The sequence below is a fragment of the Arenimonas soli genome, assembly GCF_014643775.1.
GTDB lineage: Bacteria > Pseudomonadota > Gammaproteobacteria > Xanthomonadales > Xanthomonadaceae > Arenimonas > Arenimonas soli.
The window spans coordinates 1-222545 of sequence record NZ_BMKC01000003.1 but is presented as its reverse complement, the minus strand read 5'-3'; the positions used below and the strand labels follow the sequence as shown (position 1 = coordinate 222545).

The window sequence follows — 222545 nt, the reverse complement described above, 5'->3', positions numbered from 1 at the left end:
CCCCACCCACGCCGTGACCGTATTCGGCCACGCGGGCCGGCACCGGGTCGAACTGAGCAACCTGGTGGAAGCCAGCGACCGCGATTTCGTCCTGGAATGGGAGCCCGTGCCGAGCAAGGCGCCGCGCAGCGCCGTGTTCCTGGACCGCGTGGCCGGCGAAGACTATGCGCTGCTGATGCTGGTGCCGCCGACCCTGCCGACCGCGCCGTTGCCGCGCGAACTGATCCTGGTGATCGACAACTCCGGCTCGATGTCCGGCGCGTCCATGGCCCAGGCCATCGAAGCCGCGGATCGCGCGCTGGCGCGCCTGCGCCCCGGCGATCGTTTCAACGTGATCCGCTTCGACGACGATTTCGACCTGCTGTTCGCCGACGCCGTGCCGGCCGAGCCGGGCAACGTCGCCCGCGCCCGCGCCTTCGTGCGCTCCCTGCGCGCCGAAGGCGGCACCGAGATGCTGCCGGCGCTGGTGGCCGCCTTCGCCGGCCACGCGCCCCAGGGCTACCTGCGCCAGGTGGTGCTGGCCACCGATGCCGCGATCGGCAACGAAGACCAGCTGCTGCGGCTGATCGAATCGGGGCGCGGCAAGAGCCGGTTGTTCCCGGTCGGCATCGGCAGCGCGCCCAACGACCACTTCCTGCGCAAGGCCGCTGAACTCGGCCGCGGCACCGGCGTGGTGGTGCGCGACGTCAACGAGGTCGCGGAAAAGATGGACGGCCTGCTGGCCAGGCTCGACCGCCCGGCCATGCGCGACATCCAGGTGGACTGGCCGGGCGTCACCGAAGCCTACCCGGCGCGCATTCCCGACCTCTACCAGGGCGAGGCGGTGCAGGTGGTCGCACGCCTGGACCGCGTGGACGGCATCGCCACCGTACGCGGCCTGGCGCCGCAGCCCTGGTCGCGCCGGCTGGCGCTGGTCAGCGAAAAATCGGTGCCGGCGCCAGGCGTGGCACGGCTCTGGGGCCGGGCGCGCATCGACGCGCTGGAAGACGAACTGCGCCGCGGCGGCGACATCGAAAGCCTGCGCCCGGCCATCGTCGACGTCGCGCTTCGCCACGGCCTGGTGAGCAGCTACACCAGCCTGGTCGCGGTCGACAAGACGCCTGCGCGCCCCGCCGACGAGATGCTCGCCAGCACGCGCCTGGCCAACGCGACGCCGGCCGGCAGCCTGGCCTTCGCCCAGGGCAGCACGGGCTGGATGCGCGACCTGTTCCTTGCAGCCGTATTGCTGCTCGGCAGCCTGCTGCTGCTGCGGGTGAGGACCTGACGATGGCCGCCCGCCTGCTCGCCTGCCTGTTCTGCGCACTGCTGATGGTCGTGCTGCGTCCCACCGACACCCCCCTGCAGGAGACATCGACATGGTCCTGATCGTTGAAAACCGCAGTCGTTTCCCCGCCCCGGCGCCCGAGCCGGGCCCGCGCTCGACCGAACAGGCGCTGGCGCACATGCACTGGTTCTTCGTGCCCGCCGACGCCAGCCCGCTGCTGCGCCGTCGGCCGTTTCCCCTGCCCTCCCCCCAGGCCGCGCAGGAGGCGCGGTGAATTTCGCCCCGGCATCATGGATGCACCCTCGGGACACGGACGTCCCACCAATGCAGCGCCGCGTGCCACGGCCGCGCGCTCTTCGCGGCAGCGCCGCACCGGCCCGGCGCTGCCTGGCCAGGGCCCTGCTGCTCGCCGCCGGGCTGCTGGCGGTGCAGGCGGCCTGGCTGCCGGCCAAGGCCGCGCTGGCGCAGGGACTGCTTGCGGCGTCCTGGCAGCAGTCCCTGGCCGACGGCGAACCGCACCGCCCCTGGCCCTGGGCCGATACGCACGCCGTGGCGCGGCTGTCCTCGCCGCGGCTGGGGATTTCCCAGGTGGTGCTGGCGGGCGACAGCGGCCGCAGCCTCGCCTTCGGGCCGGGCTGGGCGGAATCGAGCGCCTCGCCGGGCACGCGCGGCACGGTCGTCATCAGCGGCCATCGCGACACCCACTTCCGCTGGCTGCAGGACCTGCGCCACGGCGACGTGCTGGACCTGCAGTCGCGCGACGGGCCGCGCCGTTACGAAGTGGCCGCTACCCGCGTCGCCGACGCCCGCCACGAGCGCATCGTGGCCACCGACCACGACCAGCTGCTGCTGGTCACCTGCTGGCCCTTCGACGCCACCGCGGCGCGCGGGCCGCTGCGCTACCTGGTTACGCTGCGGCCACTTCCGAGCGCATCTTCGCGATGACCTCGCGGTAATCGGGCGCGTTGAAGATGGCCGAACCGGCGACGAAGGTGTCGGCGCCGGCGGCGGCGATGGCGCGGATGTTGTCGGTCTTCACGCCGCCGTCGATTTCCAGGCGGATGGGCTTGCCGAGCCGGTCGATGCGTTCGCGCACGCGCTTGAGCTTGTCCAGCGCCGACGGGATGAAGGCCTGGCCACCGAAGCCCGGGTTGACCGACATCAGCAGCACCAGGTCGAGTTCGGGCAGTACGTAGTCCAGCACCTCGACCGGCGTGCCCGGATTGAGCACCAGGCCGGCCTGGCAGCCCTGCGCCTTGATCAGCTGCACGGTGCGGTGCACGTGCTCGCTGGCCTCCGGGTGGAAACTGATTAGGCTGGCCCCGGCGGCGGCGAAGTCCGGCACGATGCGGTCCACCGGCTTCACCATCAGGTGCACGTCGATCGGCGCGGTGACGCCGTGCTTGCGCAGCGCCTCGCACACCAGCGGGCCGATGGTGAGGTTGGGCACGTAATGGTTGTCCATCACGTCGAAGTGCACCCAGTCGGCGCCGGCGGCGATCACCGCGTCCACTTCCTCGCCCAGCTTGGCGAAATTGGCCGACAGGATGGACGGGGCGATGATGCAGTTGGACATGGTGGCCTCAGTGCTTGTTGCGAAGCTTCTTGATGCGGTCGTAGGCGTGGTTGATTTCGCGCGCCTTTTCCTCGGCCTGCTTGCGCAGGTCCTCGGCGATGCCGCCCAGGCGGTCGGGGTGGTACTGGGTGATCAGCCGGCGATAGGCGCGGTCGATTTCGGCTTCGCTGGCGTCTTCGGTCAGGCCCAGCACCGCATAGGGATCGTATTTCTTCGCACGAAACCAGTCCGCGTCGAAGGCATGGCCCAGGGCCAGGCCCAGCACCGCGCCGGCCGGGTGGCGCAGCAGCAGCCAGCCGGCGATGAATCCGAACAGTTTCCCGTACCACCTCATGGCTGGCTCCCGCCGGCGAAACCCGACTGGGCCGCGTACCAGGCCGCCAGGGCCTCGATGTCGGCGGGCTGCAGTGCGTTGGCCAGGCTGGTCATGGGTTCGTGCCGGCGTTCGCCGCTGCGGTAGGCCGCCAGGGAGCGGGCCAGGTAAAGGCGATCCTGGCCGCCCAGGTGCGGCGTGCCGGCGGTGCGGCTGGTGCCGTCGTCGCCGTGGCAGGCGGTGCACAGGCCGAGTTTGGCCGGGCGCTCAGGCGAACCACCGGCGCTGGCGGCCGGCGGCGGCGGGGCGGCGGTCTGGCCGTCGGCGCAGGCCACCAGCGGGGCCAGTACCAGGCCCAGGATGAGGGTGGGTCGGAGCATGCGGCGATTCTAGCAGCCGGCCCGGCAGCCGGGCGCGCACCGGGACCCATAGAGACGTACAATGGCCGGCCCGGTACCGTTGCAAGAGACGCCCGTGCCCACCACCCTGCATACCGCCGAGCTTCCCGGCCTGCCCCTGCTCCATCGCGGCAAGGTCCGCGACGTGTTCGAACTGCCGGGCAAGCGCCTGCTGATGGTCGCCAGCGACCGGCTTTCGGCCTTCGACGTGGTGCTGCCCGACCCGATCCCGGGCAAGGGCGAGATGTTGTGCCAGATCAGCAACTTCTGGTTCGACAAGACCGCGCACCTGGTGCCCAACCACCTCACCCACGAACCGGTGTCCTCGGTGCTGCCCGAAGGCACGGATTCTGCCCTGTACGCGCGGCGTTCGGTGGTGTGCAAGAAGCTGCGGCCGGTGCCGGTGGAAGCGATCGTGCGTGGCTACCTCATCGGCAGCGGCTGGAAGGACTACCAGCGCACCGGCGCGGTCTGCGAAATCCGCCTGCCCGACGGCCTGCGCCAGGCCGAACGCCTGCCCCAGCCGATCTTCACGCCTTCGAGCAAGGCCGCGCCCGGCGAACACGACCAGAACATCAGCTTCGACACCATGGTCGCCCAGGTCGGCGCCGACCTGGCCGAACAGATCCGCGCCGCCACGCTGCAGATCTACAAGTTCGCGGCCCGGCATGCGCGCGAGCGCGGCATCATCATCGCCGACACCAAGCTGGAGTTCGGCCTGGACGAAAACGGCGTGCTGCACGTCATGGACGAAATGCTGACGCCCGACAGTTCGCGCTTCTGGCCGGCCGACCTGTACGAGGTGGGCACCAGCCCGCCCAGCTACGACAAGCAGTTCGTGCGCGATTACCTGGAAACCCTGGACTGGGACAAGACCGCGCCCGGCCCGCGCCTGCCGGCCGACGTGATCGAAGGCACCCGCGCCAAGTACGCCGAAGCCCTGGACCGACTGGCCGACATCAAACTCGATTGAAGGAGACCACGATGGCTACTTCGCCCGACCTGATCGACACGCCCGACCCGCGCCGGCCGATCGACCGCTGGCTGCACAGCTATTCCGGCGACCACCAGGACGCCACCAACCAGGCCATCCACCTGGTCTGCGTACCGGCGATCGTCTGGTCGGTGACGGCGGCGCTGTGGATCATCCCGGTGCCCGCGGCGCTGGCCCGGCCCGGCGCCTGGATGGGGCTGGCGATGTTCCTGGCCCTGGCCTGGTACTGGCGGCTGTCGCGACCGCTGGCGCTGGGCGCGCTGGGGGTGTTCGCCCTGTTCGGCCTGGCCAATTACCTGCTGTGGCAGCAGCTGGGCACGGCCGGCCTGGGCTGGCTGGCGCTGGGCGTGTTCGTCGTCGCCTGGATCGGCCAGTTCATCGGCCACAAGATCGAAGGCCGCCGGCCCAGCTTCTTCACCGACCTCAAGTACCTGCTGGTCGGGCCGCTGTGGACGCTGGACAAGCTCTACCGCAAGGCCGGCTGGCCGCACTGAACCCGGGCCACGAAAAAGGGCGCGGCTGCCTGGCAGCCGCGCCCTTTTCTTTGCGCTGGTGGTGGCTTACGCCCCGGCCATCATGCCGGCACCCAGGCCCAGCATGCCCAACAGCACGGTGGCGACGACGCCGATCACGATGAAGATCAGCAGGTAGACAAGGGCCACCAGCAGCGAGCGGCCATAACCGATCGCGATTCCGCCGGGCCGCTTGATGAGCCAGTTGACGCATGCGGCGATGATGAAAAGATTGACGATGGCGCTGACGGCCATCACGCCCATCATCGCCATGCCGGCGCCCGCCATCGCCGCGGCCGCGGCATCGGGATCGCTGGCGGCCAGCCCGCCTCCCATCAGCCCGCCACCGACGCCGAAGACCATCGTCAGCACGATGTTGACGATGAAGCCCAGCACCGCCGCCGCCAGCACCGCCAGCAGCGCGCGGCCGTAACCGGGTGAAAAGCCCGCCACCATGCGGACGGAAAGCTTGAGTACCAGGCCGGCGACCAACAGCCCCACAAGCACCGCGACCAGCATGATCACGAGTGCTCCCCCCATTGCTGCCATTTCCATTGCGAATCTCCCCATTCGAAAGGATCGCGCCAGCACGGCGCAGGCCGACTGTGACCCGATCAGGCGCCCGGGGCAAGCCGGGCCATAATGTGGCCTTCCCCGACCGGGCCCGACCATGCCTCCACGCGACATCCTGCTGGCCCTGCTGGTTTGCCTGGCCTGGGCCGGAAACTTCCTGGGTTCGGCCACCGCGCTGCGGGAAATGCCGCCGCTGCTGTTCACGGCGCTGCGGCTGGTGTTGCTGGTGCTGCTGCTGGCGCCCTTCCTGCGCCGCCCCGGGCCCGGGCAATGGCCACGCCTGCTGGCGATAACGATGTGCACGGGCGTGATGCACTTCGGCCTTAGCTTCTGGGCACTCAAGCTCGCCGGCGACCTCAGCTCGCCGTCGATCGTGATGCAAAGCTACATCCCGTTTTCGGTCCTGCTGGCCTGGGCTTTCCTGGGGGAACGATTCGCCTGGCGCACGGGCGCGGCGATCGCACTGAGCTTCGGCGGCGTGCTGGTGCTCGGATTCGACCCCCTCGTGCTCGACAACCCGTCCTCGCTGGGCCTCATGCTGGCCTCGGGGTTCTTCCTGGCGGTCAGCACGGTGCTGATGCGCGACCTCGGTGGCGTCACCCGCTACGGGCTGCAGGCCTGGATCGCGCTGGTGGGCGTGTTTCCACTGCTGGGGCTGAGCCTGTGGCTGGAACCGGGTGCCATCACCCGGCTCGGCGGCGTCTCCGGCACCGCCTGGGCCGGCGTGGCCTACGCGGCCATCGTCGCTTCGGTGATCGGGCACGGCATCTACTACAGCCTCGTGCAGCGCCATGCCGTGGCCAAGGTGATGCCCTGGCTGCTGCTGACGCCGGTATTCGCCACCGGCCTGGGCATCGCCTTCTGGGGCGACCGGCCCGGGCCGAAACTGCTGGTCGGCGGCGCCATGACCCTGGCCGGCATCCTGCTGATCGCCCTGCGTTCGCAGGCCAAGGCCCGACCGGCGCCGGTGGCTGAAGAACTCTGATTCTTGCCGCGGACCGACGCTTCCAACAAAGAAGGCGGGCCGAAGCCCGCCTTCCCAAAGCAGCGATATGCCCGTGGATTACAGGCGCGGGGTCCAGGTGTCCTTTTCGCCCGGGCGCAGCAGCAGGCGGCACAGCGCGGGCAGGAAGATGATGGCGGCGATCATGTTCACGATGAACATGAAGGTCAGCATGATGCCCATGTCGGCCTGGAACTTGAGGTCGGAGAAGATCCACATCGCCACGCCCACGGCCAGCGTCAGCGCGGTGTAGAAGATCGCGATGCCGGTGGTCTTGAGCGCGATGAAATAACTTTCCGACAGCGTGCGGCCCGGCGTCTGCATGGCCTCGCGCATGCGCGCGAAGATGTAGATGGCGTAGTCCACGCCGATGCCGACGCCCAGGGCGACCACGGCCAGCGTGTTCACCTTCATGCCGATGTCCAGCTCGACCATGACCGAATGGCCAAGCTCGGTGACCAGGATCAGTGGCAGCAGGATGCACAGGGCCGACAGCGGGCTGCGGAAGCTGATAAGGCACATCACGAACACCGCCGCGTACAGCAGGTACAGGATGGTGTGCTCGGACGCACGCACGGTGTCGTTGGTGGCGGCCATCACGCCGACGTTGCCGGTGGCCAGCCGCAGGTTCACCTGGTCGGAGGTGAAGCCCGGCTCGTTGGCGGCCTGTTCGGCCAGGCGCACGCGCAGGTTGCCTTCGGCGTAGGCGTTGTTTTCCTCGCGGAACTGCTTCACCGCCGCGACCACGCGGTCGATGGTGGTGGCCCGGTGGTCGGAGGTGAAGATGGTGATCGGGATCGCGCTGCAGTCGCTGTTGAGCAGGCCCGAATCGGTTTCGAAACTCTGGGTGGCCTGGCGCAGGGTGTCCGGGTCGCGCGGCAGCACGCGCCAGGCGGCCAGGCCGTCGTTCCAGCCGGCGTTGACGATCTTGGCGGCCGCCGGCAGCGTGATCACCTGCTCGACGCCTTCGACGTTCTGCATGTGCCAGGCGAAGCGGTCGATCGTTTCCATCGCCGCGAACGAGGTGGTGCAGGCCGACGGGCCGGCCTCGGCGATGACGTTGAGGATGTCCACGCCCAGCGCGAAGCGGTCGGCGATGAGCACGGCGTCCTGGTTGTAGCGTGCGTCGGCGTGCAGTTCGGCCACGCCCTGCTGGGCGTCGCCGATCATGACCTTGTTGCCGTGCTGCCAGGCGAAGAACCAGCCCAGCACGCCGACGGCCACGACCAGCCAGGCCACCCTGGGCCGGCTAAGGCGCGAAAGAGTCGCCCAAATGCGGTCGAAGCGGGTCAGCTGGCGCAAGCGGAACTCGCGCTTGCGGTCGAGGTTGCGCAGCCGGGTGTAGCTGAGCAGGACCGGCAGCAGCACCAGGTCGGTGAGGATGGTCAGGGCGACGCCGACGGTGGCGGTGATCGCCAGCTCGCGCACCATGTCGATGGGGATCACCATGATGGCGCCGAAGCCGATGCAGCCGGCCAGCAGTGCCACAGTGCCCGGAATCAGCAGCATGCGGAAGGACAGGCGCGCGGCCTCGAGCGGCTCGACCGCGTTCTTGGCGCTGGCGCGCAGCTCCTCGACGGTGCCCTCTTCCAGGCCGCCGAAGAATATCTCGCCGCGGAAGCGGTTGATCATCTGCTCGCCGTGACTGACCGCGATCGCGAATATCAGGAAGGGCGTGAGCATGTTCATCGGGTCGATGCCAAAGCCCATCAGCTGCAGGGCGCCCAGCATCCACACCACCGACACCAGGGCGGCGGCGACCGTAAGCGAGGCCAGCTTGACCGAGGTCGAATACAGGAACAGCAGCAGCCAGGTGAAGCCGATCGTCAGCGCGAAGAACTTGATGACCGAGCGAGCGCCATCGCTGATGTCGCCGACCATCTTGGCGAAGCCGATGATGTGCACGCTGTGGTTTTCGTCTTCGTACTTCTGGCGGATCGCCTCGAACTGGTCGGCGACCTCCTGGTAGTCGAGCTTGTTGACGTCGCTTTCCGGGATCAGGTCGGCCCAGATCATCGCGCCGGAAAAGTCCTTGGCGACCAGGCGGCCGACGATGTTGGCCTTGAGGATGTTGCTGCGGATCTGCTCGAAGTCGTCGGGCAGGGCCTGGAAGCCTTCCACGTTGGGCGTGAAGGTCTGCGGGATGACGTTGCCGCCGGACAGGCCGTCCTCGACCACTTCGATGAAACGCACGTTCGGCGTGAACAGCGAACGGGCGCGGGCGTCGTCAGTCGCCGGCAGGTTGATCACCTCGTTGGTGACCTTCTCCAGCGTTGACATGAACTGCTGGTCGAACATGTCGCCGTCCTTCGCGATCACGGCGACGAGCACGCGGTTGGCGCCGCCGAACTCCGCCTCGTAATCCTGGAAGGTCTGCATGTACTCGTGCTGCAGCGGCACCTGCTTCTTGAAGCCGGCATCGACCTCGAGCTGGCTGGCGAAGTACGCCATCGCCACCGTGATCAGGGCGAACAGGACCAGGATGACCGGCCGGTTCGCGAAGACGATCTTCTCGGCGATCCGGGCGAAGGGGCCGGGCTGGCTGTTGGGCAGGCTCATGTGAACTCCCTTACTGCGGGCGGAACAGGCCGGCGCCCTTGTCGCCGACCACGATGAAGCCGGCATCGCCGGCCGGCAGGACCCCGGTCAGGTTCGGCGTTTCGCCGTTCGCCATCTCGAAGCGGGTCTCGGTGAACGGCGAATCGGCATCGGCCCGCATCAGCACCACGCCATTGGCGCCGACCAGGATGGCGCCGCCGTCGGCCAGGGCGTGCCCGCCCATCAGCGAGGTGCCCACGCCGGTTTCCACCGTGGTCCAGCTGCGGCCCAGGTCGCGCGACTCGAGCACGTTGCCGCGCAGGCCATGCACCAGCAGGTGGTCGCCGCCGAAGGACAGGATGCCGAACATCGAGCCTTCGTAGGGAAGCCGGTCGCGCTCCCAGGTCTGGCCACCGTCGGTGGAGCGGAAAAAGGCGCCGCGTTCGCCGGCGATGACCAGGTGGCCTTCGTCGGTGCGGGTCATGGCGTAAAGATGCGGGTCGGACTCGGCCTCGAGCTCGAGGTCGGAGGCGTCGAAGGTCCAGTCGTCGGCCGCGGGCGCTTCGGCCGCGGCTGCAGGTGCTTCTGCCGCCGGCTCGGGTTCGTCGTAATTGATGATGCCGCGCGGCGACCAGGTGACGCCGCCGTCGGTGGTTTCAAGGAACATGGCGTAGGCACCGACGGCGAAGCCGTTCATGCCGTCCACCATCAGGATGTCCATCACCGGCACGCCGTCCAGCGGGTCGGCGTAGTCGGGCGTCCAGACCTGCAGGCGGCGCCGGGACCAGGACTGGCCGCCGTCCGTGGAATGCACGATGACACCGTCGTGGCCACCGGCCCACAGAACGCCGTCGGCACTGGTGATCGAGGTCAGGGTGGAACGGGTCGGCACCGGGGCCTGCTTCCAGTCCTGGCCGTCTTCCGACACCAGGATGTGGCCGCGTTCGCCGACGACGAAATAACCGGCGGAAGTCTGGACGGCACCGAGCAGCAGCGACTGGCTGGCGCGCGGCATCATTTCCGCGTCCAGCGTGGCCGGGTCGGCCGCCGCCGCGGTGGCTTCGCCGACATCCGTTCCCGAACCATCCAGCGGCTCGGCGGGCCCGGCGGGGTCGAGCATCGCCTCATCGGCCATGTCATCGGTCGCGGGCGTCTGTTCGTCCTGGGCTTGCGCCGCCAGCGGCAGCAGCATCGCCAGCAGCAGGGCGCCCGCAAGGCGCGTGCGGTTGATTGGCTTGCTCGACATCGTCTCCCCCTTCCGACTCCCCCGCGTCGCGCGGGGCCCTCAACGCAGCCGCGCCCTTTCGGGCGCGGCTGGTGTTTCCTTCACTCGTGGATCAACGCACGCCCGAGGTGCGCAGGTTTTGCGGCGAGTAGTTCGCCGGCGTGCTCTGGTAGCCAAAGTCACGCACCTTGTCCTCGTTGTCGAGCAGCATGGTGATGTAGCGGCCGGACTTGAGGTCGTGGTGGGTTTCGAGGGTGGACCAGAAGGTCGGGACCTCGTAGTAGTTCACCGACGGCGCATCGGAGTAGCGCCACAGGTTGCCCTGGCCGTCGTAGTGGTCGATCAGCATGATCTGCCAGCTGTCTTCGTCCACGTAGAAGGTGCGGCGGCTGTTGATGTGGCGCATGCCTTCCTTGAGCTTGGCCTCGACCACCCACACGCGGTGCAGTTCGTAACGCATGTGGTCGGGGTTGAGGTGGCCCGGGCGGATCAGGTCGGCAACCTTGGTCTGGTCGCTGTGCGCCTTGTAGGCGTTGTACGGGACCAGCATTTCCTTCTTGCCCACCAGCTCCCAGTCGAAGCGGTCCATGGCGCCATTGAACATGTCGGTCATGTCGTTGGTGCGCAGGCCGTCCGAGGCGGTGCCTGGGTTGTCGTAGGCCACGTTCGGGGCGCGGCGCACGCGGCGCTGGCCCGGGTTGTAGACCCACGCCTGGCGCGGCGCGGCGGCCGCGTTCAGGGTTTCGTGCACCAGCAGCACCTGGCCGGCAAGGCGCGCCGGACCCAGTACTTCCTGCTTGAAGTACAGCAGGATGTTGTTGATGTTCTCGGAGGTGTTGCCCGGCTTGTAGTACAGGCCCAGCAGTTCCTCGCGCACCTTGGTCAGCGTGAAGTTGCCGCTGGCGGTCGGCGCGGCCTGGTTCGAGTAGCTGATGACCGACAGGCCCTTGTACTTGAGCTTGTGGTTCCAGATGACCTCGTAGGCGTTCTGCGGGATCGGGAACGGGATGCCCTCGGCGCAGTTCTGCACGCCTTCGCCGTTGGAAACCAGCTTGCACTGGGTGGCGTTGCGCTTGGTGAACTCGTAGGTGCGCTGCGGGAACGAGGCGCTGCGGCGGGTCGGGTACACGTCCATGCGGAAGGTCGGGTACTTGGCGAACATCGCCTTCTGGCCCGGCGACAGCACGTTGGCGTACTGCGCCTGGTTGGCCCGCGAAACCGAGTACAGCGGCTTGTCGGCCGCGAACGGGTCGGGGTGGAAGGTGCCGACGCGGAAGCCCGCGGGCGGACGGGTGATGCCGCCATCCCAGGCCGGGATGGTGCCGGCGGCGTTGCCGGCCTTTTCGGCGCCCACCGGGGTGAGTTCACGGCCCAGCTTGGCCGCTTCCTCGGCGCTGACCGCGGCCTGCACCATTCCGGTGCCAGCGGCCAGGACGGCGCCGGCCGCGAGGGCCAGTGCGTGTTTCCTGTTGATCTTCATCCGTATGCCTCCTGGGCTCAGAACGAGTACTTGACGGTGAACGCCGCGAAGTCGCGGTCGTGGATCTGGTTATATTGCTTGGCCCCGCTGAACGAGGTGTAGCTGAGGTCGAACACCCACTGCTGCAGGTAGTTCGCTTCCACGCCCAGGGTCAGGGACTTGCGATCTTCCAGGAAGTTCCCGCCAGGTCCCGGGGTGATGCCGCTCACGTCATGATTGAAGGCGACGCGTGGCGAAAGCGTGATCGACGTACCAAATGCACCGTTGTAGTCGGCGCGGGCCGCCAGGCGGTAACCCCACGAGAACGCGGTCGGGAAACCGCCGCCCAGGGTCTGCGGATTGCGCATGCAGCCGAAGGCCAGCGCGCCCGGGCCCGGGAAACCGGCCGCCAGCACGTCGCCCACGTCGCAGCCGCCGCCGGTGTCGGTGCCTTCACCTTCGTAACGCAGCTCGGAATGCGACGGCAGGTCCCAGACCTCGGTGCCACCCACTTCGGCGACCACGGCCAGCTGGTTGGCGCCCAGCACGTCGGCGAAGAGCTTGGTGAAGGTCATCTGCACCTGGCTGACTTCATGTTCGCGCCAGCCGCGCACTTCCTGGCCCAGCGCGTAGTTGCCCAGCTGGCTGTTGAACTGCAGCGCCGGCACCGGGATGAACGGGTTGAGCGGGCTCAGCGCCGCGAACAGCAGCTCGACGTCGTCGACCTGCAGCGGCATGTTCGGGCGGTGGCTGATTTCACCCTGCCAGGCGACGCCGCCGGGCAGCGTGGTGTTCCAGCTCAGGCCGTAGAGCTGGATGTCTTCCGGGTATTCGGCGAAGAAGCGGCCCGAGGCGGCGCCAACCAGCGGGTTGTTGACCGCGCGGCCCGACAGCAGCGGCACGCGGCTGTGGTAGTTCAGGAAGTAGAAGCCGAACTCGGTCTCGTTCAGCGACGGCGCGAACCAGCGCAGCGCCATGCCGTACTGGCCGTCGTCGCTGGCGTTGCGGTTGGGCAGGCGGCCCACCGCGTTGCCGCAGCCGATGGCGATGATCTGGCCGGCGGTGGCCGGGCCGTAGATCGCGGCCAGGTCGGCGAAGCGGTCGGAGGTGGCGTAGCCGGCCGGGCCGTTGTAGCAGGTGCTGAAGAAACGCTCGGGGTTGTAGACCGGCTGCGGCGTGGTGCCGAAGCCCAGCATCACGTAGGTGCCGCCCGGGCTGGCGAAGTCGTTGGAGCTGAAATAGGTGCCGGCGGCATCGATTTCGATTTCCTCGAACTCGAACAGGTACACCGCTTCGAGCGAGACGTTGTCGCTCAGGCTGATCGAGCCGTAGAGCATGTCGATCGGCAGGAAGGCCTCGCGCAGCTCGGCGCCGGCGACGCGCAGCGCCGAAAGGTCGACCGGGTTGATGACGTTGATGCCGTTCTGGATGAAGGTGCTTTCACCCCAGCTGACCACCTGGCGACCCAGGCGGACGGTGCCGGCCAGGCTGCCGTCGTCGGCCAGCGCGAAGTTCTTGAACACGAAGGCGTCGAGCATGCGGAAGCGCTGGCCGATGCGGTCCTGCGCTTCTTGGGTGAGGTCGTCGCGACCTTCGTTCTCGAAGTCGTGGAAGTACGTGGCGCGCATGAACATGCCCCAGTCGCGGTAGTTCAGGCTGAGCTCGGAAGTCAGCTTGATCGCGCTGGAGATGGCGTCGCCTTTGTCGTACTTGAGGTTGCCGTCGTCGCGGTTGGCCGAGAAGCGGCCCATCGCGGCGACCTGTTCCGGGGAGCCCGGCACGCCGCCGGTGCTGGTGCAGCGACCCGGGCCGACCGGAATCGGGCCCAGCGGCACGTTCTGGGTGCACAGCAGCGGGTTGAACCAGGACTTGCCGATGAGGTTCGGGTCCTGGTCTTCCACGCGCCAGGAATAGCCGTACGACACCGTGGTGTCGAAGCTGCCCTGGAGCTCGCCACGCGAGAACTCGATGGCCTGGGCGGCCGGGGCCATCAGCAGGCCGAGCGCGACGGCTGCGGCGAGACGGGCACGAGCGACCTGCCCGTGGTTTGCATGCAGTTTCTTCATGGGTGCTTCCCCTGGGTTCGGATCGACGGCTGGGTGGTGGGTGGGACTCTAGAGCATTTCCTCTAGGCATATTAATTGTTCGTTAGGAAATGGCAATGCTGTTGCGTATGGTCAGCCCGGAAAATCCTCCGGACCCGGCCTGAACGGCCTGGCCGGCAGGCCCAGCGCAGCCCGCACGGGGCCGCCGTCATAGGCCAGGTCGCGGTCGAGCCGGGCCACCACGCCGGGCCCCGGGCCGCGGCGCCCGGCCAGGGCCAGGCCCAGCCGGAACAACGGCGCCGGCACCCGCAGCAGGCGCGCGCCGGGCGCGGCCGCGTCCAGGCAGCGCGCCACCATGGCGTCGTAGGCAAGGGTTTCGCCGCCGGGCAAGTCGAAGTGGCCAGCCACCGGCTCGGGCGCCCGCAGCGCCGCCAGCACCGCCGCGGCCACGTCGTCGGCATGCACCGGCTGGCGCAGGCCGTGGGCCGTGCGCGGCAGCGGCAGCCAGCGCCAGCGCCGGGCCAGCGCCACCCAGCGCGCCAGGTTCCGGTCGCGGCCGCGGCCCCAGATCAGGGTCGGGCGCAGCAGGGTCAGCGCGCAGCCGCGCTTTTCGCAGCAAGCCGCCAACCGCGCCTCGCAGTCGGCGAGCCGGCCGGCCAGCGCGCGCTCGCCCGGGTCCGGGGAATCGGCCTTGCCGTGCCGGCTGGTCGAGCCCAGCACCACCAGCCGGCGCGGCGCCAGCGACGAGGCTTCGAACCAGTCCGTGAAGGCGTCCAGCGGACCGAGGCTGGCGATGGCCTGCACCGGCGGCGGGTCGGCCAGGCCGGGCAATCCGCCCACGATCCACTGCCACCGGTCCCCGGCGGCAGGCGCCTGCCGGGTGACCGCCCAGGCCAGCGGATCACCCGGCTGCAGCTGGTCGCGCAGGGACTCGCCGACCAGTCCGGTCAAGCCGAACACGCCCCAGCCCCGCACCTGTTCCCCGAGCATTTCCATGGCCCGAGCATACCTTCGGGGGCCACGTGCACGGCGCGTTGGCGCATCGATGCGCTAGACTCGGCGGCCAACTTCGTCGTGCGACGACACCCGAAACCGCCGCCCCGGCCGCAGGCCGCCCGGGCGCGGCCAGGCAAGGAACGCGATGCTCGGACTACTGCTGGCCATCCCCTTCGTGCTCGCACTCGTGGTGGGCATGCTGCCCGACCGCCAGCGCCGCCCGGCCGCCTGGCTGGCGGGCCTGGCCCCCGTCGCCGGCCTCGTGCTGCTGGCGCTGATGACCCCCGACGTGATGTCGGGCGAGGGCGTGCGCAGCCTGCTGCCGTGGATCCCGGCCATGGGCCTGGACCTGTCGCTGCGGCTGGACGGCCTGGCCTGGATGTTCGCCGGCCTGGTGCTGGGCATCGGCGCGCTGATCGTGCTCTACGCCAGCTATTACCTGGACGCGAACGACAGCATGCCGCGCTTCCTGGCCTTCCTGCTGCTGTTCATGGGCGCGATGCTGGGCATGGTGATCGCCGGCAACCTGGTGCTGCTGGCGGTGTTCTGGGAACTGACCTCGATCAGCTCCTTCCTGCTGATCGGTTTCTGGAACCACCGCCAGGACGCCCGCGACGGCGCCCGCATGGCCCTTGCCATCACCGGCGCCGGCGGGCTGGCGCTGCTGGGCGGCGTGATCCTGCTGGGCCGCATCACCGGCAGCTACGAACTGGACGTGGTGCTGGCGTCGGGACCGCAGATCCTGGCCAGCCCGCTGTATCCGTATGCGCTGGTGCTGGTGCTGCTGGCGGTGTTCACCAAGAGCGCGCAGTTCCCTTTCCAGTTCTGGCTGCCGCATGCGATGGCGGCGCCGACGCCGGTGTCGGCCTACCTGCATTCGGCGACGATGGTGAAGGCCGGCGTGTTCCTGCTGGCGCGGCTGCACCCGGCGCTGGCGGGAAGCGACCTGTTTTTCTACCTGGTCAGCGGCGTCGGCGCGATCACCCTGCTGGTGGGCGCCTGGCACGCGATCTTCCAGCATGACCTCAAGGGCCTGCTGGCCTATTCGACCATTTCGCACCTGGGCCTGATCACGCTGCTGTTCGGCCTGTCCACCCCGATGGCGGTGGTGGCGGGCCTGTTCCACATCCTCAACCACGCCACCTTCAAGGCTTCGCTGTTCATGGCCGCCGGCATCATCGACCACGAAACCGGCACCCGCGACATGCGCCGGCTGGGCGGCCTGCTGCGCGTGCTGCCCTACACCGGCATCCTGGCGATCATCGCCTCGCTGGCGATGGCGGGCGTGCCGCTGCTCAACGGCTTCCTGTCCAAGGAAATGTTCTTCACCGAAGCGCTGGAAGTCCGCGGCCACATGTTCATGCGCTGGGGCATCGCCGGCGCCGCAGTGCTGGCCGGTGCCTTCGGCGTGGCCTACAGCCTGCGTTTCGTGCACGACACCTTCTTCGGCGACGGGCCGGTGCGCATCGACCGCACCCCGCACGAGCCGCCGCGCTTCATGCGCATCCCGGTCGAGATCCTGGTGATCCTGTGCCTGGCCGTGGGCATCGCGCCGGCGCTGACCATCGCGCCGGTGCTGCAGGCCGCGGCCCAGGGCGTGCTGGGCGACAACGTGCCCTATTACAGCCTGTCCATCTGGCACGGCTTCAATACGCCGTTCATGATGAGCCTGGCGGGCCTGGCCGCCGGCATCGCGCTTTATTTCGGCATCCGCCGGCTGATCGACCTCTACGGCGTCAGCTACGACTCGCGCGGGCGGCGGCTTTACGAATGGAAGGTCGCCGAGGCCGTGCGCCTGGCCGGCAAGCTCACCGCACGCCTGGAAAACGGCAGCCTGCAGCGCTACCTGGTGCTGATGGTCCTGTCGGCGCTGGCGCTGGGCATCGTGCCCTTCCTATCGTCCGATCTCGTCTTCAGCGGCCGGTCCCAGCCGATGCCGCCGCTGGCCTGGCTGGTCTGGGGCATCGGCATGGTGGCCACCGTGGCCACCGTCGTGCTGCACCGTCGCCGCCTGCTGGCGCTGGTGGTGATGGGCGCGGTCGGCCTGGCGGTCAGCCTGGCTTTCGTGCTGCTGTCGGCGCCCGACCTGGCGCTGACCCAGCTGCTGGTGGAAATGGTGACGATCGCGCTGATGCTGCTTTCCCTGAACTACCTGCCGGCCGAGTCCGCGCCCGAACCCTCGCGACTGCGCCGCTGGCGCGACGCCGTCATCGCGCTGGCGGCCGGCGGCGGCGTCGCGGCGCTGGCCTACGCCATCATCACCCGGCCGCTGGACACCGTGGCCTCGCAGATCCTGGCCCTGTCCCTGCCCGAAGGCGGCGGCAGCAACGTGGTGAACGTGATCCTGGTGGATTTCCGCGGCTTCGACACCCTGGGCGAGATCGCCGTGTTCGGCATCGCCGGCCTGGTGGTGCACGCCATGCTGCGGCGGGCGCGCATGCTGCCCGAGCGCCGTGTCGAGGGCTCGCCCGACCCGCTGGTGATTCCCAACACGGTGGCGCGCCTGCTGCTGCCGCTGGCGCTGGCGGTGTCGCTGTACCTGTTCCTGCGCGGCCACAACCTGCCCGGCGGTGGCTTCATCGCCGGCCTGGTGCTGGCGGTGCCGGTGCTGCTGCAGTACGTGCTGTCGGGCAATGAGTACATGGAACAGCGCCTGGGCTTCGACTACCCGCGCGTCATCGGCCTGGGCCTGCTGCTGGCGCTGCTTACCGGCGTCGGCAGCTGGGTGCTCGGTTACCCGTACATGACCAGCCACACCGACTACGTGGCCGTGCCGCTGCTGGGCAAGCTGCCCATGGCCAGCGCCTTGGTCTTCGACATCGGCGTGTACCTGGTGGTGGCCGCCGGCAGCCTGCTGATGCTGGGCATGATGGCCGCGGTGCGGCCGCCGCTGCACGGGGGGGCACGCTGATGGAACTGGCGCTCTCGATCTTCATCGGCACCCTGGTCGCCAGCGGCGTCTACCTGCTGCTGCGCGCGCGCAGCTTCGACATCATCCTCGGGCTTACGCTGCTTTCCTACGCGGTGAACCTGCTGATCTTCAGCATGGGCCGGCTGGCGGTGGCCAAGCCGCCGATCCTGGACAAGGCCCTGGACCCGACGCTGGCCAACCATTCCGACCCGCTGCCGCAGGCGCTGGTGCTGACCGCCATCGTGATCGCCTTCGCCATGACCGCGGTGCTGCTGGTCACGGCCGTGCGAAGCCGCTCCGACAGCCGCAGCGACCACGTCGACGGCAGTGAACCGCGCCGGGAGGACCGCCCGTGATGGCACACCTGCCCATCCTGCCGGTCCTGCTGCCGCTGCTGGCCGCGATCGTGCTGCTGCTGGTGCCGACGCGGCGCATCGCCGTGCACCGTTTCATCGGCCTGCTGTCCTGCGCCGGACTGGTGGCCGTGGCGGCGACGCTGGCGCTGCAGGCCGACGACGGCGGCACCCGCGTCTACCTGGTCGGCAACTGGGCGGCGGAGCTGGGCATCGCGCTGGCCGCCGACCGCCTCTCGGCGATCATGCTGCTGGCCACCAGCCTGCTGGCCCTGCCCTGCCTTTGGTTCGCCACCGGCGGCTGGGACCGGCGCGCCCTCCATTTCCACGTGCTGTTCCAGTTCCAGCTGATGGGCCTCAACGGTGCCTTCCTCACCGCCGACCTGTTCAACCTGTTCGTGTTCTTCGAAGTGCTGCTGATCGCCTCCTACGGCCTGCTGCTCAGCGGCGCCCGCGGTGCACGGGTTCGCAGCGGCCTGCAGTACGTGGCCTTCAACATCACCGCGTCGACGCTGTACCTGTTCGCGGTGGGCTACATCTATGGCCTCACCGGCGCACTGAACATGGCCGAAGTGGCCGTGCGCGTGGCGGCCATGCCGGCCGCCGAGGCAGCGCCACTGAAGGCGGCCGCGGGACTTCTGCTGGTGGTGTTCTGCGCCAAGGCGGCGCTGCTGCCGCTGTATTTCTGGCTGCCGGAAACCTATGCGCGCAGCCCGGCCGCGGTGGCCGCGCTGTTCGCGGTGATGACCAAGCTGGGCGTTTATACGGTGCTGCGCGTGTTCACCCTGGTGTTCGGCGCCGACGCCGGTGAACTGGCCAACCTGGCCTGGCCCTGGTTGCTGCCGCTGGGCACGGCCACCCTGGTGCTGGCGACGCTGGGCGCGCTGGCGGCGCCGTCGATCCGCCTGTTGGCGGCCTACCTGGTGCTGGGCTCGGCGGCGACGCTGTTCATCGCCCTGGGCCTGGCCAGCGCCGAAGCGCTGGGCGCGGGCCTGTATTACCTGCTGCACAGCACGCTGGTGGGTGGCGCGATGTTCCTGTTGGCCGACCTGATCCGGCGCAACCGGGACAACGCCGGCGACAGCCTGCGCAAGCTCGACCACATGAAACACCGCACCCTGCTCGGCCTGATGTTCTTCGTCGCCGCCGTGTCGGTTGCCGGCCTGCCGCCGCTGTCGGGTTTCGTCGGCAAGTTCAGCCTGCTCGCGGCGGTGCCCGACGCCCAGGCCGGCTGGATCTGGCCGGTCATCCTGGGCACCAGCCTGATGGTGCTGGTGGCCCTGGCCAGCGCGGCCAGCCAGCTGTTCTGGCGCGAAGGCGGCGAGCCCGCGCCGCCGGGCGCGATCCCGCGGCTGCGGGTCCAGGAAGTTGGCGCCACGCTCGTGCTGCTGGCCATGGGCGTGCTGCTGAGCCTGTTCGGTGGCCCGGTGCTGCGTTACACGCAGGACGCCGGCGCCCAGCTGGTGGCCCCGGCCGCCTACATCGACGCCGTGCGCGGCGCCCTGCCCAAGCCGGGGGTGGCACCATGAAGCGCTGGCTGCCCGCGCCGCTGCTGAGCGTGGCCGTATTCGTGGTCTGGCTGCTGCTGGTGGCCACCACCGACCTGGCGCACGTGCTTCTCGCGGCGGTGCTGGCGGTGTTCCTGCCGCTGGTGGCCCAGCGCCTGCGCGAGGACACCGCGCATATGCGCCGGCCGGGCGTCGCCGCGCGGCTGGTGGTGGTGGTGCTGTGGGACATCGTGCTGTCGAACATCGAAGTGGCGCGGCGCATCCTGGGCCGCGAATCGAAGATGCGCCCGGGATTCGTCTGGATTCCGCTCGACATCACCAACCGGCACGGCATCTCGGCGCTGGCCGGCATCATCACCATGACGCCGGGCACGGTCTCGTCGGAACTTTCGCCTGACCAGCGGCACCTGCTGGTGCACTTCCTGCACCTCGAGGACGCCGACGCGGCCATCGCCCAGATCAAGACGCGCTACGAAGCGCCGCTGCGGGAGGTGTTCCCATGATCCAGACCAGCCTGAACATCGCCATGGGCGCCTTTGCGCTGGCGATGGTGCTCAACCTTTACCGCCTGCTGCGCGGCCCCGGCATCCCCGACCGCATCCTGGCGCTGGACACGCTGTACGTGAACACCATCGCGCTGCTGGTGCTGGCCGGCCTGCGCGACACCAGCACGATCTACTTCGAGGCCGCGGTGGTCATCGCGATGCTGGGCTTCGTGGGCACGATCGTGCTGTCGAAATTCGTCATCCGCGGGGACATCGTCGAATGAACTTCGCCCTCGAACTCCTGGTCTGCTTCCTGCTGCTGGCCGGCAGTGCCTTCGCCCTGGTCGCCAGCTGGGGCCTGGCCAAGCTGGGCGACATCTTCAAGCGCCTGCACGGCCCGACCAAAGCCAGCACCCTGGGCGTGGGCGGCGTGCTGCTGGGGGCGATGCTGTGGCAGGCGATGCAGGGCACGCCCAGCCTGCGCGAGTTGCTGATCACGCTGTTCCTGTTCATGACTGCGCCCGTCAGCGCCTACCTGGTCGCCCGCGCCGCCCTGGCCAGCGACGCCTCGCTGCGGCCCGGCCCGCCGCCGGGCCAGGACGGGGACGCCTGAGCGTGCGCCGGCTCGCCCTGCCGGCCGGCCCGCTGCTCGCGGTTTCGCTTTATTTTTTCGCCAGTTCGCAGGGCAGCCCGCACGCGTTGGCCGCGACGCTGGGCATGACCGGCTGGTGCGCGCTGTGGTGGGTGCTCGAACCGGTGCGGGCACCGGTCACCGCCCTGCTGCCGCTGGCGCTGTTCCCGGTGTTGGGCGTGCTTGACGCCAGGCAGGTCGCACAGAGTTATGGCCACGAACTGATCCTGCTGCTGGGCGGCGGTTTCATGCTTTCGCGCGCGCTTGAACGCTGCGGCGCCCACCGCCGGCTGGCGCTGGGCATGGTGCGCGCCTTCGGCGGCAGCAGCGGGCGCAGCCTGCTGTTCGGCTTCATCGCCGCGTGCGGCGCGCTGAGCATGTGGATCTCCAACACCGCCACCACCCTGGTGATGCTGCCGGTGGCGCTGGCGATCCTGCAGGTTTACCCGGACAAGCGCCTGCAGGCGCCGCTGATCCTGGCGATCGCCTATTCGGCCAGCATCGGCGGCCTGGGCACGCCGATCGGGTCGCCGCCGAACCTGGTGTTCATGCAGGTGTATTCGGAAACCACCGGCACGCGTTATGGCTTCCTGGACTGGATGAGCATCGGCATCCCGGTGGTCGTGCTGCTGCTGCCGATGGTGGGCTGGTGGCTGGGCCGGGGCCTGGCGGGCACGCCGGCGGCGCAGCTGCCGGCGGCCGGCCTGTGGACGCCGGGCGAGCGCCGCGTGGTGATGGTGTTCGCGCTGACCGCCCTGGCCTGGGTGACGCGCACCGAACCTTTCGGTGGCTGGAGCACCTGGCTGCTGATGCCCGGTGCCAACGACGCCGCGGTGGCGCTGCTGGCGGTGGTGCTGATGTGCGTGATCCCCGACGGCAAGGGCAGCCGGCTGCTGGACTGGGAAACGGCGGAGTCGATTCCCTGGGGCGCGTTGGTGCTGTTCGGCGGCGGCATCGCGCTGGCCACGGCCTTCCAGTCGTCGGGCCTGAGCGGCGCGCTGGCGGGGCACCTGGCCGGCCTGGGCGACCTGCCGCTGCCCCTGCTGCTGGTGGCCATCGTGGTGGCGGTGCTGCTGATGTCGGAGATCGCCAGCAACACGGCGACGGCGGTGCTGATGATGCCGATCCTGGCCGCCACCGGCGTGGCCATCGGCGTCGACCCGGCCCTGCTGATGTTCCCGGCGGTGCTGGCCGCCAGCGGCGCGTTCATGCTGCCCGTCGCCACGGCACCGAACGCGATCGCCTACGGCAGCGGCCTGGTCAGCGCCCAGCGCATGTTCCGCGAAGGCGCGATGCTGAACGTGCTGGGCGCATTGGTCATCTGCACCGTCTGCTGGTTCGCCTTCTCCTGAAGCCCTTGTGGGAGAGCCTTCGGTCCCTCTGCCCTTGGCCTGCGGCCAAGCAAAGCGTCGTCTCCGCTTGTTTCGCGGGTGGAGGCAGCGTGCAGTCGCCCTGGCCGCGACCGTGAACGCATTGCAGGGGGCTTCTCGTCGACATCCATGTCTCCGAGAGTCGGCCAGGGCGACTGCACGCTACCTCCTGGAATGAACATCGGGGCCGACAGGAGATCAAGAGCGCAACGCGCGCTTGCGCCGCAAGCGCTGGGCATCGCCCCGATTTGCCGGGAAGCCGCTTTCCCATCGGCCACGACGTGGCGTTGAGGAGGTGTCGCGCCTTCGCCCCGGCCGACCATCGGAGACATGGATGTCGACGATGAGACTACATGGACGTACTTGCGGCGTGTCGGTCGGGGCGAAGGCGCGGCGCCTCCACTCGCGAACCATGCGGCGGCGACGCTTTGCTTGGCCAGAGGCCAAGGGCCAAGGGCAGGGGGATGAAGCCCCTCCCACAAGATCATAGTCGGCGCCTATCGCCGGCATGGGAAAAATCGAATGGATTGCCGGGCGCCCTGCCCCCAGTATCGGAGGCGAGTCCAAGGAGCACGCCATGGCCAAGACCCTGTCATTCGCCGCCGTTCATTTCACCGTCGCCTTCGGCGTCGGGTACGCGCTGACCGGCAGCGTGGTGGTGGGTGGCGTGCTGGCGCTGGTTGAACCGGCCTGCAACACGGTCGCCTTCCACTTCCATGAAAAGGTCTGGAAGCGAATTGAGGCCCGCCGCGCAAAGGCGGCGTTCAGCGCACCCCTGAGAATCTAGCCACGTATCCCGCCGCCTCGCACCGGGGCAGGAGCGCCGCGTCGGGATCGGCGCCCCGGCGAACAGTTCGCCGGGGCGTTTCTTTATTGCCTTGGCCGACGTAGTGGCGCGAAGACGGGGCGCAGCTCACGCAAGCCGGCATTGCGATGTTCCAGCCGACGTTCGTGGCAAACCTTGTCCAGCGCCTTGGGCGGCACCGCAAAGTTGTCACACGCATGAATCGGACTACGCCCGGAGATGTAGGCGCGCACGCCTTTCAACCATTCGCGCTGGAAGGCGAGGACTGGCCCGAGGTCCTCAATCTCATGCGGAAGGCACATGCGATGCCAAACCTCCGAAGTGCCGGGCTCAGCAAGGATCAGTACATAGGTCCCCAGCTGCAGGCGCCTGGCACAGTTGCTGGCGTTTTCGTTGAGGATCACCGGAAGCTCAAGGCCTTCGCCCTTTAACCGCTCGATTTCGCGGAAGCCATAGCGCGTCGCACCAAAGCCTTGTGGCGCTTCCACAGTGGGCGTTTCATGGGGTGCATACCAATGTTCAGCCGGCAGCGCCCGAAGGTAGGCGAACTCAATGCGAACCAGTGCCACCCGATCGGCCTTGTCGATTCGCTTCTCAAGCGTGTCCCAATAGCCGTCCGGTCCGCACGAGCACGCTTCGGCTGGCAAGGCCAGCATCAGCAACAGGCTCGACAGGATGCCCCGAATCCAGCCCATGCCTATTTCTTCTTCGGGATGTACAGGTCGGTGATGCTGCCGTCCTGGATTTCGGCGGCCATGCCCACCGACTCGCTGAGCGTCGGGTGCGGGTGGATGGTGTGGCCGATGTCGGCGGCTTCGCAGCCCATTTCGATGGCCAGGGCGACTTCGGTGATCAGGTCGCCGGCGTGCACGCCGACGATGCCGCCGCCGATGATGCGGTCGGTGGCTTCGTCGAAGATGAGCTTGGTGAAACCTTCCGTGCGGCCGATGCCCACCGCGCGGCCCGAGGCGGCCCACGGGAACTTGGCCACGCCGACCTTCAGCCCCTTGGCCTTGGCTTCGGTTTCGGTGACGCCTACCCAGGCGATTTCCGGATCGGTGTAGGCCACCGACGGGATCACCCGCGCCACCCACTCCTTCTTCTCGCCGAAGGCGACTTCGGCCGCCAGCTTGCCTTCGTGCGTCGCCTTGTGGGCCAGCATGGGCTGGCCGACGATGTCGCCGATGGCGAAGATGTGCGGCACGTTCGTGCGCATCTGGCGATCGACCGGAATGAAGCCCCGGTCGGTGACTTCGACGCCGGCCTGGTCGGCCGCGATCTTGCCGCCGTTGGGCGCGCGGCCCACGGACACCAGGGCGCGGTCGAACTTGCTGCGCTCGGGCTTGGATCCGCCTTCGAAGCTGGCGTGCAGGCCGTCCTTCTTCGCGGCGACCTCGGTGACCTTGCAGCCCAGGTGCACGGCGACGCCGCGCTTCTTGAGCAGATCGGCCAGCGGCTTGACCAGGTCCTTGTCGGCACCCGGCATCAGCTGGTCCATGAATTCGACCACGGTGACTTCGCTGCCCAGCGCGCTGTACACGCAGGCCATTTCCAGGCCGATGATGCCGCCTCCGACCACCAGCAGGTGCCCGGGAACGTCGGCCAGTTCCAGCGCGTCGGTGGAGTCCATGACGCGCTTGTCGTCCCAGGGGAAGGCCGGCAGCTTCACCGGCTGCGAACCGGCGGCGATGATGCACTGCTCGAAGCGCACGAGCTTCTTGCCGTCCTTGCCTTCGACTTCCAGTTCGTTGGCGGAGATGAACCTGCCGGTGCCGGTGAGCGTGCGCACCTTGCGCTGCTTCGCCATGCCGGCCAGGCCCTTGACCATCTGGCCGACGACCTTTTCCTTGTGGCCGCGCAGCTTGTCGAGGTCGATCTTCGGTTCGCCGAAGCTGATGCCAAAATCGGCGGCGTGCCGGGCTTCGACCAGCACCTCGGCGGCGTGCAGCAGGGCCTTGGAGGGGATGCAGCCGACGTTGAGGCAGACGCCGCCGAGCGCGTCGTAACGTTCGACCAGGACGGTATCCATGCCCAGGTCGGCCGCACGGAAGGCGGCGGTGTAGCCGCCGGGGCCGGCGCCCAGCACGAGCATGCGGCACTCGACGTCGGGCTTGCGGCCGGAGGCGCCAGCGGCCTGGGCCGCCGGCGCGCCGGTGTCCTTCTTTTCGACGCCGGCATGCGCGTCGGGCGTCGACTCTTTGACCGTCTTCTCCGACTTGCCCGCCCCGTCCGCCTTGCCGGCGGTTTTCCCGTCGTCGCTGGATTCACCTTCCGCAGGCTCGGCGATCGCCAACACGTCGCCGGCCGACACCGTGTCGCCCACCTTCACCTTCAGTTCCTTGATGACGCCGGCGTCGCTGGCCGGCACTTCCATCGTGGCCTTGTCGGATTCGAGCGTGACCAGGCCCTGGTCCTTGGCCACGGTGTCGCCGGGCTGCACCAGCAGCTCGATCACCGGTACGTCCTTGTCGTCGCCGATGTCCGGCACCTTCAGTTCAATGGTCTTGGCCATGGTATTTCCTTGGGGTTCCAGGCGCCTCAAACGCGGCGCTTTTTCCAGGTGGTCTGGTAGAGGTCGTGGCGGCGGTCGCGCAGGTTCTGCACGGTGCCGGAGGCGCGGGCCTGCATCAGGTCGTCCAGGCGCAGGTCGGCGAAGGCCACCTGCTCGGCGTTGGGCGTGGTGTCGGCGGCGATGCCTTCGGGCGCGAACGGGAAATCGCAGGGCGTGATGATGCAGCTTTGTGCGTACTGGATGTCGAAGTTGTTCACGCCCGGCAGGTTGCCGACGTTGCCCGAGGTGACCACGTAGACCTGGTTCTCGATCGCGCGCGCCTGGCAGCAGTAGCGCACGCGCAGGTGGCCCTGGCGCACGTCGGTGCAGTAGGGCACGAACAGGATCATCGCGCCCTGGTCGACCAGGTGGCGCGCCAGCTCCGGGAATTCGGAGTCGTAGCAGATCATCACGCCGATCGGGCCGCAGTCGGTGGGGATCGCCTCGGCGGCGTCGCCGCCGGCGATCTTCCACCAGTGCACTTCGTTGGGCGTCGGGTGGATCTTCTCGCGTTCGTGGATCGAACCGTCGCGCAGGGCCACGTAGCAGATGTTGTGGATGTCGCCATCGTCCATCTGGGTCGGGTGCGAGCCGCCGATGATGTTGATGTTGTACGACACGGCCAGCTTGTTCATCAGGTCGCGGTACTGGTTGGTGTACTTGGTCAGCGTGCGGATGGAATCGGACGGCGACAGCGGCTTGTTTTCGATCGATAGCAGCTGCAGCGTGATCAGCTCCGGGAACACCACGAAATCGCTGCGGTAGTCGGCGGCGATGTCGACGAAGTATTCGATCTGGGTGGCGAATTCCTCGAACGTCTTGATGCGCCGCTGCTGGTACTGCACGGTCGCCACGCGCACCGCCAACGGCAGGTCGCCGCTGAGCTGGGCCTTGCGGATTTCCGGATGGTCGGAAAAGCTGGGATTGCGCCAGACCAGGTGGGCGGCGTAACCCAGTGACTCATGGTCGGACGGCAGGTAATCAGGCAGCACGCCGATCACTTCGAACTGGTTGCTCAACTGGAACGACAGCGCCATGTCGCGCGCCCTGCCCTCCTCGACCGCGTCCACGTAGGCCTGGGCACTGCCGAACTGCTTGAATCGTTTGGCCAGGCCCGGCAGCCGGCCGCCGAACACGATGCCCTTGAGGTCGAGCTGCAGGCACAGGCGCTTGCGGCGGTCGTACAGGCGCCGGCCGATGCGCAGGCCGCGGCGCGCCGGGTCCACGCACACTTCCATGCCGTAGAGCCAGTCGCCGGCGACGTCGTGGCGCGAGGCATAGCCGCCGCCGGTGATCTCGCGCCAACCGTGCGGCGCCAGCGCCACGGCTTCGGCGATGCAGAACGTGGCGCAATAGCCCACCACTTCGCCGTCGTACTCGGCGACGAACTGGCCGCCGGGGAACTGGGTGAGCTGGCCGCCGACCATTTCGGGCGTGTAGGCCATGTGCTCGCCGTAGGTGCGCGCCGAGAGCGCGATGATCCCGGGGATGTCGGCACGGGTGGCAAGCCGTACGAAAAGTTTGGAACGGCTGTCGTCGTCGCTGCGGGACATCACTTCAATCCTTGTTTGCGGAGCAGGGTGTGCAACAGGAGCCTGGCGTCAGATGTCATTCTTCGGGCGCGGGCTTGGCGGGTGCTTCGGCGATTTCTCGCTTGACGTCCTCGGTGGCGTCGTTGTCGCCGGACCGGACCGGCGGCGGTGCCTGCTTCTCCTCCGGAGCCGGCCGGCCCAGCGCTGTCCAGGCATCCTTGTCGCGCAGGCCGAAGGCGCTGCGGATATGCAGGTCGCGCTGCGGGAAGGGGATCTCGAGTCCGTGCCTGGCCAGCGCGGTTTCCAGCTCCCAGTTATAGGCAGCCTTCACCGCCGACGGGCGCTTGGTGGCTTCGGCGGTCAGCCAGACCACCAGGTCGAAGTTCAGGCTGGAGTCGCCGAATTCGGTCAACCACACCTGGGGCCGGCGCGGGCCTTCCTGCGCCAGGGTGAAGGGAACGGCGGCGGCGGCTTCCAGCGCCGCGGTCTTCACCGTTTCCTTGTCGCTGCCGTAGGCCACGCCGAAGGGAATGCGCAGGCGGCGCGAGACGTCGTTGTGGGTCCAGTTCACCACCCGGCCGCTGACGAACTCGGAGTTGGGCACCAGGATTTCGATGTTGTCGTTGGTGGTGATGCGGGTGGCGCGGATGTTGATGTCGCTGACCTCGCCGTGCACGCCCGATTCGAGTTCGACGAAGTCGCCGACCTTCAGGCTGCGGTCGAACAGCAGGATGATGCCGGAGATGAAGTTGTTGAAGATCGCCTGCAGGCCGAAGCCCAGGCCGACGCCGATCGCGCCGGCGAACACCGCGAAGCGGCTGGCCGGCAGGCCGATGAGCTCCAGCGCCAACAGGAAGGCGATGAACAGCAGCAGGTAGTGCACCATGCGGCCGACGGTGTAGATGGCGGCGCGACGATCGCGCGTACCCTTGCGGTCGGACAGCCGCGCGAGGCCGCGGCGAAACACCAGCGACACCAGCCAGGCGACGACGAAGACGCTTACCGCGCCCGTCAGCCCGGCCGGGGTGAGGCTGACGCCGCCCAGTTCGACCAGGACCTGGTTCCACCAGCCTTCGCCGGCCGCAGCCGCTTCGCCGGCGTTGCGGGTCGCTTGTGCGGCCGGCGCGCTCATGAATCGGTCACAGCAGCAGCCGGCGCAGGTCGCCCAGCACCTGCGCCAGGTAGCTGGTGAAACGCGCGGCGGCGGCGCCGTCGATCACCCGGTGGTCGTAGCTCAGGCTCAGCGGCAGCATCAGCCGCGGCGCGAAGTCCTTGCCGTTCCAGACCGGCTTCATCGCGCTGCGCGACACGCCCAGGATGGCCACTTCGGGCGCGTTGATGATCGGCGTGAAGGCCGTGCCGCCGATGCCGCCCAGCGAACTGATCGAAAAACAGCCGCCCTGCATGTCCGCCGACGAAAGCTTCTTGTCCCGGGCCTTGGCGCTGATCTCGCCCAGCTCACGGGCCAGTTCCAGCAGGCCCTTGCGGTCGGCGTCGCGGATCACCGGCACCACCAGGCCATCGGGCGTGTCCACGGCGATGCCGATGTTGAAGTACTGCTTGAGCACCAGTTCGTCGCCGTCGAGCGAGGCGTTGAAGGCCGGGAATTTCTTCAGGCCCGCCACCGCCGCCTTGATGAGGAAGACCAGCGGCGTGACCTTGGTGTCCTTGTTCTCTTCGCCCAGGCGCTTGCGGAAGGCCTCCATCTCGGTGATGTCGGCGTCTTCGAACTGGGTGACGTGCGGGATCATCGCCCAGTTGCGGGCCAGGTTGGCGCCGCTGAGCTTCTGGATGCGCGACAGCGGCTTGCGCTCGATGTCGCCGAACTTGCCGAAATCGACCTTGGGCCAGGGAATCAGGTCCAGGCCGCCGCCACCGCCACCGGCGCGCGCGCCGCCGCCGGCCATCACCGACTTCACATGGGCCTGCACGTCTTCCTTGCTGATGCGGCCGCCACGGGCGCTGCCGCTGACCTGGTCGAGGTCGACGCCCAGTTCGCGGGCGAACAGGCGCACCGCCGGACTGGCGTGCGGCACCTTGCCGGGCATCAGGGCCTCGGCGTCGAAGGTGACCGGCGGGGAATTCGGGTTACCGGCATTCATGGCCGGCGTCGAGGGCTGGGCCGGCGCGGACTTGGGCTCGGGCTTTGACGCCGGCCTGGCTTCCGGCTCGGCGTCTGCCTTGGCCTCGGGCTTGGCCTCGGGCTTTTCCGCAGGCTTTGCTTCGGCTTTCGCCGCCGGCTTGTCCCCGGCGTCCGCGGCGGGCTCGATCAGCGCCACCACCGAGCCCTCGGACAGCTCGTCGCCGACCTTCACCTTCACCTCGCGCACGACGCCGTCGAAGGGCGCCGGCACTTCCATCGTCGCCTTGTCCGATTCAAGCGTGACCAGGCCCTGGTCCTTGCTGACGGTGTCGCCCGGCTTGACGAGCACTTCGATCACCGGCACGTCCTTGTCGTCGCCGATATCCGGCACCCGCGCTTCCTTGAGCTCGGCCATGGTCCACCTGGGGTTTTCGAACGGAGGGTTTTCCATTGTCCCCCGGTTGGCCGCAAAAAAAACCCCCCGGGGGATGCCTGGGGGGCGTGGGCAGCGCTAACGCCTTGGAACGCGCGTGCTGTTCGCGTCCGGACGGGACCATTCCGGCCCTTGCGCCAAGGGACTGCTTCAGATCTTCCCTTGCGACGATCCACAGGTTCGCCCGGACATCTTGGCGGCACCTGTGCCATTTGGGACATCCGGACGGGCCAGGAGTTCCGCCGGCGTTCATCGGGGGTTGGTTTCACGGCGTCTTGGCGCCGGGCTCACCGCGGATTGATCGCCGCCGGGGCAGCCTCTGCGCACCGGTCGCCGGCCGGCCCCTCTGAACGCCAGGAGATCCCCCATGCAACGTCTCGTGCTGACCAGCTTCGCCCTCGCCGCCGCGCTCGTCGCTTCCGGCGCCAACGCCCAGGCCTTCAGCCTGACGCTGGGCTACCAGAACACCGACCCCAAGTCCGACAACGACCAGCTGGCCGGTGCCGACGCCACCGTGAACGACGACTGGAGCCTGACCGGCAGCGCCGCCTACGCCTTCAACGACAGCTGGTCGGTGGAACTGTGGTCGGGCCTGGCCCGGTTCGAACACGAGGTGTCGCTGGCGGGCCTGGGCACCGTGGCCAGCGTCGAACACCGCCCGACCACGCTCAGCGTGAATTACCACTTCGCCCCGGACAGTCCCGTGCGCCCGTTCATCGGCCTGGGCTACGGCTGGGTGAATGTTTCCGGGGAACGCACCCTGGGCGCGCTTTCCGGCCTGGGCATCGACGGCTCCAATGCCAACGGCATCGCCTTCGGCGCCGGCCTGGACTGGTTCGTCAACGATCGATTCTTCCTGCGTGCCGACGTGCGCCGCCTGTCCTTCGAAACCGACGTGACGGTGGAAACCCTGGGCAACGTCGGCACCGCCGAAGTCGACCCGATCGTCTACGGCATCAGCGCCGGCCTGCGCTTCTGACGCATCGCGCGGGCGGGGCGCCCCCGCGCCCCGCCCCCGCGGACACCCCCGCCCTAGTTCGTCTTGGCCGCCTGGCGTTCGGCGCGACGCGCCTTGTGGAAGGCGCGCATCTCGTCGCGACTGAGCTCGCCGTCGCCGTTGCTGTCGATGGCCGCGAAGTTTTCGGCCAGCTTCGGCATCTTGTCGCCGAGCTCGGCGCGGCTGATGGCACCGTTGCCGTCGTCGTCCATGCCTTTCATCAGGCCGCGCATGTAGCCCATGCCGTGGCTGCCCCTGCGGCCGTGGTGGCGCATTTTCGCGTGCATGGCCGCCATTTCGTCGCGGCTGATCTCGCCGTCGGCATTGGCATCGACCCGATCGAAGTTGCTGGCCAGGCGCTCGCTCAGCCCCTGGGCCTCGACGCGGTCGAGCTGGCCGTCGCCGTCCTTGTCGGCCGCGGCGAAGCGGGCATCGGCCTTGGCGCGCCATTCGGCACGCGCAGCCTCGCGGTCGACGCCGGGCTTGGCCGGCGCGGACTGCTGCGCCATCACGAGGCCACTGGCCAGGGCCAGCGCGGTGAAAAGCAGGGTCTTGCGCATGTGTGTTCTCCGATTCGTGGCGGTGGATTCCGCCCATGTCCCTCCAGAACGCCCGCCGGCCCGGCGGGTTGACCCGGCGCCGGCGGCTGGCCCGGGTTCGTTCAGCTTGCCGGGGCCCTGGCCCTGCGGCATCGTGCGCTTTGACTGCCGGAGCTTCGCCATGCGCCCCATTGTCTTGTTGCTGTCGTTGACCACCCTGGCCCTGGCCGCGTGTTCCCCGGCCCCCGAACCCGCCGCCGAGGCGACCAGCGCCGCGCCGGCGCCGGTCGCGGAGCCCGTGCCGGTCCCCGAGGCCCCGCCGACGCCCGATGCGCCCCCCGGCCAGGGGCCACGAAGCTTCAGCTGCAGCGGCAACGAGCCCTTCTGGTCGCTGGAATTGGGCATGCAGGGCGGCGTGCTGACCGAACCCGGCAACGAAACCCTGCTGGTGGGCGAACTGGCGGCCACTGAAACCGGTGCCTGGACCTTCAAGGGGGCGCCGGAAGACGAACCCGGCGCCTTCACCGGCGCCGTGCTGTCGCCGGCGCAGTGTTTCGACACCATGGCCGATGGCCCGGCGATGCCCTTCAGCGCCGCGCTGCGCTTTGCCGACGGCCGCGAAGGCAGCGGCTGCTGCCGCGCGCTATACGGCCTGGACCTGGAAAACGCGCCGTCCTTCGACGCCGCCGGCAAGGCCGACGACGACTGGACCCGTGCCCTGCCCACCCTCGGCCCTGCCGTCCTGCGCTGCGCCTTCGACGGCGGCGTGGTCACCGAAGGCGCCAGCAAGGCCTGGCCGCTCAACCGCGGCAAGGCGGCGGTGCGCCTGGTCGATTCCGGCGGCGACCGCTTCGACTGCCTGGTCGACCTGGGCAGCGGCGACATCGAAACGGTGAAGCCGGTGCCGGCCACCGACGTCCTGCCCGGCGAGGACCAGCCGCGCTGGCTGCCCCCGGGCGAAAACCGCCCCGTGCTGACCTGCGGGCGGGTCGAGCGCATCGAAACCGACGGGGGCCTGGTCACGGGCTGGCTGCACTACACCGACGGCTGTCCGACCGGCGATTAGGCGGATTTCGCCCCGAGGGTGGCGTTTTCGCCACTGCCGGGCCAGACTCGCCAGCGCGACCCTGTGTGCACCCCGGCGCCCCCGCCCGGGACACGAGGAGACCGCCATGAAACGCCTGATGACCCTGGCCCTGCTGACCGCGATGCTGTCCGTCCCCCCCGTGGCTTCCGAAGCCGCGGTGCCGGTCGCCGACGAGTCGATCTTCGTCGAGGGCACCCGCTACAGCGCCGTCTTCGAGGCCCCCCAGCGCCGCTGGCGCCTTTTGCCGGCCGACAGCCGCGACCTGAAGCTGCGCGTCGCCGACAGCTGCGAACTGGGCAGCGCGCCCCCGCCCGGCCTGTGGCTGCTGACCCGCGACGACCAGGGCCAGCCGACCCTGGTGGCGCCGTCGGCGACCGCCCTGCCCGAAGGCCACCCCGGCCGCGTGCGGCTGCTTGACTGCGACCAGGCCGCCACCGGCCCGCTGCCGGCCCTGGCCGTGCCGCGGGTCCTGCTGGACTGGCTGTCGGAGCATTCGGGGTCGATCTATGTCGCCCGCTGACGGCCGCTTCACCCTGGGCCTGCTGGCCATGGATGGCGCCATGCCGTCGAGCTACACGGGCGTGATGGACCTGCTCAGGATCGCGCAGAAGCTGGCCCAGCTGCGCGACCCGGCCACGAAACTCAAGCTCGAATCGGTGCTGGTCGGTGCCCGCGGCCAGGCCACCATCACCCTTGATGGCGACCTGGTCATCGGCCCGGTGAACTCGCCCGACCGCGCGCTGGACCTGCTGCTGGTGCCCGGCTACATGCACGCCAGCGTGCACGACGCACTGGAACGGGTCCGCGGCTACGGCCCCGAGATCGAACTCCTGCGAGCCCTGTCGCTGCGCGGCGTGCCGCTGGCGGCCAACTGCTGCGGTAGCCTGCTGCTGGCCGAAGCCGGCCTGCTCGACGGCCACGAGGCGACCACCAGCTGGTGGCTCGACGGCGCCTTCCGCAGCCATTACCCGCGGGTGCGGCTGGACGTACAGCGCATGGTGGTCGAAGACGGCAGCATCGCCACCACCGGCGCCAGCACCGCGGTGATGGGCTACCTGCTGCAGGTGCTGGCGCGGGTGGCCGACCCGGCGCTGGCCCAGAACACCGCCCGCATGATGCTGCTCGACCCCGACCGCACCAGCCAGGCGCCCTACATCAGCCTGGCCCTTGCCGAACGCCCGCGGCACTCGCTGTCGGAGAAGGCCGAAGGCTTCCTGCAGCGCGAACTGCACCGCGAACTGACCATCGCCGAACTGGCCAGACACTGCGGCACCAGCGAGCGCAGCCTGCTGCGCCACTTCCGGCAGCACTACAACGCCAGCCCGCTCGCCCACCTGCAGCACCTGCGGGTAGAACGGGCCAAGGCGCTGCTGGAAACGACGCTGCTGAGCTTCGACGAAATCGTCGAGCGCTGCGGTTATTCGGACAGCTCGAGCTTCCGCAAGCTGTTCAAACGCGCCACTTCACTCACGCCCGCCGACTACCGGGAACGTTTCCGGCTGCGCCCGCACTGACGCCGGCCTGCGCCGCTTGAGCCCGAACAGCGGCCGCAGCACGCCGACCCGGCGCACGACTTCATGGCCGGCGGCGCAGGCCGCCAGCGTGCCCAGCACCACCAGCACCGCCTCGCGCCAGGCACCCAGCTCCAGCGGCACCAGCCAGTAGGCCAGCAGCACCGTGGCGCTTTGGTGGATCACGTACCAGGGATACACCGCCTCGCTGGCATAAGGCAGCCAGCGGAACGGGCGGTCCAGGGCGTGGCGGGCCCAGGCCAGGATGGCCAGCAGCACGGTCCAGACGACCAGGCCGCGCAGGCAGCGCATCAGCACCAGCGCCGCATCGTCCTGGGCGAAACCAAGTTTCAGGGACGGCACGTACACCACAAGCAGGCCCAGCGCGGCCCAGCCCAGCGGCCGGCGCAGCCGCGCCAGCTCGGCCCAGAAGCCGGCGTCACGGGCCAGCAGGAAGCCGTAGAGGAAGACGGTGAAGAATTGCGCGTGCTGGAACCAGTCGTCGACCAGCGCGTTGGTGGATTCGAAGTACGGCAGCAGGCTGTTCATGTAGGCCACCAGGGGCAGCGCCGGCACCACAACCAGGCGCCAGCCCCGCAGCCCGCACAGCGCCGCCTGCAGCCGCTGGCCCGGCCCCGAACGCAGCACGGGCAGCAGCGCGACCAGCACCAGGCTGTAAATCCACAGGTAGGCCAGGTACCACAGGTGGTTCCAGGTGATGCCGTACTCGGCGCCGTCGAAGCCCCCTTCCGGCCAGGGCCGGAACTCCCAATAGCGCAGCAGGAAAGCGCCGTAGCCCGGCGCAACGGTGCCGTTCACGACGCCCTGGCAGTAGGCCTGCACCGGCACGATGGCCAGCATGCCGAAAACCAGGGGCAGGAACAGCCGCCAGGTGCGCAGCAGGGCGAAGCGCCCCGGCGCCCGTTCGGGCTGGTACAGGCCGATGGCCAGGCCCGAGATCAGGAACAGCAGCGCCATGCGCCAGCGGTTCATCGCCAGCATCGGCCACTGCAGCCATTCCTGCAGGTAGGTGGACTTGATGTGCCAGCCCCACTCGGCCACGTAGAGCATGCCGCAGTGGTAGGCGATCAGGGACAGGATGGCGAGGACGCGCAGGGCGTCGAGGTCGTGGCGGCGCTGCATGGCGGGCTCCCGGGAAGGTACGCGCAGCCTCGCCGCGGGCCGGCCGGCCCGCCATCGCAGGGTGACCGGTGGCGGCCGCCCGGGGACCAATCGCGGAATCCCGGGACGAACCGGGGCACGATTGCGGCGCCCGCCGCTTAGAATGCGCCGATGCCAGCGCCGTCCAAGCCCCGCAGCGCCTTCGAGCGCTACCTGCCCCACCGCCGCTGGCTGGAATGGGGCTACTGGATCGGCGTGGTCGTCATCAGCGCCACCGCCAACACCCTCACCGTGGGCATGGAGCTGCGCCGGGCCGGCATCGCCCACCACCCCATGGAGCCGGCGATCTGGGAATGGTCGAGCAACCTGGTCTTCCTGGCCCTGGTGCCGGCGGTGGCCTGGTACAGCCGGCGCTTCCCGCTGGTGCTCGAGGACTGGCGGCGGGCGCTGGTCGCGCATGCCGCGGGCAGCCTGGCCTTCTGCGCGCTGCACGTGCTGGGCATGGTGGCCCTGCGTTGGGCCGTCTATGCCTCGGCCGGCGAAAGCTACGACTTCGGGCCCTGGGGCCGGCAGCTGCTTTACGAATACCTCAAGGACATCCGCACCTATGCCGGAATGGTGCTGCTGATGGAAGCCTACCGCTTCGTGATCCGCCGGCTGCAGGGCGAGGCCCGGTTGCTCGATGCCCCCGACGATGCACCGCCCGAGGAGCCGGTCGAACGACCCGAGCGTTTCCTGGTGCGAAAGCTCGGCCGCGAATTCCTGGTCGCCGCCAGCGACATCGAGGCCCTGCAGGCCTCGGGCAACTACGTGAACCTGCGCGTGCGCGGCCGCGAATACCCGCTGCGCACGACGATCTCGGCGATCGAGGCACGGCTGGACCCGGCCCGCTTCCAGCGCGTGCACCGCAGCCACATCGTGAACCTGGACTTCGTCGCCAGCATCGAACCCCTGGACACCGGCGACGCCCGCATCCACCTGCACGACGGCAGCACCCTGCCCTGCAGCCGGCGCTACCGCGCCGCCCTCAAGGACCGGCTCGGCGCCGCGTCGTGAGTGCCGCGCAAGCCCGGCTACCGGATTAGCGCTGGTCCAGGAAGGCCTTGAGCGCGGCGACCTCCTCGTCGCTCAGCGCCGAGAAGCGGTCGCGCGCCACGGCGCTCATCATGCCGCTGGCACTTTCACCGCCGGCCTTGGTGATGCCCTCGCGCAATAACCGGGCGAACTCGGCCTCGTCATAGGCCTTGGCCACCACCAGGCCGGGCGTTCCTTCTTCCGGGAATCCAGCCAGGTCCATGCCGTGGCACTCCGAACAGGCCACCAGGGCCAGGTGCCGGCCGGCGTCGGCCTCGTGCCGGTCGGCCAGCACGGCGGGGGATTCGGGTTTGTCGGCGCGGAAGTCATCGAGCTTGTAGTGGCCGGTCAGCATGCCGACGCGGGCCATGAGCTGGATCCGGGTGGGCGGCAGCTCGTGGGCCACGGGCGGGACGGCGCGCAGGTAGGCCAGCAGATGCGACAGCTGGTCGTCGCGCAGACGCTGGAACGCCTTGGAAGGCATCACCAGGGCCAGGCGGCCGTTGGCCTTGGCACCCGACCGCATCAGCCGGACGAAGGCGCGGTCGTCGTAGCGGGCGCGCACCTGGGTGAGGTTGGGCGCCACCAGGCGCGCAACATGGGGAATCTCGACGAAAACGCGTCCTCCCAGATCGGGGCCATGGCAGCCCCGACAGCCCAGCACGCGGGCCAGGCGCTCGCCTTCCGCGACGTCACCCGCAGGCAGGCGCACCGGGGCGGCCGTCAGCAGGGGCGGCACCACCAGCTCCCTTTCGGTGGCCAGGAAAACGCCACCCCAGGCCAGCCCACCCAGGCCGGCCAGCACGACGGCTGTCCAGGCCAGCCACCGGAACCAGCGGCGTGTCTTACCCATGCCCAGTGCAACGGCGGACCCGGGCCAAAGCGGCCATGCACGCGCTGCGCGACAATGCCGCCATGACATCGCCCCGCAAGATCGTGCACGTGGACATGGACGCCTTCTACGCGTCGGTGGAACAGCGCGACGATCCGGCGCTGCGCGGGAAACCGGTGGTGGTGGCCTGGCGCGGGGCGCGCTCGGTGGTGTGCGCGGCCAGCTACGAGGCGCGCAAGTTCGGCGTGCGCTCGGCGATGCCGGCGCTGCGGGCGGAAAAGCTGTGCCCGCAGGCGGTGTTCGTGCCGCCCGACTTCGTGCGCTACAAGGCGGTGTCGCGGCAGGTGCGGGAGATCTTCGCGCGGCATACCGACCTGGTCGAACCGCTGTCGCTGGACGAGGCCTACCTGGACGTCACGCACAACAAGCTCGGCCTGGCCAGCGCGACCGCGGTGGCCGAATCCGTGCGCGCCCAGATCCGCGAGGAAACCGCGCTGACGGCCTCGGCCGGCGTCGCACCCAACAAGTTCCTGGCCAAGATCGCCAGCGACTGGCGCAAGCCCGACGGCATCTACGTGGTCAAGCCGGCCATGGTGGCCGACTTCCTGGCGCCGCTGCCGGTAGGCAAGATCCCGGGCGTGGGCAAGGTGATGGAAGGCAAGCTGGCGGCGCTGGGCATCCGCACGGTCGGCCAGCTGCGCGGTTTTGGCGGCGATGGCCTGGAAGCGCGGTTCGGGCGCTGGGGACGGCGCCTGCACGAGCTGTCGCAGGGCATCGACGAACACCCGGTGCAGAGCGAGCGCGCCACCACCCAGGTGTCGGCCGAGGACACCTTCGAAACCGACCTGCCCCTGGAACACACCGGCGACGCCATCGTGCGCCTGGCCGCCAAGGCCTGGGCGGCGGCCCGCCGCGAAACGCAGCGCAGCCCGCGCACCATCGTGCTCAAGCTCAAGACGGCGGATTTCCGCATCCTCACCCGCAGCCTGACGCCGGCCGTGATGCCGGGCACGCTGGAGGAGTTCACGGCGCTCGCGCTGGAGCTGCGCCAGCGCGTGGACCTGCCGGCGCACACGCGCTACCGGCTGGTGGGCGTGGGGCTTGCCAGCTTCCGCGGCCATGACGAAGCGCCGCCGCAGCCGGGCCTGTTCGACGGCGACCAGGGCGCCGGCGACTGAAACAAGACGGGCGGCCTCGCGGCCGCCCGTCCGATCCGTCCCTGGATCACGTGCCGGGGATCATTCCTCGGCCTCTTCCTCTTCCGGCTCATCGACGTAGGCGTCGAACTCGACGCGGTCCAGGCGCGAATCGCGGTTGCTGTCGGCCGCGGCGAACTCCAGGGCCAGCGAGTGCTCGGGCGGCAGGTCTTCCTTGCTGATGAAGCCGTCCATGTCCTTGTCCAGCTCGTCGAAACCCGGGTCGGCATTGAGCTCGGCCTGCAGGGCCGGGTCGGGGACCGGGTCGGTCGGCGGCACCATTTCCTGGGCCGAAGCCGAAGCGGACAGCGCCAGGGCGACGGCGCAGAACAGCGAAGCAGGGGTGGCGAACTTGCTCATGGGGATCTCCTTCTCCTACACGGGGGGAATGAAGCCGGGGGGCTTCGGCACCTACCCTGGCGGCGCGCCCACGAACATTCACTGAAGCCAAAGTTGATTATTCGTTACACGGGTTGCATCGGTCAGCGTTCGTCAAAGTGCATGAACAAGAAAGGGGCCGGCATGGCCGGCCCCTCGGGGTCACGCACTCGCGGTTGCGGTCAGTAGTACAGGTCGTAAAGCACGTCCAGCACCAGGCCGGTGGCCAGGGCTACGAGCACCACGTCGCGGTCGGAACGGACCCAGCGGTGGCCGTAGGGCGGCGGCGGCAGGCGGTAGCGGTTGTAGTCCACGTAATACGGGCGACCGTAGTAGGCCGGCGGCATGCGGTGGCCGACGCCCCAGCGCACGTAGCGGTGGCCCGACGGGTAGACGTAGCGCGCCGGGGCACGGAAACGGTGCTCGGGGCGCCACTGGTAACCGCGCCAGCGGCGGTCGTCGTGACGCACGTAGTGACGGTTGTCGTGGCGCACGTAGTTGCGGTTGTCGTGGCGACCCTGGCGGACGTAGCGCGGGTCGTTGCGGTTGTCGTGGCGCCAGTCACGGCGGTCGTCGCGGCGGTCGTCCCGGCGGTGGTTGCGGTCGTCGCGGCGGCCGTCACGCCGGTCGTTGCGATCGTCGCGGCGATCGGCACGCCAGTCGCGGCGGTCATCCCGGCGATCGTCGCGGTTCCCGCGGCGGTCGTCGCGACGGTCTTCGCGGCGATCGACCCGCACGGGGCCCTTGTTGTCCTGGGCGGACGCGCCGGCGACGACGCGGGCCCGCACATCCTGTGCAACCGCCGGCATCACCGTGGCACCGGCCAGCAGGACGGCCATCGAAACCATCAGTACTCTTTTCATCTTGGGATCCCTCGGGCTACGGAGCGCGGGCGGCCTGGGCCGTCCACGGGGCGAATGATTGTGTTCGCGGCGCTGAATTGCCCTTGAATCCGCCGTTCGCCCGGCGTGAAGGCCAGTCACTCGTTCAGCCCGATGAACACCGCGCCGGCTCGGCTAGAATGGCCGAAAACCAACCGGGAGGCCCCATGCCATCGTTCGACGTCGTGTCCGAAGTGGACAAACATGAATTGACCAATGCCGTGGACACCGCCAACCGCGAACTCGGCAACCGCTTCGATTTCAAGGGCCAGGACGCCAGTTTCGAGCTCGATGGCTTCGTGGTCACGCAGAAGGCACCGAGCGATTTCCAGCTAAAGCAGATGCTCGATATCCTGCGCGCGCGGCTGATCGCCCGCGGCATCGACATCCGCTGCCTGGACGTGGGCGAGCCCGAGATCAACCTGGCCCAGGCGCGCCAGAAGATCACCGTAAAGCAGGGCATCGAGCAGAAACTGGCCAAGAAGATCGTCGCCACGCTCAAGGAAGCCAAGATCAAGGTCGAGGCGCAGATCAACGGCGACAAGCTGCGCGTGTCGGGAAAGAAGCGCGACGACCTGCAGGACGCGATGGCGCTGCTGAAGAAGTCGGACCTGGAAATCCCGCTGCAGTTCGACAACTTCCGCGACTGAAGAAGCCTGCAGGAGCGCCAGAAGGCGTTCCTAGAGGGTGGTGTCGAAGAGCCTGGCGCGGTCGGCGTCGCCAAGCAGCCGCCATTCGCCGGGCGCCAGGCCATCGAGGCCCAGCCCGCCCAGCCGGTGGCGATGCAGGCTGTGCACGTGGTTGCCGACGGCGGCGAACATGCGGCGGATCTGGTGGTAGCGGCCTTCGACCAGGGTGACCTGGGCGCGGCGCGGTTCCAGCACCTCGAGTCCGGCGGGCGCCAGCGGCGTTTTTTCCGACTCCAGCATCAGCGTGCCGCTGGCGAATATCGCGGCCTCGTCGCCGCGCAGGTCCTCCGCCAGCGCCGCTTCATAGATCTTGGGCAGCATCGCCTTGGGCGAGGTGATCCGGTGCAGCAGGGCGCCGTCGTCGGTCATCAGCAGCAGGCCCGAGGTATCGCGGTCTAGCCGCCCGACCGTGGACAGGGACGGATTGCGCAGCCGGAAGCGCGGCGGCAGCAGGTCGTAGACCACCCGCCCCGGATCCTTGGTCGAACAGGTGTAGCCCACCGGCTTGTGCAGCAACAGCAGCAGGCCCTGCGGCGGATCCAGCGGCTCGCCGTCGACGCGCACGTCGGCGTGCCCGACGGCGTCATCGGCGTACAGCACCTCGCCGGCGGCGTCGGTGATGCGGCCCTCGCGGAACATCAGCGCCACCTGCTTGCGGCTGCCATACCCGAGGTTGGCGATCAGCTTGACCAGTTTCATGCGCCCGCCTTCACCGCGTGGATGACCTTGAAACCGCCGGCGTCGGCGAGCTTGCGGACCTCGCCGAAGCCACGCGCCAGCGCCTGTTCGTAGGGCAGGTGGCGGTTGGCCACCAGGCACAGGCGGCCGCCGGGCCGCAGCGCCTGGGCCGCGACGCGGATGAAGGCCTGGCCCAGTTCGGGCTGGTCGGCGCGCCCCTGGTGGAAGGGCGGATTGGACACGATGAAGTCATAGCGCCGCGACAGGCCGGCGGTGACGTCATGCCAGTGCAGGCCGGGCGTGAAGCGCCGGCCCGCCAGGTTCAGGCGCGCCAGCGCCAGCGCGCGGGCCTCGGCTTCGTACAGGTCGAGCGCGGTGACGCCGAGGCAGCGATCGATCACCTCCGCGGCCAGGTAACCCCAGCCGGCGCCCAGGTCGGCGCCTTCGCCCGCCAGGTCGGTGGGCAGGTTGGCCGCCAGCAGCGCCGAGGCGGCGTCGATGCGGTCCCAGGCGAACAGGCCCGGCCGGCTCTGGAAGCGGCCATCGAGGATCGGTCGCGGCGCATCGAGTTCACGCCACTGGGCCAGCAGTGCGCTGTCCACCCCGTCGCCCAGTGGCGCGGTCCAGACGGCGCGGCAATGGTGCTTGCCCAGCACGTGCACCGAACCGGCCAGGCGCTCGAGGTCGTCCTGCATCGAACGTGCGCCTTCCTTGTTGGCCGCGCAGGCCAGCACCACGCCGCCGTGGCCGGCCTGGTGGATGGCGCGCGCCAGCAGCGCCCGGGATTCGTCGCGCTGGCGCGGCGCCAGCAGCATCACCAGCCCGAAGCGGCCGGTGTTGGATTCCGAGACCGCGAACCCGTCCTTGTCCAGCGCGTCCGCCCAGGGTTTGAAGCCCTGTTCGCACACCGGCCGGTGCCGGCGCGCCGCGTTCAGCGCCGGGCCCGTGCGCGCACGTAGGAACAGGCAGTCGCCCGGCGCCGGCCATGCCAGCGCGCCGGAGGCCAGGGGCAGCAACAGGGTTTCGAGCGCGGGATCGGGAATCACGACGTCAGCGGGGGCGGCGGCAGGGCGGCAAGTCTAACCCGCAGGGTTCAGGCGTCGGCGGCGATGCGGTCGCGACCGGCGTCCTTGGCGGCGTAGAGCGCGCTGTCCACCGCGCGGTAGAGGCCGTCGGCGTCGCCGTGCCGGTCTGGGTCGAACCGGCCCAGGCCGATGCTGGCGGTCACCCCCATCGGCCGGCCGTCGAGCACCAGGGGCGAGGCGGCCAGGCTGGCGCGCAGGCGTTCGGCGGCGCGCCGGGCCTCGTCCTCGCCGGCCTGCATCAGCACGCCGAACTCCTCGCCGCCCAGGCGCGCCAGCAGGCACTGCGGTGGGGTGAACACCTGCTGCAGGCGGTCGGCCAGCGCCTGCAGGCAGGCATCGCCGACGGCATGGCCATAGCGGTCGTTGACGTGCTTGAAGTGGTCGACGTCGAGGATCAGCAGGCAAAAGCCGGCGCCGTCCTGGTGCGCCCGGGTCGCCAGGGCATCGAGGCGTTCGCTGAAATGGCGGCGGTTGCACAGGCCGGTCAGCGGGTCGGTGCGGCTGAGTCCTTCATACAGGTCGCGCTGTTCGCGCAGGGCCATGTCCAGGTCCAGCCGGCGCCGGTATTCGGCGTGCGTGCGCAGCAGCGCCCCCACCAGGTACACGGCGTAGAAGGTCATGGCCACCGCCAGCGCGCGCTGGTCCATGTCCAGCCACAGGATCACCAGGGTCGGCAGGAACAGCGCGGTGGCACCGACCACGGCGAAGGTGCGCACCGTCGTGTAGACGTTCACGAATACGGTGGCGTAGCCGATGGTGGCGATCAGCGACACCATGCGCACCTCGCCGCCAAAGCGCGGGTCGAGCAGCATCCAGCCCTGCACGCCCGACCAGGCCAGCGGCGCCAGCGGCAACACCAGCGCATAACGCTTCAGCCAGCGGCGGTTGGCGACGGCGTCTTCGGCCGGCGGTGGCCGCATCAAGAGGCGCGACACGCCCAGCACCAGGAAGACCATGGCCATCACCAGCGTGGGCAGCGGCGCGAACAGCTGCGCGCCGGCCAGCCAGGCCACCACCGCCCAGCCGAACAGGTACAGGAAACCCGCCAGCTTCGAACGTTCGTAGGTGTCGTGCACCACCTGGGCCAGGCGCCAGGCCTGGCGGTCTTCACCGGCGGTGGCCGGCAGCGCCGGCTTCAGGCCTTCCATTCCAGCGCCCGGTGGTCGAAACCCTGGGCCAGGCGCGGTTTGACGATCTCGAAGAACGGCGAGACGTCGAAGTCGCGCGGCACGTACAGGCTGTGGTGGCGGATGTGCAGGATTTCCCGGCGGGCAAGCTTGCCGCCGACGGTGCCGGCGTCCACGCGCTCGATCTCGGGCAGGATCGGGTACCGGATCGATTCGAAGGCCTGGGCCAGCAGGGTCGAACAGATCGCCTTGGTCGGCTCGCCGCTGCCCAGCGCCAGCAGCTGGCGCTTCATCGAACCGGGCACCGGCGGCGTGCGCACCAGGTAGCGCGCCAGGTCGAAGATGTTCTTGAGGTCGTAGGTGATGCCCTTGCGATCGAGCATGAAGCGCACCAGCGCGTCGATTTCCCCTTCCGACAGGCCCACCGGCCGGCAGATGCGCGCATGCAGGCCGGCGAAGGTGGACAGCGGGATGGTGCGCACGCCTTCGACCACGTCCACGTCCACGAACAGGCGCGGCTCCTCGCCGTCGGCCACCGGGCCCAGGGTGTCGCCGATGCACAGGGCGGCGTGCGACCAGGTGGACTGGGTCAGGTACTTGATGGCCGTGGCGAAACGGCTGCTGCCTTCGACCAGCAACACGTCGCCCTTGCGCAGGGTCGCGGCGAGCAGCCGCGGCGGGCTGGTGGGCAGGTGGCTGCTGCGTTCGCGCGGCTTGGCCAGGAAGCGGGCCAGCGCGCGCCCGATGGCTCGGAGCGGCGACATGCGCCGAAGCCTAGCGCATGCCCCCGCCGCTGGGCAGCTTTCAGCCGGCCGGGCGCTGGGCCGCCAGCAGTTCGCGCAGCTGGCCCAGCTTGGCCTTCACGCGGACGGCGTGGTCCGGGCCCATGCGCCACAGGGCCTTGTGGCCGATCGACGCCTGTTCCAGGCGCGGGTCGGCGAAGGCCCAGCGCGGCTGGCCGGGCACCGGGGCCAGGGCCAGGTTGGGGCCCGGATCGGGCGCGGCCAGCAGGTGGTCGATCACTTCCACCAGCCGGTCGTTGAAGGTTCGCCCGGGCACGCCGACTTCGCGGTAGGCCTGCTCGAACAGGGGATACAGGCGCACGTAGGCCGACACCAGGCGCCGCGAATCCACGCCTTCGAAAGTAGCCACGGCGGTGTCGTAGCGGGCGAAATTGGCGGGGTCGAGATAGCGCTGCCCGCCGGACACGCCGACGGCGAAGTCGCCGGACACGGGGCGGGCGGCGTAGGCCTGGCGGGTGATGTCCCGGCGCGGCAGGTTGTCGATGGTGGTCACCAGGCGCTGCACGAGGTATTCGGGCACCAGGAAGGCGGCCAGGTCGCCGCCGTCGAGCAGGCCGGCCAGCGCCGCCCAGGCCACGGCGTCGCTGTCGGCCAGCGCCGGCAGTGGTTCGGCGGGTGCCTCTTCGGGCAGTACCGGCACGTCCTCGATAGGATGCAGCACCTCCGGCTCACGCGTGGCTTCGGCGACGGGCACCGGTGCGTCGGCCGCCGATGCCGGCCTGGCTTGTTCACGCGGGTAGTACTTCCAGGCCAGCACGCCGCAGATGGCGAGAAAGGCGACGGCCAGCCAGGGGCCGGCCTTGAATTGTCTGCTCATGTGAAGACTCCTTGCGGCGGGACGCCCGTTGAGACTACGCCAGCGCGCTTAAGTTCCGCGAAACGAAGGCTCGGTCCGCCCTAGGACTATCGTCACTTGACGCTCCCCGCCGCGGCCACCAGAGTCAGGCGGGCCACCGCCCTAACGCCCTTGGAGTGACACGATGGACAGACGCAATTTCCTGACGATGTCGGGAGTGGGCCTTGCCGGCCTGATGATGCCCTTCGGCCGCGTGATCGCCGCCGAAGACCTGGTCACTTCACTCGACATCGGCATCAAGAAGGCAATGGCCGACGCCGCCCTGCAGGCCGCCCGCGACGCCGGCGCCAGCTACTGCGACGTCCGCATCGGCCGCTACCTGCAGCAGTTCGTGGTCACCCGCGAAGACAAGGTGCAAAACGTGGTGAACACCGAATCGACCGGCGTCGGCATCCGCGTGATCGCCAACGGCGCCTGGGGTTTCGCCGCCACCAGCGACCTGAGCACGTCCGGCGTCGCCAACGCGGCCCGCCAGGCCGCCGCGATCGCCAAGGCCAATTCCGGCCTGCAGACCACGCCGGTGCAGCTGGCGCCGGTGAAGGGCTTCGGCGAAGTCAGCTGGCGCACGCCGATCGTCAAGAACGCCATGGAAGTGCCGGTCAAGGAAAAGGTGGACCTGCTGCTGGGCGTGAACGCCGCGGCCATGGCCGCCGGCGCCAACTTCGTCAATTCCACCCTGTTCCTGGTCAACGAACAGAAGTACTTCGCCTCCACCGACGGCAGCTACATCGACCAGGACGTGCACCGCATCTGGGCGCCGTTCACGGTGACGGCGGTGGACAAGGAAAGCGGCAAGTTCCGCACCCGCGACGGCCTGTCGGCGCCGATGGGCCTGGGCTACGAATACCTGGAAGGCAAGCCGGGCGACCGTTTCGTCTCGCCCAACGGCATCGTCAACTACGGCAAGTCCTACGACATGATCGAAGACGCCGTCGCCGCCGCCCAGCAGGCGCGCGAGAAACTCAAGGCGCCGTCGGTCAAGCCGGGCAAGTACGACCTGGTGCTTGACCCGACCAACCTGTTCCTGACCATCCACGAAAACGTCGGCCACCCGCTGGAACTCGACCGCGTGCTGGGCTACGAGGCCAACTACGCCGGCACCAGCTTCGCGACGCTCGACAAGCGCGAAAACAAGTTCCAGTACGGCAGCGACATCGTCAACCTGTTCGCCGACAAGGTGCAGGAAGGCAGCCTGGGCGCCGTCGGCTACGACGACGAAGGCGTGAAGACCAAGAAGTGGGACCTGGTGAAGGACGGCGTGCTGGTCAATTACCAGGCCATCCGCGACCAGGCCCACATCATCGGCGAAGAAGAGTCGCATGGCTGCTGCTACGCCGATTCCTGGGCCAGCGTGCAGTTCCAGCGCATGGCCAACGTGTCGCTGGCGCCGGGCAAGAAGAAGCTCAGCGTCGAGGACATGATCAAGGACGTCGAAAAGGGCATCTACATCATCGGCGACGGTTCGTTCTCGATCGACCAGCAGCGCTACAACGCCCAGTTCGGCGGCCAGCTGTTCTACGAAATCGAAAACGGCAAGATCACCCGCATGCTAGAGGACGTGGCCTACCAGATCCGCACGCCGGAATTCTGGAACGCCTGCACGGCCATCTGCGATGAATCCGACTACCGCATCGGCGGCAGCTTCTTCGACGGCAAGGGCCAGCCCGGCCAGGTTTCCGCCGTCTCGCACGGTTCGTCCACGGCCCGTTTCGACGGCATGAACGTCATCAACACCGCCCGCAACCTCGGCTGACCGGCGCAGGAGCCTTAAACCATGAGCATCTACACCGAAGAACAGGCCAAGGCGATCCTCGACAAGGTCATCAAGCTGTCGCAGGCCGACGAGTGCACCGCGACCCTGTCCGGCTCGATCACCGGCAACATCCGCTTCGCCCTCAACAACGTCTCCACCAGCGGCATCGTTTCCAATGCCCAGCTGATCGTGCAGTCGGCGTTCGGCAAGCGCGAAGGCATCACCACCATCAACAGCTTCGACGACGCTTCGCTTGAGCGCGTGGTCCGGCGTTCCGAGGAACTGGCGCGGCTGGCGCCGGAAAACCCGGAATACATGCCGATCATCGACAAGCAGGACTACAAGCCCTCGCCGACCTTCGTGCAGGCCACGGCCGACATCACGCCCGAGCAGCGCGCCCAGGTGGCGGCCGCCTCGATCGGCCCCAGCAAGGACGGCAACCTGATCGCCGCCGGCTTCCTGCAGGATGAAAACGGCTTTTTCGCCTTCGCCAACTCCAAGGGCAACTTCGGCTACCAGAAGGCCACCAACGTCAACTACACCTGCACGGTGCGCACCGAAGACGGCCGCGGTTCGGGCTGGGTGACGCGCAACTCCGGCGACATCCGCGATTTCGACGCCGACGACGCCATCGCCGTGGCCATCCAGAAGGCGCGCGATTCGGCCGAGGCCAAGGCGCTTGAGCCGGGCAAGTACACGGTGATCCTGGAGCCGGCCGCGGCCGCGGGCCTGATCAGCTTCATGATGTTCTTCTTCGACGCCCGCCAGGCCGACGAAGGCCGCAGCTTCCTGTCCAAGAAGGGCGGCGGTACGCGCCTGGGCGAACAGGTCTACGACCCGCGCGTGAACATCATGGCCGACCCCTGGCATCCCGAGGCGGCCGTCATGCCCTGGGACCAGCAGGGCCTGCCGCGCGAAAAGCATCCGATCATCAAGGACGGCAAGGTCGAGTACCTGCAGTACTCGCGCTTCTGGGCCAAGGAAAAGGGCAAGCGCGCCATGGGCCAGCCAGGCAACCTGCTGATGGCCGGCGGCGACAAGTCCACGGCCGACCTGGTCAAGGGCACGCAGAAGGGCATCCTGGTCACCCGCACCTGGTACATCCGCATGGTCGATCCGCAGACCGTGCTGCTGACCGGCCTGACCCGCGACGGCACCTTCTACATCGAAAACGGCGAGATCAAGCACCCGGTGAAGAACTTCCGCTTCAACGAATCGCCGGTGATCATGCTCAACAACATCGAGGAACTGGGCAAGCCGGTGCGCATCAGCGGCGACGAGTCCCCGTTCACGATGATGATCCCGCCGATGAAGCTGCGCGACTTCACCTTCAGCTCGCTGTCCGACGCGGTGTGATGCCCGCGGGGATGGGAAACCGATGAACCGACGCGGTTTCCTGTCCCTGCTCGCCGCCGCCGGCGCCCTGGCCCTGCCCGGGCGCCGCGCATTTGCGGCGGCCGACGACTACGACTTCTGGTTCACCCGCCTGATGTACGACTCGGGCAACTGGGACGTGGACCAACGCATGCCGGCGAACATCATCACTTCGCTGATCGATTACACCCGCCTGCGCGTGGACCCGAAGGAACACGTGCTGGCCCTGGCCGACCCGCGCATGCTGCAGGCGCCGTTCTGCTACCTGGCCGGGCACAAGCTGGTGGAGTTCAACCCCGACGAACGCCGCAATTTCGAAGCCTACGTGCGCAACGGCGGCTTTGTGTTCGTGGACGACTGCAACCACGACATCGACGGCCTGTTCGCGAAATCCTTCGAGGCCCAGATGGCCTCGATCTTCGGCCCGCGCGCGCTGCAGAAGCTGTCGAACCGGCACCCGATCTACTCCAGCTTCTTCCGCTTCGACGGCCCGCCCACCACCGGCTTCGAACTCAACGGCTGGGGCGACGACCTGGTGCACGACTACCTCAAGGGCATCGAGGTGGACGGCCGCCTGGGCGTGCTCTACAGCAACAAGGACTATGGCTGCGAATGGGACTACGACTGGCGCAACAAGCGCTGGCTGGCCGAAGACAACACCAAGTTCGCCGTCAACATCGTGATGTACGCATTGACCGCCTGACCCGGATGGAACCGCCATGAACACCAAGACCCCCGACGACCTGCAGGCCCTGCTCGACCGCATCACGCCGCTGCGCGAGGCGATCGGCCAGGCCATCGTCGGCCAGCACGACGTGGTCGAACAGTTGCTCACCGGCCTGCTGGCCGGCGGCCACTGCCTGCTCGAAGGCGTGCCCGGCCTGGGCAAGACCCTGCTGGTGCGCACGCTGGGGCAGGCCCTGGACCTGGGCTTCCGGCGCGTGCAGTTCACGCCCGACCTGATGCCCAGCGACATCCTGGGCACCGAGATCCTGGAAGAGGACCACGGCACCGGCCACCGCCACTTCAAGTTCCAGCCCGGGCCCGTGTTCACCCACCTGCTGCTGGCCGACGAACTCAACCGCACGCCGCCCAAGACCCAGGCCGCGCTGCTCGAGGCCATGCAGGAACACACGGTCAGCTACGCCGGCACCACCCATCCGCTGCCCGAACCCTTCTTCGTGCTGGCCACGCAGAACCCGCTGGAACAGGCCGGCACCTATCCCCTGCCCGAGGCCCAGCTCGACCGCTTCCTGCTGCACATCCGCGTGGACTACCCCAGCGAAGCCGAAGAGCGCGACATCATCGAACAGACCACCGGCGGCAAGACCCCCAAGGTGCCGCAGGTGATGAACGGCCAGGACGTGCTGGCCCTGCAGGCGCGCGTGCGCGAAGTGCACCTGGGCGCCGACCTGCTGGACTGGATCACGCGCCTGGTGCGCTCGAGCCGCCCGGGCCCGGGCGCGCCCGCCGACATCGCCTTGTACGTGCGCTGGGGCGCCGGCCCGCGCGCCGGCCAGTCGCTGGTGCTGGCCTGCAAGGCGCGGGCGCTGCTCAGCGGACGCTTCGCCGTCACCCGCGACGACGTGCTGGCGCTGGCCGCGCCGGTGCTGCGCCACCGCCTGCTGCTGTCCTTCGCCGCGGAGGCCGAGCAAAAATCGCCCGACGACGTGGTGGCTGCGCTGCTGCGCGCGGTCCCGCACCCGGCCTGAGGCCGCCATGTCCGGCCCGGACTTCATCCCCGCCGCGGTGCGCGCCCGGCTGCGCGACCTGCGCCTGGAAGGGCGCCGGGCCACGGGCGGCCATGGTTTCGGCCAGCACCGCAGCCGCAGCCGCGGCGCCGGCCTGGAGTTCGCGCAGTACCGCGCCTACGAACCGGGCGACGAGCTGCGCCAGGTGGACTGGAAGCTCTACGCCCGCTCCGACCGCTTCTTCGTGCGCGAAGCCGAACGCGACAGCCCGCTCACCGCCTGGGTGCTGGTCGACACCAGCGCGTCCATGGCGCAGACCGACGCCGCGCGCCCCGGCTGGAGCCGCCTCGACCTGGCCCGCGGCCTGGCCGCCTGCGTTTTCGAACTGGCGCTGCGCCAGGGCGACCAGTTCGGCCTGGCCGCGGTCGGCGGCGACGGCCTGCGCCTGGTGCCCGCCGGCGCCGGCCCGCGCCATCGCGACCGCTGCCTGCTGGAACTGCACGGCCTGCGCGCCGGCGGCACCTGGCCCGCCGAATCCACGCTGCGCCCGCTCTGGGAACGCCTGGGCGCCGGCCACCTGGTGCTGGTGCTGGGCGATGACTTCGACGAGGCCAGCGTTGCGCTGATGGAAAAACTCGCCGCCGCCCGCCGCGAAGTCCTGAACCTGCAGCTGCTCACCGCCGAAGAACGCGACTTCCCCTTCCGCGGCGGCCATCGTTTCCGCGATCCCGAAACCGGGCAGGAACTGGTCGGTGATGCGCCCGCCGCCCGCGCCTCGTTCCTGGCCGAATTCGGCGCCGCGCGCCGGGCCCTGCACGCGCGCCTGGCCGCCGCCGGCATCCGCAGCGAAACCGCCTGGCTGGACGAACCCATGGACCTGCCGCTGCGCCGGCTGCTGGCGCCCGGCGCCGCGGAGCGCGCATGAGCTTCGGCCTCGCCTTCCCGCTTGGCCTGCTGGCCCTGCTCGGACTGGTGCTGCCGCTGCTGGTGCACCTGGCGCGGCGCGAGCAGCAGCAGCCGACGATGTTCGCCGCGCTGCGCTGGCTGCGCGCCGTGCGCCGCCCGCGGCAGAAGCTGCGCCTCGAACAATGGCTGCTGCTGGCCCTGCGCCTGCTGCTGGTCGCGGGTCTTGCGCTGCTGCTGGCCGCGCCCTGGTTCCTGCGCGACGAAGGCGGCGGTGCACGCGTGCTGGTGCACCCCGCGTTGGCGCCGCCTGAAACCGAGGCTGGGGCCGATGTGCGCTGGCTGGCGCCGGCATTCCCGCGTATCGACACCCCGGCGCCGGAGCCGCGCCAGCCGGTAGCCAGCCTGCTGCGCCAGGCCGATGCCGAACTCGCGACGGGCCGTCCCCTGGTCGTGCACGTGCCGGTGATCATCGACGGCGCCGACGGTGAACGCCCGCGGCTTTCGCGCGCGGTGCAATGGATCGTCAAAGCCTCGCCGTCGGTCACCGACGCGATGCCGACTGCAGCCTTGCCTGCGGTGATGGTGATCCGCCATGCACCGGACCTGGCCGGGCAGGCGCGCTGGCTGGCGGCGACGCAGACGGCCTGGTTCGCCGCGGCGCAGCAGACCGAAGCACAGCCGGACATCGCCCCGCTGGATGCGCCCTGGCCCGAGGACACGAAACTGCTGGCCTGGCTGGCCGCCGACGAAGTGCCCGAATCGCTGATGGCCTTCGCGAACGACGGCGGCACGATCCTGCTTGGCGACACCACGGCCTGGCCGCTGGCGGCACCCGCCGAAGCCGTTTGGCGCGGTGAAAGTGGTGAACTCCTTCTGGGTGCCGCCCGCCACGGACAAGGCCGGCTGCTGCAGTTTGCGGCGCCACTGGATCCCGCGACCTTCCCCGAACTGCTCGACGCCCGCTTCCCGCAGTGGCTGCAGGCACGGCTGCAGGCGCCGCCCCCGGCGCCGACGCGTGTCGATGCCCAGGCTTACGCGCCCCTGGCCGGCGCCGCCGCTTACGCGCCGCCGAACCAGCCGCTGGCGCCCTGGCTGGCGGTGGTGCTGGCCGCGCTGTTCCTGGTGGAACGCTGGCTTGCCGCCGGCCTGGCCCCGCGGAGGCCGGCGTGATCGCGCGCCTGCGCGAAGCCCGGCGCGGCGTGGCGATGCGCCTCGCGTTCGCCGCGCTGCTGTTGCTGCTGCCCTTGCTGCTGGCTACGGCAGCCTGGGGAGTGCGCCTGCAGTCGCCGCTGCCCGCCGGCCTGGCCGCCGCGGCCCTGGCGCTGCTGGCCTTCGTCGGGTGGCGGCAACAGCACGCGCGGCACGACACGCGCTGGCTGGCGCGCCGGCTCAACGCCGACCCGCGCTGGCAGGACAGCGCCGACCTGCTGTTCGCCGATCCGGCCACGCTGGGCCCGCTGCAGCAGCTGCAGCGCGAACGCCTGGCGCAGCAGCTGGCCAGGCAGCCCGCGCCCGACCTGCGGCCGGCCTGGCCGGGCCGCGCCCTGCTGGCCAGCTTGCTGCTGGGCGCGGCCCTGGTGCTGGCGGCGCAGTATTGGCCCGCCGCTTCGACGCCGGCACCGGCACAGCCGCGCACTGCAAGCCACGCCAGCGAAATCGAGGCCACCGAGGTGGCGCTGGTCGAAGCCAGCGTCGACGTGCAGCCACCCGACTACACCGCCCTGCCCGCCCGCACCGAAACGGCGCTGTCGCTGCAGGCCGCGGAGGGTTCGCGCCTGCGCTGGCGCCTGCGTTTTTCCCCGCAGCCCGAGGCCGTAGTGCTGCGCTGGCACGACGGCGGCGAACTGGCACTGCAGCGCGAAGGCGAACACTGGACGGGGGAACACACGCTTGTGCGCTCCGTGCTTTACCGCGTCGCGGTCGCCGCGCCGCTGCCGCTGGCGAAAGACGACCTGCACCGCCTCGACGCCATCACCGACCAGCCGCCGGTCATCCGCGTGGTCACGCCCGAGCGCCCGCTGACCCTGCGCGAAGACGGCCAGCGCACCTGGCCGCTGGACTTCGAGGCCAGCGACGACCACGGCCTGGGCGCGGCCCGCCTGCACATCACCCTGGCCCAGGGCACCGGCGAACAGGTGACGGTGAGCGAACGCAGCCTGGCGCTGCGCGGCGAAGGCGAAAACAAACAACGCCGCTACCGGCATGCGCTCGACCTGGCCGCACTGGGCCTGGCCGAAGGCGACGACCTGATCGTGCGCCTGGACGTCACCGACAACTGCACGCCAAAGCCGCAGGCCAGCCGCAGCCCCAGCCTGATCCTGCGCTGGCCGATGCGGCCGGCGACCGAAGCCACCGGCATGGAAGGCCTGGTGAAAAAAACCCTGCCGGCCTACTTCCGCAGCCAGCGCCAGATCATCCTGGACATCGAGGCCCTCATTCCGCAGCGGCCGCGGCTGGCGGCCGACGAGTTCGTGTCGCGCTCGGACGCCATCGGCTTCGACCAGCGCATCCTGCGCATGCGCTACGGCCAGTTCCTGGGCGAAGAAAACGAAGGCCAGCCCGAAGCACCGCCCGGCCTGGATGGCGAACACAGCGAAGACGACGGCCACGACCACGGCCCGGAAAGCGACGCGCCGCTGGGCACGGCGATCAGCGTGCTCGAGGACTACGGCCACACCCACGACGACGCCGAAGCCGCCACGCTGCTCGACCCGCAGACCCGCGCGCTGCTCAGGCAGGCGCTGGGCGAGATGTGGTCCTCGGAAGGCGAGCTGCGCCAGGGCCAGCCGCAGCGCGCGCTGCCGCACGCCTACCGCGCGCTGGAGTTCATCAAGCAGGTGCAGCAGGCCAGCCGCATCTACCTGGCGCGCGTGGGCCTGGAGCTGCCGCCGATTGATGAAAGCCGGCGCATGACCGGCAAGCGCGAAGGCATCACCGACCGGCGCGACGGACTGCAGCCTGCCCAGACGCCAGACTCGCCGGTGCCCGGCCTTTGGTTGGCGCTGGCAGATGAAGGCAGCACGCCCGAGCTCGAACCCATGAGCACGTGGCTGGAAACAAACGCCGACCGCCTCGAAGACCCACTGTCCCTGGTGGCCGCCATCGAAACCCTGCGTGCGCAGCCCGACTGCGCCGACTGCCGCCAGCGCCTGCGCGCCTTGCTGTGGCCGCTGCTGCCCTCGCCGGTGGCCGGCGTGGCCGAACGCCCGGAACCCGACGCGTCCGGCCAGGCGTACCTCGACGCGCTGTCGGCGGAGGGCCAGCCATGACGCCCGCGACGTCCGTGCTGGGGCTGCTGGGGCTGGCCGTCGTATTGTCCGGCGCACGCCTGGCCTGGCGCGTGTCCGTCAAGTCGCTGCCGGCGGGCGTGGCCACGCTGCGCTTTATCGGCCAGTGCCTGGTCGCCGGCCTGCTGTGGTTCGCGCTGTTCCCACCGCCGGTGGCCGCGCCGGCAAGCACGCTGGTGGTGCTGGCCCCGGGCGCCGGCGAGCTGCCCGCCGCGCAGCCCGGCGAAGTCCGCGTGGCCTTGCCGGGTGCGATGCCCGGTGCGGACGTGGAACGTGTGCCCGACCTGGGCACGGCGCTGCGTCGTCATCCCGCGTTCGGCGCGGTACGGGTGCACGGCCATGGGCTTCCCGCCCGCGACCTCGACGTGGCCGCCGGACTGCCGCTGGCCTTCGAACCCACGCCGCTGCCCGAAGGCCTGCTTTCGCTCGACCTGCCGGCGACGGCCATGCAGGGCCAGTCCTTCACCGTGCGCGGTCGCTTGCAGGTCCCGGCCGGCAGCAAGGTGGAACTGCGCGACCCGCGCGGCGAAATCCTCGCCACGACCACTCCCGGCGACGACGGCAGCTTCGCGACGACGGCCCAGGCCGGCCCGGCCGGCCCCACGCCCTTCAGCCTGCGCTGGCTGGCTGCGGACGACACGCTGCTCGGCGAAGAAATCCTGCGGCTCGACGTCACCGCCCCTGCCCGTCCGCGCCTGCTCGCGCTCGCCGGCGGCCCCGGTCCGGAGCTCAAATACATCCGCCGCTGGGCGGTGGACGCCGGCCTGGGCCTGCACACCGTCATCGACCTGGGCGGTGGCGTGCAGCTCGGCGACCGCCCGCTGCCCATCAACGCCGCCACGCTGGCGGAGTTCGACCTGGTGCTGCTGGACGAACGCGCCTGGCGCCAGCTCGGCCCGGCCGGCCGCGGCCGGCTGCGCGAGGCGGTGCGCGAAGGCCTGGGCCTGCTGCTGCGGGTCACCGGCCGGCTGACGGCGAACGACCTGGCAACACTTCGCGAGTGGGGCCTGGACCTGGAGGATTCAGAGGCCGTGCGCAGCCTGCGCTGGCCGGATACGCGGGGCGCCGACGCCGCCGCGGCAGCCACCAACCCCGCGCCCCTGCTGTCGCGCCGACCGCTGCGCCTGTCCGCGCGCGATGGCCGCCCCCTGCACCTGGCGCCCGACGGCGAAACGCTGGTGGCCTGGCGCAACGAAGGCCGCGGCCGGGTCGGCGCGACCCTTCTTTCCGACAGCTACCGCTGGTGGCTGTCCGGCCGGCAGGCGGCCTTCGGCCAGCATTGGGCCACCACCGTGCAGACGCTGGCGCGTGCGCATGGCGAAAACACCCCCGCTGCGCCCGATGCTGCCTGGCGGGGCGAGCGCACGATGTTTTGCGGTCTGTCGGAAGGCGACCAGGTGACCGACCCCGACGGCAACCGGATCACCCTGGCCATCGACCCCGCCAGCGGCGCGGCGGCGTGCGCGGGTTATTGGCCGGCCACGGCAGGTGTGCACCAACTCCGGCGCGGCGTTTCCACCCTGCCCTTGTTCGTGCGTGATCCGGACGATTACCCGGCGATGGTCGCCGCCGGGCGCCAGGCGGCAACCAGGGCCCTGGCCGCGCAGGCCCCCGCCGTCGAACCCGCGCCCCACGAACAACCCGGCCCGCGCTGGCCGTGGTGGCTGGCCTGGCTGCTGGCGAGCACCTTGCTCTGGCTGTACGAACGCCGCCCACCCTCCGCGCAGTAACGCGCCCGGGCGCTCCTACAAATCCCGCTGGGCCAGTTCCGCCGCCAGCTCCGGCGACACACCGGGAATCTTCGACCAATCCACCCGGTCGATCTGCTCGGCCGGCAGGAAGCGCTCGGCGTATTCCAGGTACACCTTCTCGCGCAGGAACACGTCGAACAGGTCCGGGTCCACGTGGTGGTCGAGCTTCATGCGGCCCAGGATGGTCAGCGATTCGCTGAGCGTCTTGCCGGGTTTGTAGGGCCGGTCGCTGGCGGTCAGGGCCTCGAAGATGTCGGCGATGCCCATCACCCGCGCCTGCACGCTCATCTGTTCGCGGGTCAGGCCGCGCGGATAACCCTTGCCGTCCATGCGCTCGTGGTGGCCGCCGGCGTACTCGGGCACGTTGCGCAGGTGCTTGGGCCAGGGCAGCGCCTCGAGCAGGCGGATGGTCATGGTGATGTGGTGGTTGATGATCTCGCGCTCGGCATTGTTGAGCGTGCCGCGGCGGATGCACAGGTTGTCGAGTTCTTCGGCCGACAGGAAGGGCAGTTCGCTGCCGTCGGGACCGCGCCAGGTGTGGGCGGCGATGCGCTGCAGCGCGGCGATCCGGTCGTCGCTCATGAACTCGCCGCCGGTATTGGCCTGGCGCACCGCTTCGCGGTCGGCATCTAGCTGGGCCAGGCGTGATTCGTAGGCGGCCTGGTCGATCTCCCCCTTGAGCAGGGCGATCTCGGCGTCGCGCCGCAGCACCTCGAAGCGCGTGTCCACCAGTTCGATGCGGTCGAACAGGGTCTGCAGCTTGGTGGCCTTGTCGACCACGTGCACCGGCGTGGTGATCTTGCCGCAGTCGTGCAGCAGGCCGGCGATCTTGAGCTCGTAGCGGTCGGCTTCGGACATGTCGAAGTCGGCCAGCGGGCCCGCCTTGGTGCGCGCCACGGCGTCGGCCAGCAGCGTGGTCAGCGCCGGCACGCGTTCGCAGTGGCCGCCGGTGTAGGGCGACTTTTCATCGATGGCGGTGTTGATCAGGTTGATCAGGGCCTCGAACAGGGTTTCGAGCTGGTCGATCAGCCGCCGGTTGTTGAGCGCGATCGCCGCCTGCGAGGCCAGGGATTCCACCAGCTGCTGGATCGCCGGTTCGAAGGCCAGGATGGCGCCGTCCGGCCCCTTGGCGTTGATCAGCTGCAGCACGCCGATGACGTGGCCGTCGTGGTCCTTCATCGGCACCGTCAGGAAGGACTGCGAGCGGTAGCCGGTTTTCGCGTCGAAGGCGCGGGTGCCGGAGAAGTCGTAACCCTCGGCGGTGTAGGCGTCGGCGATGTTGATGGTCTTGCCCGACAGCGCCGCGTGCACCACCACCATCGAATCGTTGCCGCTGCCGTCCTCGCGGTGCAGCGGGATCGGCGGGAAGTGGATGGGCTTGCCGTGGCGGCCGCCCATGAAATAACCCAGCGAGTCGTTGCGCAGCACCTCGAAGCGCAGGCTGTCGCCTTCGCGCAGGTAGAGCGTGCCACCGTCGGCGTCGGCGAAGTCGCGGGCGGCTTCCAGGATGCGTTCGAGCAGGGTCGCCAGGTCGCGCTCGTGCGACAGCGCGACGCCGATGGCGTTTAGGGTCTCGAGGCGGCTGAGGATTTCGGATTCGCTGGTCACGGCGGCGGCCGGCTTGGGTTCGGCCGCCAACATGACGCCAAATGCACCGGCACGCAATCCGCGCGCCTTGGTCCGGCCGGCGCCGTCAGCGCCAGCCGGCGTCGCGCGCGGCGCGCTCCTGGTCCGCGTCCAGCGGCTCGTCGGACAGGCGCGCCTGGACTTCCGCGAGCACGGCTTCGGGCAGCGCGCCGGCGGCCTGGCGCAGCTCGCCCCGGGGCGCGGGATCCGAGCCCACGAGCACGGGAACCTGCCAGTCGCCGCCGGCATCACGGCAGGCCAGGCCGGCCAGGTCACGGTCGCCTTCGATGCGGAAACTGCGGCAGTAACTTCCGTCGCGGCTTCGGAAGCTCAGCCCGATGCGCACGCTTCCAGCCGGCTCGGCGGCCAGGCGCGATTCAAGCGATTCGGCCAGGTCACCCCGCGCCACCAGGCCGCCAGGGCTGGCTTCGAACGGCCCGGTAGGTGGCCGCAGCGCGAACTGCGACACGGCGATGCCCAGCACCAGGGCCGCGGCCAGGGCCGCCCATTGCGGCAGCGCCCAGCGGCGCCGCGGTGGCGCGGTTGGCGCCGGAACGATCGATGCCGGCCTTCCACGGGCAATCGCGAGCAGATGCGGTGGCACGGGTTCGTCCAGCACCGGGTCGTAGGCCTGCCGCAGCCGGGCACGCATCTGCATGGCGGTGTCCACCGTCGCCGCAACGGCGGGATCGGCGGCCATCGCGGCCTCGACGCGCGCCACGCCGTCCGGATCGAGCTCTCCGTCGACATATGCCATCAGTTCGTCGTCGGCCGGCTTCATGCGCCCACCCCGGCGGCTCCGCCCAGCAGCGACTGCAGCGCCTCGCGGCCACGCGCCAGGCGGCTGGTCAGCGTGCCGATCGGCACGTCCATGGCCTGGGCCGCTTCGCGGTAGGACAGGCCTTCGATCAGTACAAGTGCTATCGCCATGCGTTGTTCCTCCGGCAGGCGGGCCAGCGCCGATTGCACCGACAGCGCCAGGTCCTGGCCCTCGAATGGTGTTTCACCCACGCCGGCCCCGTGCTCCTCCGGTGCGAAGATCCGTTGGCCAAGCTGCCTGGACCGCAGTTCGTCGATCCAGGCGTTGCGCACGATGCCAAACACCCAGGCATCCAGGCGCGTACCCGGCCGCCACTGCGCCGCGCGGGCCAGCGCCCGCTCCAGCGCCATCTGCACCAGGTCGTCGGCGTCGGCGCGGTTGCCCGCCAGGGTGCGGGCGAACCGGCGCAGGCGCGGCAACAAGGCACACAGTTCCTGGTTGAAATTCATGCCGGTGTCAGTGACGGTCATGTCTGATTACGTCCCGGAGGGGCGTTTTATTCCCGCGGCCTGCTTCAGGGCAGTGCGGCCGGATGCTAGCACCGCCGCGGATCAAACCGCCCCGCCCGGACGTAGGCCCTTCACATGCTCCGATTCCTGCCGCTGCTGCTGGTCCTGCTGTTGTCGCCGTCCCGGGCGGCGGCGCTTGGCGTGCCGCTGCCCCGGCTACCCGCCAACCTTCCGCCCCCCGTGCAGCAAACCCTGGAGCAAACCGGGCGTGAGGTGCGCCGCCTGCGCGAACGCACGCTCCTGCGCGAACATCGACGCTGGCTGGAGGCCGACCCGCGGGGCGCGCCCGCGGTGCGCAGCGAAGTGGTTGCGATCGCGCCGGACGCGGCGCCACTGGCGCGGGCGCAGGCCGCGGGGTTCCAGGTGGTGCGTGAGTCACGCCTGGCGCCGCTGGACTTGCGCATCGTGGTCCTTCGCGCGCCCGATGGCATGCGCGTCCGCACCGCATTGCGACGCCTGGCGCGCATCGATCCGGACGGGCAATACGACTACAACCATATCTACCTGGGTTCCGGCACCCTCGGGGGTGTTCCCGGCGAGACGTCCCCGCACGGTTCCCGGCAAGCCGTCGCGGGCGTCCGCGTGGGCCTGGTGGACGGCGGCGTGGATGCGTCGCACCCCCTGCTGGCGGGAGTCGCGGTGCAGCAATGGGGCTGCCGGGGAAACGGCCAGCCCGAAGCCCACGGCACGGCGGTCGCTTCCCTGCTGGCCGGCGACGCCAGCGGCGGGGCCCGCGGCGGCGAGCTGTTCGCCGCCGACATCTACTGCGGCGAGCCCACCGGCGGGTCCGTCACCTCGCTGGCGGAAGCGTTTGCCTGGTTGGCGCGGGAGCGCGTTGCCGTCATCAACCTCAGCCTGGTGGGCCCGCCCAACCAACTGCTTGAATCGCTCGTGGGCGCCATGCAGCAGCGCGGTCACGTGCTGGTGGCGGCGGTCGGCAACGACGGTCCGGCGGCACGGCCGCTCTATCCGGCGGCCTACCCCGGCGTTATCGGCGTGACGGCAGTTGACGTGCGCGACCGCCTGCTGCCCGAAGCGGTGCGCGGCGACGCCGTCGACTTCGCCGCGCCGGGAAGTGATCTCTGGGCCGCACGGCCGGGCGGTGATCGCACACCGGTCCGCGGCACGTCCTTCGCGGCCCCGCTGGTGGCCCGCCTGGCGGCCGCCGAAGTCCGGTCGCCAAGCCCCGGGGCGACCGGGCGCGTGATGCAGCGCCTGGCCAGCCGTGCCCGGGACCTCGGCCCGCGGGGCCGCGACCCGCGATTCGGCCACGGCCTGCTTTCGGCCGATGCGCGTGCGGCCTGGGCCACGCGCATGAACGAAGATTGAACTCAGCCCGACGCCGCGGAAGAAATCCGGGCGCCGGGTCGTAAGTCCCCTTGAAGCCGCAGATGGCCTGCGGCATCCAAGGAGACCGCCATGAACACCAAGCTGATCACCACCGCCGTCTTCGCCGCGCTGTTCTCCGCCAGCCCGATGGTGCACGCGCAATCGCTCGTCGGCGGTGCCACCGGCACCGTGCGGGGTGCGGTCGGCGTCGGGCCGGGAGGCCTTGCCGGCCAGGACCCGATCGGCCGCCTGGGCGCACGCGACACCGTGAACGGCGTGCAGCGCGAAGTGCGCGGCAGCCTCGCCGAGCGCCGTGCCGAGCTGCGCGAACTTCGCCGCCAGCAGCGTGCCGAGCGCGCGGCCGCCGAAGCCGCCGCCGAGGCGGCGGCAGCCGCCCGCGCCAATGACGAGCATGACGCCCGTTTGCTGGCAGGTGCCGGCTCGATGCTCGGCGCCAGCAACGACCAGGCCCAGGGCACGGGTTCGCTGGCCGGCGCCGCCACGGGCCAGGCGCAGGACGACGGTGCCTCACTGGCCGGCACGCTCGACGGTGCGCTGTCGCTTGAACGCCAGGCGATGCCGCCGGCGGACGGCGGGCAGCCGGATGACGGCGAAGCCGGCGACGAAGCCTCCGAGGTCGCCGAACCCGATGCCCCGCGCGCCCGTGCCCGCGGCGAAGCGGACGCGAATGCCGACGCCTCCGCATCGCGCCGGGGCGCGTCGGCCGGCGCATCGGCTTCGGCCCGCGGCGAAGCGGAGGTCGAGCGCTGACGGCGGCAGCGCAAGCCACTGACCGCTCCGACCAATGTTTCTGGGTTTGCGGCGGCATCGCCTATCCTCGGGCGATGCCGCCCGCACTCGAACTACCCACCACCCTGGCCTACGCCCGCGGCGCCTACACCGCCACGGCGCGTCTGGGCGAACACGCCGACCCCGCCCAGCTGATCCTCGACACCGGCAGCAGCACCCTGGTTGTGCGCCCCCACGCCTATCGGGCCGAACGGGATGGCCTGCTGGCGGCCACGCCCTGGGTGCAGGAAATCCGCTACGGCGGCGGCGCCTGGGCCGGCCCGGTGCTGAAATCGCGGCTGGCCTTCGGCCACGGCCACCACGCCCGCGCCATTGATGACGCGCTGTTCGCCTGCTGCGAAACCGACGATGCCCTGTTCCAGGGTGCCGACGGCCTCTGGGGACTGGCCTACCGCGACCTGGATCCGGCCTGGGACGTGTCCCCGCTGCTTGTCCAGCAAGGGCACGCCCCACCCCTGAGCTGGCCCTGGCCCTACGAGCAGGGCCATGCGCTCGACCTGACCCGGTTCCAGGACTTCCTGCGCCACCAGCCGCGCACTCACCTGAAGCCCGCGTTCACCGCGCTGGAGGAGGAGGGCGTGGTGCGCAACCGTTTCGCGCTGGCGACCAGCCGGGCGGTGGTGCATGTCACGCACGGGGACCCCTCGGTCGCCGCCCTCCAGGCCGACCCGCTCAACCGCGGCGCCCTGGTGCTGGGCGGCGGCACCGAACAACAACACCTCTACCGCGGCAGCTTCCAGGACGTCCGCGTCGTGCACGACCTGTACTACAACGCGAACCTGCGCGCCGTGCGCGTCAGCGGCGGCAACCCGATCCCGGTGCCGCCGCTGGACACATCGCGGGTCGCCGCGATGGGCAGCAACGCCATGCTCGACACCGGCTGCAGTTACCTGGCGCTCGAAGCCGGCACCTATGCGGCGGTGATGGCAGCACTGGCCGCGCACGACCCGCGCTTTCCCGATCTCGTGGCGCGGGCCCAGCAGGCCATCGTCCGCGGCGAGGGGCTGCCCAACGACGCAGTGGATCCCCGGCACTGGCCCGACCTGAATTTCATCCTGGAGGCTCCTTCCGGGGGGAACAGCGAGCTACGGGTGCCGGCATCGCACTATTGGCAGCACAATGCGCATCGCCCCGGGCAGTGCCTGTGCCTGCTGGCCGCGCCGTTACCGCACTTCACCGGGCAGTCCCTGCTGGGCCTACCCCTGTTCGCGGGTCGTTATGCCATCTTTGACCGAAGCGGCGGCAGCGGGCTGGGTACGGTTCGCTTCGCGACTGCGAGGAGTTCAATGACGTGAGCTTGCTGACCACCCGGCGTTTGCGACTGCGTCTGATCGAGCCTGCAGACGAGGCGCTTTACGTACGCCTCTACACCGACCCGGAAACGCTTGAGCGCATCGGGCCTCCGCAGACGGTCGAACGCGCAAGGGCCGGGTTTCTCACGTCCCTGGCGCGCGATCACGGCCGCTGGCCCCTGTGGGTAATGGTTCGCCTGCAGGACGAGGCGCACATCGGCCTGGTTGGCTTGGACATCGACACGGACCGCGTCGCTGAAATCGGGGCAATCTGTCCGCCCGCCTTCCAGGGCCAGGGCTACGCCCGGGAAGCGGCCATGACCGTGGTCCGCCACGCCTTCCTGGGGATTGGCCTGGACCGCGTGGAAGCCCGCCATGTGGCGGACCACCCGCTGGTCGAGGCCGTCATGAGGGGCATGGGCTTCCATCCCGCAGCGGCGGGTCCGCCACCGCATCCCCGCCGCTGGACGCTGTCGCGCGAACAGTGGAAGGCACAAGAGGGCGACAAGGTGCACGCCTTGGGCTAATGTCCGCGGGTGAATCCATTGGTTTCGGGGAACATGGGGAAGCAAGGAAGTCTCGCCTGCGTGGGCCTGGGCATGATGCTGGGCGCCCACCTCACGCCACGCGCCCTCGGCCGGATCGAGCAGGCCGACGTCGTTTTCGTGGCGGTCTCCGACCCCCTCGTCGAACAATGGGTGCAAGGCATGCATCCCGATGTCAGAAGCCTCCAGCCCCTGTATGCCGAGGGCAAGTCCCGGCACGACACCTATCGTGAGATGGCCGCGATGATGCTGGCCGAAGTCCGCGCCGGCAAACGTGTCTGCGGGGTGTTCTACGGGCACCCAGGAGTCTTCGCCCAGGCACCGCATCGCGCCGTAGCCATGGCGCGGGAAGAAGGCTTCGAAGCGTCGATGGAGCCGGGCGTGTCCGCCGAGGATTGTCTCTATGCCGACCTGGGCATCGATCCGGGCGAGTTCGGCTGCCAGCATTACGAAGCCAGCCAGCTGATGTTCTACCGGCGGCGCCTCGACACCAGCGCCTACCTGGTCATCTGGCAGCCGGGCGTGGCCGGTGACCGCAGCTATCGGCGGTTCTCGACCCCGGCTTCGCACAGGAAGCTGCTGGTTGACCTGCTTGCCGTGGACTATCCGTTGGACCACGAGTGTACGATCTACGAGGCGGCGACCCTGCCGATCCAGACACCTCGAATTGAACGTACATCCTTGGGGAGCCTGGCGGACGCCAGGTTGGATGCGCAGTCCACCTTGGTGCTGCCGCCCTGCAAGCCCTTACGGCGCAACGAAGCGCTGCTCGAGCGCCTGGCGGCAATCGATTCACCTGCTTGATGCGTCACTGGACCACCACTGAAAAATGGGGAGTGTTGAAATGAACAACGTGATCGCTTTTCTCGAACGAATGGGCCGCAACCCATCCTTGGCGCAGCTGCCAGCCGCCGAACTCGCTTCCGAAGCCCGGGACCTGGGTCTCGACGACGCGCCGCTGCAGGCCCTGCTCGACCGGGATGCGGACGCCCTAAACGGGCTGCTCGGCGGCCGGCACAAGATGATGTGCATGCTGTTCCCCGCCGAAGGCGATGACCAGAAGAAGCAGGACGACGAGCAGGAAGACAGTGAGCAGCCGGACGACGACGACCGCAAGGAATCCATCCAACGCAACGGTCGGCACTGACACCGCCGCCGGTTTTCCGACCATGCGTGGTCTGATTGCCCGCCTGGTGATGGCGGCGGCGCTGGTTGCGCCGCTGCCCTCATTCGCGTCGCCTGCGTTCGAGGCGATGCTGAGCCAGGCCGAGGCTGTGCGAAGTTCCGACCCCGCGCGGTTCGACCAACTGATCGGCCAGCTCAATGCCAGCCTGGGCGCCGCAAGCCCCAGGCAGCGGGAGCTGCTGGAATACCTCAAGGCCTACCAGCTCATCTATACCGGCAGGCATGACCTGGGCATTGCCGCAGCCGAAAGGCTCTTCCAGGAGAGCGCCGATGCCGGAATCCGGTTCCGCGCCGGGGCCCTGCTGATCCACCCCTACGGGTCGCGGCGCGATTTCGCCGAAGCCCTTCGCTACATGAACGAGACCAAGGAGCTGGAGGGCGAGATCCAGGACCCGGCCGTGCTCGAACACCTCTGGGCGGCCGCGGGCGGCCTCCTCAACCAGGTTGGTCGTTTCGAGGACGGGCTACGATATGCCGAGCTCCTTCGCACGAGCTCGTCCAGCCCCCGGACGCGCTGCTTCGGTGGCGCACTCGCGCTCGAGAGCTGGTTCAACCTTGAACAACTCGAAAGCCGCGACGAAGAAATCGAAGCCGTCACCCGCGAATGCTTGGACGCGGGCGAGCCGCTTTTCGCCAGTTTCGCCCGGACGTATCGGGCCCGGCACATGGCGACCGCCGGGGATCGCAATGAAGCCGCGGTCTATCTCAACCGTTACCTCGCCGACATCGAATCCACGCGCTTCCCGCGGGTCATCGCCGACGCCCACTCCGTGCTGGCGGAAATAAACATCGCCGCCGGAGATTACGCCGCCGCCGAGCGCCACGCCCGCCGGATCATCGCCTTGGGCGCGCCGGTCGCCAATAGCCCGCCACTGGTGGCCGCGCACCGCATCCTCTACGAATCGGCACTGCAGCGCGGCGACAATGCCGCGGCGCTGGCGCACCACATCAATTACGCTGATGCCGACAAGGCCTACCTCAACGAGGTCAAGGCGCGCGCGATGGCCTACCAGGAAATCACCAGCGAATCGCGCCAGAAGAACCAGACCATCGAATTGCTCAACCGGCAGAACGAAGTGCTGGCCCTGGAGCAGAAGGTAGCCACGCAGGAGGCGCGCAACACCCAGCTGCTCGTCGTGCTGCTGGCGCTGCTGCTGGGGACGATCGCGCTCTGGGCCTGGCGCACCAAGAAGGCTCAGATCGTGTTCCGGCGCCTTGCCGAAACCGACGCGCTGACCGGCGTCTCCAACCGCATGCACTTCAGCCACCGGGCCGAAGAGGCCCTGGCGTACTGCCGCAAGGACGGCGAAGAGGCCGGCCTGGTGATGTTCGACCTCGATGAGTTCAAGTCCATCAACGACCGCTTCGGCCATGCCACCGGCGACTGGGTGCTGGTCGAAGTCGCCAAGGTCTGCGCCGACGTGTGCCGCAAGAACGACCGCTTCGGTCGCCTGGGCGGCGAGGAGTTCGCATTCCTGCTCGTCGGCTGCGACCTGCCGTCGTCGGTGGCGTTGGCGCAGTCCTGCCGCAAGCGAATCGCCGCCATCGACACCTCGCCCACCGGCCACGTGTTCAACGTCACCGCCAGTTTCGGCGTCGCGGGCACCCGTGCCAGCGGCTACGACTTCCTCATGCTGCTCAGCCGCGCGGACGACGCCCTTTACCAAGCCAAGAACGCCGGCCGCGACCGTGTACGTACCCACGGCCTTGAAGCCGACACCACCACCGTCGCCGCAACGTAAGCCCGCGACTGCGTCGGCCACGCCGGCGACACCCTGAAAAAACTGCACGGCTTGCCGCAAGGGCTGGCCGACTTTCCTGCGCCCGGGCGTTGCTGGAATTGACGGACGTTCAGCCGCGGGTTGGGGCGATGTCACGGTTTGAAAGGGAACTGTGACCGCCCACGCATGCAAACCGTGTCCGACGGCCGCATTTGGTCGGGAAGTGTGCGCGAAATCCCACAGTAGGCAAGTGTGATCCGTTGCCCATCAATAACTTAGGCCACTTCCTAGACTGCTCTCCAAGGAACACGAAGACCGCCCCCGGTCCGGGTTCCTCCCCCCAGGAGCAGAACGATGAACGCCAAGCGCCTCGCCAAGCCCGCCCTCCTCCTCCGCCTCGCGGCGTGCGCCGCGCTGGCGATGGCCCTCGCCCAGCCCGCCCTCGCCAAGGGTGAGTTCGCGGTCGGCGTCGAAGGTGCGAAGGTCTCGGCGTCGGCGACGCTGCACTTCAAGATCGTGGTGCCCGAGAACGTGCGCTTCGACAGCAAGTCGCTCGGCGTCGAGCAGCAGCGCCGCCAGCCGCACATGCCGCCGGTGCAGCGCCTGGTCGCGATGCACGAAGGCCTGCAGCAGGTCACGCTGGCCACGCCCTGATTCCCACCGCCGGCACCCCGGTCCTGCAATAATCGGGCGGCCCTTCCGGGACCGCCCATGCCGCAAAGCCTCCCCGACACCCACCGCTTCCGCCTGCGCGAGCTGCGCGAGGACGACGCCGCTTTCGCGCTCGCCCTGCTCAACGACCCGGGCTTCCTGGACCACATCGGCGACCGTGGCGTGCGCGACCTGGACCAGGCCCGCGCCTACCTGCGCGACGGCCCCATCGCCAGCTACGCCCGCAACGGCTTCGGCCTGTGGGCGGTCGAGATGAAGAACGACGGACGCCTGGCCGGCATGTGCGGCCTGGTCCGGCGCGACCTGCTGCCGGGGCCCGACCTGGGTTACGCCTTCCTGCCGCCCTGGCGTGGCCAGGGGCTGGCCCGCGAGGCCGCCCGCCTTTGCCTGGACCACGCCTTCGGGCCGCTGGCGCTGCCGCGGGTGCTGGCGATCGTCACCCTCGGCAACGTCGCCTCGCGCCGTTTGCTCGAAACCCTGGGCATGCGCCTGCAGGGTCCGCGAACCCTGGACGGGGAAACCCTGCTGGTTTACGAGATCGACCGTCCGGCGGCGAAAGAATCCGCCGTCGCCGGGTAGTCCGTCGCCGAACGAAAACGGGGCGGGTGCCTGCGCACCCGCCCCGCTGGTTCTGCTTTCGCGCGCGTCACCGCGTCGCGAATCCGGGCCTCAGGCCGCGGAATCCTTCAGCTTCTTGAGCGGACGGATCTTCACCTTGACGGTGGCCGGCTTGGCGGCGAACCACTGCTCTTCCTTGGTGAAGGGGTTGATGCCCTTGCGCTTGGGCTTGGCCGGCACGTTGACCGAAGTGATCTTGAGCAGGCCCGGCAGGGTGAAGCTGCCCGCGCCCTTCTTCGAGACCGAGCCGTGCACGGCGTTCTCGAGCGCGGCCAGCACGGCGCGCACGTCCTTGGAAGCCAGGCCGGTGTTGTCGGCGATGTGCGACACCAGACCGGACTTGGTCAGCGCTTCCTTGATCGGCTTGGGCGCGGCCGGCTTGGCAGCAGCCTTCGGGGCAGCCTTCTTCTTCGCAGCTTTCTTGGTAGCCATTTTTGTTTGTTCCCGTGATTCTGGATGGGTAATTGGGGTGCCTGGGCTTGCCCCGGCCTAGCGAATGTAGGGCAAGTTCAAGTCGCCGCCAAGTGCAAAACCGGTAAAAACACGGGTTTTTTTCGCTACCGGCAGGTCCCGGCGCCCAAAAACCTGCCGCGACCCCCGGCCAGCACGCCGGGAACCGCGGCAGGGCGGGGGGTCTTAAGCCGCCTTGGCCCGCTTAAGGTCGCGCATCTGGTCGTGCATTTTCTTGACCTCGGGCAGGTAGCGCGCGGCCAGCTCGCGCACCTTCGGCGGCTGGTCGCCGTCGAGGGCATCGCGGAAGGCTTCGAGTACGCGGTCTTCCTGCTCTTCGATCGAAGAAATCCAGGCTGCGTCGACGTCCTTGACCATCTTCGATTTCAGCTGGGCGTAGCCCTCGCGGATGCCACCCAGCCAGGTGCCGTCGTTGTCCGGCTCGGCGCCCTGCTTGGACACTTCGGCCTTGAGGTCGGCGGCGATCGCCTTCTTCACCTGCGCCATGTTGAGGAACAGGTCGCGGTAGGCGGGCTGGGCGGTTTCCTTGGCGGCATGCTCGTGGAACTCGATGCCGTCGTTGAGGGCTTCGACCAGGTGGTTGAGGGTGGCGGTGGTCTTGTTGGTCATGGTGTCCTCCTTGGACTTGTCTTCCTTAGGGGTGGAACAGGGGGTGTTCGCGAGTGCGGAGCCGGGGGACTCAGTACTCGTTGTCGACGGCGTCTTCGGCGGCGTCGAGCATGTCTTCGCCGGCTTCCTGGCGACGCTGGGCCGCTTCCTTGGCCGCGTCGTAGTTCGCCTTGGCCTGGTCGTTGCAGGCGTCCTCGGCGTCGCCATCGAGGGCATCGCACTGCTGCTTGGCGATTTCATAGGCGCCTTCGGCCGCGGCAAGCTCAAGGTCCTCGCGCTCGTCGATCGCCTCGTCCATCGAGTCGGCTTCGACGTAGTCCTGGCGGGCTTCGCGGGTGTCTTCGGCAGCCTCGATGCGCGCTTCGGCCACGTCCTCGGCCGTTTCCTGCGGGGTTTCCTGGCAGGCCGCCAGGGCCATCACGATCGCCAGCGGCAGGGCGGTGCGGGTGAACTTGTTCATGCGATAGCTCCATGGTTGGGAATGTCACGGTGCCGTCGGCGCCCACAAGCAGGCGGCGACGACATCGTCATGGAATAGGGAGCAAGGGCCGTGCCAACCGGGCATGGCACGCAGGAACAAGGACTTGCGCAGGTGCGGTGGGCCGCCACCTTGCGATCTGCATGGCCGTGCCTGCAGGCTGCAAGGAAAGTCCGCCGGCCGGGCTATTGAACGCGCGGCAATTCCAGGGTGAAGCAGGCGCCACCAGACGGCGCGGGGTCGTACCAGAGGTCGCCCCCCATCGCGCGCGCCTTTTGCTTGGCCAGCGACAGCCCGAGCCCGGTGGAGCTTTCGCCGCCGGTCGGCTGGCTCGAGAGCTTGGCGAAACGCCGGAACAGCTGGTCCTGTTCGGATTGCGCAATGCCCGGGCCCTGATCGATGACCAGGAAGCGGGCCTTGGCCCCATGCGCAACCGCCTTCACCGTGACCGTGCTGCCGGCGGGTGAATATTTCACCGCATTCGACACCAGGTTCTGCAGCACGTGGCCCAGCGCCAGGCGCTGGCCGCGCACCAGCAGGCCCGGTTCGACCTGCAGGTCCAGGCCCATGCCCTTTTCCTGCGCGTGGTCGGCGTGGGCGTCCACGGCCTCCTGCACCACCTGGGCCGCGGGCAGCGGATCGACGGTTTCACCGCGCGCTTCGCCGGCGGCCTGGTCGAGCACCGCCTGCAGGAACAGAAGGCCGGTGTCGGCGGCGCTGCGGATCGCTTCGACCAGCTTGCCGCCGGCGCGGTCGGCCTGGCGGCTGGCCAGCATGTCGGCCGAGAACAGCACGTTGGTGAAATGGTTGCGCAGGTCGTGCGCGATCAGTTCCAGGCTTTCCTGGCGCTCCTGCGCCAGCCGCTGCACCTGGTCCCGCGCCAGCTTCAGCGCCGTGTGCGCACGCACCCGCGACAGCAGTTCCTCGGGCACGAAGGGCTTCGTGACGTAGTCCACGGCACCGGACGAAAAGGCGCGCACCAGGGAGTCACGCTCGTGGTCGGCGGTGAGGAAGATCACCGGCAGCTCGCGCGTGGCTTCGTTGGCGCGCAGCGCCTCGAGCACGTCGAAGCCGTCCATGCCCGGCATGCGCATGTCCAGCAGCAGCAGGTCGGGCGGGGCGGCGGCGATGCCGGCCAGGGCTTCCTTGCCACTCAGGCAGGGCGCCACGTCGAAGCCGTCGCGGGCAAGCAGGCCGCCGACGGCGCTGACATTGGCCTCCTGGTCGTCGACGACCATGACCAGGGCGGCACGTTCAATGTTCATCGCGGTTTGCCTCCGGATCGGGGCTGTTGGCCAGGAGCAGGCGCATGCTGGTGACGTCGAAGGCGTCCACGGCCTCCTTGAGCTCGCGGGCGAACCCGGCCAGCCGCGGCCAGTCCAGGCGCCCGGCCAGGCCCTCCAGGTGGCCGGCGGCGGCGGCCACTTCGCGCACCCGCAGGTTGCCGCGCATCGCCGGCAGGGTGGCCCGCAGGGCCTTGAGTTCGGCCAGGGCCTCGGCGTCATGCCGCAGCGGGCCCGGGTCGGGCGCGGCCGGCACGTCGGGCGCCGGCGCGGTCGTTTCGGCGTCGTCCCGGCGCGGCGGGAAATGCAGGGCCAGCGCCTCGAACAGGTCGGCCTTGGAATACGGCTTGCGCACGTAGCCATCGAAACGCGCGCGCACCCAGTTTTCGTCTTCGCTCATGCTCGACGCCGTCAGCGCCACCACCGGGATGTCACGCCACCTGGGATTGGCGCGGATGCGCTGCAGGGCCTGGTCGCCGGAAAGCACGGGCATGCGCAGGTCCATCAGCACGATGTCCGCGCCCTTGGCCTTTAGCTGTTCGAGCGCGACCAGGCCGTCGCCCGCCTGCATCACCTGGTGGTGCGATCCGGCGAGATAGGCCACCGCAAGGTCGCGGTTCCAGGCGACGTCGTCCACCACCAGCACCTTCAGCGGCGGCAGCAGGTCGAACTCGATGCGCTGGCTGCGCTCGGGCTGCTGGCTCACCGAATCGGTGCTGATGACCCGCTCGGGAATGTCGAGGCGGAACACCGAGCCTTCGCCCACCGTGCTTTCGGCCGAAAGTTCGCCACCCATCAGCTCCGCCAGGCGGCGCACGATGCTCAGGCCCAGGCCGGTGCCTTCGCGGTTCTTGCCGTCGACGCTGTCGCCCTGTTCGAAGGGTTCGAAGATGACGCCCAGCTGGTGCGGGGGAATGCCGGTGCCGCTGTCGATCACCTCGATGCGCAGGTCGCAGCGGTCCTCGGTCTTGCTGGGATGGCAGCCCACGCGAACGACCACGCCGCCGGTCTCGGTGTATTTCACCGCGTTCGACACCAGGTTGATCAGTACCTGGCGCAGGCGCACCGGGTCCACCATCACCGGCAGCTCCGCCCGGCCGTCGAAGTCCGCCCGCAGGCTGATGCCCTTGTCGGCGCAGGCCTGCTGGAACATGGTCAGGGTCTGGTCGACGATTTCGCGCAGGTCGGTGGCTTCTTCGCGCAGCTCGAGCTTGCCGGCCTCCATCTTCGACAGGTCAAGCACGTCGTTGATGAGCGACAGCAGGGCCTGGCCGCTCTTGCGGATGGAATCGACGTAGGTGGCCTGGCGCGGGTCGAGCGGGGTTTCGGCGATCAGGTTGGTGAAGCCGAAGATGGCGTTCATCGGGGTCCGTATCTCGTGGCTCATGCTGGCCAGGAACACCGACTTGTCCTGGCTGGACTGGCGTGCCTGCTCGGCGCGCAGCTCGAGCCGGAAGGCTTCCTGCGCCTGGCGCTGCATGCGCCGCGTGGCCAGGAAGCCGACCAGGCCCGCCGCCAGCGCCAGCGCATTGGCCACCATCACCGTGGCCCAGTTCTGGCGGATCATTTCGTTGCGCTTGGCGCGGTGCTCGACCAGGCGCGCTTCCTCGTGTGCGGCCAGGTTGTCCATCATCACCTGCATCTCGGCCAGCAGCCGGGCGCCGGTGCCGGCACGCAGGCGCTGCGCCACCCGCAGGTCGGCGGCCGGGTTGCCCTGGGCGGTCATCGCCTTGAGCTGGTGCAGCTCGGAGTAGTAGCGCAGCCGGTCGCCGTTTTTTATCGCCAGCACCTCGACAAGATGCGAGGCGACCGGATCCACCGCGGTCATCGCCTTGAGCCTTTTCAGGCTGGCGTCGAGCTCGCCGAGCACGCTGCGGTATTCGTTGAGGAACTCGGCGCGGCCGGTGATCAGGTAGCGCATGCCGTGCGCCTCGCTGTCGCCGATCTGGCCCCAGTAGGCGCTCACCTGCTGCAGCAGCTGCTGGCTCTCGCTGGTGCGTTCGACGGTCTGTTCGAGCTCTTCGGTGGCGCGCAGCGACAGCAGCGAGGTGCCGGCCAGCACGACCACCGCGAACAGCATCAGCCCGGTGAAGACGCGATAGCGGAAATTGGCTTGTCTTTGCGGCATGTCTGCCTTTCCCCCTGGCGGCGCGGCGGCGCCACCGGTTCAACGATTGATTAGCCAGATGGTGCCGTTGAGCACCAGCGCGAAACTCACCCACAGCACCATCGGAATCTGCAGGTAGCCGGCCAGCGGGCGCACGCGGCCGAAGCTGAGCGTCATCCAGACCGTGGCCGCCCACAGCAGCGAGATATCCACGAAGGCCAGGGCCGGCGATCGCAGGCCGAAGAACAGCGGCGTCCAGGCGAGGTTGAGCGCCGCCGTCAGGCCAAAGCTGACCCAGGACCGGGGGCGCGCGGCATCGGCGGATGGCCCGGGTTCGCGCGCCACCAGCCAGGCGCCCACGCCCAGCAGCACGTAAAGCGTCGTCCAGGCCGGGCCAAAGAGCCAGGAGGGCGGGTTCCAGCTGGGCTTCTTCAGCACCTGGTACCACTCGCCCGGCGGGAACAGCACGCCGATCGACGCGCCGGCCGCGAGCACGATGACCACCCAGGCAAGCAAGGCCACGCCATCGCGCCCGGTCACCGGCCACGGCGGCGGGCCGCTGGCGACGATGGGGGTGCTGCGGTAGACGTGGCGTTCGTACTGCACTTGCCGCTTGCTCCGGTCTTCTGCGCTCACAGCCCGTAGGCCTTGCGCTTGCGGTAAAGGGTCGAGCCGTCGATGCCCAGCGTGCGCGCGGCGGCTTCCAGGGTTTCGGCATGGGCCATGACGGCTTCGATGTGGGCGCGTTCAAGCGTTTCGAGCGATACCGGTGCACCGACGCCCACGCCGCTGCCGGCGCCCGCCGGCGCCGGTTCGCCGCCCAGGGCGAGGTGCTCGGGGCCGATTTGCTCGCCGGTGCACAGGATCACCGCGCGCTCGATCACGTTCTGCAGCTCGCGCACGTTGCCGGGCCAGGCGTAGGCCTGCATGCGCAGCAGCGCCTGCTCCGACAGGTGCCGGGCCGGCAGGTGGTAGCTGTTGGCGTAACGGCGCACGAAACCATTGGCCAGGGCGGCCAGGTCCTCGCGGCGGTCGCGCAGCGGCGGCAGCACGAGGCTGATCACGTTCAGCCGGTAGAGCAGGTCGAGTCGGAAGCTGTTGTCGCGCACCATCGCTTCGAGGTCGCGGTTGGTGGCCGAAATGATGCGGACGTCGGCGCGCCGGGTGTCGGGTTCGCCGATGCGCTCGTATTCCTTGTCCTGCACGAAGCGCAGCAGCTTGGGCTGCAGCGCCAGCGGGAAGTCGCCGACTTCGTCCAGGAACAGCGTGCCGCCATCGGCGTGGCTGGCGCGGCCCTGCGTGCTTTGCGTGGCGCCGGTGAACGATCCCTTGGCGTGGCCGAACAGCTCGCTTTCCAGCAGTTCGGCCGACAGCGAGGGGCAGTTCACCGTGGCGAGGGGCCGGGACGCCCGCGGGCTCCAGCCATGGATGGCATTGGCCAGCACGCCCTTGCCGGTGCCCGATTCGCCCAGCAAAAGCACGTTGGCGTCGGTGCGCGCCACCTGGCGGGCGACGGCCAGTACTTCGGACATCGCCGGGCTGTTCGACTGCAGGGTGCTGGCCTGGCGAGGCTGCTGGCGTTCCAGGGTTTCCAGCCGGCTCAGCAGGTCCAGCGTGTCGAGCTGGCGCGCCACCGCGATGCGCAGCTGCGCCGGCGAACAGGGTTTGACCAGGTAGTCGGCGGCGCCTTCGGCGATCGCGCGCACCGCGTCTTCGACATGCGAATGCGCGGTCACCATGATCACGCGCAGTCCCGGCGCCAGCTCGCGCAGCCGGGGAAGCGCATCCAGGCCCGAATCACCGGCGATGTCACGGTCGAGCAGGCACACGTGGAAGGGCTGGCTGGCGGCCAGCTTCATGCCTTCCTGCAGGCGCGTGGCCGTGTTGACGCGGTAGCCGGCGTCCTCCAGGCACAGGGCGAAGTTCTGCAGCAGCCCGGGGTCGTCGTCGATGGCAAGGATCCGCCCCTGGGGGGCGGCGGGAAGGTTGCTCACGGTTGACTCCAAAGGGTCCGGAAACTTGTCAGCAAGGGACGTGCCATCAGGCAAACCACTGATCCGCAAGGATTTCCTCGCAGGCATTCAGGCAAATAATTGCAATTTGCATCCATACTGCGCAGACGCAGTGCATTTTGCAAACTCGCCGCTCCCGCTAAACTGGCGCCCTTTCCCCGTGCAGGCCGAACCCATGAGCGACACCCCGCCCGACCGACTCTGCGTCAATCCGCGCAGCCCCTTCTACGACGACGCCCTGCTCGAGCGTGGCATCGGCGTGCGCTTCAACGGCGTCGAGCGCCACAACGTCGAGGAATACTGCGTGTCCGAAGGCTGGGTGCGGCTGCCCGTCGGCAAGTCGCTCGACCGCCACGGCAACGCGATGACGATGAAGGCCAAGGGCACGGTCGAGGTCTGGTTCCTGGACGCCCCGCCGACGGCGTGAAGCCGGGCACGGACCGCCTCGACGCCGTTTACGACGCCCTGGTCGGCGACGAGGACGGCCGCGTCTGCAAGGACATCCCCGACAGCGCCTGCACGCGCCTGCCGGGCAACTTCCTCCGCCAGCTCGGGGCCATGGCGCTGACCAAACTCGGCGACGCACTGGCCAGCCCGAAGACGACGCTGGCCTGGACCCTGGGCGCGCTGGGGGCGCCGGCGTGGATGGTGGGCCTGCTGGTGCCGGTCCGCGAATCGGGCTCGATGCTGCCGCAGTTGTTCATCGCCGCGCGCGTGCGCGCCCTGCCCCGGCGCAAGCCGGCCTGGCTGCTGGGCGCGATGCTCCAGGCCGCGGCGGTTGCCGGCATGGCGGCCGCGGCCTTCTGGCTTGACGGCGCGGTCGCCGGCGCGGCGATCCTGGGCCTGCTGGTCTGCTTCAGCCTCGCGCGCGGCCTCAGTTCAATCGCCAGCAAGGACGTGCTGGGCAAGACCGTGCCGAAAACCCGGCGCGGCCGGCTGGCCGGCTATGCGGCCAGCGCCTCGGGCGCGATCAGCCTGGTCGTGGGCGGCGCCCTGCTGTGGTGGGGCCGGGACGCAGGGCCGGCGCTGCTGGGCGGCCTGCTGGCCGCGGCGGCGGCGTGCTGGCTGCTTGGCTCGCTGGTTTATTCCGGCATCGCAGAAGACCCCGGCAGTACCGAAGGCGGCGCCAATGGCATCACCGAAGCGCTGGGCAAACTGCGGCTGCTGCGCGACGAGCCGACTTTCGGCCGCTTCGTGCTGGCGCGCGCGCTGCTGCTGGTGTCGGCGCTGAGCTCGCCCTTCCTGGTGCTGCTGGCGCGCGACCACGGCATGGGCGGCTGGGACGGCCTGCCGCTGTTCCTGCTGGCCGCGGGCACGGCCTCGCTGTTGTCGAGTCCGTTCTGGGGTCGCTTCGCCGACAGGTCGAGCCGGCACACGATGATCGCCGCGGGCTGCGTGGCCAGCGCCGCGGCCCTGGGCGCGATCGGCGCCGACGCCTGGCTGGCGGGCGGCGACGCCGGCGGCTGGGTGCTGGTGGGCCTGTTTTTCGTACTCGGCATTGCCCACGACGGCGTGCGCCTGGGCCGCAAGACCTACCTGGTGGACCTGGCGGGGGGCAACAAGCGCACCGACTACGTGGCGGTCAGCAATACCGCCATGGGCGTGCTGCTGCTGGCGACCGGCGCCATCACCGGCGCCGTGGGCACCGCCTCGGTGCCGGCGGCGCTGGCGGTGCTGGCCGGCATGGGCCTGGCCGGTGCCTGGCTGTGCCGGCGCCTGCCCGAAGTGCAGCAGGCCGGTTAGCCGCGGACGAAGTCGCTGAAGCCGGTGACGTGCTTGCGCAGCAGTTCGCGCACGTCTTCGTCCTGCAGCTTTCCTTGCGCGTCGAACACCTTGTGGGCGCGCGAAACCATCAGCTCCATACCGCACCAGTAGCGCATGCCCAGGGTCCGGAACACCGGCAGCCAGGCGTTTTGCGCGAGCACGGTGCCAAAGCCCGCCGGCGAGGCGCCCAGCAGCGCCACCGGGCGGCCGACGAAGACGCGGTCCTTGTCCTTGGGCGGGCGCGACATCCAGTCGATGGCGTTCTTGAGCACGCCGGGAATCGAGTGGTTGTACTCGGGCGTGCAAAGGATAAGACCGTCGCAGGCGGCCAGCTTGTCCTTCAGGGCTTCGGCGGCGGCCGGGATGCCGTCCTTTTCTTCGGCGTCACCGTCGTACAGCGGGATGCCGTGCAGGGTGGCGACCTCGAGTTCGACGCCTTCGGGCAGCAGTTCGCGTGCGGTATGCAGCAGGGCCGTGTTGTAGGAGCCGGCGCGCAGGCTGCCGGAGATGCCAAGCAGTCGGGTCATGGGATTGCTCCGTAAGAAGTTCGCTACCCACCCTACCCGCGCGCCGCGGGGCCTGCCACCGCGACCGCAGCCGCCGTTCAGCGCAAATGGCGTGAAAGGTAATCGGCCAGGGGCGCGGAGGCGGGCTCGGGCGCTTCACCGCCGATGTGGCGGCGCAGCGCGTCCTCAAGTACGAACCCGGTGGCCTCGCGGGTCAGCGGCGCCTCGAAGCCGTGGCCGGCGTCGGGATCGAAAAGCAACTGCACGTCCTTGCCCTGGCCGCGCAGCGTCGTGGCGTAGTGGATGAGGCTGCGCGGCGCGACGCGGGTATCGCGACCGCCACCCACCAGCACCACCGGCCGCCGCAATTTCGCGGCATGGGCGAGCGGCGACTGCTCTTCAAGCCTGGCCATCAGCCCTGCGTCCTCGGGATCAACGCCCAGCGCACGAAAGCGCGCGGCCAGCGGGACCCCGGGCTGTCGCCGCAGGTCGCTGTGTTGTGTGGCCCAGCGCAGCGACCAGCCGAAGTCCGGCGGCGGCGCCACCGCGACCGCCATCCGGTAGAGATCCGGCGCATGGGTCACGCCCTGCAGGGCCGCGTAGCCGCCGAAGGACGCCCCGACGATGGCGACACGGTCCGGCGCACCCACGCCGGCGGCAAGCAGCTCCCGGGCGCCTTCATCAATGTCGGCCTGCACGCGACCGAGTCCGAAGTCGCCCTGCGCCGACAGCAGGTAGTCGCGACCCAGGCCGGTGGAGCCGCGGAAGTTGGGCTCGAACACGGCATGTCCCAACATGGCCAGGCGCTGCGCGGTGGCCGAATAACCCGCACCGGCATGCGACCAGGGCCCGCCGTGCACCAGCACCACCAGCGACACCCCGGCGGGTTCGCGGCCACGCGGCAGGGTCAGCCAGCCGTGCAGGCGGCGGCCGTCGCTGGCCGTCCAGGTGATGGCGCGGCGCGGCGCCAGCGCATCGGCAGGCAAGGGCGTGGTTTCGCCACCGCGCAGGTCGATCGGAACCAGCACGTCGGCGTGCGCATCGTAGGTGAACCAGCGCGGCCAGGCGGCGGTGTCCTCGCGTGCCTGCACCAGCCACGGCGCTTGAGCGTGAGCCAGCTGGATGCGCAGGTCGGCATGGCCGATGTGGCGCTGGAGGCGCGCCAGCGCGGCGGCGTCCGCAGGCGTCAGTGCGCGCTGGCCCGGCGTGGTGCTGCGCCAGGTGAGCAGGCGCGGCTGGCCATCGCCCGGGTCGAGGCTGGCGGTATCGGCGTCCGATTCGCCGGCCGGATCGTCTGCCACCTGCCGCCACGCACCCTGGGCTGAAAGGTGCTGCAGGGCCTGGCGGTCGCCGCCGACGTCGGACAGCAGCCACAGGCCACCGTCCGGCGCCGCCGAAAGAAAGCGGCAGGCTTGCAGCGCGACGCAGGTCGCCACGTCGCGCGGCGCCGAGTTGCCTTCGCGACGAACGATCGTATTGCCGGCGTCACTGACGCGCCGGAGCCACAGCACGCTCCCGTCGGCCGACAGCGCGGCGTCGCCGAGCACCGCGCTGTCTTCGTGCAGCACTTCGCGCCTGCCGCTGGCAGACAGGCGCAATACCCGCGACACGGGCTCGGCGCCGCGCGGCGCGTCATGCTCAAGCAGCAGCAGTGCGTGGTCGCGACCCAGGTCCCGGCCCAGCACTTCGTGGCTGACGCCTTCGCGCGCCATCAGGGGCACCCCGGCAACGGCGGACTCCATCGCCAGCGGCGTGATGCCACCCTTGCCCTCGAGAAACAGGAACCTGCCGTCCTGCGACCACCACACCGCCCGGGCATCCACGCGCGAATGCAGCCGGCGCGGGCGGCTGCCGTCGGCCGGGTGCAGCCACAGGGCACTGGCGCCGTCGCGGCCGGTTCGCAACACCGCCACCTGGCGGCCGTCGGGGGAAAGCACCACGCCGCGCAGGGGATCGTCGGCCAGGAAGGCCGCCCTTGGCAGCACCTCCGCTGGTGCCAGCGACCTGGCTTCGGCCACGGCTTCTTCGATGCCGGCCACGGAAGAAGCCGCAGCGGGTAGCGACACCGCCAGCAGCAGCCAACACAGGGGCAGCCAGGTGAACTTCATGCGCTGGCCGGCTGTTCGGAGGCGAGCACGGCCGCCGCGCGTTCGCGGTCCGGGTGCACCAGGCGCAAGGCGAGAAGCGCCGGCAGCCCGAGGGTCGCACAGGCAAGCAACCACGCAAGGCGTCGCCGGCCGCGCAGGCCCTGCCGCCGGCAGAGCCAGAGGCCGCCCGGCAGGGAAAGCAGCAACATGCCAGCGGCCAGCGCCTGGATGGCGTACGGGCGCTGCGGCGGCGAGCGCACGTCCATCGCGACCGGTTCGGCGAACGCCCAGGCCAGGCCGCGCCGCGCCGCCTGCCAGGCTGGCGACATCCACCACTCCCAGTGACGCAGCACATCGGGAAAATCCGCGGACAGGTGCCGCTTGGCCACCGGAGTGACCCGCCCTTCGCCGTCGAGCCAGAGTACGGTCTGGGCGGCGTCACCGGGACCGTCGATGCTGCCGCGCCCGGTGGTGACGCTGACCAGTTGGCCATCGAGCAGGGCCATCAGGTCCACCCGGCCAATGTCGCCGGCGGGCGCCGGCAGCGGCAGCCGGTGCAGCGGCGGCACGCGCGCATAGTCGTCGCCAAAGGCCTGGGCGTCGTAGAGGTAAAGCGCGCGGTCGCTCAGCGCGGCGTGCATTTCGCCGGCGCGCTCGGGCACGCTGACCAGGGTTTCGCCCTCCGGCAGCGCGATACGCAGGTGCAGTCGCTGGCGCGCGCTTTGGTATTCGTAGACACCACGTGCGCTGGCCAGCCAGGGGCCACCGACCGGCAGCGGCAGCGCGTCGAATGCCTGCCCCGCCTCGCCGGCGCCGAGCGTGGCGACGGGCTGGCCGTCGGCCAGGCCCAGGCCGTGCAAAAGCGCATCGTCATGGCTCAGCGTCCAGCGCACGCGCGCGTCCGGGTCGTCGAACTGCAGGGGCGCCGGATTGGCCAGCTGGCCGCGCGTCGGCAGGTCGCGCAGTGACGGCGCCAGGGTCACCACCGGCGACAGCAACGCCTGCTCGCGCCAGAGCGCCGCGTTGGGGTGGGCGCTTCCAGCCAGGCCTGCGCGCAGAAGCTCGCCGCCTTCAGCGCGGCTGGCTTCGACGTAACCACCGGCCGGCGGCGGCCCGTTCAGGGGATGGCTTCCCACCAGCATCCAGCCCAGCTGCACGGCCAGTGTCGCGCTCACCAGCAGCGTGTACACGCCCAGCTGCACCGGCGCGGCGACCAGCACTTCGGCGAGTGCGCCGCGCGGGGATGCCGACAGGTCGGGCTTGAAGACCGCCCACAGCATGCCGGCGGCCAGGGCCAAGGACAGCGCCTGGATGGCCAGCGCGCCGACGCCGCTGGCGTGGCTGGCCAGCGGCAACAGCAGCGGCACCAGGCCGAACACCGCCATGCGCCGCGGCGCGAGCACCAGGAAGGCCCCGGCCAGGTAGCCCAGCATCGCCAGCAACCAGGCGGCGACCGGCAAGCCGAAATGACGCAGGTCGGCCACGCGCTGGCTGAGCAACTCCTGCCCCAGCACCATCACCAGCAGCGGCAGTGCGACCACGCAGGCCAGCAGCGCCGCGACCGAAGCGCCCAGCGAAAGTGCGATGCGCGCCGGCGGCAGCGGCCGGTGCAGCAGCTGCAGCCAGGTCGCGGGCCGGCGGTAGCCACCCCACTGGTAGGCGCCCAGCAGCAGGCCCAGCAGGACGTGCACCGCCGCGACGCCGCCATAAACCAGCACCGTCTGCTGCAGCGGGTCGAGCATGCGCGCCAGGAAGGCCAGCGCCAGCAAGTGCAGCAGGCCGGCCAGCGCGGCCCAGGCGCGGAAGCGGACGAGCTCGGCGAGGAAAAGATCACGCATGCCGGACTCCTCAGGCTGCCGCGGGCGCGGCGTGGTGGGTGGACAGGAAGGCATTGACCGCGCGGTCCAGCCCCACCGCCGCGTGCTGCACGCGGCGCGCCCCGGCCAGCCGCAGCACGCTGCCGAAAGCTTCGCCCTGGTCGAACACCAGGTAGTGGTGCAGGCCGTCGATCTGCTGGTGCTGCAGCAAGCCCGGCAGCGTGGCTGGGTCCGGCGCACGGAACGGGATGTCGGCGATCCAGTGCCAGACGCGCTCGCAGAAGTCGTCCGGCGCGCCGGTGTGGCGCAGGCGGCCGCCTTCGAGGATGACCAGGTTGTCGGCCACCCGTTCGACTTCCTCCATCTGGTGCGAGCAGTACACCACCGTGCAACCCCGCGCGGCGTTGCCGTGCAGCAGCGCTTCGAGGAAGGCGCGCTTGGCCACGACGTCCAGGCCCAGGGTCGGTTCGTCGAGGATCAACAGTTCCGGCGACTGCGCCAGGGCCATCGCCAGGTTCAGGCCGGCGCGTTCGCCGCGCGAAAGCTGGCCCACGCGCTGCGCGTCGTGCACGTGATAGTGGCCAATGACCTCGTCGTAGGCCGGCTGCCGCCAGCGCGGGTAGTGCCGGTGCTGCATCGCCACCAGCTGGCGCACGCGCATCCACGCCGGCAGCGTGTGTTCTTCGTTGACGAAGCCGATGCGCGCGCGGTCCTGCGGGCGCAGGCGGTCGCAGTCGCGGCCCAGGATCGTCGCGCGGCCCTCGCTGGGTGCCAGGAAGCCGAGCAGGATCCGGAACAGCGTGCTCTTGCCGGCGCCGTTCGCGCCGACGACGGCGTGCACCTGGCCGGCCGGCAGCGCCAGGTCCAGCCGGTCCAGCGCCTGCTTGCCGCCGTAGCGTTTGCCCAGGGCGTACGTGCGGATGACGTCGGCGTCCATGTCAGGCCCTCCGCCGCGGCGCCAGGCCACGCAGGGCGTCCTGCACCCGGGCCACGGCATCGGCCGGGCGCATTTCCAGGGCGACTACCTCGTGCACGAAACGCTGCACGGCTTCGTCGAAGCGGCGGTCACGCTCGACCTCGCTAAGGCGTTGCCGCGGCGGTGCCACGAACAAGCCCAGGCCCTGGCGCGCATCGAGCCAACCTTCGGCCGCGAGTTCGGCATAGGCCTTGGCGACGGTGTTGGGGTTGACGTTCAACTGCTGCGCCAGGCCGCGCACGCTGGGCACCTGGTCGCCGGCCGCCAGTTCGCCGGTGGCGATGGCCATGCGCACGCCATCGACGATCTGCCTGCCGATCGGTCGGGGATCGCCGGTGACGACCTGGATCACCAGGGGGCGGGTTCGGGCCATGGCTGCCTCTGTCTTTACTGTCCTAGTGCGGCTAATACACCAGTTCGGGCCGGCCCCGTCAACCCGGCCGGAAGTCACGGTCCGCTCCGGCCCCCGCGCGCTCCGGGCACGGGCGTTACCATGGGCGCCCCCTGCCCCCACGTGCCCCGCATGGAACCCATCCTTTCGATCCGCGGCCTTGGCAAGACCTACGCCAGTGGCCACGTCGCGCTCAAGTCGGTGGACCTGGACATCCGTCGCGGCGAGATCTTCGCCCTGCTCGGCCCCAACGGCGCCGGCAAGACCACGCTCATCTCGATCGTCTGCGGCATCGTCAACGCCAGCCGCGGCAGCGTGCTCGCCGACGGCCACGACATCGTGCGCGAGTTCCGGCAAGCACGCGCCAAGATTGGCCTGGTGCCGCAGGAACTGAGCACCGACGCCTTCGAAACCGTCTGGTCCACGGTGCGCCTGAGCCGCGGCCTGTTCGGCAAACCACGCGACGACGCCCACCTGGAAAAGGTGCTGCGTTCGCTCAGCCTGTGGGACAAGCGCGACAGCAAGATCATGGCGCTCTCGGGCGGCATGAAGCGTCGAGTGCTGATCGCCAAGGCACTAGCGCACGAACCGGCCATCCTGTTCCTGGACGAACCCACCGCCGGCGTCGACGTCGAGCTGCGCCGCGACATGTGGAACCTGGTGCGCGAGCTGCGCGACAAGGGCACCACCATCATCCTGACCACGCACTACATCGAGGAAGCCGAGGAAATGGCCGACCGCATCGGCGTGATCAACCACGGCGAGCTGGTGGTGGTGGACGAGAAGGACGCGCTGATGCGCAAGCTGGGCAAGAAGCAGCTGACCCTGCACCTGCAGGCGCCGCTGGCCGCGATCCCGGCCGAGCTGGCCGGCCAGCCGCTGGAACTGTCCGACGATGGCCTGTCGCTGGTCTATACCTTCGACGTGCAGGGCGAACGCACCGGCATCGCCACCCTGCTGCGCCGACTGGCCGACCAGGGCATCGATTTCCGCGACCTCAACACCCAGGAAAGTTCGCTCGAGGAAATCTTCGTCAGCCTGGTGCACCGCGGCGGCAAGGGAGGTCCGGCATGAACTGGCACGCGGTCAGGGCCATCTACCGCTTCGAGATGGCGCGCACCTTCCGCACCATCGGCGAATCGATCCTCTCGCCCGTGCTCACCACCTCGCTGTACTTCGTGGTCTTCGGCGCCGCCATCGGCGCGCGCATGGGCGAAGTGGGCGGCGTCAGCTACGGGGCCTTCATCATCCCGGGCCTGATCATGCTGTCGCTGCTGAACGAATCGATATCGAACGCGGCCTTCGGCATCTACATGCCCAAGTGGGCCGGCACGATATTCGAACTGCTGTCGGCGCCGGTGGGCTGGGTCGAGGCGGTGCTGGGTTACGTCGGCGCGGCGGCCAGCAAGTCGGTGATGCTGGGCCTGCTGATCCTGGTGACCGCGCGCTTCTTCGTCGATTACGACATCGCGCATCCGCTGGCGATGGTGTTGTTCCTGGTGCTGACCGCGGTCAGCTTCAGCCTGTTCGGTTTCATCATCGGCCTGTGGGCCACCGACTTCCAGAAGCTGCAGATCATCCCGCTGATGGTGATGACGCCGCTGACCTTCCTGGGCGGCGCGTTCTATTCGATCGACATGCTGCCGCCGGTCTGGCAGAAGATCGCGCTGTTCAACCCGGTGGTCTACCTGATCAGCGGATTCCGCTGGAGCTTCTTCGGGCAGTCGGACGTGGACGTGGTCGTGAGTTTCGCGGCCATCATCGGCTTCCTGGTGGTGTGCCTGGCGACCGTGCGCGCGATTTTCCGCTCCGGGTGGCGGCTCAAGGCCTGAAACGGCATTCGTGACGCCGTTGGCGAAAACGCCCCGGCGGCGAGGGTGCGTTGGCTCACAGATCGGAACGCCGGTGGCCCCGGCGGCCCGTGGAAGCGGTGATTCCGCGACCCAGATCGCAAACCCTGCGGCTGTGGCGGCGCACAGTTCGCACCATGGCGCTCAAGCACCTCCTCAAGACACACATCGGTACCGACGTCCGGCTGGCGATGATCCTGCTGTTCGCCGTCATTACCGTCGTCGGCGTAACGCCGTTCGCGGTGGCGCGCGTGTTCAACGGCGAATGGCTGGCAGCCGGACTGGACCTGGTGCTGATCCTGGTGATGATCGGCAATGCCGCTTTCGCCTGGCGCACCGGCAACAGCGCCCTGGCCGGCAAGATCAATGCGGTCGTGGTGTCCCTTTCCTGCGCCCTGCTCGGCGGCGTGCTCGGTCCGGCGGGGCTGTTCTGGGCCTATACCGTGATCCTGGCCAATTACATGCTGGCGCCGCGCCTGATGGCCACGGTTTGCGGCGTGCTGATCATCGTCTCCGGCCTGGTGGTGGCGCCCTTCGCGTCAACGCTGGCGATGGCCGCCTTCGCGGTCAGCGCGGCGCTGGTGATGCTGTATGCCTTCATCTTCGCCAGCCTCACCGACGTGCAGCGCAAGATGCTCGAGGGCCTGGCCACGCGCGATGCCCTGACCGGCGTCGCCAACCGGCGCTGCATGGAAGTCGAACTGGCCGAGGCCCTGAAGGGCCACCACGCCCGCGGTGAATCCGCGACCCTGGCCGTGCTCGACCTCGACCATTTCAAGCAGGTCAACGACGACTACGGCCATGACGCCGGCGACCGGGTGCTGATGGCCTTCACCGAACGCGTGCAGGCCTGCATCCGCAAGCGCGACCGGCTCTATCGGCTCGGCGGCGAAGAGTTCGTCCTGCTGCTGCCCGATACCGACCACAGCGGCGCACGCGCCGCCCTCGAAAAGGTCCGCGACGCCGTGCAGTCGCAGCCCCTGGCCGAAGGCCTGCGGGTCACCACGTCCATTGGCGCCGCCACGCTGGAGGCCGAGGACGACTGGCCGCGCTGGCTTGCGCGCGCGGATTCGGCGCTTTACCGGGCCAAGGACGCGGGCCGGGATCGCGTCAGCTTCGAAGACGGCCCCTCGCGCCCCGGCGAACGCCGACTGCGCCTGGTGTCCGGCCGGCCGCGCCACTGACCTGGCCACCGCGGCCCCTGGCGGGCGAGCAAGGCTGACGATGGGCTCCCGGCGGCTGCCGGGACGCGGATTTCACATGGCCGCTGCCCATCGGCTTGTTAGGCTTGGTTGCTCGAACCCGGGGAGCAACGCATGAGCACCAACCCGCGCCGCTGGGCGCCCTGGCTGCTGCCAGCCCTCCTGGCGGTCGCCGCCCTGCCGGCCCTGGCCGCCATGCCCGTGCGCGTGGTGGTGCCGCGGGCCGCCGACTTCGGCGAACAGTTCCAGCTTACCGGCACCCTGACCGCCGACCGCGCCGCCGGCCTGTCGCCGCGCGTCGACGGCCTGGTGCGCGAGGTGAAGGTGGACGCCGGGGACCGGGTCGAAGCGGGCCAGGTGCTGGTGCAACTCGATGATGCCGTTGCCCGCCACACGCTGGCGCGGGTGCGCGCCGTAGCGGCCGAAGCCGCGGCCACCGCCGCCGAAGCCCAACGCTTGCTGGACGAAGGCCGCCGTCTGGCCGCCGACAAGTTCATCCCCGCCAGCCAGGTCGGCACGCTCGAAGCCCGCCTGAGCCAGGCGCGCGCCGCCGCCGATTCCGCCCGCGCCGCCGCTGCCGAGCAGCAGGAACTGGTGCGCCGCCACGCCCTGCCCGCCCCCTTCGCGGGTGTCGTGAGCGCCAAGCACGCCGAAGCCGGCGAGTGGGTGCAGCGCGGCGACACCGTGCTCGACCTGGTCGCCACCGACCGCGTGCGCCTGGACCTGCAGGTGCCGCAGGAACGTTTCGCCGCGCTGGCCGGCGAAGCCACGGTGCAGGTTTTCCCCGACGCGCTGGCCGGCGACGCCCTGCCCGCCCGCATCGAAGCGCGGGTGCCGGTGACCGATCCGCAGGCGCGCACCTTCCTGCTGCGCCTGCGCGTGGACGATGCCGACGGCCGGCTGCTGCCCGGCACCTCGGCGCGGGCGGTGGTGTCCCTGCCCGCCAGCCAGGCGGCGCTGGCGGTGCCGCGCGACGCCCTGCTGCGCCAGCCCGACGGCGGCTACAGCCTGTTCGTCGTCCTGCCCGACGGCGACGGCTGGGTCGCCCGCCAGCGCACGGTGCGGGTGCTGCGCGACCGCGGCAGCCTGGTCGCGATTGCCCAAGGCATAGAAGCCGGCGAGCGCGTGGTGGTCCGCGGCAACGAAGCCCTGCGCGACGGCCAGGCCGTGGCGCCCGGGGAAGACTGAGCCATGGGTTTCGAAGGCCTGCTGCGCCACGGCACCCTGATCGCGGTCGCCGTGCTGGTTTTGTGCGTGCTGGGCACCGCCGCCGCGCTGCGCGTGCCGGTGCAGATGATCCCCGACCTGGAAGTGCGCACCATCGGCGTGCAGACCCGCTGGCCCGGCGCCACGCCCCAGGACGTCGAGCAGGAGATCCTGCTGGAACAGGAAAAATACCTGCGCACCATCCCCAACCTCAGCCGCATGGTGTCGAGCGCCAGCACCGGCCAGGCCAGCATCGAACTGGAGTTCCCGTTCGGTGTGGACATCAACGAGGCGCTGATCCGCACGTCCAACGCGCTCAGCCAGGTGTCGGACTACCCGGAAAACGTCGACCAGCCCAGCCTGTCCACCAGTTCGTTCTCCAACAATGCCTTCATGTACTTCCGCATCGGCGCCCGCGAAGACAGCGCGCTCGATCTGGACCTGGACATGATGCGCGACTACGTCGAAGACTTCGTGCGGCCGCGGCTGGAACGCGTGCCGGGCGTGGCCCTGGTGCAGGTGGGCGGCGGCAGCGAACGCCAGGTGCGCATCGAAGTGGACCCGGGCCGGCTGGCCGAACGTGGCCTGACGCTTTCGCAGGTGCGCGAGGCCGTGCGCGCGCGCAACCGCGACACCTCCGGCGGCGACCTCGACAGCGGCAAGCGCCGCTACCTGCTGCGCACCGTCGGCCGGCTGCGCGACATCGACCAGCTGCGCGACCTGGTCGTCGCCAGCGGCGACAACGTGGTGGTGCGCCTGCGCGACATCGCCGAAGTGAAGCTCGACCATTACGAGCGCCGGGAACTGAGCTTCAACAACGGCGAGCCGGCGCTGAGCCTGTCGATCCGCCGCGAACCGGGTTCGAACGTCATCGCCATCAAGCGCGCCATGCTTCCGGCCGTGGACGAGGTCAACGCCGACCTGCTGGCGCCGCTGGGCCTGGAGCTGACGCTGTCGAGCGACGACGCACGCTACGTCGAGGACTCCGTCGCCAATGTCTGGACCAACCTGGCGCTGGGCGCCGGCCTGGCGACGCTGGTGATGTTCGCCTTCCTGCGCTCGAAGCGGCAGACCCTGGCCGGCGTCATCGCGATACCGATCTGCACCATCGCCGCCTTCGTCGGCCTGCTGCTGGCCGGGCGCACGCTCAACGTCATTTCCCTGGCCGGCGTCGCCTTCGCCATCGGCATGACCGTGGACAACACCATCGTCGTGCTCGAAAGCATCGACCAGGCCCGGCGCAAGGGCCTGGGCCGCATGGAAAGTGCGCTGGCCGGCGTGCGCCGCGTATGGCCGGCCGTGCTGGCCTCGACGCTGACCACGGTACTGGTGTTCGCGCCGATCCTGTTCATCCAGGAAGAGGCCGGCCAGCTGTACTCGGACATCGCCATCGCCATTTCGGCCTCGATCCTGGCGTCCATGCTGATCGCCGTGACCGTGGTGCCGGCCCTGGCCGGGCGCCTGTCCTTCGGCATCCAGGGCCAGGCCGGGGTGCCGGGCCAGGCCTGGTTCGACCGCATCGCCAGCGGCACCCGCTGGCTGGCCGCCAGCGCGCGCCGGCGGGTGCAGGTGCTGGTGGGCACGGTGCTGCTGGCCGGGCTGGCGCTGTGGCTGCTGACGCCGCCGGCCGAGTACCTGCCCGAAGGCGAGGAGCCCAAGACCTTCGCGCGCATGATCGCGCCGCCGGGCTACAACCTGGCCGAGATGGAAGGCATCGCCCGCGAGGTTATGGCCGACATCGGCCCGCAGGTGAAGGCCGACCGCGCCGCGTTCGAGGCCGGCGTCACCGACCTGCCGCCGCTGGCGTACTACAACCTCTCGGCCAGCCCGGGCGGCCTGCGCATCATCGCCGAGCCGGTGGACCCGGCCGACATCGACGCGGTGATGGACGCGCTGGACAGGCGTTTCCGCGCCTATCCGGGCATGCGCGCGTTTTCCTCGCGCGGCTCGATCATCTCGAGCAACGACGGCGGTTCGCGCAGCATCAACCTCGACATCTCGGGCATTGACCTGGCCGAGCTCTACGCCGTGGCCGAACGTGGCTACCGGCGCGCCGAAGACCTGTTCCCCGGCGCCCGCATCGGCTCGGACCCGTCCAGCCTGAGCCTGGACCAGCCGCTGGTGGAGCTGGTGCCGCGCTGGGAACGCCTGGCCGAGGTCGGCTACGACGCCGCCGGCTTCGGCTTCGCGGTGGCCGCGCTAAGCGACGGCGCCTTCGTCGACGAGCTGATCCTGGGCGATGACAAGGTGGACATCTACCTGTTCGGCGGCGCCGGCACCCAGCAGCTCGACGCCCTGCGCGACCTGCCGGTGGCCACGCCCTCGGGCGCGGTGCTGCCGCTGTCGGCCCTGGCCGACCTGCGCGAGAGCGCCGACACCGATTCGATCCGGCGCCTGGACGGCCGCCGCACCGTCACCCTGAACATCGTGCCGCCGCGCGGCATCGCGCTTGAAACCGGCGTCGAACGCGTGCGCGAGGAACTGCTGGAACCGATGCGCCGCGCCGGCGAAATCCCGCCGGGCGTCTCCATCGACATCAGCGGCGCCAGCGACCAGCTCCAGGCCACCCGCGAAGCAGTGTCGGGCAACTTCGCCATCGCCCTGCTGCTGTGTTACCTGCTGCTGGTGGCGATCTTCCGGCACTGGGGCCGGCCGCTGTTCGTGCTGGCCACCGTGCCGCTGGGCGTGGCCGGCGGCATCATCGGCCTGGCGGTGCTGAACCTGTTCGTCAGCCAGCCCTTCGACATGATCACGCTGCTGGGCTTCCTGGTGCTGCTGGGCACGGTGGTGAACAACCCGATCCTGATCGTGGACGAAACCGTGCAGCGCATCGCCGAAGGCGCGGCCAGCGTCGAGGAGGCCGTGGCCGGCGCGGTGCAGTCGCGCCTGCGGCCGATCCTGATGTCCACGCTGACCACGCTGTTCGGGCTGGCGCCGCTGGTGCTGATCCCCGGCGCCGGCACCGAGCTCTACCGCGGCCTGGGCGCCATCGTGCTGTTCGGCCTGGCGTTTTCGGCCGGGGTGACGCTGTGCTTCCTGCCGGCCCTGCTGGTGACGGTGCTGGGCCGGCGGGAACGCACCGCCGCGGCCTAGTAGCCGCGTTCGATGTCCACGACGTTTAGCAGCGCTTCACCGGCGACGTAACGACGCAGGTTTTCGTTGATCAGCAGCCAGGAGCGCTCGTCGTCGCGGTCGGAGTTGCCGGCCACGTGCGGGGTGATGATCACGTTGGGCATGGCCCACAGCGGGTGCCCGGCCGGCAGCGGCTCCGGGTCGGTGACGTCCAGGCCGGCCCCGCCCAGGTGGCCACTGCGCAGCGCCGCGACCAGGTCGTCCTGCACGACGCTGCGGCCGCGGGCGATGTTGATGAAATAGCCGCCGGGCTTCATGGCGTTGAAGAATTCGGCGTCGAACAGGTCGGTGGTGGCCGGGGTCAGCGGCGCGGCGTTCACCACCACGTCGGCTTCGGCGGCCAGGGCCAGCAGTTCGTCGGGCAGCCCGACCTTGGCGACGAAATCCGGCCCCAGGCGACCGCTGTTGCGGGTGGCGATGACGCGCATGCCCAGGCCGTCGGCGCGGCGCGCGACTTCGGTGCCGATGCCGCCCAGGCCGACCACCAGCAGCGTGCGGCCGCCGAGTTCGCGGGCATGGCCGAACGCCCCGCGCTGCCATTCACCGGCCTGCTGGGCGCGGCCGTAGGTGGGCAGGCCGCGGGCCAGCGCCAGGGCCATGGCGATGGCGTGTTCGGCGATCGGCGGCGCGCTGGTGCGCTGCATGTTGGTCAGCACCACGCCGCGCCCGGCCAGGCCGGGCACGGCGACGCAGTTCTCGACGCCCACCGACATCGCCTGGTACCAGCGCAGCGCCGGCGCGTCGGCGAAGTTGGCGGCGCTGCAGCCGCCGATCACCACGTCGGCGCGGGCCAGCTGGCGGCGCCGCTGTGCGGCATCGTCCGAGGCCGCTTCGACGCGGGCATCGGGCGCCAGTTCGCGCAGCCTGGCCAGGTGTGCCGAGTCGGCGAAAAACACCACCACGCGCCGCGGCGACTGCCAGCGCGGATGTTCGCGCGAGGGGGTGTCCGCCTGGCGCAGGTCAAGCTGGGCAATGAGCTCGCGCACGCGCGGGTCGGGCTGGCTGGCCTGGGCCGGCGCCAGCAGGACCAGCGCGAAAATGCCGGCGAACACGGCCCGGCAGGGCCGGGAAAACAAGGCGGGCATGGACATGGTTTTCCCCAGGGCGACCGCCCTCCGCGGCCGGTACCAGCCTACGCCGGAAGCCGGCGGCGCGCGTCAAGGCGGCGTAGTATTGAAGACAGTCCCGCAAGGAGTTGCCCGCCATGAAGATCCTCATCGCCATCGACGGCAGCAAGGCCGCCGCCCTGGCCGTCAAATCCGCCATCGACCTGGCCAAGGCCATGACCGAGGCCCCGACCCTGGTGCTGATGCACGCCGACGTGCCGCTGATGCGCCGGGTCGCCGCCGAACTGGGTACCGAAGGCACGCGCCGCTACCACCAGGAAAACCACGACTACGCGATGAAGGCCGCGCGCACCGCGCTCAAGCGCGCCAAGCTCGCCTTCAGCGAAAAGCAGGTCGTGGACGACGCCGGCCCGGCCATCGTCAAGGCCGCCAAGGCCGGCAAGTTCGACCTGGTGGTGATGGGTTCGCACGGGCGCACCGCCCTGGCCAGCGCCCTGCTGGGTTCGGTCGCCGCCAAGGTGCTGTCGCACAGCACCGTGCCGGTGCTGATCGTCCGCTAAGCGGCGTCAGGTGCCGCAGAAGGTCTGCAGCACCTGTTCGCCCGCGGCCGGCGCGGCCATGTAGCCGCGCTGCGCCGGCGCGTCGTCACAAGGCCGGCGCACGGCGTCGAGCAAGGCGGTGAAGGGCGCCAGGTCACCCGCCGCGGCCGCCGACAGCGCGGCCTCGACGCGGTGGTTGCGCGGGATCACCGCCGGGTTGGCCGCCTTCAGGCGCTGCACGAGTTCATCGCGGCCGCCTGCTTCGTTCCCGCAGCGTGCGCGCCAGCGTTCCAGCCAGGCATCCATGGCCGGTGTTTTCGGCAGGGGCGGCAGTTCGTCGAAGCCCGGGGCACCGGCAGCCACCGCCAGCGCGCGGAACGAAAGCGTGAAGTCCGCCTGCACCGCTTCGAGCGCGGAAAGGAAATCCCGCACCAGGGCCTCGTCTGCGGATTCTTCCGTGGCCAGGCCAAGCTTGCGCCGGAAGCCGGCCAGCCAGGCATCGCCGAACTGGCCTGCGAAGGCCTCGATGGCCTCGCGCGCGTCGGCCACGCCCTCGTCGCCCTGGCGCCGGAAATGCGGCAGCAGGCACTCGGCCAGGCGCGCCAGGTTCCACTGCGCGATCGGCGGCTGGTTGGCGTAGGCATAACGACCGTGGCGATCGATCGAGCTGAACACCTTGGCCGGGTCGTAGGCGTCCAGGAAGGCGCAGGGGCCGTAGTCAATCGTTTCGCCCGAGACCGCCATGTTGTCGGTGTTCATCACGCCGTGGATGAAACCCACCTGCAGCCAGGCCGCCACCAGCGCCGCCTGTCGGCCGGCCACGGCGCGCAGCAGCGCCAGGTAGCGGTCGTCGGCGTCGGCCAGTTCCGGGTAGTGGCGGGCGATGACGTGGTCGGCCAGCGTGCGCACGGCCTGGTCGTCACCGCGCGCCGCGAAAAACTGGAAGGTGCCGACGCGCACGTGGCTGGCCGCCACGCGGGTGAGCACCGCGCCGGGCAGCACGTGATCGCGCAGCACGTGTTCGCCGGTGGCCACCGCCGCCAGCGCACGCGTGGTCGGTACGCCCAGCGCGGCCATGGCTTCGCTGACCAGGTACTCGCGCAGCACCGGCCCGATGGCCGCGCGGCCGTCGCCCCGGCGCGAAAACGGCGTCGGCCCGGCTCCCTTGAGCTGGATGTCGAAGCGCCGGCCGTCGGGCGCCAGCACTTCACCCAGCAAGATCGCCCGGCCATCGCCCAGCTGCGGCACGAAATGGCCGAATTGGTGGCCGGCATAGGCCAGCGCGATGGGCCGTGCGCCTTCGGGCAGTTCATTGCCGGAGAACAGGCGTTCGGCCACAGCCTCAAGCGCCGGATCCAGACCCAGCTGGTTGGCGAGTGCCGCGTTCCAGGCCAATAGGCGCGGCGCGGCGACCGGCGTCGGGGCCGCCGGCTGCCAGAAGGCGTCCGGCAGGTCGGCGTAGCTGTGCAGCCAGGCGTTGGCGGGTTTTTTGTCCACGCGGGCAGCATACGTGCTGCGGGGCTACGCTTGCGTCATGGAAACCCCCAGCCTGCACGACCAGCGCCTGGCTTTCGTCACCGGCTTGCTGCTGGATGCGAAGGCAGCCCGCGTGCTGGACCTGGGCTGCGGGGCCGGGCGTCTGCTGGCGTGCCTGATGCAGGAGCCCGGCTTCACCCACGTCACCGGGCTCGACGCCTCGGCGCCGGCGCTGGCGGTGGCGCGCGGCGAGCTGGCCGCGCACGTGGCCTCCGGGCGGCTGGTGCTGCTGCATGGCCAGGTGTTCACGCCGCATCCCGGCGCCGGCGACGCCGATGCGGTGACCCTGGTGGAGGTGATCGAACACCTGGACCCGCAGCGCCTGTCCGAGGCCGAGCGCTGCGTGTTCGGCCACTACCGGCCACCGCGGGTGCTGGTGACCACGCCCAACGTCGAATACAACCCGCTGCTGGGCCTGCGCGAAGGCCAGCGGCGGGACCCGGAACACCGCTTCGAATGGCCGCGCCATCGTTTCCGCGCCTGGGCGGCCGGCGTGGCCCAACGCAATGGCTACCGCGTGCAGACCGGCGGCATCGGCCCGGCCGACGCCGACGCGGGCACGCCGACGCAGTACGCGATCTTCCGGCGCAGCCCGGCCTAGTCGATGTGCGGGTGCAGCAGCCTGGGCGCCTGGGCGAAGGGCCGGATGCCGAAGTGCGGATAGACCTCGGACGGCAGGTACAGCACACCACCCTTGACCACGGCACGGATCGGCGTGATCGCCTTGAGGTCGGCCGTGGGATCGCCGGGCACCAGGAAGAAATCAGCGCGCTTGCCGCGTTCGATCGACCCTGACAGCTGGTCTTCGCCGAGGTAACGGGCCATGTCCAGCGTCGCCAGCTTCAGCACCTCGGCCGGCGAATAGCCCAGCTGCGTGAACAACTCCAGCTCGCGATGGAAGTAGTAGGAGCCGCCCAGGTCGGTGCCGGGGATCAGCAGCACGCCGCGCTCGCGCATGCGGCGCAGGGTGTCCATCAGCGTGGCGTAGGCCAGGCGATAGGCTTCGGCGTCGCCGGGCGCGGACATGTCGGCCCAGGCGCGGCGGGCGTCGCGCTGCGCGCCCACGGGCAGGTGGTCGAAGACGTCGGCCAGGCCGCGCGGCACCTGCCCGTCCTGGTTGAGCAGCAGGCTTTCGTGGATGGCAATCGTCGGCTCGACGGCCACGCCGTTCTTCTCGATCAGGTCCAGCGTGCGCTGCACCCGCGCCGAGTCCAGGTCAAGGTTGGCCAGGCGCTTGAGCGCCGTGAGGCGCAGCAGCGTACGGGTGTCTTCGCCGTCCTCGAGCACCCAGCCGAGCATGATCTGGTTGATGTGGGTCAGCTCGTCGTAACCCGCCTCGATCATCGCGTCGGCATTGCTGAAGGCCGGGACGTGGCCGGACACGCGCAGGCCCAGGCGATGCGCTTCCGCGGCAGCCGCCACCGACCATTCCGGCTTCATCGAGTTGTACAGCTTGACCTGGTGGAAACCGCGCGCGGCGTACCAGCGCACCGCGTCCAGCGCTTCGGCCTGGCTTTCCACCAGCCGGCCGTTGTTGGAGCTGAAGGGGCTGCGGCCTTCGATGAAGCCGCTGCGGTGCACGCGCGGTCCGGCGATCCTGCCTGCTTCGATGCGCGCCACCAGGTCGGCCAGCCGGTCGTGGTCGTTGCCCATGTCGCGCACGCTGGTGATGCCGGCGGCCAGGTTGAGGATGGCCCGGTCCTGGCTGGTGTGCGAGTGCATTTCGTACAGGCCGGGCACCAGGGTGCCGCCCTCGCCTTCGACCACCGTTTCGCCCGGCGTGACCGGCGCGTCCACCGGCTGCACGCCGGCGATGAGGCCGCCGTGCACGACCACGCTGACCGGCTCGGTCAGCGCCAGCGCCGCCGGGTCGAACAGGCGCACGTTGCGAAAGCGCAGCGGGCCAGCGAACGAGTGCGCGGTTTGTTCCTGGATGGCTTCCAGGCGCGCGGCGCCGAGATCGGCCACCAGCTTGCGCAGGCGCACGGCCTCGCTTTCGTAACCCTCGCGCACGACCACCAGGCCCGGGGATGCATAGGCGAACAGCTGCTTGCGCGAATCAAGCAACACGTAGTCGGGATTGAGGTCCAGGCCCGACAGCATGTAGGTGCGAACGTCCAGCTGCGCGTCGCCTGCGCCGACCGACAGCGGTTCGCCGGCGGTCAGTTTCACTTCGCCGGCGGGCAGCGTCGGCAGGCTCTGGTCGCCGTCGGCCAGCAGCAGGCGGGCGTACAGACCCAGCGCCCAGGGGCTGGCGGATTGGCTGATGTAAAGCACGGGCAGGTCGGTGGCGGCCTCGCCGGGACCGGTGGAGTCGCGCCAGGTGGCCTTGTCGGCGCCCCATTCGAAGCGTTCATCCACCTTGCTGCCGAAGGTGGTGCTGCCGGTCACCGTCCATGCCAGCGGCAGGCCGGCGGCGCCGAACTCCAGCGACTCGGATAGCGTTGGCCCGCGGCCGTTGTTCTTGTAGTCGAAGTCGATTTCGACGCGCTTGCCGGCGGTGTTGGCCACCAGGTGGCCGACGCGGGTTTCGCCGGCGATGACGCTGAAGCGTTCTTCCTGGCCCCGGGCGGGCGAAGCAGCAACGAACAAAACGACCAAGGCCGTCGGGACCATCCAGTGCATGCATTTCCCCTGGTTTCATGGCGGCGCGCCGCCGTGGCGATGCCCGACACTCTACCGCGCACCGATGTGAGGCGGGTGTCGGTGCGCCGGGGATCCGGCGGCCTGTCGTTCTGTCCCGGCGATTGCAGCTTTTACCGGCTTTCACGCACGCAGGCCCCTTAAAACCGGGCCTCTGCGCTTGGCAAGGTTCGTGCAGTGCTTCCAGGCAGGCCCACGTCCTTCCGGAGAAAACCATGCTTGGCCAGGAACTGTTGCCCGACTCCCCTTCCCCCGTGGCCGTTCCCCCCGGCCACGACGGGCTTTCGCGCGCGATGAAGGACGTGCTGTCGGCTGAATCCGACTTCGTCGCCAAGTTCCTGCCGCTGCAGGGCATGACCCACTTGCCTGCCGGTTTCCCGGCCTTCGCCAACTGGCACCACGGACAGCTGGGCGAAGAGGTTTCCTGGAAGGACGCGGCGCCTGCCTATGCGCTGGCCTGCCTGTCCCACGCCGCCTACGGCGGCAGCTTCGACCCCAGCGTGGAATGGGAGCTGGAGCTGCAGTGGGCCGACCTGGCGCCGGTGTCGCGCCTGGAGTGGCCGCTGGCACGGCGCCTGATCATGGCCGCCTGGGCCTACCTGAGTGGCGACGAAGGGCTGCCGCGCGATACCGACAGCGCGCTGGACGCCAAGGGTGAAGATCCGTCGTCGCCGCGGCTGGGCCTGGAACTGGTGCCGGGTTTCGTGCTGCTGCGCGAATCGATGGCTCGCCAGCCGCTCACGCAGTGGCGCACGCGCGGCCAGGAGCGCTGGCTGCCCTCCGACGTGCCGGCACTTTCGCTGGCAGCCAGTCCGGCGCTGGCCGTGCTCGACGGACTGGCTTTGTATGGTTTCGCCGAAGAGGAGCCGCGCCTGCTGGTGCGGGTGGCCTTCGCGCCGCACCTGCTGCGCGTCCTGGATGCCAATGCCGGCGACGCCAGCCCGCTGGCACTGGCGCGCCAGCGCCGCGATGTCTGCCACTGGGCGAACCAGCTTGAATCGGTGCTGCTGCAGGTGCCCAGTCCGGCCTGCCCGGGCGAGTTCAACCTGCTGGCGAATCCGCGGCACCCGGACTTCACGCGGCTGCAGCGTTTCGATGCGCGGCCGCTGCAGCTCGACCGGCGCCGGCACAGCCACTAGCCGGGCGGGTGCAGCAGCTGCTGGACCATGTCCAGGCAGCGCTGGCCGTCCGATTCCATTTGCTCGAGCACCGGGTCGCGGCCGTTGATGCCGGCGTGCAGGCTGAGCACGCCGGCGTTCATCAGCATCGAATTGAGGTGGTTGCGCAGCTGGTGTTCGACCACCAGCAGGGTTTCCCGGGACAGCGTCAGCCAGGGATCGCGCACGTACGGCGCGGACGCGGAAAGGAAGGGCGCAAGGCTGGCCAGGAAGCCCGCCAGCAACTGCGCTTCATCCGGCGACAGGCCAGGCGCGCAAGTGAACTGCAGGCGCAGCACCAGCCAGCGCATCGGGCTGGCGCTGAAGTCCACCGCGAAATCCTGGCAGACCGCGCCGGCCGGTGGCGGCGGCCGCGCGTCGGCGGGCACCCAGCGCGCGTCCTCGCAGCCGCGCGCCAGCAGCCACGTGCGCACGGCCGGCGGGAACAGCCGGGCCAGTTCAGGCGCATTCTCCATCGGTGTCCTCCATGGCGCCGGCTTCACCCGAATCGTCGAGCGAAGGCGTGGCCGCGGGTTCGGCCTGGTAGCTGTTGAGGCGGTTGTAGAGCGTCTTGGTGGCGATGCCCAGCACCTGCGCCGCCTTGGCCTTGTTGTTGTCGAAGTAGGCCAGGGTCTTGAACAGCATGCGACGCTCGATTTCATGCAGCGGCGTGCCGACCACGAAGGTGATCGAACTGGCGGTTTCCGCCGACGGGCCCATGTCCTCGACCGGCAGGCCGGGCGTGATCAGGTCGCCGTCGGCCAGGATGTAGGCACGCTGGATGATGTTCTTGAGTTCGCGGACGTTGCCCGGCCAGCGGTAGCGCTGCAGGCGATCGGCGCCTTCGCGGGTCAGCACGCGACGGGTGCCGCAGCGGCGGTTGAGCCGTTCGAGCAGCAACTGCGCGATTGGCAGGATGTCCATCGGCCGCTCCCGCAGCGGCGGCACCGTCATCGGGAACTCGGCCAGGCGGTAATAAAGATCCTCGCGCAGGCGGCCGGCGGCGATGGCGTCGCCGTGGGGGCGGTTGGTGGCCGACACGATGCGCACGTCCAGGGCGATGTCCTCGTTGCCGCCGACCCGGCGCACGTGCCGGGTTTCCAGCGCGCGCAGCAGGTGCACCTGCAGGTGCACCGGCATCTCGCCGATTTCGTCCAGGAACAGGGTGCCGCCCTGGGCCTGTTCGAACAGGCCGACGTGGCGCGCGGCGGCGCCGGTGAAACTGCCGCGTTCGTGGCCGAACAGCTGGCTGGTCAGCAGGTCGGCCGGCACCGCGCCGCAGTTGAAGGCCACGAAGGATCCCGGGCGGGCGCTTTCGGCGTGGATGGCCGCGGCGACCAGCTCCTTGCCGACGCCGCTTTCGCCTTCGATGAACACCGATGCGTCGGTGGGCGCGACGCGGCGCACCTGGCGGCGCAGCGCGTCCATCGCCGGCGACGGGCCGGCGATGCCGTGCCAGGGTTCGCAGGGCGGCGGGTCGCTGGCGGGTTGCCGGCTCGATGCGGTCTGCAGCAGCTGCCGGAACGTCGCCACCTGCATCGGTTTGACCACGTAGTCCACGATCGGCAGGTGCATGGCCTTGAGCGCCGACTCCACCGTGGGGTGGCCGGTGATCAGGATCACCTGGGTGCGACCGCCCAGGTCGAGGTGTTCAAGCAGTTCCAGGCCGCTGCCGTCGGGCAGCGACAGGTCCACCAACGCCACGTCGAACGCGTGCTCGCGCAAGCGCAGGCGCGCCTGCGCCAGGCTGCCGGCGATCACGACCTCGAAGCCCAGCGCCCGCGCGATCTCGGCGGCGGCCCGCACGAAGCCGACGTCGTCGTCGACGATCAGCAGGACGGGGACCTGTGTCATGGCAACAACCTCCCGGGAAACCAGTCTGTACCAACGCGGGTGCGCACGGGGTGCAGACGGTCACGGTTTTCCCGGGGGCTGTTGTTCTTTCACTGGCCGGTAAGTCTTACCGGTGCCGGCAACGCTGGCATCGTGCTTGCCGGCGATGCCTCACGCCGCCTGGCGCAGCTTCACCGCCGGGAAATCCACCGGCACGTCGAAGGCGATGTTGACGTAATTGGTGAACAGGTTCAGCGCCACGTGCGCCAGCAGTTCGACGATGGCTTCGTCGTCGAAGCCGACGTCGCGCAGCGCGGCGATGTCGGTGTCGCCGACGTCGGCGCGGCGGTCGACCACCTTCAGCGCGAAGGCCAGCGCGGCCGCGGTGGCGGGATCGCTGCTGCGACCGGCCTGGGCCTCGGCCATTTCCGCTTCGCTGGCGCCGGCGTTCTTGCCCAGCAGGGTGTGCGCGGCCAGGCAGTATTCGCAGCGGTTGCGGTCGGCGACGGCCACGGCCAGTTTTTCGGTGAGCCGGGCCGGCAGCCTGCCCTTGCCCAGGGCGCCGAAGCTGCCCCACATCGAGGCCAGCGCGGCCGGCGAATTGGCCACCGCCTTGAACATGTTCGGGGTGGCGCCGAAGGCCGACTGCACCTGGCCCAGCAGGGCCTGGCTGGCGGCGGGGGCGGAGGTGGCGGTTTGCAGGGGAATGCGGGACATGGGTGATTCCTTGGAAGGTTCGCGCCAATTGCGCCAGGCCATGATCGGGGGCAAGATCGGCCTGTAAGCCACGAATCGTCCCCGATTAACTACGGATCGTCCGGAATGCCCAGCCGCCGCAGCCTGCTCCGCTCCGCCCTGCTCACCCTGCCCCTGCTGCCTTTCACCCGCGCCTGGGCGCAGCTGCCCGACGACCCCGCCAAGGCCTTGCAGGCCCTTGAAGACCGCCACGGCGGCCACCTCGGCGTGACCGCGCTCGACACCGGCAATGGCCGGATGCTTTCGCACCGCGGCGGCGAACGTTTCGCGATGTGCAGCACCTTCAAGCTGCTGCTGGCGGCCCAGGTGCTGGCGGCGGTGGACGCCGGCAAGGAACGCCTGGACCGGCGCCTGACCTGGAGCCCGGACGAGGTGATTTCCTGGTCGCCGGTCGTCGACAAACACGACGGCAGGCAAGGGCTTGCCATCGAAACCCTTTGCGAAGCGACGATGACCCTCAGCGACAACACCGCCGCCAACCTGCTGCTGGCCGAACACGGCGGGCCGCGCGGCCTGACCGACTGGCTGCGCGGCATCGGCGACGCGGTGACGCGCCTGGACCGCAACGAACCCGGCCTCAACGAGGCCGCGCCCGGCGACCCGCGCGACACCACCACGCCCGCCGCGATGGTGGCGACCATGAAGACGCTGCTGCTGGGCGACACCCTGTCGCCGGCCTCGCGCACCCGGCTGACCGACTGGCTGCTGGCCAACCAGACCGGCGACAAGCGCCTGCGCGCCGGCCTGCCCGGCTGGCGCGTCGGCGACAAGACCGGCACCAACAACACCGGCAACGCCAACGACGTCGGCATCCTGTGGCCGCCCGGCGACCGGGCGCCGATCCTGGTGGCGGCGTATTACGTCCAATCCACCGGCACGCCCGCCGAACGCGACGCCGTGCTGGCCGACGTCGGCCGCGTGGCCGGCGCCTGGGCGCTGGCGGGCGGCTGAGCCGGCATGGACGGCAGCGCCGCGCCCGTTGACCGCCTGCAGGGGCTTCTGCAGCGCTTCAGCGTCAGCGCGCGCATGTTCCACAGCGGCCCGCTGTGCGGCATCAATCACTTCGACGACAACGGCCTGGGCCAGCTGCACCTGGTGCGCCGCGGCCCGCTGACGGTGCGGCACGCCGGCGAAGAACACCTGGTGCAGGAACCGAGCCTGCTGTTCTATCCGCGCCCGCTGCCGCACCGCTTCATCGCCGACGCCAGCACCGGCGCCGACATGGCCTGCGCCAACCTCGACTTCGGCGGTGGCGCGACCAACCCGATCACCCGTGCGTTGCCCGCCTTCGTGCAGCTGCCGCTGTCGGCGCTGCCCAGCGCCCTGCCGGTGCTCGACCTGCTGTTCGACGAAGCCTTCGCCCGGCGCTGCGGCCGGCAGGTGCTGGTGGACCGTTTGTTCGACGCGGTGCTGGTGCTGCTGCTTCGGCATCTGCTCGACAGCGGCCTGGTGCAAAGCGGGCCGCTGGCCGGGCTGGGCCACCCGCAGCTGGCCAAGGCACTGACGGCGATGCACGAAGCGCCGGCTACCGCGTGGACGCTCGAGTCCCTGGCCGCCGTCGCCGGCATGTCGCGCAGCCGGTTTGCCCAGGTGTTCGCCGACCGCGTGGGCACGCCGCCTTCGGCCTACCTGGCCGGCTACCGCATCACTTTGGCCCAGGACGCGCTGCGCCGCGGCGACAAGCTTGAACGCATCGCGCAGCAGGTGGGCTACGGGAGTGCAGCGGCGTTGTCGCGGGCATTCGCCTCCGTGTGCGGCCTGTCGCCGCGGCAGTGGCTGAAGTCGGTTTGAGGGCTGCGACGCCGCAGGGCGAGCGCTCAGAACTGCTCGACGCCCTGCGCGGCTTCGCGCTGTTCGGCGTGCTGCTGGTCAACCTGCGCAGCCTGAGCCTGTACGACCTGCTGCCGCGCGACGAACGCGCCGCCCTCGCCAGCGCCGGCATCGACGCCTGGCTGCAGCCATTCATGGCCGCGCTGGTGGACGGCACCTCGATCACGCTGTTTTCGCTGCTGTTCGGGGTGGGCTTCGCGCTACAGCAACGACGCGCCGCGGACGATGCCGCAGGCACGCGCCGCTACCTGCGCCGGCTGGCCTTGCTGTTCGGCTTCGGGCTGGTGCATGCCTACCTGTTCTGGTGGGGCGACATCCTGCGCTACTACGCCGTGCTGGGGCTGCTGCTGATTCCGCTGTCGCGCCTGCCCGACCGATGGCTGGCGGGACTGGGCGTGATCGTCTGCGTCGGGCTGCCGGTGTGGCTGCAGCCGGTGGTGCCCGGCCTGCTGCCGCCGCAGATAAGCAGCACCGACTCCGCCGCGCGGGCGCTGGCGGCGTTCCAGTCGGGCGATGTCGGCACGATGCTGGCGGGCAACCTCGAGCGCGACCTGCGCATGCGGATCGCCGTGTGGTTCCTGCCGGCCTACGTGCTGGGCCGGCTGATGATCGGCGCGGCCCTGGGCCGAAGCGGCGTGTTGCAGCACCCGGAACGGCACCTGCGCTTCTGGCGGCGACTGTTTGTCGCCATGTTGCTGATCGGCGGCGGCCTGACGGTGTTCTTCGCGCTGCGCTCGGCCGGCGTGTTCGGCGAGGCGCTGCCCTGGCTCGACAGCGGACCGGGAAAGATGGCGCTGCGCCTGGCACGGTTCGCCGCACCACTGGCGATGGGCCTGCTGTACCTGGCGGGCCTGGTGCTGCTGTTCCAGCGGCAGCGATGGCGGCGACCGATCGCGCTGCTGGCGCCGCTGGGCCGGATGGCGCTGACCCACTACATCGGCCAGACGATCATCGCCGTCGTACTCTTCTACGGCATCGGGCTTGGCCTGGGCGCCCGGTTCGGCCTGGTCGGCACCCTGGTCGCCAGCGTGTTTATCCTGGCGCTGCAGCTTGCGGCAAGCCGCTGGTGGCTGGCGCGGTTCCGCTTCGGCCCACTTGAGTGGCTGTGGCGGTCCCTGACCTACCTGCAGGTGCAGCCGATGCGGCGGCAAGCCGGCCACTGAACGATTACGCTCCTGCCCACCGATCAGTCGGAGACGCCCGTGACCTTCAAGTCCCTCTTCTTGCTTTTCCTGGCGGCCCTTTTCGCGGCCCCGGCACACGCCGATCCCCTGACGTCGCTGGCCCGCGAGATCGCCAGCGGCAAACACCCGCGCATCGACGGCATGGTGGTAATGCGTGATGGCCAGTTGCTGGCCGAAGGCTACGGCGAAAGCCTGCCGTCAAGCGGCCGCGACATTCGGTCGGCGACCAAGTCGATCACCGCGCTGCTGGTGGGCATCGCGATCGACCGCGGCCACATTCCGTCGGTTGAAACCCCCGTGCTGGAGCTGTTGCCGGAGCTGGCGCAGGCCTTCGCCGACGACCCCCGCAAGCAGCGCATGCGACTGCAGGACCTGCTGACCATGCGAAGTGGCCTCGACTGCAACGACTGGGTGCGCGACTCCCCGGGCCACGAAGACAAGATGTACCGCAAGCGCGACTGGCTCGCTTTCTGGGCCAGGCAGCCGATGCGGGACGAACCCGGCACGCGCTTCTCCTACTGCACCGGCAACGTCGTGGCCCTGGGTCGTATCCTGGCCAATGCCACCGGCGAGCCGGTGCCGGTGTTCGCCGCCAGGGGCCTGTTCGCGCCGCTTGGTATCGGCAACGCGACGTGGGAGACCTGGAACCGCGGACGCGATACCGATACCGGCGGCCATCTGGCCCTGCACCCCCGCGACCTGGCGCGGATCGGACAGATGGTGATCCAGCGCGGTGAATACGACGGCCAGCGCGTGGTCAGCGCGGCGTGGATAGAGGCCATGACGACCGAACACACCGCCGTACCCGACCGGCCGCAGCGATACGGTTACCTGTGGTGGCTCGACCGTGCACGCGGCCCGAAGCTGGGCGACCAGCCGGTCTGGATGGCCTGGGGCAACGGCGGCAACTATCTGTTTCTGTTCCCCGGGCTGGAAACAAGCGCTGCCTTCGCCGGCAGCCGCTACAACACGCCCGAAGCCAGCGAACCGATGCAATGGATGGGCACGCGCATCCTGCCCGTGCTCGTGCAGGACGCGGCGCGTGGGCTCAGCCCTGAGAACTGACCGTGACGATCAGACCCTTCCCCCGGCGCGCCCGGCCGCCTGCCCGTGCCGGCGCTGGTGTCGGCGCCGTTCAAAGGTAAGCACGAACAGCAGCAGGGAAACGCCGCAGGCCGTGGCCATGATCTGGCTGGCGGACCAGGCGTCGAACACGCTCCAGGCCAGCACCGCCACGTAGCTGGCCATCAGCGCGCCGTAGACGATGGCGTTGTGCACCAGGGCGCGGCGTTCGGCCGGGCTGCGGGCCTTGCGCAGGTAACCGCGCATTTCCCACACGCTGGCGGCAAGCACCAGGCCGATGGCGGCGAACAGGCCAGACAGCGTGCCCAGCGACAATTTCGCCGCGAAACCCGCGGCGCCCGATTTGGCGGCGCCGGTGCCGGCCACCGCTGCCGCCGCCGTCGCCGGCACCGACATCGCGATCGCCGTGCCGATAGTCGCGGTGAAGGCCACGCCCGGTGCGCTGCTGCGGGCCGCGTCGGCGAAACGCTTCAGCAGTTCGGCGCGCAGGCTGTCGCGGCCCCGCTGCAGGCGCTTGCGCACGGCGGCGTCGCTGATGCCCAGCAGCGCCGCCACCGACTGGCTGCGTTCGCCTTCGCGGTAATACAGCAGCAGCACGTCGCGGCTGGTTTCCGGAATTTCGTCCAGGGCGTCTGCCAGCTGCCTGGCCTCGTGCTCGCGGGCGAAGGTTTCAGCCGGGCCGTGCTGCGGGTCGCCGGCGACCTCGGCCAGGTAGTCCATCGGGTCCGCCGGTGTTTCCCGGTAGCGGCCCGCGCGCACGTGGTCGATGGCGCGGTTGCGCGCCACCTGCCGCAGCCAGGGCAGGAAGCTGCTGGCACTGCCAAGCTGGCCGATGCGCTGCCAGGCGGTGAGGAAGGTGTCCTGGGCGATGTCTTCGCTGGTCTGCAGGTCGCGCGTGATGGCCATGGCGACACTGGCGACCATGCGCTGGGTGGCGGAAACGAGACGGCCGTAGGCGACGGCGTCGCCGTTGCGGGCCGCCGGCAGGTCGCGTTCGATCAGGGTGTTGAGGACGTCGGGGGTCATGGCCGGGCTCGTTGGGTGGGTGTTGTAAACAACGAGCGATAGCGGGAAGTGTGACACGGCAAGCGCCCCCTCCCCAGCGTGGGCCTGTCAGCGGAAATGCGCGAACTCTTCGAGTTTCTTGCGGCGGATGTCGGGCACCTGGCAGCCCGGCGCGGGGTGGCCGACGACCAGCAGCAGGTAGGGCACTTCGTTGCGCGGCCGGTCCAGCAGTTCGTTGAGGAAGGCCATGGGGCTGGGCGTGTGCGTCAGCGTGGCCAGGCCGGCCTGGTGCAGGGCGGCGATGAGCATGCCGCAGGCGATGCCGGTGGATTCATGAGGGTAGTAGCGCTTGGCCTTGCGGCCATCCACTTCCGGGCCGGTGCGTTCGTAGAAGACCGCGACCAGCCAGGGCGCGATTTCCAGGAAAGGCTTGTGGTCGTCGGTGCCCAGCGGCGCCAGGGCTTCCAGCCATTCATCGGGGGCGCGGCGTTCGTAGAACTCGCGCTCCTCGGCTTCGGCGGCGAGGCGGATCTTGTGCTTGAGCGCCGGGTCCGACACCGCCACGAAGGACCAGGGCTGCTGGTTGGCACCGCTGGGCGCGGTGCCGGCGGCCTGCAGGCAGGCTTCGATGACTTCGCGCGGCACCGGCGTGGGCGCGAAGTCGCGCACCGTGCGGCGGCGCGCCATGTTTTCCGCGAATTCGCGGGTCCGCGCGAGACGCTGCTGGTCGTCCAGCGCGGGCGGCACAGGCAGCGGAACCATGGGCGCCTGGGACATGGGTTTTACCTCAGGGCAGGTCGCGGGCGGCGAGCTTGGCTTCGGCGATATCGAACAGGGCCCGGAAGCCAAAGCCCACGAGCGCCAGCAGTACGCCACCCACGGAGATCCCCAGGGCGCTCGGAATCATCAGCACGGCGCTGTACGACATCAGGCCAGCAGCGGCGATGGCCAGCCCAAGGAGCGTCATGGCCAGACCGGCAAAGATGAGGACGGAAGTCAGCAGTCGGGCGAAGCCGTATTTCATCATCGGGATCGGACCTGAAGTGGAAAGCCCCGATTCTAGCCTCGCGGGCGCACCGGTGGCTCCCCCGCCAACTACGCCTGAGCTGGACCAGGCAGCGTGGCAGCCAATTTTTCGTCCAGTTCACTGGCACGCACGCAGGCCGGGTGCGCGCAGACGCGGTCGATGTAGGCCATGAACACCGGCAGCTTGGGCACGATGCCGAAGTTGGTGGTCCACTTCAGCGCCGTGCCCCAGTGCAGGTCGGCGGCGGTGAGCGTGTCGCCCAGCAGGTAGTCGGCGCGCGCGAGCTGGTCGGCCAGGGTCTGGATGACGGTGTCGTAGTCGCGGTAGGGCGAGGTCGAGGGCTCGATCGGTTCGCGCTTGAAGGCGTGGTCGACCACCGCCGGTTCGAAGCAGGCCGCGTAATAGGCGAGCCAGCGCAGGTAGGGGCCGCGTTGCGGATGGTCGAAGGCCGGCGCCAGGCCGGCTTCCGGGAAACGGTCGGCCAGGTAAATGGTGATGGCCACCTGCTCGGTGACCACCGCGTCGCCGTGCACCAGGGTCGGCAGCTTGCCCAGCGGGTTGAGCGCCAGGAATTCCGGCGTGCGCGTTTCACCGGCCGTGAAATCGATCGTCTTGATGGCGTAGTCCACGCCCAGGGCTTCGAGCAGCACGCGGGTGCCGGCCGATCGGGACTTGGGGTTGTGGTACAGGGTGAGCGCGGGCGTGGTCATGGCGATTCCTCTGGTGGGCAGGTGGGGGAAAGCCTAGTCCTGATTGCGGACAGTTACTGTCCTCGATAGGCTGCCGGCGTGTTTTCGACCTCCGCCCGCCTGCTGCGCCTGGCCAGCCTGCTGCAATCGCGGCGGCATTGGTCGGGCGCGGCGCTGTCCGAAGAACTGGGCGTGGATGCGCGCACCGTGCGCCGCGACGTCGACCGCCTGCGCGAACTCGGCTACCCGGTGGAAGCCTCGTCCGGCGTCGGCGGCGGCTATGCGCTGGGCCGCGGCGCCGACCTGCCGCCGCTGGTGCTCGACGACGAGGAAGCCGTGGCCCTGGCCCTGGCGCTGCGCGCGGCCACCGCCTACGTCGGCGGTTTCGAAGAAACCTCGCTGCGACTGCTGGGCAAGCTGGACCAGATGATGCCCACGCGCCTGCGCCGCCGATCCAGCGCCCTGCATGCCGTCACGCTGTCCCTGCGCAACGCGCCGCCGCTGGTGCAGGCCGACCTGCTGCAGGAATTGGCCACGGCCTGCCGCGATGGCCGCAGCCTTTCGTTCGGCTATCGCAACCACGCCGGCGAAACGAGCCAGCGCCAGGTAGAACCCCAGCGCCTGGCGAACTACGGCCGCCGCTGGTACCTGCTGGCCTGGGACAAAACGCGCGAGGACTGGCGCAGCTTCCGCGTGGACCGCATCGAAGCGCCACCGCGGGTGGGCGGAACATTCGCCCCGCGCGCGGTGCCCGCAGACGTGGCGCAACGCCTCGAGCGCGGCATCGCCTATTCCCCCTTCAGCTGCCGCGCGACGCTGCGCCTGGAAGGCACAGTCGCCGAACTCGAAGCGGTGATGCCGCTGTGGTTCGGCATCCTGGAAGCGGAATCGGACACGCACAGCCTGCTGCGCGTCGGCGCCGACAGCCCCGAGACACTGGTGGCGCAGGTGCTGATGGTGGGGCGGCCGATGACGCTGGTGGATTGCACCGAGGACCCGGATGAAATCCAGCGGCTGCTGTCCCAGGCCGCGGCGGTGTTCGCCGCGCCCGCACCGGCCTGACCGCGCCGCTTCAACTCAGCGGTGCTGGTCCAGCAGGACCGGGTTGCCGTCGGGATCGACGACGATGCAGGAACCGGGCCCTGCGCCGGCTTCGTCCACTTCCTTGACCGGCGTGATGCCCCTGGCCTTGAGCTGGCGCTGCAGTTCGCGCACGTCGGTGAACGGGTCCACCGGCTGGCCGTTGTTGTCCCAGCCCGGATTGAAACAAAGCATGTTCTTCTCGAACATGCCCTGGAACAGGCCGATCACGGTGTCGCCGTTTTTCATGATCAGCCAGTTGTGCTGCATCTGGTCATGGAAGGCAGTGAAGCCCAGGGCTTCGTAGAAGGCCCGCGAGGCCTTGATGTCCTTGACGGCGAGGCTGACGGAAAAGTTGCCGAGGTTCATGGGGCGCTCCGGGCTGTGGCGGCGACCCATGCTAGCGCAGGGCTGGCTAAAGTTCCTCGGGTTTGAACCGGTAGGTCTGCGACCTGTGGCTTGAAGCGATCACCATGTCGTAGCCGTGGACGAAGGTGATCAGGATGACCTGCTTCTCGCGGGCCGGCGGATACTCTTCCAGCACCAGCCGGCCAATTTCCAGGGCCCGTTTTTCGTTGGCCACCCGCTTGTTGTCGATGACGAGGGTGACGGAGACATAGCCGCCAAAAACCGGGGCGCCATCGAGGTTGATATTGGTGCTGATGAAGGACCGCACGACATCGGGCTGGGCGCCGAGCGCTTCATTGGCTTCCAGCAGTGCCTCGAAGGTTGGCGTGCCAGCCAACTTCTGGCCCAGGAAAGGCGCAGCCGCCGAAAACAGGGCCACGAGACCCACCACGACCAGGTGCCCGCGCCAGATCGGCGCGACAGGGGGCACGCCGCCAGGCGGCACGCTGCGCACGACACAGGTTCCCGCCACGAGGTCGTGCAGCGACCGGCGGGATTTGCGGTTGAACACGAACAGATAGACGATCGCGAACATGCCGCCGAACAGCAGCACGCTGAGCACCACGCCAAAAAACGAAAACAGGGTCTGCTCGTCGAACGGCGCGCCATTGAGGAAAAACGGCAGCGAGAGCACCGCCTGGCGAAGCAGGGCGCGGGGAATGGAGATCGGGGCGCCCGAAAGGTCGGCCACGCGAATACCCAGCAGGTACTTGCCCGGGGTGCGGCCACCGGTAAGCCGGCTGTTGAGCAGGCCAAACGCCAGCGCGATCGCGAACCCCACGAAGCGCTCGTAGCCCCCCATGCCGGCAAGGACATCCCCGATCGCCAGGCCGACGAGCAGGCCGAACAAGCCAAGGACCAGGCCATCGATGAAAAAAGCACCCAGGCGGCGCCAGAAGCCGGCAAAAGCCGGCGCTGCGTTCAGCGCGGGCACTGCCGAATCGGGATAGGGGTGGTCGCTATCAGTCATGCCCTTGCCGTCGCGTTTTCAAGAGGCGCGACTATCGCCCACGCTTGCGGTGGGCGTCCAGCCGGTCAGGCTGCGGAGCCGCCGAGCAAAGCCCGGGCCACGACCTCCGGCGGCTTGCGCAGCAGCGAGGTATTTACCTGCAGCGGGAATTCGGCGACATCGTCGCGGTAGCCGGGCAGCAGCACGCCCCGTTTCGAGGCACGCTCGGACAGCGCCATCGAGGTAACCCCCTCGGCCTTGAGCAGGAAGGTGCTGGTGCCGTTGTCGAGCTTGCGGGCGGTGAAGCGGCCGCTGGCTTCAAGGATGGCGATGATCTGGTCGGCGGCTTGCCAGGCCTTGGCGTAGTCGGCTTCGTAATCGTCCAGGTACTGGTCGACGAAGGCGATGGACGGCCAGGCGGCCGGCAGCGCGCCGCCGAACATGCGGCGCGTGTGGTACAGGCCTTCGATGAAGCTGGCGTCGCCGGCGAGCATGGCGCCGGTGGCGCCGTTGAAGTGCTTCCACACCGACACGTACACCGTGTCGAACAGCGCCGCGTACTCCTTCACCGACCGTCCGGTGTGCTGGGGCAGGTTGAACAGCCGCGCGCCGTCCAGATGGCGGCGGATGCCCTGTTCGCGCGCCCAGTCGCACAGCCGCACCAGTTCGTCGAAATCGAAGAAGCGATGCTGCTGGCGGCGCACCGGGCTTTCGATGGACAGCACGCCGATGCGCGACTCGACGCGGCCGCCGGCGGTGCGTGCGGCCCAGGCCTTGGCCTCGTCCAGGGTAAAGCCGACTTCGCCCGGCGCCAGGGGCAGCAGGGTGAGGCTGCTCAGCGCCTGGGCGCCGTCGCCGGTGTCGTTGTAGAGGTGGCTTTCGGCCTGCACCAGCACGCGCGGGCTGTTGCCGGCCAGCTTGCGCACGGCCAGGTGGTTGGCCAGCGTGCCGGTGGGCAGGAAGATGGCGGCTTCCTTGCCCAGGCGGGCGGCGAACTTCGCCTCCAGCGCTTCGACGGCGCCACCGCGGGAATAGTTGTCGGGCGTGAAACCGGCGCGCCGGGTCGCCTGGTCCAGCAGCACCGCGTACTCGCGCGGGGTCAGCGCCAGGCCGTCGGAGTAGAAGTTCACGTTCTGGAACAGATCTTCGGACGGCGTTGCCGCCGTCGAGGCCGAGACCGACGCCGGCAACAGGGTGGAAGCCGTGGCCAGCGCGCCGGTGGCGAGGAAATGACGACGATCCATGCAGTGCTCCGGCGTGTTCCGTCGCCCCAGTGGCGGCGTTCATTGCAGCCTCAGCATGCCGGGCGCTATGTGGGACGGTCAATGCGGGTTCCTGCGCCTGCGCGCCCGCATGACCCCACCAAAACAAGAAGGAGCACTCCCATGAAAATCATCATCGTGCTGATGCTGGCCGCCGGTCTTGCCGCCTGTGGCAGCTATGGTTCCCGCGGCGGCTACTACGGCTCGGCCAAGGCCGGCGGCGACACGGTCACCGTTTGCCACAAGGGCAAGAAGACCATGGAACTGCCCCGCTCCGCGCTGGACGCGCACCTGGGCCACGGCGACCGTCGCGGTCGTTGCTGAGCAAGCGTTTCTGAGAACCCGGTTCCGGTAACAGGCCGGGCCGCTGCCGTTCGCCTTCACCGGCGGTGGCGGGCCCGGCATACTCGGCGCTCGACCACGCGTTGAAGGCGGACCGGTGATGCTGAGCAAGACCCTCGTTTTCCTGGGCCTCGGCCTGGCTAGTGCAACGTCCTGCGTGGCCACGGCACACGCCGCCGCGCCGGCAATGCCCGCTGAAGCGCGGGCAACGCTGAGTGAAGCCATCGCCGCCGACCACGACCAGGCGCTGAGCCGCCTGCGCGAGTGGATCGCGCTGCCTTCGATCAACGCCGAAAAGTTGAACCGCCAGGAAGGCGCCGAGCTGATGCAGCGCATGCTGCTCGATGCGGGCTTCGACACGGCGCGCATCATTCCGACCGATGGGGCGCCCGGCGTTTTCGGCCGGCTCGACGCCGGCGCGCCGACGACGCTGGCCGTGTACTTCATGTACGACGTGAAGCAGTTCGAAGCACACGAGTGGAGCCAGCCCCCGCTCGAGGGCCGGCTGGTGGAACGCGACGGCAAGACGGTGATGATCGGCCGAGGCGCGATCAACCAGAAGGGCCCCGAGGCCACCCTGCTGACGGCGATCCGGGCCTTCAAGACGACGGGCACGCCGCTGCCGGTCAACATCGTGCTGGTGGCCGAGGGCGAAGAGGAAACGGGGTCCGAGAATTTTGGGCAGATCACCGGCGACCCCGAGGTCGCCAAGGCCCTTGCCGACGCCGTGGGCGTCATCCTTCCGGTCGCCTGGCAGGGCAACGACGGCGGCGTCGAGATCTACCTGGGCGCCAAGGGCGTGGCGGAAGTGCAGCTGGTGGCCGACGGCGCCAAGTCGGGCCGTGGCCCCGGCATGGAAATCCACTCCTCCCTGGGTGCGTCGGTGGAGAACCCGGCCTGGCGCCTGGTGAAAGCGCTGGACACCCTCGTCGCCGACGACGGCTACACGCCGGCCATTGATGGCTGGATGGACGACGTGCGGCCGCTGTCGGACGAACAGATCGCCCTGATCGAGTCGGGCATCCGGCCGGGCGCGGAGGCCGCGGCCAAGAAAGAGCTGAAGGTACAGGGCTGGATCGCCGGCGAGGATTACCGCAGCAGCCTGGTGCGCCTGGCCTCGCAGCCCACGGTGACCATCCAGGGCCTGGTGGGCGGCTACACCGGCCCGGGTGGCAAGACCTCGATTCCCTCGCGCGCCGAGGCAAAGCTCGATTTCCGGCTGGTGCCCGACATGCAGGCCGACGAGGTGGTGTCGAAGCTGCGGGCGCACCTGGACAAGCGCGGCTTCACCGACATTCAGATCGTGACCGGCGGCATCTACGGCCCCACCGAAACATCGCGCGACGCCGCCATCGTCAGGGCGCTGGAAAAAGCGCTGGCCGGCGCCGACGTACCGCACACCCTGACCCCGCGCCTGGCCGGTTCCTGGCCCGGCTACCGCTTCACCGACCCACCGGTGTCGCTGCCGGCGGTGTTCGTCGGCATCGGCCAGGGCGGCCAGGCGCATGCGCCGGATGAGTGGTACCTGATTGATGCCGAGGATCCGAAGCTCGCGGGCATCGACCGGCAGGCGCTGTTCTTCGCGGAGTTCCTTTACGCGCTGGCCAATACCAAGCCCTGAGCGCCGGGCCGCGGCCACTATGGCCAAGAGGCAGGCAGGCTGCGGGCAGTCGGGTCACTCCACTGCCCGGCCGCTGCAGCTCAGTCCGTGATGCTGGCGAGCAATTCCCTGGATTTCTCGTCGCCCTGGGAAGCGGCCGCTTCCAGCAGGCGGCGCGCTTCGGCGCGGTCGCCTTCGCCGTTGCGATCGAGCCGCATGAGCGCAGCGTTGTAGCCGCCAATCACGTCGCCGTGGCTGGCCGCCAGCTCGAAGCCCGCCAGCGCCTTTTCCCGGCAAAGGTAGAAGACGTCCCAGCCGATCGCGGCATGCAGCAGGAGTTCTTTATCCCCCGCCGCAATGAATCGTTGCTCCAGTCCCGCGGCCCATCCGTAGGCCAGTGGCACCAGCACCTCTTCGCCTTCGGCGACTTCGTAGTAGCCGCCGCCATTGCGGATGGTGTGGGTCTGGCGGGTCAAGCGGGTTGACCCGTCGGCGGACAGCCACAGGAAACCATCCGCGCCAAGCACTGGCAGATCACCCAGCGCAGTGGACACCTGCTGGGCCAGGGAATCATCGCCGGCGCCGGTCCAGGAACCCAGCAGCACCACCTTTTCCGTCTCCGCGGTGACGTGCGACCGAATCGCGGCGACCAGTTCTTCGACGCGCATCATGCGGCCATCGGGGCCGTACAGGTGCCAGGGGCTGGAGGCCAGCGCGATCGTGATCTCCGAGTCTGAGTCCGGATATGCCTCGACATACGTGCGGACCGCGCGGCTCGAAGGGATGCACTGCTGCTTGTCCGGATCGCAGCCTTTGACCACGGCCGTGCCGGAGAGGTCCAGGCCAGAGTCACAAGCCATGGCTGGGCTCGAAAAGACCAGGAAAAGAGAGACGGCAAGCGGGAAGGAGCGAGGCATTTGAGGAGTCCAAGGCGGCCCGCCTCAGGATGCCCCGCAGGGTTGAGCACTGCAACGATGGCCCCGCCCCTGAGAAAAAGTCCCGGCCGGTTCCACCCACCTGCTACGTTGCCCCCTAAACACCCTGGGGAGGGAGCCACGCATGGCCACGCCGGTCCGTTTCGCCCTTGTTGGTTCGCTGCTTCTGGCTGCCCTGCCCGGGCTGGCCAAGGACACCCCTTCCGCCGCCGATGCCGAGCTTGAAGCCCGCATCACCGCCATGGCCCGCATGGCCAGCGCCACGGGGCCGCAGTATTCGCCCGATGGGCAGTGGATTGCCTTCCACACCAATATCAGCGGCGTGTCCCAGGTCTGGCTGCTGCCGGCCGAGGGTGGCTACCCGCGGGCGGTGAGCGCCGGGCCCGATGCCGCCAATGGCGTGCGCTGGTCGCCGGACGGCCGGCTGGCCTATGCGGTGTCGCCGGGCGGCGGTTACAACGCCCGGCTGCTGCTGACCACGACCAAGGGCACCGACACCATCGCCATGGACGACGACGGCGAGGCCAATACCTTCCTGGGCGACTTCGCCGACGACGGGCGCTACCACTTCCGCAGCAACGTGCGGAGCCCGTCCATCACCGACCCCTGGATCTGGGACCCCAAGACCGGCAAGGCCACGATGGCCTTCGAAGCGGACGGCTTCGGCGGCATCGCCGACCTGAAGGGCGAGCACGCGCTGGAATGGAAGCTGGTGACGCGCGGCGACGTCAACGCCTACCGGCGTGACCTGCGCACCGGCGAGCGCATCCTGCTGACTGCGCACGAAGGGACGGCGTCGGCCTTCGGGCAGTTCGGCGCCGACACGAACACCGTGTACCTGGGCCACAACCTGGACCGCGACAACATGGTGTTCGGGCGCGTGGACATCGGCGCCGACGGCACGGCGTCCGCGCCGGTGACGCTGGCCGAACGCGACGGCGCCGAGCTGGAGGACTTCCTGCTGAGCAAGGACTTCAGCTTCGCCCTGCTGGTGTGGAACGTGGCCGGCCGCAACGAAATCGAACGCATCTCGCTGCCCGACGGCAAGCGCAGCGCCCTGCCCGCCGCGCCGGCCGAGCTGGTGTACTCGGCGGACATCGCGCCCAACGGCCGCCACGCCGTGCTGTCGCTGGCCGGCTCCACGACGCCCGCGGACCTGTGGCAGCTGGACCTGGCCAGCGGCGACTACACCCGCCTCACCTGGAGCCCGCACCCGGGCGTGGACCTGGCCACCCTGGTGAAGCCGGAGCTGCGCACCTACGAATCCTTCGACGGCCTTGAGCTGTCGGGCTGGCTGTACCTGCCCAGGGACTTCAAGGCGCCGGGGCCGGTGGTGCTGAGTTTCCACGGCGGCCCCGAAGGCCAGGAAGTGCCCGCCTTCCGCAGCGACTACCAGGCCCTGCTGGCCAGCGGCATCGCCGTGTTCGCGCCCAACATCCGTGGCTCCTCCGGCTTCGGCAAGGCCTTCATGACCCTGGACAACCAGGCCGGGCGCTTCGACGCAAACAAGGACATAAAAGCCACCGCCGACTGGCTGGTGCGCGAAGGCATCGGCGCCAAGGACCGCCTGGGCATCATGGGCGGCAGCTACGGCGGCTACGCCACCATGGTGGGCGTGACCGAATACCCCGAGACCTTCGCCGCCGCGGTGAACCTGTTCGGCATGGTCAACTTCGAAACCTTCTTCGCACAGAGCGAGCCCTGGATGGCGGCGATATCAACCAACGAATACGGCGACCCGAAGACCCAGGCGAAGCTGCTGCGCGACCTGTCGCCGATCCACAAGCTGGACCGGGTGACGACGCCGCTGCTGGTGATGCATGGCGCCAACGACACCAATGTCCCGGTGGTGGAGGCGGAGCAAATTGTGGAGGTGTTGGGGAAGCGCGGGGTTGAGGTGGAGTACGTGTTGTTTCCGGATGAGGGGCATGGTTGGAGGAAGGAGGCTAACCGGGTGCGATCCACGCTGGAGATGACGCACTTTCTTCGCGAGCACCTTACGAAGAACGTGGAAAATTGACGGCAAAGCTAGTTTGGTATGCCAGAGATAGGGAACCGGCGCCAAAGTCCGCCTGGACCCCATGGGCGGTACCCAGTGCAGCTACACCGTGATGGCGGGCGTCATAAAATCCAAAGCCACCTTTGCCGTCGCGATGAACCTGTAAGGCATGATGAACTTCGAAACTGTCGAAAATCAGTTCGCCCAGCGAATACCTTGGGATACTCGCTGATTGGCAGGCTTGATCCTCGATGAGCCATCCTCACAATCATGATCAAATCGGGAGCTAGCCGCTGCCACTCACGAACCAACGCGTGAACGATAAGAAGCTAGCCTTCACTCCCGAGCGTGCGAAACGACCAGGAAGTACCCAATGACAAAGTATCAAATATTCGTCAGCTCAACGTACGAAGACTTAAAAGAAGAACGGTCACAGGTGATCAAAGCAATTCTTGAAATGGGCCACATCCCAGTAGGCATGGAGATGTTCAGCGCGGCCGACGAAGAGCAGTGGAAAATCATCACTCGGCAAATTGACGAAACAGACTACTACGTAGTTGTCGTAGGAAGCAGATACGGGTCAATTGCAGACGGCGTCAGCTACACGGAAAAAGAATACGACTATGCGGTGTCAAAAGGAGTTCCGGCCTTAGGTTTTTTGGTCGACCCAAGCGTGGAGCCTTTGGCAAAGAATACTGACAAAGAGGAAGAAAAGATCGCGGCATTAGCTAAATTCAAAGCCAAGGTAAAGCAACGACCGGTGGGATTCTGGAAGTCGGCTGACGATCTCCATGGGAAGGTCTCCATCGCGCTCATGAAGGCGTTTAATACGACACCTCGAATAGGATGGAGCAGAGCAACTGGAGTCGCCGGCCCTGAAGTTACTCAAGAACTATCGCGACTCTCCAAGGAAAATGCTGTGCTTCGCAATCAGTTGAGTGTTGCGCAGAATATAGAAGTCATAGATCGCCGCGCTCACTTACAGGGGCGCATAGATACGCTGAAGTCCGTAGATCGCGAAATCCTGATTCGAGAACGAGGGAAGAAAACTTGGGATATCCGTGTTGAAAGAACGCTTTTCCAGATCTTCTCCCAGCTAGCGCCAGAAATGATGGTGGAGATCTCTGAAAGATCTGCTTCTACGTTCTTGGCCATCATGAACAAGCCAAATGCGGATGTAGAACTTTCGCCAAAGGCACCTGTCCCCGAGAATCATGTACGCCTTTTGTTCGCAGACCTCGCCTGTTTGGACCTCGTTGAGCCAAGCAAAAAGAAGCATCAAGTGGCTGACAAAGAATCCTATTGGTCACTGACGCAAGAGGGGAATGATGTGCTCAAGCTCCATCGCGCCACCCGTCTTGAAGCTGAAGCTGTCAGCAAATCAGATAAAGTCCCTCAGCAAGACCAAGGAGCTGCGGTGCCCCCGAAGAAGCGAAGCAACGCGAAGAAGAAATCGCCCTCCTAGTGATTCTCAAACTGGCCGGGCGCCTCCCCGGTCGGCAGACACTTCCTAAGTGGACCATTCTCGCAACTCCTTCCAGCTGGGAAGCCGACTATGGGCGTCCCAGGTCAGGCGGATTCTCTGTAGATACATCACAGATGCATTTCGCACCAATTCCACAGACGCCCGAATCGAAGGTATATCCGCCACTGTTTGAGCAGGCCGTCCTGCAGCGATTCTCTGCTGTGCGGATTGCTTCTGCACACATTTCGCCTATGACGGACTTCGGCGCGACGTCCGCGGGAACGCCTATGCCAGCACTGCTAGCGGTGCACTCGTCCACTCCAACGACCTCAATCTGCACCGCATCAGACGCAGTGCTTGTCCCGGAACCTAAAACAAGTGCCAACAAGAGCGACTTGAACATGCGAGCCTCCAGCTAAGGGGTAGTGTTCCGGCACAGCTTGGTTCGCGCTTCAGCCCGGCGAACGGGTGCAGAGTGCTTCCGGAACGTCTCCATCATTCAGAGTCAGCGCGATCATTGGAATCGTCGAAATGATGAGAGATGAGTAAGAAACTTCTTACTCTCAATTGCAATGCTGAAAGCGGTACGGCGACGCCCACACTCCATTCAATAGCGGGGATAACCGCAGCGATACAGCTATCTTGGAGGTAAATCGGATTGTGGAGGGGTTGCGGCGCCTTGCCGAAAGCCTGTGACCTTCCCCTAGAGAATCTGCTTGCAGATATCACTAACCAGATTCAATCCAGCTCTAACGTCGCTGCTGGACTTAGAGATCGCAAATGTGTAACGGCCGTCGCCCATATAGACAGCTTTGTAGTGCTTTCCATCATCTGAAATTTCAAACCCAAGCCGCTCCAACTTTACTCGAGACTTTGCATCAAGAACCTTGTAGCCACGAAGCACTGCCTTGATTTCTTCTGCCTTCTCGTGCGCAGCTGAGCTTCCTGGGTTGGCCTCCAGCAAGTCACGCACAATATGCTCTCTACGGCTACCCGGGAGAACCGCGCTGGCGTAGTGCGCCAAGGCATCGCGGACGACCCCGAGAATCTCCCCCTCAAACAAGTCCTGCTCTAGCCCCGCGGCGAGCACACCCTCGACAGTGCCCGACTGCGGTGCTCTATACCTGAAGTAGTCTGCATGTGCCGCCGCATTCTCCGCTTCAAGTTGTTCAATTCGAAGCTCCTTTGAGGCTATCTCTGCGCCGAACGCACTATAGAATTCCTCAAGTTCTGCCGAGCCTTGCTCACGAAGCTTCTCTAGTCTCCGGCTTGAGACCTGCTCTTTGAGGAACGCCCAACTGCAGTTTGCAATTTGTCTGCGGTTCGACAGAGATGAGCGAATATCACGCGCAATCTCCATCGATAGCGCACGAGGGTTCGTTATCTGTCTACCTAGAAAGTATGACTTCTGCCGTCCGCTCTCAGGCCAATAGACTCCGATTGCTCCACCATAGGCGTTCCTGGATGCTGTTGCGCTGCGCAGCCGGAATGAGAATGCCCTACTTGGCTCAACCACAACGTGGGCGGTCCCGGAGACCCATCGCGATAGCGCCAATGGATCGACTGCGTATCCGCCGTTATAGCTTGAACTGACGTACACAATCGGTAGCCTATTTCGGGCCTTACCGAGGATAAGGGCGGCAGCTGCCAGCTCCTGACCCTCGGCTAGAAATATGGCCTGATCGGCGACCGGGACGTCTCCGTCCATGCCTCCGCCGAGTTCGCTTAGGATCTGCTTAACGAAGTAGGGCTTTCTCGCAGGTGGAAGGCGATCTGGCGCGCGCGCGTCTTCGCAAGTTACGCGGACGCTTACAACCAGTGATCCGCTAACGATGTTACATACGATGTGTGTCGTCCACTCGACACCAGTGGACTCTGCAATCGAGTATTTAACACCGCCACATCGAGTGGTCTTATCCTGAATCAGGATTGATACAACGGTTTCCCGCCCACTCGAGAAGAGCTTCTCTAGTTCGTCAGCAGGCATAGTCAGCTGATCAGGCGAAATCCGACTGTGTGGGCTTCCCGTGATCCATTTGTGCGCTAGAGCTACTACGTCAGTTGGCGTCACGCCCGCTGCAACTGGAAAGTCGGTTGAGAAGCTGATCATTCAATAACCTCCCGCAGCGTCGTTCGAGTGAAATTTACGTCGGGAACACGTATCTTGCTTGCGGATCTCGATCGACATCCTCGCGGTGGTCGTGTACGAGCAACCCCATCTTTGCAAGTTTCGCGAGCAGATTTCTGGCTGAGGGCCAGCTTCGTCCTGTAAGCCTCTGGGCCTCGCTCACACTAATCTGCCCGTACTCAGCGGCGAAGTTCAGCACCCGCTTTTCTTGCTCGGTCAGCGACTTAGCGAGCGACACCCCAATGAGCTGGGCGACATCTGAATCCACCCAGACCTTTCTTTGCTTTATGTTGTTCCTAAGGACAACTCGGACAGACGCGTGCCCCACCTGCTCTTGCATAAACTCAGGTCCCGGGAGCTCCATATGCATCATTTCATCGCGAATTCGCTTAGTTCCCTCGTGCGCACAACGAACATACTCAAGATAGTACATCGCCTCCATCAAGCATGGGTTTCGCGGGTGATGGACATCGTAAATATTTTCTGCAGTTACAAAGGGAGGAAATGCGCCCGGACTCTCGACAACCAATCGATCATCAAACATCTTCACGAAGATGTTCATATTTTTCATGCCGTCGCCATAGCTGCGGTGAACACACGCGTTAACTACCGCCTCGTACCAAGCGAAGCGCGGATATTCGGGGGATGTATAGAACTTCCCGTCCTTATTAAGGCGAGAGAAGTCTCTTAGCTGGGAGAGTAGCGCTTTTTCAGTCTCTTGGATCAAGACTGGGACGGGGCCATCAATCCAAATGTCTTTGATAGCGTTCCAACGCTCTCCAGATCCCTCCGTTTCACCATCGAAACGCAAGAATCTCACTCGGCATCCAGGAAGAACGTCTCGCGGGTCTTTTCCAAGAAGCAGCGCACAAGCCATATTCGGCTCGAACTTGGTGCCGGAGACCTTCCCCAGCTTGGCCAACTGAAGCACGTCTGGCGTATTGTGCGAGTCGTCCAGTCCTCGCGCGCTTATAAAGGACGTTACGAAAGACCGTACGAGCGATGACTCGAAATCATCGGGAAATCTGAGTCCAGATGCCTCTCTCTCAAACGACACTTCACCCTTGTCAATTTGAAGGCTTCTAATTTCCTCGGGAAGCTTGAGCTCAACCTTACTGTCCCCCTTACGCACGAAGACTTTTCGGTCCTGGGTTCGCACCACCTTGTCGGGGTGATAGCGCACACGGAGCATCAGCAAGAAGTCACTCGTGCCATCTGCTCGCGTGAAGTCAAATCGTCTAACTTCACAACGAGCGTCCGGACAGAGATCGTAGCCAGTCTTCTCGATACGATTGATCTTTTCGGCGCCTACAAATTTGCATCCCTCAAGCTCGCCGACTTTTGATACGCCAAGGATAACGAGCCCCCCATCTGGGGGCGTGTTAGCCCACATTCCCAGATACTCTGCAAGGTCCCTCCGGGCGTAACTTGCAGACTTGAACTCGAATCGGGATGACTCACGAATACCCCGAATTAGTTCAACCGTAGGATTCTCAAACAGCTCATCCGGTGTGACATTATCCGGCGATCGTAGCGCTGGAAATTCCAGAGAAAGTTGAGTCTCCTCAGTCATGCGATTAAGGCCTCTAAATTCATCGGTAGTGCAGATGGATTCGTCACCTACAAGGCGATTGGGTTGGCGCGCTCCGTATCGATCTTGTACTGCTTGATCGCCCGCGCCACATCCTTCCCATTCATCTTGCCCTCGGCCGCTAGCGCCGCGATCGCCGCATGGGCGATGTAGTACCGGTCGACCTCGAAGAACCGCCGCAGGTTCGCGCGGGTGTCGCTTCGGCCGAAGCCATCGGTACCCAGCACGGTGTAATGGATCGGCACGAAGGCGCGGATCTGGTCCGCAAACGCTCGCACATAGTCGGTCGCTGCAATCGCCGGCCCCTGCCTGCCTTCCAGGCACTCGGTCACATACGCCTTGCGCGGTGACTTGGCTTCCGGGTTGAAGCGGTTCCAGCGTTCGGCGTCGAAGCCATCCCGGCGCAGCTCGGTGAAGCTGGGGCAGCTCCAGATGTCGGCGGTGACGCCGAAGTCCTTGTCCAGCAGTTCGGCGGCGGCGATGGCTTCGCGCAGGATGGTGCCGCTGCCCAGCAGCTGCACGCGCAGCTCGCCCTTCTTGGGCTTGCCGGCGTCCTTCAGCAGGTACATGCCCTTCAGGATCCCTTCCTCGGCGCCCTTGGGCATGTCGGGGTGGGTGTAGGCCTCGTTCATCAGGGTCAGGTAGTAGTACTCGTCCACCTGGTCTTCCAGCATGCGCTTCATGCCGTGCTGCAAAATCACCGCCACTTCGAAGCCGAAGGTCGGGTCGTAGGCGCGGCAGTTCGGGATGGCGCCGGCCAGCAGGTGGCTGTGGCCGTCTTCGTGCTGCAGGCCTTCGCCGTTGAGCGTGGTGCGGCCGGCGGTGGCGCCCAGCAGGAAGCCGCGCGCGCGCATGTCGGCCGCCTGCCAGGCGCTGTCGCCGATGCGCTGGAAGCCGAACATGGAGTAATAGATGTAGAAGGGCAGCATCGGCACGTCGGACGACGAGTAGCTGGTCGCCGCGGCCATCCAGCTGCTGAAGGCGCCGGCTTCGGTGATGCCCTCTTCCAGCACCTGGCCGGTTTTGTCTTCGCGGTAGTACATCAGCTGGTCGGCATCGACCGGCTTGTACTTCTGGCCTTCCGGCGCGTAGATGCCGATCTGGCGGAACAGGCCTTCCATGCCGAAGGTGCGCGCTTCGTCGGCAACGATCGGCACGCAGCGCGGGCCCACCTGCTTGTCGCGCAGCACGATGTTCAGCGCCTGCACGAAGCTCATGGTGGTGGAGTTTTCGCGCTCGCCGGTGCTCTTCAGCAGACGCTCGAACACCTCAAGCTTGGGCGCCTCGAGCTTCTTGCTGGTCTTCTGGCGGCGCTGCGGCAGGTAGCCGCCCAGCTTTTCGCGGCGGCTGCGCAGGTATTCCACTTCCGGCGACTTCTCGCCCGGGTGGTAGAACGGCACCTCGGCCAGCTTGTCGTCGCTGATGGGAATATTGAAGCGGTCGCGGAAAGCCTTCACGCCCGAGTCGTCGAGCTTCTTGGTCTGGTGCGTGGGATTGAGCGATTCACCCCAGGTGCCCATGCCGTAACCCTTCACCGTCTTGGCCAGCACCACGGTCGGCTGGCCCTTGTGCTTCACGGCGCGGTCGTAGGCGGCGTAAACCTTGTGCGGGTCGTGGCCGCCGCGGTTGAGGCGCGCGATGTCGGTGTCGCTGAGGTTGGACACCAGCTTGGCGGTCTGGTCGTACTTGCCGAAGAAGTTGTCGCGGGTGTACTTGCCGCCGAAGGCCTTGCAGTTCTGGTATTCGCCGTCGACGGTTTCCATCATCAGCTTCTTGAGCATGCCGTCGGTGTCGCGGGCAAGAAGCGGGTCCCAGTAGCTGCCCCAGATCAGCTTGATCACGTTCCAGCCGGCGCCGCGGAAGCTGCCTTCCAGTTCCTGGATGATCTTGCCGTTGCCGCGCACCGGGCCGTCCAGGCGCTGCAGGTTGCAGTTGACCACGAACACCAGGTTGTCCAGGCCTTCGCGGCCGGCCACGCCGATCGCGCCCAGGCTCTCGGGCTCGTCCGTTTCGCCGTCACCCAGGAAACACCAAACCTTGCGGTCGCTGGGTTCGATAAGGCCGCGGCTTTCCAGGTACTTCAGGAAACGCGCCTGGTAGATCGCGCTGATCGGGCCCAGGCCCATGGAAACGGTGGGCGTCTGCCAGTAGTCCGGCATCAGCCACGGGTGCGGGTAGCTGGAAATGCCCTTGCCGTCCACTTCCATGCGGAAGTTGTCGAGCTGGCTTTCGCTGATGCGGCCTTCCAGGAAGCTGCGGGCGTAGATGCCCGGCGAGCTGTGGCCCTGGATGTACAGGATGTCGCCCGGGTGGTTTTCGCTGGGCGCGCGCCAGAAGTGGTTGAAGCCGACGTCGTACAGCGTGGCGCCCGAGGCGAAGCTGGCGATGTGGCCGCCGAGGTCGCCGGGCTTGCGGTTGGCGCGCACGACGGTGGCCATGGCGTTCCAGCGGATGATGCAGCGGATGCGCCACTCCATCGCGGCGTCGCCGTCGCCCTTGGTTTCCAGGTGCGGCGGGATGGTGTTGATGTATTCGGTGGTGGGCTGGAACGGCAGGTGGGCGCCGGCGCGGCGGGTCAGTTCGACCATGCGCTGCAGCAGGTGGTGGGCGCGCTCGGGGCCGTCGGCGTCGAGCACGGCCTTCATGGATTCGATCCACTCGCGGGTTTCGGTGGGGTCGAGGTCGTTTTCCAGCGCGTCGGTCAGCCAGTTCATTCCGTCTTCCTGAGGCCGGCATTCAGGCCGGCCAGATGGTTTTTAGAGTCAAGGCTCGGAGTTTAACGCATGGGCCGGTTATGCTGCGGGCGGGGGATGGAGGCGACGATGCTTGAAACAAGCCACCCTGTGGGCCCGATTCCCTGGCGCCGCAGCCTGCGTACCCGCCTGGCCCTGTGGACCAGCCTCACCAGCATCCTGCTGCTGGCGGCGGTGGCACTTATCTTCTACCTGGCCATCCGCGGCGTGCTTATCGCCAACACCCAGGCCGAGATGCGCGGCCTGAGCCAGCAGGCCGCCGGCCGGCTGGAGGCCACGCTCGATTCGGTGCAGGTAAGCGGCCGCACCCTGGCCGGCGCCGCCTCGGGCCTGGGCCGCCAGCCCATGGACCTGCGCGCGCTGATGCAGGCGACCCTGGACGCCGACCCGGCCATCGCCGGCGTGATGATCGCCATGGAACCGGGCCGCCTGGGTGACGAGGACCCGGGGTTCGACTGGTACGTGCGCAGGCAGGGTCCGGCGAAGCTGGAAAGCCGCCTGGCCGAACTGGGTTATGCCGATTTCCGCATCGAACCCTGGTACACGCGCACCGTCGGCACCAGCCAGCCCTGGTGGTCGGAGGCCTATTCCAACGACGCCACCGCCGGCGACCTGTTCGTCACCTACAACCTGCCGCTGTACCGCCCCGGCAGCGAGGGCGTCAAAGGCGGCGCCATCGGCATGGTCAGCCTGGACGTGCCGGTGCGCCGCCTGCGTGCGCAGCTGGGGCAACTGGTCGACGACCCGGCCCTGGTGCCCATGTTGTTCTCGCCTGAACACCAGGTGGTCATGCACCCGCGGCCGGACCATCGCGGCCCCCTGGACGAGGTGATCAAGGAACGCGGCCGTCCGGACCTGGCGCCGCTGGCCGACGCGCTGAAGCGGCGCATGTCGCTGGAGTTCGTGCACGACGTGCCCGGCGAGGACGGCGAACCGGCGCAGCGGCACTACAGCTTCACCCGGCCGGTGGGCGACAGCGGCTGGAGTTTCGCGCTAAGCGTGCCCGAGCGGGTCATCCTGGCCCAGCTCGACGAAGTAACGCTTTGGGGTCTTGGCGGCGGTCTGCTGGGCGTGGCGCTGTGCGTGTGGGCGGTGCGCCGGCACGCGGGCCGCATTGCCCGCCCCATCGAGGACCTGACCGACTCGGCCGGCCACCTGGCCCGCGGTGAATTCGACTATCCGCTGCGCCATACCCAACGCAAGGACGAAGTGGGCGTGATGGCGCGTGCATTCGACACCGCCCGCACCTCGCTCAAGCGGCAGATGCGCGAAATCGCCGACATGGGCTCGGCGCGCCAGAAGCTGGAATCGGAACTCGACATCGCCCGCGACATCCAGCGCGGCATGCTGCCGCCGGGCGGCCGCCTGCGCGAAAACGGCTCGGCCGTGGAATGGCAGGGCCTGCTGGAGCCGGCCAAGGCGGTGGGCGGCGATTTCTACAACGTGTTCCGGCGCGACGGCCACGTGCTGTGGTTCGTCATCGGCGACGTGTCCGACAAGGGCGTGCCGGCGGCGCTGTTCATGGCCCGCACGATGACGGTGCTGGAAGTGGCGGCCGAAGCCGGCGGCTCGCCCGGCGCCGCCCTGGCCGAAGCGGCCGCGCACCTGGCCGAACGCAACGAAACCTGCATGTTCGCCACCGTGCTGTGCGGCGTGCTCGACCTGCGCGGCGGCCGGCTGTCGCTGGCCAGCGCCGGCCACGAGGCGCCGGTGCTGCTGCACGCCGATGGGCGCCGCGAATGGCTGCCGGTGCCAACGGCCGGCCCGCTGGGCATCGACGTGGCCGGCGACTACCCGGTCTGGCATGGCCGGCTGGAACCGGGCGATACGTTGCTGCTTTACACCGACGGCGTCACCGAAGCCTTCGACGCCGCCGACCAGGCCTTTGGCGAAGACCGCATGCTGGCCGCCCTGGACCCGGCGCTGGAACCGGCCGCGCTGTGCACCACCCTGGCGCACGCCGTCCATGAATTTGCCGGAAACGCGCCGCAGTCGGACGACATCACGCTGCTGGCCCTGCGTTACGATGGAAATCCCGAAGGAGGCTGAGCATGCGAATTCGGCTGAATGTTCCGCGCGAACAAGGGCAGTTGCGCGACCTGGTGGCCGCCATCGACGGCGTGCTGGCGCGCGAGGGCGTGGACCCGGGCGTGGTGCACGACGTGCAGCTGGTCACCGAAGAAGTGGTCTGCAACGCGCTCGACTACGGCCGCGTGGAGGGCCGCGAACACGAAATCAGCGTCGGCATCGGCATCGACGGCAACCTGATCACGCTGGAGTTCCGCGACGACTGCGTGGCCTTCAATCCGCTCGAACGCCCCGACCCCGACCTGGACGCCGACATCGCCGACCGCCCGGTCGGCGGCCTGGGCGTGCACCTTATCCGGCAGCTGGCCGAAGACATCACCTACACCCGCCAGGAACCGCACAACATCCTTCGCGTCGTCCTTCGAACCCAACCCCCCGGGAGCCCCGCATGAACCTCGACGTCCATATCCAGCCGGCCAGCAACGGCAGCCAGCGTGTCGCCATCGGCGGCCGCCTCGACACCCACAGCTACCAGCAGCTCGACCAGCAGCTGGCGCCGCTGCTGGCATCGCAGGTCAATTCGCTGGTGCTGGACCTGGCCAACCTGGAATACATCAGCTCGGCCGGCGTGCGTTCGATCTTCAAGGCGCGCAAGGCCCTGGCCGGCCGCGGCGGGCGCGTGGTGGTGGTGAACCCGCAGCCGCAGATCCAGAAGGTCTTCGACGTGGTCAAGGCGGTGCCGATGAACGAGATCTTCTCGTCGGTGGCCGAAGCCGACGCCTACCTGGACGCGATGCAGAAGAAGGTGCTGCGCGGCGAAGACGAGGACTAACCCCGGTTTTCAGCGGGTGGCCAGCCAGGTGCCGCCGTAGACCAGCAGCGACAGCGCCACGTAGGCGAACTCCACCCGCCGCCGTCGCGCGGGATTTTCCCGCGCCCTGAAGACGTCCAGCACCAGCTGCCGGATCAGGAAGGTGTAGAGGATGTAGTACAGGAAGGGCGTGACGTGCACCGCCATCGGGTAGTCGTCGAGCGACTTGCCGAACAGCGACAGGATCCACTTGATCTCGACCCAGATGCCCAGCAGGCCCAGGCCGGCGTTGATGAACATCCAGCGCACCTGGTCGAGCCCGAAGATCGCCAGGTAGAACACCAGGTACACCACGATGGCGATGCCGCCGTGCATGTACAGGAACACCAGGTCCATGTCGTCGGCGCCGTAGGCCATGAAGAAGCCCGACAGCCCGAACATGCCCATGTGGAAAAGGAAAAACGGGTAGATGAACCACTTGGGCGCGACCTCGCCCTTGCGGTAGAGCTTGCCGTTGATGGTCATGTCGCCGCGAAGTTTCATCGGGCCGGGAGCCCCTAGCCGCGGGCGGCGCGGATCTGGGCGTCCACCGCGGCGATCGCGGTCATGTTCACCACCCGGCGCACCGTGGCCGAAGGCGTCAGCACGTGCGCCGAGGCGGCCAGGCCCATCAGGATCGGGCCGATGCCGACGCCGTCGGTGACGTTGCGCACCAGGTTGTAGCTGGCGTTGGCGGCGTCGAGGTTGGCGAAGGCCAGCAGGTTGGCGCGACCCGACAGCTGCGAGTTCGGGAAGATGCGGTTGCGCGCTTCTTCGTTCAGGGCGATGTCGGCGTGCATTTCGCCTTCCACTTCCAGCTTGGGCGCCCGTTCGCGCAGGATGGCCAGCGCGTCGCGCATCTTCTGCGAACTGGCCGACTCGCTGGAGCCGAAATTGCTGTGGCTCACCAGCGCCGCCTTGGGCTGGATGCCGAACAGCTTCAGGCGGAAGGCCGCCTGCACGACGCTTTCGGCGACCTGGGCGGCGGTCGGGTCGACCTGCACGTGGGTGTCGGTGAAGAAGAACACGCCCTTTTCGTTCAGCACGGCGCTAAGCGCCGACAGGCCGCGCACTTCGCTTTCCAGGCCCAGCACTTCGCGCACGTACTTGAGCTTGCGCACGAAACGGCCGACCAGGCCGCACAGCAGCGCGTCGGCTTCGCCCCGGCGCACCATCAGCGCGGCGATGACCACGTCGCGCGAACGCACCACCGCCTTGGCCGCGGCCGGCGTGATGCCCTTGCGCTGCATGATCTCGTGGTAGAGCTGCCAGTAGTCGTTGAAGCGCGGGTCGTCGTCGATATTGGTGACGTCCACGTCGATACCGATTCGCAGGCGCAGGCCCAGGCGCTGGATGCGGCGTTCGATGATGGCCGGGCGGCCGACCAGAATCGGCCGGGCCAGGCCTTCGTCCACCACCGTCTGCACGGCGCGCAGCACGGTTTCTTCCTCGCCCTCGGCGTACACCACGCGCTTGCGGTCGGCGCGGGCGCGGTCGAACACCGGCTTCATCAGCAGGCCGGTGCGGAACACCCAGCTCGACAGGCGGTCGCGGTAGCTTTCGATATCCTCGATCGGCCGCGTCGCCACGCCCGACGCCATCGCGGCCTGGGCCACGGCCGGCGCCAGCGACACCAGCAGGCGCGGGTCGAAGGGGCGCGGGATCAGGTAGTCGGGGCCGAAGCGCGGCGTTTCACCGGCGTAGGCGGCGCCCAGGTCGGTGGCTTCCCGGCGCGCCAGGTCGGCGATGGCGTGCACGCAGGCCAGCTTCATTTCTTCGTTGATCGTGGTCGCGCCGACATCGAGCGCACCGCGGAAGATGTAGGGGAAACACAGGGCGTTGTTGACCTGGTTCGGGAAGTCGCTGCGGCCGGTGGCGATGACCGCGTCCGGGCGCGCCTGGCGCGCCAGCTGCGGGTCGATTTCGGGCGTGGGGTTGGCCAGGGCGAAGATGACCGGCTTGTCGGCCATGGTCTTGACCATCTCGGGCTTGAGCACGCCGCCGGCGGACACGCCCAGGAACACGTCGGCGCCGTCCACGATTTCGGCCAGCGCGCGCGCGGCGGTTTCGCGCGCATAACGCGCGATGCCTTCGTTGACGCCGCCGGCGCACAGGTCGGGGCGACCGGTGTGCAGCACGCCGTCGCGGTCGACCACGTGGATGTTGGTGGGCTTGACGCCCAGCGCCACCAGCATGTCCAGGCAGGCGATGCCGGCCGCGCCGGCGCCGCTGACCGCCAGCTTGATGTTGGCGATGTCCTTGCCGACCACGTGCAGGGCGTTGATGAGCGCGGCGCCGACGATGATGGCGGTGCCGTGCTGGTCGTCGTGGAAGACCGGGATCTTCAGCCGCTCGCGCAGCTTCTTCTCGACCACGAAACACTCGGGCGCCTTGATGTCCTCGAGGTTGATGCCGCCGAAGGTGGGTTCGAGGCTGGCGATGATGTCCACCAGCTTGTCGGGGTCGTTTTCGGCGACCTCCAGGTCGAACACGTCGATGCCGGCGAACTTCTGGAACAGCACGCCCTTGCCTTCCATCACCGGTTTACCCGCCAGCGGGCCGATGTTGCCCAGGCCCAGCACGGCGGTGCCGTTGGTGATCACGCCCACCAGGTTGCCGCGCGCGGTCAGCGCGCTGGCCTCGCCCGGGTCGGCGACGATGGCTTCGCAGGCCGCCGCGACACCGGGCGAATAGGCCAGCGCCAGGTCGCGCTGGGTCACCATCGCCTTGGTCGGCGTCACCTTGATCTTCCCCGCCGGTGCCTGGCGGTGGTAATCGAGGGCGGCCAGTTTGAAGTCTTCTTGTTCGGACATGGGCAGGGCGTCGGCGTGCGTTGCGCAAGAGGATCCTGATTGTAGCGCCCCGCCCGACCCGGCTGCCGACGCGGCCGTATGGCTGTCCGGCATGCGTTATCCTCGGTCCAGCCATCGAGAGGGCCTCCGCCCCGCCATGAGCCAGTCGCAAGACCCCGGCGCAACGCCGTCCCCGGACGCCAACGGCACCACCGGCGCGTTCCGCTTCGGCCGTTTCGAGCTGCACCCCGCCCGCCACGAACTGCTGCGCGACGGCGAGCCGGTGGACCTGCAGCCCAAGGTGCTCGAATTCATCGCCTACCTGCTGCTAAACCGCGGCCGCGTGGTGGACAAGAACGAACTGCTCGACGCCGTGTGGCCACGCCAGGTAGTCACCGAGGCGGCGCTCAGCCGCTGCGCGATGAAGGCGCGCCGCGCGCTCGACGACGAAGCCGGTGCGCCGCAGGTCATCCTTACCGTGCACGGGCGCGGCTTCCGCTTCATTGCCCCGGTGGAACCGGTGCAGGAGCGGCGCCAGGCTCCCCGCGCCGCGGCCGGGCCCGACGCCACGGCGAAACCACCGCCGCCGGCCGGGTCCCTGGCGCCGGCGCCAGCCACCCCCACCGCTGCCAGGTCCGCGCCCCGGCCGATGCCGCGCGGAGCCTGGGCGCTGGGAGCGCTCGTCGCCGTGGCCCTGGCCCTGCTGGGCGGCTGGTGGTGGCAGCACCGGGCCGACCAGGCCGCCCTGGTGGACGGCCACGCGCGGGTAGCCGTGCTGCCGATCGAAAACGCCACCGGCGACGCACGCTACGACTGGGCGCGGCTGGGCCTGATGCAGGCCCTGTCCGACATCCTGCAGCGGCGCACGGCGGTGGTGCCGGCCGACGCGGTGTTCGAAATCGAACAGGCCCTGGCCGAACTGCCCGACGACGAGCGCGTGCAGCGTCTGCGCGCCGCGCACGGCGCCAGCCACGTCGTGTCGGGCCGGCTGCTGCGCCGGGGCGGCCTGCTGCGGCTCGACTACGCCATCACCGGCCCCGACGGCCAGGTGCGCCGCCGCAGCACCGTCGCCGACGACGTGCCGGCGCTGGCACGCGCCGCCGCCGCCGAACTGGGCGCCAGCGTGAACGTGCGCGGCACCAGCCGGCCGGTGTCGGAGGACAACTTCGCCAACGAAGCCTACCTGCGTGGCCTGGCGCTGCGCCTGCAGGGCGACTTCCCGGGCGCGCAGCGCTATTTCCAGCTGGCGTCCGAACAGGTCCCCGACGCCTTCTGGCCGCGCCTGCAGCTGGCCCGCGGCCAGTCCGAAATGGGCGAACTGGCCGAAGCGCGCACCCAGCTCGAGTTGCTGCTGGCCGAAGCCGACCGTGCCGGCGACCCGTTCGAACGCCTGGCCGTGCGCAACGCCCTGGCGGTGCTGCTTTGGCGCAAGGGCGACAACGTCAAGGCCGAACCGCTGCTTTCCGAAGCCCTGGCGCTGGCGCGCGAAACCCAGGACCCCGACGCGGAAGCCACGGTGCTGTCGCGCCTGGGCATCCTGCATACCTACGGCGACCGCTACGACCAGGCGCGCCGCTACCTGCAGGAAGCCATGGCCGCCGAACGCCGGGCCGGGCTGGTCACCGTGTCGCCGGAGCTGAGCCATTCCCAGGGCCAGCTGGCCCTGCGCGAAGGCGACCTGGCCAACGCCGGCGCCCACATCGAGGCGGCGCTGGCTGGTTTCCGCCTGCAGGGCAATCGCCGCAGCGAGGGCATCGCGCTCAACTCGCTGGCCAACCTGCGCCGGCGACAGGGCCGCTTCGAAGAGGCGCGCGACCTGGCCGCGCAAACCGTGCAATTGCATCGCGAGCTGGGCAATCCCACCGCCGAAGCCTCGGCGCTGATCCAGTTGGCCGTGGCCCAGGCCCAGATGGGCGAGCTTTCGCTGGCCTGGGACACCGCGTTCGAGGCCGTGCAGCTGGCCGCGAAAATCGACCAGTCGCCCAACCTGGCCGGCGCCACGTCGGTGCTGGGCCAGTTCAGCGTCGACCTGGGCCGGCACGAAGAAGCCGAACGCTACCTGCGCCAGGCCGAGATCCTGATGCTGGCCGCCGACGACCCGGTGGGCGCCTGGCGTCCCAGGCTGTGGCTGGCGCGATCGGCGGCGATGCAGGGGCGGCGCGAAGAAGCCCAGGCCGCGCTCGAGGCGCTGCTGGCCGAAATCGGCGACGACGGTTCGGTGGCCATGCGGGTGGACGTGCTGCGCAACCTCGCCCAGCTGCGCCTGGACGCCGGCGACCCGGCCGGCGCCCATGTGCGCCTGGACCAGGCGATGGCCATGGCCACGCAGATCGACGACCCGCGCCGGGTCGCCCAGCTGCACGCCTGGCGCGCGAACGCCTGGCTGGCCCAGGACCGCCCCGACGACGCCCGCCGCGAACTGGACCTGTCGGCCGGCGAACTCGACGGCGACCCGCTGCAGCTGCGCGTCGAGGCCGCCTGGCTGGCGGCCACCGGCGACCCGGCGGCTGCCCTGGCCATGGAACAGCGCGCCCGCGACGCCTCCGGCGAGCGCTGGCAGCCCGACGACCAGGCCCGCCTGGCGGCCCGCGAAGCCGCCGTCCGCTAGACCCAGGCCTGCCATAAGTCATTGTTTTTCCTGACCGGAACCACCGGTCAGGCCGGGTCAAGAACTGGTCAATGACCGGTCCGGGCCCGGTCAGGACTGCCAGGTCCCGGACACCGAGACTGCGGCCCGCGGAATGTCCCGCGCCCCGCCCCGGAGTCCCCGATGTCCACGCCTGCCCGCCCCCGGCTCGGCCCGCTGGTGTTCGCCTACGCGCTGGCCAGCTACCTCGTGTTCCTCGCGACCTTCCTGTACGCCATCGGCTTCGTCGGCAACCTGCTGGTGCCGCGGTCGATCGACTCGCCGGCGCTGGTGCCGCTGGGGGACGCCCTGCTGGTCAATCTTGGCCTGCTGGGCGCGTTCGCCGTGCAGCACAGCCTGATGGCCCGGCCGGCCTTCAAGCGCGGCCTGGTGCGCGTGCTGCCGGCGGCGGCCGAGCGGTCCACCTATGTGCTGGCCTCGAGCCTGGCGCTGCTGGCGCTGTTCTGGTTCTGGCAGCCGATGGGCGGCGTGGTCTGGGACCTGCACGAACCCTTCGCCCGCGGCGCGCTGCTGGGCCTTTACGCCTTCGGCTGGTGCCTGGTGCTGGTGAGCACTTTCCTGATCAACCACGCCGACCTGTTCGGCCTGCGCCAGGCCTGGCTGTACCTGCGCGGCCGCCCCTGCCCGCCGCTGGCTTTCGACACGCCCGGCCTCTACCGGCTGGTGCGCCACCCGCTTTACCTGGGTTGGCTGTTCGCCTTCTGGGCGACGCCGACCATGACCGTCGCGCACCTCGTGTTCGCCCTGATGACCACCGCCTACATCGTGGTGGCGATCCAGCTCGAGGAAAACGACCTGCTGGCGGTCCACCCCGAATACGCCGACTACCGGCGTCGCGTGCCGATGCTCATTCCGAACCCGGTACGCAAACCACCCGCGGCCCAGGCCGCTGCGCAGCACCTCCCCCACGACAGCAAAAGGACCACCCCATGAACGCCATTGCCAACGACATCCACCCCGCGCCGGCCCGTGCCGGCACCGACTCCGCGCGTTACGCCCGCTGCATCGAGGCGTCCCGCCGCATCCGCTGGGAAATCGACCGCGACGTTTTCCAGGGCCGCGAGTTCGACCTGGCCCACAAGTTCCTTCCCGACGGCCTGAGCCGGCTGGACCGTTCCAGCCTCGTCGATGAGTCCGAGCGCCGGCTGATGAGCCAGGTGCAGGGCCGCACCTACGCCTACATCTTTGGCCTGGTCGAACGCTTCATCAACGCCAAGGTGCTCGAGATCGGCCAGCGCCACGCCCTGGGCGACCAGGTCAAGCTTGAAGCGCTGGTGCGTTTCAGCGACGAGGAGATAAAGCACCAGGAAATGTTCCGCCGCATCGAAACCATGATCGGCGGCATCATGCCGGCCGGCTACGAGTGCACCGCCGACCCGGACGACGTGGCGCGCGCCGTGCTGGGCAAGTCCACCTGGTCGGTGCTGGCGTTGACGCTGCACATCGAGCTGTTCACGCAGGCGCACTACAAGCAGTCGATCTCGCCCGACGCGGCGCTGTCGCCGCTGTACAAGGACGTCTTCCTGTTCCATTGGCGCGAAGAGTCGCAGCACGCCATCCTCGACGAACTCGAACTGCGCCACGAACACGAACGCCTGGACGCCGCCGCGCGCGACGCCGCGGTGGACGACCTGATCGCCCTGGTCGGTGCCGTTGACGGCATCCTGCAGGCGCAGGCGCGCGCCGATGCCGATTATTTCTGCGCGATCGTGCCGCGCGTGGTCGCCGCCGACGAACAGGCCCGCATCGAAAGCGAAACCCTGGCCGCCTACCGCTGGCAGTACATCGTTTCGGGCGTGCAGGAGCCGCGCTTCCAGCAGGTGCTGGGCGAGCTGCTCACCGAAGCCCAGATGCAGCGCGTCGGCACCGCCCTGGCGCCGCTGTTCGCGGCCGTGGCCGAAGGGGACGCGGCTTGACCGCGCCACTGCCCTCGGTGCTTGCAACGATCGGCCGCACCCCCGTGGTGCGGCTCGATCGCCTGGCACCGCCCGGCGCACGCCTGTACGCCAAACTCGAGGCCGCCAACCCTGGCGGCTCGGTGAAGGACCGCATGGCCCTGGCCATGATCGAAGCCGCCGAAGCCAGCGGCGAACTGCGACCGGGACAGACGGTGGTCGAGGCCAGCAGCGGCAATACCGGCATCGCCCTGGCGATGGTGTGCGCCGCCAAGGGCTATCCGCTGGTGATCGTGATGGCCGAACAGTTCAGCGTCGAACGACGGCGGCTTATGCGCTATCTCGGCGCCCGCGTCGTGCTTACCCCGGCCCACCTCAAGGGCAGTGGCATGGTCGAAAAGGCCGGTGAGCTGGCGCGGCGGCATGGCTGGTTCTGGCCGCAGCAGTTCGAAAACGAGGCCAATGCCGATGTGCATGCGCGCACGACCGCCGTCGAGATCCTGGCCAGCTTCGAAGGCCGGCGCCTTGACTACGTGGTCCTTGGCGCGGGCACCGGCGGCACGGCGCGGGGGCTGGCGCGCGTGCTGCGGCAGCAGCGGCCGGAAACCCGGCTGGTGCTTTGCGAGCCGGACAATGCCCCGGTGTTGTCCGGTGGCCCGGCCGCGTTCCGGCCGCATCCGATGCAGGGGTGGACCCCGGACTTCGTGTCGCACCACTGCGCGCGCCTGCTCAAGGAAGGCGGCGTGCACCGGGTGCTTGCGGTGTCGGGCGAGGCTGCCATCGCGCAGGCCCATGCACTGGCACGGCGCGAAGGCATCCTCGCCGGCATCACCAGCGGCGCCACCGTCGCCGGCGCGCTGCAGCTGCTGGATCAATCGCCGGATGCGCACGTGCTGGCGGTGCTGCCCGACACCGGCGAGCGCTACCTGAGCACGCCGCTGTTCGACGCCATCGGCCAGGACATGGACGCCATCGAATGGGACATCTCGCGCTCGTCGCCGTTTGCCCGCTTCGACCAGGCCCCGGCTGCCACACCGGCACCGGCGCCGGCGCCGGCAACCACGCCGTCCATCGACGCCCAGGCCCGGCGACTGCTGGCCGCCGCCCTGGCCGACCCGACGGCGCCGCTGGTGGTTTATGGCCTGTCGTGGTGCGAGTTCGGCTGGTCGGTGCGCAAGCTGTTCGATGCGCTGGGCGCCGACTACCGCTGGATCAACCTCGACGAGCCGGAGCTGCTGGCCACCGACCTGGGCCTCCGCCTGCGCGCGGCGCTTGAACAGCGAACCGGCAGCCGCACCCTGCCGCAGGTGTTCCTGGGCGGCCAGTTCCTGGGCGGCTGTTCGGAAACCTTCGCCGCGCACGCGGACGGATCGCTGGCCAGCCGCCTGGACGCGCTCGGCCGCCCGCCGCGCCGCAGCAGCGTGCCCGATGCCGGACAACTGCTGCCGGCCTGGCGCCAGAAGGTCGCGGCGAGCGCGGGTAGCTAGGAATCGGGGTGCAAACGGGCGGCCAAACGCGCAATGCGGGCCGGCATGTCACCGTCGCGGTACATGCCGTCAAGCTGGGCCAGGTAGCGCTTCGCGGCGGCGGTGTCGCCGGTTCGATGCGCCTGGGCGGCCAGCGCCAGCAGGGTGTCGGCGCGGTCGAGCCCGGTCAGCGTGTCGGCGCTGAGCCAGGCGGCCAGCGCCCGGGCACCGTCGGGATCGGATTCACCCTGCAGGGCCAGCGCCAGCAGCCGGATCGATTCGCCCTGGGCGCGCGCCTTGTGGTCGGCGGCCAGGCCTTCGCGGTCGTCGATGGCGGCCGATTGCGCCACCAGTCCCAGCGCCGGCGCGGGCTGCGGCTGCGACAGCATCAGCCGCGCCATCGCCAGCCGGCGCAGGGTCAGCGCGGCGTGGGCCGGCCACGCCGCGGGTTCGCCGAAGCTGCCGAGTCGTTCGACCACCTTCGCCTCGCACGCCAGCAGCGCCGGCGCGTCGTCGTCCAGGGCGTGCGCCTGGCACAGGAAGGACAGCACCAGGAAACTGCGGGGATTGGTTTCGCCCATGCTTGCTTCGACCACGGCGAGCGCTTCGCGCAGCGCCTCGATGGCTTCGTCGGGCCTGCCGAGCCACATCAGCATCGTGCCGTAGTTCGAAAGCACCGGCGCCAACCGTCCGCTGTCGCCCTCGACCGACGCGCGCCGCAGCGCCAGCGCTTCGCGCAGCACCGGTTCGGCCTCGGCCATGTGGCCGCGGGCGCTCATCGACAGGCTCAGGTTGTTCAGCGGCGTGGCCAGGGCGGGGCTGCCGGGCGGGTAGACGCGGCGCATGGTGTCCACCACCTGCTGGTAGTGGCGCTGGGCCTGCTCAAGCTGGCCCAGGTCGCTGGCGACGCTGCCCAGGGCGGTCAGCAGCGGCAGGTCGGCGATGCCCGGCTCGGGGATCAGCGCCAGGGCACGCTGCAGGTGCACGTGGGCCTCGTGCGTGCGGCCGGCCGCGCGCAGGGCCTGGCCCTGGTAGATCAGCAGGTGTGCCTGGCGGCGCGGGTCGGGGTCGAGCGTGACGAGGATGGCCTCGGCCTGGCCGAGCTCGGCCAGCGCCCGGTCGGTTTCCGACAGGGACGTGGCCACGCTGCCCAGGTACATGTGCACGTAGGCCAGCGCCGATCGCGACGTGTCCAGGTCGCTGTCGTGCAGCATGGCCCGGGCCTGCTCGAGCCAGTCGCGGGCCTCGGCGTACTGGCCGGTTTCCGCCGCCAGCACGCCGAGCTGCAGCAGCGTCGCGCCGCGCTGGCCCGGCGCCAGCGCGTGGCGTTCGCCCAGTTCCTTGGCGGCCAGCAGCTGCTCGCGGCTTTGCGCGTAGTCGCCGGCGTGCATCTGCACGCGGCCGATCAGGTGCAGCAGCTCGGCGGCCAGCAAGGGCTGGTCGGCGAACTCCGTGGGCACCCGCGCCGCGCCGCGCGCCAGCACCGTGCGGGTGTCGGGCGAGCGCCCGGACTCGACCTCGGGGTCGGCCGATTCGAACAGGCCCACCAGGAAGTCCTTGACCGCGGTGGCCCGGGCCGCTTCGGCGCGCGCGCGCTCGGCCTGCCAGAGCGTCGCGGCGATGCCCGAGCCCAGGGCCAGGGTCAGCAGCAGGCCGGCGACCACGCCGGCGCGATGCCGACGCAGGAAACAGTTCAGGCGATAGGCGGCGCCGGCGCTGCGGGCCTGCACCGGCCGGTTGCCGAGCCAGGCCTTGAGGTCGCGCGCCAGCGCGTCGGGCGAGCGGTAGCGGTCGTCGGGATCGGGCGCCAATGCCTTGAGCACGATCGCGTCGAGGTCACCGCGCAGGCTCCTGGACGCCAGCCGGCGCAGCGGCGCGTGTTCGCCTTGGTCCTGCAGGCAGGCGCGCGAAGGCAGGGTCACGGGTTCGTTGTCGGGATGCCCCTCGCGCGGGGGCCGGCCGGTCAGCAGGCGGTAGATCAGCGCGCCCAGGCCATACACGTCCATGGCGGTGCTGGCCGGCGCCAGGCGGAACTGTTCGGGTGCGGCGTACTGGGGCGTCCAGGCCAGCATGCGGGTCAGGGTCATGCCGGCCTGGCGGCTTTCGAGCAGGCCACCGATGCCGAAGTCGAGCAGGCGGACGTAACCCTCCTTGTCCACCAGCACGTTGCTGGGCTTGATGTCGCGATGGATCACCAGGTTGCGGTGGGCATAGGCCACCGCGTCGCAGACGTCGAGCATCAGCGTGACGCGGGCGCCCACGCCCAGCCCGCGCTCGTCGCACCAGACGTCGATCGGCTGGCCGTCCACCAGCGGCATGGCCAGCCAGGGCGTGCCGTCTTCGGCGACGCCGCAATCAACCAGGCTGGCGATGTGCGGGTGTTCGAGCCGCGCCAGGATCGCCTGCTCGCGCCGGAACCGGTTGGCGCCCCCGGCCACCAGGGCGCCCAGGGTCAGCAGCTTGATCGCGGCGACGCGGGTTTCGCCGCCTTCGTTGGTGTGGGCGCGGTAGACCACCGACATGCCGCCGCGGCCGATTTCTGCGTCGAGCTGCCAGCAGCCGATGCGGCGCCCGTCCAGGCTGGCTTCCGGCCCGGCCGGATCCAGCGGGCCATCGTCGCGGCCGTGGGCCTCGAGCAGCCTGCCGACCCGTTCGGCCAGCGCCGGCGCCAGCGCCATGCCCTGCAGGGCCGCTTCGCGTTCCCCGGCCGGCAAGTCCAGCAGTTGGTCCAGGACCTGGTCGGCGGCGCGCCAGAGCGCCAGATCGTCGCTGCTCATCAGGCCAGCTGGGCGTAGAGGAAAGCCCGGGCACGCTCCCATTCGCGTTTGGTGGTGCGCAGCGAACAGCCCAGCAGCTCGGCGATTTCCTGGAATTCCAGCCCGGCGAAGAAGCGCAGCTCGACGACCTGCTTCTGGCGGGCGTTCACTTCGCCCAGGGTGTCCATGGCCTGGCTGACCTCGAGCAGGGCTGAATTGCCCGGCAGGGCCAGCTCCGACAGGCTGTCGTCGAGGGTGACGGCGGCCGCCCCGCCGCCGCGCTTGACGGCCAGGTCGCGGCGCAGCTCGTCGATGGCGATGTGGCGCATGGCCTTGGCGGCGCAGGCGAAGAAGTGCGCGCGGTCGTTGATGGACAGGCCATCGTTGCCGACCAGGCGCAGGTAGACCTCGTGCACCAGCACCGTGGGGCTGAGCGAGCCGCCTTCCCGGGCCACCCGGGCCTGGGCCAGGCGCCGCAGCTCCGGGTACAGCGACTGGAACACGGCGTCCAGCGCCTGTTCGTCGCCGTCCCCCGCGCGCCTGAGCAACTCCGTGATCTCGCTCATGCTGGCTCCCCGCCCCGTGACCTGGCGCATCTTATATGCCCGCCGTCGCCGCCACGTGGCACTTTTCGGCCCCGAACGACGAAGACATGGACACGTCCGACGAGCGGCACCGATGCCACCCATGAATCCATCCAAGCTTGAAAGCCCCCCGAGCCCCCCGCTGGGCATCGACGACACCGAGCTCATCCGCCGCGCAGTGATGTTCGCCGGCACCCAGTCACCGGCCGCCGATACGCCCCGCTGGGCCATCGTGCGCGACCTGTTCCAGATTGGCGGCGGCTACGCCATCCGGCTTTGCCGGCGCTTCGGCGTGGACCCGGACGAACCCATGCGCAGCCGCTAGAGCCCCAGCACCAGGTCGTCGGCGTCCACCCGGTCGAGCCGGATGCGGTTGGCGAACAGCGAGAATGCCAGCATGCCGGCCAGGCCGGCGGCGCGCTGCACCCAGGGCGGCTGGTACAGCGGTTCGGCCAGTGCGCCGGCGTCGAACATGGGTTCAAGCGCGAACACGTCCTGCAGCGTCATCTTGCCGGCGAACAGCAGGCGGGTGAGGCGCAGGCGGCGGTGGCGCAGGCACCAGCGGAAAAAGGTGTGCACGCTCAGCAGGCCGTGCAGGTACACCGTGTCCTTGGTGAAAGCCGCGCCGCCGGTGGTGGGCACGCCGCGGAACACGCGCTGGGTGGAGGCGAAGCTGTCGGCTTCGGTCTGCCCGGCATCGAGGAAGTAGCGGAAGACTTCGATGAAGTCGGCCCCGTGCATGGCCATGTGGATGGCGACGATGCGCAGGCTGATGCGCTTGAGGCGTTCGATGTCGATGGCGCCGGTCACCAGCTCGGCGAAGGTCGCCAGGCCTTCCTGGGTGGCGGTGACCCGCGGTGAATTGCGCGCCATGGACTTGAAGTGCGGCTGCTCGCGGCCGTTGAGGCCGGTCAGGGTGTGCACGAAGGCCTCGTGTTCGAGCAGCTGGTGCCGGTCGTATTCGCTGAAGGCGGTGCCGCTGCGCAGGCGGATGCGGGTGGGGCCGGCGGCGGCCTTGGCGATCAGGTCCGGGTCCAGTTCCACCGACACCGTGTGGTGCACGAAAAAATGGTCCATGGCCGCCTGCAGTTCCGCCTGCACCGTCTGCGCCGACAGCACGTAGTCGGCTTCGCCGGCGTGCAGCTCCTGGTCGAGTTCGTCGGCGACGTCGATGAAGTGGCGGGCGGCGTCGAGGTTGCTGGGCCCGTCGCCCGGCAGGATGTCGCCCGGCCGCCCAAACAGGCGCACGGAAAAGTCGGTGACCGCCGGCGTGCCCACGGCTTCAAGCAGCTGCGCGGCGACCGACCAGCTGTCGGCGGTGCGGCGCAGGTACAGGCCCAGGGGCTCATCGGCATCGGCGGCTTCGGAGATCGCCGCCAGCTCGCGGCGCTCGTCGGCCAGGTCAGGCGTTGGGTAGCGCACCTGCGGCAGCACCGTGCGGCCGACGTGCCACGCGGCCAGGAAGTCCTGCTGCACCGTCTGCGGCCAGCTCACCGCCTGCAGCAGCCGGATGCCACGCACCGCCGCCACCAGGCGTGCGTCGAGCGCGGCGTGGTGGTCGAGCGTTCGCGGGTCCAGTGCCATCAGCGGCGGCCGTACTTGTCCTTCAAGCGCTTGTTGATCCCCTTGCTCAGGGTCCGCGCCTCGGCCTTGCGTTCGGCCAGCGACGTCGCGGCGGCTTCCATCTCGTCGCGCAGCTTGGCGAAGTTGGCGTAACGCGCTTCGTCGAGCGTGCCGTCTTCCACGGCGGCCTGCACGGCGCAGCCGGGTTCGTTGCCGTGCGCGCAGTCGCGGAACCGGCAGTTGGCGGCCAGGGCCTCGACGTCTTCGAAGGCGTCGGCCACGTCCTCGTCGCCGCTGAGCTTCACTTCGCGCATGCCGGGCGTATCGATCAGGCAGCCACCCTGCGGCAGCGGCAGCAGCACGCGCGCGGTGGTGGTGTGCCGGCCGCGCGAGTCGTTCGCGCGCACGGCATTGGTCTTCATCTTTTCGCGGCCCAGCAGGGTGTTGGTCAGCGTGGACTTGCCGGCGCCCGAGCTGCCCACCAGCACCACGGTGCGGCCCGGGCCCAGGTAGGGATGCAGCACGGCCGTGCTGTCGGGGTCCTTGGAATTGACCGCGTGGATGGGCACGCCCGATTCGGCCACTTCGGCCAGCAGGTCGATGCAGTCTTCGACGATCTCGCACTGGTCGGCCTTGGTCAGCACCAGCACGGGGTCGGCGCCGCTGGCGCGGATGAGCACGAGGTAACGTTCGATGCGGCGCGGGTTGAAGTCCTGGTCCAGGCCGACGACCACCAGCACGTGATCAACATTCGCGGCGATCAACTGCTGGCGGTGGTGTTCGCCGGCGGCGCCGCGCTTGAGGATCGATCGCCGCGGCAGCAGGTCGACGATGGTCTTGCCGCTTTCATCCAGGGTGACCCAGTCGCCAACGGCCGCCCGCTGGTCGGGCGGGAAACGCGGCCGGGTCCAGGGCATCGGCGGCTGCACCTTCATCTGCATCTCGTCGGGACCGGTGGCCACGTCGTAGGCGGTGCGGTGCTGGCTGGCGACGCGCGCCAGTCGGCGGCCGGCGGCGGCGGCCAGCGCCTCGCGGGCAGCGGCGTCGTCGGGCCAGCCGAGGGCGCGCAGGGGGGCGAGGTCGTCTTCAAGGAGCTGCATTGGCGGCGATGATACGCCGGCCAACACGCCCTGCTCACTTTGCCGGGGCCATCCTGATGCCATGGACAACTTCGGCAAGTGGGTACTGGTGCTGGCCGGCCTGGGTTTCCTGGGCTTTGGCGCGGCGATCACCGCCGCGCCGGCCGAGGTATTGGCCGGGGTCGGCATCACCGGCAGCGCGGCCGGACTGGTCGAACTGCGGGCCTTCTACGGCGGGCTGGAACTGGGCCTGGGCACGTTCCTGCTGGCGTGCGCGGCGCGGCCGGCCTGGCGCGAACCGGGCCTGTGGTCGGTGGCCCTGGTCAACGGTGGCATCGCCGCGGCCCGCCTGCTGGGCATCGCCCTGAGCGGCGAGTTCACCGGCTTTTTCGCCGGCGCCCTGGTCTGGGAGCTGGGCTTCACCGCCGCGGCCATCCTGGCCCTTCGGGGCAGGCCGCGGCCGGACTGACGCGAGCCGGCTGAAAGCACGTCAAGATTCCGTTAACCTCGGGCCCATTCCCCTGCCCGAGCCCGCTGCACCATGCCCCACAGCCCCATGCCGACCCGCGACAGCCTGCGCGAGGTCCGCTACGACATCCGCGGCGAACTGTCCCGTCGCGCCCGCGAACTCGAGGGCCAGGGCCGGCACCTGATCCGCCTGAACATCGGCAACCCGGGCGCCTTCGGTTTCCGCGCCCCCGAACACCTGCAGCAGGCCCTGTCGGGCAACGTCGCCGACTCCGACGCCTACACCCACCAGCAGGGCCTGCCGCTGGCGCGCGAGGCCGTCGCCGCCGCCCACCGCGGGCGCGGCACGCCCAACGCCTGCGCCGAACGCGTGTTCGTCGGCAACGGCGTCAGCGAGCTGATCGACATGTCGCTGCGCGCCCTGCTCAACCCCGGCGACGAAGTGCTGCTGCCTTCGCCCGACTACCCGCTGTGGAGCGCCGCCACCATCCTCAACCAGGGCCGGCCGGTGTATTACCGCTGCGCGCCGGAGAACGGCTTCCTGCCCGACCCGGACGAAATCGAAGCCCTGGTTACGCCGCGCACCCGCGCGCTGGTGGTGATAAACCCGAACAACCCGACCGGCGCCAACTACCCGCCGGCGCTGCTGCAGCGGCTGGTGGACATCGCCGCGCGCCACGGCCTGCTGCTGATGGCCGACGAGATCTACGACGGCATCACTTACGAAGACGCCGTGTTCACCCCGCTCGCGCCGCTGGCCGGCGACGTGCCCTGCCTGAGCTTCGGCGGCCTGTCCAAGGTCTGGCGCGCCTGCGGCTGGCGCGTGGGCTGGGCGGTGCTGTCGGGCGACCCGCTGCGGGTGGGCGACTTCCACCACGCGCTTGACCTGCTCAGCGCCATGCGCCTGTGCGCCAACGTGCCGGGCCAGTTCGCGGTGCCGGCGGCGCTGCAGGGGCCGGAAACCATCCGCGCGCTGACGCTGCCGGGCGGGCGCCTGTTCGAATCGCGCCAGGCCGTGATCGACGGCTGCGCGGCCAGCGAACACCTGTCGGTCGTGGCGCCGATGGGCGCGCTCTATGCCTTCCCGCAGGTGGTGGGCCCGGCGGCCGATGGTTTCGACGACCAGGCGTTTGCGCTGGACCTGCTGGAGAACGAAGACGTGCTGGTGGTGCCGGGCAGCGGCTTCAACGTGCCGGGCTCGCGCCATTTCCGCATCACCCTGCTTCCCGAGGCGCCGGTGGTGCGCGAGGTGTTCGAACGCATCGACCGGGTGCTGGCGGCGCGCGTGGGCCAGCGCAAGCGGCATGTGGCCTGAGGCGCTGCTGGCGATGGCCCTGGGCCTTCCCGCCGGCGAGCCTGGCCCCTTGCGCTACCTGGCGCTGGGCGACTCCTACACGATCGGCGAGTCGGTGCCCGAGGCCGGGCGCTGGCCGGTGCAGCTGGCCGCGGCGCTGCGCGAACGCGGCGTGCCGCTGGCGGAGCCGCACATCATCGCCACCACCGGCTGGACCACCGACGAACTGGTGGCGGCCATGGACGCCGCCGAACCGCTGGGCCAGTGGGACTTCGCCAGCCTGCTGATCGGCGTGAACAACCAGTACCGCGGCCGGCCCGTGGACGAGTACCGCGGCGAGTTCGCGGGCCTGCTCGACCGCACGATCCAGCTGGCCGGCGGCCGCGCCGACCGGGTGCTGGTGCTGTCGATCCCGGACTGGGGAGTCACGCCCTTCGGCCAGGCCAGCGGCCGCGACACCGCAGGCATCGCCAGCGAGCTGGATGCCTACAACGCCGCCGCCGCCGCCGAATGCGCGGCCCGCGGCGTGGCCTTCGTGGACATCACCCCCGCCAGCCGCTCGCCCGGCAACCAGCCCGACCGCCTGGCCGGGGACGGCCTGCACCCCTCGGCCCGCGCCTACGCCGACTGGACCGCCCTGGCCCTGCCCTTCGCCCAGCGCCTGCTCACCCAATAAATGGGGTCAGAGAACATATTCGTTTTAAACCGATATGTTCTCTGACCCCATTTTCTAGCCGGGGGCTGAATGGGGGGCGCTCGGCAGCGAGGTGCGGCGCGCTACAATTGCGGGGATTTCCAAGGAGTTCCCCATGTCCCTCTCCCCCGATACCCGCGCGCGCATCGAACAGATCCTCGGTGCCAACCACGTCGTGCTCTTCATGAAAGGCAGCCCCGACATGCCGCAGTGCGGCTTTTCGGCCAAGGCCGCGGGCATCCTGAAGGGGCTGGTGCCGTCCTTCGGCCACGTCGACGTGCTGTCGGACCCGGAAGTCCGCGAGGGCATCAAGGTGTTCGGCCAGTGGCCGACGATCCCGCAGCTCTACGTCGGCGGCGAACTGCTCGGCGGCAGCGACATCATCGAACAGATGCTCAACAGCGGCGAACTGCACCAGATGCTGGGCCTGCCCGCCCCCGATCGCAGCCCGCCGGCGATCGAAATCACCCCGGCCGCGGCCGAGGCGATCAGCCGCGCGCTGGAAGGCGCCGAAGACGGCGCGGTGCTGCACCTGTCGGTGGACCCGCGCTTCAACGCCCGCTTCGAACTAAAGCCGGCCAGAGGCAACGAAGTCGTGACCGAAGCCGCCGGCATCCGCCTGCACCTGGACCTGGCCAGCGTGCCGCGCGCGCGCGGCCTGCGCATCGACTGGGTGGAAGACGCCCGCGGCGCCGGCCTGGCCATCCACAACCCGAACGCACCGGCGGCCGTGAAGCCGATGGGCGTGCAGCAGCTGCACGACCACATCATCGCCGGCACCATCGACGTCATCGACGTGCGGCCGGCCGCCGAGCGCGCCCTGGCGCCGTTCCCGCACCCGCACGACGTGCTCGACGAAGACAGCCGCGAACGGCTCGAGGCCCTGCCCAAGGACCTGCCGCTGGCCTTCCTTTGCCACCACGGCAACTCCAGCCGCCAGGCGGCCGAATATTTCCGCGGGCTGGGGTTCCACGACCTCTACAACGTCGAAGGCGGCATCGACGCCTGGTCGGCCGAGATCGACCCGACGCTGCCGCGCTACTGACCGACGCCGGCCCGGGCGGCCTCCCGACCCGGGCTTCAGGCAAGCGTTATTGGCAGGGTTAGAGCAATTGCGCTAACTTGTGTGGGCAACCAACCCCGCCCAACCGGGTCGTCCCCCCAAGGCAAGGGCGTGGTAGCACCCAGGAGACATGACATGCGCAATTGGCTGGTGGCGGTTCCCGCAACCCTGGTCCTCGTGGCCTGTGGCGGCGGTGCCGACAATGGGGGCCGCGGCGCCGACCGCAATGCCCTGGCGGCCCAGGCCTGCAAGGCCGCTGCGGAATCACGGCTCGACGGCAAACTCTACGAACTCGACCTCAAGGCCCTCGGGGCCAGCATGAAAGACGTGCCCAACGGGGAACAGTTCCTCACCGCCCCGATCACGATCGAACCCGGCCTCACCTCCGAAGCCAAGCAGATCGTCGAATGCACGGTGCGTTTCTCCGACACCAAGCCACAGCCCGACGTCGTCGGCTTCGGCTTCAACTGGTGATTCCCGGGCCCGGCAGGAGCGCCTTCAGGCGCTCCTAGGTTGCCCTGCGCAGTACCGCCCAGGAAAAGGCCTGGATGGCGCCCGCCGGCGTGTGGTGGTCTTCTTTCGCGTCGCGCACCAGGGTGAACTCCGGACCAAACAGCGCCGCCACGTCCTGGGGCGAACGCCGGGCCACCACCAGGCCGCTGCAGCGCTCCGGGCCGCCGGGCGCGAATCCACCGATCACCACGCTGCCACCCGGGGCCAGGCAACGCCGGACCTGGGCGACATACGCCGCCGCGGCTTCCGGATCCACCAGGAAATGCAGCACCGCGCGGTCGTGCCACAGGTCGTAGGCCGCTTCGGGCAGTTCGGCGCGGGTGACGTCCGCGACCAGCCACTGCACCCGCGAGCCGCGGACGCCCAGGCGCTGCCGGGCGACGTCCAGGGCTTCCTGGGCCAGGTCGAGCACGGTGACGCGGCTGACCCCGCGGGCCAGCAGGTCATCGACCAGGGACGAGGCGCCGCCGCCGACATCGATGACCCGCGACTGCGGCGTCAGCCCCGCGTCCTCCAGCAGGCGCAGGGACATGTCCAGCCGCGGCCGGTACCAGCTGACCGCGTCGGCCGGCTTATTCCGGTAGACGTCGCGCCAGTGTCCGCTGCCGCCAGGGGGGTCGATGGGGTCCATGGCCGGATTTTAAGTCCGGCCCGGGCCGTGGCAACAGCCTAGTCGAAGCGCAGGTGCTTGACCGACTTGCCGTGCCGGCGGATCAGGCGCAGGGCCTCGATGCCGATCTGGATGTGGCGCTCGACGAAGTGTTCGGTGACCTTGCGGTCCGAGGCCTCGGTCTTGACGCCTTCGGGCACCATCGGCTGGTCGGACACCAGCAGCAGCGCGCCCGACGGAATCGAGTTGGCGAAGCCGGCCGAGAAGATGGTGGCCGTTTCCATGTCGATGGCCATGCAGCGCAGCTTGCGCAGATAGTCCTTGAACTCGTCGTCGTGTTCCCAGACCCGGCGGTTGGTGGTGTACACCGTGCCGGTCCAGTAGTCGTGGCCCAGGTCGCGGATCATCGTGGACACCGCGCGCTGCAGCGCGAAGGCCGGCAGCGCCGGCACTTCCGGCGGCAGGTAGTCGTTGCTGGTGCCTTCGCCGCGGATGGCGGCGATGGGCAGGATGAGGTCGCCCAGTTCGTTCTTGCGCTTGAGCCCGCCGCACTTGCCCAGGAACAGGCAGGCCTGCGGGTTTATCGCCGACAGCAGGTCCATCACCGTGGCGGCGTTGGCGCTGCCCATGCCGAAATTGATGAGGGTGATGCCGTCGGCGGTGGCGCTGGGCATGGGCCGGTCAATGCCGACGACCTGCGCGCCGGTCATGCGCGCGAAGGTGCCCAGGTAACCGCTGAAGTTGGTCAGCAGGATATGTTCCCCGAATTCGTCCAGCGGCACGCCGGTGTAGCGGGGAAGCCAGTTGCTTACGATCTGATTCTTGTCCTTCATGTTTTCGTGATCCTTGTTTTGTTCTTTTTATCCGTATTGCCCGACCATTGTGCCACGCAGGTGGCCGGGGACGGCGTCCTGCACTTGGCAAACCCGCGCCGCGCTGGCTAGGGTTGCCCGATTACCGGGGGAGACACCTGATGCGACCACACCTGCGGGCCAGCCTGCTGGCCACCACCCTGCTTGCGCTTCCGGCCCTGGCGCCGGCGGCCGAATCACCGTTCGCAAGCACCTATTCGCCGGTTGCTTCGGCGCCCGTGCTGATCACCGACGCCACCGTGCTTACCGGCGACGGCCAGCGCCTTGAAAACGCCGACGTGCTGATGCGCGACGGCAAGGTGGCCGCGGTCGGCACCGACCTCGACCCCGCCGGCGCCATCGTCGTGGATGGCCGCGGCAAGTGGGTGACGCCGGGCATCATCGACGTGCATTCGCACCTGGGCGTGTACCCCAGCCCGGGCGCCACCGCGCACAGCGACGGCAACGAGATGACCTCGCCGGTCACCGCCCAGGTCTGGGCCGAACACGGCGTCTGGCCGCAGGACCCGGGATTCGCCGCGGCCCTGGCCGGCGGCGTCACGTCGCTGATGATCCTGCCCGGCTCGGCCAATCTGATCGGCGGCCGCGGCGTGGTGCTCAAGAACGTGCCGGCCACCACCATGCAGGCGATGAAGTTCCCCGATGCGCCGCACAGCGTGAAGATGGCCTGCGGTGAAAACCCCAAGCGGGTCTACGGCAGCCGCGGCCAGTCGCCGATGACCCGCATGGGCAATCTTGCCGGCTACCGCGCCGCGTTCATCGAAGCGCAGAAATACCGCGAAGCCTGGGACAAGTACGAAGCGGCCAATGCCGACGACGGCAAGCGCCGCAAGAAGTCGGCCAACGGCAACGGCCAGCCGCCCACCCGCGACCTGCGCATGGACACCCTGGCCGGCGTGCTGCGCGGCGAGATCGGCGTGCACATCCACTGCTACCGCGCCGACGAAATGGCGCTGATGATCGACCTCGCCCGCGAGTTCGACTTCAAGATCGCCGCCTTCCACCACGGCGTGGAGGCCTACAAGCTGGCCGACACCCTGGCCGAAGAAGGCATCTGCGGCGCGCTCTGGGCCGACTGGTGGGGCTTCAAGATGGAGGCCTACGACGGCATCCAGGAAAACATCGCGCTGGTGGACCGCCCGAAGAACGGCTGCGCCGTGGTGCACTCCGATTCCAGCGAAGGCATCCAGCGCCTGAACCAGGAAGCGGCCAAGGTGATGGCCCGCGGCGAACGCGTGGGTTTGTCGCTGCCGCCGGAACACGCCATCCGCTGGGTGACTTCGAACGCAGCGAAATCCATCGGCATCGCCGACGCCACCGGCACCCTGGCCGAAGGCAAGATGGCCGACGTCGTGGTCTGGAACGGCAATCCGTTTTCCGTCTATGCCAAGGCCGAAAAGGTGTACGTGGACGGCGCCCTGCTCTACGACCGCAACGACCCGGCGCGCCAGCCGGTGTCCGACTTCATGCTGGGCCAGGAGGTGTCGCCGTGAAGCGCCTGATGATGGTTCCCCTGCTGCTGGCCGCCGCGCTGCCCGCCTTCGCCCAGGACCTGCTGATCCGCGACGCCACCGTGCACACCGCGGCCGCGGCCGGCACGCTGAAGAACCACGACGTGCTGGTGCAGGGCGGCGTGGTGCGCGCCATCGGCCCCGGCCTGGCCGCACCGGCCGGCGTGCCCGTGGTCGAGGCCAGGGGCCGGCCGCTGACGCCGGGCCTGTTCGGCGGCCTCACCGGCCTGGGCATCGAAGAAGTCTCCGGCGAAGCCGCCACCGTGGATGCCGGCCTGGCGCTGGGCGCGATGGTGCCGGCGCACGAAGGCTCGTCCTGGCGTCCGGAGTTCGACGTGGACGTGGCCTTCAATCCGCATTCGGCCGCGATCGGCGTGAACCGCATCGAAGGCATCACCTTCACCGTGCTCTCGCCCTCGGCGCTGCCGGGCGGCAGTTTCGTCGCAGGCCAGGGCAGCGCCATGCTGCTCGACGGTCGCTACGACGCCGCGCTGGCGGGCAGCCGCAGCCTGTTCATCGACCTCGGCGGTGACGCCTCGCAGCTCTCGGGCGGCAGCCGCGCCGGCCAGTGGATGTTGCTGGAACAGGCCGTGGCGGAAGCCCGCGCCGGCAACGGCGACCTGCTGACCCGCGCCGGCCGCGCCACGCTGGCGCGCTACCTGGCCGGTGGCCGGGTGGTGTTCCAGGTCGACCGCGCCGCCGACATCCGGCAGGTGCTGGCATTCGCCAGGAAAAACGGCATGCGCCCGGTCATCGCCGGCGGCGCCGAAGCCTGGCGCGTGGCCGCGGAAATCAAGGCCGCGGACGCCGTGGTGCTGGTGGATGCGCTGGCCAACCTGCCCGGCAGCTTCGACAGCCTGGCCTCGGACCTGGACACCGCCGCGCGCCTGCACGCGGCCGGCGTCAAGGTCGGTTTCAGCAAGCGCGGTGACGCCACCCACAACGCCCGCAAGCAGCGCCAGCTGGCCGGCAACGCCGTCGCCCACGGCCTGCCTTGGGAAGCGGCGCTGGCCGGCCTGACCGCCGTACCGGCCGAGGCGTTCGGCGTGAACGACCGCGGCCGCATCGCCGTCGGCCAGGCGGCCGACCTGGTGCTGTGGAGCGGCGACCCGCTGGAAGTAAGCACCTACGCCGAACAGGTGTGGTTCAAGGGCGTCGCGACGCGCATGCGTTCGCGCCAGACCGAACTGCGCGACCGCTACCTGGCGCCGGAAGGCCCGCTGCCGCGGGCGTACCCGGCCCGCTGAATCCCCTCCCAAAATGGAAGCCGGCCGGGGCTTGCCGCCCCGGCTCTTCCGGCCCACGATGCCGGCCATGGACGGCGACCTGCGCCAGCGCCTGCGAGTGCACCACCAGGACGATGCCCTGGGCCGCTGGACCGTGGCCTGGTGCCCGCCGCCGCCGGCCCTGGCCGGCGTGGTGTCGATGCTGTGGTACGGCGAGGGCCATACCGGCTACCAGCGCGACCGGATCCTGCCTTCAGGCGAGAGTTTCCTGCTGGTGAATCTCGGTCCGGTGCAGTACCGCATCGAACCCGGCCCGCCGGAGCGGCGCGTGGCTTTCGACGACATCTGGTATTCCGGCCAGCACCAGGGCCCGATCGATACCGAGGCACCGCATGGGAACGCCTTGTTCGGCGTGGCCTTCCGCGCCAACGGCGGCCGGCCCTGGCTGGGCACCGACGCCCATGAACTTGGCGACCGCATCCTGCCGCTGGCCGACCTGCTGGGACCCCCCGCCACCGAACTGCGCGATCGCCTGCTCGCCTGTCCTTCCCTGCCCGCGCGTTTCAGCCTGGTGGAAAGCTGGCTGGCCAAGCGCCTGGATCCGCGCCGGGCAAGCAACCCGCTTCTGGCCTGGGCCGTGCACCGCATCGAAGCCAGCGCCGGCCAGGTAGCCGTGGAAGCCCTGGCCAAGGAAGCCGGCGTAAGCCGCAAACACCTTGCCGGACTGTTTCGCCAGCAAGTCGGCCTTGGCGCGAAATCGCTGGCGCGGATACACCGGTTCCGCGCGGCGGTGGCCATGCTTGCCGGCCGCGACCGCGTGCCCTGGACCGAACTGGCGCTGCAGTGCGGCTATTTCGACCAATCGCACCTGGCGCGCGATTTCCACGCCTTCAGTGGCTTCGCGCCGGGGGAGTTCATTCGCCACGCGCGTGCCGATGGCAACGCGGTGGTCGTCAGGTAACGTTTTTACAAGACGCCCGGCGCCGCGGCTTTCACGCTGGGCAATATTCCAACCAACACCGTGGGGAGACGGCAATGGGAGAGATCAACATCTGGGCCATCATCACCGCCGCAGTCGCCAGCCTGGTGCTGGGCGGCCTGTGGTATTCGCCCATGCTCTTCGGCAAGGCCTGGCAGCGCGAAGTCGGCCTGAGCGACGAGGAACTGGCCAAGGGCAACATGGCCGTGATTCTTGGCTCGACGCTGGTGCTGTGTTTCATCGCCAGCTTCGTCTTCGCCATGTTCCTGGGACCGCGGCCGCCGCTGGCGCTGGGGCTGGGCGCGGGTTTTTCGGCCGGGCTTTGCTGGGTTTCGGCCAGCTTCGGCATCAACTACCTGTTCGAGCGCAAGAGCTTCAAGCTCTTCGCCATCAACGGCGGCTACCACACGCTGCAGTTCACCCTGATCGGGTTGATCCTGGCGCTGTGGCCGCTGCCGGCGGCGGTGGGCTAGCGGAAAACGAAGTTGCGGGTCAGCGTGGCTTCTTCGTCCAGCGGCTCGAAGCGCCAGCCTCGCACGGTGCTGGTGACTTCACGCTCGAAGGTGCCGCGCGGGCGTGACTGCAGCACGCGCACGTCCTTGACGCGGCCATCGCGGCCGATGGTGATCTCCACCTGCACGTCGCCGGTGATGCCGCTGCGCAGGGCGTCGGGCGGATAGGACGGCTGCGGGGTGCTGACCGGGATGGGCGTGAGGCGCCTGGGTGGCGGCGCGGCGGCGGCGGCCGCTGCGGCAGCGGCCTGTTCAGCGGCCAGCTGTTCGGCGGCGAGGCGGGCGGCTTCTTCGTCGGCCTTTTTCTTCGCCTCGGCCTGGCGCCGCGCCTCGGCCTGGCGACGGGCCTGGTCCTGCCGGGCCTGTTCGGCGGCGTCGGGAGGCGCGGCCACGGTCGCCTGGGCCGGCGTGCTGCCGCTGCGGCGGGCGGCGGCGGCGCGACGGGCCTCGTCGAGCTTCAGGGTTTCTTCGCGGCGGCGACGATCGGCGGCGTTGCGCGCTTCCTGCAGCTTGCGTTCTTCTTCGGCCACGCGGTCTTCCTCGCGGCGCTTGGCTTCTTCGATAAGACGACGCGCTTCGGCGGCTTCCTGGTCTTCCTGGCGCTGGCGGGCCAGGGCTTCGGCATCGGCCTGCTCCTTCTTGCGGCGCTCGGCGGCCTGGCGCTGGCGTTCGCGTTCCTCGATTTCGTACTTGAGCTCGAACAGCGCCACCGTCGGCTCTTCGCGCACCACCGTGGCCACCTGCGCGGACACGATGTCCGGGTGCGCGGGCGACACGCAGGCCAGCTGGTAGCGACCCGGCGCCAGTTCAAGCCGAAGCGGCGTCAGGGCCTTGAGGTCGGCGCGATGCACGCCGTTGATGGACAGCTCGCAGGCCAGGTCGGATTCAAGCAGCAGGCGGGCGTCGCCGGCCGGCAGCGGCGGCGGTACGGCGGGTTCTTCGGGGGCGGCTTGGGCGTCGTCGGCTTCGGCCGCGACCACCGGTTCGTCCGGCGGCGGCTCGTCGTCGCCACCGCTGAAGGCCCAAACCAGCACCAGCAGCAGCAACAGGGCGGCGCCGGCCCCGATGCCCAGCAGCTTCGGGTCCATCTTCGCCCTGGGCGGCGGCGTGCGCGGGCGGAACTGCAGTTCGCCCGGCGCCACGAGGCCACTGCCGCCCCCACCGCTGCCGGCGGCATCACTTCCACCGCCGCCTCCGCCGCCCGCGCCACCCGATGGCGGCAGCGCGCGGCCGGGCGAGGTTGGTGCTTCCGGCGAGCCCGCGCCCTGCACGATGGTCGGCTGCACCGGTTGGTTGGATCCCGAGTGCGGCGTCGCGATGCCCTGCGGCGGTGTCTCCAGGCCGGGGCGCGGCGTGCGCATGCCCACCGGCGGCGTGCCGGCCGGCGTCTGGCCCATGTATTCGGTCGGTGCCGCGGGCACCCGCGACAGCTTGCGGGCCGAGATCGCCGCGGCGACCGACGACGGCAGCCGCCCTGCCGCCAGCACCTGCCCCGGAACTTCCTGCACGCCCAGGGCGCCGGCCAGTTCCTCGATGAACTTGCCGGCGCTGGGCCAGCGTTCGTCGGACGCTTTCGCCAGGGCGCAGGCCAGCACCTCGCGCGCACGTTCCGGGAAGGGCTCGAGCGGCGCCAGGGCCAGCGGTGCGTTCACGTGCTTGTACATCACCGCATACGGCGTATCGGCGTCGAAGGGCAGCACGCCGGTCATCCACTGGTAGACCATGATGCCCAGCGCGTAGATGTCGGTGGCCGGACCCACCTGGGAGTCCTGGGCCTGTTCGGGCGACATGTACTGGGGCGTGCCGAGCACCGCGCCGGTGCTGGTGATGGTGGTGCGGCCCTGCAGCATGCGCGAGATGCCGAAGTCGGCCAGGTACAGTTCGCCGTGTTCGCCCAGCAGCACGTTCTGGGGCTTGAGGTCGCGGTGCACCACGCCCAGGCTGTGGGCGTGGTCGAGCGCGTCGGCGACCATGGTGAAATAGGCCAGTCCGGCTTCGCGGCCGATGGCGTCGCGTTCCAGTCGTTCGCCGAGATGGCCGCCGCGCACCAGGCGCAGGGCCATCCAGGGCACGCCTTCGTCGATGCCGTAGTTGTACAGCGGAACGATATGCGGGTGTTCGAGCTTGGCGATAAGCCGCGCCTCGCGTTCGAAACGTTCGGCGAAACCAGGCTCTTCGAGCAGGTCGATCGGCAGCACCTTCAGCGCGACCTCGCGCTCGAGCCCGGCTTCGTAGGCGTTGTAGACCGTGGACATGCCGCCGCGGCCAAGCTTGGCGACGATGGTGAACGGTCCGATGCTGTCCCCGACCTGGATCGCGCTGCGCATGCAACCAACCCCCCGATTCGTCCTGCGCGGGTCCAGCATACGCCCGCTGGCGCGGGATCGCTGGCCTTGGCAGGGCCAACGGGGAAAACGGCCGTGAACGGCCCTGCGGGCCCGGGTTCAGTTCGCCCCGGGCGGCACGGCGGCGTCCGCCACCACCATGTTGCGGCCCGAATCCTTCGCCGTGTACATGGCGCGGTCGGCGCGATCGACCAGGGCGTCCAGGGCTTCTTCCGGGCCCAGGTGTTCGGCGGCGCCGACGCTGACGGTCAGTTCCACCACTTCCTCGCCCACGGCCTGGCAATGTTTCTGCACCGACGTGCGCACGCGTTCGCCGACGGCCAGCGCGTGGATGCGGCGCGCGCCCGGCAGGGCCACGGCGAATTCTTCGCCGCCCAGGCGCCCCAGGATGTCGCCACCGCGCAGTTCGGCGGCGACGGTGTCGGCCACCGCCCTCAGGCACTCGTCGCCAACCTGGTGACCCAGGCTGTCGTTGATGAGCTTGAACAGGTCGATGTCGAAGAACAGCACCGACAGCGGCCGGTTGTCCTGCTGGGTGTCTTCGGCCAGGCGCTCGAGCCGGGCGCGCCAGGCGCCGCGGTTGAGCACGCCGGTCAGCGGGTCGCGTTCGGAATCGGCCTTTACCCGGCTGGCTTCGGCGCGGGCGTGGTCGCGTTCAAGCAGCAGGTGGTGCATGCCGCCGGACAGGCTGCGCACCAGCCACAGCCCCCAGCCCGCCACGGCCGCCCCGGCCCCGGCCAGGATCCACGGGTAGGCACCGGCCAGGAAAACCGCCGCCACCAGCAGCACCAGCGCCGCGCCCGCCTGCAGGCCCCAGCCTTCACCTGGCTGAAGACGGTCGCGCATGACCGTCCAGCAGGCCAGCATCGCCGCCGCCAGGCCCAGGGCCAGGCCCACCGCCAGCCAGGCCGCGGACGCGGCGACGGGGCTGGGGGCTGCAGCGAGGACCGGCCCGGCCCAGGCCATCGCCAGCAGGAAAACTGCCGGAAACACGGGGCGGGAACGGCGGGGGGCGGCGTTCATGGCCCTACTTTCCGGCAGCCGGGGGCCCAGCACAAGCAAGCCGGGCCGCGGGACACCGAAGCTGGGAACCGGCTCACGCTTTCAGGCAGCCATGACCTTCGGCCTAGGGGCGCGACCCGCGCTTGCCCTAGCATCGGCCGATTGATTTCCGCACCCGGAGCCCTCGATGACGCCTCGCCCGCTTGCCTTCGCCCTGGGCCTTGCCCTGGCCTGCACCACCACCGCCCAGGCCGCCGACAAGGACGGGAAAGACAAATGGGACGTGCAGAAGGCGCACGCCAAGGGCAAGACGGTCCGCTTCAGCACCGACGAAGGCACCTGGCTGGACCTGGACCTGAGCCCGGACGGCCGCCGCATCGTGTTTTCGATGCTGGGCGACATCTATGAACTTCCCGCCGCCGGCGGCGAGGCAAGGCGCCTGACCAGCGGCCCGGCCTGGGACATCCAGCCGCGGTTTTCGCCCGACGGCAAGGAAGTGGCGTTCACCTCCGACCGCGGCGGCGGCAACAACCTCTGGCGCATGAAGGCCGACGGCAGCGGCGCCACCCAGGTGTCGAAGGAGGACTTCCGCCTGCTCAACAGCCCCTACTGGACGCCGGACGGCCAGTTCATCGTCGGCCGCAAGCATTTCACCTCGGGCCGGTCGCTGGGCGCGGGCGAGCTGTGGATGTTCCACCGCGACGGCGGCAGCGGGCTGCAGCTGACCAAGCGCAAGAACGACCAGCAGGACCTGGGCGAACCGGCGGTGTCGGCCGACGGCCGCTACGTCTACTACTCCGAAGACGTCAGCCCGGGCGGCATGTTCCAGTACAACCGCAACGTGCACGGCACCATCTACGCGATCAAGCGCCTGGACCGCGAAACCGGTGAAACCGAAACCATCGTCGCCGGCGCCGGCGGCGCGGTGCGGCCGCAGCCTTCGCCGGACGGCAAGCAGCTGGCCTTCGTCAAACGCGTGCGCGACAAGTCGGTGCTGCACGTGATCGACCTCGAGTCGGGCTTCGTGCGCCCGGTCTGGGACGGCCTTTCGCATGACCAGCAGGAAGCCTGGGCGATCTTCGGCCCCTACCCCGGCTTCGACTGGACGCCGGATTCGAAAGCGGTGGTGGTGTGGGCGCAGGGCAAGCTGTGGCAGGTGGACATCGCCAGCGGCAAGGCCGGCAATATCCCCTTCACTGCCCAGGTCGAGCAGAGCGTGCTGCCGGCGCTGCGCTTTGAGCAGCAGATCGAGGGCGATGACTTCACCGCGAAGATGATCCGCGACGTCGCCACCAGCCCGGACGGCAAGACCCTGGTCTTCCACGCCGTCGGCCAGCTGTGGACCAAGTCGCTGCCGGGCGGGCAGCCGCGCCGGCTGATGGACGACGATTCGCGCTTCGAGTACCAGCCCAGCTTCAGCCGCGACGGCCGCAAGCTGCTGTTCACCACCTGGTCGGACGCCGAGCTGGGCGCGATCCACGAACTGGACGTCGCCAGCGGCCAGACCCGCAAGCTCACCACCGAGCCCGGCTTTTATTACGGCCCGCGCTACTCGCCGGACGGCTCGCGCGTGGTCTATTCGCGCCAGGGCGGCGGCGGCCTCACCGGCAGCCTGTGGAGCGGCAGCCGCGGCATCTTCGTGATGCCGGCTGCCGGTGGCGAAGCGGTGGAAGTCGCCGGCAACGGCGCCGACCCGCAGTTCTCGGCCGACGGCGAACGCGTGTATTTCCTCACCGGTGGTGGCCTCGAGAAGAAGCTGATGAGCGCCGGCCTGCACGGCGAACAGCCGCGCGAAGTATTCAACCTCAAGTACGTGGACCACGTGGCGATCAGCCCGGACGGCAGGTCGGTGGCCTTCACCGAGCTGTTCAATGGCTACGTGGCGCCGCTGCCGGCCACGGGCGGCTCGATCGAGCTCAACAAGGACACCAAGGCGCTGCCGGTGACCGCGCTGGGCACCGACATGGGCAGCTACCTGCACTGGGGCGCGGACTCGAAGTCGGTGCACTGGATGGTCGGCGACCGCTACCACAGCCGCGCGCTGGCGGCGGGCAAGGCCGATGCCGGCGTGCCCGTGGGCCTGCGCATCGACAGCGACCGACCCGACGACACCTTCGCCCTGGTCGGCGGCCGCGTGGTGACCATGCGTGACGCCGACAACGCCCGGGAAGTGATCGAGGACGGCGTGGTGGTCGTGCGCGGCAGCCGCATCGTGGCGGTGGGCAAGCGCGGCGACGTGGCCGTCCCGGCCGGTGCGCGCGAAGTGGACGTGGCCGGCAAGACCGTGTTCCCGGGCATCGTGGACGTGCACGCGCACGCCGCGCACTTCGGCCAGGGCGTGGTTCCGCAGAACAACTGGGCCTACGCCGCCAACCTGGCCTTCGGCATCACCACCATGCACGACCCGTCGGCGACCACCGAGTTCGTGTTCTCGCAGTCCGAGCTGGTGAAGGCCGGCAAGATGGTCGGCCCGCGCGTGTTTTCCACCGGCACCATCCTTTACGGCGCCGACGGCGACTTCAAGGCCACGGTCGATTCGCTCGACGACGCCCGTTCGCACCTGCGCCGCATGCAGGCCAACGGCGCGTTTTCGGTGAAGAGCTACAACCAGCCGCGCCGCGACCAGCGCCAGCAGATCAACCAGGCCGCGCGCGAGCTGGGCATGCTGGTGGTGGAAGAAGGCGGCAGCACCTTCCAGCACAACATGACCATGGTGGTGGACGGCGTCACCGGCATCGAGCACAACATTCCGGTGGCGCCGCTGTACCGCGACGTGGTGGAACTGTGGCGCCACACCGAGGTCGGCAACACGCCGACCCTGGTGGTGAACTACGGCGGGCTCAACGGCGAGTACTACTGGTACGCCAAGGACAACCTGTGGGAGAACGAGCGCCTGAACCGCTTCTTCCCGAAGGGCTCGCTGGACGAAAACACCATCCGCCGCCAGGGCGGCCCGGAGTGGGACTACTACCACGTCGAGGTCGCCAGGGCCGCCAAGGTGCTGCGCGACGCCGGCGTGCCGATCCTGGTCGGTGGCCACGGCCAGATGCAGGGCATGGCGCCGCACTGGGAAATCTGGTCGCTCCACCAGGGCGGCTTCACCCCCTTCGAGGCGCTGCGCGCGGCCACCATCGACGGCGCCAACTACCTGGGGCTGGCGAAGGAAATCGGCTCGATCGAAACCGGCAAACGCGCCGACCTGGTGGTCGTGGACGGCAACCCGCTCGAAGACATCCGCCAGAGCGACGACACCGCGATGGTGATGGTCAACGGCCGCCTGTTCAACGCCGCCGACCTGTCGGAGATCGGCGGCAAGCAGCGCCCCGCGCCCGAGTTCTTCTGGCAGCGCGGCGGCGCCGGCGTGCCCACCGGCGTGCACTACGGCCCGACGGTGCCCTGCCATTGCCCGAAGTCGGATCCGCACGGGCACTGAGGCCGCGGCCGTCACCGCGGGGGAGAACGAGGAGCGTCAAATGACCAGGTTCAAGGCGGAACTGCAGCGGCCTGCTAGTCCACCCCGGGCCACCTGGTCGTTCCTGGTGCTGCCGTCCGCTGCCAGCGGCAAACTGCCTGCCCGCGGCCAGGTGGCGGTGGCGGGTACGATCAACGGTCAGCCATTCAGCGCCATGCTGGACCCCGACGGCAAGGGCAGCCATTGGCTGAAGGTGGACCGGGCGCTCCGCCTGAAGGCCGGGGCGGACGTGGGTGACACCGTCGAGGTGATGCTTGCACCCACCGACGACGTGCCGGAGCCGCGGCTGCCGACCGATCTGCGTGAGGCCCTTGCGGCCACGCCGGCGGCGAAGTCCGCATGGTCCGGCCTGACGGCCAGGCAGCGGCACGACTGGATCTTCTGGATCACCACGGCCAAGCGCGACGATACCCGCGCCAAGCGCATTGCCGCCGCCTGCGACATGCTTGGCAGCGGAAAACGCCGGGTGTGCTGCTTCGACCGATCGGGGATCTACAGCAAGGGCCTGTCGGCGCCCGAGCCCGCCGGATAGCCGCGCACCGCACCGGGCCGGCACCGCCGGAAGCTGGCACACTTCCGGGCAACGGCCCCGAACGGCCAGGCCCCCGGAGACACCATGCGCCTTGCTTGCCTCCTGCTTCTGCTCGCCGCGGCCCAGCCCTGCACAGCGTTCGAGATCTCGAACTTCAAGGCGGGCCTGGCGTGCACGAATACGACCCTGAACGATCAGAGCGGCTGGGTCTGCCACGAAACCCGGGAGATATTCGTCACCGACCAGGGCCGTTGCGTTTACAACGGCGAACGCAGGCTTTGCACCTGGACAGGATTCGAATTCGACTATCGGTCGGACCAGGACGGCGTCACGCTCCAGTGTGGGACGACGCTGTCCAAACCCGCCACGTTCGGAAACCCGGGCGAAGTCCTCGAGGAGGACACGACAAGCCATGCCTTCGAGCTCGAACTTTCCGGAAAGCATGGCCACTTCTTCAATCCGATGTACTACGTGTTCTCGCTCCGCGAGCCCGGGACACCGCCCATGGTGGACACCATGACCTGCCGATTCGACGGAGAGGTCGTGTTCACTTACACGTTCAACGTGCACTCACCGATCGCAAAGCCCGGGACCGACGTAGTGCGCCCCAACCAATAAGTCGCCCTACGCCTTGCGCGCGGTGGCCACCGGCAGGGTGTCCAGGCGTTTCATCGTCGGGGTGTCAAGAATCCCCGGATCCTGCCGCCAGGCTTCGAAAAGTCCAGTGGCGTCTTCGCCCCAGAACAAGGCATCGCCCGCCACCAGCGTCGGAACGCCGAACACCTCGTCGGCCAGCGCCGATTGGAAGTTCCGCCGGAGTTCCGCCTTCACCTGCGGGTCGGCGAGCGCGGACGCCAGGTCGACCACGCCCAGTCGGCTGGCCACCGGGCGCAGGTCTTCGATGGATTCGCCGGCCCGGCCTTCCTGCCAGAGGTGGTCGAAGATCTGGTCGATGGCTTCGGGCGTGCCGCCCGCGGCGATGCACAGCCGCAGCGCGTTCAGGGGATTGAACGGATGCGCCGGCGGGAAGTTGAGCGCGATGCCCTTGCGCCCGGCCCGCCACTGCACGTGGCGGTAGGTGAACCGGCGCTTGGACGGGATTTCCGCCGGCCCCTTGTGGCCGTGGTGCTTCAACAGGCCCGCAAGCAGGATCGGGCGGCATTCGACGCGGCAGTTGTCAAAGCGCTTCACGTCCTGCCACTGCAGGTAGGCGAAGGGCGAGATGAAGTCGAAGTACCAGGTGACCTTGGCGTCGGACATGTGCGGATTACTCCAGGCGTTTTCCTGGCCAGACCAGGGATTGGTGGATTTGCGTGCCTGCCCCGGCGCCGTCCGCCACCGCCTGCGACAGCGAGTGCGGGATACGCGCGACGTCGCCGCAGGCGAAGACGCCGTCGAGGCTGGTTCGATGTTCGTCGTCGGTCCGGACCTGCACCCCCGTGGACACGTCCTCCAGGGCGCAGCCAAGCCGCTGCGCCACCGAGCTTGACGGGACATGGCGCGGCGCGATGAAAAGCCCTTCGAATACATGCCGCTGGCCGTCCACCAGCACCACCTCGGCGCGGCCTTCGATGCGTGCCACCGGCGCAGCCACGAGTTCAACGCCGCGACGGTCGAGGTCCCGGGCTTCTTCCGGGCCTGGCTCGGCCCGGCCATTGAGCAACAAGGTCACCCGACCCCACTCGGCCAGCAGTTCCGCCTGCTGCACCCAGTCCTGGCCGCCGGCGATGACGCCGATCCGGCCCTTGGCCAGTTCGAAGGCGTGGCAGTACGGGCAGTGGAAGACGCTGGTGCCCCAGCGTTCTGCCAGCCCGGGGATTTCGGGCAATTCGTCGAAGACGCCGGTGGCCAGCAGCAGGCGCCGGCCCTGGAGCCGGGCGCCGTCGCCCAGCACCACCTCGAAGGCATCGCAGGTGCCCGACGCACCTTCGACTTCGCCCTCGATCCAGGTCAGCGTGGGATAGGCACGAAGCTGGTCGCGCGCGGTCAGGGCGATCTGCGCCGGATCGGCGCCTTCCTGGGTCAGGAAGCCGTGCGCGGTCGCGGCGCTGCGATTGCGGCGCCGGCCGCCGTCGACGACAACGACCGTGCGATGGGCCCTGACCAGCTGCATCGCCGCCGACATGCCCGCGTAGCCGCCGCCTATGACGATAAGGTCGTAACCCATGCCCCGGACTCCGTGATCGCCGCCGCCGAAGTTGACGGGAACGCCAAGGGTACGCTTCCCGGACCGCCGGGACTGTCCGGCCGTGCTTTCCGGCTGCTAGGCTGCGGCCGACCGTTCCCCTTCCCCGCCAGCCACCATGCACATCCTCGGCCTCGGCCTGCATATCCTGGTCGCGATCTATTTCGCGGTGCACGCCATCCGCAGCAACCAGGGCCTGTACTGGCTGTTCATCCTTTTCATGTTCCCGCTGCTGGGCAGCATCGTTTACGGGGTGGCGATCTGGCTGCCGGAAATGCGCCAGAGCTACACGGCGCGACGGGCCGGCAGCGCCGTGCGGCGCGTGCTGGACCCGAACCGCGAACTGCGCGAGGCGCGCGAAGCCCACGACCACACCGCCACCGTCGCCAACCGCACGCGCCTGGGCCAGGCCCTGCTGGCCTCCGGCCAGGCCGAAGAGGCGGTGCCCCTGCTGCGCGCCGCCGCCCAGGGCCTGTATGCCGACGACCCGGACGTGCTGGCGCAGCTTGCCCGCGCCGAACTTGAATCCGGAGACGCGGCGGCCGCCCGCGACCGCCTAGACGCGCTGATCGCCGCGCACCCCAACTACCGCTCGCCCACCGCCCACCTCACCTACGCCCGCGCCGTCGCCGCCTGCGGCGACCAGGCCAAGGCGCAGGAAGAATTCGAGGTGCTGGTGGACAGTTTCCCCGGGCTGGAAGCCCGCGCCCGCTACGCCCGCCTGCTGGCCGACTGGGGCGAACCCGAGCGGGCGCAGGCGCTGGCGACCGAATCGCTCGCCAAGGCAAGGACCCTGCCCCGACACTCCCGCGACCTTGACCGTAACTGGATCAAGCAGCTCCAGGGCCTGGCGGAATAGCCCGGCGCGCATGCCCGGGCCATTCATTACGCCGACACCTGGCCAGCGCCTGCTTGCGCTGGCAAAGATACTGATCCCGGTCGTCGTCCTGCTTGCGGTCTACCAGTTGGCCCGAACCATCGCCGCCAGGGAACCTTGTGGCAGCGCGTGTGAATTCCTGCCGATGATGCGCGTTGTCATCGGGCTTGGCACGGCCATCCTGCTCGCTCTCATTGTGTTCTTCGGGAGCAAGGGGCTGCGAGTCCTGCGATCGGGGCAGATGCCGCCACCCGGCACCTGGGTCCTGCTCAGGACCCGCGTCCGCACCGGCGCCTGGGCCCGGCTCAACGCGCTGTCGTACTTCCTGTTCTGCGCCGGCGCTGTCTACCTGCTGGTGCGCTTCGTCCATTTTTTCCACGCTGACGACCTGATATTGCTCCTGCTTGGGATTGAGCCCTGCGCATGACGCCCGGCCGAGGAGACCGCTGCCGATGACATCCCGAATCCCCGTGTTCCTGCTGGCACTGGTCTTCATCGCGTCGGGCGGTGCCAAGCTGCTGGCCCTGCCCTTCGAAACCGAAGCGTTTGCGCGCTGGGGCTATCCCCTATGGTTCATGTACGTCACCGGGGCGCTTGAAGTGGCAGGGGCCGTGGGCCTTGTCCTGCCCCGTCTTTCCGCCCTGGCCGCGCTTTGCCTGGCGGCGCTGATGCTGGGCGCGGTCGGCACCCACGTCCTGCACCAGGAATGGATGATGAGCCTGGTGGCGCTGGGCATCCTGCTGGCCGCCTTCTGGCTTGGCTGGCGACGCCGGTCGGATGTCAGGCGATTGTTGCGGCCTGGGACCGAGGCACCATGAAGCAGTCGCTCGCCCTGGTGTCGCTGGTCGTCCGCAACTATGACGAGGCCCTGGCCTTCTACGTCGGCGTGCTCGGCTTTCATCTGGTGGAGGATCGCCCCGTGCCGGAACAGGGCAAGCGCTGGGTGGTGGTCGCGCCGCCCGGAGGATCCGGGGCCCATCTGCTGCTGGCGCAGGCATCGACACCCGGTCAGTCCGAACGAGTCGGCAACCAGACGGGCGAGCGGGTATTCCTGTTCCTGTACACCGACGACTTCTGGCGCGATTACGCCGCCTATCGGGCCAAAGGCGTGCAATTCGTGCGCGAACCGGTGGAGCAGGCCTACGGGACGGTGGCGGTTTTCCGGGATCTGTACGGAAATCTCTGGGACCTGCTTGAACCTGCTGCCTAGCCTGGCGAACTTATGAAATCCAACACGGAATCGCGGCGGCTTCACCGCCCGAGGCCTGAATCAAGGAATGCAACGACACATGACGATCGCCCTGTTTGATTTCGACGGCACGCTGACGACGCACGAAACCATGCCGGCTTTCGTTCGGCGCTCGGTCAGCCCACGACGCCTTTTATTCGGGCAGTTGGTACTTGCGCCGCTTATCGTCGGGTACCGGCTCCGCCTGGTTTCGGGACGCCTGGTGCGCAAGGCCATCGTCCGCGTTGGCTATCGTGGCGTCCGCGCGGCCGTCCTGGAGGCACACGGGGAGGCCTTCGCCCGGGACTACCTGCCCCGGGCCCTGCGCCCCGAGGCCATGCAGCGCCTGGAATGGCACCGTGAACAGGGCCACCGGGTAGTGGTCGTCTCCGGCGGCCTGGACGCCTATCTGGCTCCGTGGTGCCAGGCGCAGGGCCTGGAGCTGGTCTGTTCGGCGCTTGAGCAGCACGAGGGCGTACTCACCGGCAGGTACCTCGGCCACCAGTGCGTGCTCGACGAAAAGGTCCGCCGGGTACGCGCGGCCTGCGACCTGCAGGCCCACGAAACGATCTACGCCTACGGCGACACGCCCGAGGATGTTCCCTTGCTCACGCTGGCCACCCACGCCTACTACGCTGGCCAGCCCTGGCCGGCGGGCCGCGACCTGCTGCACGGCGACGCGCCCTACGCCGCGACTATTTGACGCGCTTGCCGTGCTTGACCACCAGGTCGATGCGCTGCAGCAGGGCGACCTGCTTCAGCGCGTCGCCGTGCACGGCGACGATGTCGGCATACTTGCCTTCGGTGACGGTGCCGTAATCCTTGTCCACGCCCATCGCCACGGCCGGCCAATAGGTCGCGGCGCGGATGGCGTCGATGGCGGGCACGTCGAACTGGTTTACCCAGACGTCTAGTTCGTTCCAGGTGCTCTGGCTGTGGAACTTCATCGGGATGCCCGAATCGGTGCCCACCAGCAGCACCACGCCGGCCTGGCGCAGCTGGTCGAACTTGCGGCGCAGCGTGGGCTGGCGCTGCGGGGTCTGCTGGAAATAGGAAATGCGTTCGGGGTGTTCAAGCGAGCTCTTGATGTCGGCGACGATCTCGGGCGGCAGGCCGCGGTGCCAGGAGTCGGAATCGATGAACTCGTTGTTGCGCACCGTGTACGGGAAGTTGAACAGCCCCTCGATGGTCGGCGTCCAGAACAGCGGGCCGGCGGCCATGTTGGCGGTGCGCTCGGCCAGCGCGTCCATCACGTCCTTGGGGAACTCGGGCGCGGCGGCGAAGCCGGTGTGTTCGAAACCGTCGACGCCGTGGCGCAGGCCGCGCCGCACTTCCTCGGGGCGGTGGGCGTGGGCGATCACGGGCAGGTCGTGCTTGTGGGCTTCATCGACGATGGCGGCGATTTCGGCGTCGCTCATCTGGTCCTGGTCGATCAGCTTGATGACGTCGACGCCGGCATTGGCCAGGCGGCGGATCTTGGCGCGGGCGTCGGCCGGTGAGTCCACGCCCCAGCGGAAGGCTTCGGTGCCCGGGTAAGGCTTCTTCTGGATGAAAGGCCCCGACATGTACATGGTCGGGCCCGGGATCTTGCCGGCGTTGATGGCGTCGCGCACCGCGATCGAGTCTTCCAGCGGCGCGCCCAGGTCGCGGGCGCTGGTGATGCCGGCCATCAGCAGCTGTTCGGCCGAGGCGGGCATGATCACGTCGCGCAGCTGGGGCAGGTATTTCTTGTCCCAGTAGGCGTAGTCGGCGTGGCCGTTGATCATCAGGTGCACGTGCATGTCCCACAGCCCGGGCATGACGGTCATGCCCTCGGTGGACACCACCTCGGCGTCGGCCGGCACCGGCAGGGAAGCGACGGTGCCGACGGCGACGATGCGTTCGCCGTCGACGATGATGACGCTGTCGCGGATCGGCTCGGCCAGCGTGCCGTCCACCAGGGTGCCGCCGACCAGGGCGAGTTTGGCGGCCTCGGCGCACGGCGACAGCAAGCACAGCAGGGCGACGGCAAGGCAGGTCTTCTTCAGCATCATCGGCGTAACCTCGTCAGGACTGGCCCGATGGTAGCGTGGGCCGCGAGCAATGCCACAAGAACAAGGAGAAACCGCGATGGCCGTCAAATACATCCTGCGCCTGCCCGACCCGTCACAGGCCCGCGGGGCCGAGCCGTCCCTGTCCTTCACGTCCGACGGGGCGGACGGACTGGCCGCCGAACTGCAGGCCGCCCTGCGCGACGACACCCTGTTCCAGCGCTGGCGCGCCATGCAGGAGGACCCGGACGAAGTGGACGAGGCCCTGGGTGCCACCGACCCGGCCGCCAGCGTCGTCGGCAGGCAGGAAGACCTGAAGATCGAGCTGCACGCCACGACCTCGATTTCCAGTTCGATCCTGAAGCAGCGGCTGAAGTGGCTGGCCGGCGACCACTGGGTGCTCGCCGACGTGCGCAACCCCTAGCCGGTGTTCTGCACGCCCGCGGCGATGCCGTTCACCGTGGTCACCAGTGCGTGGAACAGCGGGCCCTGCTCGGGCCGGCCTTCGGCGCGCCAGCGCGCCAGCAGGTCGACCTGCAGCAGGCTGATCGGATCCACGTAAGGATTGCGCAGGCGGATCGACTGGCGCAGGCGGAAATCGCCATCGAGCAGGCGCGGGCTGTCCTTGATCGCCAGGATGACGTCGCGGGTGCGCGCGAACTCATCGGCGATGCCGGGGTAGAAGCGCGCGTGCGCGTCGCCGGCCAGCAGCGAATAACGCTCGAAGATGGCCAGGTCGGACTTGGCCAGCACCATTTCGACGTCGTCCACCAGGGTGGCGAAGAACGGCCAGTCGCGGGCCATCTCGGCCACGGCGTCCTGGCCATAGCGCGCGATCGCTTCGGCCAGGCCCGTACCCACGCCCAGCCAGGCGGTGAGGCCACAGCGGTTCTGTGACCAGGCGAACACCCAGGGAATCGCGCGCAGCGAGGACACGCCGCCGGCATTGCCGCGCTTGCTGGGGCGCGAGCCGATCCGCAGGCGTTCGATGACGTCAATGGGCGTGGCGTCGCGGAAGTACGGCACGAAGCCTTCGCTTTCGTACACCAGGCCGCGATAGTGCGCACGCGCGGCCGTGGCGGTCGTCGCGGCCATTTCCCGCCAGCGGGCTTCGCGCGGTTCGGGCTGGCGCGGGCGCAGGGTGGCGCGCAGCACGGCGCCGGTGGCCTGTTCGAGGTTGCGCAGGGCGATGGCGCGGATGCCGTACTTGCGGTGGATCACCTCGCCCTGTTCGGTCAGGCGCAGGTAACCGTCCACCGAACCGCGTGGCGCAGCGATGACGGCGCGCCCGGTCTTGCCGCCGCCGCGCGACAGCGAACCGCCGCGGCCGTGGAAGAAGGCGATGCGCACGCCGGCTTCGGCGGCCAGCGCGGTCAGCGCCACCTGGGTCTGCTGCAATGCCCAGCGCGAAGCGACCAGGCCACCGTCCTTGGCGCTGTCCGAGTAACCCAGCATCACCACCTGGCGGTCGCCGCGGCTGCGCAGGTGGGCGCGGTACACCGTGTCGGCGAACAGCGAACGCAGGGTGTCGGCGGCGTTGTCGAGGTCATCCACGGTCTCGAACAGCGGCGCGACATCCAGCGGCACCGCGCCGTTGCCGTCCACGCAGCCGCCCAGCTTGGCCAGGGCCAGCACGGCCAGGGCGTCAGCGGCGCTGCGGCTCATCGACACGATGTAGGGGCCGATGGCGCGCGCGCCGTAGCGCGGCAGGGAATCGGCGACGGTGCGGAATACGTCGAGCACGGGGCGGGCGTCGTCGGCCGCCGGGTTCGTGGCCTGGGCGGTGCCGGCCAGCAGTTCGCGCAGGCGCTGCGCGCGGTCCTGCCAGTCGCGGTCCGGGAATTGGTCGTCTTCGAACAGCGCGGCCAGCGCGATGTCGTGCTGGCTGCTTTCCTGGCGCAGGTCGAGCGTGGCCAGGTGGAAACCGAAGGCCTGCACGCGGCGCAGCAGGCGGCGCACGGCGAAGCCGCCGGCGTGGTCGCCGCGGTGCTGCCGAAGGCTGGCTTCGACCAGGCGCAGGTCGGCCAGCAGGTCGTCGGGACTGGCGTAGCCGGTTTTTTCATCGCCTGCGGTGGCCTCGACGCGGGCGGCGACCAGCGTGAGGAAACGCCGGTAGGGCATGTCGGCGTGGCGCGCCTTGATCGCATCGGCGGCGTCGGGGAAACGTTGGGCGTAGTCGTCGGCGCGCGTGAGCATGGTTGCGGCCACGCCGACGCGACCTTCGGTCTGGCTGAGCAGGTCGGCCAGCTTTTCCAGTTCGCGCCGGTAGCGGCCCAGCACGATGGCGCGCTGGCTCGACAGCGTGGCGGCGATGGTGTGGGCGCCGACGTTGGGGTTGCCGTCCATGTCGCCGCCGACCCAGGAGCCGAAGCCCAGCAGCGGCGGCAGTTCGTCGGGCGAGATGTCGTAGACGGCGTGCAGGGCGTCGAGGAAGGTTTCGTGGAACACCGGCAGCACGCGGTAGAGCACGTCGGACAGGTAATAGGCGACGTGTTCGAACTCGTCGGCGACGGTGGGTTTTTCCGGCGGGGTTTCGTCGGTCTGCCAGCTGGCGGTCAGGGCCAGGCGCATGCGTTCGATGTCGGCGCGGCGCTCCTGCGGGGTCAGGTTGCGGTCGATGTCCTCGACCAGGCAGCGCACGACTTCGCTTTCCTTTTCCAGCAGCGCGCGGCGCACGGCTTCGGTGGGGTGGGCGGTGAACACCGGTTCCACGCGCAGCCGCGGCAGCAGGGCCAGCACGGCTTCGGCCGGAACACCTTCGTCGCGCAGCTTGCGCAGCGAATCCTCCAGGCCACCGGGCTGGGGCGACTCGCCCAGGCGCTGGTAGTCGCGCCGGCGGCGGATGCGGTGCACGCGCTCGGCCAGGTTCACCGCCTGGAAATAGCTGGCGAAGGCGCGCACCAGCAGTTCGGCGCGGTCCAGCGGCAGTGCGCGCAGACGTTCGGCCACGTCTTCGAGCGGTGCGCCGGCTTCGCGGCGGCGGATGGAGGCGATGCGCAGGGTTTCGACGTCGTCGAGGAAACCGGGCGAGACCTGTTCGGCCAGGATTTCACCGACCAGGGCGCCCAGGCGCTTGACGTCCTCGCGCAGAAGGTCGTCGGTGGCGGGCAGGTCGATGTCGCGCAGCGTTTCGGGAGTCTGATTCATCCCGGAAGCCTAGCGCGAATAAATGGGGTCAGAGAACAAATACGTTTGATTCAAACGTTAATGTTCTCTGACCCCATTTATTGGGCGCCGCAGCACTTCTTGTATTTTTTGCCACTGCCGCAGGGGCAGGGGTCGTTGCGTTCGGGGGTGGCGGCGCGGCGCGCGGGTTCGCGCGGGGTCAGCGATTCGATGCGGTGGCAGTGCAGGTCGTGCAGCATGTCCGGCAGGCCGCCGTAGATTTCCAGGCGCTCGCGGTAGTCCAGTGGCGTGGGTGCCCCGCCCTCTTCTTCCGGCGGGTAGCTGCCCACGGCCAGGGCTTCGATGTAGGCCTCGACTTCACCGATCCAGTCGTCCTTGGCGATCCACGCGTCCCAGGCTTCCGAACGCAGGTCCATGCCGTCCAGGAAGCCACCGGCCCAGGCGGCGCCGATGTCGACATCGGGGCCGTGTTCGCCTTCGGGATCGTCGGGCAGCCACCACAGCAGGGCGCCTTCGACGGTGAGTTCGTCGCCGGGCTGGCGCACGCGGCGGCGGGCGGTTTCCCAGGCCAGCATCAGCAGTTGCGTGGCCTCGGCTTCCTCGTCGGCGTTTTCCCAGCGCGGCGGCGCCTTGCCCCAGACGCGCGGCAGCCAGTCGGCTGGCGTCACCTCGCCCGGGCTGACCGCCAGGGCCGTCAGGTAACCGTCCAGGGGTTCCAGGCCGAGGCCGCCGAAGGGCACGGCGCGCTGTTCGAGCAGGCGGTCGAGCTGGTCGATGCGGGCATCGTTGGCGCGGAACCAATCGGCTTTCGCGGTGGCCATCAGTATGCGAACTCCCGGAACACCGGATCCACGCTGCCGCCCCAGGCGCCGTGGAACAGCGCCAGCTTGCGCTCGGCCGGGGTTTCATTGGCCAGGGCGAACTCCAGCAGCGGTTCCAGGAACACGGCTTCGTTTGCACCGGACTTGTTCAGCCGGTTGCGCCGCGCCAGGCCCTGGCCGGAAATCTTCAGCGCCTCGAGCGCCAGCTCGCGCAGCGTGGCGCCGCGGAACGGCAGCTTGAAGCCGTGTTTGGGCACGCCGTCGCGCAGGGCGTGGCGCTCCTCGCGGCTGAAGTCCTTCACCAGGTCCCAGGCCGCGTCCAGCGCCGCGTCGTCGTAAAGCAGGCCGGTCCAGAACGCCGGCAGCGCGCACAGGCGGTTCCACGGGCCGCCGTCGGCGCCGCGCATCTCCAGGTATTTCTTCAGCCGCACTTCGGGGAAGGCGGTGGTCATGTGGTCGGCCCAGTCGCGCATGGTCGGCAACTGGCCCGGCAGTTCGGCCAGTTCGCCGCGCAGGAACTTGCGGAAGCTGCGGCCGGCCAGGTCCAGGTACTCGCCGTTGCGGTAGCTGAAGTACATGGGCACGTCGAGCAGGTAGTCGACGTAGCGCTCGAAGCCGAAGCCGTCCTCGAAAACGAAATCGAGCATGCCGGTGCGGTCGGGGTCGGTGTCGGTCCAGATGTGCGACCGGTAGGACAGGTAGCCGTTGGGCTTGCCGTCGGTGAACGGCGAATCGGCGAACAGCGCGGTGGCGATGGGCTGCAGCGCCAGCGACACGCGGAATTTCTTCACCATGTCCGCTTCGTCGGCGAAGTCCAGGTTCACCTGCACGGTGCAGGTGCGGGTCATCATGTCCAGGCCCAGCTGGCCGCGCTTGGGCATGTATTCGCGCATGATCTTGTAGCGGCCCTTGGGCATCCAGGGCATTTCATCGCGGCGCCACTTGGGCTGGAAACCCATGCCCAGGAAGCCCAGGCCCAGCTCGTCGCCAACGGCCTTGACCTCGCGCAGGTGGGTCATGGTTTCGCAGCAGGTGTCGTGGATGTTCTCGAGCATGGCGCCCGAAAGTTCCAGCTGGCCGGCCGGTTCCAGGGTGACCGAGGCGCCGGCCTTGGCCAGGGCGATGAGCCGGCCGTGTTCTTCGTAGGGCTCCCAGCCGAAGCGGGTGAGCCCGCGCAGCAGGGCCTCGATGCCGCGCTCGCCGTCCCAGGCGGGCGGGCGCAGGTCGTCGAGCCGGAAGCCGAACTTCTCGTGCTCGGTGCCGATGCGCCAGTCCTGCGGCGGCCGGCTGCCCGTCGCCAGGTAGTCGACCAGCACGCGGTGGTCGGTCAGCGGTTCGTCCTTGGCGTTGCTGGGTCCGGACAAAGGGGGTCCTAGGTACACTCTGGGGATGCGAATCGTAACCCGCGCCGTCGCGCTTGGCGTCCTGCTGGCGGGCCTGCACTGTTCCGGCGTGGCCCTGGCGCAGACGCTCGAGCGCGGCAACGGCCCCGAACCGTCCACGCTCGATCCGCACCGCTGCCCGGAAGTGGCCTGCGCCAACATCCTGCGCGACCTGTTCGAAGGCCTGGTGGCCGAAGACGGCGCCGGGCGGCTGGTGCCGGGCCTGGCCGAACGCTGGTCGGTGTCCGGTGACGGCCGCAGCTGGACCTTCCACCTGCGCCCGGACGCCCGCTGGTCGAACGGCGAAGCCCTGGACGCCCGGCAGGTACTGGCCAGCCTGCGCCGCGCCTTCGACCCGGCCACGGCCGCACCCTTCGCCGGCCACCTGGACGCCATTGAAAACGCCGGCGCCGTACAGCGCGGCCAGCAGCCGCCGGAATCCCTGGGCGTCGCCGCGCCCGACCCGGCCACCCTGGTCTTCACGCTGCGCCGCAGCGCCGACCTGCCCCGCCTGCTGACGCTGCCGGTGGCCTACCCGGTCTACCTGCCCGGCCTGGCCGAACACGGCGCCCGCCATACCCGGCCCGGCAACCTCGTTTCAAACGGCGCCTACCGCCTGGCCGACTGGCTGCCGCAGGCGCAGGTCACGCTGGAGGCGAACCCGCACTTCCGCGAGCCGCCGCCGATCCCGCGCGTGCGTTTCCACGTCACCGAAGACGCCGCCAGCGAACTGCGGCGTTTCGAAGCCGGCGGCCTGCACATCACCGAAACCCTGCCGCCACAGCCGCTGGTGCATCTGCGCGAACGTTTCGGCGACCAACTGCGCATCAGCCCCTACCTGGGCAGCTTCTGGCTGGGCTTCAACCTCGAACGCCCGCCATTCAAGGATGACCCGGCCCTGCGCGAAGCCCTGTCGCTGGCCGTGGACCGCGACATCCTGACCCGCCACGTCACCGGCCTGGGCGAAAGCCCGGCCTGGGGCGTGGTGCCCCCGGGCGTGGCCGGCTACGACGCGCCGCTGCCGCCGGCCGCGGCGATGACCCAGGCCCAGCGCGAAGCACGCGCCCGCGCGCTGTACGCCCAGGCCGGTTATTCGCCCGAAAACCCGCTGCAGGTCGAGCTGCGCTACAACACGTCCACCCCGCACCGTCGCCTGGCGCTGGCGGTGGCGGCGATGTGGCGCGAAACCCTGGGCGTGCAAACCCGCCTGCGCAACGAAGAATGGAAAGTGTTCGTGGGCACCCGCCGCCAGCGCGTGATCACCCAGGTCTTCCGCGGCGGCTGGATCGCCGACATCGACGATGCCCGCAACTTCCTGGACACCTTCCGCAGCGACAGCGCCTCGAACTGGAGCGGCCACGCCGACCCCACCTACGACGCCCTGCTCGACGCCGCCGACGCGGCGCCGACCCTGGCACGCCGCCAGCAGCTGCTGCACCGGGCCGAGGCCCGCCTTCAAGCGGCGCAGGCGGTGCTGCCGCTTTACCACTACACGTCCAAACACCTGGTGCACCCGGACGTGCAGGGCTTCGAGGCCAACCCGCTCGACCGCCACCCCAGCCGGTTCCTGCGCCTGCGCGACTAGCGCCCGCGGCTGCGCCGGTACTCGTCGCGCCAGCGCCGCACCATGGCCGGGCTGACGTCGCCGCGCCGGAACACGTCGCTGCTGCCTTCCCACCAGGTGCGCGAAATGGCGTAGACGCTGAAATAGACAACGCCGCCCAGCAGCCCCCACTTGAGTTCGTGCGAGGTCAGCGGGTCCATGTGGTCGAAGGTGATCACCCGCCCGGCCAAGCCCAGGTCCGGCAGCACCGCCACCAGCACGCCGGTCACCAGGCCCACCGGCAGGATGATCAGGAAGGGCCCCATCATTTCCAGCATCCAGCGCGAATGCAGGTCCGGCGGCCGCGCCAGCCGCGACAGGTTGCGCATGATGATCGGGGCCTGCGCCACCAGCACCGCCCACCAGGACGGTTCGTCCTGGCCACCCTCGGACGCCACCCAGACCAGCAGCATGAACAGCATCGCGTGCAGCACCAGGAACCAGGTGATGCCGCGCACGCCGCGTGGCGTCACCAGGCCGATGAGCGCGGTGAACACCCAGAACTGCAGCGCCACCGCCACCACCATCGACAGCAGGGTTTCGTCAGACAGCCAGGCCGCGAACAGCCAGGCCAGCAGGTAGCTGGCGGCCACGACGAGCTCGCTGCCGCCTTCGCGCAGCACCCGGCCCCAGAATGTGGTTCCGCCCGACTGGTCCATGCCTTCGCCCCCGCCGGCAGCGTGACATCCCCGGGCCGCTTGGGCAAAGTCCCGGCATGCCCGCCGCCCGCCTGTTCGCCAGCCGCGCCCTGGAAGCCCTGCTGACGCTGTGGCTGCTGGCGACCCTGTGTTTCTTGCTGCTGCGCGCGGCGCCCGGCGGCCCATTCGACGCGGAAAAAGTCGCGCCCCCGGAAGTCGAAGCCGCGCTTGCCGCGCAGTACCGGCTCGACCAGCCGCTGCCGCTGCAGTACGCGTATTGGGTGGCCGACGTGGTGCGCGGCGACCTGGGCCCGTCCTTCCAATACCCCGATTACCGGGTCAGCGAATTGCTGGCCGCGGCGATGCCGATCACCGTGGTCAACGGCAGCCTGGCGCTGCTGCTGGCGCTGGGCCTGGGCGTGCCGCTGGGCGTGTGGGCGGCGCTGCGGGCGGGCAGCTGGACCGACCGGGTACTGATGTTCGGTGCCGGGCTCGGGCTTTCGGTTCCGAAGTTCGTGGTCGCGCCGCTGCTGGTGCTGGTGTTCGCCGTGGGCCTGCAGTGGCTGCCGGCCGGCGGCTGGGACGGCAGCTGGCGCAGCGTGGTGCTGCCGGTCATCGCGCTGGCGCTGCCCAACCTGGCCTACTGCGCGCGGCTCACGCGCGGGTCGCTGATGGACGTGCTGGGCGCCGACTACCTGCGCGCGGCGCGCGGGCGCGGCATTTCCGGGGCGCGGCTGCTTTTCGTGCATGCGCTGCGGCCCGGGCTGCTGCCGGTGGTGGCCTGGCTGAGCCCGGCCCTGATCAACGTGGTCAGCGGCTCGGCGGTGGTCGAACAGGTGTTCGGCATCCCGGGCATCGGCCGCTATTTCGTGCAGGGCGCGCTCAACCGCGACTACACCCTGGTGCTGGGCGTCGTGCTCGTCGTCGGCGCCGCCATCGTGGTCATCAACGCCCTGGTCGACTGGGCGCGCGGCCGCATGGATCCGCGGCTTAGGGACGTTTGATTTTTCTTGCCACGGATGAACACGGATGGACACGGATAAAAGCGGATAAGTCTTTTGCTCTATCCGTGTTTATCCGTGTTCATCAGTGGCAAAAAATCAAACTTCCAGCCACCCGGTGACGACGGCACGGGCTTCGTCGACGCCGAGTTTGGCGTCGGCGGAGAAGACCTGGGCGGTGGCGCGGCCGGCGAGTTCCTTGCGGACTTTTTGCAGGACGTTGCCCTGCTCGCCGCGGCCCAGCTTGTCGGCCTTGGTCAGCAGGCAGTGCGCCGGCAGCTCGCGGCCGACTGCGTAGTCGAGCATCTGCAGGTCGTATTCGCGCAGCGGATGGCGGATGTCCATCACCACCACCAGGCCCTTGAGCGAGCTGCGTTCCTGGAAGTAGCGGTTGATCATGCCCTTCCAGGCCTCGCGCATCGCCTCGGGCACCTTGGCGTAGCCGTAGCCGGGCAAATCCACCAGGAAGCGGCCCGGGTCGACCTCGAAATAGTTCAGCGCCTGGGTGCGGCCCGGGGTCTTGGACACGCGGGCCAGGCCCTTGTGGTTGGTCAGGGCGTTGAGGGCGCTGGATTTGCCGGCATTGGAACGGCCGGCGAACACCACCTCGCGCCCGTCGTCGGGCGGCAGCTGGCGCAGGGAATGCACGGAATCAACGTATTTGGCTCGGGCCAGGGCGTTGGACATCGGGGCTCGCCGGGGCGGGAAAGGCGCCAAGCATGGCCCCTGCCGGCCCTCCTGACCAGCCTTGGCCGCGCCGCGACCCCGGCTTAATTGACCGTCGCGGCCGCCGGCTGGGATAATCCGCGCCTTCCTGCGCGCCCGCCGCGCAAGCCCTTCTTTCCCTTGAAACCTGCTTTCCGGAGCCGCCCATGAAGTTCACGCGCATCCTCGGTGTCGCCGCCGCCCTGGCCTTCTCTGCCGTGGCCGTGGCCCAGGAGACCGAAGTGGAGCCCGTCCCGCCTGCGTCGGCAACCGAGTCGGTGTCCCCCGATGCCCAGCCGGCCGCGGCCGAAGTCTCGGCGGCTCCCGAGGCGGTGCCGGCGCCGGTCGAAGCGCTTGAAGTCGGCCAGGGCCAGGCCACCCACGGCGACGCCCAGGCCGGCGCCAGCAAGGCCATCGCCTGCGCGGCCTGCCACGGCGCCGACGGCAACTCCGCCGACCCGCAGTACCCCAAGCTGGCCGGCCAGCACGAGCGCTACATCGCCCGCCAGCTGTCGCTGTACAAGAACGGCGAGCGCGAGAACGCCATCATGCTCGGCTTCGCCGCCGGCCTGAGCGCCCAGGACATGCGCGACATCGGCGCCTACTTCGCCAGCCAGAAGGTCGTGCCGGGCGTGGCCGACGACACCGTGATCGCCGAAGGCCCGTATGCCGACCGCAAGTTCTACGCCGTGGGCGAGCAGATCTTCCGCTTCGGCAAGGCCGACGGGTCGGTGCCTTCCTGCGCCGCCTGCCACGGCCCCGCCGGCGCGGGCAACCCGGGTTCGGCCTGGCCGTCCCTGGGTGGCCAGCACGCCGGTTACACCGCCACCGTGCTCACCGCCTTCCGCGACGGCAAGGTCTGGGGCAAGGACGCCAATGCCAACGCCATCATGGCCGGCGTCGCCGCCAGCCTGACCGATGACGAGATCCAGGCCCTGGCCAGCTACATCGAAGGCCTGCACAACGCCGCGGACACCCCGTCGACCGACGCCGTGGCCGCCGGCCAGCCCCAGGGCTGAAACAACCGACGCGGTGGCCCGCCGGGCCGCCGCGGTTTGAACCTTTGCCTGCCGGCCGTGGTCAGGTAGGCGACCTTTCCAAGGAGCCACCCGTCCATGAAGCGCCTGCTGCCCCTGATTTTCGCCCTGGCCCTGGCCGCCTGCGGCGAGTCGGCCACCGACTCCCCCGCCACCGCCCCGGCCACCGACGCACCGGCCCCGGCCAGCACGCCGGCCGCCGAAGCGCCCGCGCCCGAAGCGACCCAGCCCGAGGCCCCGGCCGAGGACGCAGTCGCCGCCGGAACCACCGACGACGCCGTCGAAACGCCAGCCGACGAAGCGGCCCCGGCCGAAGCCGTCGCCGAAACCGAGCGCCCGGCCCCGCCGGTGGTGGACCCGGCCCGCGCCCCGCGCCTGGGCGCCGACTACGAGCCGCTGGCCGAACCGATGCCGACCATCGGCCAGGGCGGCATCGAAGTGGCCGAAGTCTTCTCGTACATGTGCATCCACTGCGCCAACCTGCAGCCGCTGATCAACACCTGGAAGCCGAAACAGCCTGCCGACGTGCGCTTCGAGTACGTGCCGGGCGTGTTCGGCGGCGTCAGCGACAACTTCGCCCGGGCCTACTACGCCGCCGAAGCCATGAACCTGGTGGACAAGACCCACGACGACCTGTTCAAGGCCGTGCTGATCGAGCGCAGCTTCACCAATGCTTCGCCCGAGGAAATCGCCGACTGGTACGCCGGCCACGGCGCCGACCGCGAGGCCTTCCTGTCGACGATGCAGAGCTTCGCGATCACCGCCAAGCTCAACCGCGCCAAGCAGTTCGCGCTGCGCGGCGGCGTGGACGCCACGCCGATGATCATCGTCAATGGCAAGTACCGCGCCATGGCCACGGGCGACCGCGGCATGCAGGGCCTGCTGGACACGGTGGACTGGCTGGTCGCGCACGAGCGGGCCGGCAGCACGCCCTGAGCGGCGTGCCACCGAAAGCTGAACGAAAGGGGCCGCAAACGCGGCCCTTTTCCTTTTCCGTCTTGCCGGCGCGGGCATCGCGCCCCACCATGTCAGACATGTCCGCCGTCCCGCCCGAAGCCGCCAACGACCGCCTGCGCCTGCTCAGCGCCAATATCCAGGCGGGTTCGAGCACGCGCGCCTACAGCGACTACGTCACCCGCAGCTGGTCGCACGTGCTGCCCAACGGCAAGCGCATCAACCTCGACGCGCTGGCGAAGATGGCGAGCAACTACGACGTGGTCGGGCTGCAGGAGTCGGACCCGGGCAGCCTGCGTTCGGGCTTCACCAACCAGGCCGACTACCTGGCCGAACAGGCGCAGTTCCCGTTCTGGAGCCACCAGCCCAACCGGCGGATCTCGCGGATCGCGGGCAGCGGCAACGCGCTGCTCAGCCGGGTCGAGCCAACCGAGATGCTGGACTACGCGCTGCCCGGCCGCATCGCCGGCCGCGGGGTGCTGCTGGCCAAGTACGGCAAGGGCAAGAAGGCCTGGACGCTGGCGATCACGCATCTTTCGCTGGGCGTGAAGTCGCGGCAGCTGCAGCTGGGTTTCCTGGCCGAACTGCTGTCGGACGCGCCGCGGCTGGTGCTGATGGGCGACTTCAACTGCGATTTCGACGCGCCGGAAATGCGCGCGCTGTACCGCGAAACCGCGCTCGAGCCGCCGCCGGAACGGGTGTGCACGTTCCCGAGCTGGGCCCCGCAGCGCTGCCTGGACCACATCCTGGTCGGCGGTTTCGACGTGCTCGACTACAAGGCCGTGCCGGCCGCCGGCTCCGACCACATGGCCGTCGGCGTCGAACTGCGCCCCAAGTAGGTTCTGTAGGAGCGCCTTCAGGCGCACCTACGAAAAAAAAGGGCCGGCGGGTGAGGCCGGCCCTACTTGTGTCGCGTGCCCGCGAACTAGAACTTGATATCGGCGCGCAGGTAGTAGAAGCGGCCACCCGGGATGTCGTAGGTGGACGCGTCGTAGCCGTTGAGTGAGCACGACAGGCAGATCGGCGGATCTTCGTCGAAGACGTTGTTCACGCCGAAGGTCAGGCCCAGGCCTTCCCCGTCGCCGAAGCGGTAGCCCAGCTGCAGGTCGTTGTAGGTGATCGCGTCCAGCACGTTCGTCCCCGTCGCCGGGTTCGAGCACACCGGGAAGCTGACCGCGTTGCCGCAGTCTTCGCGCAGCTCGCTGATGTGGCGCACCGTCCAGGCCGCGCTCCAGTTGCCGCGCTTCCAGTCCAGCGTGAAGTTGGAGGTCCACTCCGGGATCGCGCTGTCCACCACCTCGATGCCCGGGCCCTGCGGCTGCACCTGGCCGGCGGCGCCGACCGCGCGGTAGTCACCGACGAAGGTGTTGCGCCAGGCCGCCGAGAACTTGCCCCAGTCCGAGTCCGGGAACACCCAGAACAGGTCCACGTCCCAGCCGTCGGTCTTGATCGTGCCCAGGTTGGTCAGGCGGTTGTTGAAGCCGTTGATGCCGCCGGTCGACGCGCGGGTGATGCCGCTGCAGTACAGCGGGTCCAGGGTCTGCACGCACAGGTCGAGCTGGGTCTGCGCGTCGATGGCCTGGATCGCGCCCTCGATGTCATGCCGGTAGTAGGTGACCTCGAAGTCCACGCGCTCGGCGAACTCGGAGTCCTCCAGGAACGACGGGCTCCAGATGAAGCCGGCCGCGTAGCTTTCGGACGACTCGGGGTCGAGCTGGTCGTTGCCGCCGGTGGTGATCGAAATCTGCGGATTGGGCTGCTGGTAGTTGGCCGGCACGCCCAGCGCGGCGCAGTTGCCGGCCACGGACGGGTCGAGCAGCGGCGTCGAGCACGGGTCGTTGAGCTGGGCGTCGAAGCGGCTGGCCGAACCGAAGAGTTCGCCGATGGACGGCGCGCGGAAGCCTTCGGCGTAGCTGGCGCGGAACACCAGTTCCTCGACCAGCTGGAAGCGCAGGCCGAACTTGGGCGAAAACTCCGAGATGCCCGTGGAGTAGTCGGAGTAGCGACCGGCCACGGTGAGGTCCAGTCGCTGGCCGATGTCGGTGTTTTCCAGCAGCGGGAAGTTGACCTCGAAGAACAGTTCGCTGACGTCGTATTCGCCCGCGGTCGGCAGCGACGGCACGCCGTTGTAGTCGCCGGCCACCGTCAGCGCATCGGGCTGGTACCAGCCTTCCAGGCGGCGGTGTTCCAGGCCGGTGGCGAAGTCCACCGAACCGGCCGGCAGGTCGAACAGGCTGCCCGAGAGGTTGGCGGTGACCAGGGCCAGTTCGTTCTGGCTGCGGTCGCGAACGATGGGCTGGATCCAGGCAAGCATCGCCGGGGTGATGGTGCCCGGGCCGCCGAAGATGTTCAGTGGCGTGCAGCCGGCCACGGCCGCGCAGGCCGCCGGGTCACCCAGGGCCAGGGCGATGTTGCGGATGTTGTAGCTGCCGAAGTTGGTCTGCTGGGCCTTGTTCTCGCTGAAGGCGACGTTGACGTCCCAGTACAGCGTGCGGTTGGCGTCGATCACGCCTTCCAGGCCTGCGCCGACGTACCAGGTGTCGACTTCCTGTTCGAACACGCGGGCGCCGCCCTCGATCGGGCGACGGCCGATCAGGATCAGGTTGCGATCGGCCTCGGGCGTGGACTGACGACCGTCGAGGTCGAAGCCAAACGGATTGAAGGGGTTGAGCGCCGAAATGAAGATGCCGTCGGCCAGCGGGTTGCCGGTGCCGGCCTCGGGGCCAAGGAACCAGGGCTCGGGCGCCGCCTGGTTGGTGGACTCGCGGCGGTTGAACAGCACTTTGGCGTAACCGGTGACCGAATCGTTGAAATCGAAGCGCACCTGGCCGAAGGCACCCAGTCGCTCGGACGGGGTCAGCAGCAGGTTGTACTGCGAGAAGTTGAAGCGGTCCGCACTGGTGAAGCAGTGGTAGTCGTCGGTGCGGGTGCAGCCTGTCTGCGACGGGTCGTAGGTCGGGCTGCTGGCGCCGGTGTTGGGCGTGATGTCGTGCACCGCGCCGGTATTGGGGTCGATGAAGATGAAGCGGCCGGTCGGCGTGGCCGAGCTGCCGAAGGCCACGCCGGTACCCGGCACCGGGAAGCTGGACTGGGCGCGGTCGCGCGAATAGATGACGTCCTGGTCGGTGTAGCTCAGGCCCAGGAAGACGTTGGCGCGGGAGGTGTTCCAGCCCCAGGCCACGTCCACCGACTTGGTGGTGCCGTCGCCTTCGCCGTACTGGCCGACTTGCGCGTTGACCGACAAGCCGTCGAAATTCTTGCGGGTGATGATGTTCACCACGCCGGCGATGGCGTCCGAGCCGTACAGCGACGAGGCGCCGTCCTCGAGCACTTCGATGCGGTCGACGATCGCCAGCGGGATGGTGTTGAGGTCGGTGGCCGCGCCCACGCCCGAGGCGGAGGCTTCATTGACCCAGCGCACCCCGTCCACCAGCACCAGCACGCGCTTGGAACCCAGGTGGCGCAGGTCGGCCTGCGCGGAGCCCGCGCCGACGCCGCTGCCGTCCGGCGGGAAGCCGAAGTTGCCGCTGGAGTTGAACTTGGTGTTGAGCGCCGAACCCGAACCCGTCAGCGCCTGGATGACGTCGCCGATGGACGTCAGGCCGCTGCGGTCGATGTCTTCGCGCGTGATGCGCTGCACCGGCACCAGGCCTTCGGCTTCCGAGGTCTTGATGCGGGTACCGGTGACCTCGATGCGGTCGAGGGTCTTGATCTCTTCGTTGCTGTCGTCCTGCGCCAGGGCGACGGCCGGCACCAATGCAAACAGCAAGGCGCCCCGAACCGCCAGGCTCAGGCGGGAGTTGCGGATGGTCTTCATGACGATTCCCTTGGTTGGAGTTTCCGGCGCCTTGCCCCCAATGCGCCAGCCCATCCCTGTTGTAAAGAAAGCGTCAAAACGCGACAAGCATCACGATTTCTCACCCCGTTAGTGCCTTTGAACAAAATCGGCGGTTTTATTCAGGGGGCGAGAAAAATGCTCAGCCCGACCGTTGCCAGGAACAGCGCGAACACCCGCCGAAGCGCCAAGCCGCTGAGCCGGTGGGCCAGGCGCGTGCCCAGCGGCGCCGCCAGCACCGAGGCCACGGCGATGCCCGCCGCGGCCGGCAGGTACACGAAACCCCAGCTGCCCGCCGGCAGGCCCGTTGGCGCCGCCTGCAGCGCGTAGCCGGCCGCGGCCGAGAGCGCGATGGCGACGCCGCAGGCGCTGGAGGTGCCAACCGCGCGCACCGGGCGCACGCCGCGCCAGACCAACAGCGGCACCGTCATCGAACCGCCGCCGATGCCGACCAGGGCCGAAACCGCGCCGATGCCCGCACCCGCCGCTGAATAGCCGGGGCCGCGCGGCGGATCGGGCCGTTCGACGCGCGCACGCGGCCAATCCAGCGCCATCTGCATCGCCGCCAGGCCGCAATAGGCGGCGATGAACAGCCGCAGCCAGTCGCCGTCCAGGCGCACCGCCAGGCCGCTGCCCAGCCAGCCGCCCAGCAGCAGGCCCGGCACCAGCCAGGCCACCGTCGGCCACAGCACGCTGCCACGCCGGTGATGGGCACGCGCCGACGAAAGGCCGGTGACCACGATGCTGGCCAGGGCGGTGGCCAGGGCCACGTGCACCGCCTGGTCCACGGGCACGCCCTGGCCGGGCAGCAGCCAGACCAGGGCCGCCACCAGCACCAGGCCGCCGCCGATGCCCAGCAGGCCGGCCAGCACGCCGGCCAGCGCCCCCAGGGCAAGGTAAAGCCCCCAGGTGGCGATCATGCGAAGGCGGCCCGGGACGGGTCGGGGGACTCAGGGGGCATGGGCTAGACTCTGGGGCATGTCGAGGCGAATTCTTACCTGTCTGCTGGCCGGCGCGCTGGCCACTAACGTGGCGGCGCAAGTGCGCCCGCCGGATCTTGGCCCGCAGCGGCCGGCCATCCTGGAAGCCTTCCGCCTGGCCGACCAGGGGCAGCTGAGCCTAACCGACCTGGCGCGCGTGCAGGACCACCCCCTGCTGCCCTGGGTCGAAGTGACCCAGATGCGCCGCAAGCTGGCGTCGGCGCCGGCGCACGAGGTGCGCGCCGTCTTGTCCCGCCATGACGGCCTGGCCGCCGGCGACTGGCTGCGCTCGGCCTGGCTACACCACCTGGCGGCGAACCGGCGCTGGTCGGACTTCATCGCCGACTACCAGCCGTCGGAATCGGTCGACCTGCGCTGCGCCCACCTGGCCGCGCGCCTGGCCACCGGCGGCACCGACGCGCAGTGGATCGCCGACGGCCGCGCACTGTGGCTAACCCCGGAATCCCTGCCTTCAACCTGCGACGCGCCGCTGGCGTCGCTGCAGGGCCTGGGCCACATCGACCGCAACGCCCGCTGGCAGCGCATCGAGCTGGCCTTGCTGGCCGGCCAGACCGGACTGGCCCGCTTCCTGGCGCGCGACCTGCCGGCCGCCGAAGAAGCCCGCGTCAAGGACTACGCCGACTTCGTCGACAAGCCGCACGACCGCGCCAGCGCCTGGCCCAAGGACGCGCGCAGCCGCGCGGTGGCCGCCGAAGGCCTGGCCCGGCTGGCGCGAAAGTCGCCCGACGAGGCGGAAACCCGCCTGGCGGCGCTGGACAAGGCCCTGGGCCTGGACGAAGCCGCGCGCGGCAAGGTGCTCTACCAGGTGGCGCTGTGGACAGTGGCGTCCTACCTGCCCGGTTCCCGCGAACGCCTGGCCGCCGTGCCCGCCAGCGCCTACGACGAACGCCTGCATGAATGGCGCGTGCGCGAGGCGCTGAACCGCCGCGACGACGCCGGCGCGCTCGATGCGCTGTCGCGCATGCCCGCGACGCAGCGCAACGACCCGCGCTGGCAGTATTTCGAAGCCCGCGTGCTCGAACGACTGGGCCGCAAGGACGCCGCGCGCGGCTTGTTCGCCAGGGCCGCCACCACCGCCACCTTCCACGGTTTCCTGGCCGCCGACCGCCTGGGCCAGGCCTATGCCCTGTGCCCGCTGGAACCGTCCAACGATGCCGCGCTGCGTGCGCGCGTCGCCAACCATCCCGGCCTGGCGCGCGCGCTGGAACTGCACACCATCGACCGTCGCCTGCCGGCGATCCGCGAGTGGGCCGCACTGCTTGACGAGCTCAGCGACGAAGAGCGCAAGGTCGCGATCGAATTCGCCCGCGACGCACACTGGTACGACCGCGCCGTGTTCACCATCGGCGACAAGCCCGACGACCTGCGCTACTACTCGCTGCGTTTCCCGCTGCACCACGAAAACGTGCTGCGCCGCGAAGCCCGCCGCCACAACGTCGACCCGGCCTGGGTCGCCGCCCAGACCCGCGCCGAAAGCGCCTTCATGCCGCGCGCGCGTTCGCACGCCAACGCCATGGGCCTGATGCAGCTGCTGCCGTCCACGGCCGAACGCACCGCCCGCAAGCTGGGGCTCGCCTGGACCGGCGCGGCCAGCCTGTACAACCCGGAAACCAACATGGTGCTGGGCATCGCCCACCTGCGCCACGAACTCGACGACCACGGGGGCATCGCCTACCAGGCCATCGCCGCCTACAATGCGGGCCCGGCGCCGGTGAAACGGTGGAACCGGGACCGCCCCGGCTTCGACCCGGACCTCTGGATCGAAACGGTCACCTACAAGGAAACCCGCGAGTACGTCGCCCGCGTGCTTGCCTTCAGCGTCATCTACGACTGGCGCCTGGACGGCACCGCGGTGCCGGTTTCCGAACGCATGCTCGGCCGCACCGTGGCCACGTCCGCCCGCCGCCCCTTTGCCTGCCCCCTTCCGACAGGTCCAGACTCCACGCCATGACCCCGCTCAAGCTCGTCGTGCTCGGTGGCACCGGTTTCATCGGCCGCCACCTGGTCGCCCGCCTCGCCGCCGACGGCCACGCCGTCACCCTGCTCAGCCGCAACCTGGGCCCGCATTACGATCGCCTGCTGCCGCCGGGCGTGGCGCTGCGCGAGGTCGATGTGTACGACCCGGACGTGCTGCGCAGTGCCTTCGCCGGCGCCGACGCGGTGATCAACCTGGTCGGCATCCTCAATGAAAAGGGCGACAACGGCCGCGGCTTCCGCCGTGCGCACGTGGAGCTGACCAAGCTGGTGATCGCCGCGATGCAGCTGGCCGGCGTGCGCCGCCTGCTGCAGATGAGTTCGCTCAACGCCGGCCGCGGCCGCAGCCACTACCTCAAGTCGCGCGGCGAAGCCGAAGCGGCGGTGAAGGCCTCGGGCCTGGACTGGACCATCTTCGAACCGTCCGTGGTGTTCGGCCCCGGCGACGGCCTGTTCTGCCGCTTCGCCGCCCTGCTGCGCATCGCGCCGGTGATGCCGCTGGCGCGCGCGAAGGCGAAATTCGCGCCGGTGTACGTGGGCGACGTGGTCGAAGCGATGCGCCGCTGCCTGCACCTGCGCGGCAGCCGCGGCGAGGTCTACGAACTCTACGGGCCCGACGTGTTCACCCTGGCCGACATCGTGCGTTTGACCGCGCGCCAGATGGGCCTGCGCCGCTGGGTGCTGCCACTGCCCGATGCGCTGGGCCGGCTGCAGGCCCTGGTGTTCGACTTCGTGCCGGGCAAGCCGTTTTCGTCCGACAACTTCCGCTCGCTGATGACCGATTCGGTCGGCGGCATCGACGGCCTGCACCGCCTGGGCATCCCGGCCACGCGCGTGGCCGACAAGCTGCCGGTCATCCTGGGCCACGTGGACGAACGCCAGGCCCGCTACCAGCGCTTCCGCGCGGCGCGCTGAGCCGATGCAACGCTACCTGGTCGGCGGCGCCGTTCGCGACCGGCTGCTCGGCCAGCCGGGGGGCGACCGCGACTGGGTGGTGGTGGGCAGCACGCCCGAGGACATGATCCGCGCCGGCTACCTGCCGGTGGGCAAGGACTTCCCGGTCTTCCTGCACCCGGAAACGAAGGAGGAACACGCGCTGGCGCGCACCGAGCGCAAGACCGCGCCCGGTTACCACGGCTTCGTCTTCCACGCCGCGCCCGACGTCACCCTGGACCAGGACCTGGCCCGGCGCGACTTCACCATCAACGCCATCGCGCAGGCCGAGGACGGCAGGCTGACCGACCCGTTCGGCGGCGCGGCCGACGTCGAGGCGCGCGTGCTGCGGCACGTCTCGCCGGCGTTCGCCGAGGACCCCGTGCGCATCCTGCGTGCAGCGCGCTTCCTGGCGCGCTTCGCGCCGCTGGGTTTCACGGTGGCGCCGGAAACGCTGGCGCTGATGCGCGACATGGTGGCGGCCGGCGAAGTCGACCACCTGGTGCCGGAACGCGTGTGGCAGGAGCTGAAGAAGGCGCTGGAAATGCCGCGCCCGTCGGCGGCGATCGCGCTGTTGCGCGAGTGCGGCGCCCTGGCGAAGCTGCTGCCGGAAGTGGATGCGCTCTACGGCGTGCCGCAGCGCCCGGAATACCACCCGGAAGTGGACACCGGCGTGCACGTGCAGATGGTGATGGACATGGCGGCGCGCCTGGCGCCGGGCGACGCACTGGTCGGGTTTTGCGCGCTGACCCACGACCTGGGCAAGGCGCTGACGCCCACGGACAAGCTGCCCCGCCACATCGGCCACGAACATTCCGGCGTGCGCCCGCTGCGCGCGGTGTGCGCGCGCTACAAGCTGCCTTCCGAATACGCCGCGGTCGCCGAGATCTGCTGCCGCGAACACCTCAACGTGCACCGGCTGGCCGAGCTGCGCCCGGACACCGTGCACGAACTGCTCTCGCGCTGCGACGCCTTCCGAAAACCCGAACGCGTGCGCCAGCTGGCGCTGGTGTGCGAAGCCGATTCCCGCGGCCGGCTGGGCCGCGAAGACGCCGACTACCCCTCGGCGCGGCTGCTGGTGACGCTGCACGCCGCCGCCGCGTCGGTGTCGGCCGGGCACGCGGTGGCCAAGGGGCTGTCCGGCCCGGCGGTGGGCGAATGGCTGCGCAAGGCGCGCATCGAGGCCATCAAGGCGGCCAGGGCGTCGACGCCTCCGTAGGCAGGCCCCGGGCCGTCCCTACGTGTTCCTTGCGCGGAACAGTTTCCGATCCACGCGCTCGAGCAGGCACTGCAGCGGCGTGAACGTCAGCGACAGCCCCACCGCCACGCCCAGCGTATTGGCCAGGGCGTCGCGCACGTCGCCCAGGCGCACCCGGGTGAGGTTGGCCTGGGCCACCTCCATGGCGATGCCCAGCGCCACCAGGCCCAGGGCCGCCAGCAGGTGCGCGCGCCGCGTGCGGAACGTCCACACCGCCCAGGCCGACAGCACGAAGTAGGCCAGGAAGTGCCCCAGCTTGTCCGAGTGCGCCGGCCCCGGCAGGGCCACCGGCGGCATCAGCGACAGCGCGATGCACAGCCCCCAGCCCAGCATCCACAGACCCAGCCAAAGCCCGGGGAAACGAAAGGCGCGCAGCATCACAGCCGGCGGCTCAGGTCGCCGCGTGCGAATCGCGGCCGGATATCCACGCCTCGCTGGAAGGCCATGGCCTGGAAACGTTCGCCCATTTCACCGGGCAGCGTCAGGCGTTTGACCTCGTTGGTGCGGGCCAGGCGGGCCACCGGGTCGTCGATGGCTTCGATGGCCGCCAGGCATTCGGGCAGGCCGCTGTTGATGAGGAAGCTGGCCTGGGCGCTGTAGCCGGCCAGCTCGAATCCGGCGCCGACGCCGGCTTCGGCCAGCGCCGTGAAGTCCACGAAGGCGGTGATGTCGGTCAGCCCCGGCAGGTCGAAGGGGTCGCCGTGCGCATGGTGCTGCCGATGGCAGACCAGGGTGCCGTCGTCGCGTTCGGGCAGGTAGTACTCGCGGCGCGGGTAGCCGTAATCAACGAACAGCATGGCGCCGTCGCGCAGCAGCCCGCCCACCGCCTGGATCCAGTACGGCAGCTGCGGCAGCAGTTCCGACCGGTAGCCGTCGGCGAAAGGCGTGCCGATGTCGCGTTCGACGTGGCGCACCGCCGCGTGCAAGAGGGCGTCGGCCGGCTGGTCGACGCGGGTCAGTCCGCCGTCGGCGCCCAGGGCTACGTATTCTTCGAACACCTCGCCGTCGCGGATCGCGAAGCGCGGCGTCGGCAGGGCGTCGATGACTTCGTTGGCGAACAGGAAACCGCGCCAGGCCTTTTCCGGCGGGCCATCGAGCCAGTGCACGCGGTCGAACAGGCGTGCGGGCAGCGATTCGCGCAGGCGTTCGAGCTGGCGTTCACGCAGGTCGGCGCTGGGCTCGAGGATGAGATAGCGCGCGGGCAAGGCGTCGAGTTCGTCCAGCCGGCGCAGCGCGGCTTCGGCGAAAGCGCCGCTGCCGCCGCCCAGTTCCAGGAACTCCGCGCGCCCGCCCAGCTGTCCGAACACGTCGGCCGCGCAGGCCGCCACGCACGCGGCGAAGGTCGGGCCCAGCTCCGGTGAGGTGACGAAATCACCGGCGGCGCCGAATTTGCGTGCGCCGGCGCTGTAATACCCCAGCCCCGGCGCGTACAGCGCCAGCTCCATGTAGCGGGAGAAGGGAATCACGCCGCCGGCGGCGGCCAGCTGGTCCTTGACCAGGGCCAGCAGGCGGTCGCTGTGGGCCCGGGCATCGGCGCCGGGCGCCGGCATTCTTGCGCTCATGTTGGAATCTTCATCGGCCAACGCGCAGGATACCGGCAAACCCGCGGAGCTCCTGAATGTCCACCGACCGTCCCGTCGCCCTCATCACCGGTGCCGCCAAGCGCGTCGGCGCCGTGATCGCCCGCCGCCTGCATGCCGCCGGCTTCGACCTGGCCCTGCACCACCGCGGCTCGGCCGACGCCATGGCCACGCTGGTGGCCGGGCTGGAGGCCGCGCGCGCCGGCAGCACCCTGGTGCTGCAGGCCGAGCTGGCCGACCCCGCCGCGCCGGCGGCGCTGGTTCAGGCCGTGCAGGCGCGTTTCGGCCGGCTCGACGCGCTGGTGAACAACGCCAGCAGCTTCCGGCCGACGCCGGTCGGCGAAGCGACGCCGGCGGATTGGGACGACTTGTTCGCCTCGAACGCCCGGGCGCCGTTCTTCCTGGCCCAGGCCGCCGCGCCGCTGCTTCGGCAGGCCGGTGGCGCCATCGTCAACCTGGGCGACATCTACGGCGAACGCCCCCTGCCCGCGCACACCATCTACTGCATGGCCAAGGCGGCGCTGCTGATGATGACCCGGTCGCTGGCGCGCGAACTGGGCCCCGAGGTGCGCGTGAACGCGGTGGCGCCGGGTGCGGTGATGTGGCCCGAGGAAGGCAAGGCCGAACATGAGAAGCAGGCGATGCTGGCGAACACCGCGCTCGGGCGCGCCGGCGAACCGGACGACGTGGCCGAAGCCGTGCGCTGGCTGGTCCAGGACGCCCGCTACACGACGGGCGAGGTCATCCGCGTCGACGGCGGCCGGTCCGTGAACATGTAGGAGCGCCCGAGGGCGCTCCTGCCGCAGGGCGGTTATTTCGGGCGGAACGCGGCCTGCAGTTCGCCGCCGGAGAAACCTTCCGGCGCCTGGCCGTCGACGGCGTAGCGATAGACCGCGGCGGAATAGACGCCAGACAGCGCGGCCTGGAACACCGCCACGCCGGCCACCGCGATGACGCCGACGACCACGGCCACGGTGGCGAACTTGGGGCCGCCCAGCATGGCCGCGCCGACCACCATCGCGATCGCCAGCACCACCACCGCGGTGGTGATCAGGCCGAAGGCGAAGTTGATGCCGACGTTGCCGACCACGTTTTCACCCCAGGTGCGCTTGAGCAGGGTGACGCTTTCCTTCACCGCGTCGATCGGCCCGACGTCGCGGGTCACCAGGATCGGCACCACCAGGAAGGTGGCGAAGGTCCAGGCCATGCCGACCAGGTTGAGGATGATCCGGCCCACGAAGCCGGCGCGTTCACCCAGGACCTTGAGCACGATGCCGACGGTGGCGGCGATGGCGGCGTAACCCAGGATGACGCCGATCTTCGAGCGCGCGATGCGCAGGCCGTCGGCCACGGTCGGGTCGCCGCCCTCGAGGCGGATCATCGCCGCGCCCACCAGGGCGGTGTTGAAGAAGAAGATGACGAAGTACTGGGAGACATAGAAAAGGAAGCCGACCACGAAGCCGACCGGCCCGATCTCTCCGCCTTCGAACAGGCGCAGGCCCAGCACCGGCACCAGGAAGGTCAGCGCCACCAGCAGCGTGGCGATGCCCGAGATGACCGGGAACAGCAGCAGTTCCTTGTCGGTGCGCAGTACGCCGGCGCTGGCCTTGACCAGGTGCCAGCTGCGGGAAATCTTGTCGAACATGGCGTCTTCCTCCCCGAATGACGCCCCTGATTATGCGGCCTTGCTGCAGCGCCGCAAGGCCGGAAGTCACCCCTGCCCGGCGCCGTGTCCCGCATATAATCGGCGCGCCCCCGCCCAATGGACCTGTCGATGCCCTTGCGCGCCGCAGCTTTCATGATGATCGCCAGCCTCGGTTTGCTGCTGGCGGCCTGCCGCCCCAGCGAGCCGGTGCCGGCCGCGCTTCCCGCCTCCGGCGTGCAGGACCCGCAGGCAAGCGCCGTGCCCGCCCCGGCGCCGGCGCGCCACGTCGCCGCGCACTGGTTCGGGCGACAGTGGCCGAAGAACTTCCTTTCCGGCTTCCGGCGTGAGCACGTGGCGGAGGATTTCGCCCGGCTGCGCGCCGACGGCTTCGACACGGTGGTGCTGCTGGTGGCCTGGGGTGATTTCCAGCCGGTGTTCGAACCCTGCTGCCGGTACGACGAGCGTGCCTTCGAACGCCTGCGATTCCTGCTTGACCGCGCCGACGAGGCCGGCCTGAAGGTGATGCTGCGACTGGGTTACGGCTGGAGCTTCCACCCCGAAGCCGGCGACATCGGCGAACGCCAGCAGCGGGTGCTGAACCAACCGGAGGTGCGCGCCGCCTTCCACGCTTTCCTGCAGCGCGTGTCCCGCGAAGTGCAGGACCGCGAGTCGGTGGTGCTGGCCTTCATGAGCTGGGAAGACCTGTGGCTGCGGCGCGTGGATGAAAGCGCGCGCGCCGACTGGCTGGCCTACCTGGCCACGCTGCCCGCCAACGAGGCACGCAGCGACGCCCTGCCCGATCCCGTGCAGGATGCCCGCCTGTTCCACGGTTACTGGGACTGGCTGCTGGTCGAGCGATTCATGAAGCCGGCCGCGGACCTTTTCCCGGCGCTGTCGCTGGAAGTGCGCGTGGACAGCGACCCGCGCTTTGAAACCGGTCCCGACGGCCAGCCGGTGGTCGCCGAATGGATTGGCCATCCCGGCATGCTGGCCCTGCCCGCGGGCCAGCCGCTGACAATCTACTGGGCGCCCTACTGGGGCGCGCTAAACCAGGGCGAACGCCTGCCGGCCGAACGCAGCCTGGAATTGCTGGACACGATGCTGGGGCAGTTCGCCCAGGCCGGGCGGCCGATGTTCATCGACCAGTTCAACTTCGTCGACAACACGCCCGGCCACGACAACAACGCCGTCATCCGCCCGGAGGACACGGCCGCCTTCCTGCACGCGGCGGTGTGCACGATGGCCGCGCACCCGGTGATGGGCTACGGGCTGTGGACCACCCGCGACTACGCCGAAAACCCGCTGCACAACCCGGCCTTCGGCTACGGACTGGAAGGCTGGACGCTGCAGCGCGCCCAGGGCGCCGCCGATGCCGCGCTCGAGCCACTGGCCTCGGGCGATTTCCAGCTGGCGTTCGCCGATGGCGATCAACTCCGGCAATGGGTGCCACGCCGCCACGGCCGCCTTCCGCGCACCGGCGACGCCCTGCAGGACCAGGTTTGCGTGCAGGCGGAGGTGCGCACGCCGGGCGTGATCGAAGTGCGCGCCGGTGCGGAACCGGCATCCCTGGCCTTCGATGCCACCGGGCTGCAGCGCCGTTGCGCGCCGATCGCGCCCGCCCCCGGCGAAAGCGAACTTGAGGTTTTGCTGCTCGCCCGCGGCGGCGACTTCGCGCTGCGCGACGTGCTGCTTTTCGACCACGTTCAATACGGCGGCCTGTACGCGCTCGATGGCACGCCGGCCCCGCTGCTCGAACCCGTGCAGCGCATGAACCGCGACTTCGCCGACGGCGCCTCGCGCTGCCGCTAGGGCGAGGCGGCGGCCTACCCCAGGTCCAGCGACTCGGGCGCCGGCGGGGCCTTTCGGTCCGGATGCGCCGACCAAAGTTCGGCCAGCGTGCGGCCGTCGCCCGGCACGCGATGACCGGGCGCAACGTCGCACAGCGGCTTGAGCACGAAGGCGAACTGCAGCTCCGGTCGTGGCAGCCGCAGGTTGCCCGGGCCTTCGAGCACCAGGTCGTCGTAGAAGACGATGTCGATGTCCAGCGGCCGGCTGGAAAAACGCGGCCCGCTGCGGTCGCGGCCAAAACGGTCCTCGAGCGCGTGCAGCCAGTTATTGAGTTCGACCGGCGACAGGTCGGTGGTGATGACCGCCGCGGCGTTGAGGAAATCCGGGCCCTGAAAGCCCACCGCCGGGGTACGGTACACCGGCGAAAACACCACGTCGCCGAACTGTTCGCGCAGGGCGTGGGCGGCGCGGGCCAGGTTGTCGGCCGGCGCCAGGTTGCTGCCCAGGCTCAGCCAGGCGGTGCTCACGCGGTGCGCTGGCGCTCGATGATCACGCCCACCGCGCGCGAGCCGCGCACGGCGCCGGGCTTGGCCAGCTTCAGGCGCACGTGCTGCACGCCGAATTCTTCCAGGATGATCGCGGCGCAGCGTTCGGCCAGGGACTCGACCAGGCCGAAGTCGGACTCGGACACGAACTGGATGAGGCGCTTGCTGACGGCCTTGTAGTCGAGCGTGTCCTTGATGTCGTCGGTGGCGGCCGGACGGGTGTTGTCGAAGGCCATCTCGATGTCGAACACGACCGGCTGGCGGATCTTGCGCTCCCAGTCGTAGATGCCGATGACGCACTCGATCTCGAGCGCTTCGATGAAAACCTTGTCCATGTCAGTTCCTGGTCAAACGGACGGCAAGCTTGCCATGTCCCAGCGTGGCGTCACGGTGACGACGGCGGCTTCGTGCTGGCCGGCCATCAGCCGCAGGGCGCCGGCGAAGGCGATCATGGCGCCGTTGTCGGTGCAGAAGGCCGGGCGCGGGAAGCAGACGCGGGCGTCGCGTTTTTCCGCCAGCGCCTGCAGGCGTTCGCGCAGGCGGGCGTTGGCGCCGACGCCACCGGCCACCACCAGGGTGCGGGCGCCGGTCTGGTCGAGCGCGCGCTGGCACTTGATGGCCAGGGTCTCGACCACGGCGTCCTCGAAACCGCGGGCGATGTCGGCCCGGGTTTCCGGGGTCTGGTCCGATCCCTGCCAGGCCAGCAGCACCTGGGTCTTGAGCCCGGAGAAGCTGAAATCGAGCCCGGGCCGGTCGGTCATCGGCCGGGAGAAGCTGAACAGGCCGGGGCGGCCGGATTCGGCCAGGCGGGCCAGTTCCGGGCCGCCGGGATAAGGCAGGCCCATCATCTTGGCGGTCTTGTCGAAGGCCTCGCCGGCGGCGTCGTCCAGGGTTTCGCCCAGCAGGCGGTATTCGCCCACGGCGGCCACTTCCACCAGCTGGGTGTGGCCACCCGAGACCAGCAGGGCCACGAAGGGCGGCTTCAGGCCCGGGTCCTCGAGCAGGGGCGCCAGCAGGTGGCCTTCCATGTGGTGAACGCCCACGGCCGGCCGGTCCAGGGCCCAGGCCAGGGCCCGGCCGGTGGCGGCGCCGACCATCAGGGCGCCCACCAGGCCGGGGCCGGCGGTATAGGCCACGCCGTCGAGGTCGGCCGGGGCCAGCCCGGCTTCGGCCAGGACCTGGCGGACCAGGGGCAGCAGCTTGCGCACGTGGTCGCGGCTGGCCAGTTCGGGCACCACCCCGCCGTACTGGGCATGCAGGCTGATCTGGCTGAACAGGGCGTGCGCCAGCAGGCCGCGGTCGGTGTCGTAGACCGCCACGCCGGTTTCATCACAGCTGGTTTCGATTCCCAGGACGCGCATGTGCCTGTTTTTTCGGGATTTCGGGAGGGGTGCGGGAGGAAAAGGCGGGGCTGGCTTGCCTGCCGGCGCCGGACCCGCGTATCATACGCGGCTCGCCGGTGTTGCCGTGCGACATCCATAGATCCCAGGAATCGAACATGCCGTCTGTCAAAGTCCGCGAAAACGAGCCGTTTGAGTTTGCGCTGCGTCGCTTCAAGCGCACTTGCGAAAAGGCCGGCGTCCTCGCCGAGACCCGCAAGCGCGAGTACTACGAGAAGCCGACCCAGGAGCGCAAGCGCAAGGCCGCCGCCGCGGTGAAGCGCCAGCTGCGCCGCAGCTCGCGCGACGTCACCAAGCGCCAGCGCCTTTACTGAGCCGCGTTGCTTGCCAGAAAGCCGGCACGCGCGAGCGTGGCCGGCTTTTTGTGTTTCTGGCGCCACCCCGGCGCCGTGTATGCCTGACCTGCGGAGAACCCCGATGAGCCTCAAGACCCAGCTGACCGAAGACATGAAGGCCGCGATGAAGTCCGGCGAGAAGGACCGCCTGGGCGTGGTCCGGCTGATCCTGGCCGCGATCAAGCAAAAGGAAGTGGACGAGCGCGTCGAAATGACCGACCCGCTGGTGCTGGCCGTGCTGGAAAAGATGGTCAAGCAGCGCAAGGACTCGATCAGCCAGTACGAAGCCGCCGGCCGCGAAGACCTGGCCGCGGTCGAACGCTACGAACTGGGCGTGCTCGAGGCCTACCTGCCGGCCAAGATGGCCGAAGCCGAGATCCAGGCCGCCATCGACGCCGCCAAGGCCGAAACCCATGCCGCGGGCCCGGCCGACATCGGCAAGCTGATGGGCGTCCTGAAGCCGCGCCTGGCCGGCAAGGCCGACATGGGCCTGGTTTCCCAGCTGGTCAAGAAGTCCCTGGCCGGCTGATTCAAAAATGGGGTCAGAGAACATATTCGTTTCAAACGAATATGTTCTCTGACCCCATTTTTTAGTGTCATGCTTGGGTGACATGGCTCGTATCCCGGACGCCTTCATCGACGACCTGCTCGCCCGGACGGATATCGTCGAGGTGGTGGGTTCGCGCGTGCCGCTCAAGCGGCAGGGGCGGGAGTATTCGGCGCGGTGCCCGTTCCACGACGAGCGTTCGCCCTCGTTCACGGTGTCGCCGACCAAGCAGTTCTACCACTGCTTCGGCTGCGGGGCGCACGGCACCGCCATCAGCTTCCTGATGAACTACGACCGCCTCGAGTTCCTCGACGCGGTCGAGGAACTGGCCAAGCGCGTGGGCATGGAAGTACCGCGCGACACCCGCCAGCGCAACGAGTCGGGCGAATCGCGCGAGCTCTACCTGGCCGTCGACGCCGCCGCGAAGTTCTTCCAGCAGCAGCTCGAAGGCAGCGCGAAGGCCCGGGCCTATCTCGAGAAACGCGGTGTCGATGCCGAAAACCGGGCGCGCTTCGGCATCGGCTACGCGCCCGACGGCTGGGAAGGCCTGAAGTCCGCCCTGGGCACCGACGAGCGCCGGCTGGCGCTGCTGGAAAAGGTCGGCCTGTTCTCGCGCAACGACGCCGGCCGCGTCTACGACAAGTTCCGCGACCGGGTGATGTTCCCCATCCACGACCGCCGCGGCCGCGTCATCGCCTTCGGCGGCCGCGTGATGGAGAAAGACGACGGCCCCAAGTACCTCAACTCGCCGGAAACCCCGCTCTTCCACAAGGGCCGCGAACTCTACGGCCTGTGGCAGGTGCGCCAGGCGCACGCGAAGATCCCGCGGCTGATCGTCGTCGAGGGTTACATGGACGTGGTGGCGCTGTTCCAGTACGGCGTCAACACCGCCGTCGCCACGCTGGGCACCGCGACCACGCCCGACCACGCCGAGCTGCTGTTCCGCAACGCCGCCGACGTGTACTTCTGCTTCGACGGCGACCGCGCCGGCCGCGGCGCCGCCTGGAAGGCGCTCGAATCGGTGCTGCCGCGCATGCGCGACGGCCGCCAGGCGTTTTTCCTGTTCCTGCCCGACGGCGAAGACCCCGACAGCATCGTGCGCAAGGAAGGCGCGGCCGGCTTCGACGCACGGCTGGCGCAGGCGACGCCGCTGTCGGAGTTCTTCTTCAACGAATTGTCCAAGGACGTGAACCTGGCCGGCATGGAGGGCAAGGCGCGCCTGGCGGAACGGGCCAAGCCGCTGGTCGCCGGCATTCCAGACGGCGCCTTCCTCGACCTGATGAAGCAGCGCCTGACCGAACTGACCGGCGTCGGCCAGCGCGCGCCGGCGGCCGAGCCCACGCGCCCCACCCCGTCCATGCGCGGCGGTCGCGGCGGCGCGCCGGCGCCGCGGCGCAGCCTGGTGCGCACCGCCATCGCCCTGCTGCTGCAGAAGCCAACGCTTTCCGACGTCATCCAGCCGCCCTACCGGTTCGCGGTGCTGCGCCAGCCCGGCATCCCGCTGCTGGTGGAGCTGCTGGAACTGGTGCGCGGCCGCCCCGGCATCACCACCGGTGCCGTGCTGGAACACTTCGCCGGCCGCGAAGAAGAAGCGGCGCTGCAGAAACTCGCCCTGCAGGGATTCCCCGGCGAAGAATCGGCCTGGGGCCATGAACTGGTCGACGCCCTGGTCCAGCTCGACCGCCAGGTCAGCCAGCAGCGCATCGACGAACTGCAGGCGCGCATCCGCGAAGTCGGCATGTCCGGCCTGTCCGACGTGGAAAAGGCTGAACTGCGCGAACTGCACGCCACCCCCCGATAGGAGACCGCATGGCCATCGAAGCCGGCACCCGCGAGCTCGCCCCCAGCCTGGAACGCCTGGTCGAGGAAATGCATGCCTGGCTGGCCTACTTGCCACTGCTGGCGGTGGCGCTGGTCGTGGTGCTGCTGGCCTGGCTGCTGGGCCGCTGGCTGTCGCAGCGCGCGCTGGTGGGCCGCATGGCGCGCCGCAACCCCTTCATGCAGGACCTCGCCCGCACCACCGTGCGCTGGGCCGTGCTGCTGGCCGGCGTGCTGATTGCCCTGGAAATACTCAACGCCACGGCCCTGGTGGGCGCCGTGCTTGGCACCGCCGGCGTGCTGGGCGTGGCCCTGGGCTTCGCCTTCAAGGACATCCTGGAAAATTACCTGGCCGGCCTGCTGATGAGCCTGCGGCAACCGTTCGCGCCGCGCGACCACGTGGTGATCGACGGCAACGAAGGCGTGATCGTCGCGCTGACCTCGCGCGCGACCATCCTGATGACGCTCGACGGCAACCACCTGCGCCTGCCCAACGCGATGGTCTTTCGCGGCGTCACGCTCAACTACACGCGCAACCCCAGCCGGCGCTTCGAGTTCGACATCGGCGTCGGCGTGGACGAAGACCTGGTGCGCGCCCAGTCGCTGGGCGTGGAAACCCTGCGCGACGTCGAGGGACTGCTGTCCGACCCACCGCCGCGCGCGCGGATCATCGGGCTGGGCGACTCCAGCGTGAAGGTGCGCTATTTCGGCTGGGTGGACCAGCGCAGCCATGACTTCGGCACGGTCATGGGCGAAGCCATCCGCCGCGTGAAGCTGGCGCTTGAACGCGCCGGCTTCGACATGCCCGAGCCCACCTACCGCGTGCAGATCAGCAACTCGCCCGCCGCAAGCGCCAGGGCGGCCCCGCCGGCGGCACCTGCGGAGCAAACACCGACGCAGACGCCCGTCGACACCCGCGTCCGGGACGACATCGACCGGCAAATCGACCAGGAACAACGCGAGACATCCGGCGAAAACCTGCTCGACCCCTCGGCGCCGCGCGAATAGCCGTCCCCGTTCCCCGACGGTATGCTGCGGGCCTGACCACACCGGGGAATCCACGCATGCGTTTGATCGTGATGATGCTGACCGCGGCCCTGCTGGCGCCGCCCGTCCTGGCCGAGTCCCCGGTCGAACCCGTCAAGCCGCGCACGCCCGTTGAACGCCTGGACGTCGGCAACCGCATCAGCGAAAACCTGCCGGACGTGCCGGCCGAATTGGTCGAACGCCTCAACCGCTACCAGAACACCCGCGGCGCCAGCTTCTCGGGCTGGCTGCCCGACGGCAGCCTGGTGATCAGCACGCGCTTTGGCGAAACCAGCCAGGTGCACCGCGTACGCGAACCCCTGGGCATGCGCGAACAAATCACCTTCTACAACGAGCCGCTTTCGGCCGTCACCACCACGCCAGGCAGCAACGGCTTCGTGTTCGGCAAGGACGTGGGCGGCTCGGAGTTCTGGCAGCTTTTCTGGTACGACCTGGACGCGCGCGAAGCACGCCTGCTGACCGACGGCGGCCGCAGCCAGAACGCCGGCCCGCTGTTTTCGAAGGATTCCAGGCAGCTGGCCTGGGCCAGCACCGCGCGCAACGGCAGGGACTACGACCTGTGGGTGCGCGACCTGGCCACCGGCGAATCGCGCATCGTGCTGCAGGAAGGCGGCATGTGGCGGCCAACGGACTTCTCGCCGGACGGCAAGCGCCTGCTGGTGATGAAGTACGTCTCGGTCAACGAAGCCTACCCCGGTGAAGTGGACCTGGCGTCGGGCAAGCTGCGCCTGTTCCCGGTGGACGGCGGCAGGGCCGGGTTCAGCGCCTTCCGCTACGGGCCCGATGGCCGCAGCGTCTATTACGTGTCGGACGAGGAGCGCGAGTTCCAGACCCTGCGCCACCACGACCCGCGCGGCGGCGCACCGACGCTGGTCAGCGGCCACATCCCCTGGAACGTGATGGACCTGGACATCGCCGCCGACGGCCGCCACCTGGCCTACGCCACGAACGAAGACGGCATCAGCAAGCTGCACGTGCTCACCCTGCCCGGCCATGAGGAAGTCGCGCTTCCCGAACTGCCGATCGGCGTGATCGGCAATTTCGGCTTTTCCCCCGACGGCAAGCGCCTGGCGCTGACGCTCAACAGCGCGACCTCGCCCAGCGACGTGTACGTGGTGCAGCTTGGCGACAATGCGCTGGTGCGCTGGACCCGAAGCGAAGTCGGCGGCCTGGACGCGTCACGTTTCCGCGCGCCCGAACTGGTGCGCTTCCCCACCTTCGACGAGCTGGATGGCCAGCCGCGCACCATCCCCGCCTTCTACTACCGGCCCGAGGGCGACGGCCCCTTCCCGGTGGTGGTGAGCATCCACGGCGGCCCGGAATCGCAGGCCTTCCCGACCTTCAATCCATCCACGCAGTTCCTGCTCAACGAACTGCAAGTGGCCGTGCTGGTGCCCAACGTGCGCGGCTCGGCCGGCTACGGCAAGACCTACCTGCAGCTCGACAACGGCCTGCTGCGCAAGGACTCTGTGAAGGACATCGGCGCCCTGCTCGACTGGATCGCCACCCGCCCCGAGCTCGACGCAGACCGCGTGGGCGTGATGGGCGGCAGCTACGGCGGCTACATGGTGCTGGCGTCGATGGTGGACTACCCCGAACGCATCCGCGCCGGCATCGACGTGGTCGGCATCTCCGACTTCGGCACCTTCCTCAAGAACACCGAAGACTACCGCCGCGACCTGCGCCGGGCCGAGTACGGCGACGAACGCGTGCCGGAAATGAAGGCCTTCCACGACCGCATCGCGCCGCTGAACAACGCCCATCGCATCACGTCACCGCTGTTCGTTGCCCAGGGTTACAACGACCCCCGGGTGCCCTGGACCGAGGCCGAGCAGATCGTGAAAGCGGTGCGCGGCAACGGCGGCGAGGTCTGGTACCTGATGTTCAAGGACGAAGGCCACGGCTTCCGCAAGAAGGGCAACAGCGATTATTTCGGTGCGGCGGCCATGCTGTTCTGGCAGGAGCACCTGCTGGCCGACTAGCGGGTCGGGGACGGGTGCACTGCACCCGTCCCGCTTCCTTACTGGCCGGCGACCGCCTGCGGCGCCCGGTACTGCGGCTTCGGGTGGCGCAAGGCTTCCATGGCGAAGTTGCTGACCGACGAGCCCGCGAACCACACCGGCACCAGCACCGTGGCTTCCTGGGCGCGGCCGGCGCTGCGGGCCGGCTCGAAGCGCCAGCGCTTCACCGCCGCCAGGGCATTGCGCTCGTACACGTCGGTGAGCTTGCTGTCGTGGACTTCCACGTCCACCGGCGTGCCCGTGCTGTCGAGCCTGACCTTCATGACCATGCCGTAGGCCACCAGGGTTTCCGGGCGCACGCTGGCCAGGAACGGCAGGCGGGCGGGCTTGGCCAGGCGGATGCGCGGCGGCTGGTAGTCGGCGGCGTCGGCGCCCGGGTTGGCGCCTGCGACCAGCACCACCTTGGGTTCGGTGACCTCGAGCAGCCCGGACTCCGTCGTCGGCATGGGCGGCGGCGGCAGCGGTGGGTTCTGGCTGTAGGCGTAGATGCGCTCCGGGTAAGGCGGCGGCGCCAGCGGCGCGCGCTGCGGCTGGACGACGCCGGCCGTCGCCGTCCCGGATGCGGAGACGGTGGAAGCCTGGGGCGCCGGCGTGGTCGTGGTCTTGCCGGGGGCCGCCGTCGGGGCGATGGCCTCTGAAGCCGGCGCCGGCCCGGGCGCGGCGACCGGAGCCACGGAAGCCACCGGGCGTACCGGTGCCGGCGCAACCGCGGGCGCCACGGCGACCGCGGCGAAGGCGACCGCAGGCACGGCCGACGGCGCAGGCGCGGGTACGCTGCCTTCGACGGCGAGTGGCGGCAGGGGCGCCGTCGCGGCCGCCACGGAAACGGCGGGCAGGGAAACGATGGTGGCCGGCTGCTGCTGCCACATCGCCGTCGCGGCGGCGGAGCTGGCTAGAACGGCGAGTCCGGCGCCCAGCATCAGCCGGGTGGTTCCCGGCAGGGGCTTCTTGAGCATGGAGATTCTCCAGGTGAGGGGATGGCTGGACTGCCATGCGCAGCCGACCGGCAGTCCAAGGTCGGCCAGCTGCGTATTGAGAAGCGCGGTCGCGTAGGCGCGACCGGCGCGGGGATGTCGGGCGAGCACGGCGGCGTCGCAGGCCAGTTCCTGGTCAAGCCGCAGCTTGGCGGCGGCCAGGTGCACCAGCGGGTTGAACCAGAACAGGCAGCGCATCGCGCAGGCCAGGGCGTTCATGGGCAGGTCGCCGCGGCGCAGGTGCACGCGTTCGTGGGCCAGCACCAGCTCGCGCTGCTGCGGGTCGTAGCGCTGCTCGAAATCGGCCGGCACGACGATGCGCGGGCGCAGCAGGCCGATCACCACCGGGCCGATGTCGTCGGCACTGGCCTGCCACAGGCCGGTGTCGCGCTTTTGCAGCGCCCCCAGTCGGCGGCGGAAGCGGCGCTGCTGCACCAGCAGCCAGCCGGCCAGGGCCAAGGCCCCGGCGGCCCAGGCCAGCAGGCCGGCGGTGAGCGCGCCGAACTGCGGGTCCCGGGACACCGGGGGGATCGACGCAGGGGAATGCGAAGCCACGCTGGCGACGGGCAGGCCCGCGGACAGGCTGGCCGACGGCAATGGCGGGCGCAGCGTCGGCGCAGCCGTCGCCATGACCTGTGGGCCCGAGGTCGGTTCGTGGGCCACGGGCACGTCGACCACGATCGTCGGCCCCGGCAGGCTGGTGGCCAGCAGCGCGGCCGGCAGCAAAAGGTAAAGCCACAACACCGCGCCGGCGCCCAGCCAGCGGCGCCACAGCGGGCGCAGCGCCATCACCAGGCAGGCCGCCACGGCCAGCGCCAGGCCGGAACGAAGGAGCCAGTCGAAGATCTCAGCGGCCATCGTCGAAGTCCTCGATGAGCTTGCGCAGTTCGTCGATGTCGCGGCGGGTCAGCTTGCCCTGTTCGCCGAAGTGCGCGACCAGCGGCGCGACCCGGCCACCGAACAGGCGCTCGAGCACGCCGCTGGACTGTTCGGCCAGCCACTGTTGGTGGGTAAGGACGGGGCGGTAGCGGTAGCGCCGGCCTTCGCGTTCGGCCGACAACGCGCCCTTGGTCAGCAGGCGGTTGATGAGGGTGCGCACGGTGGCCTCGGCCCAGCCCTGCGGGCCGGCGACGGCGGCGATCAGGTCCTCGGCGGTGGCCTCGCCGGCCGCCCAGAGGGCCTTCATGACCTCGCTTTCGGCTTCGCTGATGGAGATCCCGGCCATGTCATTCCCTTTACACGCGTAATTGATGGTCAATTTACGCCTGTAAAACACAATGTCAAGCGCCCACGAAAAATGGGGTCAGGCGGGGACGAAGTCGAGGGTCTGGGTGGCGAGGGCGGCGGCGTCGCGCAGGAGCCAGTGGTCGGCCAGCAGGAAGGCGAACAGGGCCATCAGGTACACGATCGAATAGTTGAACACCTGCATCGCGTACCACTCGCTGGGCGGGTCGAGCAGGCGGATGGCGTACCACAGGAACACCGCGCCCAGCACCAGCGCGCCGCCCAGGTAGAACACGCCGCTCATGCCGGCCACGTAGGGCAGCACGGTCACCACCAGCAGCAGCACCGTGTAGAACAGGATCTGCCAGCGCGTGTAGGTGACGCCGTACACGACCGGCAGCATCGGGATAAGCGCCTTGGCGTAGTCGTCGCGGCGGAAGATCGCCAGCGCCCAGAAGTGCGGCGGCGTCCAGACGTAGATGATCAGCACCAGCAGCAGCGCGTGGTCGTAGTGCAGCGGCGCGCCGGCCAGGCCCCAGAACGACACACCCGCCGGCCAGCCCTTCACGGCCGCCCAGCCCAGCGCCGGCGGCGCCGCGCCGGCCAGGCCGCCGATGACGATGTTCTGCGGCGTCGCGCGCTTGAGGTAACCGGTGTAGATGACGGCGTAGCCGATCAGCGACGCGAAGGTGAGCGCCGCGGTGAATACGTTCACCCGCCAGGCCAGGATGAACATCGACACGGCGCCCAGCACCAGCGCGAAACCAAGCACCTGCGCCGGACGCAGCGAGCCGGTGGCCAGCGGCCGGTGCTGGGTGCGCGCCATCAGCACGTCGATGCGCTGGTCGAGCAGGTGGTTGATGGCCGCCGCCGAAGCCGCCGCCAGCCAGATGCCGACCGCGCCCAGCACCAGGCGTTCCCAGGGCCAGGCTTGGCCCGGCTCGATGGCCAGGAACATGCCAATGATCGCGGTGAACACGATCAGCGCCACCACGCGCGGCTTGGTCAGTTCCCAGTAGGCGGCCAGCGGCAGGCTCATTCCGGCGCCCGCAGCCGCGCCAGCAGCCCCACCACGGTGAACAGCAGCATGGCCGCGCCGGCGTTGTGCGCCACCGCCACCCACAGCGGCAGGCCCAGCACGATGTTGCTGATGCCCAGCGCGACCTGCGCGCACAGCAGCACCAGCAGCAGGCCGCCGGAATACCGCAGGCCGGTGGAACGCAGCAGCTTGAACGCGACCACCAGCAGGTGGCCGGCGACCAGGATGGCCATCAGCCGGTGCGCCATCTGGATGGCCACGCGCGCCGGGCCGTCGAGCACGCCGCCCTCGTAGTCCACGCCGATGCCGCGCCACAGGATGAAGCCTTCGCGGTAGTCCTGCTCGGGCCACCACTGGCCCAGGCAGGTCGGGTAGTCGGTGCCGCAGGCGAGCGCGGCGTAGTTGGCGCTGGTCCAGCCGCCCAGGGCGATCTGCACCACCAGCAGCACCAGGCCGATCCACAGCAGGCGCCGCAGCCTGGGCGCCTCGGCGCTGACCAGCGGGCCCCAGGGCGTGGTCTTCCAGGCCAGCCAGGTCAGCAGCGAAAGCGTCAGCAGGCCGCCCATCAGGTGCGCCATGACGATGACCGGCTTCACCAGCCAGATGACCGTCCACATGCCCAGCACCGCCTGGAAGACGATGACCATCAGCAGCAGCGTGGACAGGCGCGCGGCATCGACGTTCGACCAGCGCAGGGCCTGCACCAGCAGGATCAGTTCGCCGGCCAGCCACAGCGCGACGGAAAGTTCGTGGTTGGGCGCCATGCCCACGCCCATGTACACCGGGATCGACAGCCCGACCAGGGCCGACGCCGCCAGCACGCTGCCCACCCCGCCCTTGCGCTTGCGCGCGGCCAGCAGGGCCAGCGCCAGCACCAGCACGCCCAGCAGCGCGGCGATGTGGCGGTGGAACTGTTCGCGCCAGGCCTTGGAGACTTCGACGATACGTTCGTAGCCGGCGTTGGCGGCGGCGATCTCGTGGTCCTGGGTCGGCCAGGTGGCCTTGCCGTAGCACGTGGGCCAGTCCGGGCAGCTCAGGCCGGCGTTGGACAGCCGGACGAAACCACCGAACACGATCACGACCAGGGCCAGCAGCACGGCCGCCCAGGCAAGGCGATGGAAATGACGGGAGGGGGCGATCATCAGGGGCCTACTTCAACACACGTCCGAGGTCCTTGCGCAGGCCGGACGGATTGAAGCCCGGGGCGTAACGCAGGACGAGGTAACCATTGGGGTCGGCCAGGTAGGCCGGCAGCGCGTCGGGGCGCGCGGTGTCGGGCAGCTTCGCCGCCAGGGCCGGGCTGGGTTGCATGGGCACCAGGCCGGCGAATTCGGGGGCGCCGGCGGGCACCTCGCCGAACCACAGCACCTTCAGGCGTTCGGCGTGGCGGCCTTCCGACACCCAGACCCGCTGCAGGGCGGCCAGCATCTGCGCGCAGGGCTCGCCGCAGCCTTCCGGCGCCACGAACACCACGTGCCAGTTGCGCTCGGCCGGCTGCCACTGCCAGTCGCTGCCATCGGCCTGTTTGAGGGCGAGCTCGCGCAGGTCCGGGTAGGGGTCGAGCATTTCGCCGATGTTGCGGGTCTGGCTGGGCTTCCAGCCGCCGAAGAACAGGCTGGCGGCGATGCCGAAGCTGCCCAGGAAAAAGGCCGCGACCAGCAGCAGCTGCAGACGCGAACGGGTCTTGGACGAGGTGGCGTTGTCGGGCGAAGTCATGGGCGTTTCCGGAACCACAGGAGAAGGGTCACCACCAGGGTGGCGAAGGCCAGGCCAAACCACTGGATGGCGTAGCCGCGGTGTTTTTCAGGAGGCAGCGTATTCGCCAGCACCTCAAGGTCGCGTTCATGGCCCAGCGGCAGCGCCGGGTCCAGGCGCAGCACGCGCGGCGCCAGCGCCGGCAGCTGCCAGGCGCGCGCGACCTCGGCCGGTTCCAGGTGCAGGGCCAGCCAGCGCTGGCCGCCGTCGCGTGATTCCAGGCCGCCGCCCAGGCGCAGGCCCACGGCCGGCGGCGGCGCCAGCAGGCCGGACAGGTCGGCGGGACCTGCCGGGCAGGCCTCGCGCGGCAAGGTGCGGTCGCCCGGCAAAGGCAGCCAGCCCAGGTCCACCAGCAGCGCCGTGCCGCTGTGCGGCTGGAAGGCGCAGTACAGGCGCACGCCCACGCGCTGGCCGCGGCGCTGGTTGTCCAGCCACAGCGGCGGCGTGTCGAGGAAGCGGCCACCGCCGGCGGCGCGGTTCACGCCCTGCGTGGTGTCGGCGGCCGACAGCGGCCAGGGCGCTTCGGCGCGCGCGGCCTCCGCGGCGTCGAGCATGGCCTGCTTTTCCAGCCCGCGGCCCCACTGCCAGTTGCCCAGCGCCGAAAATCCCAGCACCAGGCACAGGCCGAAGAGCGCGGGCAGGACGCGGCGTTTCACCACCGGAGTGCCCGGTAGGCGGATAATGCGCGGCAGACATCACCACCGGCCCTTTGCATGAGCAGTGAACTCAAGACCCTGGTCGTCGTCGGATTCTTCATTTTCATCCTGTGGAACCTGGGCGCCGGCTTGTATTACATGATGGTGGACAAGGGGCGCAGCAAGCGCACCGTGAACTCCCTGAGCTGGCGCATCGGCCTGTCGGTCGCCATGATCGTGCTGGTGATCATCGGCATCGCCACCGGCCTGGTCGAACCGCACGGCATCGGCCGCGCCGGCCCTTAAAGCAGCGGGCCGGCGCAAGGCCGGCCCACGTTTTCCGGTTTGTCCGCGTGATCAGATCACGTAGACGAACATGAACAGGCCAAGCCAGACCACGTCCACGAAGTGCCAGTACCAGGCCACGGCTTCGAAACCGAAGTGGTGGTCGGGGCTGAAATGGCCCCGGAGGCAGCGCAGCCAGATGATGGCCAGCATGATCGTACCCAGCATCACGTGCATGCCGTGGAAGCCAGTAAGCATGAAGAAGGTCGAGCCGTAGATGCCCGAGCCCAGCGTCAGGCCCAGCTCGGCATAGGCGTGGTAGTACTCGTAACCCTGCACCACCATGAAGATCGCGCCCAGCGCGATGGTGGCGCCCAGCCAGAACAGCAGCGCACCGCGCTTGTTGGCCTTCAGGGCGTGGTGGGCGATGGTGATGGTGACGCCCGACGAAAGCAGCAGCAGGGTGTTGACCAGCGGCAGGCCCCAGGCCGAGATGGTCTGGAAGGAGCCACCGATTTCCGCCGGACCATTGCTGGGCCAGCCGGCGCTGAAGCCCTGCCACAGGAACTGGTTGGTCAGCGCGCCGTCGCCTTCGCCCGACAGCCACGGCAGCGCGAACTGGCGCGTGTAGTACAGCGCGCCGAAGAAGGCCGCGAAGAACATGATTTCCGAGAAGATGAACCACATCATGCCCATGCGGAACGAGGCATCGACCTGGTCGTTGTAGCGGCCGGACACGGACTCGGCGATGACGTTGCCGAACCAGCCGAACAGCACCGCCAGCGTGGCCACCAGGCCGATGTAGAACACCGGCTCGCCCCAGCCATGGCCGTTGAACCAGTTCGCCACGCCCACCATGGTGGTGAACAGCGTGATCGAACCCACGAAGGGCCAGGGGCTGTGGTGGGGGACGTAGTAGATGTTCGGGTCGTCGTGGGTCTGTGCCATGGGGTTCCCCGGTACTCCTGGTGGGCCTTGGGTCACGGCGCGGTGCGGGCGGTGGCGGGGGCATGGGCGCCCTCGCCGACCCGGGCCGTGGCCGCGTCGTTGCTGAAGAAAGTGTAGGAAAGGGTGAGCGTCTGCACGTTGCCCGGCAGCGCCGGGTCAACGATGAAACGCACCGGCATCAGGCGCTCTTCGCCCGCGGCCAGCAGCTGTTCGGTGAAGCAGAAGCACTCGGTCTTGTTGAAGAAGGTGGACGCCGTGGACGGCGCCACCGACGGCGCGGCATTGCCGACGATCGCATGGTCGGAGATGTTGCGCGCGATGTAGTTCATTTCATACATCTTGCCCGGGTGCACCTGCATGGTGAGCTGGGTGGGCTTGAACTCCCAGGGCAGCTTCGAGTTCACCGTGGCGTCGAACTCGATGGTGACCGTGCGCGATTCATCCACCTGCAGCCCGGCCACCTGCGCTTCGCCGGCGGGGCCCTGTTCGAGCTTGATGCCGAAGACCTTTTCGCAGGCGATGCGGTACAGCGGCACCAGCGAGAACGCGAACACGAACGAGGCCGCCGAGACCAGGGCGATGGTCTTGAAGGTCTTGAGCGAACGGGTGTTCATGGCAGCACCGCCGTCAGCAGGAACGCCACGAAGATACCGGCGGCCACCAGCGCAAGCGCCAGCGCCGTGCGGCGGGCGTTGCGGCGGCGGGTCTCGTCGGTCTTGATCGGGCTGGGATTGTTCATGCCGGGCTGGCGGCGCCCCGGGCGGGGCGCCTGCACTCCTTAGTGGGTGATGTCGCCGTGGGCCAAGTCACCGTCCTTGATGACCGGCGGCAGGGTGAAGGTGTGGTGCGGGGCCGGCGAAGGCACCGTCCACTCCAGGCCCTTGGCGCCTTCCCAGACGCGCGGCTCGGCCTTGACGCCGCCACGGGCCGCCGACCAGATGATGTAGGCGAACAGCAGCTGGCTGATGCCGAAACCGAAGCCGCCGATGGTCGACCACATGTTGAAGTCGGCGAAGGCCATGTTGTAGTCCGGCACGCGGCGCTGCATGCCCGCCAGGCCCAGGAAGTGCTGCGGGAAGAACAGCAGGTTCACGAAGATCGTGGACAGCCAGAAGTGCCACTTGCCCAGCGACTCGTTGTACATGTGGCCGGTCCACTTGGGCAGCCAGTAGTACACGCCGGCCATGATGCCGAACACGGCGCCGGTGACCAGCACGTAGTGGAAGTGCGCCACCACGAAGTAGGTGTCGTGGTACTGGAAGTCGGCCGGGACGATGGCCAGCATCAGGCCCGAGAAACCGCCGATGGTGAACATGATCACGAAGCCCAGGGCGAACAGCATCGGGGTTTCGAAGGTCATCGAGCCGCGCCACATGGTGGTGACCCAGTTGAAGACCTTCACGCCGGTGGGAATGGCGATGAGCATGGTCGCGTACATGAAGTACAGCTCGCCGCCCAGGGGCATGCCCACGGTGAACATGTGGTGGGCCCACACGATGAACGACAGGAAGGCGATGGACGCGGTGGCGTACACCATCGCCTGGTAACCGAACAGCGGCTTGCGGGCGAAGGTCGGGATGATTTCCGACACGATGCCGAAGGCCGGCAGGATCATGATGTAGACCTCGGGGTGCCCGAAGAACCAGAAGATGTGCTGGAACATCACCGGGTCACCGCCGCCGGCGGCATTGAAGAAGCTGGTGTCGAAGAACTTGTCGGTCAGCAGCATCGTGACCGCGCCGGCCAGCACCGGCATCACCGCGATCAGCAGGAAGGCGGTGATGAGCCAGGTCCAGACGAAGATCGGCATCTTCAGCAGGTCGACGCCCGGGGCGCGCATGTTGAGGATGGTGGCGATGACGTTGATCGCGCCCATGATCGAGCTGATGCCCATCAGGTGGATCGCGAAGATGGTGAAGGCCGTGCTGTTGCCGCCCTGCAGGGAAAGCGGCGGGTACAGGGTCCAGCCACCGGCCGGGCCACCGCCACCGATGCCGAAGAAGATCTGGAGGATCAGCGGCATCAGCAGCAGGGTGAAGGCGAAGGGCAGGATCCAGAACGACCAGTTGTTCATGCGCGGCAGCGCCATGTCGGGCGCGCCGATCTGCAGCGGGATCATCCAGTTGGCCAGGCCGACGAAGGCCGGCATGACCGCGCCGAAGATCATCACCAGCGCGTGCATGGTGGTCATCTGGTTGAAGAATTCCGGCTCGACCAGCTGCAGGCCCGGCTGGAAGAGTTCAGCGCGGATCACCAGGGCCATCGAGCCGCCGATGAAGAACATCACCAGCGCAAAGATCAGGTACAGGGTACCGATGTCCTTGTGGTTGGTGGAGTAGAGCCAGCGCTGGACGAAGCCCTGCTTGTGCTCGCCGTGGTGGTCGGCGGCGTGGGCGTCAGTGTGTGCCATGGTCTTGTGCCTCTCTCAGGTTCTGCTCAGCCCTCGCCGCCCGCGTTGGCGGGGGCGTTGGCGACGATGCGGGCGGCTTCGGCGAGGTCGCCGGCCTTCTGGGCGGCCAGCCAGGCCTCGTACTCGGCGCGCGGCACGGCCTTGACGACGATCGGCATGAAGCCGTGGTCCTTGCCGCACAGCTCGGCGCAAACGCCGCGGTAGGTGCCCGGCTGCTTGATCTCGGTCCAGGCTTCGTTGATCACGCCCGGGATGGCGTCCTGCTTCCAGCCCAGCGCCGGCACCCACCAGGCGTGGATGACGTCGTCGGCGGTCACCACGAAGCGGATCTTGGTGTCGGTGGGCAGCACCAGCGGACGGTCGACGTCACGCAGGTAGTGCGGCACGACGTCGCTGTCGGGGCGTTCACCGGACTGGCGGATGCGGTCGGATTCGCGGTCGAGGCGGGAGATGAAGTTCACGTCCTCGCCGACGATTTCGTAGCGCCACATCCACTGGTAGCCGGTGACCTTCACCGTCATTTCGTGGCCCTTGGCGTCGTACTGCTGGATGACCATCGTGGTGGCCGGCACGGCCATCACCACCAGGATGACGATGGGGATGACGGTCCAGAGGATCTCGAGCTTGGTCGAGTGGGTGAAGTCCACGTCGGGCTTGGCGCCCTTGGACTTGCGGAACTTCACCATGGCGTAGGCCATGGCCCCGAACACCACGATGCCGATGGCAACGCAGATCCAGAGCATCAGCATGTGCATGAAGTAGGCGTTTTCCGCGGTGCGGGTGACGCCTTCGGGCATGTTGAGCTGCCAGCGCACCGGTTCGCTGTTGGTGGCCCAGGCCGAGACACTGGCCATCGCGGCCATCAGGCCGGTGGCGACCCTGGCGACGATGGCGCTTGCTTTCTTCGCTTTCATCCGAACATACCCCAACGTGTGGTCTTGGCTCCGCCCGGCTCCCGGTCGTCGCCGGCAGCCCAGGGGGCGGCCAGCGGCAGGGGCGCGGGGCAGGAGAACTGGCGGATTTTAGCGACCCGCGCGACGGGGGGGCAAGCCAATCCGGACGCCCGTTGTCCGGAAAGGTGAACGCGGACCGCTTTCGGCGCCCCCGGCAGCGGCCTTAGAATCCGCGTTCACGCGCTGCCAGCGCCGACCACCACGGACCCTTGTGACCCCGATCCTGAGCCCTGAACTGCCCGGCGCGCCGTCGGACCTGCGCGCCCGGATCACCGCGGCCTTCCACCGCGACGAGGCCGAGCACCTGGCCGGCCTGCTGGAAATGGCCCGCCTGCCGGCCGTCGAGCAGGCGGCGGTGCAGGCCGCCGCCGTGGGCCTGGTGGAGCGCACCCGGGTGCGCGGCGCCGACCCGGGCATGGTCGAGGCCTTCATGCGCCAATACGACCTGTCCAGCGAAGAAGGCGTGCTGCTGATGTGCGTGGCCGAAGCCCTGCTGCGGGTGCCCGACCGGGCCACGGCCGACAAGCTGATCCGCGACAAGCTGGGCGACGCCGACTGGGACAAGCACATGGGCCGGTCCAGCTCGGTGCTGGTCAATGCCTCCACCTGGGGCCTGATGCTGACCGGCCGCATGGTCAACCTGGCCGATGAAACCCGCCGCAATGCCGTCGGCGCCTTCCGCCGCCTGGTCGGCCGAGCCGGCGAACCGGCGATCCGCCTGGCCGTGCGCCAGGCCATGCGCATCATGGGCCACCAGTTCGTCATGGGCCGCACCATCACCGAGGCGCTGGAGCGCAGCCGCAAGGGCGACGCGGCCGACTACCTGTATTCGTTCGACATGCTGGGCGAAGCCGCCTTCACCCAGGCCGACGCCGACCGCTACCTGAAGGCCTACCGCGACGCGATCGAGGCGATCGGCGCCGGCGGGCCGTTCAAGGACGTATTCCAGGCGCCGTCGATCTCGGTGAAGCTTTCCGCCCTGCACCCGCGCTACGAACTGGCCCAGCGCGCCCGCGTGCAGGCCGAACTGACCCCGCGGGTGCTGGAACTGGCCCGGCTGGCCAAGGCCCGGGGCATCGGCTTCACCATCGACGCCGAAGAATCCGAGCGCCTGGAACTGAGCCTGGACGTCATTGCCGGCGCCTACGAGGACCCTTCGCTGGAGGGCTGGGAAGGCTACGGCCTGGCCGTGCAGGCCTACCAGAAGCGTGCGCCCTACGTGATCGACTACATCGTCGACCTGGCCCGCCGCAGCGGCCGGCGCATCCCGATGCGCCTGGTGAAGGGCGCGTACTGGGACAGCGAAGTGAAGAAGGCCCAGGCCGACGGCTACCCCGGCTTCCCGGTGTTCACGCGCAAGGTGAACACCGACGTGAGCTACCTGGCCTGCGCGCGGCAGATGCTGGCGGCGACGGACGCGATCTATCCGATGTTCGCGACGCACAACGCCCACACCATCGCGGCGATCCATCATTTCGCGCAGGGCGCCGGCTTCGAATACCAGAAGCTGCACGGCATGGGCGACGATCTTTATGCCGAGGTCGTCCCCGCCGACAAGCTGGGCGTGCCCTGCCGGGTGTACGCGCCGGTGGGCTCGCACGAGGACCTGCTGCCCTACCTGGTGCGGCGCCTGCTGGAAAACGGCGCCAATTCCAGCTTCGTCAACCGCATCACCGACGAATCCCTGCCGGCCGCCGACCTGGTCGCCGACCCGGTGGCCGTGGCCTCGGCGTTCGAATCCAAGCCCCATCCCCGCATCCCCATGCCGCGCGCGCTGTTCCGGGCCGCCGGCGAAGACAGGACCAATTCCATGGGCGCCAATCTCGCCAACGACGACACCCTCGCCACCCTCGCGCGCGAAATGAACGCCGCGCTCGCCCCGGTGTCGGCCATGCCGCTGGTGCCGGGCGCCAAGCCCACGGGCGAAAAGGTGAAGGTAAGCAACCCCGCCGACCGCCGCGAAGTGGTGGGCGAGTACCTCAACGCCGACGCCGCCACCGTCGAGCTGGCCATCGCCAACGCCGTGGCCGCGCAGCCGGGCTGGGACAAGATGCCGGCGGCCAGCCGCGCGCGCATCCTGGAACACGCCGCCGACCTGCTGGAACAGCGCATGGGCGCCTTCATGGCGATCTGCGTGAAGGAAGCGGGCAAGTCCATCGCCTCGTCGGTGGGCGAGGTGCGCGAAGCCGTGGACTTCCTGCGCTATTACGCCATGCAGTCGCGCAAGCTGTTCGGCGCGCCGGAAAAACTGCCCGGCCCCACCGGCGAAACCAACGAACTGTGGCTGCACGGCAAGGGCGTGTTCGCCTGCATCAGCCCCTGGAACTTCCCGCTGGCGATCTACCTGGGCCAGGTGGCCGCGGCGCTGGCCTCGGGCAATACCGTGGTGGCCAAGCCCGCCGAACAGACCAGCCTGACCGCTTTCCTGGCCACGCAGCTGCTGCACGAGGCCGGCGTACCCCGGGACGTGCTGCAGTTCGTGCCCGGCGACGGTGCCACCGTCGGTGCGGCGCTGACCAAGGACCCGCGCATCGCCGGCGTGGTATTCACCGGTTCCACCGAAACCGCCTGGGTGATCAACCGCGCCCTGGCCGCGCGCAAGGCGCCGATCGCCGCGCTGATCGCCGAAACCGGCGGCCAGAATGCGCTGATCGCCGACTCCTCGGCGCTGCCCGAGCAGCTGGTGAAGGACGCCATGACCTCGGCCTTCGATTCGGCCGGCCAGCGCTGTTCGGCGGCGCGCGTGCTGTACGTGCAGGCCGACATCGCCGACAAGGTGATCACCATGCTGTCGGGCGCGATGGACGAACTGCGCGTAGGCAACCCGGCGCTGCTGAGCACCGACGTGGGCCCGGTGATCGACGAGGACGCGCGCAAGGTGCTGGAAGCCCACGCCGAGCGCATGGACCGCGAGGCCAAGCTGATCAACCAGGTGAAGCTGCCGGAAGACACCGCCAATGGCTGCTTCTTCGCGCCGCGCGCCTATGAACTCAAGAGCCTGTCCCAGCTTGAACGCGAAGTCTTCGGCCCGGTGCTGCACGTGCTGCGCTACGAAGCCAGCGAACTCGACCAGGTGATGGCCGACATCAACGCCACCGGCTACGGCCTGACCCTGGGCATCCATTCACGCATCGATGCGACGGTGGAGAAGATCGCCAACACCGTGCGGGTGGGCAACTGTTACGTCAACCGCAACCAGGTGGGCGCCGTGGTCGGCGTGCAACCCTTCGGCGGCGAAGGCCTGTCCGGCACCGGCCCCAAGGCCGGCGGTCCGCACTACCTGCTGCGCTTCGCCACCGAGCGGGTGTTGACGGTGAACACCACGGCGGCGGGTGGCAACGCTTCGCTGCTGACGCTGGACGACTGAGCACGAAGGCCCTCCGGATGGAGGGCCTTCGCCATTGCGCCCTAGTTGCCGGTATCGGGCTGGCGTTCAACCACGTACACGCAGGCACAGGTGGAGCCGGCGCCGCACACGCCGCTGCGGTAGTGCGCGCTCATGCCGATCGCCGCGCATTCCTCGAAGCAGGCGTTCTGGCGCCCCTTCTCGGCGGTGATGCAGGCGTCGGCGATCATCCAGACGATGAGCGGGCCGATGCCTCCGCCCCCGCGCACGACCCGGCGCCGCGGCGGGTCGCTGGGGCGGCGCATGCGGCGGTTTTCCAGGTACACGCCGTTTTCGTAGTAGTAGTCCAGGATCAGGTTCACGCGCTGTTCTTCGGACAGGGTGAGCAGGCGCGGGCGCGGCGGGACCTGGCGCACAGGCTCCCCGGGCAGGTACAGGCGGATGGTGCCGTCGGCCAGGATCTCGGCCTTGCTGCGGCGGCCGGCGCTGTCTTCCCAGACCAGGTGGGTGCTGCCGTCGTCGGGGAAGGCGGTTTCTTCGGGCACGGCCGAGGTGATGGTGAGGTAGGCCGCGCCGGGCGGCCGTTCGACGGTTTCGTCGCCGGTGCCGGGATTGGCCCAGGCACCGGCGGCGGCCGCCCACAGGGTGGCGATGGCGAAACAGCGGGTGAGGATCATCGGGGTCTCCTTCGCGCCGGGATGGCGCAGGCACAGCGTCCGCCCGGCGACGTCCCCGCGAATCGGCACAACCCCGGCACGCCGGTAGGCAAGACGCGACCCGGACGCGAGGAAAGCCGCCCGCCGCGGGCAGGAAGGCGGCGGTTCCTGCCCGCGTGGCCGGCGTGGCATGCTGGTCGCCCCTTTCGCCCGGACCTCGCATGTATCTCGAGCACTACGGCCTGGACGAGCCGCCGTACTCGATCACGCCCGACCCGCGCTTCGTCTACCTGAGCGAGCGCCACCGGGACGCGCTCGCGCACCTGCTGTTCGGCATCGGCCAGGGCGGCGGCGGCGGCTTCGTGCAGCTCACCGGCGAAGTGGGCACGGGCAAGACCACGCTGTGCCGCCTGCTGCTGGAACAGCTGCCGGACAACGTGCGCGTGGCGCTGGTGCTGAACCCGCGGCTGGACCCGGTGGAACTGCTGGAAACGATCTGCGAAGAACTGCGCATCGACGTGGCCGGCCGCCGCGGCAGCCTCAAGGGCCTGGTGGATGCGCTCAACCACTTCCTGCTCGACGCCTACGCCCAAGGGCTGCGCGTGGTGCTGATCATCGACGAGGCGCAGAACCTCAGCCCCGAAGCGCTGGAACAGGTGCGCCTGCTGACCAACCTGGAAACGCCCACGCAGAAGCTGCTGCAGATCCTGCTGCTGGGCCAGCCGGAACTGCGCGACATGCTGGCGCGCCCCGACCTGCGCCAGCTGGCGCAGCGCGTCACCGCGCGTTTCCACCTGACGCCGATGGACGGCGCCGAAACCGAGGCCTACCTGCGGCATCGTTTCGCGGTGGCCGGCGGCACGCGCTTCCCGTTCACCAAGCTGGCGGTCAAGCGCATACACCACCACGCCGGCGGCGTGCCGCGGCTGGTGAACATCATCGCCGAACGCGCGCTGCTGGCCGGCTACGCCCACGATGAAAGCCAGGTCGGCGAACGCTGGGTGGACCGCGCCGCGCGCGAAGCCATGGCGCCGCGGCTTTCGAAATTGCCGCGCCCGACCCTGGCCTGGGGCGTGGCCGCCGTGCTGGCGGTGCTGGTGATCGCCCTGGCGATGCGCGAACGCACGCCACTGCCGCCCGAGCCCGAACCCGAATCACAACGCCAGGCCGAGCCGCCGCCCGTGGCCGTGGCGGTGGTGCCGTACCTGCCCGGTGCGCAGCTGGCCGACCGCATCCGCCTGGCCGGCGCGCCGGCGCAGCCCGCCTGGGGCCAGCTGCTGGGCCTGTGGACGGTGCGCGCCAACGAAACCACCGTGGACCGCGCCCAGGCCTGCCCGCCGGTGCTGGCGCCGGGCCTGTATTGCCAGCGCGGCCGCGCCGGCCTGGACAAGCTGGCGGCGCTGGGCCGCCCTTCGCTGCTGCGCCTGCGCGCCGATGGCGAAGAAGCCTGGGCCCTGCTGCTGGGCGCCGACGCGCTGCGGGTGCGCCTGTGGCTGGGCGGCGGCCGCTTCGACACAGACCGGCTGGCGCTGGAACGTGCCTGGGGAGGTGAATACGCCACCCTGTGGCGCGGCCCGGACTTCCTGTGGCCGGCCCCGGTGGCCGGCGACAGCGGGCCGGCCGTGGACTGGATCCACGACCGGCTGCGCGACCGCGCCGGCCTGCAATCGGCTGAAGCCGGCCCCGCGGTGCTCGATGCCCACAGCATCGACGCCGTGCGCCGGCTGCAGGACGCCAATGGCCTGGTGCCCGACGGCGTGATCGGCCCGGAAACCCTGATGGCCCTGGCCGCCCGCGAAAACGAGGGCCCGCGCCTGCGCCGGGTGCTGGACTGATGTCGCTGATCCTGGAAGCCCTGAAGAAGTCGGAAGCCGAGCGCCAGCGCGGCAAGGCCCCGGGCCTGTTCGTTGAACAGGTGGGGCTGCCGGTGCGGTCGCGGCGTGCGACGCCCGGCTGGGCGCATGCGGCGGGCGTGTTGCTTGTCGTGGTGGTTGGCGTGTTCGCTTGGCGGGAATGGTCGCGGGGAGATTCGATGGGTGGCGCGCCCCCTCCCCAGCCCTCCCCCGCAAGCGCGGGAGATAGCCCGGGAGTCGTGGCTGCTCCCCTGCCGCCTGCGGAAGCGGGCCGGGGTGAGGGTGCGCGCGGAGCGAGCGTGGTTCCGCCGAACGTGACCTTGCCACCTCCCCTGCCCTCCCCCGTGGACGGGGGAGGGAGTCCTGAGGTCGCGCGCGTGCCGGCACCGGCACAAGTACCTGCGCCAACGCCCGTTCCCGCGCCAACGCCGACGCAGGCTCCCGCGCCGACGGCCCCTCCCCCTCTCCCGCCTGCGGCCGAGGGCACGCCCACCAACACCCTGCCCCGCCTCGCCGACCTGCCCGCCAGCGAACGCAGCGCGCTGCCGCCGCTGAAAATCACCATGCACGTTTTCGCCGACGACCCTGCGCAGCGCTTCGTCATCCTCGACGGCCGCCGCCACGGCGAAGGCGCCAACCCCGCCGACGGCGTGGTGATCCAGGAAATCCGCCGCGATGGCCTGGTGCTTTCGCTGCGCGGCCGCGACGTGCTGCTGCCGAGGCCCTGACCGGTGTTCGTCGACCTGCCCACCCGCCGCAGGGCGCACTGGCGCTGGGCCACGCCGCTGCTGGCGCTGCTGATGGTCGGCGCCTACATCTGGATCTTCCTGCTGCCCGACGACGCCGCCTGGCGCGCCACGCTGCTGCGCTGGGGCACGCTGTCGGGCAGCGTCACCGAGTGGCGCGCGGCGATGCGCGACGAGCGCCTGCTGACCCTGCTGACCGCGCTGTTCATCCACGCCGGGCCGGTGCACCTGGTCGGCAACCTGCTGTTCCTGCTTATCTTCGGCCTGCCGTCGGAACGCACCATGGGCCCCTGGCGGTTCCTGCTGCTGTTCCTGGCCGGCGGTGCCCTGGCCAACCTGGCCGCCGCGCTGCTGATGGGCACGCCGGCGCGCGCGATCATCGGCGCCAGCGGCGGCGTGTCGGCGGTGATCGGTGCCTACCTGGCCCTGTTCCCCCGGGCGCGCCTGGGCGTGGTGGTGCCGCTGGGCCTGTGGCTGGAATTCATCAAGGTGCCGGCGGCCCTGCTGATCGGCCTGTGGGCCACGCTGCAGTTGATCTTCACCTTCGCCGGCCCCAGCTTCGGTGCGGTGGCCTGGTGGGCGCACCTGGCCGGCTTCGGGGTCGGGCTGATCTACGCGCTGGCCCTGAAGCCGATGCTGGCGCGTCGGCTGCGCGGAGCCTGAAGCCGCAGGCCGTTTCCCGCCGCGCGGCACGTTGGACAGGAGGGGTGATCCGCCCCTTTGCCTCCCGGAGGTGCGCCATGAACCAACTTGCCCTGCGAAGCGCGTTCGTGCTGCTGCTTGCCAGCCCGGCCGCCCTGGCGAACGACCCGGACCCCGCGCTTGCGTTTTCCGCGGATGATCCCGCACTGGCCTGGGGCCCGTGCCCGGCCTTCATGCCCGAAGGCTGCGGGATCACGGTGCTGAACGGCGACCCGGCCGGCCCGGCTTCCGACGTCTTCTTCAAGGTCCCCGGGGGGTCGGTGATTCCCCACCACTGGCACACGTCGCCCGAACGCATGGTGCTGGTTTCCGGCGAACTCCAGGTCCACTACGACGGCCAGGAACCACGCACGCTGCGGACCGGCATGTACGCCTATGGTCCGGCGCGGCTTGGCCATTCGGCGGTCTGCGCGGAAGGCGAGCCCTGCATCCTGTTCATTTCGTTCAGCGCCCCGGTGGATGCCGTGCCCACCGACTGACGCGGCAGGCGCGGTGGCATAGAATCGCGGCCATGAGCACGCGCATCCTTTACAAGGTGACCTTCCTCAACGCCGGCAAGGTGTACGAGCTGTACGCGCGCCGGGTGGCGGCGAGTTCGCTGTGGGGTTTCACGGAAGTGGCCGACCTGGTGTTCGATGCCAAGGAAGGCGTGGTGGTGGACCCCACCGAAGAACGCCTGCGCGACGAGTTCGCCGACACCCGCGTGCTGCACCTGCCGATGCAAAGCGTGGTGCGCGTGGAAGAGGTGGACCGCAAGGGCCTGCTGAGCATCCGCGACGCCAGCACCGGCGAGAAGGTGGTGACGCCGTTCCCGCTGCCGGCCAAGCCGCGCTGACGCCCGCGCCGTTCACTGCCGGTCCAGCGGGCTGAGCACGCCGCCGGCGCCGCGGTTCAATACGTGCGTGTAGATCTGCGTTGTCGCGACGTCCTTGTGGCCCAGCAGCTCCTGCACCGTGCGGATGTCGTAGCCGGCTTCAAGCAGGTGGGTGGCGAAACTGTGGCGCAGCGTGTGCGCGCTGACGGGTTTGACCAGGCCGACACGACGGGCGGCGCCCTTGAGCGCGCGGCCGACGACCTGGTCGTCGAGGTGGTGCCGCCGCACCACGCCGTCGCGCGGATCGGCCGAGCGGCGTTCGGAGGGAAACAGGTATTGCCAGCCCGGCTCGCGGCCGGCGTTAGGATATTTTCGCGCCAGCGCGAAAGGCAGCCAGGCCTGGCCGAAACCTTCGCGCAGGTCGACGGCATGCAGCGCCCGGGCGCGATCGACCTGGCGCTGCAGCGGTTCGACCAGGGACGCCGGCAGCACCGTGCGCCGGTCGCGTGCGCCCTTGCCTTCGCGCACGGTGATTTCGCCGCGACCAAAGTCCACGTCCTTGATGCGCAGCCGCAGCACTTCCATCAGGCGCATGCCGCTGCCGTAGAGCAGGCTGGCCAGCAGCCAGGGGCGTCCTTCCAGCACGGCCAGCAGGGCCCGCACCTCGGCCACCGACAGCACCACCGGAACCCGCTCGGGCCGCTTGGCGCGCACCACCTTGTCCATCCAGGGCAGCTCGGTCTTTAGCACCTCCCGGTAGAGGAACAACAGCGCCGCCAGCGCCTGGTTCTGGGTACTGGCCGCCACCCGCCCGCGCACCGCCAGCAGCGACAGGAAGGCTTCGACCTCGCGCCCACCCAGCTCCCGCGGATGCCGGCGCCCGTTTGCTTGTATGAACCGCCTGATCCAGTCCACGTACGCCCGCTCGGTGCGGATGGCGTAGTGCTTGACCCGCATCACGCGGCGAACTTCGTCCAACAGGCGCGGAGCGCGCCGCCCCGCCCCACCCTTCGCCGAGGCATCACCCGCCCCGGCCACGCCGGCGGAATCCTCGTTCGCGCTCCAATAACCGCCTAGCCGTCGCCACCGATGCATAACGCGGAATGCTGAGGCTTCCGCCGCCACCCCGAACATCGGCCAAAGCGTTGATGTGAGGTAGGAATTCTCTCTTGACCCCGCACTACTTCTGTCGGAACGTACGCGCAACGGCCCGCTTTGGGGGTCGAATAGGTGTTAGGCCCGTCGCTAGCTCAACGACTTCGGAGCCCGCGCGGCATGGTCCCAGCACCCCGCTCCGGGCGGTCTTGAGACCCACATTCGATATGGCGCGGCGACTTGGCCAGGCGTCCCGCCCCGCGGCCAGACCGGGGTACGAAACTTTCTCGTTGCTGGCAGGGCCTGGGGAGTTGCGGCCCAGGGACTTCGGAGCTAGCGTCGCCTAACCATTCATTCAAGCTGACGCCGGACCGTCTATCCGGGTAAACCGACTGTCGCGGCCGGCGCAGCTTAATTCAAGGTGTTAGGTCCGCATGAAGATTCGATCGGTGCTGCTGGGATCTGCCGGTACTGTGCTTATGGTAGTCGCGATGAGTACACTCTTGAGCCTTTTCTCCACCTTCTCAGCGCCTGTTGTCGGAGACCCCGACTGGAAGCAGACACACAATCAACTTGTAGGGCTCACTTCTGTGAAGGCCCTCACCATTGGCGCATGGTGTATCTCGGCCTTGGTTGGAGGCATGATTGCCGGGTTCGTCGCGGAGAGTCGTCTTGTCTTGCATTCATTCGCAGCCGGCAGCCTGGTCGCAGTGCTGTGGGGGCTACCCTCGGTGCTAATTGGGGGCACAAACCTCAGTCCCGTGCATCTACTTTCAATTGCAGCGATCATTCCGTTCTCTTCTCTGGGTGGCTACGTTGTTTCTCGCGTGCGGACCTAACCATTCATTCAAGCCGACGCCTTCGGCGCGGCTTAACTCAAGGCGTTAGGGCTCAGATGACGAACCAGATCGACGCAAGGGCCATTCTTCTCGGCGCGGGCATCTTCGTTGTGGGCTCCCTTATTCTCGGCGGCCTCTCAATGCTCGCCGGTGAGGATGAAGCTACGAGGCGCATTGTTTCGGGCATCACTCAAATATGCGGGGTACTACTTCCGGTGGTTTCGGGATTCTCTTCTGCTTACTTCGCCCGGACACGCCCCATTCTTCAGGGCGCCATTGCAGGCGCAATCGGTGCGCTGCCATTCATCGCTCTGAGCGCGGCGGTCGTAGTCAACTTTCCCGCATGGGCAGTTGTCTTGGCTTTGGCGTTCTTTGCGTTCCTTTCGTCCTTCGGTGCAATATTTGGCAGTCACCTCCGGGCCAAGCAGAGCCCTAACTAATCATTCAAGCCGACGCCTTCGGCGCGGCTTAACTCAAGGTGTTAGGCCTCGAAGGCACACATGTCGGAACCAATAATCTACTGCCCAAAGTGCGAATGGCATCCTGACGGGGATGACCTCTGGGAGTGCGTTCCGAGCTGCGGAACTGTGTGGAACACCTTCTTGACCGGCGGTCATTGCCCCGGCTGCGGACATCAGTGGCATGACACCCAATGCCCGTGCTGTGAACGCTTTTCGCCACACAAGGATTGGTACCACTATCCAGGTATCGTAGAGACAGAGTCGGCCAACGTCGGGAGTCTCGTCGAGGCCTAACTATTCATTCAAGCCGACGCCTTCGGCGCGGCTTAACTCAAGGTGTTAGGCCCACAATGCAAATGTCGCAGGGACTGTCAGAACCACTTTGGAAGAGATTCCTTATCGCGTACTTCTCGTCCGCCGTGCTGGTGTTCGCTTGTGCCACATCAATGCAGCTACATGTGCTTCGCGATCCAAGCTGGTTGCTGACATCGGCCGCGGGGACGCTCATCTGGTCGTTGCCTGGTGCGGGCTTGGCCGCACTCATTTTCCGTAAGAATCAAATTGCTCTAATCCTTGGCGCCCAGTCTCTTACAGTTGCGGCACTCGCCGTGCTGTACAGGTACTGGGCCTAACTAGTCATTCAAGCCGACGCCTTCGGCGCAGCTTAACTCAAGGTGTTAGCGCTCATGCCGAACTTTCCCGCAGTTCTGTTGTTCGCCGCCCTGACCTCAGTCGCGTCGTCGGCACACGCATGTCATGTGGTACAACCCATCCCAGGCGATACCGACAAGTTTGAAGCAATCTTCATCGGCGAAGTCACGGGTATTCGCCTGCGGGGGTACGAGAACCGGGAGCTTGGGAAGCACGATGCTTGCGAAGTCGCGGAGGAAGGCGTTGAGTCTATGTGCTTCAACATAATCAGCGATCCTCCCATGCCAGTATTCGCCCTCCCCCGTGTAGTCTTTCGCGGTGACGTCAAAGACGTTCTAGAGCTCGACCAGGCCGGGTGCAATAAGCCAGACATTTCGATGAAGGATCGTGCAATCTTTTTCGTCAATCCAGGCGGGCACTCTGCAGCCATCGTTTGGGAAAGCCGCCCCGAGTTCAATGACTGGGTGGCGCGTCTCGAAGCGGAAGCAGATGAGCGCTAACTAATCATTCAAGCCGACGCCTTCGGCGCGGCTTAACTCAAGGTGTTAGGCCGATAGGAACGACCATGCTATGTCCGCTCCCGATTTCCTAGATTTTGTGGACCTTTTTGTTTCCTGGAGGTTCTATGCAGGCTTACTTACTACTTGCCTCGCGTGCCTCGCAGTCTTTTTGTTCATCCCCAGTGAGCCTGTAGCCATTGTGGTGGCTGTGCCCCTCGGCGTCATTGGGTTGGTACTCAGTTGGCGTTGGCAACAGCGCGCCGACGATAAGATGGTTGACTAGGTGACTGGCACCGCGGGGCCTCGGCCTAACCAATCATTCAAGCCGACGCCTTCGGCGCGGCTTAACTCAAGGCGTTAGGCCACTTAGGAGAGAGTTCTGATAGCCATATCTCTAATGGTCGCTAGTGCAGCAATCCTCTTTGCGCTGGGTACGCTGCACCTTGCCTATACTTTCGTTGGCGACAAGCTCACGCCGCGTGATCCCGCGCTGCAAGTTCGAATGCGCGATGTTTCGCCAGTGATCACCAAAGAGACAAACATGTGGCGCTGCTGGGTTGGGTTCAATGCCAGTCACAGCATTGCCGCCATGCTTTTCGGCTTGGTCTATGGCTTCCTGGCGATCGCTCATGCCAGCATTCTTTTCTCTTCGCAATACTTGTTGGTAGTTGGTTTGCTTACGGTCGGCGGCTTCTTCGTGCTGGGAAAGCTCTATTGGTTCAGCATTCCCTTCATCGGTATCGGCATTTCCTTGGTGTGCTACGTGGCCAGCATCGTCGCGGCGCTGGCCTAACTAATCATTCAAGCCGACGCCTTCGGCGCGGCTTAACTCAAGGTGTTAGGCGATGGCAGTGGTGGATCGGTCACAAACAAGTCCGGACGGAACCTTGACTCTAGAAGTCTATGAGGCCGATGACCTCGTTGGATTCAGGGGCGAGGCCTGGCACACGCACGGCGACCTACTCGTCCCCGAATACGGCCGCACCGCCAATGAGGCAAGAGACGCATTCTTTGACTCAGTGGTTGCTGATGGCGTTGTCATTTGCGTCAATGTCGAGCGTGAACCGCCGCATAGAATCACGGTGACGGATGACCCTGACGGGGAAATTCTCGCGGCAGGACAGGAAGCGATTGTCCTGCGGCTATGGTCAGGCAAGGTCGTAGGCGGCACACCCCGTGCCTAACTAATCATTCAAGCCGACGTGCCTCCGGCACGCGGCTTAACTCAGGTGTTAGGCCTTAGGGGTGAGATTTGCTGCAAGTCCGCACTAAGTTCCTTGCTGCAGTTGCCGCACCGCTCGTGGCCGGCCTCTTCGGTGTCGCAGCGGGAGCGCTGATGGCTTGGATTGATCCCAGCGACGAGTTCAGTTGGGTCGGTTTAGCGGCCTTACCTTTGTGGCTGCTTCTGGAGGCTTACCTTGAGGGTGCAGCTGAGCTTTTCGGTCGCGGTTCCAAATGGTCTCGAATTGGGGCAGCATCTGCGGTGCTCATCGGCTTCTACGGGGCATGGCTGGCACTCCGCAGCTAGAAGCCTAACCAATCATTCAAGCCGACGCCTTCGGCGCGGCTTAACTCAAGGTGTTAGGCGTCAATGGAGCCTTCATCGTTCATTGTGGAGTTCCATCCCCACCTTTCCGAGAAGGACTGGCATAGCTTCATGCTTGCGGTCGGCACGGCTGGTGCCATCAGTCACTGGCATTCGCCCCATCGGGTGGAGTTAACTTGCATCAGGCGTAGTCGGCTCCAGCATGTGGGTTACATCGTCTACCGGGTCGCGGACCCATCACTTGGCAAGGTAGTCGGAGTTACAGGAGAGGCTCAATCCAGGGCAAGCGCATATGCCCGGAGCGCCTAACCAATCATTCAAGCCGACGCCTTCGGCGCGGCTTAACTCAAGGTGTTAGGCATCTTTTGAGAGATTTCACCCGCCCTCCGACAAGAGGCGAGCGAGCACTGGCAATCGTGCTCAATAGCCTGCTTGCCGTATTGTTTGGTTCCCTGGCAGCGTTTCTGACTTTCCGGGGGTTTGCCGTTGCGGGCATAGTCTTTGGCCTCGTCACTTGCGTTTGGTTTGTCTTGCTATATCGGGCCGTATTTGGCACGCCGCGGGCTCTTGGCCCCAGAGGCAGTCATGTTCTTGCTTGGTTTTTTCTGCTGTTCGGCCTAGCGGGATTTGCGCTCGTTGCTTTCGTTGCAGGCCCTGCAAATCACGGGCTGATGGTTCTAGGCGGATCTGTCGTCTTTTTTTCCGCGGGCCTTGTTGGTGTCATGACTCGAAGGCAAGATGCCTAACCAATCATTCAAGCCGACGCCTTCGGCGCGGCTTAACTCAAGGTGTTAGGCCCGTCGCTAGCTAAACGACTTCGGCCCCGACACGGCCTGGCCCGGCCATCCGGGTCCGGGCAAGTCCTGAGACCCACGTTCGGTGTGGCACCGCGGCTTGGGTAGGCGTCCCGCCCCGCGGCCAGACTAGGTGGCGAAAATTTCTCGGTTCTGGGCAGCCCTGGGGTGTTGCAGCCCCGGGGCTTCGGAGCTAGCGTCGCCTAACTATTCATTCAAGCCGACGTCGCTCCGCGACGCGGCTTAACTCAGGCGTTAGGCGGCTATGGAAGTACTTCTCTACACCGCAGCAGCCCTGGCCGTAGCTCTCGCGGTCGCTCACTCCCTGCTCGGCGAGCGGTACATTCTTATCCGACTGTTTCGTCGTGATGACCTGCCCAAGCTTTTCGGCAGCTCGGAGTTCACGACCCAGACGTTGCGCTTCGCTTGGCACATCACCACGGTCGCATGGCTCGGCTTTGCCGCCCTACTTGTGCACGCGGGTCGTGGTGACCTCACCATACCGGGCATGCTTCAGATCATTGGGCTGAGCTTCTGCATTGCGGGATTGCTGCCTCTGTTCTTCACCAGAGGCAAGCATTTGTCCTGGCTGGTACTGTTCCTAATCGGCGGCATCGCGCTGTGGTGCGCCGCCTAACTAATCATTCAAGCCGACGCCTTCGGCGCGGCTTAACTCAAGGCGTTAGGTCTCATGGGCAGAACCTGCGGCTCATCGATGCACCGAAAGGAGCTTCTTGCCAGTCAAACCGCGGCTTGCTTTCATTGTCTCTCTACCTTCCCTCCGAGCACCGTCACGGACTGGACAGATGGGGAACCTATTGGTCAGACAGCGCTCTGTCCCAAGTGCGGCGTGGACGCCGTGGTGGGCTTCGAGGGGCCCGCGGATTCGACGTGGTTAGCAGACGTGAAGCGCCGCGGCTTCGGCTAGCATGCGGCCTAACTGTTCATTCAAGCCGACGCCTTCGGCGCGGCTTAACTCAAGGTGTTAGACCTTGCTCAGAATCCTGCAGGTCATTGTTGCTCTGGGTCTTGTCGCCTGCTCGCAGCCGACGATACGACCAGCATCGAAAGCCCTTTCGGCCCAAGAGCTGGTTGACTGCAAGGCCATGGGCGGCCGAGTTGAGCAGGCGCTCTACACAACCCAGACCTGTGTCTGGCCCACTTCGGATGGTGGGGAGATGTGTCGCGACAGTTCGGACTGCGAAGGTTGGTGTGAGGCCCCATGGGGCTCGGAACCAGATTCCGTTGTCGATGGGGCTTGCTCCGCCGAGGGATCCTGGCAGACGATTGGTTGCTTCAATCACGTCAGCGACGGCAAGGCGACCGGCGAGTGGTGCTTCCACTAGCCAAGGTCTAACTATTCATTCAAGCCGACATCGCTCCGCGACGCGGCTCAACTCAAGGTGTTAGCACTCATGAAGCAGCTTCTCGCGAACGCGTTTACTTCATTGGTCACTGGCATTTTCTTCACGGCGGGCCTTGTGGCCTGCTTTTTCGCATTCGAGCATTTATCTAGAGACACAACTCAGCCTTCAGATCTTGAGTTCACTCCCCACCCTCTCGGCCTGAGAATCTCCGAGCATGAGAAGGTTGAGGGCGTGCCAGATTTTACGGTGCGCGGAATTGTCGAGAACGAGACCTCTACAACCTGGGCACGAATGCATGTGGAGGTCGCTATTCTTGCTGGAAGTGCCCAGGTAAATACGTGCGAGAGGCAGGTTTGGGGTGAGTTCGCCCCAGGAGACCGTCGCGCATTCCAGGTCGAATGCTTCGATGTGACCGGTGAGAATTTGCCCGATAATGTTTCTTATTCTGTTGCAGTGGTTTCTGCAGGCCATGAGCGCTAACCAATCATTCAAGCCGACGTGCCTCCGGCACGCGGCTTAACTCAAGGCGTTAGCTGCCAACCATGGCTCGTCCAATATCCGCCGAAAAGGAACGTGAGTATGCCGAGCTCAGTGCGTTCGTGGACATGTACGCCACGCACTTCCTGAAAATCAGCCCGGCCGACCCTATGCATCCGACCAATGTTGGCAGGAACATGGTCGCTGCCATTGGAAAGTCGAAGGCGTTGGTCGGATTGCGCCAGGCAGCAAGCGACTTCGTGGAATCACTGCAGGACTTTGATCATCAGCAAGTCGAAATCTTAGACGCTGCTCTCAAGCGCGCCGGGATAGTCACGCTCACTGAGCTTCGTCGTCGCCACTCACGGAAATACAGATCCATTCTCAAACGCGGATCCGTTCGTGATGAAGCGGAGTACTACCTGGTCACAGCCGTTTTGAGCGACTGCTCTGATTCCATAGATCCCGAGGAAATAGATCGGCTGAACTCGATTCTTCTGGATTTCGAGCAGTCAGCTAACCAATCATTCAAGCCGACGCCTTCGGCGCGGCTTAACTCAAGGTGTTAGGCGCCATGCGAACAATCGCAGTAATCGCCGCAATCATCTTTGCACTTGTCAGCTGCGCATCACTGCCGCCTCTCACCGGCTCGGCTTCATTGTCAGTTCTGTCCTACGATCAAGCCACTGGTGACTACGTCCTTGAACTGCGCAACCATTTCGCTCGCCCCATCCTCTATCTCAATCCCTATCTCACATTCCACGTAGTCCGATCACCTAGTCCGGAGTCATTTCCTGAATCACCAGGCAGGATGGCACTCATGGTCCATGACACGAAGCTAGAGCCAGGCAAGGCTGTCACTTTCTCTGGCCAGTGCACTTCAGCTGGTATCTGCTCGAGGCCGGGCACCTACGTAGCAGTCCGCGCGTGCTGGTTCACAGAGGCCTGGACATGCGAGGAGTACTTGCCCGTCTGGTCGGAAACACCGTTAAATGGCGCCTAACCNTCTACTGCCCAAAGTGCGAATGGCATCCTGACGGGGATGACCTCTGGGAGTGCGTTCCGAGCTGCGGAACTGTGTGGAACACCTTCTTGACCGGCGGTCATTGCCCCGGCTGCGGACATCAGTGGCATGACACCCAATGCCCGTGCTGTGAACGCTTTTCGCCACACAAGGATTGGTACCACTATCCAGGTATCGTAGAGTCAGAGTCGGCCAACGTCGGGAGTCTCGTCGAGGCCTAACTATTCATTCAAGCCGACGCCTTCGGCGCGGCTTAACTCAAGGTGTTAGGCACATGAAACTGCGCTTCGCAATCTGCTTAGGCTTGTTGCTTCCCGGTGCCGCATACGC

The 222545-nt window shown here is 68.9% G+C and carries 206 protein-coding genes and 1 pseudogene (1 of these 207 running past the window's edge); 112 read left to right on the top strand and 95 right to left on the bottom strand.

Annotated elements, in window-relative coordinates; translation table 11 throughout:
* From IEX13_RS11640 to IEX13_RS11630, 3 genes are all read left to right on the top strand, one after another.
* On the top strand, positions 1–1264 hold the 3' portion of the coding sequence (locus tag IEX13_RS11640; RefSeq protein ID WP_188664392.1) for a marine proteobacterial sortase target protein. It extends 746 nt beyond the left edge of the window; 1264 of the gene's 2010 nt are visible here — the last part of the coding sequence; the start codon falls outside the window, past its left edge; it ends in the stop codon at positions 1262–1264.
* 91 nt (positions 1265–1355) lie between these two features.
* Positions 1356–1538, top strand: coding sequence for a hypothetical protein (locus IEX13_RS11635; RefSeq protein ID WP_188664390.1), 183 nt, complete (start codon positions 1356–1358; stop codon positions 1536–1538).
* A 50-nt stretch (positions 1539–1588) separates the two neighbouring features.
* Positions 1589–2209: a class GN sortase gene (locus IEX13_RS11630; protein WP_188664388.1), complete on the top strand. Its 621-nt coding sequence runs from the start codon at positions 1589–1591 to the stop codon at positions 2207–2209.
* On the opposite strand, the gene rpe is transcribed toward IEX13_RS11630, so the two are convergent.
* From rpe to IEX13_RS11615, 3 genes are read right to left on the bottom strand one after another with little or no spacing between them, the layout of a single operon-like run.
* On the bottom strand, positions 2172–2840 hold the full coding sequence (gene rpe / locus IEX13_RS11625) for a ribulose-phosphate 3-epimerase (protein ID WP_188664386.1): 669 nt from the start codon (positions 2838–2840) through the stop codon (positions 2172–2174). The two genes, IEX13_RS11630 and rpe, sit on opposite strands and share 38 nt — an antisense overlap.
* Positions 2841–2847: 7 nt before the next feature.
* Entirely contained in the window at positions 2848–3174 is a 327-nt protein-coding gene (locus IEX13_RS11620; RefSeq protein WP_188664384.1) for a J domain-containing protein, read from the bottom strand.
* The gene (locus IEX13_RS11615) at positions 3171–3533 is read right to left on the bottom strand and encodes a c-type cytochrome (RefSeq protein WP_229668536.1); all 363 of its coding nucleotides are present in this window, start codon (positions 3531–3533) and stop codon (positions 3171–3173) included. Before IEX13_RS11615 ends, IEX13_RS11620 begins: the two co-directional genes overlap by 4 nt.
* Positions 3534–3627: 94 nt before the next feature.
* Here IEX13_RS11615 and IEX13_RS11610 point away from each other — a divergent pair, with 94 nt between their 5' ends.
* Together IEX13_RS11610 and IEX13_RS11605 are read left to right on the top strand one after the other, a co-directional pair.
* The gene (locus IEX13_RS11610) at positions 3628–4524 is read left to right on the top strand and encodes a phosphoribosylaminoimidazolesuccinocarboxamide synthase (RefSeq protein ID WP_188664382.1); all 897 of its coding nucleotides are present in this window, start codon (positions 3628–3630) and stop codon (positions 4522–4524) included.
* Between the two features lie 11 nt (positions 4525–4535).
* Positions 4536–5039 carry an Mpo1 family 2-hydroxy fatty acid dioxygenase gene (locus IEX13_RS11605; RefSeq protein WP_188664380.1) on the top strand — a complete coding sequence of 168 codons (504 nt, stop codon included), beginning with the start codon at positions 4536–4538 and terminating at the stop codon, positions 5037–5039.
* Between the two features lie 66 nt (positions 5040–5105).
* On the opposite strand, the gene IEX13_RS11600 is transcribed toward IEX13_RS11605, so the two are convergent.
* Positions 5106–5597, bottom strand: a complete 492-nt coding sequence (locus IEX13_RS11600; RefSeq protein ID WP_188664378.1) for a hypothetical protein — start codon at positions 5595–5597, stop codon at positions 5106–5108.
* Positions 5598–5727: 130 nt separating this feature from the next.
* Here IEX13_RS11600 and IEX13_RS11595 point away from each other — a divergent pair, with 130 nt between their 5' ends.
* Positions 5728–6615: a DMT family transporter gene (locus IEX13_RS11595; protein ID WP_188664376.1), complete on the top strand. Its 888-nt coding sequence runs from the start codon at positions 5728–5730 to the stop codon at positions 6613–6615.
* 78 nt (positions 6616–6693) lie between these two features.
* Here IEX13_RS11595 and IEX13_RS11590 read toward each other — a convergent pair whose 3' ends face one another.
* From IEX13_RS11590 to IEX13_RS11570, 5 genes are all read right to left on the bottom strand, one after another.
* The gene (locus tag IEX13_RS11590; protein ID WP_188664374.1) at positions 6694–9192 is read right to left on the bottom strand and encodes an efflux RND transporter permease subunit; all 2499 of its coding nucleotides are present in this window, start codon (positions 9190–9192) and stop codon (positions 6694–6696) included.
* 10 nt (positions 9193–9202) lie between these two features.
* Positions 9203–10417, bottom strand: coding sequence for a WD40/YVTN/BNR-like repeat-containing protein (locus IEX13_RS11585; protein WP_188664372.1), 1215 nt, complete (start codon positions 10415–10417; stop codon positions 9203–9205).
* A 91-nt stretch (positions 10418–10508) separates the two neighbouring features.
* Positions 10509–11876, bottom strand: a complete 1368-nt coding sequence (locus IEX13_RS11580; RefSeq protein WP_188664370.1) for a DUF1329 domain-containing protein — start codon at positions 11874–11876, stop codon at positions 10509–10511.
* A gap of 17 nt (positions 11877–11893) precedes the next feature.
* Positions 11894–13921 (bottom strand): DUF1302 domain-containing protein, encoded by a 2028-nt coding sequence (locus tag IEX13_RS11575; protein ID WP_188664368.1) that lies wholly within the window; start codon positions 13919–13921, stop codon positions 11894–11896.
* Positions 13922–14032: 111 nt separating this feature from the next.
* Positions 14033–14896: a Rossmann-fold NAD(P)-binding domain-containing protein gene (locus IEX13_RS11570; RefSeq protein WP_188664366.1), complete on the bottom strand. Its 864-nt coding sequence runs from the start codon at positions 14894–14896 to the stop codon at positions 14033–14035.
* Positions 14897–15041: 145 nt separating this feature from the next.
* Here IEX13_RS11570 and IEX13_RS11565 point away from each other — a divergent pair, with 145 nt between their 5' ends.
* The 8 genes from IEX13_RS11565 (at position 15042) to IEX13_RS11530 (ending at position 22941) form a co-directional block, all read left to right on the top strand.
* On the top strand, positions 15042–17807 hold the full coding sequence (locus IEX13_RS11565) for a monovalent cation/H+ antiporter subunit A (protein ID WP_188664364.1): 2766 nt from the start codon (positions 15042–15044) through the stop codon (positions 17805–17807).
* The gene (locus tag IEX13_RS11560; protein WP_188664362.1) at positions 17807–18163 is read left to right on the top strand and encodes a Na+/H+ antiporter subunit C; all 357 of its coding nucleotides are present in this window, start codon (positions 17807–17809) and stop codon (positions 18161–18163) included. Before IEX13_RS11565 ends, IEX13_RS11560 begins: the two co-directional genes overlap by 1 nt.
* The gene (locus IEX13_RS11555; protein ID WP_188664360.1) at positions 18163–19689 is read left to right on the top strand and encodes a monovalent cation/H+ antiporter subunit D; all 1527 of its coding nucleotides are present in this window, start codon (positions 18163–18165) and stop codon (positions 19687–19689) included. Before IEX13_RS11560 ends, IEX13_RS11555 begins: the two co-directional genes overlap by 1 nt.
* Positions 19686–20171 carry a Na+/H+ antiporter subunit E gene (locus IEX13_RS11550; RefSeq protein WP_188664358.1) on the top strand — a complete coding sequence of 162 codons (486 nt, stop codon included), beginning with the start codon at positions 19686–19688 and terminating at the stop codon, positions 20169–20171. Before IEX13_RS11555 ends, IEX13_RS11550 begins: the two co-directional genes overlap by 4 nt.
* Positions 20168–20437, top strand: coding sequence for a K+/H+ antiporter subunit F (locus IEX13_RS11545; protein ID WP_188664356.1), 270 nt, complete (start codon positions 20168–20170; stop codon positions 20435–20437). Before IEX13_RS11550 ends, IEX13_RS11545 begins: the two co-directional genes overlap by 4 nt.
* Positions 20434–20766 (top strand): Na+/H+ antiporter subunit G, encoded by a 333-nt coding sequence (locus IEX13_RS11540; protein WP_188664354.1) that lies wholly within the window; start codon positions 20434–20436, stop codon positions 20764–20766. The genes IEX13_RS11545 and IEX13_RS11540 overlap by 4 nt, the downstream gene beginning before the upstream one ends.
* 2 nt (positions 20767–20768) lie before the next feature.
* Positions 20769–22136, top strand: coding sequence for an SLC13 family permease (locus tag IEX13_RS11535; protein WP_188664352.1), 1368 nt, complete (start codon positions 20769–20771; stop codon positions 22134–22136).
* A gap of 595 nt (positions 22137–22731) precedes the next feature.
* Positions 22732–22941, top strand: a complete 210-nt coding sequence (locus tag IEX13_RS11530) for a DUF2061 domain-containing protein (protein WP_188664350.1) — start codon at positions 22732–22734, stop codon at positions 22939–22941.
* 83 nt (positions 22942–23024) lie between these two features.
* Here IEX13_RS11530 and IEX13_RS11525 read toward each other — a convergent pair whose 3' ends face one another.
* Genes IEX13_RS11525 through aceF form a run of 5 tightly spaced genes read right to left on the bottom strand, consistent with a single transcriptional unit; the run spans position 23025 to position 29540 of the window.
* A complete protein-coding gene (locus tag IEX13_RS11525; RefSeq protein ID WP_188664348.1) occupies positions 23025–23654 on the bottom strand; it encodes a hypothetical protein in 630 nt (209 codons plus the stop codon).
* Between the two features lie 2 nt (positions 23655–23656).
* On the bottom strand, positions 23657–25471 hold the full coding sequence (gene lpdA / locus IEX13_RS11520) for a dihydrolipoyl dehydrogenase (protein WP_188664346.1): 1815 nt from the start codon (positions 25469–25471) through the stop codon (positions 23657–23659).
* A gap of 26 nt (positions 25472–25497) precedes the next feature.
* Positions 25498–27063 carry a carbon-nitrogen hydrolase family protein gene (locus tag IEX13_RS11515; RefSeq protein WP_188664344.1) on the bottom strand — a complete coding sequence of 522 codons (1566 nt, stop codon included), beginning with the start codon at positions 27061–27063 and terminating at the stop codon, positions 25498–25500.
* A 55-nt stretch (positions 27064–27118) separates the two neighbouring features.
* Positions 27119–28174 (bottom strand): mechanosensitive ion channel family protein, encoded by a 1056-nt coding sequence (locus IEX13_RS11510; protein WP_188664342.1) that lies wholly within the window; start codon positions 28172–28174, stop codon positions 27119–27121.
* Positions 28175–28181: 7 nt separating this feature from the next.
* The gene (gene aceF, locus IEX13_RS11505) at positions 28182–29540 is read right to left on the bottom strand and encodes a dihydrolipoyllysine-residue acetyltransferase (protein WP_188665322.1); all 1359 of its coding nucleotides are present in this window, start codon (positions 29538–29540) and stop codon (positions 28182–28184) included.
* A gap of 385 nt (positions 29541–29925) precedes the next feature.
* Here aceF and IEX13_RS11500 point away from each other — a divergent pair, with 385 nt between their 5' ends.
* Entirely contained in the window at positions 29926–30537 is a 612-nt protein-coding gene (locus IEX13_RS11500; RefSeq protein WP_188664340.1) for an OmpW/AlkL family protein, read from the top strand.
* 53 nt (positions 30538–30590) lie between these two features.
* On the opposite strand, the gene IEX13_RS11495 is transcribed toward IEX13_RS11500, so the two are convergent.
* On the bottom strand, positions 30591–31115 hold the full coding sequence (locus IEX13_RS11495; RefSeq protein ID WP_188664338.1) for an EF-hand domain-containing protein: 525 nt from the start codon (positions 31113–31115) through the stop codon (positions 30591–30593).
* Positions 31116–31275: 160 nt separating this feature from the next.
* Between IEX13_RS11495 and IEX13_RS11490 the strand changes: the two genes are divergently transcribed.
* From IEX13_RS11490 to IEX13_RS11480, 3 genes are all read left to right on the top strand, one after another.
* Complete coding sequence (locus tag IEX13_RS11490; RefSeq protein ID WP_188664336.1) at positions 31276–32160, top strand: hypothetical protein; 885 nt, start codon at positions 31276–31278, stop codon at positions 32158–32160.
* A gap of 106 nt (positions 32161–32266) precedes the next feature.
* Complete coding sequence (locus IEX13_RS11485; RefSeq protein ID WP_188664334.1) at positions 32267–32701, top strand: hypothetical protein; 435 nt, start codon at positions 32267–32269, stop codon at positions 32699–32701.
* A complete protein-coding gene (locus tag IEX13_RS11480) occupies positions 32688–33695 on the top strand; it encodes a GlxA family transcriptional regulator (protein WP_188664332.1) in 1008 nt (335 codons plus the stop codon). The genes IEX13_RS11485 and IEX13_RS11480 overlap by 14 nt, the downstream gene beginning before the upstream one ends.
* Here IEX13_RS11480 and IEX13_RS11475 read toward each other — a convergent pair.
* Entirely contained in the window at positions 33645–34835 is a 1191-nt protein-coding gene (locus IEX13_RS11475) for an acyltransferase family protein (protein WP_188664331.1), read from the bottom strand. The two genes, IEX13_RS11480 and IEX13_RS11475, sit on opposite strands and share 51 nt — an antisense overlap.
* Positions 34836–34985: 150 nt before the next feature.
* Between IEX13_RS11475 and IEX13_RS11470 the strand changes: the two genes are divergently transcribed.
* Positions 34986–35870 carry a LytTR family DNA-binding domain-containing protein gene (locus IEX13_RS11470; protein ID WP_188664329.1) on the top strand — a complete coding sequence of 295 codons (885 nt, stop codon included), beginning with the start codon at positions 34986–34988 and terminating at the stop codon, positions 35868–35870.
* 25 nt (positions 35871–35895) lie between these two features.
* On the opposite strand, the gene IEX13_RS11465 is transcribed toward IEX13_RS11470, so the two are convergent.
* Positions 35896–36741 (bottom strand): cytochrome c4, encoded by an 846-nt coding sequence (locus IEX13_RS11465; protein ID WP_188664327.1) that lies wholly within the window; start codon positions 36739–36741, stop codon positions 35896–35898.
* 62 nt (positions 36742–36803) lie between these two features.
* On the opposite strand from IEX13_RS11465, the gene dinB reads away from it, so the two are divergent.
* Complete coding sequence (gene dinB / locus IEX13_RS11460; RefSeq protein ID WP_188664324.1) at positions 36804–37898, top strand: DNA polymerase IV; 1095 nt, start codon at positions 36804–36806, stop codon at positions 37896–37898.
* Positions 37899–37958: 60 nt separating this feature from the next.
* Here the strand turns inward: dinB and IEX13_RS11455 are convergent, their stop codons facing one another.
* Complete coding sequence (locus tag IEX13_RS11455; protein ID WP_188664316.1) at positions 37959–38276, bottom strand: EF-hand domain-containing protein; 318 nt, start codon at positions 38274–38276, stop codon at positions 37959–37961.
* 200 nt (positions 38277–38476) lie between these two features.
* Complete coding sequence (locus IEX13_RS11450; RefSeq protein WP_188664314.1) at positions 38477–39157, bottom strand: RcnB family protein; 681 nt, start codon at positions 39155–39157, stop codon at positions 38477–38479.
* Positions 39158–39342: 185 nt separating this feature from the next.
* On the opposite strand from IEX13_RS11450, the gene IEX13_RS11445 reads away from it, so the two are divergent.
* Entirely contained in the window at positions 39343–39825 is a 483-nt protein-coding gene (locus tag IEX13_RS11445; RefSeq protein ID WP_188664312.1) for a YajQ family cyclic di-GMP-binding protein, read from the top strand.
* A 30-nt stretch (positions 39826–39855) separates the two neighbouring features.
* Here IEX13_RS11445 and IEX13_RS11440 read toward each other — a convergent pair whose 3' ends face one another.
* The 5 genes from IEX13_RS11440 to IEX13_RS11420 are packed head-to-tail and all read right to left on the bottom strand — an operon-like array spanning position 39856 to position 44374.
* The gene (locus tag IEX13_RS11440) at positions 39856–40563 is read right to left on the bottom strand and encodes a pseudouridine synthase (protein ID WP_188664310.1); all 708 of its coding nucleotides are present in this window, start codon (positions 40561–40563) and stop codon (positions 39856–39858) included.
* Positions 40560–41588 (bottom strand): class I SAM-dependent methyltransferase, encoded by a 1029-nt coding sequence (locus tag IEX13_RS11435; RefSeq protein ID WP_229668535.1) that lies wholly within the window; start codon positions 41586–41588, stop codon positions 40560–40562. Before IEX13_RS11435 ends, IEX13_RS11440 begins: the two co-directional genes overlap by 4 nt.
* A gap of 47 nt (positions 41589–41635) precedes the next feature.
* Positions 41636–42775, bottom strand: a complete 1140-nt coding sequence (locus IEX13_RS11430; protein ID WP_188664308.1) for a GGDEF domain-containing protein — start codon at positions 42773–42775, stop codon at positions 41636–41638.
* On the bottom strand, positions 42763–43518 hold the full coding sequence (locus IEX13_RS11425; protein WP_188664306.1) for a C40 family peptidase: 756 nt from the start codon (positions 43516–43518) through the stop codon (positions 42763–42765). The genes IEX13_RS11430 and IEX13_RS11425 overlap by 13 nt, the downstream gene beginning before the upstream one ends.
* Positions 43519–43558: 40 nt before the next feature.
* Positions 43559–44374 (bottom strand): DUF3014 domain-containing protein, encoded by an 816-nt coding sequence (locus IEX13_RS11420; RefSeq protein ID WP_188664304.1) that lies wholly within the window; start codon positions 44372–44374, stop codon positions 43559–43561.
* A gap of 163 nt (positions 44375–44537) precedes the next feature.
* On the opposite strand from IEX13_RS11420, the gene IEX13_RS11415 reads away from it, so the two are divergent.
* Genes IEX13_RS11415 through IEX13_RS11380 form a run of 8 tightly spaced genes read left to right on the top strand, consistent with a single transcriptional unit; the run spans position 44538 to position 55154 of the window.
* Positions 44538–46166 (top strand): TldD/PmbA family protein, encoded by a 1629-nt coding sequence (locus IEX13_RS11415; protein ID WP_188664302.1) that lies wholly within the window; start codon positions 44538–44540, stop codon positions 46164–46166.
* Between the two features lie 21 nt (positions 46167–46187).
* Positions 46188–47522 (top strand): TldD/PmbA family protein, encoded by a 1335-nt coding sequence (locus IEX13_RS11410; protein WP_188664300.1) that lies wholly within the window; start codon positions 46188–46190, stop codon positions 47520–47522.
* A gap of 22 nt (positions 47523–47544) precedes the next feature.
* A complete protein-coding gene (locus IEX13_RS11405; RefSeq protein WP_188664298.1) occupies positions 47545–48243 on the top strand; it encodes a DUF4159 domain-containing protein in 699 nt (232 codons plus the stop codon).
* Positions 48244–48259: 16 nt separating this feature from the next.
* Positions 48260–49252, top strand: a complete 993-nt coding sequence (locus IEX13_RS11400) for an AAA family ATPase (protein WP_188664296.1) — start codon at positions 48260–48262, stop codon at positions 49250–49252.
* Between the two features lie 7 nt (positions 49253–49259).
* A complete protein-coding gene (locus IEX13_RS11395; protein WP_188664294.1) occupies positions 49260–50156 on the top strand; it encodes a DUF58 domain-containing protein in 897 nt (298 codons plus the stop codon).
* Positions 50153–51307, top strand: coding sequence for a BatA domain-containing protein (locus IEX13_RS11390; protein ID WP_188664292.1), 1155 nt, complete (start codon positions 50153–50155; stop codon positions 51305–51307). Before IEX13_RS11395 ends, IEX13_RS11390 begins: the two co-directional genes overlap by 4 nt.
* Positions 51304–53406, top strand: coding sequence for a DUF4175 domain-containing protein (locus IEX13_RS11385; RefSeq protein WP_229668534.1), 2103 nt, complete (start codon positions 51304–51306; stop codon positions 53404–53406). The genes IEX13_RS11390 and IEX13_RS11385 overlap by 4 nt, the downstream gene beginning before the upstream one ends.
* On the top strand, positions 53403–55154 hold the full coding sequence (locus IEX13_RS11380) for a carboxypeptidase regulatory-like domain-containing protein (RefSeq protein ID WP_188664290.1): 1752 nt from the start codon (positions 53403–53405) through the stop codon (positions 55152–55154). The genes IEX13_RS11385 and IEX13_RS11380 overlap by 4 nt, the downstream gene beginning before the upstream one ends.
* A gap of 15 nt (positions 55155–55169) precedes the next feature.
* On the opposite strand, the gene IEX13_RS11375 is transcribed toward IEX13_RS11380, so the two are convergent.
* From IEX13_RS11375 to IEX13_RS11365, 3 genes are all read right to left on the bottom strand, one after another.
* On the bottom strand, positions 55170–56783 hold the full coding sequence (locus IEX13_RS11375) for an HD family phosphohydrolase (protein WP_229668533.1): 1614 nt from the start codon (positions 56781–56783) through the stop codon (positions 55170–55172).
* Between the two features lie 85 nt (positions 56784–56868).
* Positions 56869–57582, bottom strand: coding sequence for an anti-sigma factor family protein (locus IEX13_RS11370; RefSeq protein WP_188664286.1), 714 nt, complete (start codon positions 57580–57582; stop codon positions 56869–56871).
* Positions 57579–58091 (bottom strand): RNA polymerase sigma factor, encoded by a 513-nt coding sequence (locus IEX13_RS11365; RefSeq protein WP_229668532.1) that lies wholly within the window; start codon positions 58089–58091, stop codon positions 57579–57581. Before IEX13_RS11365 ends, IEX13_RS11370 begins: the two co-directional genes overlap by 4 nt.
* A gap of 114 nt (positions 58092–58205) precedes the next feature.
* Between IEX13_RS11365 and IEX13_RS11360 the strand changes: the two genes are divergently transcribed.
* The 9 genes from IEX13_RS11360 to IEX13_RS11320 all read left to right on the top strand — a co-directional run bounded on the left by IEX13_RS11360 (position 58206) and on the right by IEX13_RS11320 (position 66263).
* The gene (locus tag IEX13_RS11360; RefSeq protein ID WP_229668531.1) at positions 58206–59459 is read left to right on the top strand and encodes a S8 family serine peptidase; all 1254 of its coding nucleotides are present in this window, start codon (positions 58206–58208) and stop codon (positions 59457–59459) included.
* A gap of 90 nt (positions 59460–59549) precedes the next feature.
* On the top strand, positions 59550–60230 hold the full coding sequence (locus IEX13_RS11355) for a hypothetical protein (RefSeq protein ID WP_188664284.1): 681 nt from the start codon (positions 59550–59552) through the stop codon (positions 60228–60230).
* A gap of 74 nt (positions 60231–60304) precedes the next feature.
* Positions 60305–61564 (top strand): pepsin-like aspartyl protease, encoded by a 1260-nt coding sequence (locus tag IEX13_RS11350; RefSeq protein WP_188664282.1) that lies wholly within the window; start codon positions 60305–60307, stop codon positions 61562–61564.
* Positions 61561–62088, top strand: a complete 528-nt coding sequence (locus IEX13_RS11345; RefSeq protein ID WP_188664280.1) for a GNAT family N-acetyltransferase — start codon at positions 61561–61563, stop codon at positions 62086–62088. The genes IEX13_RS11350 and IEX13_RS11345 overlap by 4 nt, the downstream gene beginning before the upstream one ends.
* Before the next feature lie 33 nt (positions 62089–62121).
* Positions 62122–62910, top strand: a complete 789-nt coding sequence (locus IEX13_RS11340; protein ID WP_188664279.1) for an SAM-dependent methyltransferase — start codon at positions 62122–62124, stop codon at positions 62908–62910.
* A gap of 40 nt (positions 62911–62950) precedes the next feature.
* Positions 62951–63253 carry a hypothetical protein gene (locus IEX13_RS11335; protein WP_188664277.1) on the top strand — a complete coding sequence of 101 codons (303 nt, stop codon included), beginning with the start codon at positions 62951–62953 and terminating at the stop codon, positions 63251–63253.
* 22 nt (positions 63254–63275) lie between these two features.
* Positions 63276–65033, top strand: coding sequence for a GGDEF domain-containing protein (locus IEX13_RS11330; protein WP_188664274.1), 1758 nt, complete (start codon positions 63276–63278; stop codon positions 65031–65033).
* Positions 65034–65366: 333 nt separating this feature from the next.
* The gene (locus IEX13_RS11325; RefSeq protein WP_188664273.1) at positions 65367–65666 is read left to right on the top strand and encodes a hypothetical protein; all 300 of its coding nucleotides are present in this window, start codon (positions 65367–65369) and stop codon (positions 65664–65666) included.
* A gap of 57 nt (positions 65667–65723) precedes the next feature.
* Positions 65724–66263, top strand: a complete 540-nt coding sequence (locus IEX13_RS11320) for a GNAT family N-acetyltransferase (protein WP_188664271.1) — start codon at positions 65724–65726, stop codon at positions 66261–66263.
* Between the two features lie 90 nt (positions 66264–66353).
* On the opposite strand, the gene IEX13_RS11315 is transcribed toward IEX13_RS11320, so the two are convergent.
* The 7 genes from IEX13_RS11315 to IEX13_RS11285 all read right to left on the bottom strand — a co-directional run bounded on the left by IEX13_RS11315 (position 66354) and on the right by IEX13_RS11285 (position 73244).
* The gene (locus IEX13_RS11315) at positions 66354–66734 is read right to left on the bottom strand and encodes an HU family DNA-binding protein (protein ID WP_188664269.1); all 381 of its coding nucleotides are present in this window, start codon (positions 66732–66734) and stop codon (positions 66354–66356) included.
* 204 nt (positions 66735–66938) lie between these two features.
* Positions 66939–67382 (bottom strand): PA2169 family four-helix-bundle protein, encoded by a 444-nt coding sequence (locus tag IEX13_RS11310; RefSeq protein ID WP_188664267.1) that lies wholly within the window; start codon positions 67380–67382, stop codon positions 66939–66941.
* A 70-nt stretch (positions 67383–67452) separates the two neighbouring features.
* Entirely contained in the window at positions 67453–67842 is a 390-nt protein-coding gene (locus tag IEX13_RS11305) for a hypothetical protein (RefSeq protein WP_188664259.1), read from the bottom strand.
* A 203-nt stretch (positions 67843–68045) separates the two neighbouring features.
* Complete coding sequence (locus IEX13_RS11300) at positions 68046–69125, bottom strand: hybrid sensor histidine kinase/response regulator (protein ID WP_188664257.1); 1080 nt, start codon at positions 69123–69125, stop codon at positions 68046–68048.
* Positions 69115–71271, bottom strand: coding sequence for an ATP-binding protein (locus IEX13_RS11295; RefSeq protein ID WP_188664255.1), 2157 nt, complete (start codon positions 71269–71271; stop codon positions 69115–69117). Before IEX13_RS11295 ends, IEX13_RS11300 begins: the two co-directional genes overlap by 11 nt.
* Before the next feature lie 39 nt (positions 71272–71310).
* Entirely contained in the window at positions 71311–71856 is a 546-nt protein-coding gene (locus IEX13_RS11290; protein ID WP_229668530.1) for a TspO/MBR family protein, read from the bottom strand.
* A 26-nt stretch (positions 71857–71882) separates the two neighbouring features.
* Positions 71883–73244 (bottom strand): sigma-54-dependent transcriptional regulator, encoded by a 1362-nt coding sequence (locus IEX13_RS11285; protein ID WP_229668529.1) that lies wholly within the window; start codon positions 73242–73244, stop codon positions 71883–71885.
* Positions 73245–73437: 193 nt separating this feature from the next.
* Between IEX13_RS11285 and IEX13_RS11280 the strand changes: the two genes are divergently transcribed.
* Positions 73438–73689, top strand: coding sequence for a DUF3297 family protein (locus tag IEX13_RS11280; protein WP_188664251.1), 252 nt, complete (start codon positions 73438–73440; stop codon positions 73687–73689).
* Positions 73686–75005 (top strand): MFS transporter, encoded by a 1320-nt coding sequence (locus tag IEX13_RS11275; protein WP_188664249.1) that lies wholly within the window; start codon positions 73686–73688, stop codon positions 75003–75005. The genes IEX13_RS11280 and IEX13_RS11275 overlap by 4 nt, the downstream gene beginning before the upstream one ends.
* Here the strand turns inward: IEX13_RS11275 and IEX13_RS11270 are convergent.
* The 5 genes from IEX13_RS11270 to IEX13_RS11250 all read right to left on the bottom strand — a co-directional run bounded on the left by IEX13_RS11270 (position 75002) and on the right by IEX13_RS11250 (position 80785).
* The gene (locus IEX13_RS11270) at positions 75002–75553 is read right to left on the bottom strand and encodes an NADPH-dependent FMN reductase (RefSeq protein ID WP_188664247.1); all 552 of its coding nucleotides are present in this window, start codon (positions 75551–75553) and stop codon (positions 75002–75004) included. The two genes, IEX13_RS11275 and IEX13_RS11270, sit on opposite strands and share 4 nt — an antisense overlap.
* A gap of 77 nt (positions 75554–75630) precedes the next feature.
* Positions 75631–77640 (bottom strand): S9 family peptidase, encoded by a 2010-nt coding sequence (locus tag IEX13_RS11265; protein WP_188664245.1) that lies wholly within the window; start codon positions 77638–77640, stop codon positions 75631–75633.
* Complete coding sequence (locus IEX13_RS11260) at positions 77637–79457, bottom strand: hypothetical protein (protein WP_188664243.1); 1821 nt, start codon at positions 79455–79457, stop codon at positions 77637–77639. The genes IEX13_RS11265 and IEX13_RS11260 overlap by 4 nt, the downstream gene beginning before the upstream one ends.
* A 10-nt stretch (positions 79458–79467) precedes the next feature.
* The gene (locus IEX13_RS11255) at positions 79468–80373 is read right to left on the bottom strand and encodes an ABC transporter ATP-binding protein (RefSeq protein WP_188664241.1); all 906 of its coding nucleotides are present in this window, start codon (positions 80371–80373) and stop codon (positions 79468–79470) included.
* A 1-nt stretch (position 80374) separates the two neighbouring features.
* Positions 80375–80785: a GntR family transcriptional regulator gene (locus IEX13_RS11250; RefSeq protein ID WP_188664239.1), complete on the bottom strand. Its 411-nt coding sequence runs from the start codon at positions 80783–80785 to the stop codon at positions 80375–80377.
* Between the two features lie 150 nt (positions 80786–80935).
* On the opposite strand from IEX13_RS11250, the gene IEX13_RS11245 reads away from it, so the two are divergent.
* The 5 genes from IEX13_RS11245 to IEX13_RS11225 all read left to right on the top strand — a co-directional run bounded on the left by IEX13_RS11245 (position 80936) and on the right by IEX13_RS11225 (position 88154).
* Positions 80936–81877 carry an ABC transporter ATP-binding protein gene (locus IEX13_RS11245; RefSeq protein WP_188664237.1) on the top strand — a complete coding sequence of 314 codons (942 nt, stop codon included), beginning with the start codon at positions 80936–80938 and terminating at the stop codon, positions 81875–81877.
* Positions 81874–82635: an ABC transporter permease gene (locus IEX13_RS11240; protein WP_188664235.1), complete on the top strand. Its 762-nt coding sequence runs from the start codon at positions 81874–81876 to the stop codon at positions 82633–82635. The genes IEX13_RS11245 and IEX13_RS11240 overlap by 4 nt, the downstream gene beginning before the upstream one ends.
* Before the next feature lie 155 nt (positions 82636–82790).
* On the top strand, positions 82791–83837 hold the full coding sequence (locus tag IEX13_RS11235) for a GGDEF domain-containing protein (protein ID WP_188664233.1): 1047 nt from the start codon (positions 82791–82793) through the stop codon (positions 83835–83837).
* 132 nt (positions 83838–83969) lie between these two features.
* Positions 83970–85043, top strand: a complete 1074-nt coding sequence (locus IEX13_RS11230; protein ID WP_229668528.1) for an efflux RND transporter periplasmic adaptor subunit — start codon at positions 83970–83972, stop codon at positions 85041–85043.
* Positions 85044–85046: 3 nt separating this feature from the next.
* On the top strand, positions 85047–88154 hold the full coding sequence (locus IEX13_RS11225) for an efflux RND transporter permease subunit (RefSeq protein ID WP_188664231.1): 3108 nt from the start codon (positions 85047–85049) through the stop codon (positions 88152–88154).
* Here the strand turns inward: IEX13_RS11225 and IEX13_RS11220 are convergent.
* On the bottom strand, positions 88151–89284 hold the full coding sequence (locus tag IEX13_RS11220) for a D-2-hydroxyacid dehydrogenase (RefSeq protein WP_188664230.1): 1134 nt from the start codon (positions 89282–89284) through the stop codon (positions 88151–88153). The genes IEX13_RS11225 and IEX13_RS11220 overlap by 4 nt on opposite strands.
* Positions 89285–89397: 113 nt before the next feature.
* On the opposite strand from IEX13_RS11220, the gene IEX13_RS11215 reads away from it, so the two are divergent.
* Positions 89398–89820, top strand: coding sequence for a universal stress protein (locus IEX13_RS11215; RefSeq protein WP_188664228.1), 423 nt, complete (start codon positions 89398–89400; stop codon positions 89818–89820).
* Between the two features lie 6 nt (positions 89821–89826).
* On the opposite strand, the gene IEX13_RS11210 is transcribed toward IEX13_RS11215, so the two are convergent.
* On the bottom strand, positions 89827–91296 hold the full coding sequence (locus IEX13_RS11210) for a protein adenylyltransferase SelO (protein WP_188664226.1): 1470 nt from the start codon (positions 91294–91296) through the stop codon (positions 89827–89829).
* Between the two features lie 37 nt (positions 91297–91333).
* Between IEX13_RS11210 and IEX13_RS11205 the strand changes: the two genes are divergently transcribed.
* Complete coding sequence (locus IEX13_RS11205) at positions 91334–91936, top strand: methyltransferase domain-containing protein (protein WP_188664224.1); 603 nt, start codon at positions 91334–91336, stop codon at positions 91934–91936.
* On the opposite strand, the gene IEX13_RS11200 is transcribed toward IEX13_RS11205, so the two are convergent.
* Positions 91933–93960: an amidohydrolase family protein gene (locus tag IEX13_RS11200; RefSeq protein WP_188664216.1), complete on the bottom strand. Its 2028-nt coding sequence runs from the start codon at positions 93958–93960 to the stop codon at positions 91933–91935. The two genes, IEX13_RS11205 and IEX13_RS11200, sit on opposite strands and share 4 nt — an antisense overlap.
* A 233-nt stretch (positions 93961–94193) precedes the next feature.
* On the opposite strand from IEX13_RS11200, the gene IEX13_RS11195 reads away from it, so the two are divergent.
* Complete coding sequence (locus IEX13_RS11195) at positions 94194–95117, top strand: RES domain-containing protein (protein WP_188664214.1); 924 nt, start codon at positions 94194–94196, stop codon at positions 95115–95117.
* Here IEX13_RS11195 and IEX13_RS11190 read toward each other — a convergent pair.
* The 3 genes from IEX13_RS11190 to IEX13_RS11180 form a co-directional block, all read right to left on the bottom strand.
* The gene (locus IEX13_RS11190; RefSeq protein ID WP_188664212.1) at positions 95114–95611 is read right to left on the bottom strand and encodes a hypothetical protein; all 498 of its coding nucleotides are present in this window, start codon (positions 95609–95611) and stop codon (positions 95114–95116) included. The two genes, IEX13_RS11195 and IEX13_RS11190, sit on opposite strands and share 4 nt — an antisense overlap.
* On the bottom strand, positions 95595–96989 hold the full coding sequence (locus IEX13_RS11185) for a sigma-54-dependent transcriptional regulator (RefSeq protein ID WP_188664211.1): 1395 nt from the start codon (positions 96987–96989) through the stop codon (positions 95595–95597). The genes IEX13_RS11190 and IEX13_RS11185 overlap by 17 nt, the downstream gene beginning before the upstream one ends.
* Before the next feature lie 150 nt (positions 96990–97139).
* Positions 97140–97685 carry a carboxymuconolactone decarboxylase family protein gene (locus tag IEX13_RS11180; protein WP_188664209.1) on the bottom strand — a complete coding sequence of 182 codons (546 nt, stop codon included), beginning with the start codon at positions 97683–97685 and terminating at the stop codon, positions 97140–97142.
* 105 nt (positions 97686–97790) lie between these two features.
* On the opposite strand from IEX13_RS11180, the gene bla reads away from it, so the two are divergent.
* From bla to IEX13_RS11160, 4 genes are read left to right on the top strand one after another with little or no spacing between them, the layout of a single operon-like run.
* Positions 97791–98675, top strand: coding sequence for a class A beta-lactamase (gene bla / locus IEX13_RS11175; RefSeq protein ID WP_188664207.1), 885 nt, complete (start codon positions 97791–97793; stop codon positions 98673–98675).
* A 6-nt stretch (positions 98676–98681) separates the two neighbouring features.
* The gene (locus IEX13_RS11170; RefSeq protein WP_188664205.1) at positions 98682–99515 is read left to right on the top strand and encodes an AraC family transcriptional regulator; all 834 of its coding nucleotides are present in this window, start codon (positions 98682–98684) and stop codon (positions 99513–99515) included.
* Positions 99512–100717: a DUF418 domain-containing protein gene (locus IEX13_RS11165; protein ID WP_188664203.1), complete on the top strand. Its 1206-nt coding sequence runs from the start codon at positions 99512–99514 to the stop codon at positions 100715–100717. The genes IEX13_RS11170 and IEX13_RS11165 overlap by 4 nt, the downstream gene beginning before the upstream one ends.
* Before the next feature lie 39 nt (positions 100718–100756).
* On the top strand, positions 100757–101803 hold the full coding sequence (locus IEX13_RS11160) for a serine hydrolase domain-containing protein (RefSeq protein ID WP_188664201.1): 1047 nt from the start codon (positions 100757–100759) through the stop codon (positions 101801–101803).
* Positions 101804–101812: 9 nt separating this feature from the next.
* Here the strand turns inward: IEX13_RS11160 and IEX13_RS11155 are convergent, their stop codons facing one another.
* From IEX13_RS11155 to IEX13_RS11140, 4 genes are all read right to left on the bottom strand, one after another.
* A complete protein-coding gene (locus tag IEX13_RS11155) occupies positions 101813–102847 on the bottom strand; it encodes an RNA polymerase sigma factor (RefSeq protein ID WP_188664200.1) in 1035 nt (344 codons plus the stop codon).
* Between the two features lie 87 nt (positions 102848–102934).
* Positions 102935–103603 carry a nitroreductase family protein gene (locus IEX13_RS11150; protein WP_188664198.1) on the bottom strand — a complete coding sequence of 223 codons (669 nt, stop codon included), beginning with the start codon at positions 103601–103603 and terminating at the stop codon, positions 102935–102937.
* Positions 103604–103613: 10 nt separating this feature from the next.
* Positions 103614–103850: a hypothetical protein gene (locus tag IEX13_RS11145; protein WP_188664196.1), complete on the bottom strand. Its 237-nt coding sequence runs from the start codon at positions 103848–103850 to the stop codon at positions 103614–103616.
* A 71-nt stretch (positions 103851–103921) separates the two neighbouring features.
* Complete coding sequence (locus tag IEX13_RS11140) at positions 103922–104563, bottom strand: glutathione S-transferase family protein (protein WP_188664194.1); 642 nt, start codon at positions 104561–104563, stop codon at positions 103922–103924.
* A 78-nt stretch (positions 104564–104641) separates the two neighbouring features.
* Between IEX13_RS11140 and IEX13_RS11135 the strand changes: the two genes are divergently transcribed.
* Positions 104642–105604: a helix-turn-helix transcriptional regulator gene (locus IEX13_RS11135; RefSeq protein WP_188664192.1), complete on the top strand. Its 963-nt coding sequence runs from the start codon at positions 104642–104644 to the stop codon at positions 105602–105604.
* A gap of 15 nt (positions 105605–105619) precedes the next feature.
* Here the strand turns inward: IEX13_RS11135 and IEX13_RS11130 are convergent, their stop codons facing one another.
* The 3 genes from IEX13_RS11130 to IEX13_RS11120 all read right to left on the bottom strand — a co-directional run bounded on the left by IEX13_RS11130 (position 105620) and on the right by IEX13_RS11120 (position 108223).
* Positions 105620–105991 carry a VOC family protein gene (locus IEX13_RS11130; RefSeq protein ID WP_188664190.1) on the bottom strand — a complete coding sequence of 124 codons (372 nt, stop codon included), beginning with the start codon at positions 105989–105991 and terminating at the stop codon, positions 105620–105622.
* 46 nt (positions 105992–106037) lie between these two features.
* Entirely contained in the window at positions 106038–107000 is a 963-nt protein-coding gene (locus tag IEX13_RS11125) for an RDD family protein (protein WP_188664188.1), read from the bottom strand.
* Positions 107001–107065: 65 nt separating this feature from the next.
* Entirely contained in the window at positions 107066–108223 is a 1158-nt protein-coding gene (locus IEX13_RS11120) for a threonine aldolase family protein (RefSeq protein ID WP_188664186.1), read from the bottom strand.
* A 141-nt stretch (positions 108224–108364) separates the two neighbouring features.
* Here IEX13_RS11120 and IEX13_RS11115 point away from each other — a divergent pair, with 141 nt between their 5' ends.
* Together IEX13_RS11115 and IEX13_RS11110 are read left to right on the top strand one after the other, a co-directional pair.
* The gene (locus IEX13_RS11115) at positions 108365–108565 is read left to right on the top strand and encodes a hypothetical protein (protein ID WP_188664184.1); all 201 of its coding nucleotides are present in this window, start codon (positions 108365–108367) and stop codon (positions 108563–108565) included.
* A 118-nt stretch (positions 108566–108683) separates the two neighbouring features.
* On the top strand, positions 108684–110204 hold the full coding sequence (locus IEX13_RS11110; RefSeq protein WP_188664182.1) for a M20/M25/M40 family metallo-hydrolase: 1521 nt from the start codon (positions 108684–108686) through the stop codon (positions 110202–110204).
* A gap of 80 nt (positions 110205–110284) precedes the next feature.
* Here the strand turns inward: IEX13_RS11110 and IEX13_RS11105 are convergent, their stop codons facing one another.
* Positions 110285–111100, bottom strand: a complete 816-nt coding sequence (locus IEX13_RS11105; protein WP_188664180.1) for a sel1 repeat family protein — start codon at positions 111098–111100, stop codon at positions 110285–110287.
* A gap of 142 nt (positions 111101–111242) precedes the next feature.
* Here IEX13_RS11105 and IEX13_RS11100 point away from each other — a divergent pair, with 142 nt between their 5' ends.
* Together IEX13_RS11100 and IEX13_RS11095 are read left to right on the top strand one after the other, a co-directional pair.
* Positions 111243–113138, top strand: a complete 1896-nt coding sequence (locus tag IEX13_RS11100; protein ID WP_188664178.1) for a S9 family peptidase — start codon at positions 111243–111245, stop codon at positions 113136–113138.
* A gap of 352 nt (positions 113139–113490) precedes the next feature.
* Positions 113491–114582: a DUF4062 domain-containing protein gene (locus IEX13_RS11095; protein WP_188664176.1), complete on the top strand. Its 1092-nt coding sequence runs from the start codon at positions 113491–113493 to the stop codon at positions 114580–114582.
* Between the two features lie 703 nt (positions 114583–115285).
* On the opposite strand, the gene IEX13_RS11090 is transcribed toward IEX13_RS11095, so the two are convergent.
* The 3 genes from IEX13_RS11090 to aceE all read right to left on the bottom strand — a co-directional run bounded on the left by IEX13_RS11090 (position 115286) and on the right by aceE (position 121015).
* The gene (locus tag IEX13_RS11090) at positions 115286–116569 is read right to left on the bottom strand and encodes a hypothetical protein (protein WP_188664174.1); all 1284 of its coding nucleotides are present in this window, start codon (positions 116567–116569) and stop codon (positions 115286–115288) included.
* 157 nt (positions 116570–116726) lie between these two features.
* Positions 116727–118283 carry an ATP-binding protein gene (locus IEX13_RS11085; RefSeq protein ID WP_188664172.1) on the bottom strand — a complete coding sequence of 519 codons (1557 nt, stop codon included), beginning with the start codon at positions 118281–118283 and terminating at the stop codon, positions 116727–116729.
* A 47-nt stretch (positions 118284–118330) separates the two neighbouring features.
* Entirely contained in the window at positions 118331–121015 is a 2685-nt protein-coding gene (aceE, locus tag IEX13_RS11080; RefSeq protein WP_188664170.1) for a pyruvate dehydrogenase (acetyl-transferring), homodimeric type, read from the bottom strand.
* Positions 121016–121123: 108 nt separating this feature from the next.
* Here aceE and IEX13_RS11075 point away from each other — a divergent pair, with 108 nt between their 5' ends.
* The 3 genes from IEX13_RS11075 to IEX13_RS11065 are packed head-to-tail and all read left to right on the top strand — an operon-like array spanning position 121124 to position 123914.
* Positions 121124–123103, top strand: a complete 1980-nt coding sequence (locus tag IEX13_RS11075; RefSeq protein WP_229668527.1) for a SpoIIE family protein phosphatase — start codon at positions 121124–121126, stop codon at positions 123101–123103.
* A 2-nt stretch (positions 123104–123105) separates the two neighbouring features.
* Positions 123106–123534, top strand: coding sequence for an ATP-binding protein (locus IEX13_RS11070; protein ID WP_188664168.1), 429 nt, complete (start codon positions 123106–123108; stop codon positions 123532–123534).
* Complete coding sequence (locus IEX13_RS11065; RefSeq protein ID WP_188664166.1) at positions 123531–123914, top strand: STAS domain-containing protein; 384 nt, start codon at positions 123531–123533, stop codon at positions 123912–123914. The genes IEX13_RS11070 and IEX13_RS11065 overlap by 4 nt, the downstream gene beginning before the upstream one ends.
* A 9-nt stretch (positions 123915–123923) precedes the next feature.
* On the opposite strand, the gene IEX13_RS11060 is transcribed toward IEX13_RS11065, so the two are convergent.
* On the bottom strand, positions 123924–124436 hold the full coding sequence (locus IEX13_RS11060) for a hypothetical protein (RefSeq protein ID WP_188664164.1): 513 nt from the start codon (positions 124434–124436) through the stop codon (positions 123924–123926).
* Positions 124437–124450: 14 nt separating this feature from the next.
* Positions 124451–126745: an NADP-dependent malic enzyme gene (locus tag IEX13_RS11055; RefSeq protein WP_188664162.1), complete on the bottom strand. Its 2295-nt coding sequence runs from the start codon at positions 126743–126745 to the stop codon at positions 124451–124453.
* A 136-nt stretch (positions 126746–126881) separates the two neighbouring features.
* On the opposite strand from IEX13_RS11055, the gene IEX13_RS11050 reads away from it, so the two are divergent.
* The 5 genes and pseudogenes from IEX13_RS11050 (at position 126882) to IEX13_RS14250 (ending at position 132753) form a co-directional block, all read left to right on the top strand.
* Positions 126882–129332, top strand: coding sequence for a tetratricopeptide repeat protein (locus tag IEX13_RS11050; RefSeq protein WP_188664160.1), 2451 nt, complete (start codon positions 126882–126884; stop codon positions 129330–129332).
* A gap of 162 nt (positions 129333–129494) precedes the next feature.
* Positions 129495–130304, top strand: coding sequence for a methanethiol S-methyltransferase (mddA, locus tag IEX13_RS11045; RefSeq protein WP_188664159.1), 810 nt, complete (start codon positions 129495–129497; stop codon positions 130302–130304).
* A complete protein-coding gene (locus IEX13_RS11040) occupies positions 130301–131287 on the top strand; it encodes a hypothetical protein (protein ID WP_188664156.1) in 987 nt (328 codons plus the stop codon). The genes mddA and IEX13_RS11040 overlap by 4 nt, the downstream gene beginning before the upstream one ends.
* Positions 131288–131295: 8 nt before the next feature.
* Positions 131296–132234 (top strand): annotated as a pseudogene (locus IEX13_RS14255) (PLP-dependent cysteine synthase family protein); the annotation flags it as partial.
* Positions 132229–132753, top strand: a complete 525-nt coding sequence (locus tag IEX13_RS14250; RefSeq protein ID WP_229668552.1) for a glutaredoxin domain-containing protein — start codon at positions 132229–132231, stop codon at positions 132751–132753. The pseudogene IEX13_RS14255 and the gene IEX13_RS14250, both read left to right, overlap by 6 nt.
* Here the strand turns inward: IEX13_RS14250 and IEX13_RS11030 are convergent.
* Together IEX13_RS11030 and IEX13_RS11025 are read right to left on the bottom strand one after the other, a co-directional pair.
* Positions 132750–135509, bottom strand: coding sequence for a protein kinase domain-containing protein (locus IEX13_RS11030; RefSeq protein WP_188664152.1), 2760 nt, complete (start codon positions 135507–135509; stop codon positions 132750–132752). The genes IEX13_RS14250 and IEX13_RS11030 overlap by 4 nt on opposite strands.
* Positions 135509–136054 (bottom strand): ECF-type sigma factor, encoded by a 546-nt coding sequence (locus IEX13_RS11025; protein ID WP_188664150.1) that lies wholly within the window; start codon positions 136052–136054, stop codon positions 135509–135511. The genes IEX13_RS11030 and IEX13_RS11025 overlap by 1 nt, the downstream gene beginning before the upstream one ends.
* Positions 136055–136175: 121 nt before the next feature.
* Between IEX13_RS11025 and IEX13_RS11020 the strand changes: the two genes are divergently transcribed.
* Positions 136176–136397, top strand: a complete 222-nt coding sequence (locus IEX13_RS11020; protein WP_188664148.1) for a hypothetical protein — start codon at positions 136176–136178, stop codon at positions 136395–136397.
* Here the strand turns inward: IEX13_RS11020 and IEX13_RS11015 are convergent.
* Positions 136394–137656, bottom strand: a complete 1263-nt coding sequence (locus IEX13_RS11015) for a peptidase MATCAP family protein (protein ID WP_188664146.1) — start codon at positions 137654–137656, stop codon at positions 136394–136396. The two genes, IEX13_RS11020 and IEX13_RS11015, sit on opposite strands and share 4 nt — an antisense overlap.
* Positions 137656–138735 (bottom strand): ribosome small subunit-dependent GTPase A, encoded by a 1080-nt coding sequence (gene rsgA, locus IEX13_RS11010; protein WP_188664143.1) that lies wholly within the window; start codon positions 138733–138735, stop codon positions 137656–137658. Before rsgA ends, IEX13_RS11015 begins: the two co-directional genes overlap by 1 nt.
* A gap of 61 nt (positions 138736–138796) precedes the next feature.
* Here rsgA and IEX13_RS11005 point away from each other — a divergent pair, with 61 nt between their 5' ends.
* From IEX13_RS11005 to IEX13_RS10985, 5 genes are all read left to right on the top strand, one after another.
* Positions 138797–139183, top strand: coding sequence for a DUF4345 family protein (locus IEX13_RS11005; RefSeq protein WP_188664141.1), 387 nt, complete (start codon positions 138797–138799; stop codon positions 139181–139183).
* 72 nt (positions 139184–139255) lie between these two features.
* Entirely contained in the window at positions 139256–140497 is a 1242-nt protein-coding gene (locus IEX13_RS11000; RefSeq protein ID WP_188664139.1) for an aminotransferase class I/II-fold pyridoxal phosphate-dependent enzyme, read from the top strand.
* Positions 140487–141152: an SGNH/GDSL hydrolase family protein gene (locus IEX13_RS10995; RefSeq protein WP_425489104.1), complete on the top strand. Its 666-nt coding sequence runs from the start codon at positions 140487–140489 to the stop codon at positions 141150–141152. The genes IEX13_RS11000 and IEX13_RS10995 overlap by 11 nt, the downstream gene beginning before the upstream one ends.
* A gap of 133 nt (positions 141153–141285) precedes the next feature.
* Positions 141286–142215 (top strand): Grx4 family monothiol glutaredoxin, encoded by a 930-nt coding sequence (gene grxD, locus IEX13_RS10990; RefSeq protein WP_188664137.1) that lies wholly within the window; start codon positions 141286–141288, stop codon positions 142213–142215.
* A gap of 153 nt (positions 142216–142368) precedes the next feature.
* Positions 142369–142707, top strand: a complete 339-nt coding sequence (locus IEX13_RS10985) for a hypothetical protein (protein ID WP_188664135.1) — start codon at positions 142369–142371, stop codon at positions 142705–142707.
* A 34-nt stretch (positions 142708–142741) separates the two neighbouring features.
* On the opposite strand, the gene IEX13_RS10980 is transcribed toward IEX13_RS10985, so the two are convergent.
* Together IEX13_RS10980 and IEX13_RS10975 are read right to left on the bottom strand one after the other, a co-directional pair.
* Entirely contained in the window at positions 142742–143377 is a 636-nt protein-coding gene (locus IEX13_RS10980) for a class I SAM-dependent methyltransferase (protein WP_188664133.1), read from the bottom strand.
* A gap of 38 nt (positions 143378–143415) precedes the next feature.
* On the bottom strand, positions 143416–144189 hold the full coding sequence (locus IEX13_RS10975) for an AMP nucleosidase (RefSeq protein ID WP_188664131.1): 774 nt from the start codon (positions 144187–144189) through the stop codon (positions 143416–143418).
* A gap of 140 nt (positions 144190–144329) precedes the next feature.
* Between IEX13_RS10975 and IEX13_RS10970 the strand changes: the two genes are divergently transcribed.
* The 4 genes from IEX13_RS10970 to IEX13_RS10955 all read left to right on the top strand — a co-directional run bounded on the left by IEX13_RS10970 (position 144330) and on the right by IEX13_RS10955 (position 148417).
* Positions 144330–145721: an amidohydrolase gene (locus IEX13_RS10970; protein ID WP_188664130.1), complete on the top strand. Its 1392-nt coding sequence runs from the start codon at positions 144330–144332 to the stop codon at positions 145719–145721.
* An 8-nt stretch (positions 145722–145729) separates the two neighbouring features.
* A complete protein-coding gene (locus IEX13_RS10965; RefSeq protein WP_188665295.1) occupies positions 145730–146986 on the top strand; it encodes an amidohydrolase family protein in 1257 nt (418 codons plus the stop codon).
* 67 nt (positions 146987–147053) lie between these two features.
* Positions 147054–147926 carry a helix-turn-helix domain-containing protein gene (locus tag IEX13_RS10960; RefSeq protein ID WP_188664128.1) on the top strand — a complete coding sequence of 291 codons (873 nt, stop codon included), beginning with the start codon at positions 147054–147056 and terminating at the stop codon, positions 147924–147926.
* A 74-nt stretch (positions 147927–148000) separates the two neighbouring features.
* The gene (locus tag IEX13_RS10955) at positions 148001–148417 is read left to right on the top strand and encodes a DUF1761 domain-containing protein (protein ID WP_188664126.1); all 417 of its coding nucleotides are present in this window, start codon (positions 148001–148003) and stop codon (positions 148415–148417) included.
* Here IEX13_RS10955 and IEX13_RS10950 read toward each other — a convergent pair.
* Entirely contained in the window at positions 148414–150783 is a 2370-nt protein-coding gene (locus IEX13_RS10950; RefSeq protein ID WP_188664123.1) for a TonB family protein, read from the bottom strand. The two genes, IEX13_RS10955 and IEX13_RS10950, sit on opposite strands and share 4 nt — an antisense overlap.
* Before the next feature lie 117 nt (positions 150784–150900).
* A complete protein-coding gene (locus tag IEX13_RS10945) occupies positions 150901–151824 on the bottom strand; it encodes a GGDEF domain-containing protein (protein ID WP_188664121.1) in 924 nt (307 codons plus the stop codon).
* Between the two features lie 166 nt (positions 151825–151990).
* Between IEX13_RS10945 and IEX13_RS10940 the strand changes: the two genes are divergently transcribed.
* From IEX13_RS10940 to IEX13_RS10930, 3 genes are all read left to right on the top strand, one after another.
* Positions 151991–155236, top strand: a complete 3246-nt coding sequence (locus IEX13_RS10940) for an amidohydrolase family protein (protein ID WP_188664119.1) — start codon at positions 151991–151993, stop codon at positions 155234–155236.
* 40 nt (positions 155237–155276) lie between these two features.
* Positions 155277–155807: a YdeI/OmpD-associated family protein gene (locus IEX13_RS10935; RefSeq protein WP_188664117.1), complete on the top strand. Its 531-nt coding sequence runs from the start codon at positions 155277–155279 to the stop codon at positions 155805–155807.
* Between the two features lie 84 nt (positions 155808–155891).
* Complete coding sequence (locus IEX13_RS10930) at positions 155892–156425, top strand: hypothetical protein (RefSeq protein ID WP_188664115.1); 534 nt, start codon at positions 155892–155894, stop codon at positions 156423–156425.
* 6 nt (positions 156426–156431) lie between these two features.
* Here the strand turns inward: IEX13_RS10930 and IEX13_RS10925 are convergent, their stop codons facing one another.
* Together IEX13_RS10925 and IEX13_RS10920 are read right to left on the bottom strand one after the other, a co-directional pair.
* On the bottom strand, positions 156432–157067 hold the full coding sequence (locus IEX13_RS10925) for a 2-hydroxychromene-2-carboxylate isomerase (protein WP_188664113.1): 636 nt from the start codon (positions 157065–157067) through the stop codon (positions 156432–156434).
* Positions 157068–157074: 7 nt separating this feature from the next.
* A complete protein-coding gene (locus tag IEX13_RS10920; protein ID WP_188664111.1) occupies positions 157075–157974 on the bottom strand; it encodes an NAD(P)/FAD-dependent oxidoreductase in 900 nt (299 codons plus the stop codon).
* A gap of 136 nt (positions 157975–158110) precedes the next feature.
* Between IEX13_RS10920 and IEX13_RS10915 the strand changes: the two genes are divergently transcribed.
* The 5 genes from IEX13_RS10915 to IEX13_RS10895 all read left to right on the top strand — a co-directional run bounded on the left by IEX13_RS10915 (position 158111) and on the right by IEX13_RS10895 (position 160800).
* Positions 158111–158851 carry a tetratricopeptide repeat protein gene (locus IEX13_RS10915; protein WP_188664109.1) on the top strand — a complete coding sequence of 247 codons (741 nt, stop codon included), beginning with the start codon at positions 158111–158113 and terminating at the stop codon, positions 158849–158851.
* A gap of 10 nt (positions 158852–158861) precedes the next feature.
* A complete protein-coding gene (locus IEX13_RS10910; RefSeq protein WP_188664107.1) occupies positions 158862–159296 on the top strand; it encodes a hypothetical protein in 435 nt (144 codons plus the stop codon).
* Positions 159297–159321: 25 nt separating this feature from the next.
* A complete protein-coding gene (locus IEX13_RS10905; protein WP_188664105.1) occupies positions 159322–159687 on the top strand; it encodes a DoxX family protein in 366 nt (121 codons plus the stop codon).
* On the top strand, positions 159684–160079 hold the full coding sequence (locus tag IEX13_RS10900) for a VOC family protein (protein WP_188664103.1): 396 nt from the start codon (positions 159684–159686) through the stop codon (positions 160077–160079). The genes IEX13_RS10905 and IEX13_RS10900 overlap by 4 nt, the downstream gene beginning before the upstream one ends.
* Positions 160080–160158: 79 nt before the next feature.
* A complete protein-coding gene (locus IEX13_RS10895; protein WP_188664101.1) occupies positions 160159–160800 on the top strand; it encodes an HAD family hydrolase in 642 nt (213 codons plus the stop codon).
* Here IEX13_RS10895 and IEX13_RS10890 read toward each other — a convergent pair.
* A complete protein-coding gene (locus IEX13_RS10890) occupies positions 160793–162130 on the bottom strand; it encodes an amidohydrolase family protein (protein WP_188664099.1) in 1338 nt (445 codons plus the stop codon). The two genes, IEX13_RS10895 and IEX13_RS10890, sit on opposite strands and share 8 nt — an antisense overlap.
* Before the next feature lie 76 nt (positions 162131–162206).
* On the opposite strand from IEX13_RS10890, the gene IEX13_RS10885 reads away from it, so the two are divergent.
* Complete coding sequence (locus tag IEX13_RS10885; protein ID WP_188664098.1) at positions 162207–162551, top strand: hypothetical protein; 345 nt, start codon at positions 162207–162209, stop codon at positions 162549–162551.
* Here the strand turns inward: IEX13_RS10885 and ppc are convergent.
* The 3 genes from ppc to IEX13_RS10870 form a co-directional block, all read right to left on the bottom strand.
* Positions 162548–165274 (bottom strand): phosphoenolpyruvate carboxylase, encoded by a 2727-nt coding sequence (gene ppc / locus IEX13_RS10880; RefSeq protein WP_188664096.1) that lies wholly within the window; start codon positions 165272–165274, stop codon positions 162548–162550. The genes IEX13_RS10885 and ppc overlap by 4 nt on opposite strands.
* A gap of 77 nt (positions 165275–165351) precedes the next feature.
* Complete coding sequence (locus tag IEX13_RS10875; protein ID WP_188664094.1) at positions 165352–166074, bottom strand: UPF0149 family protein; 723 nt, start codon at positions 166072–166074, stop codon at positions 165352–165354.
* Entirely contained in the window at positions 166074–167438 is a 1365-nt protein-coding gene (locus IEX13_RS10870) for a glutamate--cysteine ligase (RefSeq protein WP_188664092.1), read from the bottom strand. Before IEX13_RS10870 ends, IEX13_RS10875 begins: the two co-directional genes overlap by 1 nt.
* Positions 167439–167463: 25 nt before the next feature.
* Here IEX13_RS10870 and IEX13_RS10865 point away from each other — a divergent pair, with 25 nt between their 5' ends.
* Positions 167464–169041 (top strand): peptide ABC transporter substrate-binding protein, encoded by a 1578-nt coding sequence (locus IEX13_RS10865; RefSeq protein ID WP_188664090.1) that lies wholly within the window; start codon positions 167464–167466, stop codon positions 169039–169041.
* Here IEX13_RS10865 and IEX13_RS10860 read toward each other — a convergent pair.
* The gene (locus IEX13_RS10860) at positions 169038–169718 is read right to left on the bottom strand and encodes a hypothetical protein (protein ID WP_188664088.1); all 681 of its coding nucleotides are present in this window, start codon (positions 169716–169718) and stop codon (positions 169038–169040) included. The two genes, IEX13_RS10865 and IEX13_RS10860, sit on opposite strands and share 4 nt — an antisense overlap.
* A 56-nt stretch (positions 169719–169774) precedes the next feature.
* On the opposite strand from IEX13_RS10860, the gene IEX13_RS10855 reads away from it, so the two are divergent.
* The gene (locus IEX13_RS10855) at positions 169775–170701 is read left to right on the top strand and encodes an ABC transporter permease (protein WP_188664086.1); all 927 of its coding nucleotides are present in this window, start codon (positions 169775–169777) and stop codon (positions 170699–170701) included.
* Between the two features lie 96 nt (positions 170702–170797).
* Here the strand turns inward: IEX13_RS10855 and yihA are convergent, their stop codons facing one another.
* Positions 170798–171385, bottom strand: a complete 588-nt coding sequence (gene yihA, locus IEX13_RS10850) for a ribosome biogenesis GTP-binding protein YihA/YsxC (protein WP_188664084.1) — start codon at positions 171383–171385, stop codon at positions 170798–170800.
* 185 nt (positions 171386–171570) lie between these two features.
* Here yihA and IEX13_RS10845 point away from each other — a divergent pair, with 185 nt between their 5' ends.
* The 3 genes from IEX13_RS10845 to IEX13_RS10835 all read left to right on the top strand — a co-directional run bounded on the left by IEX13_RS10845 (position 171571) and on the right by IEX13_RS10835 (position 174233).
* Positions 171571–172422: a c-type cytochrome gene (locus IEX13_RS10845; RefSeq protein ID WP_188664082.1), complete on the top strand. Its 852-nt coding sequence runs from the start codon at positions 171571–171573 to the stop codon at positions 172420–172422.
* A gap of 96 nt (positions 172423–172518) precedes the next feature.
* Positions 172519–173376, top strand: a complete 858-nt coding sequence (locus IEX13_RS10840) for a thiol:disulfide interchange protein DsbA/DsbL (RefSeq protein ID WP_188664080.1) — start codon at positions 172519–172521, stop codon at positions 173374–173376.
* Between the two features lie 140 nt (positions 173377–173516).
* Positions 173517–174233, top strand: a complete 717-nt coding sequence (locus IEX13_RS10835) for an endonuclease/exonuclease/phosphatase family protein (protein ID WP_188665292.1) — start codon at positions 173517–173519, stop codon at positions 174231–174233.
* An 86-nt stretch (positions 174234–174319) separates the two neighbouring features.
* On the opposite strand, the gene IEX13_RS10830 is transcribed toward IEX13_RS10835, so the two are convergent.
* Both IEX13_RS10830 and IEX13_RS10825 read right to left on the bottom strand, forming a co-directional pair.
* Positions 174320–177211: a TonB-dependent receptor gene (locus tag IEX13_RS10830; RefSeq protein WP_188664078.1), complete on the bottom strand. Its 2892-nt coding sequence runs from the start codon at positions 177209–177211 to the stop codon at positions 174320–174322.
* Positions 177212–177351: 140 nt separating this feature from the next.
* Positions 177352–178149, bottom strand: coding sequence for a sulfite exporter TauE/SafE family protein (locus IEX13_RS10825; RefSeq protein ID WP_188664077.1), 798 nt, complete (start codon positions 178147–178149; stop codon positions 177352–177354).
* A 58-nt stretch (positions 178150–178207) separates the two neighbouring features.
* On the opposite strand from IEX13_RS10825, the gene IEX13_RS14335 reads away from it, so the two are divergent.
* Genes IEX13_RS14335 through IEX13_RS10810 form a run of 3 tightly spaced genes read left to right on the top strand, consistent with a single transcriptional unit; the run spans position 178208 to position 182356 of the window.
* Entirely contained in the window at positions 178208–180181 is a 1974-nt protein-coding gene (locus tag IEX13_RS14335; RefSeq protein ID WP_188664075.1) for a transglycosylase SLT domain-containing protein, read from the top strand.
* Positions 180178–181119, top strand: a complete 942-nt coding sequence (locus IEX13_RS10815; RefSeq protein WP_188664073.1) for a complex I NDUFA9 subunit family protein — start codon at positions 180178–180180, stop codon at positions 181117–181119. Before IEX13_RS14335 ends, IEX13_RS10815 begins: the two co-directional genes overlap by 4 nt.
* A 4-nt stretch (positions 181120–181123) precedes the next feature.
* Entirely contained in the window at positions 181124–182356 is a 1233-nt protein-coding gene (locus IEX13_RS10810) for a multifunctional CCA addition/repair protein (RefSeq protein ID WP_188664071.1), read from the top strand.
* An 18-nt stretch (positions 182357–182374) separates the two neighbouring features.
* Here the strand turns inward: IEX13_RS10810 and IEX13_RS10805 are convergent, their stop codons facing one another.
* Positions 182375–182773: a VanZ family protein gene (locus tag IEX13_RS10805; RefSeq protein WP_188664069.1), complete on the bottom strand. Its 399-nt coding sequence runs from the start codon at positions 182771–182773 to the stop codon at positions 182375–182377.
* Complete coding sequence (locus tag IEX13_RS10800; protein WP_188664067.1) at positions 182773–183957, bottom strand: class I SAM-dependent methyltransferase; 1185 nt, start codon at positions 183955–183957, stop codon at positions 182773–182775. The genes IEX13_RS10805 and IEX13_RS10800 overlap by 1 nt, the downstream gene beginning before the upstream one ends.
* Positions 183958–184013: 56 nt before the next feature.
* Between IEX13_RS10800 and IEX13_RS10795 the strand changes: the two genes are divergently transcribed.
* The gene (locus IEX13_RS10795; RefSeq protein ID WP_188664065.1) at positions 184014–184754 is read left to right on the top strand and encodes a pteridine reductase; all 741 of its coding nucleotides are present in this window, start codon (positions 184014–184016) and stop codon (positions 184752–184754) included.
* Between the two features lie 32 nt (positions 184755–184786).
* Here the strand turns inward: IEX13_RS10795 and IEX13_RS10790 are convergent, their stop codons facing one another.
* Positions 184787–185620: a DUF6159 family protein gene (locus tag IEX13_RS10790; RefSeq protein WP_188664063.1), complete on the bottom strand. Its 834-nt coding sequence runs from the start codon at positions 185618–185620 to the stop codon at positions 184787–184789.
* Positions 185621–185749: 129 nt separating this feature from the next.
* Between IEX13_RS10790 and IEX13_RS10785 the strand changes: the two genes are divergently transcribed.
* On the top strand, positions 185750–187429 hold the full coding sequence (locus IEX13_RS10785; protein ID WP_188664061.1) for a hypothetical protein: 1680 nt from the start codon (positions 185750–185752) through the stop codon (positions 187427–187429).
* 14 nt (positions 187430–187443) lie between these two features.
* Here the strand turns inward: IEX13_RS10785 and folK are convergent, their stop codons facing one another.
* From folK to tsaD, 3 genes are read right to left on the bottom strand one after another with little or no spacing between them, the layout of a single operon-like run.
* Positions 187444–187935 carry a 2-amino-4-hydroxy-6-hydroxymethyldihydropteridine diphosphokinase gene (gene folK / locus IEX13_RS10780; RefSeq protein WP_188664059.1) on the bottom strand — a complete coding sequence of 164 codons (492 nt, stop codon included), beginning with the start codon at positions 187933–187935 and terminating at the stop codon, positions 187444–187446.
* Positions 187932–188288, bottom strand: a complete 357-nt coding sequence (gene folB, locus IEX13_RS10775; RefSeq protein WP_188664057.1) for a dihydroneopterin aldolase — start codon at positions 188286–188288, stop codon at positions 187932–187934. Before folB ends, folK begins: the two co-directional genes overlap by 4 nt.
* 12 nt (positions 188289–188300) lie before the next feature.
* Positions 188301–189314 (bottom strand): tRNA (adenosine(37)-N6)-threonylcarbamoyltransferase complex transferase subunit TsaD, encoded by a 1014-nt coding sequence (gene tsaD / locus IEX13_RS10770; RefSeq protein ID WP_188664055.1) that lies wholly within the window; start codon positions 189312–189314, stop codon positions 188301–188303.
* A 137-nt stretch (positions 189315–189451) separates the two neighbouring features.
* Between tsaD and rpsU the strand changes: the two genes are divergently transcribed.
* The 5 genes from rpsU (at position 189452) to IEX13_RS10745 (ending at position 195082) form a co-directional block, all read left to right on the top strand.
* Entirely contained in the window at positions 189452–189667 is a 216-nt protein-coding gene (gene rpsU, locus IEX13_RS10765; RefSeq protein WP_034223607.1) for a 30S ribosomal protein S21, read from the top strand.
* A 103-nt stretch (positions 189668–189770) separates the two neighbouring features.
* Positions 189771–190217: a GatB/YqeY domain-containing protein gene (locus IEX13_RS10760; protein ID WP_188664054.1), complete on the top strand. Its 447-nt coding sequence runs from the start codon at positions 189771–189773 to the stop codon at positions 190215–190217.
* Between the two features lie 82 nt (positions 190218–190299).
* The gene (gene dnaG / locus IEX13_RS10755; RefSeq protein ID WP_188664052.1) at positions 190300–192036 is read left to right on the top strand and encodes a DNA primase; all 1737 of its coding nucleotides are present in this window, start codon (positions 190300–190302) and stop codon (positions 192034–192036) included.
* A gap of 8 nt (positions 192037–192044) precedes the next feature.
* Positions 192045–193061 carry a mechanosensitive ion channel family protein gene (locus IEX13_RS10750; protein ID WP_188664050.1) on the top strand — a complete coding sequence of 339 codons (1017 nt, stop codon included), beginning with the start codon at positions 192045–192047 and terminating at the stop codon, positions 193059–193061.
* Positions 193062–193117: 56 nt separating this feature from the next.
* Complete coding sequence (locus IEX13_RS10745; RefSeq protein ID WP_229668526.1) at positions 193118–195082, top strand: S9 family peptidase; 1965 nt, start codon at positions 193118–193120, stop codon at positions 195080–195082.
* A 38-nt stretch (positions 195083–195120) separates the two neighbouring features.
* Here IEX13_RS10745 and IEX13_RS10740 read toward each other — a convergent pair whose 3' ends face one another.
* The 6 genes from IEX13_RS10740 to IEX13_RS10715 form a co-directional block, all read right to left on the bottom strand.
* Positions 195121–196953 carry a TonB family protein gene (locus IEX13_RS10740; RefSeq protein WP_188664048.1) on the bottom strand — a complete coding sequence of 611 codons (1833 nt, stop codon included), beginning with the start codon at positions 196951–196953 and terminating at the stop codon, positions 195121–195123.
* Entirely contained in the window at positions 196943–197311 is a 369-nt protein-coding gene (locus tag IEX13_RS10735; RefSeq protein ID WP_188665284.1) for a BlaI/MecI/CopY family transcriptional regulator, read from the bottom strand. The genes IEX13_RS10740 and IEX13_RS10735 overlap by 11 nt, the downstream gene beginning before the upstream one ends.
* An 87-nt stretch (positions 197312–197398) precedes the next feature.
* A complete protein-coding gene (cyoE, locus tag IEX13_RS10730) occupies positions 197399–198358 on the bottom strand; it encodes a heme o synthase (protein WP_188664046.1) in 960 nt (319 codons plus the stop codon).
* Entirely contained in the window at positions 198355–199500 is a 1146-nt protein-coding gene (locus IEX13_RS10725) for a COX15/CtaA family protein (protein ID WP_188664044.1), read from the bottom strand. Before IEX13_RS10725 ends, cyoE begins: the two co-directional genes overlap by 4 nt.
* A gap of 7 nt (positions 199501–199507) precedes the next feature.
* Entirely contained in the window at positions 199508–200074 is a 567-nt protein-coding gene (locus IEX13_RS10720) for a hypothetical protein (RefSeq protein ID WP_188664042.1), read from the bottom strand.
* Positions 200071–200769, bottom strand: coding sequence for an SURF1 family protein (locus tag IEX13_RS10715; protein WP_308423906.1), 699 nt, complete (start codon positions 200767–200769; stop codon positions 200071–200073). The genes IEX13_RS10720 and IEX13_RS10715 overlap by 4 nt, the downstream gene beginning before the upstream one ends.
* A 57-nt stretch (positions 200770–200826) precedes the next feature.
* Between IEX13_RS10715 and IEX13_RS10710 the strand changes: the two genes are divergently transcribed.
* The gene (locus IEX13_RS10710; protein WP_188664038.1) at positions 200827–201054 is read left to right on the top strand and encodes a twin transmembrane helix small protein; all 228 of its coding nucleotides are present in this window, start codon (positions 200827–200829) and stop codon (positions 201052–201054) included.
* Between the two features lie 51 nt (positions 201055–201105).
* Here the strand turns inward: IEX13_RS10710 and IEX13_RS10705 are convergent, their stop codons facing one another.
* Genes IEX13_RS10705 through coxB form a run of 5 tightly spaced genes read right to left on the bottom strand, consistent with a single transcriptional unit; the run spans position 201106 to position 205305 of the window.
* On the bottom strand, positions 201106–201981 hold the full coding sequence (locus tag IEX13_RS10705; protein ID WP_188664036.1) for a cytochrome c oxidase subunit 3: 876 nt from the start codon (positions 201979–201981) through the stop codon (positions 201106–201108).
* A 32-nt stretch (positions 201982–202013) separates the two neighbouring features.
* Positions 202014–202595 carry a cytochrome c oxidase assembly protein gene (locus tag IEX13_RS10700; protein ID WP_188664034.1) on the bottom strand — a complete coding sequence of 194 codons (582 nt, stop codon included), beginning with the start codon at positions 202593–202595 and terminating at the stop codon, positions 202014–202016.
* Positions 202592–202720, bottom strand: coding sequence for a hypothetical protein (locus IEX13_RS14330; RefSeq protein WP_268235895.1), 129 nt, complete (start codon positions 202718–202720; stop codon positions 202592–202594). The genes IEX13_RS10700 and IEX13_RS14330 overlap by 4 nt, the downstream gene beginning before the upstream one ends.
* A 39-nt stretch (positions 202721–202759) precedes the next feature.
* Positions 202760–204391 (bottom strand): cytochrome c oxidase subunit I, encoded by a 1632-nt coding sequence (gene ctaD, locus IEX13_RS10695; protein ID WP_188664032.1) that lies wholly within the window; start codon positions 204389–204391, stop codon positions 202760–202762.
* A 26-nt stretch (positions 204392–204417) separates the two neighbouring features.
* Positions 204418–205305: a cytochrome c oxidase subunit II gene (gene coxB, locus IEX13_RS10690; RefSeq protein WP_188664030.1), complete on the bottom strand. Its 888-nt coding sequence runs from the start codon at positions 205303–205305 to the stop codon at positions 204418–204420.
* Between the two features lie 259 nt (positions 205306–205564).
* Here coxB and putA point away from each other — a divergent pair, with 259 nt between their 5' ends.
* Positions 205565–208711, top strand: coding sequence for a bifunctional proline dehydrogenase/L-glutamate gamma-semialdehyde dehydrogenase PutA (gene putA, locus IEX13_RS10685; RefSeq protein WP_188665281.1), 3147 nt, complete (start codon positions 205565–205567; stop codon positions 208709–208711).
* Between the two features lie 41 nt (positions 208712–208752).
* On the opposite strand, the gene IEX13_RS10680 is transcribed toward putA, so the two are convergent.
* Positions 208753–209367 carry a hypothetical protein gene (locus IEX13_RS10680; protein WP_188664028.1) on the bottom strand — a complete coding sequence of 205 codons (615 nt, stop codon included), beginning with the start codon at positions 209365–209367 and terminating at the stop codon, positions 208753–208755.
* Positions 209368–209567: 200 nt separating this feature from the next.
* Between IEX13_RS10680 and IEX13_RS10675 the strand changes: the two genes are divergently transcribed.
* The 5 genes from IEX13_RS10675 to IEX13_RS10655 all read left to right on the top strand — a co-directional run bounded on the left by IEX13_RS10675 (position 209568) and on the right by IEX13_RS10655 (position 213482).
* Complete coding sequence (locus IEX13_RS10675; RefSeq protein ID WP_188664026.1) at positions 209568–211181, top strand: ExeA family protein; 1614 nt, start codon at positions 209568–209570, stop codon at positions 211179–211181.
* Positions 211181–211927, top strand: coding sequence for a general secretion pathway protein GspB (locus IEX13_RS14325; RefSeq protein ID WP_308423905.1), 747 nt, complete (start codon positions 211181–211183; stop codon positions 211925–211927). Before IEX13_RS10675 ends, IEX13_RS14325 begins: the two co-directional genes overlap by 1 nt.
* A 3-nt stretch (positions 211928–211930) precedes the next feature.
* Entirely contained in the window at positions 211931–212608 is a 678-nt protein-coding gene (locus IEX13_RS10665; RefSeq protein ID WP_188664022.1) for a rhomboid family intramembrane serine protease, read from the top strand.
* A gap of 77 nt (positions 212609–212685) precedes the next feature.
* Positions 212686–213126, top strand: a complete 441-nt coding sequence (locus IEX13_RS10660) for a cupin domain-containing protein (protein ID WP_188664020.1) — start codon at positions 212686–212688, stop codon at positions 213124–213126.
* A gap of 32 nt (positions 213127–213158) precedes the next feature.
* Positions 213159–213482: a DUF1820 family protein gene (locus IEX13_RS10655; protein ID WP_188664018.1), complete on the top strand. Its 324-nt coding sequence runs from the start codon at positions 213159–213161 to the stop codon at positions 213480–213482.
* Between the two features lie 12 nt (positions 213483–213494).
* On the opposite strand, the gene IEX13_RS10650 is transcribed toward IEX13_RS10655, so the two are convergent.
* Positions 213495–214442 (bottom strand): integron integrase, encoded by a 948-nt coding sequence (locus IEX13_RS10650; RefSeq protein WP_268235907.1) that lies wholly within the window; start codon positions 214440–214442, stop codon positions 213495–213497.
* A 1009-nt stretch (positions 214443–215451) separates the two neighbouring features.
* Here IEX13_RS10650 and IEX13_RS10645 point away from each other — a divergent pair.
* The 6 genes from IEX13_RS10645 (at position 215452) to IEX13_RS10620 (ending at position 221760) form a co-directional block, all read left to right on the top strand.
* Positions 215452–215835 (top strand): hypothetical protein, encoded by a 384-nt coding sequence (locus tag IEX13_RS10645; RefSeq protein ID WP_188664014.1) that lies wholly within the window; start codon positions 215452–215454, stop codon positions 215833–215835.
* 707 nt (positions 215836–216542) lie between these two features.
* Positions 216543–217007: a hypothetical protein gene (locus IEX13_RS10640; protein WP_188664013.1), complete on the top strand. Its 465-nt coding sequence runs from the start codon at positions 216543–216545 to the stop codon at positions 217005–217007.
* A 397-nt stretch (positions 217008–217404) separates the two neighbouring features.
* On the top strand, positions 217405–217800 hold the full coding sequence (locus IEX13_RS10635; RefSeq protein WP_229668525.1) for an LIC_13387 family protein: 396 nt from the start codon (positions 217405–217407) through the stop codon (positions 217798–217800).
* Positions 217801–219612: 1812 nt separating this feature from the next.
* Positions 219613–219984, top strand: coding sequence for a hypothetical protein (locus IEX13_RS10630; protein ID WP_188664011.1), 372 nt, complete (start codon positions 219613–219615; stop codon positions 219982–219984).
* Positions 219985–220762: 778 nt separating this feature from the next.
* Positions 220763–221194, top strand: coding sequence for an FxLYD domain-containing protein (locus IEX13_RS10625; RefSeq protein WP_188664009.1), 432 nt, complete (start codon positions 220763–220765; stop codon positions 221192–221194).
* Positions 221195–221256: 62 nt separating this feature from the next.
* Positions 221257–221760: a hypothetical protein gene (locus IEX13_RS10620; protein ID WP_188664007.1), complete on the top strand. Its 504-nt coding sequence runs from the start codon at positions 221257–221259 to the stop codon at positions 221758–221760.
* Positions 221761–222545: the final 785 nt, after the last annotated feature.

What these genes read in the sequence shown, in the direction of transcription:
- IEX13_RS11635 (WP_188664390.1), top strand. Translation starts at nt 1,356, where the DNA reads ATGGTCCTGATCGTTGAAAACCGCAGTCGTTTCCCCGCCCCGGCGCCC.
- IEX13_RS11630 (WP_188664388.1), top strand. Translation starts at nt 1,589, where the DNA reads ATGCAGCGCCGCGTGCCACGGCCGCGCGCTCTTCGCGGCAGCGCCGCA.
- rpe (WP_188664386.1), bottom strand. Translation starts at nt 2,840, where the DNA reads ATGTCCAACTGCATCATCGCCCCGTCCATCCTGTCGGCCAATTTCGCC.
- IEX13_RS11620 (WP_188664384.1), bottom strand. Translation starts at nt 3,174, where the DNA reads ATGAGGTGGTACGGGAAACTGTTCGGATTCATCGCCGGCTGGCTGCTG.
- IEX13_RS11615 (WP_229668536.1), bottom strand. Translation starts at nt 3,533, where the DNA reads ATGCTCCGACCCACCCTCATCCTGGGCCTGGTACTGGCCCCGCTGGTG.
- IEX13_RS11605 (WP_188664380.1), top strand. Translation starts at nt 4,536, where the DNA reads ATGGCTACTTCGCCCGACCTGATCGACACGCCCGACCCGCGCCGGCCG.
- IEX13_RS11600 (WP_188664378.1), bottom strand. Translation starts at nt 5,597, where the DNA reads ATGGGGGGAGCACTCGTGATCATGCTGGTCGCGGTGCTTGTGGGGCTG.
- IEX13_RS11595 (WP_188664376.1), top strand. Translation starts at nt 5,728, where the DNA reads ATGCCTCCACGCGACATCCTGCTGGCCCTGCTGGTTTGCCTGGCCTGG.
- IEX13_RS11590 (WP_188664374.1), bottom strand. Translation starts at nt 9,192, where the DNA reads ATGAGCCTGCCCAACAGCCAGCCCGGCCCCTTCGCCCGGATCGCCGAG.
- IEX13_RS11585 (WP_188664372.1), bottom strand. Translation starts at nt 10,417, where the DNA reads ATGTCGAGCAAGCCAATCAACCGCACGCGCCTTGCGGGCGCCCTGCTG.
- IEX13_RS11580 (WP_188664370.1), bottom strand. Translation starts at nt 11,876, where the DNA reads ATGAAGATCAACAGGAAACACGCACTGGCCCTCGCGGCCGGCGCCGTC.
- IEX13_RS11575 (WP_188664368.1), bottom strand. Translation starts at nt 13,921, where the DNA reads ATGAAGAAACTGCATGCAAACCACGGGCAGGTCGCTCGTGCCCGTCTC.
- IEX13_RS11570 (WP_188664366.1), bottom strand. Translation starts at nt 14,896, where the DNA reads ATGGAAATGCTCGGGGAACAGGTGCGGGGCTGGGGCGTGTTCGGCTTG.
- IEX13_RS11565 (WP_188664364.1), top strand. Translation starts at nt 15,042, where the DNA reads ATGCTCGGACTACTGCTGGCCATCCCCTTCGTGCTCGCACTCGTGGTG.
- IEX13_RS11560 (WP_188664362.1), top strand. Translation starts at nt 17,807, where the DNA reads ATGGAACTGGCGCTCTCGATCTTCATCGGCACCCTGGTCGCCAGCGGC.
- IEX13_RS11555 (WP_188664360.1), top strand. Translation starts at nt 18,163, where the DNA reads ATGGCACACCTGCCCATCCTGCCGGTCCTGCTGCCGCTGCTGGCCGCG.
- IEX13_RS11550 (WP_188664358.1), top strand. Translation starts at nt 19,686, where the DNA reads ATGAAGCGCTGGCTGCCCGCGCCGCTGCTGAGCGTGGCCGTATTCGTG.
- IEX13_RS11545 (WP_188664356.1), top strand. Translation starts at nt 20,168, where the DNA reads ATGATCCAGACCAGCCTGAACATCGCCATGGGCGCCTTTGCGCTGGCG.
- IEX13_RS11540 (WP_188664354.1), top strand. Translation starts at nt 20,434, where the DNA reads ATGAACTTCGCCCTCGAACTCCTGGTCTGCTTCCTGCTGCTGGCCGGC.
- IEX13_RS11530 (WP_188664350.1), top strand. Translation starts at nt 22,732, where the DNA reads ATGGCCAAGACCCTGTCATTCGCCGCCGTTCATTTCACCGTCGCCTTC.
- IEX13_RS11525 (WP_188664348.1), bottom strand. Translation starts at nt 23,654, where the DNA reads ATGGGCTGGATTCGGGGCATCCTGTCGAGCCTGTTGCTGATGCTGGCC.
- lpdA (WP_188664346.1), bottom strand. Translation starts at nt 25,471, where the DNA reads ATGGCCAAGACCATTGAACTGAAGGTGCCGGACATCGGCGACGACAAG.
- IEX13_RS11515 (WP_188664344.1), bottom strand. Translation starts at nt 27,063, where the DNA reads ATGTCCCGCAGCGACGACGACAGCCGTTCCAAACTTTTCGTACGGCTT.
- IEX13_RS11510 (WP_188664342.1), bottom strand. Translation starts at nt 28,174, where the DNA reads ATGAGCGCGCCGGCCGCACAAGCGACCCGCAACGCCGGCGAAGCGGCT.
- aceF (WP_188665322.1), bottom strand. Translation starts at nt 29,540, where the DNA reads ATGGCCGAGCTCAAGGAAGCGCGGGTGCCGGATATCGGCGACGACAAG.
- IEX13_RS11500 (WP_188664340.1), top strand. Translation starts at nt 29,926, where the DNA reads ATGCAACGTCTCGTGCTGACCAGCTTCGCCCTCGCCGCCGCGCTCGTC.
- IEX13_RS11495 (WP_188664338.1), bottom strand. Translation starts at nt 31,115, where the DNA reads ATGCGCAAGACCCTGCTTTTCACCGCGCTGGCCCTGGCCAGTGGCCTC.
- IEX13_RS11490 (WP_188664336.1), top strand. Translation starts at nt 31,276, where the DNA reads ATGCGCCCCATTGTCTTGTTGCTGTCGTTGACCACCCTGGCCCTGGCC.
- IEX13_RS11485 (WP_188664334.1), top strand. Translation starts at nt 32,267, where the DNA reads ATGAAACGCCTGATGACCCTGGCCCTGCTGACCGCGATGCTGTCCGTC.
- IEX13_RS11480 (WP_188664332.1), top strand. Translation starts at nt 32,688, where the DNA reads ATGTCGCCCGCTGACGGCCGCTTCACCCTGGGCCTGCTGGCCATGGAT.
- IEX13_RS11475 (WP_188664331.1), bottom strand. Translation starts at nt 34,835, where the DNA reads ATGCAGCGCCGCCACGACCTCGACGCCCTGCGCGTCCTCGCCATCCTG.
- IEX13_RS11470 (WP_188664329.1), top strand. Translation starts at nt 34,986, where the DNA reads ATGCCAGCGCCGTCCAAGCCCCGCAGCGCCTTCGAGCGCTACCTGCCC.
- IEX13_RS11465 (WP_188664327.1), bottom strand. Translation starts at nt 36,741, where the DNA reads ATGGGTAAGACACGCCGCTGGTTCCGGTGGCTGGCCTGGACAGCCGTC.
- dinB (WP_188664324.1), top strand. Translation starts at nt 36,804, where the DNA reads ATGACATCGCCCCGCAAGATCGTGCACGTGGACATGGACGCCTTCTAC.
- IEX13_RS11455 (WP_188664316.1), bottom strand. Translation starts at nt 38,276, where the DNA reads ATGAGCAAGTTCGCCACCCCTGCTTCGCTGTTCTGCGCCGTCGCCCTG.
- IEX13_RS11450 (WP_188664314.1), bottom strand. Translation starts at nt 39,157, where the DNA reads ATGAAAAGAGTACTGATGGTTTCGATGGCCGTCCTGCTGGCCGGTGCC.
- IEX13_RS11445 (WP_188664312.1), top strand. Translation starts at nt 39,343, where the DNA reads ATGCCATCGTTCGACGTCGTGTCCGAAGTGGACAAACATGAATTGACC.
- IEX13_RS11440 (WP_188664310.1), bottom strand. Translation starts at nt 40,563, where the DNA reads ATGAAACTGGTCAAGCTGATCGCCAACCTCGGGTATGGCAGCCGCAAG.
- IEX13_RS11430 (WP_188664308.1), bottom strand. Translation starts at nt 42,775, where the DNA reads ATGGAAGGCCTGAAGCCGGCGCTGCCGGCCACCGCCGGTGAAGACCGC.
- IEX13_RS11425 (WP_188664306.1), bottom strand. Translation starts at nt 43,518, where the DNA reads ATGTCGCCGCTCCGAGCCATCGGGCGCGCGCTGGCCCGCTTCCTGGCC.
- IEX13_RS11420 (WP_188664304.1), bottom strand. Translation starts at nt 44,374, where the DNA reads ATGAGCAGACAATTCAAGGCCGGCCCCTGGCTGGCCGTCGCCTTTCTC.
- IEX13_RS11415 (WP_188664302.1), top strand. Translation starts at nt 44,538, where the DNA reads ATGGACAGACGCAATTTCCTGACGATGTCGGGAGTGGGCCTTGCCGGC.
- IEX13_RS11410 (WP_188664300.1), top strand. Translation starts at nt 46,188, where the DNA reads ATGAGCATCTACACCGAAGAACAGGCCAAGGCGATCCTCGACAAGGTC.
- IEX13_RS11405 (WP_188664298.1), top strand. Translation starts at nt 47,545, where the DNA reads ATGAACCGACGCGGTTTCCTGTCCCTGCTCGCCGCCGCCGGCGCCCTG.
- IEX13_RS11400 (WP_188664296.1), top strand. Translation starts at nt 48,260, where the DNA reads ATGAACACCAAGACCCCCGACGACCTGCAGGCCCTGCTCGACCGCATC.
- IEX13_RS11395 (WP_188664294.1), top strand. Translation starts at nt 49,260, where the DNA reads ATGTCCGGCCCGGACTTCATCCCCGCCGCGGTGCGCGCCCGGCTGCGC.
- IEX13_RS11390 (WP_188664292.1), top strand. Translation starts at nt 50,153, where the DNA reads ATGAGCTTCGGCCTCGCCTTCCCGCTTGGCCTGCTGGCCCTGCTCGGA.
- IEX13_RS11380 (WP_188664290.1), top strand. Translation starts at nt 53,403, where the DNA reads ATGACGCCCGCGACGTCCGTGCTGGGGCTGCTGGGGCTGGCCGTCGTA.
- IEX13_RS11370 (WP_188664286.1), bottom strand. Translation starts at nt 57,582, where the DNA reads ATGAAGCCGGCCGACGACGAACTGATGGCATATGTCGACGGAGAGCTC.
- IEX13_RS11365 (WP_229668532.1), bottom strand. Translation starts at nt 58,091, where the DNA reads ATGACCGTCACTGACACCGGCATGAATTTCAACCAGGAACTGTGTGCC.
- IEX13_RS11360 (WP_229668531.1), top strand. Translation starts at nt 58,206, where the DNA reads ATGCTCCGATTCCTGCCGCTGCTGCTGGTCCTGCTGTTGTCGCCGTCC.
- IEX13_RS11355 (WP_188664284.1), top strand. Translation starts at nt 59,550, where the DNA reads ATGAACACCAAGCTGATCACCACCGCCGTCTTCGCCGCGCTGTTCTCC.
- IEX13_RS11350 (WP_188664282.1), top strand. Translation starts at nt 60,305, where the DNA reads ATGCCGCCCGCACTCGAACTACCCACCACCCTGGCCTACGCCCGCGGC.
- IEX13_RS11340 (WP_188664279.1), top strand. Translation starts at nt 62,122, where the DNA reads ATGGGGAAGCAAGGAAGTCTCGCCTGCGTGGGCCTGGGCATGATGCTG.
- IEX13_RS11335 (WP_188664277.1), top strand. Translation starts at nt 62,951, where the DNA reads ATGAACAACGTGATCGCTTTTCTCGAACGAATGGGCCGCAACCCATCC.
- IEX13_RS11330 (WP_188664274.1), top strand. Translation starts at nt 63,276, where the DNA reads ATGCGTGGTCTGATTGCCCGCCTGGTGATGGCGGCGGCGCTGGTTGCG.
- IEX13_RS11325 (WP_188664273.1), top strand. Translation starts at nt 65,367, where the DNA reads ATGAACGCCAAGCGCCTCGCCAAGCCCGCCCTCCTCCTCCGCCTCGCG.
- IEX13_RS11320 (WP_188664271.1), top strand. Translation starts at nt 65,724, where the DNA reads ATGCCGCAAAGCCTCCCCGACACCCACCGCTTCCGCCTGCGCGAGCTG.
- IEX13_RS11315 (WP_188664269.1), bottom strand. Translation starts at nt 66,734, where the DNA reads ATGGCTACCAAGAAAGCTGCGAAGAAGAAGGCTGCCCCGAAGGCTGCT.
- IEX13_RS11310 (WP_188664267.1), bottom strand. Translation starts at nt 67,382, where the DNA reads ATGACCAACAAGACCACCGCCACCCTCAACCACCTGGTCGAAGCCCTC.
- IEX13_RS11305 (WP_188664259.1), bottom strand. Translation starts at nt 67,842, where the DNA reads ATGAACAAGTTCACCCGCACCGCCCTGCCGCTGGCGATCGTGATGGCC.
- IEX13_RS11300 (WP_188664257.1), bottom strand. Translation starts at nt 69,125, where the DNA reads ATGAACATTGAACGTGCCGCCCTGGTCATGGTCGTCGACGACCAGGAG.
- IEX13_RS11295 (WP_188664255.1), bottom strand. Translation starts at nt 71,271, where the DNA reads ATGCCGCAAAGACAAGCCAATTTCCGCTATCGCGTCTTCACCGGGCTG.
- IEX13_RS11280 (WP_188664251.1), top strand. Translation starts at nt 73,438, where the DNA reads ATGAGCGACACCCCGCCCGACCGACTCTGCGTCAATCCGCGCAGCCCC.
- IEX13_RS11270 (WP_188664247.1), bottom strand. Translation starts at nt 75,553, where the DNA reads ATGACCCGACTGCTTGGCATCTCCGGCAGCCTGCGCGCCGGCTCCTAC.
- IEX13_RS11265 (WP_188664245.1), bottom strand. Translation starts at nt 77,640, where the DNA reads ATGAAGTTCACCTGGCTGCCCCTGTGTTGGCTGCTGCTGGCGGTGTCG.
- IEX13_RS11260 (WP_188664243.1), bottom strand. Translation starts at nt 79,457, where the DNA reads ATGCGTGATCTTTTCCTCGCCGAGCTCGTCCGCTTCCGCGCCTGGGCC.
- IEX13_RS11255 (WP_188664241.1), bottom strand. Translation starts at nt 80,373, where the DNA reads ATGGACGCCGACGTCATCCGCACGTACGCCCTGGGCAAACGCTACGGC.
- IEX13_RS11250 (WP_188664239.1), bottom strand. Translation starts at nt 80,785, where the DNA reads ATGGCCCGAACCCGCCCCCTGGTGATCCAGGTCGTCACCGGCGATCCC.
- IEX13_RS11245 (WP_188664237.1), top strand. Translation starts at nt 80,936, where the DNA reads ATGGAACCCATCCTTTCGATCCGCGGCCTTGGCAAGACCTACGCCAGT.
- IEX13_RS11240 (WP_188664235.1), top strand. Translation starts at nt 81,874, where the DNA reads ATGAACTGGCACGCGGTCAGGGCCATCTACCGCTTCGAGATGGCGCGC.
- IEX13_RS11235 (WP_188664233.1), top strand. Translation starts at nt 82,791, where the DNA reads ATGGCGCTCAAGCACCTCCTCAAGACACACATCGGTACCGACGTCCGG.
- IEX13_RS11230 (WP_229668528.1), top strand. Translation starts at nt 83,970, where the DNA reads ATGAGCACCAACCCGCGCCGCTGGGCGCCCTGGCTGCTGCCAGCCCTC.
- IEX13_RS11225 (WP_188664231.1), top strand. Translation starts at nt 85,047, where the DNA reads ATGGGTTTCGAAGGCCTGCTGCGCCACGGCACCCTGATCGCGGTCGCC.
- IEX13_RS11220 (WP_188664230.1), bottom strand. Translation starts at nt 89,284, where the DNA reads ATGTCCATGCCCGCCTTGTTTTCCCGGCCCTGCCGGGCCGTGTTCGCC.
- IEX13_RS11215 (WP_188664228.1), top strand. Translation starts at nt 89,398, where the DNA reads ATGAAGATCCTCATCGCCATCGACGGCAGCAAGGCCGCCGCCCTGGCC.
- IEX13_RS11205 (WP_188664224.1), top strand. Translation starts at nt 91,334, where the DNA reads ATGGAAACCCCCAGCCTGCACGACCAGCGCCTGGCTTTCGTCACCGGC.
- IEX13_RS11200 (WP_188664216.1), bottom strand. Translation starts at nt 93,960, where the DNA reads ATGCACTGGATGGTCCCGACGGCCTTGGTCGTTTTGTTCGTTGCTGCT.
- IEX13_RS11195 (WP_188664214.1), top strand. Translation starts at nt 94,194, where the DNA reads ATGCTTGGCCAGGAACTGTTGCCCGACTCCCCTTCCCCCGTGGCCGTT.
- IEX13_RS11190 (WP_188664212.1), bottom strand. Translation starts at nt 95,611, where the DNA reads ATGGAGAATGCGCCTGAACTGGCCCGGCTGTTCCCGCCGGCCGTGCGC.
- IEX13_RS11185 (WP_188664211.1), bottom strand. Translation starts at nt 96,989, where the DNA reads ATGACACAGGTCCCCGTCCTGCTGATCGTCGACGACGACGTCGGCTTC.
- IEX13_RS11180 (WP_188664209.1), bottom strand. Translation starts at nt 97,685, where the DNA reads ATGTCCCGCATTCCCCTGCAAACCGCCACCTCCGCCCCCGCCGCCAGC.
- bla (WP_188664207.1), top strand. Translation starts at nt 97,791, where the DNA reads ATGCCCAGCCGCCGCAGCCTGCTCCGCTCCGCCCTGCTCACCCTGCCC.
- IEX13_RS11170 (WP_188664205.1), top strand. Translation starts at nt 98,682, where the DNA reads ATGGACGGCAGCGCCGCGCCCGTTGACCGCCTGCAGGGGCTTCTGCAG.
- IEX13_RS11155 (WP_188664200.1), bottom strand. Translation starts at nt 102,847, where the DNA reads ATGACCCCCGACGTCCTCAACACCCTGATCGAACGCGACCTGCCGGCG.
- IEX13_RS11150 (WP_188664198.1), bottom strand. Translation starts at nt 103,603, where the DNA reads ATGTCCCAGGCGCCCATGGTTCCGCTGCCTGTGCCGCCCGCGCTGGAC.
- IEX13_RS11145 (WP_188664196.1), bottom strand. Translation starts at nt 103,850, where the DNA reads ATGAAATACGGCTTCGCCCGACTGCTGACTTCCGTCCTCATCTTTGCC.
- IEX13_RS11140 (WP_188664194.1), bottom strand. Translation starts at nt 104,563, where the DNA reads ATGACCACGCCCGCGCTCACCCTGTACCACAACCCCAAGTCCCGATCG.
- IEX13_RS11130 (WP_188664190.1), bottom strand. Translation starts at nt 105,991, where the DNA reads ATGAACCTCGGCAACTTTTCCGTCAGCCTCGCCGTCAAGGACATCAAG.
- IEX13_RS11125 (WP_188664188.1), bottom strand. Translation starts at nt 107,000, where the DNA reads ATGACTGATAGCGACCACCCCTATCCCGATTCGGCAGTGCCCGCGCTG.
- IEX13_RS11120 (WP_188664186.1), bottom strand. Translation starts at nt 108,223, where the DNA reads ATGGATCGTCGTCATTTCCTCGCCACCGGCGCGCTGGCCACGGCTTCC.
- IEX13_RS11115 (WP_188664184.1), top strand. Translation starts at nt 108,365, where the DNA reads ATGAAAATCATCATCGTGCTGATGCTGGCCGCCGGTCTTGCCGCCTGT.
- IEX13_RS11110 (WP_188664182.1), top strand. Translation starts at nt 108,684, where the DNA reads ATGCTGAGCAAGACCCTCGTTTTCCTGGGCCTCGGCCTGGCTAGTGCA.
- IEX13_RS11105 (WP_188664180.1), bottom strand. Translation starts at nt 111,100, where the DNA reads ATGCCTCGCTCCTTCCCGCTTGCCGTCTCTCTTTTCCTGGTCTTTTCG.
- IEX13_RS11100 (WP_188664178.1), top strand. Translation starts at nt 111,243, where the DNA reads ATGGCCACGCCGGTCCGTTTCGCCCTTGTTGGTTCGCTGCTTCTGGCT.
- IEX13_RS11095 (WP_188664176.1), top strand. Translation starts at nt 113,491, where the DNA reads ATGACAAAGTATCAAATATTCGTCAGCTCAACGTACGAAGACTTAAAA.
- IEX13_RS11090 (WP_188664174.1), bottom strand. Translation starts at nt 116,569, where the DNA reads ATGCCTGCTGACGAACTAGAGAAGCTCTTCTCGAGTGGGCGGGAAACC.
- IEX13_RS11085 (WP_188664172.1), bottom strand. Translation starts at nt 118,283, where the DNA reads ATGACTGAGGAGACTCAACTTTCTCTGGAATTTCCAGCGCTACGATCG.
- aceE (WP_188664170.1), bottom strand. Translation starts at nt 121,015, where the DNA reads ATGAACTGGCTGACCGACGCGCTGGAAAACGACCTCGACCCCACCGAA.
- IEX13_RS11075 (WP_229668527.1), top strand. Translation starts at nt 121,124, where the DNA reads ATGCTTGAAACAAGCCACCCTGTGGGCCCGATTCCCTGGCGCCGCAGC.
- IEX13_RS11070 (WP_188664168.1), top strand. Translation starts at nt 123,106, where the DNA reads ATGCGAATTCGGCTGAATGTTCCGCGCGAACAAGGGCAGTTGCGCGAC.
- IEX13_RS11065 (WP_188664166.1), top strand. Translation starts at nt 123,531, where the DNA reads ATGAACCTCGACGTCCATATCCAGCCGGCCAGCAACGGCAGCCAGCGT.
- IEX13_RS11060 (WP_188664164.1), bottom strand. Translation starts at nt 124,436, where the DNA reads ATGAAACTTCGCGGCGACATGACCATCAACGGCAAGCTCTACCGCAAG.
- IEX13_RS11055 (WP_188664162.1), bottom strand. Translation starts at nt 126,745, where the DNA reads ATGTCCGAACAAGAAGACTTCAAACTGGCCGCCCTCGATTACCACCGC.
- IEX13_RS11050 (WP_188664160.1), top strand. Translation starts at nt 126,882, where the DNA reads ATGAGCCAGTCGCAAGACCCCGGCGCAACGCCGTCCCCGGACGCCAAC.
- mddA (WP_188664159.1), top strand. Translation starts at nt 129,495, where the DNA reads ATGTCCACGCCTGCCCGCCCCCGGCTCGGCCCGCTGGTGTTCGCCTAC.
- IEX13_RS11040 (WP_188664156.1), top strand. Translation starts at nt 130,301, where the DNA reads ATGAACGCCATTGCCAACGACATCCACCCCGCGCCGGCCCGTGCCGGC.
- IEX13_RS14250 (WP_229668552.1), top strand. Translation starts at nt 132,229, where the DNA reads ATGGACGCCATCGAATGGGACATCTCGCGCTCGTCGCCGTTTGCCCGC.
- IEX13_RS11030 (WP_188664152.1), bottom strand. Translation starts at nt 135,509, where the DNA reads ATGAGCAGCGACGATCTGGCGCTCTGGCGCGCCGCCGACCAGGTCCTG.
- IEX13_RS11025 (WP_188664150.1), bottom strand. Translation starts at nt 136,054, where the DNA reads ATGAGCGAGATCACGGAGTTGCTCAGGCGCGCGGGGGACGGCGACGAA.
- IEX13_RS11020 (WP_188664148.1), top strand. Translation starts at nt 136,176, where the DNA reads ATGAATCCATCCAAGCTTGAAAGCCCCCCGAGCCCCCCGCTGGGCATC.
- IEX13_RS11015 (WP_188664146.1), bottom strand. Translation starts at nt 137,656, where the DNA reads ATGGCACTGGACCCGCGAACGCTCGACCACCACGCCGCGCTCGACGCA.
- rsgA (WP_188664143.1), bottom strand. Translation starts at nt 138,735, where the DNA reads ATGCAGCTCCTTGAAGACGACCTCGCCCCCCTGCGCGCCCTCGGCTGG.
- IEX13_RS11005 (WP_188664141.1), top strand. Translation starts at nt 138,797, where the DNA reads ATGGACAACTTCGGCAAGTGGGTACTGGTGCTGGCCGGCCTGGGTTTC.
- IEX13_RS11000 (WP_188664139.1), top strand. Translation starts at nt 139,256, where the DNA reads ATGCCCCACAGCCCCATGCCGACCCGCGACAGCCTGCGCGAGGTCCGC.
- IEX13_RS10995 (WP_425489104.1), top strand. Translation starts at nt 140,487, where the DNA reads ATGTGGCCTGAGGCGCTGCTGGCGATGGCCCTGGGCCTTCCCGCCGGC.
- grxD (WP_188664137.1), top strand. Translation starts at nt 141,286, where the DNA reads ATGTCCCTCTCCCCCGATACCCGCGCGCGCATCGAACAGATCCTCGGT.
- IEX13_RS10985 (WP_188664135.1), top strand. Translation starts at nt 142,369, where the DNA reads ATGCGCAATTGGCTGGTGGCGGTTCCCGCAACCCTGGTCCTCGTGGCC.
- IEX13_RS10980 (WP_188664133.1), bottom strand. Translation starts at nt 143,377, where the DNA reads ATGGACCCCATCGACCCCCCTGGCGGCAGCGGACACTGGCGCGACGTC.
- IEX13_RS10975 (WP_188664131.1), bottom strand. Translation starts at nt 144,189, where the DNA reads ATGAAGGACAAGAATCAGATCGTAAGCAACTGGCTTCCCCGCTACACC.
- IEX13_RS10970 (WP_188664130.1), top strand. Translation starts at nt 144,330, where the DNA reads ATGCGACCACACCTGCGGGCCAGCCTGCTGGCCACCACCCTGCTTGCG.
- IEX13_RS10965 (WP_188665295.1), top strand. Translation starts at nt 145,730, where the DNA reads ATGATGGTTCCCCTGCTGCTGGCCGCCGCGCTGCCCGCCTTCGCCCAG.
- IEX13_RS10960 (WP_188664128.1), top strand. Translation starts at nt 147,054, where the DNA reads ATGGACGGCGACCTGCGCCAGCGCCTGCGAGTGCACCACCAGGACGAT.
- IEX13_RS10955 (WP_188664126.1), top strand. Translation starts at nt 148,001, where the DNA reads ATGGGAGAGATCAACATCTGGGCCATCATCACCGCCGCAGTCGCCAGC.
- IEX13_RS10950 (WP_188664123.1), bottom strand. Translation starts at nt 150,783, where the DNA reads ATGCGCAGCGCGATCCAGGTCGGGGACAGCATCGGACCGTTCACCATC.
- IEX13_RS10945 (WP_188664121.1), bottom strand. Translation starts at nt 151,824, where the DNA reads ATGAACGCCGCCCCCCGCCGTTCCCGCCCCGTGTTTCCGGCAGTTTTC.
- IEX13_RS10940 (WP_188664119.1), top strand. Translation starts at nt 151,991, where the DNA reads ATGACGCCTCGCCCGCTTGCCTTCGCCCTGGGCCTTGCCCTGGCCTGC.
- IEX13_RS10935 (WP_188664117.1), top strand. Translation starts at nt 155,277, where the DNA reads ATGACCAGGTTCAAGGCGGAACTGCAGCGGCCTGCTAGTCCACCCCGG.
- IEX13_RS10930 (WP_188664115.1), top strand. Translation starts at nt 155,892, where the DNA reads ATGCGCCTTGCTTGCCTCCTGCTTCTGCTCGCCGCGGCCCAGCCCTGC.
- IEX13_RS10925 (WP_188664113.1), bottom strand. Translation starts at nt 157,067, where the DNA reads ATGTCCGACGCCAAGGTCACCTGGTACTTCGACTTCATCTCGCCCTTC.
- IEX13_RS10920 (WP_188664111.1), bottom strand. Translation starts at nt 157,974, where the DNA reads ATGGGTTACGACCTTATCGTCATAGGCGGCGGCTACGCGGGCATGTCG.
- IEX13_RS10915 (WP_188664109.1), top strand. Translation starts at nt 158,111, where the DNA reads ATGCACATCCTCGGCCTCGGCCTGCATATCCTGGTCGCGATCTATTTC.
- IEX13_RS10910 (WP_188664107.1), top strand. Translation starts at nt 158,862, where the DNA reads ATGCCCGGGCCATTCATTACGCCGACACCTGGCCAGCGCCTGCTTGCG.
- IEX13_RS10905 (WP_188664105.1), top strand. Translation starts at nt 159,322, where the DNA reads ATGACATCCCGAATCCCCGTGTTCCTGCTGGCACTGGTCTTCATCGCG.
- IEX13_RS10900 (WP_188664103.1), top strand. Translation starts at nt 159,684, where the DNA reads ATGAAGCAGTCGCTCGCCCTGGTGTCGCTGGTCGTCCGCAACTATGAC.
- IEX13_RS10895 (WP_188664101.1), top strand. Translation starts at nt 160,159, where the DNA reads ATGACGATCGCCCTGTTTGATTTCGACGGCACGCTGACGACGCACGAA.
- IEX13_RS10890 (WP_188664099.1), bottom strand. Translation starts at nt 162,130, where the DNA reads ATGATGCTGAAGAAGACCTGCCTTGCCGTCGCCCTGCTGTGCTTGCTG.
- IEX13_RS10885 (WP_188664098.1), top strand. Translation starts at nt 162,207, where the DNA reads ATGGCCGTCAAATACATCCTGCGCCTGCCCGACCCGTCACAGGCCCGC.
- ppc (WP_188664096.1), bottom strand. Translation starts at nt 165,274, where the DNA reads ATGAATCAGACTCCCGAAACGCTGCGCGACATCGACCTGCCCGCCACC.
- IEX13_RS10875 (WP_188664094.1), bottom strand. Translation starts at nt 166,074, where the DNA reads ATGGCCACCGCGAAAGCCGATTGGTTCCGCGCCAACGATGCCCGCATC.
- IEX13_RS10865 (WP_188664090.1), top strand. Translation starts at nt 167,464, where the DNA reads ATGCGAATCGTAACCCGCGCCGTCGCGCTTGGCGTCCTGCTGGCGGGC.
- IEX13_RS10860 (WP_188664088.1), bottom strand. Translation starts at nt 169,718, where the DNA reads ATGGACCAGTCGGGCGGAACCACATTCTGGGGCCGGGTGCTGCGCGAA.
- IEX13_RS10855 (WP_188664086.1), top strand. Translation starts at nt 169,775, where the DNA reads ATGCCCGCCGCCCGCCTGTTCGCCAGCCGCGCCCTGGAAGCCCTGCTG.
- yihA (WP_188664084.1), bottom strand. Translation starts at nt 171,385, where the DNA reads ATGTCCAACGCCCTGGCCCGAGCCAAATACGTTGATTCCGTGCATTCC.
- IEX13_RS10845 (WP_188664082.1), top strand. Translation starts at nt 171,571, where the DNA reads ATGAAGTTCACGCGCATCCTCGGTGTCGCCGCCGCCCTGGCCTTCTCT.
- IEX13_RS10840 (WP_188664080.1), top strand. Translation starts at nt 172,519, where the DNA reads ATGAAGCGCCTGCTGCCCCTGATTTTCGCCCTGGCCCTGGCCGCCTGC.
- IEX13_RS10830 (WP_188664078.1), bottom strand. Translation starts at nt 177,211, where the DNA reads ATGAAGACCATCCGCAACTCCCGCCTGAGCCTGGCGGTTCGGGGCGCC.
- IEX13_RS10825 (WP_188664077.1), bottom strand. Translation starts at nt 178,149, where the DNA reads ATGATCGCCACCTGGGGGCTTTACCTTGCCCTGGGGGCGCTGGCCGGC.
- IEX13_RS14335 (WP_188664075.1), top strand. Translation starts at nt 178,208, where the DNA reads ATGTCGAGGCGAATTCTTACCTGTCTGCTGGCCGGCGCGCTGGCCACT.
- IEX13_RS10815 (WP_188664073.1), top strand. Translation starts at nt 180,178, where the DNA reads ATGACCCCGCTCAAGCTCGTCGTGCTCGGTGGCACCGGTTTCATCGGC.
- IEX13_RS10810 (WP_188664071.1), top strand. Translation starts at nt 181,124, where the DNA reads ATGCAACGCTACCTGGTCGGCGGCGCCGTTCGCGACCGGCTGCTCGGC.
- IEX13_RS10805 (WP_188664069.1), bottom strand. Translation starts at nt 182,773, where the DNA reads ATGCTGCGCGCCTTTCGTTTCCCCGGGCTTTGGCTGGGTCTGTGGATG.
- IEX13_RS10800 (WP_188664067.1), bottom strand. Translation starts at nt 183,957, where the DNA reads ATGAGCGCAAGAATGCCGGCGCCCGGCGCCGATGCCCGGGCCCACAGC.
- IEX13_RS10795 (WP_188664065.1), top strand. Translation starts at nt 184,014, where the DNA reads ATGTCCACCGACCGTCCCGTCGCCCTCATCACCGGTGCCGCCAAGCGC.
- IEX13_RS10790 (WP_188664063.1), bottom strand. Translation starts at nt 185,620, where the DNA reads ATGTTCGACAAGATTTCCCGCAGCTGGCACCTGGTCAAGGCCAGCGCC.
- IEX13_RS10785 (WP_188664061.1), top strand. Translation starts at nt 185,750, where the DNA reads ATGCCCTTGCGCGCCGCAGCTTTCATGATGATCGCCAGCCTCGGTTTG.
- folB (WP_188664057.1), bottom strand. Translation starts at nt 188,288, where the DNA reads ATGGACAAGGTTTTCATCGAAGCGCTCGAGATCGAGTGCGTCATCGGC.
- tsaD (WP_188664055.1), bottom strand. Translation starts at nt 189,314, where the DNA reads ATGCGCGTCCTGGGAATCGAAACCAGCTGTGATGAAACCGGCGTGGCG.
- rpsU (WP_034223607.1), top strand. Translation starts at nt 189,452, where the DNA reads ATGCCGTCTGTCAAAGTCCGCGAAAACGAGCCGTTTGAGTTTGCGCTG.
- IEX13_RS10760 (WP_188664054.1), top strand. Translation starts at nt 189,771, where the DNA reads ATGAGCCTCAAGACCCAGCTGACCGAAGACATGAAGGCCGCGATGAAG.
- dnaG (WP_188664052.1), top strand. Translation starts at nt 190,300, where the DNA reads ATGGCTCGTATCCCGGACGCCTTCATCGACGACCTGCTCGCCCGGACG.
- IEX13_RS10750 (WP_188664050.1), top strand. Translation starts at nt 192,045, where the DNA reads ATGGCCATCGAAGCCGGCACCCGCGAGCTCGCCCCCAGCCTGGAACGC.
- IEX13_RS10745 (WP_229668526.1), top strand. Translation starts at nt 193,118, where the DNA reads ATGCGTTTGATCGTGATGATGCTGACCGCGGCCCTGCTGGCGCCGCCC.
- IEX13_RS10740 (WP_188664048.1), bottom strand. Translation starts at nt 196,953, where the DNA reads ATGGCCGCTGAGATCTTCGACTGGCTCCTTCGTTCCGGCCTGGCGCTG.
- cyoE (WP_188664046.1), bottom strand. Translation starts at nt 198,358, where the DNA reads ATGAGCCTGCCGCTGGCCGCCTACTGGGAACTGACCAAGCCGCGCGTG.
- IEX13_RS10725 (WP_188664044.1), bottom strand. Translation starts at nt 199,500, where the DNA reads ATGATCGCCCCCTCCCGTCATTTCCATCGCCTTGCCTGGGCGGCCGTG.
- IEX13_RS10720 (WP_188664042.1), bottom strand. Translation starts at nt 200,074, where the DNA reads ATGACTTCGCCCGACAACGCCACCTCGTCCAAGACCCGTTCGCGTCTG.
- IEX13_RS10710 (WP_188664038.1), top strand. Translation starts at nt 200,827, where the DNA reads ATGAGCAGTGAACTCAAGACCCTGGTCGTCGTCGGATTCTTCATTTTC.
- IEX13_RS10705 (WP_188664036.1), bottom strand. Translation starts at nt 201,981, where the DNA reads ATGGCACAGACCCACGACGACCCGAACATCTACTACGTCCCCCACCAC.
- IEX13_RS10700 (WP_188664034.1), bottom strand. Translation starts at nt 202,595, where the DNA reads ATGAACACCCGTTCGCTCAAGACCTTCAAGACCATCGCCCTGGTCTCG.
- IEX13_RS14330 (WP_268235895.1), bottom strand. Translation starts at nt 202,720, where the DNA reads ATGAACAATCCCAGCCCGATCAAGACCGACGAGACCCGCCGCCGCAAC.
- ctaD (WP_188664032.1), bottom strand. Translation starts at nt 204,391, where the DNA reads ATGGCACACACTGACGCCCACGCCGCCGACCACCACGGCGAGCACAAG.
- coxB (WP_188664030.1), bottom strand. Translation starts at nt 205,305, where the DNA reads ATGAAAGCGAAGAAAGCAAGCGCCATCGTCGCCAGGGTCGCCACCGGC.
- IEX13_RS10680 (WP_188664028.1), bottom strand. Translation starts at nt 209,367, where the DNA reads ATGATCCTCACCCGCTGTTTCGCCATCGCCACCCTGTGGGCGGCCGCC.
- IEX13_RS10675 (WP_188664026.1), top strand. Translation starts at nt 209,568, where the DNA reads ATGTATCTCGAGCACTACGGCCTGGACGAGCCGCCGTACTCGATCACG.
- IEX13_RS14325 (WP_308423905.1), top strand. Translation starts at nt 211,181, where the DNA reads ATGTCGCTGATCCTGGAAGCCCTGAAGAAGTCGGAAGCCGAGCGCCAG.
- IEX13_RS10660 (WP_188664020.1), top strand. Translation starts at nt 212,686, where the DNA reads ATGAACCAACTTGCCCTGCGAAGCGCGTTCGTGCTGCTGCTTGCCAGC.
- IEX13_RS10655 (WP_188664018.1), top strand. Translation starts at nt 213,159, where the DNA reads ATGAGCACGCGCATCCTTTACAAGGTGACCTTCCTCAACGCCGGCAAG.
- IEX13_RS10645 (WP_188664014.1), top strand. Translation starts at nt 215,452, where the DNA reads ATGACGAACCAGATCGACGCAAGGGCCATTCTTCTCGGCGCGGGCATC.
- IEX13_RS10640 (WP_188664013.1), top strand. Translation starts at nt 216,543, where the DNA reads ATGCCGAACTTTCCCGCAGTTCTGTTGTTCGCCGCCCTGACCTCAGTC.
- IEX13_RS10635 (WP_229668525.1), top strand. Translation starts at nt 217,405, where the DNA reads ATGGTCGCTAGTGCAGCAATCCTCTTTGCGCTGGGTACGCTGCACCTT.
- IEX13_RS10630 (WP_188664011.1), top strand. Translation starts at nt 219,613, where the DNA reads ATGGAAGTACTTCTCTACACCGCAGCAGCCCTGGCCGTAGCTCTCGCG.
- IEX13_RS10625 (WP_188664009.1), top strand. Translation starts at nt 220,763, where the DNA reads ATGAAGCAGCTTCTCGCGAACGCGTTTACTTCATTGGTCACTGGCATT.
- IEX13_RS10620 (WP_188664007.1), top strand. Translation starts at nt 221,257, where the DNA reads ATGGCTCGTCCAATATCCGCCGAAAAGGAACGTGAGTATGCCGAGCTC.